Origin of the sequence: Niabella aurantiaca DSM 17617 (genome assembly GCF_000374125.1) — a bacterium.
Taxonomy (GTDB): domain Bacteria; phylum Bacteroidota; class Bacteroidia; order Chitinophagales; family Chitinophagaceae; genus Niabella; species Niabella aurantiaca.
In genome coordinates this window covers 115,343-346,028 of the sequence record NZ_KB893625.1, presented here as the reverse complement: position 1 = coordinate 346,028, position 230,686 = coordinate 115,343, and the positions used below count along the sequence as shown (strand labels likewise).

164 protein-coding genes, 1 tRNA gene and 1 pseudogene (2 of these 166 cut by a window edge) are annotated in these 230,686 nt (G+C 48.9%); 47 read left to right on the top strand and 119 right to left on the bottom strand.

Features of this window, described 5'->3' with window-relative positions; all coding sequences use genetic code 11:
• Window positions 1-885, top strand: the 3' portion of a protein-coding gene (locus tag B160_RS0101480; RefSeq protein ID WP_018626068.1) for a multidrug effflux MFS transporter. The gene continues 390 nt to the left of window position 1, outside the view; the window shows 885 of its 1,275 coding nt (coding positions 391-1,275); its start codon lies beyond the left edge, outside the window; the stop codon is at window positions 883-885.
• Window positions 886-1,646: 761 nt separating this feature from the next.
• Window positions 1,647-1,964, top strand: coding sequence for a GIY-YIG nuclease family protein (locus tag B160_RS0101475; RefSeq protein WP_018626067.1), 318 nt, complete (start codon window positions 1,647-1,649; stop codon window positions 1,962-1,964).
• Between the two features lie 1,475 nt (window positions 1,965-3,439).
• On the opposite strand, the gene B160_RS0101470 is transcribed toward B160_RS0101475, so the two are convergent.
• Both B160_RS0101470 and B160_RS0101460 read right to left on the bottom strand, forming a co-directional pair.
• On the bottom strand, window positions 3,440-4,054 hold the full coding sequence (locus tag B160_RS0101470) for a hypothetical protein (protein WP_018626066.1): 615 nt from the start codon (window positions 4,052-4,054) through the stop codon (window positions 3,440-3,442).
• Between the two features lie 454 nt (window positions 4,055-4,508).
• Window positions 4,509-5,012, bottom strand: a complete 504-nt coding sequence (locus tag B160_RS0101460) for a hypothetical protein (protein WP_051107118.1) — start codon at window positions 5,010-5,012, stop codon at window positions 4,509-4,511.
• 305 nt (window positions 5,013-5,317) lie between these two features.
• Here B160_RS0101460 and B160_RS0101455 point away from each other — a divergent pair, with 305 nt between their 5' ends.
• Complete coding sequence (locus B160_RS0101455) at window positions 5,318-5,548, top strand: helix-turn-helix domain-containing protein (protein ID WP_169539976.1); 231 nt, start codon at window positions 5,318-5,320, stop codon at window positions 5,546-5,548.
• A gap of 73 nt (window positions 5,549-5,621) precedes the next feature.
• On the opposite strand, the gene B160_RS0101450 is transcribed toward B160_RS0101455, so the two are convergent.
• From B160_RS0101450 to B160_RS0101425, 4 genes are all read right to left on the bottom strand, one after another.
• Window positions 5,622-6,170 (bottom strand): DUF5063 domain-containing protein, encoded by a 549-nt coding sequence (locus tag B160_RS0101450; protein ID WP_018626062.1) that lies wholly within the window; start codon window positions 6,168-6,170, stop codon window positions 5,622-5,624.
• A gap of 216 nt (window positions 6,171-6,386) precedes the next feature.
• Complete coding sequence (locus B160_RS0101440) at window positions 6,387-6,935, bottom strand: hypothetical protein (RefSeq protein ID WP_018626061.1); 549 nt, start codon at window positions 6,933-6,935, stop codon at window positions 6,387-6,389.
• A 192-nt stretch (window positions 6,936-7,127) separates the two neighbouring features.
• Entirely contained in the window at window positions 7,128-9,545 is a 2,418-nt protein-coding gene (locus tag B160_RS0101430; protein ID WP_018626059.1) for an AAA family ATPase, read from the bottom strand.
• Complete coding sequence (locus B160_RS0101425) at window positions 9,529-9,729, bottom strand: hypothetical protein (protein ID WP_018626058.1); 201 nt, start codon at window positions 9,727-9,729, stop codon at window positions 9,529-9,531. Before B160_RS0101425 ends, B160_RS0101430 begins: the two co-directional genes overlap by 17 nt.
• An 824-nt stretch (window positions 9,730-10,553) precedes the next feature.
• Between B160_RS0101425 and B160_RS28150 the strand changes: the two genes are divergently transcribed.
• Window positions 10,554-10,811, top strand: a complete 258-nt coding sequence (locus tag B160_RS28150; RefSeq protein WP_211218029.1) for an ATP-binding protein — start codon at window positions 10,554-10,556, stop codon at window positions 10,809-10,811.
• Here B160_RS28150 and B160_RS31495 read toward each other — a convergent pair.
• Complete coding sequence (locus tag B160_RS31495) at window positions 10,752-11,315, bottom strand: hypothetical protein (protein ID WP_157557846.1); 564 nt, start codon at window positions 11,313-11,315, stop codon at window positions 10,752-10,754. The genes B160_RS28150 and B160_RS31495 overlap by 60 nt on opposite strands.
• A gap of 26 nt (window positions 11,316-11,341) precedes the next feature.
• Between B160_RS31495 and B160_RS31490 the strand changes: the two genes are divergently transcribed.
• Window positions 11,342-11,734: a hypothetical protein gene (locus B160_RS31490; protein ID WP_157557845.1), complete on the top strand. Its 393-nt coding sequence runs from the start codon at window positions 11,342-11,344 to the stop codon at window positions 11,732-11,734.
• Here B160_RS31490 and B160_RS0101415 read toward each other — a convergent pair.
• The 6 genes from B160_RS0101415 to map all read right to left on the bottom strand — a co-directional run bounded on the left by B160_RS0101415 (window position 11,688) and on the right by map (window position 18,289).
• Window positions 11,688-13,148, bottom strand: coding sequence for a S41 family peptidase (locus B160_RS0101415; protein ID WP_018626056.1), 1,461 nt, complete (start codon window positions 13,146-13,148; stop codon window positions 11,688-11,690). The two genes, B160_RS31490 and B160_RS0101415, sit on opposite strands and share 47 nt — an antisense overlap.
• A gap of 612 nt (window positions 13,149-13,760) precedes the next feature.
• Complete coding sequence (locus tag B160_RS0101405) at window positions 13,761-14,063, bottom strand: helix-turn-helix domain-containing protein (RefSeq protein WP_018626054.1); 303 nt, start codon at window positions 14,061-14,063, stop codon at window positions 13,761-13,763.
• Window positions 14,064-14,178: 115 nt separating this feature from the next.
• A complete protein-coding gene (locus B160_RS0101400) occupies window positions 14,179-14,556 on the bottom strand; it encodes a type II toxin-antitoxin system RelE/ParE family toxin (protein WP_018626053.1) in 378 nt (125 codons plus the stop codon).
• A gap of 497 nt (window positions 14,557-15,053) precedes the next feature.
• Window positions 15,054-15,842 carry a hypothetical protein gene (locus tag B160_RS0101390; protein WP_018626051.1) on the bottom strand — a complete coding sequence of 263 codons (789 nt, stop codon included), beginning with the start codon at window positions 15,840-15,842 and terminating at the stop codon, window positions 15,054-15,056.
• Window positions 15,843-16,352: 510 nt separating this feature from the next.
• Window positions 16,353-16,883 (bottom strand): hypothetical protein, encoded by a 531-nt coding sequence (locus B160_RS0101380; RefSeq protein WP_157557843.1) that lies wholly within the window; start codon window positions 16,881-16,883, stop codon window positions 16,353-16,355.
• A gap of 641 nt (window positions 16,884-17,524) precedes the next feature.
• Window positions 17,525-18,289 carry a type I methionyl aminopeptidase gene (gene map, locus B160_RS0101375; RefSeq protein WP_026309440.1) on the bottom strand — a complete coding sequence of 255 codons (765 nt, stop codon included), beginning with the start codon at window positions 18,287-18,289 and terminating at the stop codon, window positions 17,525-17,527.
• 349 nt (window positions 18,290-18,638) lie between these two features.
• Here map and rny point away from each other — a divergent pair, with 349 nt between their 5' ends.
• The 11 genes from rny to B160_RS0101300 all read left to right on the top strand — a co-directional run bounded on the left by rny (window position 18,639) and on the right by B160_RS0101300 (window position 32,362).
• Window positions 18,639-20,198 carry a ribonuclease Y gene (gene rny, locus B160_RS0101365; RefSeq protein WP_018626046.1) on the top strand — a complete coding sequence of 520 codons (1,560 nt, stop codon included), beginning with the start codon at window positions 18,639-18,641 and terminating at the stop codon, window positions 20,196-20,198.
• A gap of 212 nt (window positions 20,199-20,410) precedes the next feature.
• On the top strand, window positions 20,411-21,025 hold the full coding sequence (locus B160_RS0101360) for a hypothetical protein (protein WP_018626045.1): 615 nt from the start codon (window positions 20,411-20,413) through the stop codon (window positions 21,023-21,025).
• 74 nt (window positions 21,026-21,099) lie between these two features.
• Window positions 21,100-21,702, top strand: a complete 603-nt coding sequence (locus tag B160_RS0101355) for a hypothetical protein (RefSeq protein ID WP_018626044.1) — start codon at window positions 21,100-21,102, stop codon at window positions 21,700-21,702.
• A gap of 737 nt (window positions 21,703-22,439) precedes the next feature.
• The gene (locus B160_RS0101345) at window positions 22,440-23,672 is read left to right on the top strand and encodes a multidrug effflux MFS transporter (RefSeq protein WP_018626042.1); all 1,233 of its coding nucleotides are present in this window, start codon (window positions 22,440-22,442) and stop codon (window positions 23,670-23,672) included.
• Between the two features lie 102 nt (window positions 23,673-23,774).
• Window positions 23,775-24,155: a 50S ribosomal protein L19 gene (rplS, locus tag B160_RS0101340; protein WP_018626041.1), complete on the top strand. Its 381-nt coding sequence runs from the start codon at window positions 23,775-23,777 to the stop codon at window positions 24,153-24,155.
• 276 nt (window positions 24,156-24,431) lie between these two features.
• The gene (locus B160_RS0101330; protein ID WP_018626039.1) at window positions 24,432-24,662 is read left to right on the top strand and encodes a Sec-independent protein translocase subunit TatA/TatB; all 231 of its coding nucleotides are present in this window, start codon (window positions 24,432-24,434) and stop codon (window positions 24,660-24,662) included.
• 48 nt (window positions 24,663-24,710) lie between these two features.
• Window positions 24,711-26,147: an Asp-tRNA(Asn)/Glu-tRNA(Gln) amidotransferase subunit GatA gene (gatA, locus tag B160_RS0101325; protein ID WP_018626038.1), complete on the top strand. Its 1,437-nt coding sequence runs from the start codon at window positions 24,711-24,713 to the stop codon at window positions 26,145-26,147.
• A 63-nt stretch (window positions 26,148-26,210) separates the two neighbouring features.
• A complete protein-coding gene (locus B160_RS30390; protein ID WP_018626037.1) occupies window positions 26,211-27,254 on the top strand; it encodes a lytic transglycosylase domain-containing protein in 1,044 nt (347 codons plus the stop codon).
• A 415-nt stretch (window positions 27,255-27,669) separates the two neighbouring features.
• Window positions 27,670-30,504 carry a M16 family metallopeptidase gene (locus B160_RS0101310; protein WP_245562134.1) on the top strand — a complete coding sequence of 945 codons (2,835 nt, stop codon included), beginning with the start codon at window positions 27,670-27,672 and terminating at the stop codon, window positions 30,502-30,504.
• 122 nt (window positions 30,505-30,626) lie between these two features.
• Window positions 30,627-31,253: an ABC transporter ATP-binding protein gene (locus B160_RS0101305; protein ID WP_018626034.1), complete on the top strand. Its 627-nt coding sequence runs from the start codon at window positions 30,627-30,629 to the stop codon at window positions 31,251-31,253.
• Window positions 31,250-32,362, top strand: coding sequence for a hypothetical protein (locus B160_RS0101300; RefSeq protein WP_018626033.1), 1,113 nt, complete (start codon window positions 31,250-31,252; stop codon window positions 32,360-32,362). The genes B160_RS0101305 and B160_RS0101300 overlap by 4 nt, the downstream gene beginning before the upstream one ends.
• A 19-nt stretch (window positions 32,363-32,381) precedes the next feature.
• Here the strand turns inward: B160_RS0101300 and B160_RS31485 are convergent, their stop codons facing one another.
• A complete protein-coding gene (locus tag B160_RS31485) occupies window positions 32,382-32,531 on the bottom strand; it encodes a hypothetical protein (protein ID WP_018626032.1) in 150 nt (49 codons plus the stop codon).
• Between B160_RS31485 and B160_RS31480 the strand changes: the two genes are divergently transcribed.
• From B160_RS31480 to B160_RS0101275, 3 genes are all read left to right on the top strand, one after another.
• Window positions 32,530-32,799, top strand: a complete 270-nt coding sequence (locus tag B160_RS31480; RefSeq protein ID WP_018626031.1) for a hypothetical protein — start codon at window positions 32,530-32,532, stop codon at window positions 32,797-32,799. The genes B160_RS31485 and B160_RS31480 overlap by 2 nt on opposite strands.
• A gap of 141 nt (window positions 32,800-32,940) precedes the next feature.
• A complete protein-coding gene (locus B160_RS0101280; RefSeq protein WP_018626029.1) occupies window positions 32,941-33,951 on the top strand; it encodes a sensor histidine kinase in 1,011 nt (336 codons plus the stop codon).
• Window positions 33,948-34,670 (top strand): LytR/AlgR family response regulator transcription factor, encoded by a 723-nt coding sequence (locus B160_RS0101275; RefSeq protein WP_018626028.1) that lies wholly within the window; start codon window positions 33,948-33,950, stop codon window positions 34,668-34,670. The genes B160_RS0101280 and B160_RS0101275 overlap by 4 nt, the downstream gene beginning before the upstream one ends.
• A gap of 16 nt (window positions 34,671-34,686) precedes the next feature.
• Here the strand turns inward: B160_RS0101275 and B160_RS0101270 are convergent, their stop codons facing one another.
• From B160_RS0101270 to B160_RS0101250, 4 genes are all read right to left on the bottom strand, one after another.
• Window positions 34,687-35,979: an anthranilate synthase component I family protein gene (locus B160_RS0101270; protein WP_018626027.1), complete on the bottom strand. Its 1,293-nt coding sequence runs from the start codon at window positions 35,977-35,979 to the stop codon at window positions 34,687-34,689.
• Between the two features lie 30 nt (window positions 35,980-36,009).
• A complete protein-coding gene (locus B160_RS0101265; RefSeq protein WP_018626026.1) occupies window positions 36,010-36,432 on the bottom strand; it encodes a hypothetical protein in 423 nt (140 codons plus the stop codon).
• Window positions 36,433-36,516: 84 nt separating this feature from the next.
• A complete protein-coding gene (locus B160_RS0101260) occupies window positions 36,517-37,779 on the bottom strand; it encodes an adenylosuccinate synthase (protein ID WP_018626025.1) in 1,263 nt (420 codons plus the stop codon).
• A 377-nt stretch (window positions 37,780-38,156) separates the two neighbouring features.
• A complete protein-coding gene (locus B160_RS0101250; RefSeq protein ID WP_018626023.1) occupies window positions 38,157-40,409 on the bottom strand; it encodes a RelA/SpoT family protein in 2,253 nt (750 codons plus the stop codon).
• Window positions 40,410-40,638: 229 nt separating this feature from the next.
• Between B160_RS0101250 and B160_RS32490 the strand changes: the two are divergent.
• From B160_RS32490 to B160_RS0101220, 5 genes and pseudogenes are all read left to right on the top strand, one after another.
• Window positions 40,639-41,004 (top strand): annotated as a pseudogene (locus B160_RS32490) (DUF6934 family protein); the annotation flags it as partial.
• Window positions 41,005-41,013: 9 nt separating this feature from the next.
• Window positions 41,014-41,184, top strand: a complete 171-nt coding sequence (locus B160_RS31475; protein WP_018626021.1) for a hypothetical protein — start codon at window positions 41,014-41,016, stop codon at window positions 41,182-41,184.
• Between the two features lie 318 nt (window positions 41,185-41,502).
• Window positions 41,503-41,584, top strand: a tRNA-Leu gene (locus B160_RS0101230).
• Between the two features lie 96 nt (window positions 41,585-41,680).
• Window positions 41,681-43,087 carry a trigger factor gene (gene tig, locus B160_RS0101225; RefSeq protein WP_018626019.1) on the top strand — a complete coding sequence of 469 codons (1,407 nt, stop codon included), beginning with the start codon at window positions 41,681-41,683 and terminating at the stop codon, window positions 43,085-43,087.
• A 65-nt stretch (window positions 43,088-43,152) separates the two neighbouring features.
• Window positions 43,153-44,064 carry a PH domain-containing protein gene (locus B160_RS0101220; protein WP_018626018.1) on the top strand — a complete coding sequence of 304 codons (912 nt, stop codon included), beginning with the start codon at window positions 43,153-43,155 and terminating at the stop codon, window positions 44,062-44,064.
• 70 nt (window positions 44,065-44,134) lie between these two features.
• On the opposite strand, the gene B160_RS0101215 is transcribed toward B160_RS0101220, so the two are convergent.
• On the bottom strand, window positions 44,135-44,950 hold the full coding sequence (locus tag B160_RS0101215; protein ID WP_018626017.1) for a metallophosphoesterase family protein: 816 nt from the start codon (window positions 44,948-44,950) through the stop codon (window positions 44,135-44,137).
• Window positions 44,951-45,223: 273 nt separating this feature from the next.
• Here B160_RS0101215 and B160_RS0101205 point away from each other — a divergent pair, with 273 nt between their 5' ends.
• The 4 genes from B160_RS0101205 to B160_RS31910 all read left to right on the top strand — a co-directional run bounded on the left by B160_RS0101205 (window position 45,224) and on the right by B160_RS31910 (window position 48,413).
• Complete coding sequence (locus B160_RS0101205; RefSeq protein ID WP_018626015.1) at window positions 45,224-45,907, top strand: ClpP family protease; 684 nt, start codon at window positions 45,224-45,226, stop codon at window positions 45,905-45,907.
• A gap of 98 nt (window positions 45,908-46,005) precedes the next feature.
• On the top strand, window positions 46,006-46,665 hold the full coding sequence (locus B160_RS0101200; protein ID WP_018626014.1) for a ClpP family protease: 660 nt from the start codon (window positions 46,006-46,008) through the stop codon (window positions 46,663-46,665).
• Window positions 46,666-46,765: 100 nt separating this feature from the next.
• The gene (clpX, locus tag B160_RS0101195; RefSeq protein WP_018626013.1) at window positions 46,766-48,013 is read left to right on the top strand and encodes an ATP-dependent Clp protease ATP-binding subunit ClpX; all 1,248 of its coding nucleotides are present in this window, start codon (window positions 46,766-46,768) and stop codon (window positions 48,011-48,013) included.
• A 253-nt stretch (window positions 48,014-48,266) separates the two neighbouring features.
• The gene (locus tag B160_RS31910) at window positions 48,267-48,413 is read left to right on the top strand and encodes a hypothetical protein (RefSeq protein ID WP_018626012.1); all 147 of its coding nucleotides are present in this window, start codon (window positions 48,267-48,269) and stop codon (window positions 48,411-48,413) included.
• A 38-nt stretch (window positions 48,414-48,451) separates the two neighbouring features.
• Here B160_RS31910 and B160_RS0101185 read toward each other — a convergent pair whose 3' ends face one another.
• From B160_RS0101185 to B160_RS28130, 3 genes are all read right to left on the bottom strand, one after another.
• On the bottom strand, window positions 48,452-49,504 hold the full coding sequence (locus B160_RS0101185; protein WP_018626011.1) for a LacI family DNA-binding transcriptional regulator: 1,053 nt from the start codon (window positions 49,502-49,504) through the stop codon (window positions 48,452-48,454).
• A gap of 244 nt (window positions 49,505-49,748) precedes the next feature.
• Window positions 49,749-50,948, bottom strand: coding sequence for an N-acetylglucosamine-6-phosphate deacetylase (nagA, locus tag B160_RS0101175; RefSeq protein ID WP_018626009.1), 1,200 nt, complete (start codon window positions 50,946-50,948; stop codon window positions 49,749-49,751).
• Complete coding sequence (locus B160_RS28130) at window positions 50,917-52,248, bottom strand: sugar MFS transporter (RefSeq protein WP_018626007.1); 1,332 nt, start codon at window positions 52,246-52,248, stop codon at window positions 50,917-50,919. Before B160_RS28130 ends, nagA begins: the two co-directional genes overlap by 32 nt.
• 314 nt (window positions 52,249-52,562) lie before the next feature.
• Between B160_RS28130 and B160_RS0101155 the strand changes: the two genes are divergently transcribed.
• A complete protein-coding gene (locus tag B160_RS0101155; RefSeq protein ID WP_018626004.1) occupies window positions 52,563-53,183 on the top strand; it encodes a YdeI/OmpD-associated family protein in 621 nt (206 codons plus the stop codon).
• 27 nt (window positions 53,184-53,210) lie between these two features.
• On the opposite strand, the gene B160_RS0101150 is transcribed toward B160_RS0101155, so the two are convergent.
• Window positions 53,211-54,170 (bottom strand): NAD-dependent epimerase/dehydratase family protein, encoded by a 960-nt coding sequence (locus tag B160_RS0101150; protein WP_018626003.1) that lies wholly within the window; start codon window positions 54,168-54,170, stop codon window positions 53,211-53,213.
• A 178-nt stretch (window positions 54,171-54,348) separates the two neighbouring features.
• Here B160_RS0101150 and kdsA point away from each other — a divergent pair, with 178 nt between their 5' ends.
• Both kdsA and B160_RS0101140 read left to right on the top strand, forming a co-directional pair.
• A complete protein-coding gene (gene kdsA, locus B160_RS0101145; protein WP_026309437.1) occupies window positions 54,349-55,176 on the top strand; it encodes a 3-deoxy-8-phosphooctulonate synthase in 828 nt (275 codons plus the stop codon).
• Between the two features lie 10 nt (window positions 55,177-55,186).
• Window positions 55,187-56,275: a calcium:cation antiporter gene (locus B160_RS0101140; RefSeq protein ID WP_018626001.1), complete on the top strand. Its 1,089-nt coding sequence runs from the start codon at window positions 55,187-55,189 to the stop codon at window positions 56,273-56,275.
• A gap of 357 nt (window positions 56,276-56,632) precedes the next feature.
• On the opposite strand, the gene B160_RS0101135 is transcribed toward B160_RS0101140, so the two are convergent.
• The 9 genes from B160_RS0101135 to B160_RS0101095 form a co-directional block, all read right to left on the bottom strand.
• Entirely contained in the window at window positions 56,633-58,144 is a 1,512-nt protein-coding gene (locus B160_RS0101135) for a sulfatase (protein ID WP_018626000.1), read from the bottom strand.
• Window positions 58,145-58,156: 12 nt separating this feature from the next.
• Window positions 58,157-61,144, bottom strand: a complete 2,988-nt coding sequence (locus tag B160_RS0101130; protein WP_211218027.1) for a glycosyl hydrolase 115 family protein — start codon at window positions 61,142-61,144, stop codon at window positions 58,157-58,159.
• Window positions 61,104-62,312 carry a glycosyltransferase WbsX family protein gene (locus B160_RS28125; protein WP_018625998.1) on the bottom strand — a complete coding sequence of 403 codons (1,209 nt, stop codon included), beginning with the start codon at window positions 62,310-62,312 and terminating at the stop codon, window positions 61,104-61,106. Before B160_RS28125 ends, B160_RS0101130 begins: the two co-directional genes overlap by 41 nt.
• A gap of 29 nt (window positions 62,313-62,341) precedes the next feature.
• Window positions 62,342-63,703 (bottom strand): glycosyltransferase WbsX family protein, encoded by a 1,362-nt coding sequence (locus tag B160_RS0101120; RefSeq protein WP_018625997.1) that lies wholly within the window; start codon window positions 63,701-63,703, stop codon window positions 62,342-62,344.
• Between the two features lie 69 nt (window positions 63,704-63,772).
• A complete protein-coding gene (locus tag B160_RS0101115; protein ID WP_018625996.1) occupies window positions 63,773-64,915 on the bottom strand; it encodes a DUF4998 domain-containing protein in 1,143 nt (380 codons plus the stop codon).
• Between the two features lie 86 nt (window positions 64,916-65,001).
• Complete coding sequence (locus tag B160_RS0101110) at window positions 65,002-66,201, bottom strand: DUF5000 domain-containing lipoprotein (RefSeq protein WP_026309435.1); 1,200 nt, start codon at window positions 66,199-66,201, stop codon at window positions 65,002-65,004.
• Window positions 66,202-66,230: 29 nt separating this feature from the next.
• The gene (locus B160_RS0101105; RefSeq protein WP_018625994.1) at window positions 66,231-68,135 is read right to left on the bottom strand and encodes a RagB/SusD family nutrient uptake outer membrane protein; all 1,905 of its coding nucleotides are present in this window, start codon (window positions 68,133-68,135) and stop codon (window positions 66,231-66,233) included.
• Window positions 68,136-68,155: 20 nt separating this feature from the next.
• Window positions 68,156-71,350: a SusC/RagA family TonB-linked outer membrane protein gene (locus B160_RS0101100; protein ID WP_157557842.1), complete on the bottom strand. Its 3,195-nt coding sequence runs from the start codon at window positions 71,348-71,350 to the stop codon at window positions 68,156-68,158.
• Window positions 71,351-71,405: 55 nt separating this feature from the next.
• The gene (locus B160_RS0101095) at window positions 71,406-72,218 is read right to left on the bottom strand and encodes an SDR family oxidoreductase (RefSeq protein WP_018625992.1); all 813 of its coding nucleotides are present in this window, start codon (window positions 72,216-72,218) and stop codon (window positions 71,406-71,408) included.
• Between the two features lie 243 nt (window positions 72,219-72,461).
• Between B160_RS0101095 and B160_RS0101085 the strand changes: the two genes are divergently transcribed.
• Both B160_RS0101085 and B160_RS0101080 read left to right on the top strand, forming a co-directional pair.
• Window positions 72,462-73,475, top strand: a complete 1,014-nt coding sequence (locus B160_RS0101085) for a LacI family DNA-binding transcriptional regulator (protein ID WP_040679221.1) — start codon at window positions 72,462-72,464, stop codon at window positions 73,473-73,475.
• Window positions 73,476-73,648: 173 nt separating this feature from the next.
• Complete coding sequence (locus tag B160_RS0101080) at window positions 73,649-75,925, top strand: S41 family peptidase (RefSeq protein WP_018625989.1); 2,277 nt, start codon at window positions 73,649-73,651, stop codon at window positions 75,923-75,925.
• 140 nt (window positions 75,926-76,065) lie between these two features.
• Here the strand turns inward: B160_RS0101080 and lolA1 are convergent, their stop codons facing one another.
• The 10 genes from lolA1 to B160_RS0101030 all read right to left on the bottom strand — a co-directional run bounded on the left by lolA1 (window position 76,066) and on the right by B160_RS0101030 (window position 89,309).
• A complete protein-coding gene (gene lolA1, locus B160_RS0101075; RefSeq protein WP_018625988.1) occupies window positions 76,066-76,713 on the bottom strand; it encodes an outer membrane lipoprotein periplasmic chaperone LolA1 in 648 nt (215 codons plus the stop codon).
• 91 nt (window positions 76,714-76,804) lie between these two features.
• Window positions 76,805-79,366: an FtsK/SpoIIIE family DNA translocase gene (locus tag B160_RS0101070; RefSeq protein ID WP_018625987.1), complete on the bottom strand. Its 2,562-nt coding sequence runs from the start codon at window positions 79,364-79,366 to the stop codon at window positions 76,805-76,807.
• A gap of 199 nt (window positions 79,367-79,565) precedes the next feature.
• A complete protein-coding gene (locus tag B160_RS0101065) occupies window positions 79,566-79,952 on the bottom strand; it encodes a DUF423 domain-containing protein (RefSeq protein WP_018625986.1) in 387 nt (128 codons plus the stop codon).
• Window positions 79,945-80,451, bottom strand: a complete 507-nt coding sequence (locus B160_RS0101060; protein WP_018625985.1) for a shikimate kinase — start codon at window positions 80,449-80,451, stop codon at window positions 79,945-79,947. Before B160_RS0101060 ends, B160_RS0101065 begins: the two co-directional genes overlap by 8 nt.
• Before the next feature lie 196 nt (window positions 80,452-80,647).
• Window positions 80,648-81,832 carry an acyl-CoA dehydrogenase family protein gene (locus B160_RS0101055; protein ID WP_018625984.1) on the bottom strand — a complete coding sequence of 395 codons (1,185 nt, stop codon included), beginning with the start codon at window positions 81,830-81,832 and terminating at the stop codon, window positions 80,648-80,650.
• 211 nt (window positions 81,833-82,043) lie between these two features.
• A complete protein-coding gene (gene dcp / locus B160_RS0101050; protein WP_018625983.1) occupies window positions 82,044-84,188 on the bottom strand; it encodes a peptidyl-dipeptidase Dcp in 2,145 nt (714 codons plus the stop codon).
• Between the two features lie 49 nt (window positions 84,189-84,237).
• Complete coding sequence (locus B160_RS0101045) at window positions 84,238-85,332, bottom strand: hybrid sensor histidine kinase/response regulator (protein ID WP_018625982.1); 1,095 nt, start codon at window positions 85,330-85,332, stop codon at window positions 84,238-84,240.
• 14 nt (window positions 85,333-85,346) lie between these two features.
• The gene (locus tag B160_RS0101040; protein ID WP_018625981.1) at window positions 85,347-87,485 is read right to left on the bottom strand and encodes a sensor histidine kinase; all 2,139 of its coding nucleotides are present in this window, start codon (window positions 87,483-87,485) and stop codon (window positions 85,347-85,349) included.
• A gap of 4 nt (window positions 87,486-87,489) precedes the next feature.
• Complete coding sequence (locus B160_RS0101035; protein ID WP_040679219.1) at window positions 87,490-88,176, bottom strand: hypothetical protein; 687 nt, start codon at window positions 88,174-88,176, stop codon at window positions 87,490-87,492.
• 11 nt (window positions 88,177-88,187) lie between these two features.
• Window positions 88,188-89,309 carry a ThiF family adenylyltransferase gene (locus B160_RS0101030; protein ID WP_018625979.1) on the bottom strand — a complete coding sequence of 374 codons (1,122 nt, stop codon included), beginning with the start codon at window positions 89,307-89,309 and terminating at the stop codon, window positions 88,188-88,190.
• A 68-nt stretch (window positions 89,310-89,377) separates the two neighbouring features.
• Here B160_RS0101030 and B160_RS0101025 point away from each other — a divergent pair, with 68 nt between their 5' ends.
• Together B160_RS0101025 and B160_RS0101020 are read left to right on the top strand one after the other, a co-directional pair.
• Complete coding sequence (locus B160_RS0101025) at window positions 89,378-89,848, top strand: response regulator (protein WP_018625978.1); 471 nt, start codon at window positions 89,378-89,380, stop codon at window positions 89,846-89,848.
• A gap of 190 nt (window positions 89,849-90,038) precedes the next feature.
• On the top strand, window positions 90,039-91,229 hold the full coding sequence (locus tag B160_RS0101020) for a hypothetical protein (RefSeq protein WP_018625977.1): 1,191 nt from the start codon (window positions 90,039-90,041) through the stop codon (window positions 91,227-91,229).
• Window positions 91,230-91,599: 370 nt separating this feature from the next.
• Here the strand turns inward: B160_RS0101020 and B160_RS28120 are convergent, their stop codons facing one another.
• The 19 genes from B160_RS28120 to B160_RS31470 all read right to left on the bottom strand — a co-directional run bounded on the left by B160_RS28120 (window position 91,600) and on the right by B160_RS31470 (window position 131,638).
• Window positions 91,600-93,318, bottom strand: coding sequence for a DUF4091 domain-containing protein (locus B160_RS28120; RefSeq protein ID WP_018625976.1), 1,719 nt, complete (start codon window positions 93,316-93,318; stop codon window positions 91,600-91,602).
• A gap of 109 nt (window positions 93,319-93,427) precedes the next feature.
• On the bottom strand, window positions 93,428-96,493 hold the full coding sequence (locus B160_RS28115; protein ID WP_018625975.1) for a DUF5107 domain-containing protein: 3,066 nt from the start codon (window positions 96,491-96,493) through the stop codon (window positions 93,428-93,430).
• 542 nt (window positions 96,494-97,035) lie between these two features.
• Window positions 97,036-97,782 (bottom strand): IS21-like element helper ATPase IstB, encoded by a 747-nt coding sequence (istB, locus tag B160_RS0101000; protein WP_018625973.1) that lies wholly within the window; start codon window positions 97,780-97,782, stop codon window positions 97,036-97,038.
• Between the two features lie 890 nt (window positions 97,783-98,672).
• On the bottom strand, window positions 98,673-101,984 hold the full coding sequence (locus B160_RS0100985; RefSeq protein WP_018625970.1) for a DUF5107 domain-containing protein: 3,312 nt from the start codon (window positions 101,982-101,984) through the stop codon (window positions 98,673-98,675).
• Window positions 101,985-102,029: 45 nt separating this feature from the next.
• The gene (locus B160_RS0100980; protein ID WP_018625969.1) at window positions 102,030-103,367 is read right to left on the bottom strand and encodes a sugar porter family MFS transporter; all 1,338 of its coding nucleotides are present in this window, start codon (window positions 103,365-103,367) and stop codon (window positions 102,030-102,032) included.
• Window positions 103,368-103,485: 118 nt separating this feature from the next.
• A complete protein-coding gene (locus tag B160_RS28110) occupies window positions 103,486-106,248 on the bottom strand; it encodes a glycoside hydrolase family 2 protein (protein ID WP_211218026.1) in 2,763 nt (920 codons plus the stop codon).
• Between the two features lie 311 nt (window positions 106,249-106,559).
• Window positions 106,560-109,382 (bottom strand): glycoside hydrolase family 2, encoded by a 2,823-nt coding sequence (locus tag B160_RS28105; protein WP_040679216.1) that lies wholly within the window; start codon window positions 109,380-109,382, stop codon window positions 106,560-106,562.
• A gap of 569 nt (window positions 109,383-109,951) precedes the next feature.
• Entirely contained in the window at window positions 109,952-111,163 is a 1,212-nt protein-coding gene (locus B160_RS0100955; protein WP_026309429.1) for a glycoside hydrolase family 88 protein, read from the bottom strand.
• A gap of 72 nt (window positions 111,164-111,235) precedes the next feature.
• Window positions 111,236-111,946 carry an SGNH/GDSL hydrolase family protein gene (locus B160_RS0100950; RefSeq protein WP_018625963.1) on the bottom strand — a complete coding sequence of 237 codons (711 nt, stop codon included), beginning with the start codon at window positions 111,944-111,946 and terminating at the stop codon, window positions 111,236-111,238.
• A 16-nt stretch (window positions 111,947-111,962) separates the two neighbouring features.
• Complete coding sequence (locus B160_RS0100945; protein ID WP_018625962.1) at window positions 111,963-113,972, bottom strand: polysaccharide lyase family 8 super-sandwich domain-containing protein; 2,010 nt, start codon at window positions 113,970-113,972, stop codon at window positions 111,963-111,965.
• 37 nt (window positions 113,973-114,009) lie between these two features.
• Complete coding sequence (locus tag B160_RS0100940) at window positions 114,010-115,284, bottom strand: glycoside hydrolase family 88 protein (RefSeq protein WP_018625961.1); 1,275 nt, start codon at window positions 115,282-115,284, stop codon at window positions 114,010-114,012.
• Window positions 115,285-115,308: 24 nt separating this feature from the next.
• Window positions 115,309-118,089, bottom strand: coding sequence for a glycoside hydrolase family 2 protein (locus B160_RS0100935; protein ID WP_018625960.1), 2,781 nt, complete (start codon window positions 118,087-118,089; stop codon window positions 115,309-115,311).
• A gap of 22 nt (window positions 118,090-118,111) precedes the next feature.
• Window positions 118,112-119,737, bottom strand: coding sequence for a glycoside hydrolase (locus tag B160_RS0100930; protein ID WP_157557841.1), 1,626 nt, complete (start codon window positions 119,735-119,737; stop codon window positions 118,112-118,114).
• A gap of 307 nt (window positions 119,738-120,044) precedes the next feature.
• Window positions 120,045-121,652 carry a hypothetical protein gene (locus tag B160_RS0100925; RefSeq protein WP_071596976.1) on the bottom strand — a complete coding sequence of 536 codons (1,608 nt, stop codon included), beginning with the start codon at window positions 121,650-121,652 and terminating at the stop codon, window positions 120,045-120,047.
• 27 nt (window positions 121,653-121,679) lie between these two features.
• A complete protein-coding gene (locus tag B160_RS0100920; RefSeq protein WP_018625957.1) occupies window positions 121,680-123,401 on the bottom strand; it encodes a RagB/SusD family nutrient uptake outer membrane protein in 1,722 nt (573 codons plus the stop codon).
• 12 nt (window positions 123,402-123,413) lie between these two features.
• Window positions 123,414-126,251 (bottom strand): SusC/RagA family TonB-linked outer membrane protein, encoded by a 2,838-nt coding sequence (locus B160_RS0100915; RefSeq protein WP_018625956.1) that lies wholly within the window; start codon window positions 126,249-126,251, stop codon window positions 123,414-123,416.
• Window positions 126,252-126,293: 42 nt separating this feature from the next.
• Window positions 126,294-128,093 carry a RagB/SusD family nutrient uptake outer membrane protein gene (locus B160_RS0100910; protein ID WP_018625955.1) on the bottom strand — a complete coding sequence of 600 codons (1,800 nt, stop codon included), beginning with the start codon at window positions 128,091-128,093 and terminating at the stop codon, window positions 126,294-126,296.
• A gap of 35 nt (window positions 128,094-128,128) precedes the next feature.
• Window positions 128,129-131,284: a SusC/RagA family TonB-linked outer membrane protein gene (locus tag B160_RS0100905; protein ID WP_018625954.1), complete on the bottom strand. Its 3,156-nt coding sequence runs from the start codon at window positions 131,282-131,284 to the stop codon at window positions 128,129-128,131.
• Between the two features lie 207 nt (window positions 131,285-131,491).
• Window positions 131,492-131,638 carry a hypothetical protein gene (locus B160_RS31470; protein WP_157557839.1) on the bottom strand — a complete coding sequence of 49 codons (147 nt, stop codon included), beginning with the start codon at window positions 131,636-131,638 and terminating at the stop codon, window positions 131,492-131,494.
• Window positions 131,639-131,939: 301 nt separating this feature from the next.
• Between B160_RS31470 and B160_RS0100890 the strand changes: the two genes are divergently transcribed.
• The 3 genes from B160_RS0100890 to B160_RS0100880 all read left to right on the top strand — a co-directional run bounded on the left by B160_RS0100890 (window position 131,940) and on the right by B160_RS0100880 (window position 134,384).
• Entirely contained in the window at window positions 131,940-132,824 is an 885-nt protein-coding gene (locus tag B160_RS0100890; protein WP_018625951.1) for an AraC family transcriptional regulator, read from the top strand.
• 182 nt (window positions 132,825-133,006) lie between these two features.
• Window positions 133,007-133,207 carry a hypothetical protein gene (locus B160_RS0100885; protein WP_018625950.1) on the top strand — a complete coding sequence of 67 codons (201 nt, stop codon included), beginning with the start codon at window positions 133,007-133,009 and terminating at the stop codon, window positions 133,205-133,207.
• A 361-nt stretch (window positions 133,208-133,568) separates the two neighbouring features.
• Window positions 133,569-134,384 carry a phytanoyl-CoA dioxygenase family protein gene (locus B160_RS0100880; protein ID WP_018625948.1) on the top strand — a complete coding sequence of 272 codons (816 nt, stop codon included), beginning with the start codon at window positions 133,569-133,571 and terminating at the stop codon, window positions 134,382-134,384.
• 352 nt (window positions 134,385-134,736) lie between these two features.
• Here B160_RS0100880 and B160_RS0100875 read toward each other — a convergent pair whose 3' ends face one another.
• The 35 genes from B160_RS0100875 to B160_RS0100685 form a co-directional block, all read right to left on the bottom strand.
• Window positions 134,737-136,734, bottom strand: coding sequence for a glycoside hydrolase family 127 protein (locus B160_RS0100875; RefSeq protein ID WP_018625947.1), 1,998 nt, complete (start codon window positions 136,732-136,734; stop codon window positions 134,737-134,739).
• Between the two features lie 562 nt (window positions 136,735-137,296).
• Window positions 137,297-140,047: a malectin domain-containing carbohydrate-binding protein gene (locus B160_RS0100865; protein ID WP_018625945.1), complete on the bottom strand. Its 2,751-nt coding sequence runs from the start codon at window positions 140,045-140,047 to the stop codon at window positions 137,297-137,299.
• A gap of 118 nt (window positions 140,048-140,165) precedes the next feature.
• Window positions 140,166-140,912 (bottom strand): SGNH/GDSL hydrolase family protein, encoded by a 747-nt coding sequence (locus B160_RS0100860; RefSeq protein ID WP_018625944.1) that lies wholly within the window; start codon window positions 140,910-140,912, stop codon window positions 140,166-140,168.
• A gap of 104 nt (window positions 140,913-141,016) precedes the next feature.
• Window positions 141,017-142,471, bottom strand: coding sequence for a sulfatase (locus B160_RS0100855; protein ID WP_018625943.1), 1,455 nt, complete (start codon window positions 142,469-142,471; stop codon window positions 141,017-141,019).
• A 232-nt stretch (window positions 142,472-142,703) separates the two neighbouring features.
• Window positions 142,704-143,864, bottom strand: a complete 1,161-nt coding sequence (locus tag B160_RS0100850) for a sialidase family protein (protein ID WP_018625942.1) — start codon at window positions 143,862-143,864, stop codon at window positions 142,704-142,706.
• Window positions 143,865-143,966: 102 nt separating this feature from the next.
• Window positions 143,967-145,520, bottom strand: coding sequence for a putative Ig domain-containing protein (locus tag B160_RS0100845; protein WP_018625941.1), 1,554 nt, complete (start codon window positions 145,518-145,520; stop codon window positions 143,967-143,969).
• Window positions 145,521-145,678: 158 nt separating this feature from the next.
• The gene (locus tag B160_RS28100) at window positions 145,679-147,310 is read right to left on the bottom strand and encodes an arylsulfatase (RefSeq protein WP_018625939.1); all 1,632 of its coding nucleotides are present in this window, start codon (window positions 147,308-147,310) and stop codon (window positions 145,679-145,681) included.
• Between the two features lie 50 nt (window positions 147,311-147,360).
• Window positions 147,361-148,794 (bottom strand): fasciclin domain-containing protein, encoded by a 1,434-nt coding sequence (locus tag B160_RS0100830; protein ID WP_018625938.1) that lies wholly within the window; start codon window positions 148,792-148,794, stop codon window positions 147,361-147,363.
• A gap of 89 nt (window positions 148,795-148,883) precedes the next feature.
• A complete protein-coding gene (locus B160_RS0100825) occupies window positions 148,884-149,801 on the bottom strand; it encodes a DUF5017 domain-containing protein (protein WP_018625937.1) in 918 nt (305 codons plus the stop codon).
• Between the two features lie 20 nt (window positions 149,802-149,821).
• On the bottom strand, window positions 149,822-151,399 hold the full coding sequence (locus B160_RS0100820) for a RagB/SusD family nutrient uptake outer membrane protein (protein WP_018625936.1): 1,578 nt from the start codon (window positions 151,397-151,399) through the stop codon (window positions 149,822-149,824).
• Window positions 151,400-151,409: 10 nt separating this feature from the next.
• Window positions 151,410-154,502 (bottom strand): SusC/RagA family TonB-linked outer membrane protein, encoded by a 3,093-nt coding sequence (locus tag B160_RS0100815; protein ID WP_018625935.1) that lies wholly within the window; start codon window positions 154,500-154,502, stop codon window positions 151,410-151,412.
• Window positions 154,503-154,804: 302 nt separating this feature from the next.
• A complete protein-coding gene (locus B160_RS28095; protein ID WP_018625934.1) occupies window positions 154,805-156,469 on the bottom strand; it encodes an arylsulfatase in 1,665 nt (554 codons plus the stop codon).
• A gap of 101 nt (window positions 156,470-156,570) precedes the next feature.
• Window positions 156,571-158,154 (bottom strand): glycoside hydrolase family 32 protein, encoded by a 1,584-nt coding sequence (locus B160_RS0100805; protein ID WP_018625933.1) that lies wholly within the window; start codon window positions 158,152-158,154, stop codon window positions 156,571-156,573.
• Window positions 158,155-158,247: 93 nt separating this feature from the next.
• A complete protein-coding gene (locus B160_RS0100800; protein ID WP_018625932.1) occupies window positions 158,248-159,621 on the bottom strand; it encodes an NAD-dependent succinate-semialdehyde dehydrogenase in 1,374 nt (457 codons plus the stop codon).
• A 26-nt stretch (window positions 159,622-159,647) separates the two neighbouring features.
• The gene (locus B160_RS0100795) at window positions 159,648-160,829 is read right to left on the bottom strand and encodes an iron-containing alcohol dehydrogenase (protein WP_018625931.1); all 1,182 of its coding nucleotides are present in this window, start codon (window positions 160,827-160,829) and stop codon (window positions 159,648-159,650) included.
• A 40-nt stretch (window positions 160,830-160,869) separates the two neighbouring features.
• Window positions 160,870-163,278: a phosphoenolpyruvate synthase gene (gene ppsA / locus B160_RS0100790; RefSeq protein ID WP_018625930.1), complete on the bottom strand. Its 2,409-nt coding sequence runs from the start codon at window positions 163,276-163,278 to the stop codon at window positions 160,870-160,872.
• A 393-nt stretch (window positions 163,279-163,671) separates the two neighbouring features.
• Complete coding sequence (locus B160_RS0100785) at window positions 163,672-164,967, bottom strand: aspartate aminotransferase family protein (protein ID WP_018625929.1); 1,296 nt, start codon at window positions 164,965-164,967, stop codon at window positions 163,672-163,674.
• A gap of 266 nt (window positions 164,968-165,233) precedes the next feature.
• Entirely contained in the window at window positions 165,234-166,217 is a 984-nt protein-coding gene (locus B160_RS0100775) for a D-2-hydroxyacid dehydrogenase (protein ID WP_018625927.1), read from the bottom strand.
• 32 nt (window positions 166,218-166,249) lie between these two features.
• A complete protein-coding gene (locus tag B160_RS0100770) occupies window positions 166,250-167,143 on the bottom strand; it encodes an aldo/keto reductase (protein WP_018625926.1) in 894 nt (297 codons plus the stop codon).
• 98 nt (window positions 167,144-167,241) lie between these two features.
• A complete protein-coding gene (locus B160_RS0100765; protein WP_018625925.1) occupies window positions 167,242-168,495 on the bottom strand; it encodes an MFS transporter in 1,254 nt (417 codons plus the stop codon).
• A gap of 18 nt (window positions 168,496-168,513) precedes the next feature.
• Window positions 168,514-169,296, bottom strand: a complete 783-nt coding sequence (locus tag B160_RS0100760; RefSeq protein ID WP_018625924.1) for an SDR family NAD(P)-dependent oxidoreductase — start codon at window positions 169,294-169,296, stop codon at window positions 168,514-168,516.
• Window positions 169,297-169,316: 20 nt separating this feature from the next.
• Entirely contained in the window at window positions 169,317-170,261 is a 945-nt protein-coding gene (locus tag B160_RS0100755) for an aldo/keto reductase (RefSeq protein WP_018625923.1), read from the bottom strand.
• Between the two features lie 16 nt (window positions 170,262-170,277).
• A complete protein-coding gene (locus B160_RS0100750; RefSeq protein ID WP_018625922.1) occupies window positions 170,278-171,105 on the bottom strand; it encodes an SMP-30/gluconolactonase/LRE family protein in 828 nt (275 codons plus the stop codon).
• A gap of 10 nt (window positions 171,106-171,115) precedes the next feature.
• Entirely contained in the window at window positions 171,116-172,576 is a 1,461-nt protein-coding gene (locus B160_RS0100745; protein ID WP_018625921.1) for a M81 family metallopeptidase, read from the bottom strand.
• 79 nt (window positions 172,577-172,655) lie between these two features.
• On the bottom strand, window positions 172,656-173,810 hold the full coding sequence (locus tag B160_RS0100740) for a sialidase family protein (RefSeq protein ID WP_169539974.1): 1,155 nt from the start codon (window positions 173,808-173,810) through the stop codon (window positions 172,656-172,658).
• A gap of 56 nt (window positions 173,811-173,866) precedes the next feature.
• Window positions 173,867-174,241: a RidA family protein gene (locus B160_RS0100735; RefSeq protein ID WP_018625919.1), complete on the bottom strand. Its 375-nt coding sequence runs from the start codon at window positions 174,239-174,241 to the stop codon at window positions 173,867-173,869.
• 23 nt (window positions 174,242-174,264) lie between these two features.
• Window positions 174,265-175,182 carry a dihydrodipicolinate synthase family protein gene (locus B160_RS0100730; RefSeq protein WP_018625918.1) on the bottom strand — a complete coding sequence of 306 codons (918 nt, stop codon included), beginning with the start codon at window positions 175,180-175,182 and terminating at the stop codon, window positions 174,265-174,267.
• 13 nt (window positions 175,183-175,195) lie between these two features.
• Window positions 175,196-176,302, bottom strand: a complete 1,107-nt coding sequence (locus tag B160_RS28090; RefSeq protein WP_018625917.1) for a pyridoxal-phosphate dependent enzyme — start codon at window positions 176,300-176,302, stop codon at window positions 175,196-175,198.
• Between the two features lies 1 nt (window position 176,303).
• Entirely contained in the window at window positions 176,304-177,119 is an 816-nt protein-coding gene (locus B160_RS0100720; protein WP_018625916.1) for an SDR family NAD(P)-dependent oxidoreductase, read from the bottom strand.
• A 9-nt stretch (window positions 177,120-177,128) separates the two neighbouring features.
• Complete coding sequence (locus B160_RS28085) at window positions 177,129-178,082, bottom strand: succinylglutamate desuccinylase/aspartoacylase family protein (RefSeq protein WP_211218025.1); 954 nt, start codon at window positions 178,080-178,082, stop codon at window positions 177,129-177,131.
• 186 nt (window positions 178,083-178,268) lie between these two features.
• Window positions 178,269-179,267: an acetylxylan esterase gene (locus B160_RS30385; protein ID WP_018625914.1), complete on the bottom strand. Its 999-nt coding sequence runs from the start codon at window positions 179,265-179,267 to the stop codon at window positions 178,269-178,271.
• A gap of 41 nt (window positions 179,268-179,308) precedes the next feature.
• Window positions 179,309-180,331 carry a Kelch repeat-containing protein gene (locus B160_RS0100705; RefSeq protein WP_169539973.1) on the bottom strand — a complete coding sequence of 341 codons (1,023 nt, stop codon included), beginning with the start codon at window positions 180,329-180,331 and terminating at the stop codon, window positions 179,309-179,311.
• Between the two features lie 201 nt (window positions 180,332-180,532).
• Entirely contained in the window at window positions 180,533-181,399 is an 867-nt protein-coding gene (locus tag B160_RS0100700; protein ID WP_018625912.1) for a dihydrodipicolinate synthase family protein, read from the bottom strand.
• Window positions 181,400-181,499: 100 nt separating this feature from the next.
• Window positions 181,500-182,636 (bottom strand): SGNH/GDSL hydrolase family protein, encoded by a 1,137-nt coding sequence (locus B160_RS28075; RefSeq protein ID WP_018625910.1) that lies wholly within the window; start codon window positions 182,634-182,636, stop codon window positions 181,500-181,502.
• A 33-nt stretch (window positions 182,637-182,669) separates the two neighbouring features.
• Window positions 182,670-183,767: a sialidase family protein gene (locus tag B160_RS0100685; protein WP_169539972.1), complete on the bottom strand. Its 1,098-nt coding sequence runs from the start codon at window positions 183,765-183,767 to the stop codon at window positions 182,670-182,672.
• 661 nt (window positions 183,768-184,428) lie between these two features.
• Here B160_RS0100685 and B160_RS0100675 point away from each other — a divergent pair.
• Window positions 184,429-185,121 (top strand): FadR/GntR family transcriptional regulator, encoded by a 693-nt coding sequence (locus B160_RS0100675; RefSeq protein WP_018625907.1) that lies wholly within the window; start codon window positions 184,429-184,431, stop codon window positions 185,119-185,121.
• A 69-nt stretch (window positions 185,122-185,190) separates the two neighbouring features.
• On the opposite strand, the gene B160_RS0100670 is transcribed toward B160_RS0100675, so the two are convergent.
• Window positions 185,191-186,345, bottom strand: coding sequence for a glycerate kinase (locus B160_RS0100670; RefSeq protein ID WP_018625906.1), 1,155 nt, complete (start codon window positions 186,343-186,345; stop codon window positions 185,191-185,193).
• Between the two features lie 558 nt (window positions 186,346-186,903).
• Here B160_RS0100670 and B160_RS31465 point away from each other — a divergent pair.
• From B160_RS31465 to B160_RS0100640, 4 genes are all read left to right on the top strand, one after another.
• Window positions 186,904-187,041, top strand: a complete 138-nt coding sequence (locus tag B160_RS31465) for a hypothetical protein (protein WP_018625905.1) — start codon at window positions 186,904-186,906, stop codon at window positions 187,039-187,041.
• Window positions 187,042-187,901: 860 nt separating this feature from the next.
• Window positions 187,902-188,450 carry a DUF4142 domain-containing protein gene (locus B160_RS0100650; RefSeq protein ID WP_018625902.1) on the top strand — a complete coding sequence of 183 codons (549 nt, stop codon included), beginning with the start codon at window positions 187,902-187,904 and terminating at the stop codon, window positions 188,448-188,450.
• Between the two features lie 118 nt (window positions 188,451-188,568).
• On the top strand, window positions 188,569-188,829 hold the full coding sequence (locus tag B160_RS0100645; protein WP_018625901.1) for a GlsB/YeaQ/YmgE family stress response membrane protein: 261 nt from the start codon (window positions 188,569-188,571) through the stop codon (window positions 188,827-188,829).
• A gap of 206 nt (window positions 188,830-189,035) precedes the next feature.
• Window positions 189,036-189,860 carry an MBL fold metallo-hydrolase gene (locus tag B160_RS0100640; RefSeq protein ID WP_018625900.1) on the top strand — a complete coding sequence of 275 codons (825 nt, stop codon included), beginning with the start codon at window positions 189,036-189,038 and terminating at the stop codon, window positions 189,858-189,860.
• 20 nt (window positions 189,861-189,880) lie between these two features.
• Here B160_RS0100640 and B160_RS0100635 read toward each other — a convergent pair whose 3' ends face one another.
• The 12 genes from B160_RS0100635 to B160_RS28050 form a co-directional block, all read right to left on the bottom strand.
• Complete coding sequence (locus B160_RS0100635) at window positions 189,881-191,266, bottom strand: exonuclease domain-containing protein (protein ID WP_018625899.1); 1,386 nt, start codon at window positions 191,264-191,266, stop codon at window positions 189,881-189,883.
• Window positions 191,267-191,494: 228 nt separating this feature from the next.
• Entirely contained in the window at window positions 191,495-192,409 is a 915-nt protein-coding gene (locus B160_RS0100630) for a PfkB family carbohydrate kinase (RefSeq protein ID WP_018625898.1), read from the bottom strand.
• A 226-nt stretch (window positions 192,410-192,635) separates the two neighbouring features.
• The gene (locus tag B160_RS0100625) at window positions 192,636-193,910 is read right to left on the bottom strand and encodes an MFS transporter (RefSeq protein ID WP_018625897.1); all 1,275 of its coding nucleotides are present in this window, start codon (window positions 193,908-193,910) and stop codon (window positions 192,636-192,638) included.
• Between the two features lie 58 nt (window positions 193,911-193,968).
• A complete protein-coding gene (locus B160_RS0100620; protein WP_211218024.1) occupies window positions 193,969-195,276 on the bottom strand; it encodes an FAD-dependent oxidoreductase in 1,308 nt (435 codons plus the stop codon).
• A gap of 81 nt (window positions 195,277-195,357) precedes the next feature.
• Window positions 195,358-196,428 (bottom strand): SGNH/GDSL hydrolase family protein, encoded by a 1,071-nt coding sequence (locus B160_RS0100615; RefSeq protein WP_026309424.1) that lies wholly within the window; start codon window positions 196,426-196,428, stop codon window positions 195,358-195,360.
• Window positions 196,429-196,438: 10 nt separating this feature from the next.
• Window positions 196,439-197,902: a mannitol dehydrogenase family protein gene (locus B160_RS0100610; protein WP_018625893.1), complete on the bottom strand. Its 1,464-nt coding sequence runs from the start codon at window positions 197,900-197,902 to the stop codon at window positions 196,439-196,441.
• A gap of 56 nt (window positions 197,903-197,958) precedes the next feature.
• Window positions 197,959-198,294: a hypothetical protein gene (locus B160_RS0100605; protein WP_018625892.1), complete on the bottom strand. Its 336-nt coding sequence runs from the start codon at window positions 198,292-198,294 to the stop codon at window positions 197,959-197,961.
• Between the two features lie 27 nt (window positions 198,295-198,321).
• Window positions 198,322-199,260, bottom strand: a complete 939-nt coding sequence (locus B160_RS0100600) for a DUF6772 family protein (protein WP_018625891.1) — start codon at window positions 199,258-199,260, stop codon at window positions 198,322-198,324.
• Window positions 199,261-199,291: 31 nt separating this feature from the next.
• A complete protein-coding gene (locus B160_RS28055; protein WP_018625890.1) occupies window positions 199,292-200,578 on the bottom strand; it encodes a ComEC/Rec2 family competence protein in 1,287 nt (428 codons plus the stop codon).
• 64 nt (window positions 200,579-200,642) lie between these two features.
• Window positions 200,643-201,560 carry a fibronectin type III domain-containing protein gene (locus tag B160_RS0100590; RefSeq protein ID WP_040679200.1) on the bottom strand — a complete coding sequence of 306 codons (918 nt, stop codon included), beginning with the start codon at window positions 201,558-201,560 and terminating at the stop codon, window positions 200,643-200,645.
• Between the two features lie 108 nt (window positions 201,561-201,668).
• Window positions 201,669-203,378 (bottom strand): RagB/SusD family nutrient uptake outer membrane protein, encoded by a 1,710-nt coding sequence (locus B160_RS0100585; RefSeq protein ID WP_051107095.1) that lies wholly within the window; start codon window positions 203,376-203,378, stop codon window positions 201,669-201,671.
• An 8-nt stretch (window positions 203,379-203,386) separates the two neighbouring features.
• A complete protein-coding gene (locus B160_RS28050) occupies window positions 203,387-206,734 on the bottom strand; it encodes a TonB-dependent receptor (protein ID WP_018625887.1) in 3,348 nt (1,115 codons plus the stop codon).
• On the opposite strand from B160_RS28050, the gene B160_RS32335 reads away from it, so the two are divergent.
• The gene (locus B160_RS32335; RefSeq protein ID WP_281163360.1) at window positions 206,715-206,837 is read left to right on the top strand and encodes a hypothetical protein; all 123 of its coding nucleotides are present in this window, start codon (window positions 206,715-206,717) and stop codon (window positions 206,835-206,837) included. The genes B160_RS28050 and B160_RS32335 overlap by 20 nt on opposite strands.
• Window positions 206,838-207,115: 278 nt before the next feature.
• Here B160_RS32335 and B160_RS0100570 read toward each other — a convergent pair whose 3' ends face one another.
• Together B160_RS0100570 and B160_RS30380 are read right to left on the bottom strand one after the other, a co-directional pair.
• Window positions 207,116-208,288: a FecR family protein gene (locus B160_RS0100570; protein ID WP_018625885.1), complete on the bottom strand. Its 1,173-nt coding sequence runs from the start codon at window positions 208,286-208,288 to the stop codon at window positions 207,116-207,118.
• A 64-nt stretch (window positions 208,289-208,352) separates the two neighbouring features.
• Window positions 208,353-208,937 (bottom strand): RNA polymerase sigma factor, encoded by a 585-nt coding sequence (locus B160_RS30380; RefSeq protein WP_018625884.1) that lies wholly within the window; start codon window positions 208,935-208,937, stop codon window positions 208,353-208,355.
• Between the two features lie 324 nt (window positions 208,938-209,261).
• Between B160_RS30380 and B160_RS0100560 the strand changes: the two genes are divergently transcribed.
• The 3 genes from B160_RS0100560 (at window position 209,262) to B160_RS0100550 (ending at window position 210,814) form a co-directional block, all read left to right on the top strand.
• Window positions 209,262-209,837, top strand: a complete 576-nt coding sequence (locus tag B160_RS0100560; RefSeq protein ID WP_018625883.1) for a Crp/Fnr family transcriptional regulator — start codon at window positions 209,262-209,264, stop codon at window positions 209,835-209,837.
• Between the two features lie 62 nt (window positions 209,838-209,899).
• Window positions 209,900-210,331, top strand: coding sequence for a DoxX family membrane protein (locus B160_RS28040; protein WP_040679198.1), 432 nt, complete (start codon window positions 209,900-209,902; stop codon window positions 210,329-210,331).
• 36 nt (window positions 210,332-210,367) lie between these two features.
• Window positions 210,368-210,814, top strand: a complete 447-nt coding sequence (locus B160_RS0100550) for a carboxymuconolactone decarboxylase family protein (protein ID WP_018625881.1) — start codon at window positions 210,368-210,370, stop codon at window positions 210,812-210,814.
• A 176-nt stretch (window positions 210,815-210,990) separates the two neighbouring features.
• On the opposite strand, the gene B160_RS0100545 is transcribed toward B160_RS0100550, so the two are convergent.
• From B160_RS0100545 to B160_RS0100505, 8 genes are all read right to left on the bottom strand, one after another.
• The gene (locus B160_RS0100545) at window positions 210,991-215,043 is read right to left on the bottom strand and encodes a two-component regulator propeller domain-containing protein (protein ID WP_018625880.1); all 4,053 of its coding nucleotides are present in this window, start codon (window positions 215,041-215,043) and stop codon (window positions 210,991-210,993) included.
• 69 nt (window positions 215,044-215,112) lie between these two features.
• Complete coding sequence (locus B160_RS0100540; protein ID WP_018625879.1) at window positions 215,113-217,794, bottom strand: DUF4962 domain-containing protein; 2,682 nt, start codon at window positions 217,792-217,794, stop codon at window positions 215,113-215,115.
• Between the two features lie 5 nt (window positions 217,795-217,799).
• Window positions 217,800-220,739, bottom strand: a complete 2,940-nt coding sequence (locus B160_RS0100535; protein WP_018625878.1) for a polysaccharide lyase family 8 super-sandwich domain-containing protein — start codon at window positions 220,737-220,739, stop codon at window positions 217,800-217,802.
• Between the two features lie 44 nt (window positions 220,740-220,783).
• Window positions 220,784-222,112 (bottom strand): sulfatase-like hydrolase/transferase, encoded by a 1,329-nt coding sequence (locus B160_RS0100530; protein ID WP_018625877.1) that lies wholly within the window; start codon window positions 222,110-222,112, stop codon window positions 220,784-220,786.
• A gap of 41 nt (window positions 222,113-222,153) precedes the next feature.
• On the bottom strand, window positions 222,154-225,420 hold the full coding sequence (locus tag B160_RS0100525; RefSeq protein WP_018625876.1) for a chondroitinase family polysaccharide lyase: 3,267 nt from the start codon (window positions 225,418-225,420) through the stop codon (window positions 222,154-222,156).
• 88 nt (window positions 225,421-225,508) lie between these two features.
• Window positions 225,509-226,699 carry a glycoside hydrolase family 88 protein gene (locus B160_RS0100520; RefSeq protein WP_018625875.1) on the bottom strand — a complete coding sequence of 397 codons (1,191 nt, stop codon included), beginning with the start codon at window positions 226,697-226,699 and terminating at the stop codon, window positions 225,509-225,511.
• Between the two features lie 536 nt (window positions 226,700-227,235).
• The gene (locus B160_RS0100510; RefSeq protein ID WP_157557837.1) at window positions 227,236-228,603 is read right to left on the bottom strand and encodes a sulfatase family protein; all 1,368 of its coding nucleotides are present in this window, start codon (window positions 228,601-228,603) and stop codon (window positions 227,236-227,238) included.
• A gap of 220 nt (window positions 228,604-228,823) precedes the next feature.
• On the bottom strand, window positions 228,824-230,686 hold the 3' portion of the coding sequence (locus tag B160_RS0100505; RefSeq protein ID WP_018625872.1) for a DUF4962 domain-containing protein. 606 nt of this gene lie beyond the right edge of the window; the window shows 1,863 of its 2,469 coding nt (coding positions 607-2,469); its start codon lies beyond the right edge, outside the window; its stop codon occupies window positions 228,824-228,826.

Below are 230,686 nucleotides of genomic sequence, written 5' to 3'. Positions count from 1 at the left end.
TTCCCGCTTCAGGATAATGCCAAAGTATTGTCCCTGCTCATTTTGTTGTTAGGGGTATCCCCCATCCTGGCGCCTACCTTTGGCAGCTACGTGGTGGCCTATTATCAATGGCAGGATGTATTTATTATACTGGCGCTGATCGCCGCCGCCACGCTGGCCGCCGTTATCTTCCGGTTCCGGGAAAGCCGGGCACCGGATGCATCCGTATCCTTAAAGCCGCGGCCCATACTCAACGCCTTTGGCGGGGTATTAAAAAATCCGCAGTTCTTTACCTATGCGTTTGCGGGTGGCGTTTCCTTTGCGGGGCTTTTTGCCTACCTCTCCGGCTCGCCCTTTTTATTTATGGAATACTTTGGTGTATCCAAAACCGCCTACGGCGCCATCTTTGCCGTTATTGCGGCGGGGCTTATCGGCAGCAGCCAGTTAAACGCGGTCTTATTAAAAAAATATTCGAGTGAGCAGCTGGTCACCGCGTCCATCCTGTTGCAGACCATCATCGGGTTTGTACTGCTGGCGGGTATTACCACCGGCGTTTTAGGACTGTATGGCACTATCGCCGTTATCTTTCTCCTTTTCTGCACATTGGGCATCAGTTCTCCCAATACAGCAGCGCTCAGCATCCTGCCTTTTAGTAAGGAGGCAGGGAGTGCCTCCGCATTGCTGGGTGCCCTGCAAATGGGGCTGGGTGCGCTGGCCGCGGGCCTTACGGGCGTTTTCGACAACGGCACACCCGCACCGGTGGCCATTATTATTGCCGCAAGCGGGTTGCTGGCGCTGATCATTTTGCTGGCTGGTCAGCGGCGGATAAAGCAGCTGCCGCAAACGGAAGCAGCTGCAGAAACGATTTCAGAACAGGCAGAGGAAGAGGCGTGTGTTATGGTATAGTAGTATGGATAAACTGAGGCAGCAAGTTGTCTGCATCTGTGCAACCAGCGGGATTTGTTCCCGCTGGTTTGTTTTTTAATACACTCGCGCCGTGCTGAACGGAACTTATTTACGCCATGCTGAGCGGGTCCCGCAACAGCGGGAGTAGCCGAAGCGGCCCTGTTATACAGAAGGCCCCGACAATCCAGAGACCCTTCCGCTCCGCTTCGCTACGGTCAGGGTGACGAAATAAAATCACACTCACGTCATGCTGAGCGGAGCGCAGCGGAGTCGAAGCATCCCTCTAACATCGAAAAGTCCAACAACGGTGAGACCCTTCGGCTTCACTCCGTTGCGCTCAGGGTGACGGACTACAATCACGTTTACGTCATGCTGAGCGGATCCAGCGACAGCAGGAGTAGCCGAAGCATCCCTATAATACAGAAGGTCCCGACAATCCAGAGACCCTTCCGCTCCGCTTCGCTACGGTCAGGGTGACGAAATAAAATCACACTCACGTCATGCTGAGCGGATCCCGCGATAGCGGGAGTAGTCGAAGCATCCCTCTAACATCGAAAAGTCCAACAACGGTGAGACCCTTCGGCTTCACTCCGTTGCGCTCAGGGTGACGAAACGATAATCACGCTTACGTCATGCTGAGCGAAGTGTAACGCAGTCGAAGCATCCCTGTAACATCGAAAAGTTCAACAACGCTGAGACCCTTCGGCTCCATTGCATTCCGCCCGGAGCGACGAAACAAAATTATTTTAGTAATTTGTATCATGCAAAAAGGAGGCTTCGTATACATACTAACAAACAAAACAAGAACGGTCCTCTATATCGGCGTCACGTCCAATCTCCGGGCACGGTTATGGGAACATGAACACCACGAAACACCCGGTAGCTTTACCGACAAGTACAATGTAACATTCCTCATTTATTACGAGTGGTTCGACACAATCAATTCGGCTATAGAACGGGAAAAACAGCTGAAAGGATGGGTTAGGAAAAAGAAAGAACAATTGATCGCACAAAAGAACCCGGATTGGAAGGTTTTTAATGAGGAAATTTCTAAGGAGATATATAGTCTTTTATATTGAATAATTATACTTCCGTCATGCTGAGCGAAGTGTAACGTATCCGAAGCATCCCTGTTATACGGAAGGCCACGGCAATCGTGAGACCCTTCGGCTCCACTCCGTTTCGCTCAGGGTGACGAAACATAGTTTACGTCATGCTGAGCGAATCCCGCGATAGCGGGAGTAGCCGAAGCATCTCTGTAACGCCGAAGGCCGCGACAATCCAGAGACCCTTCCGCTCCGCTTCGCTTCGGTCAGGGTGACGAAACAGGGCTCACGTCATGCTGAGCGAATCCCGCGATAGCGGGTGTAGCCGAAGCATCCCTGCAATACCGAAGGTCCCGACAATCCAGAGACCCTTCCGCTCCGCTTCGCTGCGGTCAGGGTGACGGACTACAAGCACGCTCGCGTCATGCTGAGCGAATCCCGCGATAGCGGGAGTAGCCGAAGCATCCCTGCAATACCGAAGGTCCCGACAATCCAGAGACCCTTCCGCTCCGCTTCGCTGCGGTCAGGGTGACGGACTACAAGCACGCTCGCGTCATGCTGAGCGAATCCCGCGATAGCGGGAGTAGCCGAAGCATCTCTGTAACGCCGAAGGTCGCTACAATTGCGAGACCCTTCGGCTTCATTACATTCCGCTCAGGGTGACGAAACATACTTTACGTCATGCTGAGCAAATCCCGGCGAAGGCCGGGAGTAGCCGAAGCATCCCTGCAATACCGAAGGTCCCGACAATCCAGAGACCCTTCCGCTCCGCTTCGCTTCGGTCAGGGTGACGGACTACAAGCACGCTCGCGTCATGCTGAGCGAATCCCGCGATAGCGGGAGTAGCCGAAGCATCCCTGTAACACAGAAGGTCGCTACAATTGCGAGACCCTTCGGCTTCATTACATTCCGCTCAGGGTGACGAAACAGGGTTTACGTCATGCTGAGCGAATCCCGCGATAGCGGGAGTAGCCGAAGCATCCCTGTTATACAGAAGGCCACGGCAATCGTGAGACCCTTCGGCTCCACTCCGTTCCGCTCAGGGTGACGAAACATAGTTTACGTCATGCTGAGCGGATCCCGCGATAGCGGGAGCAGCCGAAGCATCTCTGTAACACAGAAGGTCGCTACAATTGCGGGACCCTTCGGCTTCATTACATTCCGCTCAGGGTGACGAAACATAGCTTACGTCATGCTGAGCGGATCCCGCGATAGCGGGAGTAGCCGAAGCATCCCTGCAATACCGAAGGTCCCGACAATCCAGAGACCCTTCCGCTCCGCTTCGCTTCGGTCAGGGTGACGGACTACAAGCACGCTCGCGTCATGCTGAGCGAATCCCGCGATAGCGGGAGTAGCCGAAGCGGCCCTGTTATACAGAAGGCCACGGCAATCGCGAGACCCTTCGGCTTCACTTCGTTGCGCTCGGGGTTACGACATTGGGTTCGGGTCAGGGCGACCCACACAAGCATCGTTCGTCAGGCTCACCATGACAAGATAAAGCAGCCCCCTCACCCCTCCTTTACCAGCGCCGGCTTCAGATGCCCGCCTATATGCAATACCTCCCGCACATCTATTAAATGCGCGGCTTCCATTAGCCGGGTTAACTGCAAATACAGCTTTAACAGATCCAGCTCACAATCATTGGTACAGCTGGATAGCGCATAATTCAATACTTCTTTTATGTGGTGCTGCCACTGTACTGCATCCCCGTGCTTAAAAAAACGGCTGAATACTTTATAGGGATTCTGATACTCCCCGGCGGACAGGTTTTTGGGCAGGTAGTCCCATTCTGCACAGTTTGTACCGGGGCGGGCATACAGCCGCTTATCTGTAAACTGCCCCGGCTCAATTTTAAGGGCAGACGTTTTCTTTTGCCGGTACAGCTCCCAAGCGGCAAGGATCACAGAATTAACTGCATTAAACAGGTTGAGCACCGAGGCCGGTTCGTCTTTTTTATGCACTTTTTTGCGGTCTACGGAGCACAGCACCTGCCGGATGGTCATTTTTACAGAGCCGATGTCTGCAAAAATGAAACATTCTGCAAACACCTGATAGGGGTCGGCAACTATGGTGTAGGCCCAGCAATGGGTTTTAAACGGATCTTTTGGGGATTTGTTTTTCATGGATTTTGTTTTTAGGTGAACTATTGTTTCTCGTCATTCCGGCCGCAGCGTAGCGGAGGAATCTCTATGCCTATCAAAAGAAACCCTGCAGGTTTTACGTGCATAATCGATATTCTATTTTTTTCTTTTTCCACTTTTCCAATCGATGAAAAGTGGAGCAAAAATCTTGTCCGCCAGGAGGTGAATCCCGCCATTTGTTCTCCGCGGGGGGCGGGACCAGGGAAACCGGCGCTTCAGGCTTTGGCGACGGGCCACACACTTGCCTCGCTATCCGCCGCCGCCATTTCGCTTGCTTTCCCTTTTCACTGCCCGGCGGACGACCTTCTAAGAGAAAACACGTTCACCTTTTTGATTCTTTTTCATCGGGTGGGCTTTTCTTCCTTTGCTCCGGAACGGGATCACAGCGGCTGTCATCTGCAGGTAACGCAACATTTCTTTTTTACGTGGCGGATCTTCAGGGTGGCGAAACGGGGTTACCCCGCTCCGCCCGCGGATCTACCGTACCCGGAAAAGCCGTTACAATTTCCCCGGCGGCGGTGCTGATGACGGTAAGCACGCTTACCACGCGGCCGGTGGTATCATAGCCCAGCGGTGCGCCGGTATCCCACACGCGTTGCAGCAGATCGCTATCTGGCATAGGCGCGGGTGGCTGCTGGTAAGCATCCCGTATGGCGGCGGCAATAGCGGGGATGGGTAGCGTAAACTTACTGGCCAGCGGGTGGCGGGGTACTTTATAATAATGGCGCTCTAATATATGCGCCAGGGCTGTTGCGGTTAGGTACCAGCATTTGCGCAATAGTTTTTTACGGTTCCTTACCGGCAACTGCCCTATAAGCCCCTCCTGCAATTGTTGCAGCCAGCTTTGGGTATCTGCCAGCAGGAACAGTACTTGCAGCCACTGTGCTTCGTTAAAACAGGGGTTGGTGTTGGGTGCGGGTGTAGCAACGGCATTGTTCATATCAAATAGGTTTTTGGCCGGGCACCGCGCAAAAAAAGGCGTGGCGCTCAACTTACCGCTTTTGAGGCCCTGAGAAGCCCAGCACGCGGATAAGAGAGCCCACGCCTAGGTCGTGAGCCATTCATCTTATCATCTCGCGTGCTTAGAAATTTCTCAGGTTTCAAAAGCGAGATTCAAAGCGAATGCTTCAAATATTATTATGAAGTAATCGCAAAAATATTATTTCAGTACAAATATAATGATAGAAAATGAAATGTGAGCTATAACTCACTTTATTTTTTTTAACATTGCCGGACCTTGAAAATGTGAATAAACTTGAAAAGCGATACAATCAGGAAATTACCCTTTTGGGCGAGCGCCTCCGAAAACTTCGGGAGCAGAAAAAGTTAACACAACTCGATATGGAAATTAATTCCGGAATTAACAGAACCGAAATTAGCAGGATAGAGAATGGACAAAAAAACATTGAATTTCTTACGCTTGTTAAATTGGCTATTGCTTTGGATGCTGAACTAGAAGATTTTTTTTCCGAATAATTTTAGCCTCAGAAGTATATTCTAAAAATTGATAGTCCTTGAGTTTGAGGATTGATTTGTATAGAGACTATTTTCAAAATGTCTCTTTGCCGCCGTAGTGTAAATAATGAAAATATCTCAATGCATTTATGCAATGTTGTCCCCAGTGATGAGTAAATCCCCACTTTAATTGCCATAAAGCATCTTCAACCGCTTCATCCGTTCCAATCGTATCGATTTTTAATAGCTCAACTTTTAGATCGTGATAAATGTCTGCGAAGTCGTCAACCAGCCAGCCTTGCGTTGCCTCTCTGCCATCCTTTTCTGAATATACTGGATCAAAAATTTCCCAATAAAAAGCCTCTACTCCCAGTTCAGAAATAAGCCCAATATTCCTATTTTCAAAAATTGTATCCCGGTCAAAATTACTTTCAGCTGACGAATACTTTAATCCAATTCGCTCAAGTTTATTGCCCGCAGCATAAAGGTCAATCAAGGCCGTATGAGCCAAACTATAAAACTTCCCCTTGTCGATACTTCCGTTTTCAAGGAGCTCAATAAACTGCCGCACTGATTTCAGAAAAGTTTGTGTTGTCTCCTTTTCCAAAAATCCCTTCAGGTCTGTCGATAGGCTTTGTGTCATATGCAATTATTATAATAAGAGCTCAGGTATTTATAAAGAACGCAAGATAAATGTTGATCACAGCAAAACTAGTGATTTTTAAAAAGGCAAGTTAATGTTCAAATGCTAACCATTCTTGAACTTGCTAAAAGAATAGGTATTCATCCCAAAAAGTTGCTAGATTTTGAATTTGAGGTGGAGGAATGAATTCGTTTATTATGTAAAAAAAACAAAATTTCAGAAATCATTTTTCACCCATCTGAAGCTGTGGATATTCGCTAAATCAATTCTCATAATGTATTCGTCTTCTCCTATGTACTCATTCAATATTCTTTCAGGAAATCCCCATCCTCCGGAATCTTTCGCTTTTGCCAATACATAACCGAGAGGGTAAAATGTATGTTTAAACTTACCAGTCATGTAAAATTTCTTCTCAAATCTAAGTGCTTCCTTTGTGTCACAAATTATTAATATGCCTCTGCCTCCGCTAAATCTTCTTGCACATTCTAATCGCCCGGTAAAACTTGCTATTCTCCCCTTTTTGGATAATCTTTCGCACGCCCGAAACAAAATCGGGTTCGTCTTTGGGAAGTAGCTCCTTAAAACAATGTCCCATACATCAAAAAAAGCCTTCCTTTTTTCACCGGGACCTGTAAGAATCCAATTGCAAATGAAGCTTCTCGTTGGGTCAGTTATACTCGCGTCTTTTTGCAATATATCAATCAGATTTTGAGCTATTTCCCATTTTTGGTCTTTTGACAATCTATATTGAAATCTGTCATTCATATAATTAAAAAACTTTACACATCAGTACGCTCAATCAAAAATCATACTGTTTTTTCCTATTTAAATTGTTGATAACTGACGAACTCAGGAAATCCATTGGCAGTCCGGCGTTGCTTTGGCAAATACTTTTGTTGGCAGCAGGCGTTTGAACGGAATACTCGTCGAGATCTTTTGTAAACTTCAACTTCTTTCTCAAATAAATTTTGCCTCGTCTTTTAAATTTAATGCTCCACAGTTGCACCTAACATATTCAACATTTTCAACAACTTCATAGTGGCAGTATGACTTACAAGTTTGGCAATAAATTTCAGCTTCGATTTCAAGCCACTTCTTGTAGATCGTTTCTATTTCTGACGAGCTAAATTGATTTGCTTCGTTTTTATAGTGTGCACAGTAATTTCTGAAAATTGTTCCCTGCTCAAATTCGGTAAATAGTTTGGAAAGCTTGTGTTGCTTGTTGGGCATTTTAAGTTTGTCTTTGAACCTTTTGACTAATGGGTCATAAAATTCCGAAAGAGTATAAACATTCTCGAGTTTATAGCGAATTGGTGTTTGTAAATTTTGATTTACAATTCCGAAAATCATTTCAAGATATCTACCCAATTTTTGTCCTGCACCTATCGCATCATCATCGTCAATTAACTTTTGAATTTCTTCACTATAGTTGTTGGAAAAAATACATCTTGGCCCTGTGGTATAATCCCAACTTGCAAATTTGTATCTATTCCATTGCGGAAAATCTTTTTGAACTGTATCAAAGAATATTTGATCATGTGTAAGTATTAAAAATTGAAAATCATTAAATTTTGCAGCAAGAAGTTGAGATACTCTAGGCCTTTTAAATGAATCAAAACTATTCACTACGTCATCTAGTATTATAAATTTAAATTCATCGTTGAAATACTTTACGGCTGAAAGAAAAATCGCTAACCCAAAACTATTTACTTGACTTTCACTCATAAATTTATAAGCTGGTGAGATTTTCTCATTGACAAATTCAATTTCTAATTCAACCGCCTTATCTCTGCCTGTTACCAATTTAATTTCCGGATTCTTTAGAAACTGATTAGTAGATTCTAAAAAATTGTAACACTCGACTACATCAGTTTGAATGGCAGAAAATGTATCCTGAATTTGTGTTTGAATGTGAGTAGTTAGCTTTGCAAATAGCAAATCAAGTTGTGTGCATATACTTGTGAGGTAAGTAACTTTTTTATCATTTTTTAGGAAACTTGTGTATGCTGCTATTATTTGAATAATATTTCCAAGATCTGTGGCTAGATTCTTGGTATTTTCGTCCTCTGACAAGTCATTAATTTTATCAGTAACTATTTTTTTGTTAGCGACTTCGTCGTTGCTTATCGAATCGATTTTTACAATGTCTTCTTGTGTACTTAAACCTAATACTTCCAGGTCTTTAAGATCCTTTTTTAATTCTGCAATGCTAAGTGGCACCTGTGTTGACAACATTGCTATATCAACAAAAAAGGTATTTAGCGTTGTTAAAACTTTTTCTCCCGACTCAGCTTGAATGATTCCAATTTTTTTGAGAATGAGTTCTAGTTTTTTAATCAGTTCCTCTCTTTTTGCTATATAGTCAATTTTCTTTTTATTAAGTTCCTCTAATGCCTTATGCTTTTGGGAAATGTGTTGCTCTAGGTCTCCTTCAAATCGAGTATCACATACAGGACATATAGACTTGTCGTCTAACTTTGAAAGTGTCTCCGTTGCTGCCTCATATAATTTTAGAAGAATTAATTTCGTAATATTTGCCTCATCCTCTTTCAATTCTTGGAATACGGTTTCAATATCGATGCAATTCTGTTTGGCTTTAGGTAAAGAATAAAACTGATTTAATTTATGTTGAAAAGCTTTCCATTCAGCAAGTTCGGCTGCTATTGGGTTAGACTGTACAATTTTAGAAAGTGCGTCTTTTACTTTGTATGCTTCCTTAAAGTCTACAATTTCTTTTATGTTATACTTCTTTGCAATTTCATTTATGAATGCCAATACATATAAATCGTTTACGTCACTGTCGCCAGCTATTTTGTTTATTATTGATTTATTTTCGGAAAGTTGAGTTTGAAATTGCTGTAACAGATTTGATATCCTTGTCGAGCTTGCTTGTATATCTGCCTGGTTTTTTGTAAACTTTTCCAGTCCGAAAAACTTTGCGATGTATTTGTATTTATCTCCTTTCGTTTTAAAAACAAATTCCTGAAGGTCAGAATACCTTAAATAATTCGGATATACTGTATGTGTTTTAAAATCAGAATATTGCCCCGAAAATATTGGTGCTGTAATTTTCGATTTATTAAAAATAGATTTCACTGAATTTATTGCTGGATGAGTGAAGTCTACATTTATATAGACATTATCCCCATTACTTAGTTTATGGGGGTAATCTCTTTCTGATACACCTTCCTTGGTTAAATATTCTATTTTAGCATTTATGAGCCATTCCCAACTGTCAACAATTGAACTTTTCCCTGTTCCATTTCGTCCATAAATTAATGCTGATGTTGCATTCCTTCCTTTAATAAAATCAATTATCACTGGCGATTTGATTCCTCTAAAGTTTTCAATTGTGATTTTATTGATTTTCAACATTGATTTCAGGTTTTAATAGTTCATCGATGTCATTTTCAAATTTCCGTAAGCCTATATTGATTTTCTTTTCAAATTCAAGTCCGTTAAAACCTGCATCTGTGAAAAACGGTTCCAGTTTTGTGATGAATACCTCTAAATCAGGTTCCTCATTTTTTGTATGTAAAAGCCAACTTTTGAAATCCATATGCTTTTGATTGAATGGGTGTTAAAAGGAGTATAGTGTTGAATACGATTACTTGTAACTTTCCGATTCTGCAATTACTAAACGTTTATAGTCGTTTGTAAACGCTTAAATACGGCTATATAATAGTTTTTATTAGTTAAAAATTTTAATAGTTCCGCAACCGTTCTGGTTTTCGAGCTTTAGCAGTTTAATTTTTCCAAATGGTTGTTTTGCTAATATACATATTTTTTTTATTTACTAAAAGCCATCTCCGGCGGTTTGTACAAATATATTCCTCTACAGCAGCACATTTTTACGGAAACCCGTAAGGGAGATTATTGCTAAGATATGAAGGATCGGGCGGGTGGGCCGGCGTGTACTTGCATTGGGGGACATTAGGACCGGGGGGAAATGGGGCACGTATTTACGTTTGGAGGACGCGGGACACGGGGCGCTAAACTGATGCTCCCGATCGCTATCGGGACACCGCAGCACAAGTGAGTGATCCCGCTTTCAGCGGGATATCGATGCTCCCGATAGCTATCGGGATACTACAGCACAAGAGTGCGACGCAAGACCGTTGCCATACGCACTGCAGCCGGGACAATATTTATATACCAACAAAAAAGCATTTTTACGGAGAACCGTAAGGGGGTAGTGTCTTAGTCGCTGATGGGTAATACTGAAGGCCGTTTGGCACTCACATAAAAAATGCAGCCATTTAAAGTCTGCAAAACACACTCAAAAAAAAGTTCCGGAAACCCTTATAAGAACGGCAACCGGCGGTTGTCCGGCGGCGATGCTATGTTGCGGCGATGCCGGGGTACCGGGCTATCTATTTTTCTATGAACCGTTTTGTTGAGGCCCTTACCGCTGCGCGCCTGAACGGATCCTATATCAAATTACTCAACCAGCTGTCAAAAACGCCTTTATGGATCTTTGGCGATTTTGGACTACAGCCGCTCACCCATGATATGAGGATGACACTGTTACAGATACCGGAAGATCGCTACGCGAATGGCTCTACCACTATTGCTTCCCAATTACCGGTGTTGCCAGCATCTGCCGCCACCAGCAACTACTCTTTTGCAATATCCCCCTGATTTGTTTTTTGCACCACATACAGACGAACTCGAAGAAGTACCTCCATTTTGATCGCTTCCCCCTGGTGAAGTTGACGGTATATAACTTCCGAAACTAGAGGTGCCATTACCATTAACCGTACTGTAGGTAATCTCTGCACGATTATAGCCAAGATCTCCATAAACCACCTCCCCATCTTTCAGAATGTATGCCTGAATAGACTGATAGCCCGGTAAAGTTGTGACAACACTTAGCTTGAGGTTTGATGGTGTTTTCCCCAGGATATTAAAACTCCATTTACCGGTATTATTTCTTACAGTCCTGCTTTCACCATTTAAATCATTATAAGTTATATTACACAAATCGCAATGAACTTCGTAAGCAAAAACTGTTGGAGTGGACTCCGGTTGCTTTTGCAAGTCATTGGTTGCTTTCTTACAAGATCCCAGAAAAAATAGCAGCATGAACAGTTTAAAAAATATGGGCAATGTGCTAACTCGAAATTTCGCGAACATCATAATCATAAGTATTTTTTTTATTGCACGAAACTATGAAATGCGGTAGCTGGCATTTTACGGATTTCCGTAAAGGAGGTATTGCTTTGCAAATGCAGCGGGTGGTGGTGTATATGCATGCATTGGTGGGACTGGGAGACCTGGGGGACATGCGGGCGATGCTGTGGGCGGTGCCGATGGCACTCCCCCGCTCCGTAGCCGGTTTTGGCTTCCGGAATAAATTCCGGAGTTGTAAAGACGTGGCCAGGCCGATGGTCTTTGATGTGGGTTGTTCCGGTATTGGGGCGCGGGTACCGCATTGGCGGGGCTGGCAGATCCGGGATTGGTGCTCAGTGACGGCGGGCACATATCAAAGACCTGCGCCGGTGAGCGATATAAGCCTTATAGCAGATTCAAGGTCTTTATCACCCCCCCAAGGAGATCGTTAAAGGATTTTGCGGGCCTGTAATCAGGAGTAACACACCTGTCCTTAGTTTTTTGTGCTGGACTAACTAAGTATAAACGATACCTGGAGATCATTGTTAGCAGCCCGGAATTGGGTAACAAAAAATAGCTATAGCCTCTGCCGGAACCTCCCGATAGTGAACCGGGAGCGTTTTCGCCAATCAAAATTCCCCTCCTATTTTGTTTTACCAATGATGCAAATTGCGGCGCGGCAGACGTGGTAAGGCCGTCTATTAAAACATACAGCTTCCCTGAAAAGCTATTAGGCTTATACGATTGATAACCCAGCCCAAAAAATTGCTGGTAAGGGGTGGTGGAATCACTGGTATGATATTTACCTGTGTTTTTCACAAATGTGTATTTCACCCCTCTTTCTCTATCCTCATCATAGGTTTTTTGATTGGCTTCCATCGCATAGAGAAATCTAAACGGTTTATTTGTGAGGTAAGCATACAGGTAACTTGCATTTTCGCTTTCTCCGCCTCCATTATTTCTAATGTCAATGATCAGGTTATTAATTTTTCTTTCTTTTATTTCAGCAAAGGCGGAATCGATAAATGGCCTGAATTGTTCATTAGCTTCCCGCAAAACATCATTTTGAAACCACTTGATTGTTAGTATAGCAATATTTTTTGGGGCATCAATAGATAAAGCAAGGTAAGGGGCCTGCGGAAACAGCGATTTTAAATGAGGAAACTTTTGTTGATTTTCACCTCGTCTTGTCTTTATTACGGAGAAGGGCTCCGCGCGAACTGTTTTAGTTTGTGACGGCTTATTGTTAAATGTGTATTCTACTTTAAAAGCCTTAGAGTAACCGTAATTCAAATGATATTGAAAGGCAAATCGCTGTTCCACCCTTTTCAATTTTAAGGTTTCATTTGCGCCCTCATCTGAAAAACAGCTTTGCATTTTTCTTAGTACTTCGTCAACCGGTTGGTTATTGATTTTCAAAATCCTGCTTCCCGCCCTGATGCTGCTGTCAGCACTGTTATTGCTTGCTATATAAACCTTTTTGTCAACAATTCGCACGTCAAAAGGAAATAGCTTACTTTCTGTTGCTAAATAACTATGTGATTCCTCGGGCAGCTCTATTGTTGTATGAATGTCGCCTACCTTGCTAACCAAGGGCGCAACAATGGTATAAAACGCTGTTTGGGTTAATGGCCGGTCTATAAATTTATCTGCATTCTTAAATGCCTGGTCAAAGCTGGCTTTATTGATATATCTGTAAAGCGCGGGATGAATAATTTCCAGACTGTCTTTTAAAATGGCCAAGTCCTTTTTCAATTCGGGAACCGAATATTTTCTATTGAAATCAAAGGAAGGACTGGTATCAACCTGCGCATAACAGGTCACCACTGTAAAAAATAAAATGATATTTATTATCACTGGCCGCATATCTAAGCTGTATTGCAATGTTTTTTAATGAATGTTTTCGTTTGTTATTTGTTGTTATGCTAAAATAATGCTTTTTGTAACCATATGCCGGCATTGGTGGGACGGGGAACCAGGGGACATGCGGGCGCCGCTATGGGCCGTGCCCGCCCGGCCGGTCAGGTCATCCCCGTCCGTACCGGCACGGGCGGGCGGGCAGGCCGATGGCACTCCCCGCTCCGGAATATGTTTTGGCCCCGGGAAGAAATTCCGGTGTTGTAACTACCTGCCGGGCCAATGGCCCTTTGGGAGTTGGTACCGGTATTGGGCAGATCTGCGGATGGGCGCTCAATAGCCGCCACTTGCACTGCAGCACAAGTGAGTGACACCCGTCCGAATGGCTCGTCCGGGCGGGCAACAAAGCAGCCACCGGCACTGCCGCTGGGCTAATATATATAGGCTAACAAAAAACATTTTTAAGGAAACCCGTAAGAGAAAATTGTTGCAAAAATTTGAGGCGTTTGGGGGTTAGCATAACGCATATCTGTATTGGTGAAACATGGGGCTCAAGCGCGCGGAGGGCAGCTACCCAAATTGAAAAATGGCCTTTGCAGGCCGCTTATTTTATTGTTGGAACTAAATTTTAATAGACAACTGCAAATGCCCGCCTAGCCCCAATTCTACAATTTTTTGCAGGGTAGATATTCTTACATCCTTAATATTGTTCTCTACTTTGGAAATATAGCCTTTGTTGGTTCCAATTTTTTCAGCCAATTGCTCTTGGGTAAGTCCTTTTTCAATACGGGCCTGTTGCAGCAAAAAGCCCAGTTTAAATGCCTCAAACCCGGTTTCGAACCGGTCTCTTTTTTTGGTGCCCCGTTTCCCATATTGTTCGTCAACAAATTGGTCGAGCGATTTTAAATTATTCTTCGTTTTCATTCGTTTATTTTTTAGTGGTCTGATGCCCGCCTGACCAAACGCCCGCCCGCCGGTACGGACGGGGGCAGGAAACTTCATAAATAATTATTTTCCTGTGTGAAAAAAATCTATCCAGCTACGTTTCATACTCCCTTTTTATTTTAAGTGCTTTTTCTATTTCAGCCCTGGGTGTTTTTTGAGTTTTCTTTTGAAAACCGTTGGCCAAAACCACTAATTTCCCCTCATCAAAAAAACAAAAGATCCTAAAAATATCATTTCCTGCCTGTACCCTTATTTCATAAAGCCCATCGGTTCCTTCCAGATGTTTAAGATAATCGGCAGGAACTTGTTCTATTGTTTCAATTAATCGAAACGTCCAAATTATCTTGTCTTTTACCTTTTGGGTTAGCTTACTGTAGAAATCTGTAAAATAGTTTTTATACAGATGGATATGTCTGATTTTTGGTTCTTCCATAGCCGTTGCAAAGATAATAAAAGTTGTCTTTTTGTACAACTTTTGAATTTTGATGAAATAGTAAAAACTTTATTTATTGGGCGACCGTTTTTGATTTTCTGTTTTTCAATGGTACCTGTTTTTCAAATACCGGCTGCTTTGCTAATATATTTATTTTTTTGCAATTAATAAAAATTCACCCTCGCGGTTTATGCAAATGTATTCCCCTGCATGAAAGCCGCTTTACGGAAAACCGCAAGGGGGGTATTGCTTTGCAAATACGGTGGGTGGTGGTGTATATACTTGCATTGGTGGGACGGGGGAGATGAGGGCGATGCTATGGGCCGTGCCTTTGGCACTCCCCCGCTCCGTAGCCGGTTTTAGCCTCCGGAATAAATTCCGGTGTTATAGTGATCTGCCGGGCCGGTGCCCCTTTTTTTGGGGGGAGGGTGTAGGTGCTGCATTGGCAGGACGGGTGGGTATCTTATAACACTGCGCCGGTGCTGATGCACCTGGTGTTTCATTTGGTAACGCTTTAATACCAGTTGCTTTGCCAATTATTTTTTCCTGATATACTCGAACGTGTATTTACCAGAGTACTTGCCTTTCGAAAAATCTTCCTGTTTGATCATTTCACCCAAATGGTTATAATAAAGTTTATGAGAAAACCCGTCAGTACTGCTCGTTCCCTCAATCTGACCATAAGAATTATAAACCAATTCTCTTTCCCTATTTGCGTTTGCATAAAATTGTAAATACTCTTTAGACATTGTGTTTTTTATTGAGTACATTTTACCCTCTTTATACGTAAAGGTGATCGTTTGTATACCCGGTTCTTCTATTTTAGAGAGGCAGCGATCTGCATTATAGGTATAGGTTGCCACAAGCTTTTTATTCTCAAATCGTTCTTTAAGCCGTTGAGGATTGTATATCATGGATACTGAAAGCGGAAGTGTGTCTTGTTTTTCGAGCAACCCTTTTTCACCATATTTTCTTACAATTGTTTCCAATTGATATAAAAAGCCATTTTTCACTTCATACGTGTAGTATCTTATAGAAAAATAGTCGGCTTCTGAAGGCAGATTTGTTTTAGGGTCTCGGAGGCCACTTATTTCTTTGCTGATATACCCCAGGGAATCAAAGTACAGATAATTGACTAGTCCAAGTTTTGTAGTATCATCATCAATGTATTCCCTTTCAATGATCTTGATTATGCTGTTTTTCTTTATCCATTCCGGATTAAAGTCAACACCTGTGAAACCGTAATAAGCAGGTGTAAGACAGTTCTGAGCGTTTATAGAAGATATACTAAAGAATAAAAGTATTATTGCCAGCACACGTCTCATACAGTTGTTTTAAATGGTTATTGTTGCTGCTAATGTATTCATTTTTTGCAGTTTTTTAAAATTCTGTTTGCAGGTGGTGCATATACAGCGTTGATGGAACATGAAGATCCCGCGGACATGTCGGTTCCTCTATGGGCCGTGCCGATGGCACTCCCCCGCTCCATAGCCGGTTTGGGCTTCCGGAATAAATTCCGGTGTTATAGTGATCTGCCGGCCGGTGGCCCTTTGGAGATGGCGATGCACGCGCTGCATTGGTGGGAACCGGAGGATTTTGCAGGATGGTCGGGTGCGCCTACGGGCTATGCCGATGACACTCCGGCGTATCACCAGTCATCCTTGTCCCAACAACAAACAAGCAGATGCCACCTGCACTGCAGCACAAGAGTGCGATCCCGCTTTCAGCGGGACAGGCTCAGTACCGCTGCCGCCGGGGCCATAAAAATTATTTTAATTATCTGTATAAAGATGCTGATTGCTGCCGGGAGCAACTATTTCCCCTGCCACTGTATGTCAGTTTACCAATTCCGTCTGTAATTTGCCCAATACGTATTTTTCAAGTTTTACAATATCTCCTTGGTTGTTATAGTAGAACCTGAAGCTATCTATACTATTAATTGTTTCGTTAAGTTGTTCAACCTGTCCCTTTGCATTGTAGGTTACGCTGTAGCTGTAAGGGAAGCTTGAACATAAGAAGCAACCTGAATAGGTATATTTGGTGACACGTCCCAGATGGTCGTAGGTGTACGTGTTTTCCCAATTACCTTTATCCTCCTTTTTGCCATTTGGATTTCGCCAAACGGATATGGTCCTGTTTTTAAGCGCTTCGTCTGTAAACTTACCGGGCAGGTAATAGGGAAAGTTGAAGTGTTTTCTAAAAAAATAAATGTCAACCGGCTCCTGGGTTACTTTTATGGTGTCGTAGCGCTGCCGGTAGAAGTTGCCATTGCTATATTCCGTTTTCCTGAAAATTTTCACCGTTTCCGTCTGAGCAACGGCATGGACTGCTAAAAATGGGATGATCGCCATTAATAAATATCTCATAACTGCGGATTTATAGTAGTGATTAAGGATTTACTGGTTTGTTGTTGCTGTAACAGGATGATGCAATCGCTTTCCTGGTTAAAAATCTTTGGTCTTCCGCAACCGTTCTGGCTCCCGGGCTACAGCAGTTTCACTCTTTCAACCGGTTGTTTGGCTAATATACTTATTTTTTGCAATTTATGAACAAGCATCCTGGTGGTTTATATATTCCTTAACAAAGGCATTTAACAAGCGGGCCTGGGGACGTAATTACACTGGTTACAAAAGTTTTTGTTATAAAACATTTTGCAACAGTAGACTTTGTAACAAAATTGTTACAAAGTCTACTGCATTGTTGAACGCTGTAACCACGGGGGTCTGAAAACTCCCGTACCACCAATACAGGGCCGGAGCTGGGCACACCATCCGCAATGAAGCTAAGGACAACGCACCGGCCACACCTGGCGCTCCATAAACAGCCTGCTGCCCTGCATGGCGCCGCCGCAGCGATCCGCCACGGCAGACAGCCGCTAAACAGCTGCCCCATGTACCACAGCACAAGTGAGTGGTCCCGCTTTCAGCGGGATACCGCTGCCACTGGCACTGCAGCCAGGCTAATAAAAAAACACAGTTGATTAATGAAGCGTGAAGCGATACCGGTGTTAATTAAAGATGCCGTTCATTTCCGTTAGGATGACGGGCTTGCCGCCGGTTACCATAATGGTATGCTCGTGCTGGGCCATATAGCCGCCCTTGTTGCCCACCAGCGTCCAGCCATCGCTGAGCTCGGTGGCATAGGTGGAGCTGGTGGATATAAAGGTTTCGATGGCTACCACGGAGTTCTTTTTAAACCGCCGCTGATCAAACCGGTCCCGGTAGTTCAGCAATGCCTCCGGCTGCTCGTGCAGGCTGCGGCCGATGCCGTGCCCGCCCAGGTTTTTGATGACCCTAAAGCCGCTCTTTTTGGCTTCCGTTTCCATCAGGTGGCCGATGTCTGCAATTTTTACACCGCCTTTAATGTGGCTGATGGCCTGCTTTAATATGGCTTTGGAGGCGGCTACCAGCTGCTGATGCTGATGGATGTCGTTCCCGAGGAGAAAGGAAGCGCCATTGTCTGCCCAAAAGCCGTTCAGCTCCGCAGACACATCAATATTTACCAGGTCGCCTTCTTTTAAGATGCGCTTGTGGGAAGGGATGCCGTGGCAAAACTCGTTATTAACGCTGATGCAGGCACAGCCGGGGAACCCATAGGTGAGCCGCGGCGCGGGCCGGGCGCCCAAACCGGCCAGGATGGCTGCCCCGTAATCGTCCAGCGCTTTGGTGCTCATGCCGGGGCGGGCATGATCCATCATTTGTTTTAATGTATGGGCAACGGCTTTGCCGGCCTGCTGCATACCGGTAAGCTCGGATTCTTTTGTTATGGACATAGTCGCTTTTTTTTGCGCCCGCCGGGGCCGTTTTACGGTTGCAAATTTACCGCTTATTTTTTGCAGGCAGTACAGGGGCCGGGGGAAAACTGCGCCGGCCTCCCTCTTCCTTATATACCCGGCCGGATCCGCCATCCTGCAAATGCCCCAACGGATACCGGGAACACACAACCGCTAATACACTCATTTTTAAGCACATAATTTAGTTTATCTAAAGGTGTATTTTTTTGCTCCCGCTTTTGTATCTTCGCCGCTACGCCTTTCCGGATAAATGAAACGATCCGTAGGGCACTGAAGTTTAACGAATTATAGAATCTTTTCTGAAAAGAAAAACAAAAAATGAACATTAATGGATCCCTTAATAATTGGTTTAATCGTGGGCGGCCTGGTATTGGGCGTTCTCTTAGGTAAATTGATCTTTGCTAAAAATACAAGACAAAAAATTGAAGAAGCGGAATTAAAAGCAGATACCATACTTAAAGAAGCCGGACTAAAAGCAGAGACCATCCGGAAGGAAAAAGAGCTGGAAGCCAAAGAACGTTTTGTTTCGCTAAAAGCCACGCACGAAAAAGAGGTGAACGACCGTAACCGGAAACTGACCGAAACGGAGAACCGCATCAAACAAAAAGAACAATCGCTGAACCAGAAAGAGTCCAATGCGGAAAAGCAGATCAAGGAAAACGACGCCATCAAGGAAAACCTGAACCGCCAGATTGAACTGGTGAACAAAAAGCGGACCGAGCTGGAAAAACACCAGGAAGAGCATATCCGCCGCCTGGAAAAAATTGCCGGCCTCTCTGCCGAAGAAGCCAAAAGCCAGCTGGTAGAAAGCCTTAAGAACGAGGCCCAGACCCAGGCCATCGGTCTGCAGCAGGAGATCATTGATGAGGCCAAACAAAAAGCCAACAAAGAAGCACGCAAGATCATTATACAAACCATCCAGCGTACGGCTGCCGAGCAGGCCATTGAAAACTCGATTACCGTTTTTAACCTGGAAAGCGATGAAGTAAAAGGCCAGATCATCGGTCGCGAAGGCCGCAATATCCGCGCCCTGGAAGCCGCTACGGGCGTGGATCTTATAGTAGACGATACTCCGGAGGCCATCCTCCTCTCCTGCTTTGACCCGCTGCGGCGCGAAATTGCCCGGCTGAGCTTACAGCGCCTGGTTACGGACGGACGGATCCACCCGGCCCGCATTGAGGAAGTAGTGGAAAAAACCCGCAAACAGATCGAAGAGCAGGTGATGGAAATCGGTGAACGTACGGTGATCGACCTGGGGATCCACGGTCTGCATAAGGAGCTGGTAAGAATGGTGGGCCGTATGCGCTACCGCTCTTCTTACGGGCAAAACCTGCTGATGCACAGCCGGGAAACGGCCAACCTTTGTGCCATCATGGCTTCGGAGCTGGGGCTTAATCCCAAGCTGGCAAAGCGCGCCGGCCTGCTGCACGATATTGGTAAAGTACCCGATGAAGAATCGGAACTGAGCCACGCATTGCTGGGGGCAAAACTGGCGGAAAAATATGGCGAGAACCCTGCCGTGGTCAATGCCATTGCCGCGCACCACGATGAAACAGAAATGCAATATGTGATCTCGCCCATTGTACAGGCCTGCGATGCCATCAGCGGTGCACGCCCGGGCGCACGCCGGGAGATCATGCAGCAATACCTGCAACGGATCAAAGACCTGGAAAACCTGGCCACCAGCTATCCGGGTGTAGAAAAGGCCTATGCCATCCAGGCGGGCCGTGAGCTGCGCGTTATTGTTGAATCGGACAAAGTAAGCGACCAGGACAGCGATAAGCTTTCTTTTGAGATCGCTCAAAAGATACAGACGGAAATGACCTTCCCCGGCCAGATCAAAGTAACCGTGATCCGCGAAAAAAGAGCGGTGAACGTAGCACGGTAACCGTAACTGAAATAATGATTATAGAAGACCTCCCTTACGGGAAGTCTTCTTTTTTTATCGGCTAACAACAGTGCCGCTGATCATGGCCTGCTTATGTTTCTTTTGACAATTTATTGTAATAAACAATCGTTAAACCGGTTTTTAAATTGAATGGCCCTGCGTATTTTCGGAGCCTTATAAAAAATTGACATTAACCTTTTAAAAACTGAATTATGAAGACAAGACTGCTCATGATGGCCCTGATGCTCGGTGGTCATTTTTATGCAACAGCCCAGGTAGAAAAAGGATCCACACTTATTGGAGGAAACATTTCGTTCACCAGCAAAAACAATGACACCACCGGTAAAACAGGTGGAGGGACGGCTGTTATAAAAGCAGGCCGGGCATTTTCTGAGAACGTCGTATGGGGCATCTTCGGCATTTTCAGCCATTCCGTCACCCGGTCATCTTCCAGCGTTCCCCGTACGCATGGTTCCCTCTATGGCGGAGGTATTTTTAACCGGCTGTACAAACCCTTAGGTAAAGGCTTTAACCTTTTTGGTGAATCCTCGTTGATGTATGCGCATACAAGATCCACACTGCCTTACGACGATCGAAAAGCTACTATAGACCAGGTAGGGCTTGGGTTTGCTCCCGGCATTTCTTACCAGATCCTCGATTGGGCGCAGCTGGAATTGTCGCTTCCCGACATCCTCTCTGCCAGCTATATAAGGGCCCGGCCCGTTTGGGGAGACACGCAACCTAAAAACAACAGCTTTGCAGTAAGCACCAGTTTGAAAGGAAGTACCGCCGACCTGCTGGGGCTTGGCTTCACGCTCCTCTTCTGACCCCAATTTTCATCAATAGCTACCCATTCTTCAGGCACATGCTACCCTTGTGCTCCACTATCTAAAATTCCATCATGAAAAAAGAAATATTTATAACCATTGCACTTGTTCTTTGCGCCTTTATAAACAGCAATGCCCAAACCGGCAAGGGATCAACCCTCATCGGGGGAGGCTTTTATTTTAATAACAACCAGTACAGCGCCGGCAACGATACAAAATCGGGAGCCGCGCAGCTGAAGATCGGTCATGCGTTTGTACCAAACGTTCTCTGGGGGGTGCAGGGCGGTTACCTCTTCGGCGATCAAACCTATACTGCCACGTCGGGAAACTCCGGCTTCTCCGTGGGGGTGTTTAACCGTTTATATAAACCATTGAGCAATGCCTTCCAGCTCTTCGGGGAATCTGCACTGGGCTATGCCCGTTCCAACGACCAGGTAAACCTGGATAATAATATTAAATATACGCAGGATGCAGCGGGGCTAAGCTTTACCCCCGGGCTGTCATACAGCGTTCTGGACTGGGCCCGCATCGAGCTGATGCTGCCCAATATCTTTGCGGTGAACTATACCCAAAACCGTACAGCGAATAACGCAAAGGAAAAAATCTTTGCGGCAACCACCAGCCTTAGCGGGGAAGCGCTGAACACACTTGGTGTAGGTTTTAGCGTTGTTTTTTAAGCAGCTTTCTAAAAATAAATTTCCGAAACAGCCGGTTATTTTCGCGGATTTTCTTCGCAGATCCCCGTTAATGAGCTCTTTTCTGCGATTGGTCTGCGCCATTCCATCTAACAATCCGGTTTTTGCGTTTTTTAAGCTCACTGATGACACAGATTTTCACAGATTTGTATTGGATCGTTTTAAGGCTGTAAAATCCGTAAGACCCTTTTACATATATCCGGTTGTTAGTGGCAGCGTTTTATCGTTTAATAGCTGCTGATCTGCGGGGAGTAGTCAGCATTACTATTTTTTGCAGACTCATTTTTAAACAGTTTCTAACAAACCGTTTAAAAACGATCCGGGAGGATCCGTATAACCATTAAAAGGTACCCGCTTTTTATCGCCGCTGCTTGGGGCTTTGCTGTAGCCGTCATCTATAAAAAGCGGGGGCAAGCGATCCTTTTAGCAAAAGAGGCATAGCCTCGAAAGATCCGGCAAGAACGGGTTTCAACCCGTTCACACGTCCAAAAGAGCAACAGAGAGCCATGGGCTCGGGGCATAATGATCCGTGCTGATGGCACTTATGAAATTACGGCCTCGTTAAAGCCGCGCTAAAGCGCGGCTTTAACGACAACGATGCGCCGGATGGCGCTTATAGGGAGCATCAAAATTTTATTTCTAAACAGCTTCTAACAAACCGGTCTCATGAATTTAATCTCCCGTTTCCATAACCTTAGCCTTACCTTTGCTCCTGATTTATGAAGGAGCAAAGGTTTATCCGTTTATTAATACTCGGACTATTATCAGCGATCGGCCCGTTTTCCATCGACATGTACCTCCCGGGTTTCCCGGACATTGCAAAAGACCTGCACACAGACGTCAGCAAAGTATCCCTGACCCTCTCTGGTTTTTTCATCGGCATTTCCGTAGGACAATTATTATACGGCCCGCTGCTGGACAAATACGGGCGTAAACGGCCGCTTTATATCGGCATGGCCTTATATATACTGGCATCCTTTGGCTGTGTGTTCGCCGGCTCCATTGAAATGCTGATCGGCCTGCGTTTTTTACAGGCCATTGGCGGCTGTGTGGGCATGGTAGCTTCCCGGGCCATTGTAAGGGATCTCTTTGATGTAAAGGAAAATGCCAAGATCTTTTCCCTGCTGATGCTGGTGGTGGGCGTATCTCCCATCATTGCCCCAACGGCAGGCGGCTACCTTGCTTCCGCATTTGGCTGGCAGTCGATCTTTGTGGTACTGGGCATCATCGGAACGGTGATCCTCGCGATGGTGCTCTTTTTACTGCCCGAGTCCAAAGCACCTGACCCGCACTATTCCCTTTATCCCCGGGCCATTCTGGGAAAATTCGGGATGGTATTTAAAGAGCGGCAATTTGTTACCTATGCCGTTGCGGGGTCTTTTACGGCAGCCGGGCTTTATGCCTATATTGCCGGCTCCCCCCATGTGTTTATGGAGCTCTTCGGGGTAAGCGAAAAAGTCTATGGCTGGATCTTCACCATCGTGGCCGCCGGACTGGTCACCGCCACTCAGATCAATGCCCGGATCCTGAAAAAATATTCCAGCGAATATATAACGCCAAGAGCGGTGGGTTTCCAGACCCTTACCGGGATTTTACTGCTGACCGGTTTTGCCCTGGGCTGGTGGGGCCTGTACAGCAGCATCCTGCTCTGCTGTATATTCCTGGCCTGTCAGGGATTTACTTTTCCCAATGCCTCTGCCCTGGCCATTGCACCCTTTCATGAGAATGCGGGCAGCGCTTCTGCATTGCTGGGCGGCATCCAGATGGCAGTGGGCGCCCTGAGCACGGTGATGGTAAGCCTGTTCCATAATGAAACCGCAGTGCCTATGGGCGGCATCATGGCATTTTGCGCCTTTACGGCCCTCTGTGTGCTGCTCTTTGGCAGGCGGGTCATCAAAAAAAGAAATGAATCTATTGAAAGCCAAACAGTTGATATGCTGAAGCGCCTGTAGAAAACGGACGCAGCAATATCTGCTCTTTTTTTTGGAAAATATTAAATTCCTTGCTACCTTTGCATCCCGATAATAAAAAATCGGGAATAAAAATTCAGAGTTATGAGCAGCGCTATAGATTTTGTACACGAACAACTGACTCCCAAAAAGACCTTCCCTGCTTTTAAAGCCGGCGACAACATTACCGTTAATTATAAAATTATCGAGGGTAATAAAGAAAGGATCCAGTCTTTTAAAGGAGATGTAATTAAAAAACAGGGAAACGGAAGCACTGCTACTTTCACTGTTAGAAAGATCTCTGACGGTATTGGAGTAGAGAGGCTGTTCCCTTTTACATCCCCCAATATCGACTCCATCGTGCTGAACAAAGTAGGCCAGGTGCGCCGTGCAAAACTGTTCTATCAAAGAGAGCGTTTTGGTAAAAGCGCCCGTATCCGCGAAAAGCGCATGGCCGTTGCTGCAAAAGCGGCAAAAAAAGCTTAATTACAACAGATTCCAATATATTCAGATCCCGCTTTGGCGGGATTTTTTATATCCGTACCTACCGTCTGCCCGTTCTGTAAAAAAACAGCAAAACCCCGTCTCCGGCATACCTTATAAACCCAATACCTGCCGCTGATAAAAAATATCAAAAATCCGCGGTGTTTTCAGAACAATTGCAACTTTTTAACGTAATATTCTTAAGAAATCTTCAAACTTATATTTAATCGTTCAGATTACGATACAAAACGTATATTTGAACACTAATTTTTACAGATCATGGCAAATTTTCAATTATTGGGTGCGTTGGGTACAAACGAGATCATTATCATAATGGTTATTGTGCTGTTGTTATTCGGAGGTCGCAAAATTCCTGAATTGATGAGAGGTTTGGGTAAGGGCGTTCGCGAGTTTAACGACGCAAAAGACAACGTAAAAAGAGAGATCGAGGAGAGCGCCAATACGATTTCGTCTGAGCCGAAAAGACCCGCCTCTTCCACCCAGGAATAAGACCCGGTTTTTTAACATCTGATAACTGACTACAAAAGCGATTTTCTTTTGCAGGACTTTATTTCTATTGCCCGGTACCAAGCCCAGCTGCAAAACGGGGAGACCTCCTGTAAAGCTGCTGTTGAGGCCTACCTGAAAAAGATTGAAGAAAACAAGCACCTCAATGCCTTTATTGAAGTATATGCTGACGAAGCGCTGCAGCGTGCGGCCGCTTTAGATGCCTTGCCTGCCCCGCAGGGAAAGCTGCATGGGGTTGTGGTGGCGCTTAAAGATGTGATCTGTCATAAAGGACATGCTGTTTCCGCAGCTTCCCGGATACTGGAAGGATTTACATCTGTGTTCTCTGCCACGGCGGTTGAGCGGCTCCTGGCCGAAGGAGCCATCATCATCGGGCGCGTCAACTGCGACGAGTTTGCTATGGGGTCTACCAACGAAAATTCCGTTTATGGCAAAGTGCTGAATGCGGCAGACGAGAGCCGGATCCCGGGCGGATCTTCCGGCGGATCGGCCGTTGCGGTGCAGGCAGGTCTTTGCATGGTATCCTTGGGAAGCGATACCGGCGGATCTGTGCGACAGCCGGCAGATTTTTGCGGCATCATCGGGCTGAAACCCACCTATGGGCGGGTATCCCGGTACGGACTGATCGCCTATGCCTCTTCTTTTGACCAGATCGGGATCATTGCCAAAACAATCCCGGACACGGCCCTGGTGCTGGAAGTGATCTCCGGCGCGGATGAATACGACAGCACCGTTTCGCAGCAGCCGGTTCCGGCCTATGTACAGGACCTTGAAGAAGATCGGTCGTATAAGATCGCTTATTTTCCCGAAGCCCTCGAACATGAAAGCCTGGACCCTGAGATCGGCAAGGCCATTAAAAACCAGCTGAGCAGCTGGGAAGCCGCAGGCCACACCATTACCCCGGTACACTTTGACCTGCTGGACTATATTGTTCCTACCTATTACGTACTGACCACAGCCGAAGCCTCCTCCAACCTTTCGCGGTTTGATGGTGTCAAATACGGCTACCGTTCGGCCGGAAGCGATCTTTCCGAACTGGACGATTTTTATAAAAAGAACCGCTCCGAAGGATTTGGAAAAGAGGTAAAAAGAAGGATCCTCCTGGGAAACTTTGTTTTAAGCTCGGGCTACTATGACGCCTACTTTACCCAGGCTCAAAAAGTACGGCGCATTTTAACAAATAATTTACAATTGATTTTCAAGGAGTTCGATTTTATTTGTTTGCCCACCTCCCCCGCTGTGGCCTTTAAGATCGGCGAAAAGGCCCAGGACCCCATCGCGATGTATATCGCTGATATATATACCGTTATGGCCAACCTCTCCGGTATTCCGGCCATCTCCCTCCCGTTATTTACCCATCCAACCAACGGGATGCCTTTTGGCGTCCAGTTAATGGCGGCTCCGTTTAAAGAGCTATCTTTGCTGTCTTTTAGCAACAATAATTTAAGCACAGCTTCGTTATCTTAGAGCCTACACTCCAGACTGCGTTTTTTATTAAAGCACAAATTATTAAAACACGACAGAAAAATAATGACCCGGAATAAGTTGATCGTTTTTATCGGCAGCTCAGTGGCATCGCTTTGCGCCATGACCACGGTGCATGCACAATTGAGCCCCGTAAAGGAAACGGTAGCGGCGCCCGCTGCACCGGCAGAACAGCTGGTAAAAGCAGATCCAAAAGCAGGCTTTAAGGATCTGTTCGAAAACGCAGACCTCAAAACGGCCAGTTTTAAAGGGATGAAAACGGAGCACCTGAATCCCAAAGCCATCAGTTTTGTAAAAGATTATATTGACCGTCATGCGGATGATCTTAAAGAATTAAGATCCTGGGCAAGACCTTATTTTGATATGATGGACGATGTGCTTTCCCAGAACAATATTCCTAAAGAGCTCAAATACCTCGCAGTAATCGAATCCAACCTGAAAGCATCGGCCGTTTCCTGGGCCGGAGCCGTTGGGCCCTGGCAGTTTATGCCGGCAACAGCGCGCGGGCTGGGCCTGCACGTTTCCCGTGGCCGGGATGAGCGGACCAATTACCTGAAAAGCACACAGGCTGCCAGCAAATACCTGAACTATCTTTTTAACTTATACAAGGACTGGCTGCTGGTAGTAGCGGCGTACAATTGCGGGCCCGGACGTGTAAACTCAGCCATCAATAAAGCCGGCAGCAATGATTTCTGGGACCTCCAGTATTACCTGCCCGCAGAAAGCCGTAACCATGTAAAGAAATTTATTGCCACCCATTATATCATGGAAGGTCAGGGTGGTGTAACGACCGTTTCCCGGGAACAGGCCCTGGCAATGATGAAGACCGTAAAAGATGAAGCCACCCAGCAGAACGTAGCCGTTCAGACCATCAGCGGACGTTATAATGCAAAAGCCATTGCCAAATACCTGGAAATGAGCCTGGCCGACTTTAATAAGCTGAATCCCAGCCTGGATAAAGTACTGGCATCCAACAGTACCTACCAGCTGAAACTTCCCGAAGAAAAAATAAACATCTTCCTCGAAAAGAAAAATGAGATGCTGAATGAATCCATTCAGATGCTCATTAATCCCGAGTACAGGAATTGAGTGTGCAATTTGAGATTTAATTACCGATATTCCACAGGATTGTGTCCTGTGGATTTTTTATTGCCGGATACAGAACGGACCTGCAATCAATCCTGTTCCGAATGCCGCTGATTCGCAGGCCGGCAGCAACCATCCACGGTAATACGATAGTGAAATTTATTATAGATCAAAACAATGCGTTGCGTCTTTGCCCCGTTGCGTCTTTGCGGGAAACTTTTCGGGCTCATTAAAATATCACTTCGTATAAAAAGCCAAAAATAATCTGCGAACCTGTGGCGAAAGCTTTCTCTCCCGCCGGATCTTTTGCCCCGGCATTTTGTTTTAACGCAGAACTTTTTTACTTTTAAAAAGGATTCTTAAACAGATGCTTGTTATAAAAGAACCCCATTCAAATTAAATTAAATTTTTCATGCTTATGAAACAACTGTTCCTCCTCCTGACGGCCTTATGCGCTACCACCCTTGTCTTTTCGCAGGCCCGGCTTATGGAAAAGGTAGCCGCCAGCGATAACGACGTGGTCATTCCTTACAGCCGCTACCAGCTTCCCAACGGGCTTACCCTGATCGTTCATGAAGATCACAGCGACCCGCTGGTGCATGTGGATGTTACGTATCATGTGGGGTCTGCCCGGGAAGAGATCGGGAAATCGGGATTTGCCCATTTTTTTGAGCACATGATGTTCCAGGGTTCGGATCATGTGGGTGATGAGCAGCACTTTAAGATCATTACCGAAGCCGGCGGAACACTGAACGGCACCACCAACCGCGACCGCACCAATTATTTTGAGACCGTTCCTAAAAACCAGCTGGAAAAAATGCTGTGGCTGGAAGCCGACCGGATGGGCTTTTTGCTGGATGCCGTGACCCAGCAGAAATTTGAAGTGCAGCGCGCTACAGTTAAAAATGAAAGGGGGCAAAACTACGACAACCAGCCCTACGGCCTGGTATTTGAAAATACCAGTAAAAATCTTTATCCCTATGGTCACCCCTATTCCTGGCTGACGATCGGGTACATCGAAGATCTGAACCGGGGCAACGTCAACGACCTTAAAAATTTCTTTTTACGCTGGTATGGTCCCAATAATGCCGTGCTGACGGTGGGAGGCGATGTGAACACCGCCGAGGTGGTAAAGATGGTCGAAAAATATTTCGGCAGCATTCCTTCGGGCCCGGCTGTAAAGAATATGGGACCGATGATCCCCACGCTGAGCCAGGACCGCTATGTTACCATGGTAGACCAGTACGCCAAATTGCCCCGCCTGCAGGTCGTGTACCCCGCACCGGAAATGTACACCAAGGAAGAAGCCGCCCTTGACTGCCTTGCAGAGATCATTGGCCAGGGAAAGAACTCGCTGCTTTACCAGAAGCTGGTAAAAACACAGCAGGCATTGGGAGCCAGTGCCTATAATATGGGGTCGGAGCTGGCAAGCGAATTTACCGTCAGTGTTACCCCGGCAAAAGGCAAAACCCTCAAAGAGATGGATGAAGTCGTAAAGCAGGTATTTGCTGATTTTGAAAAAAGAGGGGTTACACAGGCCGATGTTGATAAATTCAGATCCGGTATCGAATCCCAAACCATCTACGGCCTGGAGTCCGTAAGCGGCAAAGTATCCCGCCTCGCATCCTTTTACACGTTTACCGGTAATGCCAATTTTATTACAAAGTACCTGGAAAACTATCGCTCCGTTACGCCACAGGATGTGATGAATGCTTATCACAAATACATCAGGGGAAAAGGCTCCGTAAGATTGAGTGTGGCCACCAAAGACGATCCGGACAATATTGCGGGTGACTCCAAATATGCGATCGACAAAAGCGGTTATACCACCCCGGACTACGGCTATGCCGCGCTCACCTACAATAAGGCCAAAGATGATTTCGACCGGAGCAAGATGCCACCTGCAGGAAACGATCTTGCGGTATCGGCCCCCGAGTTCTGGAAAGAACAAAAAAACGGCATCCACTATATTGGCAGCCCGCTTAAAGAAATACCGGTAGTAAATATCATCATCGGCATCCGTGGCGGAAAGCTTGCCGAACCCGCTGAAAAAAGCGGGCTGGCGGCACTGTTTGCTGCGATGATGAATGAAGATACAAAACAGCGCTCTGCGGAAGACTTCAGCAAAGAGCTGGAATTGCTGGGCAGCTCCATCTCCGTTAACGCTGCCACCGATGCTACCAATATTACAGTGCGCAGCCTGGAAAAGAACCTGGGACCAACCCTGGCGCTCCTGGAAGAACGTATCCTGCAGCCCCGCTTTACCGAAGCCGCCTTTAACCGGCTCAAAAACCAGTACATCGAAGGCTACAAAAACAACCTGACCCGGCCGGCAAGTGTGGCTTCCGCTGTTTACAGCAAGTTGCTGTTTGGGAACAGCGCTTTTGGCCGCAGCTTTTACGGTACCGATAAAACACTGGCCGGCATCACCCTGCAGGATATCGAAAACTTTTATGCCCGGAGTTTTTCCGTTACAGACGCCGAGGTGATCGTTATCGGCGACATCCCGAAGCAGGAGATTCAGGCCAAAACAGCATTCCTGACCAAACTGCCAAAAACAGCACCGGCGGTAAAACGGCTGCCCGATTTTAAACCCGGTCCTGCAATGACCGGCAAACCCACCCTTTATATTGTTGATTTTCCGAAATCCGCCCAAACCGAGTTCCGGATCGGAAGCCGGACCGGTATGAAGTTCGACGGAACGGGCGACTATTACAAGTCCGGCATCACGAACTACCCGCTGGGCGGCGTGTTCAACAGCCGGCTGAATCTTTACCTGCGGGAAGAAAAAGGCTGGACCTACGGCGCCGGCTCCTATTTCAGCGGTAATAAGTACATAGGTTCCTATACCTTCTACTCAGGCATCAAAGCCGCTGCAACCGACAGCGCACTGCACGATGTTCTGCACATCATCGGTGAATACCGGGACAAAGGTGCTACACAGCAGGAGCTGGATTTTACCAAGAGCGCCAAGCTCCAGAGCGAGGCCCGTAAGTATGAAACCGGTTACCAGAAGGCCTATTACCTGAGGGATCTTTTAGAATACCATCTGCCCAGGGATATTGCCGCAAAACAAACGGCCATCTTAAAAGATTTCAAGCTCGATGAGCTGAACCGGCTTGCAGGGTCAAAGATGGCCGATCCCCGCAACATGATCATCCTGCTGGTGGGAGACCAGACGTGGCTGAGCCCCCAAACAAAGGAGCAGTTCCATATTGTTCTTTTAGATAAGGAGGGCAATCCCGTTCAGTAAACGGTGCCAGATGCAAAAGACTCATCAGCCTTCCGGCAACGGGAGGCTTTTTTATATGCCGAAAAAATTAACAAAACAGGAGCGTACGATTCTATAACTTAGATCGCATACAATGGCACTGCATGCTGGAAATGACAAATATTCTAAAGCGGTACAACCGGCAGTTGATCCTGGACATCCCGCTGCTGCGCCTCAACAAAGGCATTTACTGGCTTAAGGGTGGGAACGGAACCGGCAAAACAACCTTTTTAAAAATGATCGCGGGCCTGATCCCCTTCCAGGGAAACATCATTGTTAATTCGGTATCACAACGGTCTGCTCCCCTGGCTTACCGGCGGCAGACCAGCTGGGTAGAAGCGGAGCCCTTATACCCGGGCTTCTTAACGGGAAATGAGCTGATAGCGCTGTACCGGCAGATCAGGGATGCAGACAGTGATGTCCTCACAACGCTGATCCGTTTGCTGGGAGCCGATTCCTATATGTATAACAAAACTGCAACATACTCCGCCGGTATGCTCAAAAAACTATCCCTGATATTGGCGTTCACCGGCAACCCGGAGCTAATCCTGCTGGACGAGCCTTTTATTACACTGGACGCTCCCGCCTGCGATGCCCTGGTGCAGCTGATCCTGGAGCGCCACCGGCAACAGGGCCGCTCTTTTATCCTGAGTTCGCACCAGGACCCCGGGCCGGACCTGCGCTCCAACTGCCGGGAACTGCTCATAAATCATCAAACCCTTGTCTGTTGAAACCCCCGTTCCGTATATTTTACCGGTCGCTGATCAAACCCTTTTACCGGGAAAATGCCGGCACTTTTGTATTCGTTTTCACCATGTTCTTTTTTATTGTAGGAACGGTAGACGGCGCAGGGCTTTTTAAATATCACTACGGGCTCATCAGGGCTTTACTAAGTATTAATGCATTTCTGGCAGCCGTGCTGCTGCTATGGATCCTGTATGCACGCAAATGCGCCGTGTTTATTGCCCGGTGCCTCCGGCAGCCGCCCTACCAGTTTATGGCTATTTTCCGGAACCTTCCGCGCCATCAGCAATACCTGCTTTTTTTCATTACCGACTTTGTGCTGCTTTTACCGCAAATCTTTTATATGCTCCTGGTCATTACCGAGGGCTTCTGCCTGCGTTTGTTCCCTTCAACAGGCATTGTGCTGTGCGCCCTGATCATTTTTTGTTCATTGTTGCCTGCATGGCATGTTTATGCGCTCAACCACCCTGAAAGAAGCACCGGAAGGATCCGGTTCTTCCGGATGTACCGGGTATCCCTTTATCCACAGATCCTGATCCGGGCAGTTCTGCAAACACAAAAGCTCGTTTGGCTGGGCATCAAACTATTCACCGGTACCCTGCTGTATTTCATGGCGGTGAACAATCGCCTTACCAATGATGATATACAGCTTACTTTTTTGCTTTTCAGCTTTGGCGTGCTGGCCAACGGCGTATTCATTAATCGCCTCCGTATGTTTGAAGAGCACTATCTCTCTTTTTACCGGGGCCTGCCGGTATCGCTGGCAAACCGGTTCCTGCAATACGCGCTCGTTAGCCTGTTCCTGGTCCTTCCGGAAGCCGGGCTCCTCTGTTTCCTGGCACCTGCGCACATCAGCGCCGGCAATGCCCTGGCATTTGGGTTCTACGCTTTTTCAACCCTCCTGCTTTTGACCGCCATCAGTTTTGTAAAGCTGACCACATTAAAGCACTCTATACGCATCCTGCTGCTTATATTCTTCACCGGTTATTTCCTGATGATGGCCGCCGGCGTTGCCCTGATCAGTATCCTGTACGCCTGTGGCGCCATCGTTCTTTTCAGAGCTGCTTATTACCGGTGCGGAACAGGCATTTCATAAACCCGGTGCCCCTGCTGTATCACCCGCTGCCTTCTTTGTCGCAACAATTTCCCCGTTGGTCTACACAGCGCCCCGCTCCCTGCGCCCGCGGGCTACTTTTGTTCTGCAATACCACTCCGCCGGAAAAACGGCGTCTGTGGCCATTCATCACCTTAAAAACAAACGTCATGTTTATTACATTTTTTATCATCAGCCGCATCCTTTTGATCGCCTGCTTTGTGCTGGTCATCGGTTATGTTTTCGGTTCTTTTTCCGGTAACAAAACGCTTACCCTTCTTACCAGGATCTCAGCCATCCTGCTACTGGTGGGTTTTATCGCGGTGAATATTGTTGCCTTCAGGTTCCGGGCAGGCGGATCGCGTTTTCATAACGGTTTTTGCAAGGACCCGCACCCGGTGGATTCCGGCTACTATTACAGGGGAAACCGGATGCCTTAAAAGAACGGCCTTCCCATCACCGGTTGCACTGACCGGGGCATTGCCTCAAACGGGAATGTCCCGGTCATTTTTAACAAGGCCGAACAGTACCCGGCGTTTAAAAATTTTGTAGCTTTAAACAGCGCCCTTTGTACAGCAACAATGACCATCCACAAACAACATATCAACGGGATCCTTCATATCCTGATCTGGAGCGCCTTTTTATTGCTTCCTTACATCATCGGCTCCGCCGGCGATCAATACAGGATCGGGGTACTGCCCGGTGTCGTATTTACCCTCTTTGGGATCATCCATCTCTTTGTCTTCTACACCAATGCGTTCTACCTGGTTCCAAAATACCTGAACCGCAGGTGCTGGTGGCTCTATATACCCGCGGCCCTTGTGCTGATCATCTTATCGCTGGTGCTCAAATTCATGCTGCTCAGAACCGGCTATCCGGCACTGCTGCAGAACCGCGCGGTTTACCGGTTTTTGTTTGCCCCATCCATCGGCATCTTCATCCTCAGCCTCGTTTACAGGAAGGTGATCGACCGCATCCGGTTTGAAAAACAGCAAAAAGAAAGAGAAGCCGAAATGCTCATGACGGAATTAAAATTCCTGCGATCGCAGATCAGCCCGCATTTTCTTTTTAATGTAATGACCAACCTGGTGTCGCTGGCCCGGAAGCGGTCGGAGCAGCTGGAGCCGGCCCTGCTCACCCTTTCGGAATTTATGCGCTACATGGTATATGATACACAGGGGAAAAAAGTGGCGCTCTCAAAGGAGACCGGGCATCTGAAAAGTTATATTTCATTACAAAAATTACGGTTTGGGAATGAGCTCCGGATCGAGGACCAGATAGCGGCAACGGAAGATCATTACCAGATAGAACCGATGCTATTGGTTCCGTTTGCAGAAAATGCATTCAAGCACGGAGCCCAACAGGACGACGGAGCGCGGATCCTTATCCGCCTGGAAGTGATCAACGGTCAATTGCATTTTGAGATCATAAATGACCTGCCGGCTCAAAAGAACAGTACAGAAGAAGGAAGCCATGGTGTGGGGCTGGCCAATGTAACCGCAAGGCTGGAATTGCTGTATCCTCAAAGACATGCGCTACAGATCACTCAAAGCGAAAGGGAATTTCATGTGTACTTAAAACTGGATTTATGATGATACGGACCGTTATCGTGGACGATGAACAGCTGATCAGGGAACTATTGCAGGATTCCCTGGGCCAGGTTCCTTATATTGAAGTGATCCGTACCTGTAAGAATGCATTAGAACTTTCCCGGTATCTGCAGACCGAACCGATCGACCTCCTTTTCATGGATGTACAGATGCCGGGGATAAACGGCATCCGGTTCCTCCATACGCTGGAGCACCCGCCCATGATCATTATGGTGACCGCTTATGAGCAATATGCCTTGCAGGGTTTTGACCTCAACGTGGTGGACTATATTCTAAAACCTTTTTCTTTTGAACGGCTCCTGAAGGCCTGCAACCGTGCACAGGAATTATTTCAGCTTAAAACAGCAAAAAATACCGGTACAGCGCCCGCACCGCAATACCTTTTTGTAAATGTGGAATATACGCTTGTTAAAATAGTGATCGCCGACATTCTGTATGTGGAAGGACTGAAAGACTATATCAAGATCCACCTTTCCACCGCTTCCCGGCCCGTAGTTACCCGCATGACCCTAAAGGCCATAGAGGAAAAACTGCCGCGGGGCAGTTTTGCACGCACGCACAAATCTTACCTGGTGGCGCTTTCAAAAATCACGGTCATCAAACGGGATCTTGTATGCCTGGGCAATATCGAGATCCCGGTGAGTGAGTCCTGCAAGGAGCCGCTCCTGCAGGCGGTAAAACAGTTTGAAAACAACCGGTAGCGGTCTACCAGCCTGTTTACGCCCGGCCTTCCAGTACTGCCCGGATCGCTTTGGCTTTTAACAGGCATTCTTCCCACTCCTTTTCCGGGTCGCTGTAAATGGTGATCCCCGATCCGACCTTATAGGAAAGATATGCCGCCGGTTCGTTATACATCAGGCTCCGGATCACTACATTAAAATCAAAATCGCCATTGGGCCGTATATAGCCCAGCGCCCCCGAGAAAATACCCCTTTCCGTTTTTTCATACCGGCGGATCAGCTGCATCACGCGGATCTTTGGCGCCCCGGTCATAGAGCCCATGGGGAAGGTGGCATCCAGGATATCAGCCATAGTAACGCCCTCCCGCAGCGTCCCGGAAACGGTTGAGATCATCTGGTGCACCTGTGCAAAGCTATAGATCCCGAAAAGCTCATCTACCTGTACGGATCCTTCGCTGCAGATACGGGACAGGTCGTTCCTGACCAGATCCACTACCATTACATTCTCCGCCCGGTCCTTTTCGCTTTGAAACAGCTGCGCCTGTTCTTCCTGCAGGCCCGCAGCGTCGGTCCTGCTTCGCAACAGGGTCCCTTTGATGGGCTGACTGATGAGCTGGTCCCCCTTTTTTTTCAGGAATCTTTCCGGACTGGCACAGATCAGCCACTGGCCATGCAGCCGGTATAAACCGGCAAAAGGATTGGGTGAATGTGCGGCAAGCCGGCGGTAGATATCCGGGGCATCGATGGCCGCACCTTCCGTAAAAAACTCCACGCAATAGTTGATCTCATAACAGTCGCCCCGGTGAATATGTTCCTGCAGCTTTTTTATGGTTTGCAGGTATTCTTCTTTTGTTACCCGGCAGCGGACGGGTTCCTGTAAATGCGGTGGCCGCGGTACGATCGCTACCTCGCAGCACAGCTCTTTATAAACGGCCGCCGGATCCTGCCCCTCAATAAAAAGCCGGCCGCCGGTTGCATAGACCACGCATTCCGGTTCAAAGAAGAAGCCTCCGGGAAAATCTACTGCCTTCTCGTTTTGAGAAGCCGGCCCGGCTGTTCCCGCATACAGTTCATAGTTCCAGTGGCCCAGCAGCCATTGCCTTTTTTCCTTTACCAATGCATCAAACCGCTCCAGCGCCTCATGACCCGAAAGCGTGATCTGCCGCCGGATGCCGGCCCCGGCAAGAAAATCAAAATCTCCATCCGGAAACTCACAGGAGTCCAAAAAGCAAAAAGTGTTAAACCGTCTTAACCAGTTTAACACTTTTGTCTTTATGAAGACCGTGTCGTCGAGCGGAAAACTTTGGCCTGCTATCAGTTCACTATCCAATGTTTCTTATTAAATTCTGCCGGATGATCCTTACCGGAAATCATCGTCGTCATCAAAATCATCATCATTGTTGCCGAAGAGGTCATCGAACTCCTCGTCTGGTTTAAACTCCTCTTCGTCCTCATCATACGATTTCTTACCCTTGCCACCCGATTTTGATTTGGATTTCGGAATGTCAAATTCTTCAAAATCCTTGTCCCAATCCTCATCATCTTCCACTTTATCCCAATCATCATCCACATCATCAAGATCATCCTCATCATCGTCGTCATCATTTTTTGAAGCCTTCCCTTTTTTTCCTTTTGCGGGCGTTTTTTCCTCCTCCTCGTAAAGATCCTCTTCATCCTCTAATTCATCCTCTTTTTTCTTCGGTTTTGAGGACGCTTTTTCCGCAGGCGCATTTCCTGCACTTGTCTTCTTGTCTGTTCCAGTTGACTTATTTGATTTTGCCATAACCTAATAAAATCTGATAAATGAAAATGTAAATTTTAATCGAAGTTTTTAATTCTCCAAATTTTTTAAACTGATTTTTATGAATTAAATTTTGATCAATTGTTCCCTTTCCGGACCGTTGGAAATGTACTTTACAGGAACCCCAAGATAATCATTGATAAAGGTGATGTATTGCTTCATTTTTTCCGGCAATCCTTCATAGGATTTTGCCCCGGAGATATCGGCATGCCATCCATCAAAGGCCTCAAACTTTGCCTGATAAGCGGCAAGGTCCAGGCGCAGCGGTACTTCGCGGATCTCCTGTCCGTCCAGCGCGTATGCCGTGCAAACTTCCAGCTTTTCAAAATGGTCCAGCACATCTGCCTTGGTCATCACCAGCTGGGTAACGCCGTTGATCATGCAGGCAAAATCCAGGGCAACCAGGTCGATCCAGCCACAACGTCTGGGACGGCCGGTAACGGCTCCGTATTCTTTACCAATATCCCGCAGGCGCTGACCGTCCTCATTATCCAGCTCCGAAGGAAAGGGGCCGCTTCCCACACGCGTACAATATGCTTTTGTAATACCGATCACTTCTTTGATATGCTGCGGCGCCACGCCCAGCCCGCTGCACACACCGGCAGAGATCGTATTGGAAGAGGTTACAAAGGGGAACGTGCCAAAATCCACATCCAGCATGCTGCCCTGGGCGCCTTCGGCCAGTACCTTTTTTCCTTCCTTCAGCAGCTTGTTGATAAAATATTCACCGTTTACAATATTCAGTGTTTTCAGGAATTCGATGGCCTTAAAGAAGTCGGCCTCATCCTGGCTGATATCCTCATCAAAACCATAGGAGTTCAGCAGTATATAATGTTTTTCTTTCAGCGCCTCGTACATATTCCTGAAGTCGGGGTTCAGGATGTCGCCCACCCGCAATGCATTCCGGCCGGTTTTGTCCATATAGGCCGGGCTGATTCCTTTTAAGGTAGAACCGATCTTGCTTTTGCCTTTGGCCAGCTCCGATGCTTTGTCCAATGCCCGGTGCGTAGGAATGATGAGGTTGGTACGCTCCGCTACGTAAAGATTTTTCTTCAGGTCGCCTTCAAATTTTGTAAGCTGCTCGCATTCCTTTTCCAGGGAAATCGGATCCAGCACCACCCCATTACCGATAAGGTTGATCTTTCCTTCATTGAAGATCCCGGAAGGGATCTGGCGCAGCACCAGCCTTTCTCCGTTCCGGTAAAGGGTATGACCGGCATTGGGGCCACCCTGAAAACGTGCTACTACGTCATAGTCCTTTGCAAAAAAGTCTACAATCTTGCCTTTGCCCTCATCACCCCATTGCAGACCCAGAATAACATCTATCATTATGAACTTTTTATTATCTTAAAGCTGCAAAAATAGAGGTTTGAAGGCGAAAGTTTACAAGTTGATTTGTTTAAAAGTTAACGGGGAAGCTCTCAAGGATCGGGAGCCGTTTTTGGGGGTTCATGTTTAAGGTTCCGGAACGGCAATTCCGGAGCGTTTAACGCTTTACGCGGAAGCCCCCTGCCTCAAAAACGGATAGCATCATAAACAAACCACCAGTTGTTAGTTAAACCCTCATCGTATCCCCGGTAAAATTCAGCATAACCAATGTAAAACATCAAATCGGAAAGCACGGAGATCCGGTTGCTGCTGCATCCCGGGTCCAAAACCCCGTTGCTCTTTTGCATTCTTACGTTCAATATTTTTCTTTTCTCCGCTTACTTTGCCGGCAGGTCCTCCGTATCGTACCGTTCCACCGATTCAATGCCATCCAGGTCTTTCAGCCGGTTCACCAGCTCATCCAGTTCTTCCTTATCGTGTACATATACTTTGATGTTCCCTTCAAACAACCCTTCAGAAGCTTCGATGGTCAGGGCTGCGATATTGATCTTGAGCTCGGCGGAAATAAGGCTGGTGATCTTGCTCACCACACCCACGTCATCCATACCGATGATCCGGACACCGGTCAGGAACGAGATCTCCTTGTTCTTCGCCCATTTAGTCTTTACGATGCGGTGCCCGTAATTAGCCAGCAGTTTTGGGGCATTGGGGCAATTGGTCCGGTGGATGGCCAGCCCCTTCCCCGTGGTGATGAACCCGAAAACGTCATCTCCCGGGATGGGTTTGCAACAGTTGGCCAGGTGGTACATGATCTTATCGCTGCTTTCCCCGAAAATGATCAGTTCGGTGTCCTGCTTATTGTTATTCTGTGCCGGGGTATGGCTTTCTATTTTGTTTTCCTGGACAATTTTTACCGGCCGCGGATATTCGATCCGGTCGCCGATCACCTTAAACTCCTTGAGTTCTTTGAGGTCGATATTTTTGATCGCCACCTGGTAGAACAGCTCCAGGTTGGAATGCAGCTTGTAGAACTGCACCAGCTCATCCAGGTTCGCCTGCTGCACGGATACCCCCATTCCCTCCAGCTTCCGCTGAATGGTATACCGGCCTTCATCCGCTACTTTTTTCTTTTCTTCCTTAAGCGCTTCTTTTACTTTGGCCTTGGCCTTGGCAGTCACTACAAACGACAGCCAGTCTTCCGAAGGCGTCTGTTTATTGCTGGTAATGATCTCCACCTGGTCGCCGCTGCGCAGCTTATAACTGATGGGGACCAGTTTGTGATTGACTTTGGCGCCGATCGTTTTGGCACCGATGGCCGTATGAATGGAAAAGGCAAAATCCAGCGCGGTACTGCCTACCGGCAGCATTTTGATATCGCCCTTGGGGGTATAAATGTAAATTTCCTCGGTGAGAAAACTCATTTTGAAATCCTGCAAAAAATCCACGCTGTCAGCGTCCTGGTTATACAGCACTTCGCGGATCTGCTGGAACCATTTATCAAAGCGGTTCTCATTGGCGCTGCCCTCTTTGTATTTCCAGTGGGCGGCCAGTCCTTTCTCCGCGATCTCATTCATCCGTTTTGTGCGGATCTGTACTTCCACCCATTTTCCCCGGGGGCCCATCACCGTGGTATGCAGCGCTTCGTAGCCATTGGATTTGGGATTGCTCACCCAATCGCGCAGGCGTTCAATGGAGGGGGTGTATTCATCCGTGATCAGGGAATAGACCTTCCAGCAATCTTCCTTCTCCCGCTCCTGCGGAGAGTTCAGGATGATCCGGATGGCAAAAAGGTCGTACACTTCTTCAAAGGTCACGCCCTTCTTTTTCATCTTGTTCCAGATGGAGTGGATGTTCTTGGGCCGGCCGTATATTTCAAAGTCAAACTTATTTTTTTCCAGCTTTTCCTTGATGGGCTTGATGAACTCGTTGATGTACCGGGTACGGTCGCGCTTGGTCTCGGCCAGTTTTTTTGCAATTTCTTTGTAGGTATCCGGCTCCAGGTATTTCATGGCCAGGTCTTCCAGCTCCGTTTTGATGCTGTACAGGCCCATACGGTGTGCCAGGGGGGCAAAGATATACACCGTTTCCGAAGCGATCTTTAGTTGCTTTTCCCGCTTCATGCTGTCCAGCGTGCGCATATTGTTCAGGCGGTCGGCCAGTTTGATCAGGATCACCCGGGGATCGTCGGTAAGCGTCAGCAGGATCTTCTTAAAATTTTCAGCCTGCTGGGAAGCCGAAGAATCGATGACATTCGAAATTTTGGTCAGGCCGTCCACGATCCGCGCTATTTCCGAACCAAATTCGCGCTCGATATCCTGGAGTGTGATATCGGTATCCTCGACGGTATCATGCAGCAATGCACACACGGTAGACCGCACGCCCAGCCCGATCTCTTCCACACATATTTTTGCCACAGCGATCGGATGCAGGATATAGGGTTCGCCGCTTTTTCGCCGCATGCTGCTGTGCGCGTCGGCAGCCATTTCAAAAGCCCGCCGCAGAATGTCTTTGTCGCCCGGTTTTATTTTGTCCTTAAGCGCGCGCAGTAATGCCCGGTACTCCCTCAGGATCAGCTTTTTTTCCTGCTCTTCGTTAAGGCTATATTTAGGTTTTTGTTCTACAGTTTTCATGCAATGATGGACACACTCCCCTTCCTTGTTTCTTTTTAACGATTCTTTCCTCCTGCTAAAATTACAGAAATTCTGGCGCGCAGCGTAATATCCGCTGTTCTTATCCGGAGCCTCATTAAATTTACGAAGGAATATACAGCTTGTTAATTTTTTATATATTTATACTATTATATTCGTAATTTTGTTAAACTGTAGCACGCTAACGCTATAAACCGATTTAGAAAAAGTTGTTGAATTTTCTCCAACCGCAGCACCGTATATTTACAACCTGGGCTTTGGCGACCTGTGCCCGGACGGAACAATCGATGACGCTGTGATCTCCAACAACGGGGATATCATAAAAGTACTGGCAACCGTTGTACGCATCCTGAAGGCGTTTACCCTGCTAAGACCGGGTATCAAAATAATCTTTACCGGGAGCACCCCGGAACGCATGAGACTTTACCAGCGGATTTTGAAAATGTATTACGCGGAATTTACTAAAGAATTTAAGATTACCGGCCTTGTGAAAGCCGACCAGCTATATAATGAGCTGACTTTCAATCCTAAAATCGTTGCTTCATATTTGGCCTTTTTTGTCCAAAGAATTTATTAAATTTGTTATATGAGCACCATAAAAAATACGAAAAAAAACAGCCGGAAAAAACTGGTATTAAATGGCACCACGGTTTATGTAGAACGCATCGATCCTGCCGTTGACGGTTCCCTGTTTAGCGAAAAGCTAAAGAAGGTGAATGCCCTTTTACAAAAAACCATATTCCTTAAACAGCCCTGATTCTTTAAACCCGTTATTTGCTATCCTATGAATATCTCTTGCGCCGGTTCACAGATCTGTGTTGGGGGGAACAAGGCATCCCGAATGCTTTCGAGAGCAGGCATAGTAGGTCACTATGGCGAAAAATTTAACGCCGTCGCAGCCCAAAACAGCCATAATAAAGCCATTGAATGAATTTTAAACAGGCTCTTAAATCCCGGAGTTAAAATCAGTCCATCGGCGGCCATGCTGCTCCCGCGCTTCCCTGTATTTTTTCCGGGGAAACTGCTTTTTTATAGCAGAATACACTACATTTGCAGCCCGAAATAAAGTTCTTATCCGGATGTGGTGAAATTGGTAGACACGTCAGACTTAGGATCTGATGCCGCAAGGTGTGGGGGTTCGAGTCCCTTCATCCGGACGATACAAGTTTAAAGCTTGAGGTTTAATGTTAACAACCTTAAACCTGCCCGTCCGGTCAGGCGGGCTTTAAACTGTTAAACATTAAACAACACAAATGGCTACAATTACACAAGAAAAAATTGGCCCCCTTCACGAAAAGTTGAGCGTAAAGCTGGAAAAAACGGATTATTTACCCGGATTCGAAAAAGCACTAAAAGAATACAGCAAAAAAGCCAATATTCCCGGCTTCCGTCCCGGAAAAGTGCCCGCAGGTCTGATAAAGAAAATGTACGGGCCCTCCCTTTTTATGGACGAGGTGCTGCGGTCTGTTGATAAAGAAATTGTATCCTACCTGGATACCAATAAAGTAGATATTTTTGCCCAACCCCTTCCCCTGGAAAATGATCTGTCCAAACTGGATGTAAGTCAGCCCGGGGATTATGATTTTCATTTTGAAATAGGTCTGAAGCCCGATTTCAAAATGCTGGATCTGGCCAAAACGGATATTACCGGCTACAATATCGATATTACCGATGCCATGGTGACCGAGGAAGTAGAGCGCCTGCAAAACCGGTATGGTAATATGGAAGACAAAGAAACCGTGGAAGTAGACGACAACGTAGTCAATGTAACTTTTACTGAAACCGATGCCGATGGAAACGAGGTTGAAGAAGGCATTAAAAAAGACAACTCGCTGCTGGTGAAATACTTCGCTCCTGCGATTAGAAAAGAGCTGATGGGGAAAAAAGCGGAAGACAGCATCAACATCAAGCTGGGCGGGGCATTTGAAGAAAAAGAACTGGATTTTATTGCACAGGACCTGGGGCTGAACAAGGACGATGCCGGAACAAAGGACAAGACCTTTAAGCTTACCATCACAAAAGTTGGCCTTCTGGAAAAAAAGGAGCTGAACGAAGAGTTCTTTACCCAGCTGTATCCTGCAGGCGATGTAAAGACCGAAGAGGATTTCAAAGCACGGATCAAAGACGAGATCTATAATTACTGGGCTTCACAGAGCCGCAACCAGATCCATGACCAGTTGTTCCATAAGCTGGTGGATGATACCAGCATTGAATTTCCCGAAGCCTTCCTGAAGAACTGGCTGACCACGCAAAACAACCAGGCACAGGAAGGTGAAGACAAACAGCCCGTAAAAACATCCGAGGAGATCGAAGCAGAAATGCCTTCGTTCCTGAACCAGCTGAAGTGGACGCTGATCACGGAAAAGATCGTTACCGACAACAATCTCCAGGTAGCGCCCGACGAGATCCGCAATTTTGCCAAACAGCAGCTGTTCCAATACATGGGTGGTGCCATGGGGGCCACAGATGATCAGTCCTGGGTAAATGATTATATTGACCGGATGATGCGGGACCGCAAATATGTGGACGACGCATACAACCGCCTGCAATCCCAAAAGGTATTTGAATGGGCCGAAACAAAGATCAAACCTAAAGCAACCTCCATCAGCGTGGAAGACTTTTCCAAAATGGTCAGTGAGCACCAGCATCATCACCATTAACCGATACAAGAAGTTTAAGAAGCCGTTCTCAAAAGGAACGGCTTCTTTCGTATTTTTAAACTGGTATGAATCGTCTGACCAGTAAACTACAGTTCCGGGATTTTGAAAAAGGCGAATTCACGGGGATCGCTGCGCGTTACCTCCGGGAAACGATGGCGCTGATCCATCAGTATCCCTGGACAGATCAAAGGCTTCATTTTGTTGTGGGGCATACAGGGCCCGGAATGGTGGTGCAGGATGACCGGGGTAACTATCTGAAACTGGCACTCTTTTACAACAACAAATATATTACATATTATTGCAATTCGGCCGGACAGCTTTACCAGCAAACTCTTGAGAAACCGGAGGATGTCGCGGGTGCGCTTACAACATTCTTTGCGTTATCCGATAACCCGCCTGAAGGCTTTCATCTTCAAAAAAACTTCTTTCGAAATACAAAGGAACACTTTCAAACCAGGGACTTCCGTTATTCGGTACAGGACCTGAGCTTTTGGCAGATGATCTCCAGGGGCAGCACCCTGTTTTATATTTTTATCTGGATATTTTTTATCGGAACTATTTTCCCCGATATTCGGAATTACGATAGCACGGGCACACAGGTCTTTTTATTCGTGTTCTTCTTTATTCTTTTTTCATTGGGCGGAGGCCTCAACCTTCTTTTGCTTTACAGGTATTATCGCACAGATAAAAACACGGTGATCATATGCTCCAAAGGTCTGCCGGACTTTTATTTTGGAACAGCAGAACAACAAACCAGATATAAAAAGCAGGACATCCTTAAAATTGAGCTAAAAGGGCAACCAAACACGCGCAGCCCCATCCGCGATTTTGCGGTATACAAGATCTATATGACCAATGGCACCGTGCTTCCGTTTACCAGCATCCTGATCCCCCCGGATCAGCTACGGGAGAAGATGCACGGTATACCGGTTGAAGCGGTACAACGGTTTGCATGGCCCTCTTCTGAAGCCATATAAATAACCGGTGGCCGTATTTGCGCGCCGCCGTCAGCCATTTGCTATGGGTTGCATTTCCTGTGAGGCGATGCTAAAGCCGCGCTTCGTTCAGCCGCTCTATAGGATTCAGCACGTATGTAAGTACGCGGCTGTCTTCCAGCAGCTCCACTACCCGGAACCCCCTGTACGAGGTGCCCCAGTTACCACCCACATGCGCATCAAAAACAAAGGGGATATCGAGCTTCTTTTTGATACCGTCCTCATCATGATCATGCCCGTTGAAGACGGCTCTTACATTCTTATAGCGTTTCAGCAATGCCAGGAACTCGGGGCAGTCGATCCCATGTGTGGTTAATTTGGCGGGATTGATATGGACGATCACAAAAAGGTTCCGGGCCTTCTTATGCTGCTCCAGCTTTTGCTCCATCCATTGCAGGTCCGGACAGATATATTCCCCTTTTTCATTGGAGGTAGTACCCGCCAGGAACACGGTACCATTCACCACAAAATCATAATTCACCGGCTGGTTCCAGATACGCTCCCAGTGTTCCGGCGTAACCATATCGTGATTTCCCGGCGTTACATAGTACTTCATTTTCAGCCGCTCAATATGTTGCTTTGCCGCCGGGTAATGCACGGGATCATTGTGCACAATATCGCCATTGAGCATGCAGAAATCAAAAGGAACTTTGGCATGTTCCCCGTTGATCCGTGTTACCGCGTTTTTTAAAAAAACGTCATAATCCGTGCCTGGTTGCCCGTAATGCAGATCGGAAGCAATGGCAAAACGCAGCCGCTTTTTCTTTTTCAGCAGTTCATTCACCTGCTCTTCCGCCCGCACAACGTTTCCATTTGCCAGCAGTAAAAACGCCGGTGCCGCTATTTTAAGAAAGTCTTTCCGTTTCATTTTTCAGGATTTGGTTAAAGTTATTTCAATTTTAAGAATTAAACGGCAGTCTTTCCATCAAGAAATCGTTACCAAAATAACCGGATACCCCGGTCAACATGTATATATGACGAATTTACCGGGTCCAAATCAGCCAACTTGACATTTAAAACCCCTATTTTGTAAATGGAGAAATATTTGATTACTTTTAAAAACTGTTTGTTAATGACCGGAGTATAAAAGCAGCCGGGCAAAATAACAGTGATCTACTTAAACTTGTAACACAGGATAATTATGACTTATAACTCAGAATTTGAAAAATATGCGGTAAAGCACCGGGGTATTTCAAGCAATACCCTGCACAGCTATGGTAATCATCTGGTAACGGCATTAACGCCCAATATCATTGAAGAACGGCCCATGAATGTAGCGGTTATGGACGTGTACAGCCGGCTGATGATGGACCGCATCATCTTCCTCGGCTATCCCGTCAATGATGAAGTGGCCAATATCGTAACCGCCCAGCTGCTGTTCCTCGACAGTACGGATCGCGTCCGGGACATCAATATGTATATCAACAGCCCGGGTGGTAGTGTTTACGCCGGCTTAGGTGTTTATGACACCATGCAGTACGTGACCCCTGATGTGGCCACCATCTGTATTGGTATGGCGGCCTCCATGTCCTGCGTGCTCCTCGGGGCAGGAACCCACGGTAAAAGGGCGGCCTTAAAGCATGCCCGCATTATGATGCACCAGCCAAGCGGTGGTATCGGGGGGCAGGCCAGCGATATCGAGATCACGGTGAACGAAATCCGCAAACTGAAAAAAGAATTGTATGAAATCGTGAACCATCATACCGACAGGTCCATTGAACAGATCGAAAAAGATTTTGAACGGGATAAATGGATGACCGCTATCGAAGCAAAAGAATATGGCTTTGTGGATGAAGTACTATTGGTGAATAAGAAAAAAAAGTAGGACAGTTAACAAGTTGAAAAGTTTACAGCATGATTTTTATGGCTGCTTAGACGGATCAACGGATCAACGGATCAACTTATCAACTAAAAAAATAAAACATGATATCCAATTTAAATGAAGATAAATGGCTAAAACCATTTCGTTTTGATGGTGATGGTGAAGGCGAAGAAGAGGAGCCTAAAGAAGCCGCAGACAAAAGAGACGACCTGATGATGCTGAACAAACGCCTGGAAAGGCTGTTCTTTGATAAGAGAGCGGTGTACCTGTGGGGTGTGGTGGACGACAAAAGCGCGCGGGAGGTCACCACCAAATTGTTGTTGCTGGATGCCGACAAGCCGGGCGAAGAGATCCGGTTTTACATCAACAGTCCGGGTGGAGTGGTTACCAGCGGAATGGTCATTTATGACACCATGAAGATGATCAAGAGCCCGGTAAGTACCATTTGTATGGGACTGGCCGCGTCCATGGGCAGCATCCTCCTCAGCGGTGGCGAAAAAGGAAAACGCTATATTTATCCCCACGGAGAGGTGATGATCCATCAGCCTTCCCTTGGCGGATTCATTCGCGGAGTGAGCAGTGATCTGGAGATACAAGCAAAACAGACTCAGCGGGTTAAAATGATCGGGGCACAGATACTGGCAGAAAATTGCGGTAAAACCGTGGATGATATCCTGCGCGATTTTGATCGCGATTACTGGATGGACGCAGAAGAGGCCCTTGCCTATGGAATTGCAGACCAGATTGTGGATCAGCTGTAAACGTATCGCAAAAAGAAAGAATAAAATCATAAAAACAGGAAAATCGCTGTAATCACAGCGATTTTTTTAACTTTGCACCTTAATCTTTAATAATCGGACTATGCCGGATAATGTGTTAAAATGTTCGTTTTGCGGAAGGAACCGGGATGAAGTAGAAATACTCATCGCCGGGCAGGACGGCCATATTTGCGAAAACTGTGTGGAACACGCACAGGAAATTATTAACCAGGAGCTCCATTTCAGGGAAGACACCAAAAGTGTCAGTGGATTCAATCAGTCCATCCGGAAGCCCATGGAGATCAAAACCTTCCTGGACGACTATGTAATCGGCCAGAACGACGCCAAAAAAGTGCTGGCTGTGGCCGTTTACAATCATTACAAAAGATTGAAGCAAAAGAACCGGGACCTTGATACTCATAACGATGTCGAAATAGAGAAAAGCAATATCATCATGGTGGGCGAAACCGGTACGGGAAAAACCCTGCTGGCCCGGAGCATTGCTAAAATGCTGAATGTTCCTTTTGCAATCGTGGACGCCACGGTATTTACCGAAGCCGGCTACGTGGGCGAAGACGTGGAAAGTATTCTGACCCGCCTGCTGCAGGTATGCAATTATGATGTGGAAGCGGCCGAGCGCGGCATTGTTTATATCGATGAGCTGGACAAAGTGGCCCGTAAAAGCGATAACCCCAGCATTACGCGGGATGTAAGCGGTGAAGGGGTGCAACAGGGCCTCCTGAAGTTGCTGGAAGGTACGGACGTGCTGGTGCCCCCGCAGGGAGGACGCAAACACCCCGATCAGAAACTGATAAAGGTAAACACGCAAAATATCCTCTTTATCTGCGGCGGTGCCTTTGACGGGGTGGACAAGATCATTGCCCGCAGGGTGCAAACCAATACCATCGGGTTTAACGTAGATAAGGACGAGCAGGAAGATATGAAGAAGAACCTGCTGCGTTTTGTGAATGCACAGGACCTGAAGACCTTTGGGCTGATCCCCGAGCTGCTGGGACGTTTGCCGGTGGTAACCCACCTGGATCCGCTGGATGCCAGCACGCTGCGTGCGATCCTGACAGAACCCAAGAACGCCCTGATGAAACAGTACAATAAGCTGTTTGAACTGGAGGGAATTGAGCTGAAAATAGAACCTGCTGTCCTGGACTTCATGGTTGATAAAGCGGTGGAATATAAATTAGGAGCACGGGGACTGCGCAGCATTTGCGAAAGCATTTTAACCGATGCCATGTACGAGCTGCCCTCTGCTTCGGAAACACAGTTCACGCTTACCCGGGAATACGCACGGCGTAAGTTCGATAAGAGCAAAATGGGCCTTGTAAAGGCAGCATAGCAGTTTATCCGCCTCTGCGGGTATATGTACTGACATATATTTTAACGGATCCCGGCCGCCTTTGGTGACCGGGATTTTCGTAATGTATGGATCGTGAAGTTTAGCAATGTGGCCTGCTCCACAGATGCTGCTATTCATTAAAAGGCTTCCTGCTTTTAAGGCCTTCAAAGACCTGTACATTGTACGCCCGAACGATTTTTTTTGCGGGATATAGGGTCTTTCTTATCTTGCTGCTTCATATAAAACCGTTCATATGCAGGAATTAATCGACAAACTAAAGGCAGAAGCCAATCTCAACGATGATCAGGCACTGAAGGCTGTTGAAGCCGTTAAAAATTACATCATCGAAAAGTTCCCGATGCTGGAAGGAGCTGTAGCCAACCTGTTTGGGCAATCCTGATCCTTTTAATATAGCAAAGACAATTAATACCGGTTCCGTCAGTTAGTGTAAAACCGGTAATTCTCTTTTGTGATGATGTCGATGGGCATAAAGCATTGCTTCTCTACATCCGCCCCTTTGATCAGTTTATTGTACAGGGCCAATATGCCCCGGTAGGCTTGTTCTCTCGGCTTTTGCGAGATGAGAAAGTCGATCGTGCCCTCTTCCAGGTGACGGATATTCCGGTCGATCATGTCAAACCCGATCAGCCGGATATGTTCCATCCCCCTTTCCTCCAGGAACCGCGCCACATAAAATACCCTCGAATTGGTTACAAAGATCAGGTCTATTTTATGCGTGTTCAGCAAGGCAGTCAATTCTTTTTTTATAGAGGGATAATCTGTTTTCTGGATATCGGTCTTAAGGATCTTTACCTTGTTGCGTCCTTCAAAATAGGCCCGGAAGCCTTCTTCCTTTTTTAACAGATAGTAGTAGCTGTCCGGGATCCTGGAGATATTCACCACGAGACATGTACTCTTTTCCCCGCCGATAAAATCTGCAAGCTGCCCTCCCAGGTATCCGCTCTGATAGAGATGCGGTCCGATATAGCTCAGGTTCTCCTGCCCGGGCACATCCGAATTGATATAAACAAAGGGGATCTGCTTGTCTGCCAGTTGCCGGGAAAACGTTTCTGCATCGTTTGCAAAATGAGGCGCCAGCAAAACCCCGTCTGCCTTATTCCGCAGGATCTTCCTGGCCTGGCGCACAAAGCTCTGCGCATCATTCAGATCAAAAAAATACTTTTCTACTGCAATACCAAACTGGCGGATCTCGTTTTCTGCCTCGTCAATCCCATCCAGGGGAGCCTGCCAATAGGTGGTCTCTTTGGAAACAGCAGGGATCAGCGCCGCCAGCTTTAATGTTTTCCGCGTAGCCAGGGTCCGCGCAAGGATATTGGGCTGGTAGTTATATTTCCGGATGACCGCCCTGATCTTTTTTTCCGTTGCGGGCGAAACTCCCGGCCGGTTGTGCAATACCCGGTCCACTGTTGCAATGGATACATTCGTCATTTTTGCAATCTCCTTAACACCAATACGTCCGGCTGGCTTCATCTGATTTGAATTTTACCACCAAATATACCGTTAATTTATATTTCCCGGCCCTGCCGCAGGGTAAATGCACCTATTGTGTGGCCGCTGAGGTGCCGGCTATTTTTTTTAAGCAGCTGCTGATGCCCGCCTGACCTATTCAGGCAGGCACTGATCATCTTTAACTTTAATGATAAAAATATGCCTTGTACAGCAGCTGCGGTCTATCTGCGCACCTGCAGCATCCCAAACTTCACGTACAGCCGGTCTATGCAGATTGACCGGCACTGAATATCACGGTTCCGCCAACAATGGTTTTGCGCACCAGAATATCTTCATCAAAGATGACGATATCAGCATCCTTTCCTTTCTCCAGGGAACCCTTTGAAGCCGATACGTTCATAATAACCGCAGGGGTCTGGGTCATCATCCGCACGGCCTCTTCCAAAGGCACTTCCGCCAGCTGCATCATATTCCGCACCAGCAGATCGCAGGTGGCAATGCTTCCGGCAAAAGCAGAATGGTCCGGCAATTTAGCAACCCCGTCTTCAACGATCACTTTTAACCCATCCTTACGGCTACCCAGCATGCTTTCTGTTACCCGTGTACCTGCCGCCCTCATGGCGTCGGTAATCAGGGCGATCCGGTCTGCACCTTTGATCCGGTAAGCCAGCTTCAGCAGCGGTGCGGGCAGATGCCGGCCATCTGCGATCAGCTCTACAAACATATCTTCCAGAAGGTAGGCGCTCTCCACAACCCCGGCATACCGGAATGCGTTCCGCCGGGTAACACCACTCATGGCGGAGTACAGGTGTGTGGCCAGTGTATAGCCTGCCTGGTGGTATGCTGCCGCCACCTCCTCGTAAATAGCATCGGTATGTGCGATCGCGGGCAGGATCTGTTTGGACCGCAGATACTTTCCGAATGCGATGGCTCCCGGCAGCTCCGGCGCTGCGCTCCACCGCCTGATAACATGGGTGGATGCGATCAATGCTTTGTACTCCTGCTCATCGGGGTTGCGGATGTAACGCGGGTCCTGGGCACCCCGCTGGTTCATGGCAAAATAAGGCCCCTCAATGTGCAGACCGATGAACCGGGCGCCGTTATAGTCTGCCCCCGCCACCTGCTCATAAGCACGTATGGTTGCCGCCAGGTCTTCCGCGCCGCAGCTCAGCGTGGTGGGGTTCATGGCAGTGGTGCCCTGCCGGGCATGCGTTGCAGCGATCTGCATGTACTCCCCCACCTGGTTATCCATAAAATCATACCCACCCCCGCCATGTACATGAATATCAATAAAGCCCGGAGACACATAGGCACCTCCGGCATCAATTTCGATGCAGGGGTCCATCTCCTCGTGGCTTGTGGTAATTGCGGCGATCTTGCCATCAATGCAGTACAGGGTATGCCCTTTCAGGATGCCCCGGGGCGTTATGATCTTACCGTTTATAATCTTTAGGTGCTTTTGCATAATGCCAACGTCTTATTTTATGTCCATAGAACGCATAAAAGATCAGGTATATGAAGCAGGGAATCAGTATCCAGTATGCGGCCTTCAGCCCGATCGTTTCTGCAAAATATCCATAGAGCACCGGCATGAGTGCATTTCCCACCAGCCCCATGATCAGCACTGCGGCGCCTACTTTTGTAAACCGGCCCAGGCCCTCGATTGCCAGGGGCCATATGCCGGCCCATATGAGCGAGTTGGCAAAACCGAGCGCCGCCAGGAACCAGATAGAACTATCCGCGGTGTACCCCAGCAACTGTACCCGTCCACCGGTAAAAACCACCAGCAGCGAAAGTACAAACCCCAGCAGGGTACAACATTTCAACGCCGTTTTCTGGCTGAAGATCTTCGGGATACACAGGATGCCGATCCCATAACCGATCATGGTCGCAAAAAGGGTGTACGAAGGAAACCGCTTGGCCGCCACCAGGTCGATCCCCATCGAGCCTGCATAACTGATAATGGTATCAATGGAAAGGATCTGGGCACCCACATGCACAAATATCGCAATGGCTCCCAGTATCAGGTGCGGGAATTGGAGGATCGAGCGCTTTCCTGAATTTGCCGCTCTTACGGCTGCCGATTCCTGCGCCGTATTGATCTCCGGCAGCGGAGAATACCGCACCAGCAGGCCCAGCAGGAACAAGCCGGCACCCACAACGGCATAGGGCCCGATCACCCGGCGGATCAGCTCATCCAGCGCCGCGTTCTTCTGTACTTCCATCATGCCCGGCAATTGCTGAAACAATTGGGCGTCTTCGGGTTTTAACACTACTGCGGCAAAGACCAGGGGCGCAATGATACCGGCAAACTTATTACAAACCCCCATGATGCTGATGCGCTGCGCCGCCCGCTCAATTGGCCCCAGGATGGTCACATAAGGGTTCACCGCCGTTTGCAGAACCGAAAGTCCTGTCCCGATCAGGAAAAGGCCACAAAGGAAGACGCCGTAAGTGCGGGTTTGGGCGGCGGGAATAAAAACAAAGGCCCCCAGCGCCATGATCCACAAGGCAACCATGATGCCCTTTTTAAACCCGATCCTGTTCAAGAGAAGACCGGCAGGAAGCGAGATAAAGAAATAGGAAATATAAAACACCAGCGCCACGAAATAAGACTCAAAATGCGTAAGCTCGCAGGCGATCTTAAAATAAGGGATGAGAATGGCGTTCACCCAGGAAACAGCGCCGATGATCAAAAACAGCGCTCCTACGATCACCAGCGGGGTAACCGCTTTTTTCCGGTCCCGATAATCCTGATCATTCATTTCATGCAATATTTTTGCCGTTGCCGGCATTCAAAAAAAAACATACGGTAGGATACAACAATCCGGCATCAAGATCTCCTATGCACCAGCCGGGGGCACAGCCTCAGGAATACCACCGGATGGCAAACACCGTTAACGTTACCGAAAATAACCTGTTTGGAGCAAACGTCCAAAAAAACAGGTCCGGATGCATGCTAAATCTCCAGCCGCTGATGCGCAAATATGCTTAAAGATACGCCGACCTGTTACGGCCTTCCATTTGCAGATCTCCTCGCTTTTTGGTATCTTCCGGTAAAGAAACAATCCGTTCCAGCATGGCACTCCAGGATCCCCGGCATGATATATATATTGCTAAAGCACTGCCTTTTGCCCAACCCATACTGAAGCATATACGGATGCTGGTGCGCCAGACCTGTCCAAAGGTTGAAGAAACGATGAAATGGTCGTTCCCGCATTTTTCCTATAAGGGAAAGATCCTGTGCAGCATGGCGGCATTTAAGCAACATGCATCTCTCGGCTTCTGGCTGGGCGATGCGATCCGGTCGCTGAAACCTTACCAGGTCCTTGAAGGTGATGATAAAGCCATGGGGCAGCTGGGCAAACTGACCTCAGTGAACGACCTCCCCAAAGACAAGGCGCTCACCGACATTATAAAAGAAGCCATGACGTTGATCGACGAGGGCTTCATCCTGAAAAAAGCCCCGACATCCCTGCGGGCAGCACTGCCGGTACCCGATTATTTTGCAAAAGCACTATCCGGGAACAAAAAAGCCCGGATGAATTTTGAAAAGTTCCCGCCTTCGCACCGCAAAGAATACATCCAGTGGATCACCGGGGCCAAAACGGCCGCCACCCGCGAAAAAAGGATGGCCACGGCACTGGAATGGATCGCCGAAGGCAAAGGACGGCACTGGAAATACGAGCAGAAAAAATAAGCGACCGATTCCAAAACTCATCCCGGGTTATTTCCCGGCCAACACCTCCGGCAGGTGTTTCATCATATCTTCGGTCATGGCAGCAAGATCGTACTCATGTTTCCAACCCCAGTCGTTAAAGGCAACCGTATCATCAATGCTTTGGGGCCAGCTGTTGGCGATCTCCTGGCGGTAATCCGGCTCATAGGTCATCTCAAAATCCGGCATATGCTTTTGGATCTCCGCCGCAATTTCCTTTGGTGAAAAGCTGATGCCCGCCACATTGTAGGAGGTCCGTATGGAGATCTTTTCCGCCGGGGCTTCCATCAGCTCAATGGTAGCCCGGATGGCGTCCGGCATGTACATCATGGGCAGGTAGGTATCTTCACTCAAAAAGCTCGTGTATCTTTGCTCTTCGAGCGCGTCGTGAAAAATCTCGACAGCATAATCCGTCGTACCGCCGCCCGGGGCCGATTTATAAGAGATCAGACCGGGGTAACGGATGCTCCGCACATCCACCCCGTATTTCATATTATAATAATTGCACCAGAACTCTCCCGCATATTTGCTGATCCCATATACGGTGGTCGGTTCAATGATCGTTTGCTGGGGACAATATTGCTTGGGTGATGTAGGCCCGAAAACGGCAATGGATGAAGGCCAGTACACTTTGCTGATATGCTCTTCGCGTGCAATGTCCAGCACATTTAAAAGACCCTGCATATTCAAATGCCAGGCCAGACCCGGATTTTTTTCGCCGGTGGCAGAGAGGATGGCGGCCAGCAGATAGATCTGGGTAATGTTCTGGCGGATGACCTGTACATGCAGCATTTCTTTGTTCATCACATCCAGGCTTACATAGGGACCGTAACCTTTTAACAGGGGGTTCTCCTCCCTCAGATCGGAGGCCACCACGTTGCTATTTCCATAAATTTCCCTTAAGGCCATCGTTAGTTCTACCCCGATCTGACCGGAAGCTCCAATCACCAGGATCTTTTCTTTTGTCATGCAGCAATATTTTTAGAATGCAAATATACTGGCAGATCCGTCAGGATGCTGATACTGCGCAATCGTTTGAAATAGCATTTTTTTTGTGCAAAAAACCCTGCGCAACGGCATAAAGCGATCATCTGCCACCCAAAAACCCGTTTGGTCAAACGCCCTGTTACCGGTTATATTTGCAGTTATGGAACAATTTTTAACGGATCTTTTTGCGGGCCAGCAATACGAAGCCGGCAACTTTTTTTTACTGGCGGGGCCCTGTGTGGCCGAAAGTGAACCGCTGGTAATGGAAGTGGCTGAAAAGGTCTCGGGTATTTGCAGGAACCTGGGTATTCCTTATGTATTTAAATCTTCCTACAGAAAAGCAAACCGGACCAGCGGAGATTCCTTTACCGGTATCGGCGACGAAGTCGCATTGAAACTGCTGAAACAGGTAAAGGACCGGTATCAGATACCTACTGTCAGCGATATTCATGCGCATGAAGAAGCCGCCATTGCCGCGGAATACGTAGATATGCTGCAGATACCGGCCTTTTTAAGCCGGCAAACGGACCTGCTCGAAGCTGCCGCCAAAACAGGAAAAGTGGTGAACATCAAGAAGGGGCAGTTCCTGAGCGGGCCTTCCATGAAGTTTGCAGCAGATAAGGTAAAACATGCCGGAAATGAAAAAGTGATCCTGACGGAGCGGGGAAACACGTTCGGCTACCAGGACCTGGTAGTGGATTTCCGGAACATTCCCTGGATGCGGGAGCACAACGTACCGGTGGTGATGGACTGCACCCATAGCCTGCAGCAGCCCAACCAGGCCGGCGGGGTTACGGGCGGCAACCCGGGGCTGATCGGCACTATTGCAAAGGCGGCCATTGCAACCGGGGCCGACGGCCTGTTTATTGAAACACATCCCAATCCCGCAGTTGCAAAGAGCGACGGGGCCAATATGCTGCAGCTGGATCACCTGGAGCCGCTGCTGGCACAGCTGATCAAAATCCGGAAAGCCATCACTTCTGCCTAAACAATCTTCTATGAAATTGAACCTGTCGTTACCCATCTGGACATTACTGACCCCCATCCTGGCCTGGATCGCCTATTTTACCATGGGATCAATGACGGGCACGCTTCCCCTCATAATCCTTTGTATGGTGCTGATCGCGGGCGTTCTGGCGGCCGTGCATCATGCCGAAGTAGTGGCCCACCGTGTAGGAGAGCCTTTCGGAACCATTATCCTGGCGCTGGCGGTAACCGTGATCGAGGTCTCTCTTTTGGTTTCCCTGATGTCGTCCGGGGGCACAAACACCGCTGCGCTGGCGCGGGACACCGTATTTGCCGCCATCATGATCATCCTTACCTTTATTATCGGTATCTGCATCCTGATCGGCAGCGCCAAATACCGGGAGCAATTCGTGACCAAACATTCGACTACATCGGCGCTGGTAGCGCTTACCGCCATCCTCGTTTTAACACTTGTATTGCCCAATTATACGGTAAGTCAGCCCGGCCCCCAATACACACAGCCGCAACTGATCTTTGCCGCGGTGGTCAGCCTGATCATCTATGCCAGCTTTATCATGATCCAGTCCATCCGCCACCGCGACTACTTTCTGCCCGCTGATGCGGAAGGCAAGGAGAATGAAAACATACATGCTGCACCTCCTTCCAACAAGACCACCATTACAAGCCTGGTACTCCTGATCGCCTGTCTGGGCGCTGTGGTATTGCTGGCAAAAATGCTTTCACCTTCAATAGAAGCAGGGGTCGCTTCCATTGGCGCGCCCAATTCGTTGGTGGGGATCATCATCGCCATGGTAGTGCTGTTGCCGGAATGCATTGCTGCCATTCAGGCGGCGCGCAGGAACCGGCTGCAGACCAGTATGAACCTGGCGCTGGGGTCGGCGCTGGCCAGCATCGGGCTTACCATCCCAGCGGTAGCCATTTATACCCTGTTCAGCCATACGCCTGTTTTATTGGGCATTGATACCACATCCGTAGTGTTGCTGATCCTTTCTATTTTTACCGTAATGCTGTCGCTGGTAACGGGCAAAACCAATATCCTGTACGGAGTGGTATTGCTGGTTATTTTTGCAGCTTATTTATTCCTGACCATTTTTCCTTAACAGGAGGTGTGTTATTGAGATTTGAGCGATCAGCCTTCAGCTTTTAGCTTTTAGCTTTTTAGTGCCCCGTTCGGGAGCGGATCTCACATCAGGCATAAAACCGGGCCCGACCTGTCCGTACGGCCATCAGCAGGCGCCCGTTCTCCTTTGACGCGGTTCTTTAAATAACAAACTCCATGCCTCCCGGCCGGCAGCCATCGCCACATCCCGCCAGGATGCATTTCCCGCATAAAGACCGGTCTATAAATGCCGCTCCTCAATTTTACTTTTCGCTTAAGCTGAGGGCTATGGTATCTCCTCAACCCATTTAAAATACGATACATATTTTTAATAAAACGGATACCATCCTTTTCCACCCTACCAGTATTGCTGAATGGAGGTTTTTTTGTTTTCCACCAGCGGCAGCAAGGCCTCCACAACAGCGGGGTTTTGCGCCGCAACGTTCTTTGTTTCGTAAGGATCTTTACGGTAGTCGTACAGTTCGATCAGCGGTGTTTCTTTCCGGTAATACTTTGTGAGGCGATAGCGGTCCGTGCGGACGCTGATCCCCCGGTTAAAATAGCTATAGGCTACCGATCCGCCGGTTTTGCCCGGCTGCTGAACAAGATCCGGGTAAAGCGACCGGCCGTCCAGCGTGTCTTCCGGTGCCAGCCGCGCCAGCTCCAGCAGGGTAGGATAAATATCTACCGACTGTGCGATCCGCTGTGAAGGTTTGCCCGCTGCAGGCATTCCCGGAACCCGGATAATGAGCGGACTGCGCAGGGCATATTCAGACAGGGTGTGCTTACCCCAAACCCGTTCGTCGCCCAGATGCCAGCCATGGTCGCCCCACAGCACCACGATCGTATTCTTATCGAGGCCTGCCTGCTTTAGCGCATCCAGTACCATTCCTACCTGTGCATCTACATAACTTACAGCGGCAAAATAGGCATGCCGCAATTTGCGCGCATAAGCGTCGGATACAGGGTCTTTCAGCGATGGTTTCTCCTCCCCCTTTTTATACTGGTTGAACTCATTGCTGTTATGAAGGCTCTTTGCATTGACAGACCCCGGAATATCCGGAGACGGTGAAAGAGGGATCCTGCTTTCCTCATACAGATCCCAGTATTTTTTGGGCGCTGTAAACGGCAGATGTGGTTTAAAGAAACCAACAGCAAGCAAAAAAGGTTTTGCCTGCCCGCTTAGCCTGGTTAGCTGCTCCACCGCCAGCCGGGCGGTAAGGCCGTCGGGATAGGCCGTATCCGCCACCTCCTTTTCCTCGTATGGACGCACCTGGTTTTTCATACTCTGCCGGTTGGCTCCTCCTGCATAGCCAAAAAAGGCATTCCACCCCGTTTGCCATTTGCCGGCGTTAAAATAAAAAGCATCCCAGCTATTGGGAAGTTCCGGATTGTCGGATACCGGCTGGTTATAGCCATATACTTTCCCATCCGGGGAATGGCTGATCTTGCCAATGCCCACCGTAAGGTACCCGTTCCTCCGGAACAATTCCACGAAAGACTCCGGTTGTTCCCCATCCGGCCTTCCCGCTGTAAATTTTTCAAATGCATCATTTCGCAGGGCCGCCGGTCTTTGCGGCAGGCGGCCGGTGAGCATTGAATAACGGGAAGCCCCGCAGGTAGGTACATTTACATAGTGGTTCAGGAACACCCGCCCCGCACGGGCCAGCTGATCAATATGCGGCGTTTTCATATAGCTTTTCCCATACGCGCCCAGCTCCGGCCGCAGGTCATCGATGGCGATCAGCAGGATGTTGGGCCGGCGGGCTTCCCCCTGCTGCCCGTGTACCGGGCCGGTCTGCAGCCCTAAAAAAAACAGGAAAAGGATGAGCCCTTTTTTCGCCCTGTTTGTAGGATATCTTTTCTTCATCTGGTTTGTTTATTATGGAATCCTTGTTGACGGAGGGCCAAGATAAGAAAATTTCATGCCGCCAAGATCGATCACGACTTTCTGGACCACCATCCCCGGATCTCCGCAGATGATCTTAAGCGTATGTTTACCCGGTTTATCGATGTAAAGCATGGACTCATTTACGGCGGCATTGCGCTGCACGTTTTCGGACCACCGCTGTGAATATTCAGAAGCAGAGGAAGACGGATACGCTACGGCACCATCATCGATACTGATCCCGTATTTTGTCTGTGCATTGGAAGACTCATGAAACCCAAAATCCCGGTTGGAGCTGAGGGGGAACAGCGGCAATACATAGGTATATACTTTTACCCTGCCGCGACCAAAAGTGTAAAAATCGTATTGCAGGTTGGGCGCATCGCTTCTTTTAGGATCCTGCATCGGTGCTACGGGATCGCCCATCATTACAGACCGGCCTTCATAGCCGAGGTCATCTACCTGCTGCATGCGGATGGCGCCATTTTCCACTTTTCGGTGGTATTGCGCTGCCGGTATGGACACGATGCCATTGTACTCCAGGAACAGCCCCTTCAGGCTATCTGCTGCCCATTGCTGCGGGTTCCATACCGATACGGCAACCGTACGGTGTTCATTTCCCGACCGGATCTCCACAAAGCCCTGAACACCGGTTCCTGCCGGCACCCGGTCCCAGTCTACAGATACCTGCACCCGCTCCTGCCGGTGCACGCTCCCGCGCGTTGTGCTCAGCCGGATCCAGGGCGCTCCTGTTTTCGCCGACCATTGCAGGGGCTTCCTGCCCGTATTGTACAGCTCTATAAAATGTGTCTTCTTAAAAAAGCGGCTAAAGGTAGGCAGATCGCTGCCGGAAGCTATAGCCCCCTCGGGCTTGATCTTCAATACGCCCTTTGCCGGCAGCAGGATCGAATCCAGGCGCGGCTTTTCAAAATAAGAAGCCGTAATACCCTGCCTCAATGACATAATGCGGTTCCATTTCCCGTTCAGCAAGGTATTGTATGTTCCTGTAAGCAGCCGCAGGCTATCGTATAATCTACCGGTTTCCCTCCTCAGATCACTGGAGGCCGCCCGTTCTTCCGCAACATACTGCCGTTGCAGCTGGGCAGTCAGCCACATCCGGTTCATCAGTCCCGCGCCTTTTACCGGGTAGTATAATAGTTGAAAAAAAGATGCTTTTTGTCCTTCCGGAAGCCGGGTCCAAACCTCTGCAGCCATTGCCTCCATGCGTTTACAGGTTTCCATCCGGTCCTCCGCCTCCCGGTAATGATCAAAGGAAAATTCCGTATCGGCAGGACGTTCCCGCGGATATTTGTTTACATTCCATTCATAACCCCAGCCCATGAATTCAGGCTTTCTTGAAAAAGCCAGCCGGTCGTAAATGGTCGTGATCGCCTTAAAGGTTTCAAAATAACGGGCGCCATAGATACCGCTCAGCCACCGCGCGCGGAACAGGGGCGCTGTCTCAAAATTAAAGTCATCGATACGATAAGCCATCGCCAGGAACTGCGTTACGGGAGCTTCGCAGGATTTGATATCACCGGCGTTGAGCAACCATAACCTGTCGGCACCGGTCTTATAGGCTTTACTCAATTCTTCATACATCAGGTTGGGAGGCGTGGAGCTCAGCCATAAATAATCATGCGGAGACCCCAGGTAGGAGGCGTGGTAATATACCCCCGACCGGCCGGAACGCTGCTGCTCTTCTTTATTGCTCAGCTGCTTCATATAGCCGTAATTGTCATCGGGCCATACAATGGTTACATCTTCCGGCAGCTCCAACCCGTTCCTGTAAATATCCAGCACTTCTTTATAGGGCGTAAACGCCTGTGGTATTTCGTCCAGCGGTTTATCAATATGTCTTTTTAAAATAGCCCGCTGGTCCTTTACCGCTTCCCCAACCAGGCGCACCCGTTCCTTCATACTGTAATTCCCTTCCATCTCCTTGTCGTGCATACCCCGCAGCGCTATCGTATATACATTTTCGTATGGTGAATTTTCCCGGACGCGTTTATCAAGCACTTTCAGGATGTTCTGCTTATTCGTTTGATAGTTCCATTCGCCCATTGTTTTTTTATCCCATTCGCTGGCATTGTTAAACAGCAGCGGCTCCGGGTGCACCGATCCCATTACAATTCCAAAAGAATCTGCTACCCGCTTATTTTCCGGATATTTATTAAAGGCGCCACTGGCTTCGTGCATAGCCGGGCAGAGATAATTGGCTTTTAGTCTCAGTAAAAGCTCAAAAACCCGTGCATAGGTTTTGGGGCCGATGTCTTTCAATTCAGGATCAAAGGTATGTTTGGCCCAGGGCAGCAATCCCCAGTCCTCATCGTTGATAAAAATGCCCCGGTATTTGACCGACGGCGGCTTTGAAACAAAGGGTCTTACCGTTATAAATAATTGCCGCCGTTCTTTCACCGGCACATCCGCCCACCAGTACCAGGGCGAAATCCCGATCGCTTCCGAAACGGACAGCAGCCCGTAAGCTGCGCCGCGCCGGTCGCTGCCGGCAATCACCAACGCTTTTTCCACACCTCTTACCGGCCGTTTCACCACTGCCACAGCATATTGTTCCCATCCATGTTCCATTTTAGCAACATCGATCTTTCCCTGCCGCACGAGCTCCCGGATCAGCGCGTTTCCGCTGACCGTGCCCACGATGATCCCGTTTTTAACCCGACCGTTAAATGCAGTTCCCAGGCGGATCCGCTGCCCTGTTACTTTATAAACATCTTCCGCAAACAACCCGGCCGTTTTGGCAACCGTTACCGCATCCCCGGCATCATAACAGAGCTGAACCGCACCTGCTCCTCCCAGCTGAAAAACATTATCGCCGGAGCTCCGGTCCGTCAGGGTTACCTGGGCATGCAGCAACTTCCCCGGCAATAGAAAAAACAGCACCGCCAACCCCGTTAGGATCGCCTTCCTGCTGCTCATTCTGCTATTCATCTTTTCCTCCAAAAACATTTTTAACGGCTTCAAGATATTTCATTTTATGCGTTACATCCGGTTCCAGGTAGCTTCCCTCAGTCCATTCGTTCCAGGAATTCAGGGTAATGATCCGTTTGGTTCGCGGGTGCGCATTTACGAATACCTTCGCCTGCTCCAGCGCCTTCCTGTATGCCTGGGGCGTATTGCCCGTTATTACCGGCGTACAGGGATAGCCCCGGTTCTTAAAGGTGCTGTCCGGATCGCAGCGCGGAGAAGCATCCCACCCCATAGAGACATTTGGAAAATAAGGCACGGGAAATGTTGCCACCGCTTTATCCGCATAGCTAAAATAATCTTTCCGGGCCTGCTCATAAGCTACCTCCGGAAAGCCGTTGAGAGCTATGTGGTGGATCCATGCATAGGAGGTAAACGAGTTAAAACCCAGCCCTTCGATGGCCTCCGGTGAAACCGGTTTTACAATGTTCAGGTGCAGGTCTTTAAAGCCTGCCCGGATCGTCTTTTTCCGGAAAGCCCGCAGCGCTTTTTCCGTGGCCTGCAAACTGCCAAAGCACTGGATCAGCTTATCCAGCTCATACACGGAAAAGTACGGAGCGCCATTGATCTGCCAGTAGGATGGATGTTTAAAATAATGATCAATGATATAATCGGTCATCACCTCCCAGGTAGCCGGCGTAATATTCCCTTTGTACATCACTTTGTACGGAGCTGCGATCCGCTTTGGAAAAAGATCCGTCCAGTCGTGGTTAGCCCACATCAGAGCAAATTTCACCCTGCGGTTGTTCGCCGCTTTCATGAAACCTTCTTCCAATCCCTGTTGTAAAAAAAGGCCGTCATCATAGTAATACCAGTCGTAAATAAACACATCGATCCCGAAGGATGCAGCCACATCGATCTTTTTTTTCATTACTTCCGGATCGGCTTCATCCTCATAGCCCCAAAGCGGCTTCTTGGGCTGATCGTGCCCGGCAAAGCGCGGGCGGGCCGCTTTCAGCAGCTCCCACTCCGTCCAGTTCTTTCCATGGTATGCTTCGTTTCTTTTATCTATATGATAATTGGGGAAATAATAGCAGGCAAGCGTATAGCCCGGAGAGGCGTCGTTTTGAGCGTACACCGCGCCCTGGCCATTTAAAAACCAAATGATCCATAACAATATTTTCCGGCATAACGCAACCGGCACCTGAAGGCTTCTTTTATACATGATCGCGCATTTGAAAAGCACCCTTACCTCTATTTTCCATGAAGCAGGTGGGTACCTTTTATTTCAAGCGCTTCCGCGAGCGCATCCAGCATACCATATCCAAAACGGTTGTCCGGCAACAGGTAGTGGCCCTCCGTCCATTCATTGAAACAGGCAATCGTAAGGATAGCGGGCACTTCTTTATTTTTATTCAGGTAAGCAAAGGCGGCTTGCACAAAGGCTTTAAAAGCGGCGGGGCTTTCGTTGTTATAGATCACGCAACGCGGCCACTCATCACGATTGGGTATTGCCGGCCGCTTTTTGGGCATGATGTACCGGGGGGTAGAATCCCAACCCGGCGACAGTGCCGGGATGTAGGGCACTTTAAAATCTTTATGGTGCTCCGGCCAAAGCTTAAACGCTACATCAGCGGCTGCCACTTCATAGTCCGAGATCTCGTTCTCCTTCGGCTGAAACCGCCGGGTGGTCCAATCCAGCGGATTGTAGGAGCCTGCAGTATCATACCCCACCTCTTTACTGTTGGGGGTATAAAAGCCCGATGAATGAATGTGTATGCCTTTATGACCAAGCTGTTTTGCATAAGCGCGCAGGTCTGCAAACAGTTTCTTTGCAGCCGGCATACCGATATTTTTTTCCAAGCGGTTGGGGTCCCAGATACAGAGCACGGGTTTGCCGCCGATCCTCCAGTGGTTGGGCAAATGAAAATACCGCGAGATGATATAGGACATACTGCGCCAGCATTCTTCCAGCGTCACATCCGGTGGCTGGTAGCTGGGCGGATAACCGGGTTTTCCATCCGTTTGCTCTGTCGGGAACAGAATGTACCAGGGATGGTTCGTCCACATACAGGCAAACTGTACATCTGCCGCATTGGAAGCTCTTAAAAATCCATTTTCCAGGGCTTCGTGCAGGGCCGGTTCGCCATTGTACCAGTACCAATCCCATATATATACATCAATGCCGCTTTGTTTGGCAAGTGTATTGTATTTCTCCCAGGTGGCCGGTTTGCTTTCATCCAGCTCACCCAGCAGTGGTCCGCGCGGCTGCTGATGCCCCTGGAACCAGGGCCGGGCGCTGCGCACCAGGTTATATTCCGTCCACCCTTCGCCATACAATTTATTATGAATGGCCGACGGATGGTAATTGGGAAACAGGTAGGCCGCTACCGTTAAATGGTCCGGCTTCTTCAGCAGCGCCGTATTTCCCACCAGCTTTTCCAGGTCTCTGGGCAACCGTGGTGTTTCGTCCGGCATCTTTGAGCGAGCCTTCGGAAGCCCGCCATTATCCAATCCTGAAGCGGCCGCAAAGGCTGCTCCGCTCCAAACGGAGGTTCCGGCAGCCAGCGCTATGGTGCCTTTTCCCATATCATTCAAAAACCTTCTCCGTTGCATTTTTCGGTCTGTTTAAAGGTACGCGCTATATATGCTACAAATACCCGGCCGGTTCCAGTACCATCTGCCTTACCGGATATATGCTCCAAACTCTGCCAGGGCAACGTTGTTCGAATTGCCATAGTCGTTCAGTGCAATCAGTTTGATATGCCTGGCTGAGGTTGCCTGCGGAAGATCGATGAAGGCCTCGGCGGACGCCCTGTTTTCAAGGGTATATTTCAACTGGAAGGTCCAGTGCTCCCCATCGGCGCTCGTGTACAGTTCCACATCTTTTACCAGGTTGGTTGCCGTATTGCGCTGTTGTACAATAAAACCCTCAAGATCGTAGGTACTTCCCATATCAACGGCTGCCCAATGCGGATAATAGGTTTGGGCTGTGGGAGGCGTTGTATTTGCTGCGATCTGGTTTACCCACAACGATACAGGGTTATTGTCAATAAGATTGGAAGGGGGCCGGTAACTGTTTCCGGATCTTATATCAAAGCTGGACGCCGTTGCGATCCATCCGTCTTTTGGCAACGGATATCGCTGGCCTTTTACGTACATCGAAATCCATTCCGTATAGAAAGTGTCAATGGCAAACAGACCGGGAACATAAACAGTCCTGTATTGAATCGTTCCCCGTGGAAAATCGGGAAACTGCGAAAGCAGGATCGATTTATCAACAAAATATTTGCGGGTCACATTGTCCTTATCTTTAAATAACACTTCTGTGCCCACGATCGCCGTATCGGATATTCCGCCCCACACGATCCAGAGACTGTCGCTGACAACGGTAGCATCGTAAATGGGTCTGGACAAAAGCGTTGATTTATAAAAATCGCCGTACACTTTGCCGATCACTTCTGTTTTTACCGAACGGTTGCCCTCGTCATCGAAGGTATAAATCTCAAAAACATAGGTAGCCTCCGGCATATTGTTGAATGGCAGGTAGGTGGAGTCCTTTGAAGGATCCAATGCCACTTCCAGAGAGTCTGTTCGGTTATTCCAGTACACCATGGCCCTGGTAACTTTCGGGTCAGATGAGTTGGCCCAGGAAAGTATCATGCGTTTATACCCCGGCGATACTTTTGCGCTCACCGGCTTCCCGGGGTATTTCTGCTGCCCGTAATCCAGGAATTCTTTGTAGGTATCATCCATTTTGGAGCAGCCTGAAAAAACACCCCCTGCAAGCAGGAACAGGATCAATATCAATGGTTCTATCTTCTTCATGCGCTTAGTTTTTTATATCCGTTGTGCGGATGCTGTCCGAACAACCTATTAAGTTCACAAATCATTTTTCCGGTCATTGCCGGTGTTTAAGGGGTGATATCGGCATCTCCCCAAAAAGTTACTTCAGCGATGTATATATAGTCAAGGAAGCCCCAGGTTTCGTTGATCTTGAACCGCAGGTACCTTACGGGAACCTGTTCGGGGAAAATAAAGTCCTCTCCCTGATCAACGGCATAGGTTACATCTTCCGCCGTTACGGGCCCTTCACCCGAAGGTTTGTAGGACTCACAATCCATCAGTTTTGCCCACCCGTTCCAGCTACCGGAGGGATCGGGCGTATTCACGCTCCCCCATACTTCCCATTTTTTTGGCGCGCCCAGCTGGTATACATACTGGCTTCCGGCCCGATGGTAAAACTTGTACCGGCTCAGCAGGCAAACGCGGCCCATATCGAACGTGAACCATTGCGGCATCCCGGAACCGGGCTTTGTGTGAAACTGGGTTGAACCGGCTCCGTAGCTGTCGTTCCATATCTTATCCAGTGTCCAGGAGGCGTTGGCGTGCCCCCCCACCACATCGGTGGGCAATACTACACTTTTGAACAGGTCTTTGGGGATCAGCTCTTCAAACACGGGTGTAATGGTTTGCCTGATGGTGTCCGAAAGATTCCCCCACCGGTCCCTGACAACGGCGCCAAATACACGCGGTTCACTGGGAAAACCACGGACGGAGTACTTGCCCTGTAAGGATTTCGTATAATAGGTCTGTATCTCCGTAAGCTTTCCGGTAGAATCCGGTGTCAGCATTGTTACTGCCAGGCTGGCCTCTCCGCTGTTCATAAACGTTATGGTGGTTCCTCCGAAGGTTTCCTCAAACTGCAGAGTATTGTATGCTTCCTGCAAAGGAGAGGTCAATGGGGTGACCTTTACCGTTACAGGCTCGGAGCTTTTTTCACCAAAACTTACAGCGTACAGTTTTACCTCGTATTCTTTTACATCCGGAAAGCCGTCGACCACCAGGCTGTCCTGATACAAAGATGAAATGGTTTCCCGCTGCACACCGGGTCTTATTTCAAAAACAGCCTTCACATAGCGCAGGTTTTCGTTTGCCGGTAATTTATAGCGCAGGAGGGCCGCCCCGGGCAGTGGCTTTACAGACACCTGGGTAACCGGTGAAGGAGCGCTGCCATCGTCAGCCATCGGACTGATGTAGTTTTCCCGCGAGCAGGAGAACAACAGGCCAATGCAGCAAATAACGCTTAAAACAAATACATATCTTTTTGCCATGGTATGTGCGTTTGATTTTAATTTATAGATTACCATCCGGGGTTCTGAACGGTGTTCTTATTGGCGAAGATCTCCAGTTCACGTACCGGCCACAAATAGTCTTTCAGACTGAACGTCTGCTGATACAATAGTCTTTCGCGATAATACCCCTCAGGTGTTTTCTGCTCGATATCCCAACCTGTAATGGGCTGATTCAGCTCCTGTATAGCCGTCTTCCACCTCCTCAGGTCCCAGAAGCGCTGTCCTTCAAACATTAATTCAATGGTCCGTTCCCGCTGTATGATCTCCCGCAGGCCCTCCCTGGTTGCAGGCTTTGTGGGGTTATAGGCAAAAGCTGCCCAGGAGTCAACCACTCCCTGCAAACCCGCACGCTCCCGGATCTTATCCAGATAGGAGTACGCCTCGGGAGAAGGTCCGTCGGCCTCGTTCAACGCCTCCGCATATAAAAGATAAAGATTCGCAAGCCGCATCACCGGCCAGGGGTAGTTCTCTCTTGCATAGGTATTGTCCTGGATCACATTTACATAGTTCACATATTTCTTCGGCCAGATACCGGTAATGTTGTAGCTGTCATTTGCTATATTGGCAGCCGGGTCTCCTTTTTTAGACGATACATACCACATATCTTCCGCCGCATCAAACTTACCCTGACCGTACCAGACGCCGCCATCAAAGCCAAGATCGGCATAATAGCGTGGCTCCCGGCCTTCATTCATCTTTGCCGTCGTGTATTCCGGTACCAGATAATTTTTTGATTCCTCGGTACCCTGGATGAGTGCGAACCTTCCGCTATAATCCCAGGTTTTGTCTTCATCAATGGGCACACCATTTTTTGTATAGAACTTTGCGGCTGTTTTCAGTGGCACAGCGCAGTTGCCCAAAGTGCTCCTGGAAGCCCGCTTGGAAGGATCAAGCCCCCTGGGGGTAGACTGGATCTGCAAATTATCGACCATGCTGTTGGTGTTGGCCCAGATAATTTCAGCATTCCACTTTTCGTTCATGGCGTTCCGGATGTTCATCTGGAGCTTGAGGGTATCGGGTATATCGTATTGCCGGTTGCTCTGACTATAGTAGTAGAGTTTATTTCCTACGGCATGGCAGGCGTCAATCGCAGCTTTGCAGGCTTCTTTTGCTCTTACCCATTTTTGGGGGTCATAAGTGGTATTGAACAAAGCAATGCCGCGGTTGTCTTTAAAATTCGCATAGTCGGTATTGCCATTGAAAAGCGGGCTTGCTGCCGTAACCAGTACTTCGGCTTTGATGGCCAGGGCAATCGGCCTGGTGATCCGCCCCAGTTCGGCAGCTTCATTTACGATGGTTTCCGGCAGGTCCGGAATGGCTTCGTCGATCAGCGCCACTACATAGTTAAAGCAGGAGTCTACCGGATCACGGTGCACCTTCACCACGTCGGGACTGGCGTTCACCGGAAGGTTCACTTTCTTTATCGGAATGGGGCCGTACATTCTTGTAAGGTAAAAATGATAATAGGCTTTTAAGAATTTCACTTCAGCGATCCACCTGTTTTTTTCACCCTGCTCCATATCCGGCGTCCGGCCAATGTTTTCCAGAAAAATATTGCAGTCGCTGATGCCCTGATAAAGGTCTATTCCCCCACCCGATCCCTGCCAGAAATTATCATACGGGTTCACCACATTCTGATATCCGCGGGCAATATTCCAGGAGCTGGGTACATAAAAATTATGAAACCACAGCTCATCGCCTCCGCCCAGCGCCGGGTTTTCATCGGCAGATCCGGACATGGCACTGTGCCGGGGAAGATAGTTGTAACAGGTAAATAAAAATTTTTCTGCCTGCTGCCGCATATTAAAGGCATGGTCGATGGTAGCAATGTTGTCGGGAACCACATCCAGATACTTCTTGCATGATGTAATGACAGACGTTATTAAAATTGCTATCAATAATGTATTTCGCATCTTAACACAATTTCATGAGTTTAAAAATCTACTAATAGTCCCAGGTTATACACTTTCTGGTTGGGATACCGCAAGCCGTTGCCGCCCATTTCGATATCCCAGATCTTGAACTTGCTCCAGGTGTACAGGTTAATACCACTCACATACACCCTTGCGCTGGCGATATCAAGCCTGTTCAGCCATGCATGGGGCAGCTTGTACCCCAGCTCCACATGCTTCAGCCTTAAAAAGGCACCGTTGCGCATAAACCAGGAATTGGTTTGGGTATTATTCGTGATCGGATACGTGCTCAGCCTGGGCCAGAGCGCATACAGATCGCGGTGATCCTCCGACCAGTAACTGTCTGCGTACGCCTGCAGCAACTGGTTCACATACCGGATTCCTGAAGAACGTTCATCATTGTTATAATAATAAGCGTTAAAGGGCGCAGTGGCCTCGGGGTCGATCCAGAAAGAGGTTCGGCCCGCACCCTGGAAGAAGGCCTGGACATCGAAATGCTGATTGCCAAAAGACAATCCAAATCCATAAACAATCTCCGGTGTGGTGGGGTAGCCCAGCGGAACCATATCCAGCTCGGTGACCCTTCCATCTCCGTTTACATCTTTGTACTTAATATCTCCCGCCATATACTGACCAAAACCCTGCACCGGCGAGTTGGCTACCTCGGCTTCATCCGCAAACAAACTCTGGGCAATGTATCCCCATTGCTGGTTGATGGGATAGCCCACCCGCGACCGCCACCAGGCACCGGGATACTCGTACTCTTCAAACACTTTATATTTGGCAGAGGCGTAGGTAAAGTTGGCCATTGCCTGTATAAACATATTGTTGGCAAACGTATGGTTAAAGCTCAGGTCCACATCCACCCCCTGCCCCGTAACCGCGCCAATGTTGGTTTGTGGCTGTGCCCATAAACCCATGGATGCCGGTGTGGATGCCCGTTGCTGCAAAATATTGTACCGGTTCCTCCGGTAATACTCAGCTACCAGATTCAGCTTTCTTAAGATCCCTAACTCGATTGCAAAGTTGGCGTCACGCGAAGTTTCCCAGGTAATATTCGGATCGGAATAGCGGGAAATGGAAACACCCGGGCGGGAATAGCCGTTATCTCTCCCAAACACCGAGCCATAGGTGGCATTACTTAAGTTTACTTCCGACAGGTAAAAGAAACGGTCTTTTGCATCGCCAATATCATCTTTGCCTGCATATCCATAAGTAGCGCGGAACTTTAACAGGTTGATCTTATCCTTTATATTTTGGAAAAAGGGCTCGTTGGAAACCGTCCACGCAATACCCGCGGAGGGAAAGAATCCCCAGCGCTGCGTTTTATAAAAGCGTTCTGAGCCATTGTAGCCAAAGTTAAACTCTATGTGATACCGGTTGTCAAAGCCGTAAGTAGCCCTTCCTGATAAACCGATATTCCGGAACGGCAACGACTGCTGAATACTGCCTGCATTGGGGTTGAGGCGCTCCTGCAGATACCCGATGACCATTCCACTTAATGTATGCCGGGCATTGAATGTACGATAATAATCGATCGCTGCTTCTCCGTAAATGGTTGAATTGATCTCCTTCGTACCCTCGTCGTAATCGAGGGTCTCTCTTCCTTCTTCTTCATTGATTAGGTAAACATTGTATGTACCTTCTCTGAGATTGTAGTTAGACAACCCATAATAAAAAGGCAGATATTGCCGGGTAATGGTAAAATACGCATGCCGGTCGGTACTCAGCCTTCCACGTGCTTTCAATCCGGGGGTAATCGCTTTGAGGTCCTGCTTCAGCTCCAGCTGTGCTCCCACTTTGGAGCGGCCACGGTCCTGGTAACCGCGTACCATATCAGCATAAGGGTTCAGGTAATCGCCGTTGCCGTAGTTGCCAAACATAATATGGTTCACAAACCGGTGTGCCGAATCTTTTGGATAGTAAGCGGGGAACAGTACCGGGTTGGCACGCATAACCCTTGTATACATACCGCCGCCGGAGTAAATCGGCCCGTTGTAATCTTCAAATACACCCGAGAGGCGTACGATCATTTCGGTACTGGGCGAAACGAACATGTTCACATTGGACCGCAGCGAATAGGTCCTGAAATTGATGTTGTTGTTAAAATTATTTCTCTGGTCTACTTTCAGCAGGCCATTATCCTGGGTAAAGGTTCCTCCCACATAATACTTGGCTACATCCCCACCTCCACTCACGCTCATGTTCAAACGCTGGTTCACCGTATGGTCCTTAAACATTTCCTTTCTCCAGTCTGTCGAAGGAAAGATGTAGGAGCCGGAGCCAACCACTGTATTATCGATCTTCTCATCCGAATACAGCACCTGCTCCAGCGGATTTCGTGTAAGGATCGCTTCGTTGTTCAGCTTCATATATGTGACCGGGTCCGCAAGTTCCACATCCCGTGTATTCATGGAGAGGTTGGTTTCTGCCCGGAGCGAGATCCTCGCCGCGCCTCTTTTACCTTCCTTGGTTGAAATGGAGATCACGCCGTTTGCCGCACGGCTCCCGTACAATGCTGTGGCTGTAGCATCTTTGTAAATATTGAAGCTGGCCACATCATCCACATTAATTCTTGCAAGGTCATTGGTGGTCGATTCTATTCCATCAATTAAGATCAACGGTCCTCTGCCATATCCAAAAGTGGTGATGCCGCGTATATAAAATTCGGCATTGTCGGCTCCCGGCTCGCCGGTCCGTTGTACGGCAATCATCCCCGGAACACGTCCGGCCAGCGCCGTGGTCAGATTGCTGGAAGGGATCTTTAGTTCCTCTGGTTTTATCTGAGTTACGGAGCCGACCACCTCTGATTTTTTCTGTGTTCCGAAGGCAACCACCACAACATCGGAGAGATTTTCTCCGGCAGTATTTAGTGTAACGGAAAAGATCCGGCTGCTGCCGACGGCTATTTCCTTGGTTTCATAGCCGGCATAGGAAATCATGAGGGTATCCTGATCTTTTGCCAGGATGGAAAACTCGCCGTTGCCGTTGGTCAGTGCCGAGCGGGCGGAGTTCTTGATCAGGATCGTGGCCCCCTCCAGCGGCTCATTCTTTACATTTTTTACCACGCCGGAAACCAGGGAATCTGCAGCTAATGTTGGTTCACCTGGCCCGGCAACGCAAGCGTGTGGATACGCTCTGCTGTTTGCTGTAGCACTCAGCCCCGTCAGCACGCAGACCAACGCGAGCAAGCAATGCACTCGTAAAATTCTCATACTTAAAATTGCATTCGTTATATTAAAAGCAGCCTTATATCGGAAAACGGCCGTCTTACACCCCACTAAAAATGGAGAATCCTCCATCTACATTGATCACGGTTCCTGTTACAAAACGGGAAGCATCGCCCAGCAGCCATACCAATGCCCCAATCAGTTCTTCCGGATCGCCCAGCCGCTTAAATGGTGTGTGCTGCACCACAGCTGCACCCCGTTCGGTCACTCCACCCCCGGGTGTCGTCAGCAGTTCTCTGTTTTGTTCTGTAAGGAAGAAACCCGGCGCAATTGCATTCATCCGGACAGCGTCTCCATAGCGGTTTCCCAATTCCATAGCAAACCATTTGGTATATGCATCAATAGCACTCTTTGCAAGACTGTATCCCAGCACTCTTGTAATTGCCCGCTGGGAGGCCATGGAAGATATATTGACAATGCTGCCCCCGCCATTTTCCGCGATCACTTTTCCAAAGACCTGCGTTGGCAATACGGTTCCCATTAAGTTCAGATCGATCACTTCGCGCAGGGCGGGTATGTCCAGGTCAAAAAGCCCCATGTCCTTCTGTATGATGGCGTTCTTCATATTACCGCCGGCTGCATTTACCAGACCGTCAATCCGCCCAAATTCGCTCAGGATGCGGTCCCGGCCGGCAATCAGTTCCGGTTCCCTGGTAACATCTGCAATAATTGACAGCGCCTTTCCTCCGCGTGCTTTTACCCGGGCCTCGCGTTCCTTCGCTACTTTTTCATTCCTGCCGGCTATTACCACAGCCCCACCGGCAGCCACGATACCATCTATAAAAGCTTTTCCTAAAATGCCCGTTGCTCCGGTGATCACAATAACTTTACCAGCAAGGTCGAACGCTGTCATATTTCTTTTTTTTAATCTAAAGCCGAGCAAAAATCAATGAATCGTTTCTCTCCGGCGTTGCAATGTATTTCAGTAGTTTTTTCTCTTAAACAGCACGAATATATCATTAATCCTATCGGTTTTCAATAGCGGAAGCGTCAAAACGGCGCTAATCCAATATTACAACGTTTGAATAAAAAATATTTTTTTTGAAAATCACAGGATTTTTCAGAACTTTTGAGCAAATATCTGAGATCATCAACAGTGAAAAAGGGCGTTACCATAAAAGATATTGCAGCAAAACTCAACATGTCTGTTTCTACCGTTTCAAAGGCTTTGAACGACAATCCCAGCATCAGCACGCTTACCAAAGAACGGGTTGTAAAACTGGCAAACGAGTGGAATTATATTCCCAATGAAGCAGCGCGGCATTTTAAGCAAAGCAAATCGTTTACGCTCGGATTGGTGATCCCCGACCTGCTGGACCAGTTCTATGTACTGGCCATCAACGGAGTGGAGGCGGTTGCCGGCGACAATAAATACCAGGTAATTGTAGCCCAATCGCATGAAGACACGGAAAAAGAAGCGCAGATCATCCAGAACCTGATCAGCAACCGTGTGGATGGGGTGATCATTGCCATTTCCAAGAACACAAAAACAACCGCGCTCTTTCAGCGGCTTGAGCAAACCGGCATCCCGGTGGTTTTTCTGTCGCGCTCGCTAAACGATCCGGGCTTCGACTCGGTGGTTACGGATAATAAACATGCAGCGGAACTGGCCATTGATTATCTTATAAAAAAGCAGCATCGCCGTATTGCGCACCTGATGGGGCCAAAGGCGCTGGGCACCAGCCACCTCCGGCATGAAGCCTACCGTATGGCCCTCGAAAAAAGAGGTATTTCCTACGACCCCTCGCTGGTCAAGGAAATTGACTTTTCTGTTACACAAACCGACGAAGTGATGGAAGCCCTGTTTGCACTTCCTGATCCGCCTACGGCGCTTTTTACATTCAAAAGCTATGTCAGTCTTGACGCCCTCCGCTTCATCAAAGAAAATTACCCGCAGAAATTACAACAGGTAGCGATCGTAGGGTTCGGCAACCTGCCGCTGATCCAATACCTGGATCATAAGCCCAGCGCATCAATTGATGAAAATTCGTTTGACATGGGCATCGCCGCTGCAACGCTGTTACTGAAACATATCGAAAACGAATCCGACCAGCCCCTGCCCGCATCTACCCTGCATATTCCCTGTAAGCTGATTGTTCATCATTCATAAAGCCTGCACGGCCATTGGTGTGCAGACCGGCTGCGTTACTTTGCGCAACAGCGGATAAAAGGCAAACCGATTCCCCCGGGGCCAAAGCATATATTAACAATACATTGAGACTCTTCCATAAACACATTCAGGCAACGCTATATATATTTATGTCTGGCTAAAACGGATTACCAATGAAAAATTTCGTTATCGTCCTGCTGCTATTTCATGGAATGACTGTTGGCGCTCAAACGTCACAACAGCAAAAAAATATTGAAGCCTTTACAAAGCTGTATGGATATATCAGACATTTTCATCCGTCGGACGAGGCGGCGTCCATTAACTGGAATCAGTTTGCAGTTTATGGCGCCCACCAGGTTCTAAAAGCTTCTTCAGACGATGAACTGCTTAGAACCCTCAGCAATTTATTCATGCCCATCGCCCCGTCCATTCAGCTGGGGCGCGAGCCTCATTTCAACGTTGCAAGCATCACACCCGAAAAGCCACAGGATCATCAAAACATATTTTGGTTTCATACGGGCGTGGGGATCAATGATCGCCGGCCTTATTCCAGCAAAAGAATAAACCGTCCCATAGAAGCTTCTGTCGAGTCATCGGAAAGGTCTGAGCTGTTTACACAGGTTATCGACGCCTCCGGCTTAAGGGGGAAGCAGATCAGGATGGAAGGAAAAATGAAAGCGGATGTTACCGATGGCAGTGGTTATTTACGGATCAAAATATACAAGGCTGGAAGAGCCGGGCTTTCATATAATATCGATAGTGAGCCTGCCAAAAAAAATGAATGGACAGTTTACAAAGTATCCGGAACAGTTGATAAAAACGCCCGTCAAATTATACTTGGAGGAATGCTGGAAGGAAGGGGTTCTGTGTGGTTCGATGATATAAAGATATTTGTCTATGATAAGGTTCTAAAGCAATGGGAACCGGTAACCATCAATAATGGAGATTTTGAAACATGGGCCAGTACACTTCCGGCGGATTGGAATATAGCCCCGGCAAAAAGATATAAGTATACAATGGCTACCCTTGGAAACAACAAAGTGCTTTCTGTGGCAAGTGAGCCTAGGGGATTGGAGCGCAACCGTTCCATAGTAAACATAAACACCATCAACTATAAACATATTCCCCCCCCCGGCACCACGCTTCAAAAATCCATTGCAAAAAATATAGCTGTCATCTTTCCCATAGCGCTCTATGGTACCGCCAACCATACCTTTCCTGTTGCAGATAGTGCAAAGCTTGTTGCGCTTAAAAAGGAAATAACGGCGTTTTATCAGCAGCACAAAACGGCGGAAAACCTGGGTGTAAGATTGGGAGCCATTGCTATTTCATGGAATCTGTTTAAACATTTTTTCCCTTACTGGGAAGACGCGTCCAAAAGCGCTGATGAACTATTGAGCGAGGCGATCAAAAGGTCGTTTGCAGATAAAACCCCACTCGAATTTCGACAAACCTTGTTAAAGCTTATGGAGCCTTTGAATGATGGTCACATGCGGGTTGGTTTATGGGGAGACACCACTCATGCATATAACGTACCCTTACAATTAGCCTGGGTGGAGGGAAAAGTGGTCGTAGACCAGGTGTTAGACTCCAGCATCAGCGGAATAAAACGAGGGGCGGTCATTACAACAATAAACGGGAAAGATGTGATGGATGTTTACAAAGATAAAATGAGTTCTATTTCCGGGTCCCCACAGTGGAAATCATACGCTGCCGTTACCACACTGTTAGACGGTTCCCGATACACTACAGTGGAAATAAGCTTCAGACAGGACGGAGCGCTTCATCGTCAAAAATTGGAACGAAGTTTTACTGATGCGCAATATTACAATAGTCTGAACCGGTTGAAAAAAACAAGTAGTAAAATTGAAAACGATCTATTTTATCTTAATATGAGTACCGTGTTGCAGAATTCGATCGATAAATGGATGCCGGAGCTTGTCAAAGCCCGGGGCATCATTTGCGACTTCCGCGGTCATCCGGAAAGCAACAATGACTTTATCTACCATCTTCTAAAAGAGGAAGAAGATACAAAATGGCTGTTCACTCCGCAGACGGCTTATCCCGACCAGGAAAATATCGAGTTCAAAGGCTCCGGATGGAATATGAAACCCAAGAAACCCCGGGTTACCGGAAAAGTTGTTTTTATAGCGGATAGCCGTGCTGGCAGCCTGTCAGAAAGTTACCTGGGTTTTATCAAAGATTTCAAACTCGCCACCATCATCGGCCAGCCCTCCGCCGGTGCCAATGGCGACGCTAATACCGCCGATTTGCCGGGAGGATATACCATTATTTGGACGGGAATGGTGGCAAAGAATCATGATGGTAGTAAACACCATATAAAAGGTATTGTACCTGACATACCTTTGGAACGCACCCTAAAAGGAGTGGCTGAAGGACGGGATGAGTTTTACGAAAAAGCGCTTCAGCTGATCCATGCGGCAAACTGATCCATGCTGCGGTAAAAGAAACGAATGATCCGCTCTCATTCTACGGCCGTTCCGGCTTCCAATGATCATTTCCGCCGGCTCATGGTCGAAAAAAAGTGCCCCGTTCCCGGAGCACTTTATGATTCATTTATCCGATTCGCTTATCGCAGATCCACTACTTCCACGCCGGGATACTTTGCCGGGTCGAAGGAAAACTGCGCATCAGACATGGGTTTGTTCGCTTTTAAACTGCCCACACTGTAAACGGTACGGTTGCCATTTTTTTCCACGATTGTGGCACTGGCGATGGTCCTGGCCGCTTTATCAACCGCAAGATACAGGCGGCTGAACGCTTTGTTCTTGTCGATGGGCTGCATGATGATGACGTTTACCGGCTTACCGGCCACCTTGGTATCATTGCCCATCACATACATAAAATCTTTACTATAAAAATCTGTAAACAATTTTTGCGGGGTGATGGTGCTTTCTGATTTGTTGGCATTGTTAACGGTTACCTCCTTACTGGACGGATCATAATTCCAAACGGTTTTGCCATCGCTGAAGATCTTATTATTACCAAAACTGATATTGAACTTATCTCCTTTCATCAGAATGGTTCCGCTCTTCTTCGCCATCACCTTGCCCTGGGCATTCTGACTGGCATAAGCAAAGGTTGCGGTTACCGTCTGGTAGGATTTAAACTTTGCGCTTGCGGCATCCAGTATGGCCTTAGCTTTGGGATCCCGCTGTTGGGCAAAGGAAAAGACAGCCACCAATAAAAGCACCGCACTTACATATACTTTCTTCATATTCTTTTTAAAATTTGTTTTGATAATTTTTATACTCCTTAGACGTCAAGATTGATACCGGGTTGCGGCGTTTAACAGTTTTTAACAGATTTTAACCCAGCATATCCAGGTGTTCCTGCAGCTCTGCGTCCGTTTTGATCAGCACTTCCCGGGCCTTGCTTCCCTGGTTGGGACCAACGATACCGGCCTGCTCCAGCTGATCCATCAAACGGCCGGCACGGTTATACCCCAGCTTCATCCTGCGCTGCAGCAGGGAGGTGGATCCGATCTGGTTGGCCACAATGAGCCGGGCTGCATCCTCGAACAGGGAATCCCGGTCGTCCAGGTCAAAATCACCGCTTTCCATATCTTTTTCATCAATGTATTCCGGCAGCAGGAAAGGCTGCGGATATCCTTCCTGGTAAGCAATAAAGTCTACCACCTTATCCACTTCCGGTGTGTCTACAAATGCACACTGCAGCCTGGAGATCTCCCCGTTGAGACTGATGAGCATATCCCCCTTCCCGATCAGCTGATCTGCCCCCCCGGCGTCCAGGATGGTACGGCTGTCGATCTTGCTGCTTACCTTGAAGGCGATACGGGCCGGGAAGTTGGCCTTGATGATACCGGTAATTATGTTTACGGAAGGCCGTTGGGTGGCAATGATCAGGTGGATACCAATGGCGCGCGCCAGCTGGGCCAGACGGGCAATGGGCATTTCCACTTCCTTACCCGCCGTCATGATCAGATCGGCAAACTCATCTACCACCAGCACAATGAACGGAAGGAACTGATGCCCTTTCTCCGGGTTGAGCTTGCGTGCCGTAAACTTGGCATTGTACTCTTTGATGTTCCGGCAACCGGCATCCTTTAACAGGTCATAGCGGTTGTCCATTTCAATACACAGGGCATTGAGCGTATTGATCACTTTTTTGGTGTCGGTGATAATGGCATCCTCTTCGTTGGGCAGGCGTGCCAGGAAGTGATTGGCGATCTGGCTGTACACGCTCAGCTCTACCTTCTTGGGATCGACCAGTACAAACTTCAGCTGCGACGGATGCTTGCTGTACAGCAGGGATACGAGAATGGCATTGATCCCTACGGACTTACCCTGGCCGGTGGCACCGGCCATCAGCAGGTGCGGCATGGTGGCCAGGTCTACAATAAAGTTCTCATTATCGATCCTTTTTCCCAGCGCAATCGGCAGCGAAAAACTACTGTTCCGGAACTTATCGGATGCCAATAAAGTTTTCATACTTACAATGGTCTTGCGGGCATTGGGCACTTCAATACCAATGGTACCGCGGCCGGGAATGGGCGCAATGATCCGGATGCCAAGGGCCGACAAGCTCAGCGCAATATCATCTTCGAGGTTCTTGATCTTTGAAATGCGCACACCTGCTGCAGGCACGATCTCGTAAAGCGTTACCGTAGGGCCTACTGTAGCGCTGATCTTCTGTATCTCAATGTCATAATTGGCCAGTGTTTTTATGATCTGGTTTTTGTTGTTCTCCAGCTCGGCCGGGTCCTGTACCACCCGCTCGCTGCCGTGCGATTCCAACAGATCCGGGGAAGGTTTTTTATAGTGCTTCAGATCCAGCGTCGGCTCATACACCTTACTCTTTTCTGCAGGGGCTGTTGCCGCGGCAGTAGCAGGCGCGGGGGCAATGGGACCGGAATTGATCTCCAGCTTGAGGTCTTCTTCCAAAACCGGTTTCCCGGCCTTTACGGACTTGCTGGTAACCGGTAATTCCAGCTCCTGTGTTTGCTCTTGCAGCGTTTCTTTTGCTTCAACGGGCGGGACTTTCCGGGTCTCGGGTTTTAGAACGGTGATCCGCTCGTACCCCTCTTCTTCCTCCTTTGCCTGTACACCCGGTTCTTTATTGATCAGCTTAATATCGTATTGGGGCTTCTCCACGCCGGTATCGATCATGAGCTGTGCCCCTTTTGTTTCCGGTACATCCGGCACTTTCGCTTCCGGAATATCGCCCTCATGACCCGCAGGAGCCACGGCACCTGCTGTTTGCGGCCGCTTCAGCTTTTTGGGAAAGCTAAAAGCAGGATTAAACTGCCAGATGAAATAGGCAACCACGATCAGGGCGAGCACCGCACCGGCCCCGATCATGCCCAGGGAGCCCGTCAGCCAGCCCGCGATCATATTACCAACACCGCCGCCCCAGCGAAACTCTTCGTTTGGCAACAGATACGCCAGAATTGCGGATACAACCAGCATTCCCAGGGTCACATACTTGAGGTTCCTCCATACAGAAAAGACCCTGCGCCGCCATAAAAGATTTACTCCCACTACAAAAAAGAAGGTGCTGATCAAAACCGCTGCAATGCCAAACAGCCGGTAAATGAAATAATGTGCGCTAAGCCCGCCCAGCTTGCCCAGGAGGTTCATCATTTTGATATCCGGGTCCCACAGGATTTCGCTTCCCCGGGATATCTGGGTAAAATCCTGCCGCCAGGTAAAGAAGTAAGAAATAAAGGAAATGATCAGAAAAACAGATATCAGCAGGAAGGTGGTTCCGGCAATTTTCCAGGTGCGTTCGTCCCGGGCTAACGCCTTCAGTTGAACTTTTTCTTCTTTTTCAACTTTCCAGGTACCTGTTGTATTTTTACTCGTCCGTGCTGTTGGTCTTTTGCTCTTCGGTTTACTCTTAGTCGCCATAAAAGCAAAGATACTATTACTGTTTAATGTGAGAATTTGAAAATGTGAAAATATGAAAATGAGCGCTGGAAGTGTACGCTTACTCCAGGTATCAACAGGTGCCCGACACGGAATTTTAAACCAGGAGCCGCTCCTTTAGCGGCAATCTACCGGCTTTCAGAAGAAAATCAAATATCAGCATCAACCCAACCGGTTCTAACTATTTGTTATTGAGTACACTAAGCACCAACATCACCCAACCGGCGATAAAGAACAATCCGCCTATGGGCGTCAATATTCCCAATCCGCCCAGGCCTACTTTACCGGTAGCCTTCAGCGCGGCCAATGCATAGAGCGACCCGGAGAAAAGCAGAATGCCGATCAGAAAAGCGGCACCTGCCCAGGACATGAGCTTTACAGGATATTTTTCGAAAAGGATGGCAACCAGGATCAGCGCAAGGGCATGGTACATCTGGTACTGCACACCGGTCTGAAACGTAGGTACCGACTCCGGTGCGATCTCTTTTAACTTATGAGCACCAAACGCGCCCAGTATAACACCCAGCCCCGACAGGGCTGCTCCCAATGTAAGATATGCTTTATGCATCGATGATCTGTTTTACAAATTCTTCCGGCCGGATATGACAGTCGTCTACTTTTAGTTTTGCGCGATCATAATAGATGCGCCGGTCGTTATTTTTTTTAACAATATAGGCCTGTAATTGTTCGTCATCCAGGTCTTTTAAAAGCGGACGGTGCGCTTTTTGCTGCCGCAGCCGGCCCAGTAAAATATCGAAGGGGGTATTCAGCCAAACGGTGGTGCCCTGCTGGTTCATATAGTCGATATTATTAAAATAACAGGGCGCCCCGCCACCACAGGAGAGCAGCAGGTTGGGATGACTGTCGGTGATCATATACAATATTTCCTTTTCCTTCATCCGGAAATACTCCTCCCCTTCTTCTTCAAAAATTTTGGTAATGGGCCGTCCTTCGGATTCCACAATAAGATCGTCCAGATCATAAAAGGGCAGCTCCAGCTTTTTACTCAGGATCTTTCCCCAATGTGTTTTCCCCGCTCCCATAAAACCGATCAGATATACACGCATAATAGCTAAATTCTAAAATCCAAATATCAATAAACAGCAAATATCCGGGATTCAGGGGGGATGATGAAATGTTCGCTCAAAGAATCAGGAAGAAAAAAAGCAAGAACCAAATCTCAAAAAAAAAGACAAGAACCAGGTTCCAAGCAACCAGCCTCAACATTGAACGCTGAACTTAAAACCTGAACAGGACTCCGTCCTATTTAAACGCATTGATCCCCGTGATGTCCATACCCGTAATGAGCAAATGGATATCATGAGTACCTTCATATGTGATTACACTCTCCAGGTTCATCATGTGCCGCATGACCGGGTACTCCCCTGTGATCCCCATCCCGCCCAGGATCTGCCGCGCATCCCTGCAGATCTGCGTGGCTACGCTGCAGGCATTGCGCTTGGCCATACTTACCTGCTGCGCAGAAGCTTTTTCCTCATTCATCAATACTGCCAGCCGCCAATTGAGCAATTGTGCCTTGGTGATCTCCGTGATCATTTCGGCCAGCTTTTTTTGCTGCAGCTGAAACGCAGCGATCGGCTTTCCGAACTGGGTCCGCTCTTTTGCATAACGCAGCGCCGTATCATAACAATCCATCGCTGCACCCATTACGCCCCAGGCAATGCCAAACCGGGCTTTGTTCAGGCAGCTTAGCGGCCCTTTCATTCCGCTTACCCCGGGAAGGATATTCGTTTTGGGTATCCTTACATTGTCGAAAACCAGCTCTCCCGTTGCGGAGGCTCTTAAACTCCATTTATTATGGGTAGCCGGGGTAGAGAACCCTTCCATACCCCGTTCTACAATGACCCCCCGCACGATCCCTGACGGGTCTTTTGCCCAAACCACGGCTACCTGCGCAAATGGTGCGTTGCTGATCCACATTTTGGCCCCGTTCAGCACGATATGGTCCGCCTCTTCTTTAAAATGCGTGACCATACTGGAGGGATCGCTTCCATGGTCCGGTTCCGTTAACCCAAAACAGCCCAGCCATTCGCCACTGGCGAGCAGCGGCAGGTACTTACTTTTCTGGTCTTCGCTTCCGTAAGCAAAGATGGGGAACATAACCAGCGAGCCCTGTACGGATGCGGTAGAGCGCACGCCGCTATCGCCCCGCTCCAGCTCCTGCATCATGAGGCCATAGCTGATATAGTCCAGCCCGCCTCCGCCATATTCTGCCGGTATGGTTGGACCAAAACATCCCAATGCGCCCAACTGTTTTACGATATGTTCCGGAAAGGCCGCGTCCTGTGCATATTTTTCAATGACCGGGGTGATCTCCTTTTTTACATAGGTGCGTACGGCATCGCGGATCAGGCGGTGCTCATCAGTAAAAAGCGCATCCAGCTCAAAATAATCCGGGCTCTGAAACAGATCAGCTTTTGCAGACATAACAAAATTTTGATGATCCTCAAAGGTAGCTGATTTTGGAGATTGGTGATCGTGTTGCGGCTGAGGCACCAGGAGGTCCTGCAAATCCTTTGTATGGCTTTGCGGTAACGTTTAAAACACGAGGACACGCAAAGGATCCACAGCGTGCACTAAGATGTTCAGTAGCCGTATCTCCCGGTGATCTTTGCGGATCCTTTGCTCTTTGGAGTCTTTATTTCTTCGCCGGAGCCAATCCCCGGTTCTCCAGTAACGGGGTAATGTCCGGCTCCCTGCCCCTGAAGGCCTTATACATTGTGGCCAGGTCTTCTGAATTTCCTTTTGAGAGGATCATATCGCGGAAACGCTGCCCGTTTTCCCTTTTGAGCCCCCCGTTCTCGCGGAACCAGGCGTAGGCATCGTGATCCAGCATCTCCGCCCAGCTATATGCATAATACCCCGCAGAATAACCGTTGGCCCAAATATGTAAAAAATAAGAGGACCGGTACCGGGGCGGAACAGCAGCAATGGCCAAACCGCTTTTCTGAAGTGCTTTTTGCTCAAACGCATCTACGTCGGTAACGGCACTGTCTGCAGAAGAAAGCAGGTGCCATTGCATATCCAGCCTGGCCGCAGCCAGCAATTCGGTAATGGCATAACCCTGGTTAAAGGTTGCGGCGTTCCGGATCTTATCTACCAATACCTGCGGAATGGGCTCGCCGGTCTTATAGCTCCGGGCATAGTTTTTCAGCACGGCGGAATCCAGCGCCCAGTGCTCGTTGAATTGTGAAGGCATCTCGACAAAGTCACGGGATACGCTTGTTCCGGACAGTGAAGGGTACATCTGGCTGGCAAATAACCCGTGCAGGGCATGTCCGAATTCATGGAACATTGTGGTTACGTCATCAAAGCTGAGCAGCGCCGGTTGTCCTTTTACAGGCTTCGGAAAATTGCATACGTTCACGATCACCGGTCGGGCATCGAATAATTTGGATTGCGTTACAAAATTATCCATCCAGGCTCCGCCATTTTTATTATCCCGTTTAAAGTAATCGCAGTAAAACAAGCCCATCGCCGAACCATCCTTATCAAAGACCTCGTATACTTTTACATCCTCCTGGTACACCGGCAGATCCGTGCGTTCCTTAAATGTAATCCCATAGAGTTGAGTGGCCGCATAGAATACACCATTCTTTAGCACGCTGTCCAGTACAAAATAGGGTTTCACTTCCGATTCATCCAGATCATATTTTGCTTTTCTTACTTTTTCGGCATAAAAATCCCAATCATACGGCGTAAGCTCCGTTGTATCTTTCTGCCGGGTCTTCATTGCTTTTATATCTGCTGCCTCGGCGGCAACCTTTGCCAGCGCCGGGGGAACCAGCCGGCTTAAAAATGCGTTCACGGCCTGTGGTGTTTTGGCCATCTGGTCCTGAAGCTTCCACGCCGCGTAATTTGGATATCCCAGGATGCTGGCCTTTTCTTTCCGGATGGCTGCAATCCGCAATATATTGTTCCGGGTATCATTGGAGTCGCCTTTTTCGGCGCGGGTCCAGGATGCATCAAAAAGCTTTTGCCGGGTAGCGCGGTTGGTCAATGACTGAAGGGCGGGCTGCTGGGTAGTATTGGTCAGCGCGATGAGGTACTGCCCCTCATGATCACTTTTTTTTGCGGCCTCACCGGCTGCCTGGATCTCCGCATCGGGCAATCCTGCCAGCGCGGTCCTGTCGGCTACAAGCAGCGCACCAGCCTTGCCGGCAGCCAGCAACTGATTGCTGAACCGGGTACTCAGCGTGGCTTCCTCTTCGTTCAGCCGCCTGAGCTTTGCCTTTGCAGAATCGGGAAGCGCGGCCCCGTTCATTACAAACTTCTGGTGATAATATTCCAGAAGGCGTTTTGATTCAGCATCCAGCTTCAGCTTATCCCGTTGCCGAAATACGGCATCCACTCTTTCATACAGCTTTGTATTCATGTAGATGGAATCGGAATGTGCGGAGAGCCTGGGAGCCATCGCCTCCTGGATCTTCTGAAGATTGTCGTTGGTATTGGCGCTCGTCAGCGCATTGAAGGCCGCGTTGGCACGGTCCAGCAATCGTCCGGTTTTTTCAAGAGCAACCAGTGTATTCTCAAAGGAAGGAGCGGCCGGGTTACCGGCAATGCTGTCAACCGCTGCCAGTTCTTCCTTCATTCCTTTTTCAAAGGCCGGTACAAAATCACTTTCCTTTATTTTATCAAAAGGAATGGTATGATATGGAAGCGCACTTTCTTCCAACAACGGATTCTCTGTGTTTGCAGTATCTGTTTTATCGGGTGTATTACCGGGCATCGTACAGGAAGTAATGATTAAAAAAATGCAAAGTACCACAATGTGCTGCTTCATAAAATTGATTTTACGCAAAAGTAGACAGGGATATCCTGAAAACCACATCCTATCCCTTATTTTCAGGGTTAGAGGGAATATAGATCTCAAATACGGTGCCCTCCCCTTTCCGGGAATCGACCGTTACGGTTCCGTTGAGCTTTTCCAGCGCTTCCCGCAGGATGTACAATCCCAGCCCCAGACCGCCGGGCTGCGCTCCCTTAAAAAAGGGATCGAAGATCTTTTCCGTTTCTGCCGTATCCATACCTGTTCCGTTGTCGGCTACAGTGATACGGGCGCCATCGTCTGCCGTGACGATCCGGACCACTACTTTTTTATCGGGCTCCCCGGAGCGCTGGCATTTGATGGCGTTGGAAAGCAGGTTGGCAAGAACGATCTCGATCCGGAAAACATCCCCGTAAAAGACGTGGGCTTCTTCAACCGACACGTCAAACCGGATCCCCTTTGTACCATTGGAGGTCCGGTACAGGTCGATCAGGGAACGCACCAGCTCTTCAAAATGGATCTGCTCCTGCGCTACTTTAAAACGGGCCGTTTTATAAAACTGAACCGTTTGGGATACATAGTAGTCCAGCTTCTGAATGCAGGCATCCATCAACTTCCAGTACTCCCCTGAGTCATCCATTTTGCCTTCCATCTTCACCAGGTCAAGAATGCCTGTTGCGGAGGCGATGGGCGCTCTTAACTCATGCGACAGGCTGTACACAAACCGGTTCAGCCCGTCATTGGCTTTCTGAAGTTCCGAGATCTTTTCCCGAAGGTCACGGTTGGCTTTGTAATGGTCATATGCGTTCAATACACTGTTGTGCAATTCCAGCTCATCCCAGGGCTTGGTGATGTACCGATAGATATCTCCCTGGTTTACGGCTTCAGCCAGCACTTCTATATCGGTATATCCGGTGAGCAGCACCCGGGGAATATGCGGATATTGTTCCTTGGTCATTTTAAAGAATTCGACGCCGGTGATCTCAGGCATCCGCTGGTCGGATATAAGCACATGGATCTCCTCCCGGTCCAGTATATCCATCGCCGCAGCTACAGAAACAGCCGTAAAGACCCGGTACCTGGTCCGGAAGGCAGCCTTGAACGAATTGAGGTTCTGCTGCTCATCATCTACATAAAGTACATTAATTTCGGGCATCATGGAACATCAGTATTTTAGCGAACGGGTAAACTAATTATAAAGGTAGTACCTCTTCCTGTTTCTGTAAATACCTGAATGGAGCCATTGTGCTTTTCGATGATCCCCTGAACGATGGACAGGCCCAATCCGGTTCCTTCCCCTACATCCTTGGTTGTAAAAAAAGGATCAAAGATCTTGTTCCGGACCTCCTCCGTCATCCCCGAGCCATTGTCTCCGATGCTGATCTTTACCTGCCCTTCCTGTTCCCAGGTTTTAATGGTCAGTATGCCGATATCCGGCTCCTTCCGCATTCGTTCGCATATGGCCTGAACGGCATTGGTAACAACATTCATGATCACCTGGTTGATTTTACCTGGCTCACATTCTACCAGGGGGATGTTACCCAGCTCTTTTACCAGCTGAAATTTTTGCGGAAAACTGTTCTTTACCAGCAGGAGCGTGGATTCGATCCCTTCATTGAGATTGACACTTTTCCAGCTGGCTTCGTCGACCCTTGCAAAACTTTTCAGCCCTTTTACGATCTCTGAAGTGCGGTTCGCTCCTTCCTTTATCCCCGAAAGAAGGATCGCTATTTCCTCATAAACATATTCCAGGTCGATCTCCTTTTTATACTTTTCGATGTCCTGCAGCTGGGAGGACAGCTCCTTCGACAGATCCAGTTTTTCGTACCTCCGGATCACCTGTTGCAGATCTGTAACATCTGCTTCCAGGGGACGGATGTTTGAAGTTACGAAATTAATGGGGTTATTGATCTCATGGGCGATCCCCGCTGTCAGCTGACCCAGCGAAGCCATTTTTTCATTTTCGACCAGTTTTGCCTGTGTATGCTGGATCTGGTTCATGGCTTCTTTCAATTCCTCGTTGGTTTGCTGCAGCTCTTCTGTACGACTTTTTACTTCCTTTTCCAGTACAATGTTCTGTTCTTTTATCAGTTGCTCGTTCTCTCTTGAAACGCGTAACGCTTCCTTCCGGGCCAGCTCCTCCTCGCGGCGATAGGTATTGATCTTGTCTGCCAGCGCCAGGGAAAGAAGTACCGCCTCCACTGCCGATCCGATCTGCAACGCATAATAGGTAAGGTCATTGTAAGGAAGCAACCCGGCATTCCGGAGCACAAAAACGATCACACTGCAGAGGAATACCGACCATGCCAGTAACAGGATCCTTGCAACTCTTATTTTCCGGTAGCTCAGCCTGCTCAGCATCACTAATACGTAAGCAGATCCGGCCGCCGCAACAAATTGCACTGTAACCTGGGCTTCCTGCTGGAGTTTTAAAATACTCAGCACAAAGGCTACACAATAAGCAGCCTCAATGATCAGCATCCGCCGGTTCAGCTTTGCAGACAACTGTTTCAGGTTCAGGAACTGCCTTATAAACTCTGCGGCAGCAATGCCGTTGAAGAACGGGATCATTACATTGGCATAGGTATTGATTGCCGGATGATTGGGCCATAAAAACCGGAAGGCATACCCCTGCAGCATGGCCTGGCTCAACCCTACGAAGAGCACATAGAGGATGTAGTAAAAATAACTTTTGTCCTTTGTGGAAAAAAGCAGGAAAAAGTTATACAGGAACATCACCATAATCAGCCCGGTGTACAAACCAAAGACCAGGTCTTTTATGGCCAGGCTTTCGCGAACGGGTTTGGTGGCGCCCACTTCTATGGGAACGAGTATCTGTTCCCCTGCACGCAGTCTTATATACACCAGCTGCTCGCCGCCTTTTGCCAGGGAAAGATTAAACAGGTAATTCTGATTCTTATTGATCCGGCTGTTAAATGGCTTCCCCTCCGAAATGGTGACGGAATCGAGAATGGTTGTATCCTCTTTTACTGCAAAGAACTGAACCTCATCCAGTGTGGGATGATTGAGCGCGATCAACAGACGGGAAATATCGGTGTTGTTCCGGAGCCGGATCCGTAACCAGAATACAGAATGGCTTATAAAAAAACTGGGCACCTGTCCTTTAAAGGACTGAAAGGGCAGCTGTGCTACTTCCGGAAACGTATACTGGCCTTTTCCATCTTCCAGGTATTCAATTTGGCTTTGCGTAACCAGGTATGTTTTTTCACTGTCATCGATGTTCGTCAAACGCTGTCCTTCTGCGCGAACGAAAAAAAAAGAGAAAAAAAATATGGTTATCAGCTTATACATTGCATTAGCCGGTTATATCCAGCTGATAGTCTACCATCAGCTGTCCTTTGGGACCATCTTCCGGTGTTTGCTGTACCGGGCGCTCTACGATATTAAAGATCCGGGTTCTTTCTTTTTCATCGGCTTTCGAAAGGACCGAGCAGTCGTTGATCGCCATTGCAGTGGCTATAAAGTCGTCCTTGGGATAAAAAAAGTTCCCGTTGTTGCCCAGCGATGTTTCAATCTCCGCCCCCATTCGCTTACCCATTCTTACGGTAATGGGCGCCGCCAAAAACAGCACTTTGGTAGACTTCAGCATACAGGCAACTGCCACCCCGGCACGGCTCATAAAAAAACTACCAATACCCCAGCCCACTACCTCCGTGGAATTCCATAAACCGCAGATCTCCGAAACCCCGGGCTGGCCGGCCATTGTATGTACGGACGGGTCGTACTTGCTGATAGCTGTTTCGATGGGCAGCTGCAGTTTTCCGTCTGCCATCTGAACTCTTGCGCCGCCATACACTTTGGTCCTTTCTTTATCTTCCGCAACGATCACAAATGTGTTATCATGATACATCCAGTCCTGATTGCTGGATGTAATGGCAACAATGCCAAAATGTAATTCAAGCAGCCGACGATGACCTTCGATAAAATTCAAACACGTAACGGGGTCAGTAGTAGCTCTGAACGCTCTTATTACAATTTCCAATGGTCGGTATCTTATTTTATTAAATCATTAAAATCAATATAATACCTGCCGGAGCTCTGTATCTCGGACAGTAAAATCCTTCTGCAGGTATCCGTAACCATGGCTCCGCCCAAAACAACGGAAGAGGCAAGTTGCGGCCAAGCATTTATTGTTTTGTTCATTTCTCCAAGTGATCTTTTCATTCTGTCAGAAATTTTTGTAAGATCAAATATCTTGCCCAGAATAACAATTTTTTCTTCATTTGACAATCCTTTTAGTTTTTCGGTGTCCATCCCTTCGTCAATACTGCCATGGAATATGGGCCTTTCCGGCTCCAGGTCAAACCGCTCCACATCCAGCATTCCCCGGTCGTTTGTATCCATTACCACCGGTATTCCCAGCGACCGGGCTTTTAACCTGCTGGATATTTTTACATCAATACCGTCGCATTCTTCAACAAGGATGTCAATTTTTCCGTTCTCCGAAAAAAAGGCATCCAGATTCTCGTCCGTGATCCCTTCCTCGAAGCAGCGGACATCCAGAAAGGGATCCAGCTCTGCGATCTTCCGTGCAGCCAGGACCGCTTTATTCAACCCGATGTCCTGTACCGCCACATTCAAACGGTTCATATTGCTGAGTTCAATGGCATCAAAATCAGCCAGATGCAGGGCACCACATACCCGCTCCATGGCAAGCGTAAAAGCAATCGACTGGCCTACCGATAAGCCGATGACCCCTATTTTCTTTGTCCGGAGGATATCCCTTTCCTCAGGGGTGATCTTATACGTGTTCCTGCTGGTTCTCACGGCAATGAACGCTTCCTCATCCAGCAGGTGCACCATTTTTTTTGACCAGGGGTAATATACCCAAACCCCGTATTCTTCCGGGGTAAGCCCCCCCAGCGCTTCCTCCATAAACCGGCCCGGGTCGTCGCCGGGCTTTAGTCTTGTAAAATAAGAAATCTTTATGTATTCAAGCAGTTGATTTGCGATCTGATCATAAATAGTCAGGTCTTTTACGGTGCGCCGAAGTTCCCAAAACCGTTGCCGCTCTTCTTCGTGGTATATCCTGAAAAACAAGGGTCTGTAAACATTATCGGAGGCGGATGCCGCCTGCAGCCAAGCGGATTCATGAGCAGCTGCGCTTTTTTCCATAAATATTAAGTAATTTTGATTTATACAATATAGACGCAAACTTACACAAATTAATTCCAAAATAAATTATGGAGCAAAGTCTTCAGTATTCAAACGTTTTGTATGTTGATGACGAAATTCATAACCTGAATTCCTTCAAGGCCTGTTTCAGGCGCGATTTTTCTGTGTTTACGGCCCAAAGCGTGGCCAAAGCCTTACAAATATTAAAGGAACAGAAGATCCATCTGATCATCACCGACCAGAGAATGCCTGAAACCACGGGTATCGAATTTCTGGAATCCATTATAAATGACTACCCGGATATTATCCGGATGCTGCTTACAGGGTACGCAGACATCAATGCTGTGGTGGATGCCATCAACAAAGGAAGGGTGTTCAAATACATCCAAAAGCCCTGGGAAGAGGCCCTCCTCAGACAAACCATCATGGAGGGGCTGGAGTTGTACACATTTAACCTGTCGAAAAAACAAATCGCCGAAAAACTGGAGGAAAATAACCGGCAAATGGAATTCCTGCTCCGGCAATCCCTTCTTTCCTGAGTTTTTTATTGTCCCTGCTTTTTCCTATTTTTGCGCTAAACCACTGATTTTCAGTTATCCCATATCAGGCTTGCCTGTCTGTATTCCTAAAAAGGGCCAATTTGGCTGGTTATTTGTGTTTTTCTCAAACGGCAGGTACCTTATATTGCAGGATCTGTAGACGGATGCTATTTAAAAACTATAAACCTACATGATGAAAAAGTTTGCGGTATTGACAGGCGTTCTTTATTTTTCATTAACAGCCGGCGCGCAGGATACCTCTGTTACCGGCGCCCAATCGCTGCGGGACAAGGTGCTGGCAGATATTCAGAAGAATTTTACGGCAAAGACCAAGTCTTTCGACTCCACGGTATCACAGCTGGACCAGCGGATGTCGGCACTCGACAAGTCCATTAACCAGTCAAACGATGTAAGGGAGAAGGCAGACAAACTGGTTTTGCGGGTGAAGGCAGTGGAAGAAAAACAAAAAGCGATCGAGCAAAATGAGCTGAATATCTTCCAGGCCAATTACCAGTCGGCCATGGTCAATCTTATTTCCATGGAAAGGGAGATCAAACCCCTGGTCCTTTTTAATTCTACCAAAGCTTTTTTTAATTCATTGAGCGAAACCGGCAACCCCATGAATTATGACGGCTACACAAAATGGTACAATTCGTACGCCGCATTTGTAAAGGAAAAAAAGACGGAAAGCCCGGTGCTGAATGTAACCAGCAACCTGCTCACCTTTGCCAGCGGTTTTAGCAAAGGGGTACCGGTTACCGGCCCCATCACGTCCGCCCTGTTTTCGAGCATGACCACTTATATTGATAATATTGGGAAAAAGGAAAAAGCGCTGAAGGCACAAAGCGAAGAGATGCTGACGCTTACCATGAAGATCAGCCAGTTTAACTTTGACAATGGCCAGATCGAAAACGAATGGGAAGCCATTACTGCCGAACTGCAGGATCTTCAGAAAAAATATGACAAGTCGCTGAAGGAGAACCTCGGCATCATAAAGATATCGCAGGCTGATTTTAACAACAACTTTTCCCGGCAGAACGATGCAGAAAGGCGTTATCAATACCTCACCCGGGTAAGGGACGAAGCCGCCAAATTTGTGGCCAACGAAAAGAAAACCAATCCCAAAGAATGGCGCCAGGCAGCTTATGTACAGATGAACGATGTACAATCCCTGAAACAGCGCTTTGGCCAGGTCACTTTCCGTATCAGCCAGAACCTCTTAAAGTATAAGGAACTGTTTGAAAAATACCGTACGGACCCGCAACTGGGAAGCCGTATCAAGGACCTGGAAATTAAGATGAAAGAGCTGCAGGAATCATTTGATAAAACCTTTGATCCGCTGGAGTACATCAATTCTGCGAACAGGATGTATAAGGTTTAAGGGGTTAGCTTTTCGCTATCAGTGTCTTGCTTATCAGTTTGAGATCCCTGGGATTTTGTTTTTTTGAGGGGAATCTGATAATAGACCGGTATCTATTTTATTAAAATGGCTCTCCTGTTAAAGGGTTTGTGTCTCCACAAACCTTGGCCCGCGCCCTGGGGCAGTGTCCTCATTGCCCGGCCCATAAATGGATAAAAATAATTTTGATGCCGGTTCAGTATGACTCCCGCCTCAGTCGTTCAAATTTTCAAATTGTACACCGGATTGTCGGTTCTGATGAGTTGAATATTATTGAACCTGGCTTAAGATCGTCTAATGTTGGAGTCCCTTATCATTCCCATATTTTCACATTTCCCACATTCTCAAATTCTCACATCGCCAGCGCTTCCAGCAACTGTTTCCTTATTTTCCGGAAATAACGGATGCTGTTGTCGTAAGCATTGAAATTCATGATCAGGTCGTTTACAAATCCCTTTGCCCGGGCGGCATCCTTTTTTTCCATCATCTTTAAAAGCTCATAATCATAGATCCCGTCGCGCATGGCCTCAAAGCGGATTGAAGTGTACAATTTTTTATAGCCGGGATATACGATATTGGCGTCGCCTGCAGGAAGTTTGCCGCGGTCGCGGGAGGCATCATCCCTTAGCGGGTCCCGTCCGCCCCAATAGTTCAGCCCCCAGTGCAAATACCCCGTGGCTCCGTATTTATAATTGATCCAGTGCAGATACCGCGTCTGGATCAGCGGTTGCTCAATAAACCGGTTGGCGTAGTTTCCCCGCGGTCCCACACAGGTATAGAACCACACCTCCTTCCCGCTCTTTTGCAGCTCCTGGTAAAAGGTATAATCCTTGTGAAACACATCCAGCACCGGTACCCATACATCAATGCCATCCTTCAATTCTTTTGAAGTAAGCACGGCATCCATGATCTTTACACCCGGTAAATACTTTTTTACATAGCTGCTGATGGCTACATAGGACGGTGCGTTCTTCGCCGTTGGCTCATCCGAAATATGCTGTATGTATTTCTCCAGCCAGCCTTTTTGCGCCAGGTGCGCTTTTAAAGCCGGCAGGAACTGGTCGAGAAAATTCTGTGCCCTTGCATCGGTTACCGGCAGGAGCACGGACCGCATGCCATACAGATACGCGGACGGGTTGGGACCCGGCTTCAATTTCCTTGTTGCTTCATTGTCTTCCAGCGGTACTTCTACAAAAAAAGGATCATCCCAGGCCCCGGACCTCCAGGCAAGGTGGCCGCCCTCGATCCGTTTCAATGCCCCGGCTCTTTCAAACAGCTCCGCTTCCTTATCGAAGTTGGCAAAATCAAAAGTATATTTCCCGTTTTGCAACGTGTATTTGGTATTCCAGGCCGCATAGATCCGGTGCACGTTCTGGTTGTGTGCCGCCATTATATCGGCATGCACTTTCAGCAGTTGCCAGTACAACGGTGAATACAGGGTTACTTTATTTCCCTTGTTCAGCAGCTCCAGCGATACGGGACTAAAATGAGCCGACCAGTTGCTGATCCACAACGAAGTCTCCGGCACTTTTACGGGATACACTTTAACCGGAACCGTGCGCAGGAACCGTTCTTTTTTCCCATTTACCAGCCCGTTTACGCTTACCTGTATCTTGTAGATGCCGGCCGCGGTGGTTGCCGGTATGGGAATGGATACCCACAGGGGATTGATCTCCCCCTGGGCGAGCGTCAGCAATGTATCATCCACGATCGGATCGGGGAAATAGCCGGAAACCGAACGCAGCAGGTCTTTTGAAGCCGGTGTATAGCTTCGCCCGACAGGCACATAGGTGACCCAGCCCGTTTTGGCGGTAAGCTTTGAGGCATTGCCGGGTAAACAAACCGCCCGGGATGATAGCCCCCTGACCGGCCGGTTGGCCCTCAGCACCAGCTGAATGGATGCCGTTTCTCCTGCCGCCGCACGGATCGTATCGTCCTGAAGCGGGGGAAAATAGGCCCTTTCTTTGAATATCTTTTCCAGTGCATCCACCTGGTACAGGTCTGCGCTACGTTGCCCATATCCTTTTGTAAACGAAAAAACTATCGCCAGCAGCCATAACTTTCTGATCATGATCTTTTAATTTGACAGGTTTTATATTGATGAGTCTGATTCATTTTTTAAAGCCCCGGGCCTCCGGTTGCGGGTATCTTACGGAACAAACGGTACCGGAGCGGGCCGGTCAAAACAAGGGTCTGTCTTCTGCTTCCGTAATCGTCCTTACCAGCTGCGTGAACAGGTCCAGATCCGGCTTCCGGCCAATCAGCGGCTCATTCAGGAAACGTTTTCCCCAACGTACCCTGCCGGCATCCTTCTGGCCTGCGGCCCATTTGTCAAACAGCGCTGCTGCTGCTTCCTTCCGGTTCAGCCATACCAGCGCAGCTACCTGTGCCAGGGTATTGACAGAGGCTACTGCCTTATCTGAAGCCGCAACCTGTTGCAGCAGGGCGCTTCCTTCCGGCTCTCTTTTCATGCTGATCCTGACAACCGCTTCAAAGAACTGTTCCAGCCGGTTATCGATAAGATCGTCATAAGGTTTGCCCGCGCCCATATTGCGCGGCCACAGCCCGGCCTCCTTTATATAGCGCAGTGCATCTGTGTGCTTCTTATGACCAAGCGCTTCCAGTGCCAGCACCAGCTTTGTTTCTTCATAAAGCCTTCTTCCTTCCCCGGCCCCTTCAAAAGGCAGGATCTGTAATTGCTGCAATACCTGGTTAGCATCCGCATACCGGTTGTTGCGCATCAATGCCCGCACATACAACATGCCATTGATATAATCTTCCGGATGCTTCCGGCAATACGGCTCAATCACCTGTAATGCCTTATTATACGCACCGGCAGAGAGATAATAGCGCGTGAGGTAGTTTTGATACCGCCATCCGTTGCCGGTTTCTCTGGCACGCTCCAGATCCCGGCGTTGTAAAGCGGTATCTTCATCCAATGAGGCCCGCACAATATAAAACGGAGCAAAGGTCAACGGCTCATGGATGCCTTCCAGTAACTGCCGGGCTTCGCTTCGGTTATTTTTTGCGAGGTGCAGCAGTGCACGCAGGTACACCGGCTTCCAGCTTTTTGTATGGCTGGCTGCCCAGTCGAACACCGGCCCCGACTCTTCCCTGAAGGGGAACACGAAATCCGGGTCCGCCGAAAGGGCCTGTTCCAAATAGGTGGTACCCGCAGCCTGATCCCGGTTTAGATAGGCCCGCCAATACTGCAGCTCATTATGATCCGGCGACAAGGTCAACAGTTGTTTGGCCTCTTCGATACGCCCGAGCTGGTTGTACCAGATGGCCAGCTCCAGGTAGGTCTGGTACGGGAATTCATTCCGGATAGGTGCGGCCAGTGCTTTTGCGGCGGCGGCTCCCGGATCCCGGTAATATTTTTCAAACAACAGGAATGTATTCAGTGGCTCTGCCGCTGCGATCACTTTTTCGACCGCTGTATTTTCTTTTCCCGTTATCCGGTTGACCAGGTACTTCAACTGCAGCCCTTCTATATTCCGGCGGTTATTGAGCAACGATTTTTCGGCGTATTTCAATGAACCGGTATAATCCTTCTGCAGAAAAAAGATCCTGCTCATTTGTGTATAAGCCGCACTTCTGAACCCCGAAGTAAGAGCCGCCACATCAAAACCGTCGATCGCATCATTGATCCTTCCTGTCTTGAACGCCGACAATCCGTAATAATAGTTGGCCGCCGCATCGTAGGTGTCGATGCTCAGCGCCCGCTTTGCAATGTTAAAAGCTGAATCGTATTGCATCCGGTTATAAAGCAGCTGCGACAACAAGGTCAGCGCCGGAACATAATTTTTATCCTTCTCCAATGCCTGCCGTACTTTTATTTCCGCCTCCGGATAATTCTTCAGTCCCGTCAGATCCCGTGCCTGCATATACAATCCATACCCGGTGTTCCAGTTAAAATCTTCAGGAGCGGTAAGCGGTCGCTGCAATGCCTTATCATTCACCGTCCATGTATATCCCGCCAGGTGAACGGTGGCGTCCTTCCACTGACCGGCAGACAGTCCCGCCTCAAAGGTCTTGGTGACCAGCGGTTGCAATTCCGCCCACTGTGCGTACAGCACGGCTCCTTTCCGGTCGCGTATGTACAACGTATCTTTTATAAAAGCCAGGGGAGCAATCCGGAGTGCTGCGCCGTCGATCCCCGCAACACCGATCTCATTTGCATCTGTAACGCCACCCGTTCCGACAAAGGGATACCAGTACTCCGTCCATTGATCGGCGCCATAGGGAACGAACTGTGTTTGTTTGAACGGCGTCCGGCTGCTGGATATCGAGTTCTGATTGAACAGCCGGCCACTTTGCATCTCTACATATTGCCCGTCACTGTCTGTCAGCAGCTCCTTCCAGATATCCCCCTGATCGCTCAGGGCCCAGGAAAACATTTTCCGCCCCAGCTTTTCATCACTGGCCGTATAATGCAGCATTCCGAAATCCTCCCCCTTCCAGTATGCTCCAAAATACGGCTTACCACTATTGATGACGTGAACGGATTTGGAACCGCCATAGTCGTTCTCTTTCCATTGCGCAACATCCTTTCCGGCAGCGGTATCATAGGGCCACTGAACCACCTCACCGGAGTGACCGATCGCTGCGGTACCGGGGTACACCAGTTGCAGGTCTTTTTTTGCATAGACCGCCGAATTGGACCACTGGTAATAGGGTTGGTCCGTAGCAGTGGCATTGAACCAGAACGAGCGGGTTGTAAAAAAGGCCTTATCTTTTTCCAGTTTGATCTCCACATTCCAGCGGGTCCGGGTCAGCATCTCCAGGCATCCGATAATGCAGCTGACACTACCATCTTCAGCGGTGCTCAATTTGTAATCAACCGGAGTGGCCGTGTTGGGCGTATGGCCGATCACCCCATAGTTAAATTCAACACCCCCGCTGGTCCAGGGACCGCGCATCGCAATGTCCCTGAACTTTACCACACGGTTATTGTACAGAAAATACCGCCGGTGCACTTTGTCATAAGCAGACCATACCTTGCCCCCGATCTCCGGAAACACTTCCACCCGGATAAAATCATTCTCCAGTTGCACCACCTTCCATTCCTTCCGGACAGGCGTTGCCGTAAAGCCATCAAACCGGAAATAGGGATATATTTTTTCAAAGGACGGAACCGGGTTCGGATCTGAGAAAGGATAGGTCACATAACTTTTTTTCAGCTCACGGATCACCGCTTTTTTTTGCGCAGTCAGGGACAGGCAAAAGAACAGCAGTACCGTCATACAGAAGCAACCTCTTTTCATGTGTAGTTTTTGTCGAATTTACTCAATCTGGTCCGAAGATCTCTATGCAAACGTTTGTCTTTAAAAGACATCCATCGTGGAAGCCGTATAAAGATCGCTCCCCCGCAGACACCGCAATGGGTATCTCATTTATTCCAATAGTACATCCGACCTGTATTGTTCCCGGCGCTGCCTTGCTTCCATTTGACGAGGGTTAGCACCGGGCGATATCCTATTGAGCCGGGCTGTTTGCCCTGGTGATCATCCGCCCGACCCATAATAAAAAAGCCAGCTATCAAAATCACTACAGCAGCTATTTTAACGGCCTTGTAAACCTTCTCTGGCAATCATCTACCGTTCAAATGAAAGAGCAGCCGGGGCTCCTGTTAAAAAAATCCGGAACTCAAGCAGTCTCCTTAAAAAGCGAATCATTCCATAAAATGGCAACCTTCTCAATCGCTCGTTAACTGACTAATGGCTAAAGCAATCAAAGCCCGCCAGAACGTTTCTAAACAATGCGGTCAAAGCCAACCGGTGCCAGTCTATGATACCAGCGCTTCTTCAAGCTTTAAATTTTGTCTCAGCGAGGTACCTTTAAGATCCAGCCGGTGGGCCTGGTGCAGAATCCTGTCAAGAATCGCATCTGCAATTATTTGTTCACCAATGACATCATCCCATTGGCTTACCGGCAGCTGGGAGGTAATGATCAACGCACCTTTTCCAGATCGGTCCTCTATAATCTCCATGAGTGCTGTGCGGCTTTGAGCATCAAGGGGCTGAAGACCAAAGTCATCCAGTATCAGCAGCTGTTGCCGTTCAATTCGGTTCATCTCCCTGAAGTAAGAGCCATCGGCCTTGCGCATTTTAAGCATTGCAAACAACCGGGCTGCACTGTGGTACATAACCCGGTAACCCTGACTGCATGCATGGTAGCCCAGCGCTGAAGCAATATAGCTCTTACCGATGCCGGTACAGCCTGTAATGAGCACGCATCCTCCTTTGTCAATAAACCTACAATCGGCAAGTTCCATCACCTGATTCCGGTCGAGGTTTCGGTCCACATCATAATAAAGGTCGTTGATATCAGCTTTATAGCGGAACCGGGCATTTTTGATCCGCTGCTCGGTATTACGGTTCCGGCGGTCGTCCCATTCTGCCTCCACGAGCTGGGCAATCAATTCATCGGCTGTATATAAGCCGGATTTTTCGGCGTTGAGACCGGTTGTTACGACCTGGTGCATGCCCAGCAGTTTCATTTGTCTCATTTTGTCGAGTGTTGCGGCATTCATAATCTGTATGATTTAAACGTTGAAAAATAAAAATAGCTTCGCCCGGTATGGCCTCAAAAGGCAGTGGCAATGTTCTTTTCTCCCCCCGGCAGATGCCCGAATCCAACATCCATTCCAGCATTTGCGCTACCGCCCGAAAGCAGCATACGTCCTGATCCGATATCTTTCGGAATGTTCTTCTGCCCGTTCCCGTATACTTCGCATCTGCAATTTCGTTCATTTTCCGGTAACGTTACCGTTAATTTTATCCCCAATTCGACCGCACCTGGTTATTATGGCTTTCTACTAATTATAACTGTGTCAAAATCGGCGGAATATTGTTTTAACAGGTTGCAACTGACGCCGGTTTGTTCTCCAATATTAACTCACAGATCCTTGTAAATACAAGTCTATCTCCCATCATGTATGGATCATGCAACGGAGGCCTTTGTCATGCCATCAGCAAATTTTATGCATACACTAAACTCAATTACAAGCACTTATTGAAGGATGATCCGTTTGAAACGGTGGTCTCCGGTTCATTTAAACCGGGAGGCATGTATGCACTACGACTTTTTGCCGATGAAGCACGAACCGCTGCCGCTTCTGCCGGTCATACATACGCCAAGCTCGATCCACCTGGGGAATATTCTATATATAGCCGCTACCAATCGTTATCATTCTCTTTTACAGCAGGCAGGATCCCTTCGATATATTCTATGCCTTTCAATGGACCATCGCCGGCATCCTTTACCGCAAAATAGGAACTTTATAACTAAAAATTAAAAAAAAAGTCATTTTTACGGGTAGGCACCCGTAATTTTTGATAGACGGCAAAAAAAGCCCGGATTATGTGGCAATCCGGGCTTCAAACCTTAAAGAATTCATTCAATCATAACATTTCGCTAATATTAAGCCATAGACATCATGCTTCGATGTATTGCGGCGCCGGTATGTGCCGGATCCAGCTCCAGCACCTGGTTAAAGTAATGTCCGGCCTGCACGGTGTCATCCAGGCCCAGGTAACCCAGGGCCATCAGGTAGCAGCAGTGAATCCGGTTGCGCAGGTCCAGATCATCATCAAAGATCATCAGGTCCGGCAGCGATACGGCAAAAAAATCAATGGCAACGGTATCCTCCAGGTGTGTTTCCCCATACCGGATCAGGTTCCGGAAACGTTGTGCCGCTTCTTCATGCTTTCCTAATTTTTGTAATGCCCAGCCCTGGTAAAAGATCTTATCCGGTTGCTGGTCGTTGTAATAGACGGCAGGTGTGGGCTCCGCCAGCCCCACTGCTGCTTTCTCCCAGCAGCTCTCAGCCGCGGCCAAATTGCCGCGGGCCTCTTCCACACAACCCAGCCAATAGTAGATATCATTTTCCTGGGCACCATATAGCTTGCCTTCCCCCAGGTTAACAGGAAATTCCTGTGCCTGCTGCAACAAACCTGCGGCCCCATCCAGATCCCGCACCGCCAGCAACTGCCGCGCGCGCGCCACATGGATGAGTACGTGCTGGCCGGAGGTTTTGCCTTCCCCCCCTTCCCAGGGATGAAAGTTACGGGCTTTCAGCAGCTCACCGGCCTCTTCAAACCGGCCCAGCAGCGAATGCAATGTGATGTATTCTATATACAGGTCATCGCGCTCCCTTACCTGCTCCGGGTATCGATCCAGGAATGAGAGCCGGAGCTCCGGAAGCGTGTTAAACCGCTTCTTTAGCTGATCCAGTTCAAACAGCACTCTTGAGTCCGACGGATCCGCGTCAAACGCTTTCCGGAACAAACGGAACGCCTCCTCTTTCTTATCAAACTTATTGTAATAGGCAATTCCCAGGTTCCGGTTGGTAGTGGCAAAGTCCGGGTTGATCGCAAGCGATTGCTCCCAGCAGCTGCGCGCGGGGTCATACAACCGTTTTCCATAATAGTAATTGCCCAGGTAGTATAAAGCCTTGTAATCTGCGGGATCCAGGTCCACGGCGGTCTTTAACACGGCGATATCTTCTATACGATTGGGGAATACACCATCCGGTCTTCCCTGAAAGGCTTTGCCAAACCACATTTTTGACTCTTCTTCCCTGCCGGCCAGGTGCGCAAAATACCCCAGGTAGTAATCAACCAGCGGATCCGTTGTATGGGCTGCCGTCAGCAGTAAAAAGGCCATGGCATCTTCGTACAGACCCGCAGCGGCATATTGCAATGCCATTTCAATAAATGAATAAGACCGGTGGCGCATTTGCTGCCGGAGGCCCTGCAGTTCTTTTTCCGCTGCATCGGTGTTTCCCTCCTGCTGCAGGTGCCGGCTCCATTCGAACCGGGCCGCAAAATCGAATACATCAATGGCCAGTGTTTCCTTTAACAACGCGGCGGCTTCATCCTCCCGGTGCAGCTGCCGCAGCGCCACTGCCTTTATGTGGCGAGCCTTCAGGCTGTTGTAATTCCTCAAAACCGATCTCCCCGCAAATTCCGCGCAGGTCTCCCAGTTGTTCTGAAGCCCGCTGATGTAAGCCAGCTGCAGGTAGGCATTGTCCTGCATGGCAGCATTCCAGGTGCTTTTATAAAGCCAGTCTGTTGCCTCTTCCAGTTGGTTCCGGTACCGCAGGCAGAGACCCAGGTTATACAACGGCTCTCCATCATAAGGATTGGGGTTCCTGGCCGTAAGCTTTTCCACTGCCGCACGAAGATAGGGTTCAGCGGTCTCAAACCGGCCACGGCGCAGGTACCAGAGGCCCATTGCATTGTTGCAGCGTATATCCGTTGCATCCCGCTTTAGTGCTTCGCGGTAATAATCCAGCGGCGAATACGTTGCGTGCCGGTATTGCTCCAGGTGCAGGCCCGCAAGATAAAGCGCTTCATTGGTGGAAAGCGCTTCGGGCCGCAGTATGGGTTTTGCAGGGTCCGGTATGGCCTCCGTATTGCGTTCCACCGGCGTATAAGCGATCAGCAGCTTACCCTTTACATCCAGCACTTCCACTGTCAGCCGGCGGGCGTCGAATGCCGCCTCAATGCAGACCTGTTTCTCAAAACTTTTAAGGGGTGACAATACCAGTGTGTCTGTAAAAACTTCCTGCCCCTCCTGTTTCAGCCGTATCGTTACCCTGCGTTCCTGCGTTACATACACCTGTACTGTTGCTGTATCTGCGGTGGTTTCGAGATTTACCATCGCGTCTGTAGAAGCGTTCTTTACATACCCGATGTGCTTATAGGGCATGAAGTATTGTTTGAACGTTCTTACTTCATTGGGCATGATCCAGCTGAAATCCGGCTGGTTATCGGTATACACACCGCACATCAGCTCAAAATAAGGACCATCCTCATCGGTAAGCTGGCGGTCCCAGGCTTTGCCAAATTCACCGCATCCCCAGGTCCATTGCTTTTTTCCGGGACTTACATGATGATCGGCAATATGCATGATGCCGGCCCTCTTCTGATGATGATACCCGCCCACAAAATTGAAGGCGCTGTTCACTGCCATATAGGATGTAGGGACCGGGATGTTGGTATAGATCGAGATATCGGTGCCCGGCGAATAATCTACTTTATAGTACGTGCCGGTTGCGATGGGAAAAGCACTTACATCCCGTTTGCCATGATCAAAAACGGCATTTACATCCGGAGGAAATACACTCTGGTAATGCTCGTCCACTGCCACCGCGGGGTTGGCCCACCACAAAAAGGTCTGCGGGAACGGCGTCCGGTTATACAATTTTGCTTCCAGCTCAATATAGGCCTTGCCGGCATACAGGGTAAAACCCAGGGCGCACTTGGTACCAAACATCTGCTCATATTCATTTACCCATACCGTTTTGCTGCCGTCCTTATTTTCCAGGATCTGGAAATCGGTTGCGTCAAAAGTAGTGGGACGATGGTGCTGCGGCCAGTTGAATTCGATGCCACCGCTGATCCAGGGGCCCAGCAGGCCCACCAGCGCGGGTTTGATGACCCGGTTGTGATAAACAAAATGATAATCATTGGTCTTATCATAAGCCATCTGTATGCGCCCGCCCAGTTCGGGCAGGATCATCACCTTCAGGTAATCATTCTCAAGATACAGGGCGGTCCACTCCTTCTCTTCTTTTTCGTCATACACTTTATCGATCACCTGATAGGGATACACCACACCGCTGCTCCCCTGGTACACACGCTTTTCCAGGAACATCGGGTTCTTGTCCGGCTCCCCGGTCTTATACGTCGGGATCTTCACGGTTTCCTGCCATGCACGCACTTCCATAGTCTTCTTTTTATGATTGTAGAAAATTCATTTAAGTTATGATCATCAATGCCCCGAAAAAACCTTGTCCATTTCTTCCAGCGATTTTCCCCTGGTTTCCTTTACCCGGAATTTCACGAACAAAAAGCCGAGGACACAAACGCCCGCATAGATATAGAACGGCGTGTAGGTTCCTAAGTTTTTTGCCAGTATGGGAAAGGTAAAAGTCAGTACCGCATAGGATGCCCACAGGGCCAGCACGGCAACAGCGGTAGCTGCGCCCCTTACCTTGTTGGGAAATATTTCCGAAATGAGCACCCAGGTAACCGGCGCCAGTGTCATAGCGTACAGCCCGATGGCGGCCAGTAACGACCAGGAAGCAGCAGCGGATCTTTGTTTCAGCAATGTGGCGCTGACCAGATACAGAAGGGTGAGCCCGATGGCGCCCAGCAGCATTAGGGGCTTCCGTCCCAGCTTATCTACCTGCCACATAGCCACCAGGGTACAAACCATATTGACCAGGCCGATAAATACCGTTTGCTTCAGCTGATCGTCCTGGCTAAAACCTACGCTTTCAAAAATATTTGCTGTATAATTAAATACGACATTGATTCCGCAAAGCTGCTGGAATACTGCCAGCCCGATGCCGATCAATACCACCGGAAAAACGGCACGTCCGAACACATCTTTATAACGCACCGCCGTATCGCCGGCGACCGATTTCCGGATCGCCTCCAATGTATGCGTGGCGTAGTCCCCGCCACCGATCTTCTTCAATATCTTTTCTGCGAGCAGCAGATTGCCGGCCTTGGCAAGCCAGCGTGGACTTTCTGGTAACCAGCATACACCTATCAGGAAGAGCGCGGAGGGCACAGCGCCCAATCCTACCATCCAGCGCCATGCATCTGCGCCTTCATTGCGCAAACTATAGTTGACCAGGTTGGTTATAAAGATCCCGATCACGATCGTCAGCTGGTTGATGGCTACCATGCGGCCACGCATATCAGTGGGTGCTACTTCCGCAATATACATCGGCGACAGAACAGAAGCCATTCCCACTCCTATTCCGGCAGCAAAACGGGCGGCAATGAATAATGCGCTGTTGTGCGAGAAGGCCATTGCCAGCGAGGAAAGAAAAAATACGGCCGCGGCCAGCATCAGTCCTCTCCGGCGCCCCCAGCGGTCGGAGATCCGGCCTGCCAGCAAACACCCCGCAATACATCCCAATGCCAGTGATGCCGTGGCAAATCCTTCCTGTACCTCGTTAAAGCCGAACTGCTCTTTTAAAAAAGGAAGCGCCCCCGCGATCACCGCAAAGTCGAACCCAAAAAGATAACCGCCCAGCGCGGAAATAAATGAGATGCCAATGATATAGGATGTATTAAAGGGATACTGACTTTTCATACTGAAGCGATTTTAGGAACACAAAGATGCGCACATAAAAAGGGAAATAGAATGGATATCCTTATGAAAACAAAGGACGATCTTATGATATTGCTGAGTAGACAGGCAGACATCCCGCTTACTTTTTCAGCAACAGCAACTGTTCTGGTGTCAGCCTTGTTTGAGGCACGAACTGCGCCCCTTTTATGTACTGCAGCAGGCTGTAACGCAGCTGGCGCGCAGCCGGCCGCTGTTCCAGCCCGTCGGCAATATTGATAGAGGTCATCAGCAGCTTTCCCTTTCCTACACGCGCCTCAATTACATTGGCCATCTTACGGTTTTTAAAAAAATTATCGATCACGCGCACTACCGGTTTCATAGCAGGCAGCGAATCTATGATCATCGTTTTCGAAGAAGTGATCAGGTCCCACCACTGCCAGTCGCTGTGAAATGCCGTAGGAAACTGCTTCAGCGCAGGATGTGCCGGGTTGCACAGGATCCCCATGGTACCGGGCTGATCCGGAAAATGTACCGGGCTCCAGAACACCGGCGCAAAGCGGCCATTCACCCCTTTCAGTGCTGCGGTATCCGGATTGAACAATACGTTCCCGCCCTTCTCCAGCAACTGCAGAGCTTCTGTGAATGAGCGGGTAAAAAATACATTATCGGCAGCTTCTTCAACTGAAGGAGGGTACACCCAGATCCGCCATTCGTTTTTAAACGCGGTTCCCCTGAGCAACAGTTCCACGGTAAGCATTTCCGCTTTTTTTACCGTACTTAACGCAAACTCCGCTGCTCCGACCTGGCTGTTGTTCCCCACCGGCAGGCTGACCGTCTGCCATTCTTTTTTGAACAGGATCTTCCCCGAACGGTCTTTAATGATCAGCTGCGGCGACACCTGCTTCAGGGTGCCGGCGCTAAAATTGGCCACCGCTGCTGTTACGGAAAATATTTCGTCGCTTGTATAAACCGCCTTACGGAACCGGAGCAAGGGTACCACCTCCGAACTGTACATCCGGTGCTCTTCGGGGCGCACCAGCTGTTTGCTGTCCCAGAACGCATCCAGGATGCCCACCAACGCGGTACCCTGACCGGGGAAATCGTGCAGGTCCAGCAACTGATAGCCACTGATCCCTTTTGTTTTCAATGCCCGCTCCATCTCTTCTTTATACAGCCGTGCGGCAAAAATACCGCTGGCAAGCGTAAATGAATCGGCCAGGTGCAACAGGTGCTTTTTCCGGAGATCATTCCGGACCGCCTTAAAATTCAGCGGGTCCAGCACGCCGGTGTATTTACGGATCTCTTTCAGATTGGGGTACACCGAATATTGCCCGATCTCATGTGTGATCAGCGGCACGGGCAGCCCTTCAACCGAAACTGCATAATCCGCAGAAAAATCCGGTGCATGATCATTAAACACCCCCTGCCCTCTTACCCAACCTTTTTTTGTGTACTGGGTAATGAAAAAATCGTCTCCCGGCTCCGGCCAGCGGCCATGCTCTTTTTGAAATGTAAACGTAGTGGTCGTGTAGAGGTGCCGGTTATCTTTCTGCTTCAATCCTCCCAGCAACCCGTGCAGCCAGTTAAAATCGCCCTGCAGCTCATTGCCCAATGACCAAAGACAGAAAGAAGGATGATTGCCATAAGTTTCGCTGATCCGTTCCGCTTCCATCTCCAGGAACCGGTTGGTGCCTGCATCCTCGCCGGCATGCAGGTTCCAGAACGGCAGCTCCACCTGCAGGTAAAAGCCCATGGAATCGGCCACTTCAAAAGCCGCTTCCGGCGGGCACCAGGAATGAAAACGCAGGTGGTTCAGTCCATAGCTTTTAGCGGTACGGAATACCTTAAGCCAGCCTTCGCGGGTCATCGGCGGATGCCCGGTCAGTGGAAAGATATTGCATTCCAGCGTGCCCCTTAAAAATACCGGGCGACCATTGATGCGCAGGGTCTGCTGATCGCTGGTCATCGCTCTTAATCCAAAACGGGTTTCTCTTTTGTCCAGCTGTTGCCCGCCGGTCGTTTGTATGGCTATCTCAACGCGGTATATATTCGGATCAAATTCATCCCAAAGCGCCGCATTCCGGCCCAAAGACAAGTCAATTTCTTCATCCGATGCTCCAGGGGCAACCGTAACCGGTACCCTGCGGGTAGCCACCAGCCGGTTGGCGCCTAAATATATTTTTGCCTGCAATACTGCTTTTTGAGCACGGGGGCTATGGTTCTCCAGCCCTATTTTTAATCCCGCCTTTTTTTGCGCAACATCCGGATAGGTTTGTACCAGCCCCAGCGCCAGCCGGTTGCGGGCCGTTAATTTTATCGCGCCGATAACACCGTTCCATATGATCTGTGTTCCATCCGTATACGCATGCGCCATATCCCTGACAGAGATATCATGCTGTTTCCGGTTATCAATACGGATCGTCAGCAGGTGTATCCCGGGTGTCAGGTATTTGCTCAGCTCAAACACATGTGGTGTGCTCAGGCTCTCATCTGTTCCGGCTTCCTTACCATCTACCCAAACCCTTGTATTCCAGATCACCCGCTCCAGGTACAGCCGGATCACTTTGCCCGTCCAGCCGGAAGGGATCACCACCTGCTTACTGTACCAGGCCGGCCCGGTGTAGGTATGCTTGCGGGTCAGCCGGATCATTACTTCCTTATTCATCACATTGGTATCCACCTTTATCTTTTCGCCGATACCTGCATCATCCAGGGTTCCGGGCAGTGTGATGGCTTGCCCTTCGTTCTTACGGAACCACCCTTCTTTTATACCGCGGTCTTCCTTATCCAGACGCAGTTTCCAGGTACCCGCCAGGGAGCGCTCCTGTTGGGCGTATGTCCGGGCAGCACAAACAAGAAAAAAGCCAAGTAACAATGTTCGCATGGTCGTTGGTAATAACATATTCATTCGTTTTATCATCGCTTTACAAAGTTTCTTTAACTGTACGGGGCCCTGGGCCGACTCCGGCAAGCATACCCGCAAATTTATGATCAAACATAGCACTGACCTGCTGCATTTTCAATAGCTAATCTTCGGAAAAAGATAGATTTTCTGATGCTGAGTGCGGTCGGGCTGGTTGAGCTACCTGCGTTTTTTTATTGCCCCGGCTGCAATGCTTATGGCGGCGGTCTTGCGTCGCACTCTTTGGCACCTCAATACAGGGCGGCTGGTTGCGGGACAGGGCGACTGGTGGGACTGGGAGTATCCATTCATTACAAAATCTCTTTTAATTGCCGGGTATTTAATACCGTTACCGGGTGGAAGCGATCAGATGCCATATACTGCAGCATGCTGTAATACAACTGTCTTGCAGCGGGATCATCCTTCAGCTGATCCAATGGTGCCATGCATACCAGCAGCTTCCCCCTTCCCACACTGCATTCAAAGATCAGTCCCAGCTTATGGTTGCGGTCGATATTATCGATCACCTGTACCAGCGGCTTATAGCCTGCCGGAAGGGCATCCAGTATCAGCGGGCGCGCATTTTTGATAATGCTCCACCATTGCCAGCTGGCATAATATTCCGTGGGAAAATGGTCAAACAGCGGCAATTCCGGCCGGGTAAGTATCCCCAGCGTACCGGCCGATTGCGGCCGTTGCTGTTTTTCGGCGGCTTCTTTAAATACTTTCCAGTTCCAGAATTCAGTAATGAACTGACCACCCACTGATTTTCCTTCTATCCTGTCATGATCCGGCAACAGCAACACTTTGGCCCCTGCCTGTAATGCGCTTAACATTTGGTCATCCAGCTTTTTTGAAACCATTAGCCCGGCAGGAACGGTCAGCTCCTGTTTGGCTGGGTATACCCAAACGGGATAACTGGTGCGGTAAGCCGTACCTTCGAGTTCCGCCTCCAAAATCAGCTTTTTGGCTGTTGTAATATCCCCCAGTGAAAGACGGATGTTCCCGACCGGGATGATCCCACTTGCATCCATTTTGATCCGCAGTTTCCCGCTTCCCAACACCTGGCCTTTCGGTCCGGTCAGGTTCCAGCTGACGATTTTCCCTGAAAGGTTTTCCGGACGGTAATTCACTAACCGGATATCTGCTGTGAACTGCTCTTCGTTGGTCCAGGTATATTTATCCATCAGCACCTGTAGCGTTCGATCGTTACAAAACTGCCGGAACGCTTCCGGGGTAATGAGCCCTTTGCTACGCATAAAAGCATTCAGCAGACCCACCAGCGCGGTGCCCTGACCGGGAAAATCCTGCAGGTCCAATAGTTGAAAGCCCCCAAAACCGGGTGTTCCCAGCGCCATCTCAATTTCCCGGCGGTACAATTGTACGGCCAGCATACCCGATGCTTTAAAGAAATCAGCAGCCTGGTCGCCCATGCCCGCCTTTTGCAAACGCTCCCTGAAGATCCGGAGATTTGCTGGCTGAAGCACTCCGGTGTATTGCGGGAGCTCTGTATAATCCGGATAGAGCTGGTACTGTCCGATCTCATGTCCTACCACCGGCAGGTGATACGGTTTAATGGCTTCATTGTAATTGCGCCGTGTATTGGGGCGCATGGTGTTTAAAATTCCATTACCGGCGTCTTCCGTTGTGGCAAAACCGCCCCGCACATCAAACCGGCCATCAGGGGTTTCCTTACCTGTCCGCATCGTTACCCAAAAATCATCCCCCGGCCCCGGATGCGGGTCGTTATAAAATGCATTTGTGCCAATCGTATACAGCCGGCGGTTATCATCGTAAGCCCGTAATTCTTTTATCATTTTATCCGGCACTGTTTCATCCCCTGCCAGTTCATTGCCCAGCGATAACATCACAAACGATGGATGATTTCCATAAGCATCCAGTATGGCCCGGCCTTCTTCATATTGAAAGCGGTTCTGAAAACTATCCTTACTGTTGAAATTGGACCAGTTGGGTAACTCTGCCTGTATATAGATGCCCTCAATATCTGCGGCCTCAAAGGCCGCCTCCGGCGGCGTGTAGGAATGAAAACGGTAGTGATTGATGCCGTATTGTTTTGCGATCCGGTACAGGCGTTGCCACTCTGCTGTAGCAGTGGGCGGAAATCCTGTTAAAGGAAACACACAGCTTTCATTTTTTCCACGCAAAAACGTGATCCGGTTATTGATGCTGAATTGTGTGCCTTGCGGACGGAACGTTCGAAGCCCTGCATTTAACGTCTTCCGGTCTGCAATGCTATTCTTATCATACAGTGTTACCGTAATGCGGTAGAGTGCCGGCCGGTATTCATCCCAGAACAGGGCATCCGGACCTAACGGATAATCCAGTATCACCATACGATCTGTTGTTTGTTCAGCGAGATTATACCACTGCGGTTTTGCCCGATGCGGTTTCGGCGTATTCCATGCGGATGCTTCTATTTTGATACGGGCTGGCTTATGATTTTTTTGTTCGTCTCTTAACTGGATGCTGAACCGGAACAGCCGTTGATCTGCATTCGGTTTTACCCGCACCCGCGCTAATTGAAAACTGTTCCGGCTTTCCATGAAGATATTGCCGATGATACCGTTCCAGTTGGTTTGTGTGTGCGCGCTCAGGGCATGTGAGCCGCCCACAGCAAAGAGTGAAGGCGTATTGTCTACACAGATCGTTAGCGTATGCAATCCCGGTTCCGGGTGGCCAAGCTCAATCACCTGCATGGCAGATAGCAGCCGGCTTTTGCCCACCAGTACTCCGTCCAGCCAGACGGATGTAGCTTTTGTACGCTCCAGGTTCAGCGTTATTGTTCTTCCGTTCCAGGATACCGGTATGTGGATGCATTTCTGGTACCAGGCCTTACCTGTATAGGACCAGGGGGCATTTAAATGTTGTGTGGTGGGTTGGGTATTCCGGACGCCCTTATGCCACTGCGCCATGGAACCGGGCAGGGTCACTGTTTCTGCAAACAGACTATTCATCCAACGTTGTGCCATTCCCGCGTTTTGCGGATCCATACGAAAACCCCAGCTACCCCGCAGGGCAATACGCTCCCGCACAGATGACTGCGCATTGCCATAAATACTTAGCAATATCCACAACAGGGTTCCGGCTATACGTGTTTTTAAAATATCAATCATTATAAATACAGGCTTCCTGTCCGGCAAGCATCCTTCGCATTTAGTGTTCAAACATAGCACCGTTCTGTGGCACTTTCAATGGCTAATCTTCGGAAAAAGATAGATCTTTTGATGTTAAAGAGCGTTGGCAGCGGCGGGCTTTTTATTGTCCCGGCTGCAGTGCTCATGGCGGCAGTCTTGCGTCGCACGCGTCGACACCTCGATACAGGGCGGTTTGTTCTCCGCACTGGCTTAAGTTTCTGACCCTTACCTATTTGCTATTAGGTACCATAAGCCCAGGTCATTATTTGTTTTGAGGATCACATCGACTGGTAGAACAGTGAGTTTGCATTAAACTCATGATCCGAGCCTATGGCTCTCGGTCTGTACTACAGCCCGTTAACAACGAACTAAAGTTCGTTGTTAAAAAACTAAAACGAGGTGATGCCTCTTCACTGTATTTACACACCGTCGTGAACATTTCTCCAACACACCACCAAAGGCCATCGGCCTGCTGTTATATGACTCCGGAATTTATTCCGGAGACTAAAACATGCTAAGAGACCAGAGTGCCGTAGGCACGACCAATATCATCTTCCTCCTCCCAGCTTCCAATACCGTTGCAATGCCTCTGCATAATAATAATCGGCATAAATCAGCGGCACGTCGATATCCGCATTTTTCGGATAGTTACCCACACCATGTTTCAAAAGAAAACCACCATTTTCACCGATAGCGGCACGGTAGGCCGGGGAGCACAGACTTTGCAACATTTTTTCTGCCGCCGTCATATAGCTTTTGCGCTCTTTTCCGGATGTATAGGTAGCCAGCTCCAGCAGGGCCGAGCAGATCACCGCACCTGCAGAAACATCCCTTGGTGCATTGGGGATCCCGGGTGCATCAAAATCCCAGTAAGGTATCTTGTCCGCCGGCAAACGTGGATGCGTTAACAGGAACCGCGCAATGTGCCGGGCCTGTTCCAGATATTTCGGGTCACGGGTTTCGCGATAGGTCATGGTATAGCCATACAAACCCCAGGCCTGTCCCCGCGCCCATGCAGAGCTGTCGGCAGCACCCTGAACCGTTTGCTTTTTTAATACGCTGCCGTCCTTTGGGTTGTAGATCACCAGGTGATGCGAACTGTAATCCGGACGGTAATGATGTTGCATGGTGGTACTGGCATGGGTCACTGCAATTCGGTAAAAAGAAGAATCGCCCGTCATCTTTGTAGCTTCAAACAACAGTTCCAGGTTCATCATGTTATCAATGATCACCATAAACCGGCCGGTATCCGAATCCCAGGAACGGATGCAGCCTACTTTTTCACTAAACCGGCTTGCCAGAGACCGTGCGCTGTTGATCAGGATATCTTTATACTCCGGCTTTGGCGCCAGCCTTTCCGCATTACCGAAAGAACAGTACATCATAAAGCCCAGGTCGTGTGTTGTTTTATTGTATTGCTCCTTTTCCAGCACATTCATTTTTTGCAAAGCTTCCTTGTATAAAGCGCTGTCCTTCGTGTACTCAAAAAGATACAACAATGCACCGGGGTAAAAGCCGCCCACCCAGGGCTCGGAACCGCTGGTGACCAGTTTATCATCTTTAGCATACCAGGTTACGGGAAAACGGGCGGCATCCAGCCGTTGCAGCATTACCTTGTATTGCTGAGCCGATTCATTCATACACCGCACTACCTCCCGTCGTAGTTTTTTCCGGGTCTTTAGATGCTGTGCGTTTAATGTGTTCAACAAAAAACAACAGGCAAGCAACCAACAAACCCGGCGCAACCTTATTTTATTCATATTATTTCATTTAGCCCCCTCAGGCGACCATGAGGACACAAACCTCGGCCCGACATTTGATTTCTTACCATTTTAAAACCATTGCATAATCCGGTCTGCGATCAGCCGGTGTCCCTTTCCATTGGGATGATTGCTTTGCGCCATATAATCGCGTAGCTGTTTTCCACTCCGGGCCTCATCATAAAAAGCAGCATAGCTGTCTGCAAGACCGATCTTATATTTTGCAGCCAATTGTATCAGCTGCTGACTGAATTGGCTCAGGATATTATCCTGCTTAAGAATATCCACCGTAAGATCCGGAGAAGGCGTCATCAGGATGATCTTTATATGCTTCTTCAATGCCTTCCGGATCATCTTCTCCATGGCAATCCGGGATGCTTCCAGGCCAATGGCCCGGTCGTTGAGGGCATAATCGATAAACAATACATCCGGGTGGTGCGGCAGCACATCCTTCTCAAACCGCTTTTGCCCCTGCACGGAATTTTCGCCACCGATCGATGTGGTGATCACATTGATAACGGCATTGGGATACAGCTCCTTCAATTGCTGCAATACCTGGTGCGGGTAGGCTTCCAGCGTATGTACCGCAGGTGTTTGAAAATAGCCGCTGGGCACAGAATGCCCGTGAAATACCAGGTTAATGGTCCGGTTCGCGGGCCATTTCTTTTTCAATTCGGTCTTCAGCTCCTCCAGGTAGGTTTGCGGATCTGCCTGCGCCATACCGGCCATTGCCCAGTGCAATGCCAGAACAAATAGTAATAAACGGGTCATCCTGTTTTTCATCTTTCTGTTTTTAAATCTATTCATAAGCGACAGCAACCGTAGTACCATCCTCCGGCAACTGCAGCCGTTGCGTTTTATCATTGATCGCTACTGTTACCGTTACACCTTTGTGCAACGGATCGCTGATATATAGTTTCCCTTTTTTAACAACCATCATGCAAGGCTGATCCGTTTGCAGGTAGCGCCGCTGATCCAGCATCAGTTTACCTCCGGTATAAAATGCCGCCATGACCACGCCGTCTGAAAAACGAACGGCTTGTACACCTTTATCATTCTGCAACACTTTCCAATCCGGTTTTGAGGCCAGCCTTGCCGCTTCCGCAGCCGTCCTCGCAGCGCTTAATACATAGCCAAAGGCCTGGCCTTGTTGTTGCAAGAGCACCGGCATAAAAGCAGCAGCACGCACGGTATCTTTTGATTCCGCATTGTTGATCGCATACCAGGTGCCGGACCTTTGCTCCGCGTGTACTTCCATAGCCGCCGGCTGCAGCGGGATATAGGCAAATCCTGCATGATGGATCCAGCGTACCTCATCCAGCCGTGTTGTTCCGCTCCGCAGTACCTGCTTTGGACTGTTGACCGTTACCGGACCCCGCAGGCGGCACTGATCCAATGCCGTGTAAACCGGACCGGAAACCTGATTTGTTTTTAAATCGCCTGCCAGGCATATTACCTTATCTCCATAACAGGCCCAGAACTTACGCGCCTCCAGTGATTGTTTTCCTGTTGTGTCGGCAATGATGATGTGCATGGCTGTAACGCCGCAAAAGGAATCGCCCGCGCTGCCGGCAAAAGCCTGGCGGTTTGCCTGGTAAGCACCTTTAAAAGCAGTGACCCCGGGCAGGTGCGACCAGTCCCAGACCGGCATCAGATCCGTATACTCCTTTCCATCCCTGATCAGGTAGGCATCACCGCTATTGAGAAGGCGGCCTTTTAAGTTTTCATGATTGATGGATTCCGTAGCCAGCGTACGGGTCGAAATGGTTTTTATAAAAAAGCTAAACCCTTTCCGGTGATAGGCAGCAAAATCTGAATAGGGATAATAGCGGAAGCCCTGCAAGCCCGCTTTCCCATTCTGAACGGCACTTAGCCGGTCCCAGTCCGCAGACCTGGAAGGTTGCAGCTCTTTCATAAACGGGATCAACGACCGCACATCTGCGCTTTCCAGTTCACCTTTACGGGAGGCCGACCGGTCCATGGTTCCCGGCACGGTATAAATACCGCGGGCCATCCATTGCCACCCGTTCAGCATCATACCGGTAAGCAATGCTACTTTATCTTCCGGAAATGCAAGTGGGGTGCCCTTTAACTGCCAGGCCACCCGCAGGCTCTCCAACAAAAATGCTTTTCCATACTGGTACATCTGCAGCCGGTGGCCGTGCTGCTGAAAGCTGTAATCCGGCTGAATGCCCTCTCCTGTTCCGGTTTTGATCTCCTTTACGATCAGTGCACGACATCGTTGCACCAGCTTTTCATCACCGGTAAGCGCGCCGTAATGCAGACCCAGGTCGGCACACCAAACCAGGTTACCGGCAAGATAATCTTCGTGCACCCGCAGCTGGTTCAGCACTTCCAGCGCGGCTTTCATACGTTGCGGATTCAATTGGTTGCGGAGCAGGATGATGATGTCCCGCATATAGCGGGGAATGCCGATTTCATTGTGCCACCAGTTCGTACTCTGGTACCGCCTCAACAGCCAGTGGTCGAGTGCTTTTTCCATTGCATTTAACAGCCGGGTACTATTCCGGTCCGGTGATCCCGGAGCCCCCCAGCACAAAGCCATATCACGAATCCGTTTGAGGTGGTCCGGTACTTTCCATGCGGCCGGTTCCTTGTCGTTATAATCAATATCCGGCCAGCGCCCATCCGGTTGCAGGGTACGTATCCAGCTGCCTGTATGCGTTACAGCCAATACACTGGTTTGGAACAAATACCTGCTGTACCGGTCCAGTATGGTATCTGCCTGTGCGCGCGCCGCCACGGCAAACAATAAAATAAAAACGATATTCAAACTGATCCTGCGCATATCTTATTTTCTGTGATCTTCAAAAAAGCACTGCCTCTTATTTTTTGAGCGCCCGGTAACGCATAAGCGCTTCAAGATAGTAATAGTCTGCGTAAATAAGGGGCACATCCACCTCTATATTTCCCGGTACGCCTCCTGATGCATGTTTGAGGATGAACCCGCCGTTCTCCCCAGTTGCTGCACGGTAAGCCGGTGACGACAGCGATTGCAGCATGATTTCTGCGGCATGCTGGTAACGCTCGCCTGTCTTACGATCCACGTATCCCGCCAGCTCCAGCAATGCAGATGCGGTGATCGCAGCCGCTGATGCATCCCTGGGCACCGGCTGGTATTTCAACGGATCAAAGTTCCAGGGCGGATCAAAGCCCGCCTGACCCACATTAAAATCCCAGTAGGGAACCTTGTCCTTTGGCAGATTGGGATGGTTCAGGAAAAAATCGGCCATGCCGGTTGCTGTCTGCAAAAAGCGGAGATCCTTTGTTTCGCGGTATACCATGGTGAACCCATAGATACCCCAGGCCTGACCGCGCGACCAGGCGGAGTTATCTGAAAAGCCCTGCTGGGTCTCCCGGCTCTTTACAGCCCCGGTCTCCACATCATAGTCTACCACATGATAGCAGCTGAAATCAGGACGTACCTGGTTCTTCATGGTCATCTCCGCATGTTTGATCGCTATATCTTTATAAAGCGGTTCCCCGGTTGCCTTTGAAGCAAAGAACAATAATTCCAGGTTCATCATATTATCGATGATCACCGGAAATTTCAGGATCCGTTTTCCATCCAGGGATTTTACCTGGTCCCAGGACTGGATACAGCCTACACGTGGATCAAACCGACGGGCCAGCGACTGCGCCGAGCGTACCAGGACGGCCTTATCCTCCGGAGCGCCAAACAACCGGTAGGCATTGCCATAACTGCAATACATCATAAAACCAAGATCATGATGTGCGGTCATTGTTTTTAGCGGCTCCATCTTTTCCAGTTTAGCCTTCGCTTCATTCAATAAACCCTGATCCTGCGAAAATTCATAGAGGTACAGCAGCCCGCCGGGATAAAAACCGCTGGTCCAGGCAGCAGGTGTTACTGTTTGTAACATTCCTTTTTCAAAGGTCCGGGGCCATTGATCCGGTTTTAGCTGTTGTTTTAAATAGTTGTACTGGCGTACGGAAGCCTGTAAACTTTCTGACACGATTGCCTGCACCTCCGGGCGGGGCTTTAACCGGTGCAGCTTCTGTGCATTTACCGGAGCTGGCATTACCCCTGACAATATCAGGTAACTGCCGAGCAAGACGTTCTTTAAACCGTTCTTCATATCCTTCTCAAAATTTGTCCTGATCTATTTTTTAAACAACTGCTGCAACAAGGCCGGAGCCAACTCTTCGGTTGGCGCAAAGGCATCGCTGCTGATATACTTCTTCAGACTGTACAATAATTGCCTTGCCACAGGACGCTGATCCAGCTGATTTTTCAGATCAATGGCTGAAACCAGCAATTTACCCTTACCCACCCGTGCTTCAAACAACAGGCTGACCTTACGGGGATTGTTCCAGTCGGGGATCATCTGTACGAGCGGCTTGAATCCGAACGGGAAATGCTCCAGTACCATGGGCCTTGAATGGGCTACCAGGTCCCACCACTGCCAGTCGGAATGAAAGGCCGTTGGAAAGAACTGTAAGGCCGGATGTTTCGGGTCACAAAGGATCCCTAACAGGTTGGGCGGCATACCGGACCACACCGTGTTCCAGGAAATGCCCGAGAACCCGGGTGCCGCATCTGTATTTACTTTTGCGGTATCGGCCAGCAGCAGTACACTGCCCCCCTTCTCCAAAACGGTTGCAACCCGTTCATTCCAGCTATCTGCGATCAGCACCTTACCCGGATCCACCTGTGGTTGTTTTTGCGGATATACCCAGAGATTCCAGTCATTATTGTAGCCCATACCACGGATACCGACCGTCAGTTTCAACTGTGCTGCTGTTTCAATCTTATCCAACGGAATGGCGATCTCTCCCAGCGTGAACGGGCTGCCCACCGGTATATCGGCCGGTGCAAAACTTCCCGAAGCATATACGGTGCCATCCTGGTAACAGAGCGACCATTCACCCGTAACGTCTTTCAGCGCAGCACTGTCGAAATTAGCAAACTGCGCCATTGCCGTAAAGGTCTGTGCATTGGTCCAGGTAAAACCATCCGTTCTTAATAAAGGTACCCTGGTATTTTGAAACCTGCGGAAGGCTTCCGCTGTTGTATAAGGCTTGGGATCCCAGAAGATGTCTACCACGCCTACCGGTGCGGTGCCCTGACCGGGAAAATCGTTCAATTGCAACATATGATAACCGCCCAGCCCGGGTGTACGCAGGTAGGATTCCACTTCCTCTTTTTTCTGGATGACCTGGAATTTTCCCGAGGCCATCATAAAATCTTCTGCCTGGTCCAGCATGTTACGCTCGCGCAGCAACTCGCGGAACAGTTCATAGTTATACGGTTTCAATACACCCGTATATTTCGGAATCTCTTTAAAGTTGGGATACACACACCACTGACCGATCTCATGCGTGATCATCGGCACTTTGTTCCTGACCACATAATCCGAATAATCATACCGGGTATCCAGTGCCTTTACATTGAACCGGCTTTTGAGCCCTTCCTTCCAGCGGTGCGGCCGGGCACCATACAATACATGATAATCATTCGCATCAATAAGCGGGTACGCTGCACTTCCGGTATAAAGGCGTCGCGGGTCCAACTGTTTCCAGTGCGTAACCTGCGCTGTAAGAAATTCCTTTACGGCCGGGCCTACCAGTTCATTACCCTCGCAGAACATAATAAATGACGGGTGGTTGCCATAGGCATTTAAGATGGCTTCACCCTCCCTGCGCAAAAATCCATTTACGGCGCTGTCCTTACCAATGGTAAACCGCCAGTCAGGATTTTCTACCTGCAGGTAAAAGCCCAGTTCATCTGCTGCCTCAAAAGCCGCTTCCGGCGGACACCAGGTATGAAAGCGCATCGCGTTTAATCCATAATTTTTGCAGATGGTAAAGATCCGGATCCACTCCTCCTTATCCGCCGGCGGATAACCGGTGAGCGGAAACTCTGAAGAGTTCACCGTGCCCCGGATAAATGCAGGTTTGCCGTTAAAAAGAAATCGGGTACCCTGGGTTGCAAGATCACGCACGCCGAAGGTCACTTCGGTTCCATCATTATATTGCTGTGCATTTCCGCTGGCGTTCAATGTCAGCTGCAACCGGTACAATGCGGGATTAAATTCATCCCATAACTGAACTGGTGCGCCCAGTGGTACTTCGGCCGTAACCGTGATCAGGGAATCTGCTCCCGAAAAACGGATCCCGCCTTCCGGCACCTGCTGTGGCTTTGCCGTATGTTCAACGGTACCGCTAAATCCCAATCTTCCTTCCACTGCCTTGCGGGTGGTATTCCGGATGCGCACCTGCAGCTTTACCATTCCTTTTGATGCATCGGGATAAGCCTGCACATCGGCGATATGCACTTTATCAGAAGCGCGCAGTTCTATTTTACCAATGATCCCGTTCCAGTTGGTTTGCGTTTCTGCACTGATGGCGTGCGCATATTCGATGTCATAGATCTTATCATTATTGACCCGGATCCTTATCTTATTTTTCTTACCAGGTTTCAGCAACGAGGTTACTATATAACGATGCGGCACAGAAAGGCTCTCCCGCTTGCCGGCCGGCCGGTCGTTGACCCATACATCGGTTTGCCAGTGTGCCCGTTCAAGAAAGAGCTCCACTTCTTTATCGCTCCACTGCTCCGGCACTTCGATCTCCTTTTCATACCAGGCAATGCCCTTGTATTCAAATGCGCGTGTCAGCCGCAGCGAGGTCATCCCCTCTGTCTTGTACCCTTTACCCGCCTGGTCCGTAGATCCCGGCAATGTGATCGTTTCCGCCAGGGATGGCAGCAATTGTACGCCATTGCTGTTAACACCAGTTTCAAAGGGATCGAGTTTAAATTTCCACACCCCTTCCAGGCCCAGGGTTTTACGGGAGAAAGGTGTATGCTGCTGCGCCTGTGTCGTAAACACGATGCCCAGCAACAAGGTTGTTATCCAATAAACCGGAATGCTTCTCATCATTTGCTCAAAAACTTTTTTATTATTACTGGTAGATCCCGGTTACCGTTACCACCGATTTAGCCGGCAGCTGTATTTCGCGGGCATTTGCTACCGAATGTTTCAGGTTCTGTGTGCCATCTGTGGTATACAGCGCAAGCGGCAGATCAGACATCCCCTTCAATTGTATGTGTTGCTCCTGTTCCTTTGGATTGATCAGTACCACAACCATCTTCTTTGTGTTGTTGTCCTTGTATGCGGATACCAGGATGCTCCCGGCATCGTCCTTCCCGGATGTTACTGCTGCGATCCGCTGCATCCCCGGCCGTACAAAACGGGCAAAATTCCCGAACGCCCAAAGCTGCTTTGAGCCGGAAACGATCCCGTCCGTTTTACTGCCCGGCACATCGATCTTACCGGAGGGAGCATTGATGTATACCAGGGCATCGCTGTAGTCGTAAGGGCTCATGGCCAGCCACCACTGCCAGGATGTGGTGTTGGCCACCGTAAGATCATGGTGGATCACTTTTGCTACATACAATCCGTAATCGATACCGGTATTACGCGGTGCACCGCTGTATTGATTGCAGATATTACCAAGGATACCGAATTCTGTTTGCCATGTTTGTAACGGCGCCAGTTGCTGCACTACAGAACGCACCTGCTGGCGGGTAGCAACTGCAGCATCATCCGGGCAGGTGGTAAAATAGCTGTGCGCGGAGATAATACGGGCAACCTGGGGCAGGCCGCCGATATAGGTAGTGGTTCCCGGTTTAAAAAACCGGCGGGCCTGATCGCCACAGCCTTCTTCATTTTTGCCAAAGATATAATCCCACTGCCCGGCTTCACCCACTACGATCTTTGTGCTCGTATTTCCCATTTTTGGTGCAATAGCCTTTACCAGCTCAGCAATCTCCGTATTCACGGCCTGTGTACCTTCCTGGCCGGCGCCGTCTGCCTTTCCCCATTTCCATTGCGGCTCATTCACCGGGCTTAGAAAATCGAAACCGAAATGCCCGGCCACCTTTGCCAAAAAAGCAGCATAGGCATCCATCATCCCATCTTTTATGTTCATTCGCGTGCCGCCGGAGGCATTATAAGCCTTTCCGTTCTGTGTCATAAAAACGGGAGGTGTCAGTGAAAAACCAAGCGTATAAGAAACGCCCCGTTTCTTTGCGGCTTCCAGGAACCATTGCTGCCCTTTTTGTTTGTTCCAATCATACTCACCATCCGCGCTCATAAAACATTCCTCTCTCCGCCATTCATCCTTTATATTACTTGCGGCACCCTGTTCAAAACTGCCGCCGCCAATGTTGAACCGCCACAAGGAAAGACCAATGCCTGCAGGACTTCCGTCTTTTAAGGTATCCATGCTGAAAAGCAGGTCGGCGACCCTGTTCTTTTTCTGTTCATCCGGCCAACTGCCCACAAACTTTGCCGTCCAGCAATCAGAAGCGCCAAAACTGTGAATGGTCTGCTGTTCCTGCAAAGGATAAAGTTCTACGATGATTTTTCCGGGTGATGCAATAACACCGGGATCATCCCCCGCAGGCTGCTTGTCGCAGGCCCAGGGAAGCGAGAGGACATGCGTCAATACAAACACACAACCAGCTTTCTTTACTATTCTTTTTATCGCTTGTTTATTGTCTGATCTGTTCTTAAAAAATTTCATCCGGTGATCGTTCATTTTTTAAAGTCCATGGGCGAGGCGCGTGCGGACATGCACCCCGGCTTAAGAAAGCATATCCATCCATACCAATGCACACCCAGGTTTTCTTTACTGTCGTATTATTGCTTGTTAATTCTATTCTTTGAAAACTTCGTCATCTAAGGTCTATGTCGCAGAGCGCGTGCAGACATGTACCTCTGCAGCGGAACCTGCATCCCGCAGATCGCAACTATTCTGCGGGTCAAGCTTAAGAGCAAAAGATCAGCGAAAACAATCCGCGCCCATCAGTCGGGAAAGAACCATCGCCCACTTAATTCCCCGTTCTTACGATCCTGAAACGCTGCAATGCCAGATCATAAGAAGCCTTATAGGTTCCTGCCGGACTGGTGGAAAAGCCCCAGTTGGCACCGCCGGAGCTGGCACCTACCGCTCCTACCGTGGTGATCAGGTCACCATAATCATCTTTCATCGCAGCACGTGCTGCAGCCAGACGAAACCATCCCTTACCCCATACATCCCCACCCAAAGCTGCCAAAGGCGCGTTCAGGCTCATATTTGACGTCCCCCCCGTAGTCTGGAAGGATCCACTAAATAAATATTTATTATCCGGATCCCTCGTTAATTTGGGTGAGGTAGTCGCTTCTGTCCAGCCACCCGCACTACCGGCAACGGTAGGTCCCGTTACAGCGAGGTACTGCCAGGGGCTGGCATCGGACCATCCCGGATATTTTACCGCATCTATGGGTAATGTGGGTGTATATGGAGTAGCGCTAATGGTACGTTTGGTCATGTCAACAGCAATATGATAGTAGCCTTTCTGCGTTACCGGTAATTTAAAGCCCGCCTGTTGCAGATCAACGGTAAGCGTAGCCGGTGCTGCAGCACTTGAACCAATAACATTTTCCCCATCCAGGGTATAATTGATACCGGCCTGCGTACCGCCGGTATTACTAAAGGGTTTATTGGGTCCCAGAAATGCGATGAACCGGATGTTCTCTGCTCCGGAAGCAGGATAATAATAATCGATCAGGAATGTATTGTTACCCTGCTTTTTCATCGAGTAAATGGTACCGATCCCCCTGCATCCCCCGGCCTGGTCGTATCCCTGTGCGGTCACTTCCGCTGCATTCTGCGCATCAGATAAATAAAGGCGGTCCACATACCCCACACTTACTTCACCTCCTACTGTTTTTTTGTTACCGCTTGCATCCGTTGAACGGATGATGTACTGGTACAATCCCGGTTTGCCGGAGGGCAGCTCCAGGCTCTTTATCAATGTATATTGTTTTTTTGCGGCTTCATCCGTGGGATTGATCGTTTCGGAAAGCTCTACCGGCTGGCCATCTGCCGCCTCACCCCAGAGTTTAAGCTCTATACTGTTAATTTCCAGGTCGCTGATGGTTGCTTCAAAATCAACTTTAATGGGCGCGGCCGAGAATCCCAGGAATTTGGTCACCGTGGGCTTTACAACCTTGATATCCGGCGGCAGTTCATCCGGGTTATAACCGGCAATAAGATTTTCGGAAGAAAGGTCCTCCACCGTTACATATTTCCTGATCAACCCACCCTCACTATTCGTGATCCGGAACTCCAGTGTATGTTGTGTGGGATTCAGATCCTTTGGTACCAGAAAGCTGTCCTGTATGGAAAACGAGGACTGGTCGCCCACATTAAAAACCGTATCCAGCTGCCATTCGCCGTTCTTCATTTGCACCGTTTTAATTCCCTTTTCGTCCTTCATCAATGCCTGTACCGCTACTTTGTATTTCGGACCGATCCAGTGCAAACGGGCAGTGGCGCCTTCCAGCACGGGCAAGGGCGTACTATCTCCTTCAGGAAATGTAAGCGCCTTATTGCAGGCCATAAACAACCATACCAGGTTCAAACCAATAAAGAGTATACTATATATTCTTTTCATAAACAGAATATTTTGAATAAATGAAAATTACCACCCCGGGCTTTGTGCAAGATTCCCCTCGCTTTTTAACACTTCCTGCTCCGGAATGGGATACCAGTACATGCGCGGCTGAAAGATCCGGTCTTCCGCTTTGCGCACCAGGTATTTGAAGGTACCCTCCGGCGTCTTTGTGATCTGCATGGCCATCAGCGGCAGGTTCTCGGTCTGCTCCGCGATCTTCCATCTCCGCACATCAAAAAAACGATGCTCTTCAAATGCCAGCTCTACCCGGCGTTCATTCCGGATGCGTGCCCGCATTTCATCTTTTGAAAGACCGGGCGGCAGCAACGGCATACCTACGCCCGAGCGCTGCCGTACACGGTCCACCGCCGCTTTTGCGGTCATCGAGTACCCGCTGGAGGCTTCCGGTCCATACGCCTCATTCATGGCCTCCGCATAATCCAGTAATATCTCTGCATACCGGAACAATACCCAGGTATGGACACTGCTGGTGTTCTTTTCCAGATCAAGCCCCTCATCAACGAACTTACGTAAATAATATCCCGTTGTTGTGGCATTGAGCTTGCCCAAACCATCCAGCCCGCCTACCCAGCTTTCTACCGGGCGGTTTTTGAAGGTGGTATTATTGGTAAGGATCGACATACCCAGCCGGGGATCTCGCCCGGCATAAGGATTGGCCGGATCATAACCCGATCCGGGTTCGCCGATCCCCATACCGGTGGCCTTCATTTCGTATGCGTCCACCAGGTTTTGGGAAGGACAGGTACTGCCCTCTCCGCCCTGGCTGTAACCCACCGGATAATTCATCCGCTCAAAATCATTGCGGGCCCAGCCCTGTATGGCGAAGATCACTTCCGTGTTGCCATCGGCACCATTACCCAGGCGGAACAAGCCGCTGTAGCTATTATGTAATCCATATTTACCCAATGCGATCACTTCGTGTGCGGCTTTAACCGCTGCGATCCATTTTTCAACATCATTGGATGGATTGTTCAGCGGACTGGCGGCGTATAGCAGCACGCGGGCCTTCAGGGCCAGGGCCACCCCCTGTGTGATCCTTCCCCTCCATTTCTCTGAGGAGAAGCCCACCCAGGAATCTTTTAATTGCGGATATACGCTATCGCATTCAGCTTTTATAAAGCTGGCACATTCATCAAATGTTTTCCGTTTGAACTGCTTCAGCTCCTCGTCGGTATAAGTAGACCGGTCTACCAGCGGCACACCGCCATACCGTTTGATGAGCTCAAAATAATACAGGGCCCGCAGCAGGCGCACTTCCGCACGCAGCCAGGCAATGTCTTTCACATTGGCCTCATAACTGCTTTTATTGGCAGGATCCAATGTGTCCCGATAGACGATCTGTTTGTAATTGACGGAGTTTTCCAGGAACAGGTTGGCCCTGCGGATGCCCTGGTAAAAAAAGGCCCAGCAATCTTCCGGGTTGGAAACGGCCGTCCAGGTTCCGGTATTGTATTTCTGGATAGCAGATGCCGGTACCGCATGATCTGCCTCATCGCAGGCAGAAGCCAGCATGGCGTTATCGATCCGCTGGAAACCAAAACGGTTGTACAGGAAGGCATACACTCCAATGCCCGCCTGCTGCATCCGGTCATAGTTTACAAACACCTCATCTTCCTTATAATTGGACTCCACTTCACGGTCTAAAAATTTTTTACAACTGCTGTTTGCCGCTATTACCAGCAACAGGAGACAGCTGATCCAAACCGGTTTCATATTCATTAATTTCATCTGTTGTCCGTTTTAAAATTTGACCATAATACCTGCAGACCAGGATTTCAATACAGGATAGCCCTGCCCCAGCATTTCAGGGTCCACATCTACTGCCAGGTTATCCCAGGTAACCAGGTTCATGCCGCTTACAAATATTTTTGCCTGCTCTATGCCCACCCGTTTTACGAGGTTCACAGGTAACCGGTATCCCAGTTCCACATTCCGCAACCGGAGGAAATCAGCATTGCGCACCCAGAAGGTAGATGCCTGGTAGTTATTGGGATTGGCCTGTGTGGTCAGCCGCGGATAGGTAGCGGTAGCATGCGTTTGCGGGGTCCAGTGCCCGTCAACGGCCCAGTCAAGTATATTAGCATTGTTGATGAAGGGCTGAAACAAATAACCGTTCAGGTATACGCTTTTATCGGCCACGCCCTGGAAGAACAGGTCCAGGTAAACATTTTTATACGACACGCCTGTCTGAAACCCGTAGTTGATCTCCGGGTAGTTTTGTTTCCCGATCGCGATCTGATCATTCACATCAATGATACCGTCGTTGTTCTGGTCTTTATATTTCAGATCACCGGGTGCAACGATCGAAAATGTCTGCAGCGGACTCGAAGCAATATCACTTTCATCTTTAAAATAGCCGATGGCCTCAAGGCCGAAATACTGACCTACCGGATGCCCCTGCCGGTAACTGTAGGCTTCCTTCTTTGGTGTTTCCCAGCTTTCTTTAATGGTATTGTGCGCGTAGGAGAACTGTCCGCCAAAATAATAATTCACGGCACCGGCCTCTTTGCGGTAGGTAGCGGAAACCTCAGCACCCGCGTTATTCACTTTACCTAAATTGGCCATCCTGCCCGACGTATAGCCCGCCAGTGCAGAACCGGTTGCCGACCGATCTACCAGTATATCTTTCCGGTTTTCCTTAAACAGATCTGCGGTCAGGCTTAACCGGTTGTTGAACAGGGTTGCATCCACGCCCAGGTTATAGACCATGGCACGCTCCCAGGTGATGTCCGGATTGGCCATGGCCAGTTGCACCAGACCGTTGTACCAGCTCTGTCCTGTTCCAAAATAATAACCCTGGCTGCTGGCTACACCCCAGTACTGGTTATAATTGAACCGCGGGGAGCCTTTATCATTGCCCACGCTGCCGGCTGAGGCACGTAATTTCAAATAATTGATCCAGGCTACATTTTGAAGGAACGATTCTTTATGCAGCAACCATCCTGCAGACAGTGCGGGAAAGAAACCGAAGCGCTTGCCGGGTGCGTAGTTCTCCAGACCGCTATACGAGAAAACGCCCTCGGCAAAATATTTATCCTTATAGCCATAGGTCAGCCGTCCGGCCAGGTTCTGCATGGCAAAAGGAGATGCATTTCCCAACACGGTATATTTATCCTGCTGAAAAAACACCATACCGCCCAGCGCATGTTCCCCGAACCGGCGCCCGTAATCCAGTCCACCCTGGAAGATGATCCGGTTGTTCTCATAATCGCCACCGGTTACCACGCTCAGGTCCGTATCCAGGCTCCGCTGCAGGTAATACACAGAATCCTGACCACCGCCCCCCTTTGTCCATATCGGCTCATAATAGGCGTAGGTGCGGGTCTTATCATAACGGTTCTGCAACAGGTTATCAAACAATACCGCTCCAAATACTTTTAATCCTTTTGTCATAAAATCCAGCTGCTGGGTAACCCGTACATTCATCTGGATGTTCCGGTCGTGCCGCGATTGATAGCCTCTTTTTAACAGATCTCCCAGCGGATTGGATGGAAAGGCTGCCGTTCCGGTGATGTTGCCATCCGGTGTTGTTGCCGGATACAGGTTGGGGGCATAAGAAAGCATGTTCTGCCAGAAGGTAGCTGTTGCTACCGGAGGGAATTTGCGATCCTGTATATTGCCTCCGATGCCTATTTGCGCCGAAAGTGTTTTTGTCAGGTTCACATCCAGGTTGGCGCGCAGGTTGAGCTGGTTGTACCCGATATTGGCGTTGTGCTCACCATCGGTATGTGCATACAATCCCTGGTTGTTCAGGAATCCCAGCATTACAAAATATTTTGCGGTCTGGTTTCCGCCATTAAAGCTTACCGTATAATCCTGTATGGGCGCCTGTTTCCGCAATATCGCATCCATCCAGTTCACATCCGGGTATAGATATGGGTCTTTTTTCTGATGATAGCCTTCCAGCTGATCGTTGGTATACAATGCGGACAAGCCGTCATTCTGAAGCGCCTCGTTGTACAAACGGGCAAAATCATAGGAAGACGCCACTTTAGGCAGTTGTGTTGGAGACTGCATGCCGTATCGCATGTTTAAGGAGATCTGCGGCTTATCGGAAATGGTCCCTCTCTTTGTAGTAACCAGCAGCACCCCGTTTCCACCCCTTGCTCCGTACATGGCCACCGCCGCAGCATCTTTTAGTACAGATACACTTTCAATTTCATCCGGCGACAAAAAGCTGATGCTGTTTACCTGGATACCGTCAACGATCAGCAGGATGCCATTATTGAGGCTGGTATGCTGGCCACGGATCAAAACAGAAGGATCATCAAAGCCCGGTGCAGCCCCGGTATTCGTAACCGTTAACCCGGTCAGTTTTCCGGCCAGTGCATTGGTTAGGGTAGCGGTCTGCGTTTTCTTCAGTTCTGATCCCGCAACGCTCGAAACAGCCGCATTACTCTGGTCTTTGGAAAGTGTGCCATAGGCCACTCTTACCGAAGAGTCGGGGTTCACATCATACTGAACCGATTGAGCATGCGCCGCATTCCAGAGGAAGCCGCAATACAACAGCAACCCGATTCTGAGGCGGGGCATGGCCATGGCGCTTCCTGCCTGATATAGTCCTGATTTCATTTTCATTACATTCCTTTTGTGCGTGTACTTTTTTATATCGTTACAGGATTACCATCCGGGGTTTTGCTGGATATATCCCAGGTTGATCTCACTTACCCTGAACGGATACAGGTACATTTTATCATTCCAGACCCGGTCTTCAAACTTCTCCAGCCGGTAAGTAGGATTGGTACCGCCTTTTAAACGCAGCCCGTACATACCGCCTTTCATCACACCTTCATCACCTGCGATCATCCACCGACGTACATCAAAATAGCGATGCTCCTCAAATGCCAGCTCCACGCCCCGCTCACGGCGTATCTTCATACGCATGTCTTCCTGGTTGGTATAGGTATAATCCGGCATGCCTACCCGCCGGCGCACTTCATTCAATGCCCAAACAACCTGGGCGCCGTCTCCATTCATTTCGTTTAATGCTTCTGCGTAGTTCAGATAAAACTCCGCCAGCCGGAATGTGATCCATTTGGGCGGGGGATTAGAGGCATTGCTTACCCCTTTTACAAATTTGCGGAGGAAACCCACGCCGTTATAAGCGTCCAGTAATTTGCCATGCTGCTCATAAAAATGGTACACGGTACCGGTACCCCTGGCCCATTCCTCCCCGGAATAAAATACGGACGCCTGGAACCGCGGATCCAGCTCCTTTAATTTCTGCCGGTATTGCGCATACGGATAATCCACGCCCTCCTGTTCATCCCAGGTCTGATCGGTACCATCCGCCTTTTGATAGAACTTGGTAAAATTGAATGTAACACCGATATTGATCGGGTCCGACCCGGTGTACACCACCGTACCCGGTGTCATAAAGCGGACAAAGTAGTTATTGGTGTTCGTACCCATCAGGCCCGCATCCAGGATGATCTCATTTACACTGGGGTTGATAAAGATCTCTTCATAACGGTCTACCGCGTTGCTCTTTCCTTTATACAATTCGCACCAGCCGCTTTCATTGGCCGCCCAGTCCAGTACCGCCTTGCTGGCATCGGCTGCCAGTTTCCACCGGTTGGGGTCATAGCTGGGATACCCGATCAGCTCGCGCAGCTTGGGATCACCTACCGGTACATAGGACTGGGAAGTGTTGAACAGCGGGCTGGCCGCATACAGCAGTACACGGGCTTTTAATGCCAGTGCGGCGCCCTTTACAATACGTCCTCTGTATTTGCTTTCATAACTGCTGGGTAAGGTTTTTGCGGCCTCATCACAGCTGTTCACAATAAAGTTCACCGTTTCTGCATAGGTGCTCCGGGGTATACGCACTTCGGGAATATCTTCAGCACCGCTTACTTTTAATACCTTGTCTACAATAGCAATACCGCCCAAGCGCTGCATCAGGTCAAAATGCATCAATGCCCTCAGGAACACGGCTTCCGCCTTCATAGAAGCTTTTTCCGCATCTGAAAAAGGTGATTTATCAATATTTTCGATAAAGATGTTGGCATTGCGTATGCCTTTATAACAGAACTCGCTGCGGAATTCATACCAGTAGATATCACTGGAGCTCCAGTTCCCTTTATTAAAAGCCTCCGCGCCGGTGATATTGGAATAGGCATCGGCCTCATCATCTGCTGCCGCTACAATGGTATAGGTAGCGCCGTAATGGTAATAGCCATTCTCACCCGAAGCCCAGTAATAGGGAAACTCGAAGATAGAACAGGTGCGGTATACGCTCCAGAGGAATTGCTCGCTGCGCTCCTTCGATGCAAAAACATCATCCAGCTTAATATCACTGCTCTCCGGTTTTTCCAGATACCGGTTACAGGAACCGAGCAGCAGGCAGGCAATGCTCCATAAAATCAATTTATTGAAAACGGTTTGTTTCATCAGTTTATTTATTATGCTTCGTTTCATCCGTATTATTTTTTGTTTTATGACCGAATGGAACCCTAGAATGAAAGATTGATACCTCCGTTAAACACCCGCATGGGCGGATAGGTACGGCCCCACAGCTCACGCGCATCCGGGTCCTTGCTGTATTTGAAATGGCTTTTGGTAAGCAGGTTATTACCGCTCACATAAATACGCAGGCTCCTCATACCCATCCGCTTCAGCGTCTGCGATGTAAAGCGATAACCTACTTCCAGATTTTTTAAACGGAGGTAAGAAGCATCCTGTACCCAGAAGCTGGATGGCTGGTAGTTGTGCTGTTTATCCGGCGAAACCTCTACCCTTGGAAATGAGATGGTTTCACCGTTTGCATAGCGTTCCGGCGTCCAGCGCTCCATATGCCATTGCTGGGCACTACCCCAGGACGACACAAAAGGATAGGCGGCAGCCGATGCAAAGCTGGCCGATACATTATCGGTACCCTGTACCAGTATGCTCAGATCCAGTCCTTTCCAGGAAAAACCACCAGACATGCTGTAGGTTACTTCCGGCCAGTCGGAGTGGCCGACAGGTCCCATATCATCCTCGTCGATGATGCCGTTGCCATCCAGGTCTTTGTACTTCATATCACCGGGTTGCAGACCGGCGCCCTCCCATTTGGATTTGGGCCGGTCAGGATCATCAATCTCATCCTTGGAATTATAAAATCCATCAAAGGTCAGCCCGAAATATTGCTGAATGGGTTTGCCCGTCCGTTTCAGGTATTCATATTTGCGATCCGGTTCATCCTGGAAAACGATCTCGTTACGGGCAAAAGCATAGCTGGCTTTTACCCAGTATTGTACCTTATTGGCCTGCCCGTTATAGCCCAGTTCCAGCTCATAACCGTGGTTGTTCACCTTACCGATATTGGCCGGCGGCAGAGAAGCGGCCACCAGTTCCGGAACGGTAGACAGGTACCAGAGGATATTGTCCCTTTTTTCTTCAAAATAGTCCCCGTTAAAAGAAAGGCGGTCATCCAGGAATTTCAGCTCGGCACCAATGTCCATTTTTTTCGACTTTTCCCAGGTCACATCCGGGTTACCAATGGCGCCTTCGTTGTATACATTGTAACGGGCAAAATCCACACCCGGGTTCCCGAACATCACTGCCTGGTATCCCCCGTTGTTAAGGCTGTAAGGCGGATCCAGATACAGATAACGCTGGCCACCGATCTCATCGTTTCCAACCACCCCGTAAGAGCCCCGGAATTTTACAAAGCTCAGCCAGCTGTTCCTGGGGAAGAAGGGTTCATTGGAAAGTACCCATCCGAGCGATACGGAAGGAAAGAAGCCATACCGCTTCCCTTCAGGAAAATTCTCCGAACCGTTATACCCCATGTTCAGCTCGGTGAGGTAACGGTTCTTATAATCATAGGTTACCCTTGATACCAGCCCCAGGTACACATGCGGTAACTTGTACAGCAGGCTGGGGCGCACCTCACGGGAAAAGTTACCCAGTACCAAACCAGAAACATTGTGCCCGCTAAAGCCGCGTTTGTATTCGATGGCGGCCTCCGTATACACTTTCCGCCATTTGTTGGCATCACCCACTGCTTCCGAGATACCGGTAAACGGACCATCATCGGCGCTCTGGTACAAACGGTATCCTTCGGGTGCGCTGGCATCTTTCATAACCGTCCACTTGGGAAAGTTCTTGCTTTCGGATTTATTTTTCAGGTAATAGCTGTCGTATGCGCCCATGGCCCGTACGCTTAATCCCTTGGTAATACGGTCCAGTTTATAGGTGATCTGGAGGTTGGTATTGAGCGTGCTGGAATATTGTTCGGTTAAAAAGGCACCCGAGGCGCTGGTTGGTCCGGCATCTCCCCAGGGGTTAAAGTTGGGAACAGCGCCCGGAAGACCAATCACCCGCTCAATGTATTTACCATCAATGAATACCGGGCTGGTCATCGGCGGACGATTGGCCGCTTTGTCAAAGGCTGCCCAGGCGCCTCCGTTGGGGATGGTATTATCGGTGATCTGGTTCCCCAGTTTTACCTGTATCAGCAGGTCCTGGGTCAGCTTAAAATCAAAGTTCATCCGCACATTGTACTTGTCGTACTTCTGCTTATATGGAAAACCCAGGCTCTGCTCCGGTTGCTGGTATCCCCCGCTCTGGTTGAAATAACCCAACGAAGTATAATAACGTACCTTTTCCGTTCCACCCGAGATATTGGCATTGTAAGATTGCTGAAAGGAATAGGGTTTGATCAGTTCATTGATCCAGTCGTTGCTTGGATGAAAAACAGGATCTGCACCTGATTTGTACAGTTCGAGATCCTCAGCAGTAAAGGTTACTTTATCTGCTGCAATACCACCGTTCCGCTCGGCTTCGTTGCGCAGTACGGCATAGTCATAGGAATTGAGGTACTTGGGCAAAATGGTGGGTTGTATAGCTGCGGCATTGGCCGTAACGTTTACCTGCGGCCGGCCCATTTTTCCCTGTTTGGTAGTGATGAGGATCACCCCGTTTGCCCCGCGTACCCCGTAAACGGCCGTTGAGGAGGCATCCTTTAAGATACTGATGGATTCGATCTCATTCGGGTCGAGATTATTGTAGGTATCGCGCTGCACCCCATCAATAAGGATCAGGGGGCTTCTTCCGCCAGCGTTGAGGGTAGCCATACCCCGGATAAAAATGGTAGCTTTATCGTTACCAAACTCCCCCGATGTCTGAACCGCCTGCAAGCCCGGGGCCATCCCGATCAGGGCATTGCTGATACCGGCAACGGGCGCTTTTACGAGGTCGGCTCCCGATACGGTTGCAATGGCTCCGGTAACCGTCAGCTTCTTTTGTTCTCCATATCCTACTACCACTACCTCGTCCATTTCCTTTTGCTCAGCAATCAGCATCACATTGATCTGCGATTGCTGCCTCACCGGCTGCTCCAATGTATGATAACCCACCAGTGAAAAAACAAGCACCGCATTGCCGATCCCATCCGGCACCGCCAACGAATAACGCCCTTCCTGATCCGATGAAGCTCCTACTCCGGTTCCTTTAACGGTAACGGTAACGCCCGTCAGCGGCGCCCCGGTTTTCTGATCGGTTACGATACCGGAAACAGGCTGCTGCCTTTTATACCAGGCGCCGGTAAGACCACTTGGGGTATTAACAGCCTGAGCATCGAGTGCAACAACCAGGAGGAAGGCAAAAAACAATCTTAATAACATAATAGCCGTTTTAATAATAATAAGCAGGTGCCGTCGCCGACCTGTTTTTGCTGCCTGCCGGAAGCATACGTTTTATCTGGATTAAAGACCAACCGTTATCTAAAAGCAAGCTGAATTCAATTTTTTATACTAAACATTACAATCCGTTCCTGTCCTATATTAAAAACATGTGTCTGCTCGCTTTTAATACGCTGACAAAAAATGAAATCAAAGTGCAAAACCGGTTCCGGCAACTTCGTTAGCAATTACATAGCAGCAGTGTTGCAGACGACCTGTTTTTTCCTCCTCCACTCTTCTTTCATCCATGAATGTAAAATTCCAATAAAATGGAGGCCAAGGAAATAGATATTCCATGGAAAATAATGGATTTTTTTATGCTCTGCCTGTCAACCGCTTCCTCCCGCATATCGCCGGTATAAGCGGCACATCCCTTCAAAACCGCTGTGAAAAAGCCTTTTAGCCTTCTTTCTATCAAAAGTCCCTGGTTTAAATGCACTTCCCGGCCGGAGCGCATATCCGCTTTTGTGCATCAGGACCTGTCAACAGCCCGGGAATTGCTGATTATTTTTACTGCGATCCCGCAGCGAGTATAAAAAATATAGATATTTTTACAGCAAACGGGAACAGGTGTTCCCACGGTTAAAACGGTTCTTCCATGACATTCAACACAGAAAATATTCAAAAAAAGATGGAAGGGTTTGCAGGACAGTTGACCTGTATCCTGCCGCAGGCAAAACTAAGATTCTGCGAACAACATATTTTTTGTAAAAACCTGTATATAACAGATATCGGCTACTACCCCAATGCGGCAGATCATGAGCGGGAGCGCAAGAAAGGCTGCGCACAATACATCCTGATCTATTGCACCAAAGGAAGGGGCTGGTATATTCTAAACAATAAACGGTATGAAATAAAACCCAATGATTTTTTCATCATCCCTGCCGGCGCGGCACATCATTATGGTGCACATGAAAAGGACCCCTGGAGCATTTACTGGCTCCATTTTGCCGGCAACGATGCCGCGTTTTATTACCAGCTGCTCACGAAAGCCCAGGGTGGAACACCCACAAGCGCCGGAGTAAGCACATCGCGGCAGCTGATCTTTTACGACATCATCCAGCACCTGGAGCTGATGAACAATACCGACAATATCGTTTACAGCTGCAGCTGTGTGCATGCCTACCTGTCTTCTTTTCAAAATACACAGATCAAACGGTCCACCAATGAGAATGATATCATCCAGCAGTGCATCCATTTCATGAAGCAAAACCTGGACAAGCCGCTGAGGTTGGATGACATCAGCGTCGCAGTCGGGTTGTCATCGTCGCATCTTTCTTCCCTGTTTAAAAAGCAGGCCAAGTCCAGCCCCATCCATTTATTCACGACGCTTAAGATCCAGAAAGCCTGCCAGATGCTGATGGACAATGCGCACAACATCAAAACCATCTCGTACAGCCTGGGGTATGATGACCAGTATCATTTTTCCCGGGTCTTTAAAAAGATCATGGGGATCTCACCCAAACATTTTAAGAACAAATAACGCGAGGATGTACCGGAGCCCCTGCAGGGGTGTTGCAATGATTCTACATGCGTCAATAATTTCCCTTTTTTATAAACATCCCGCAAAAGCGCCGCAGATACCCCCCTGTCATCAATCTCCCCGGACAAAGCGTTTACCGGTACGGTATTTGGCTGCTGCATAGATACATTAAAATATTTTTTATGAAGATCCTCATCTTTGCGCTCACAGTAGCCCTGTATGGAAGCTGTAACAATCCGCCAAAGGACACGCCGGGGCAGACCGGCGGCACTCTCGAACCTGCCACAAATCAGGGGAACGGGCCAACAGCGGACAGTGCCCGGAAAAACGATCCCCACGACACAGCCACCTGGGAAGGTGCCACCAACGACACCGGCCGGTAGCCGGAAATACCCTGCCCCGTACGCCGCCATTCCCAACGGGTTGAGTTCCCATTTGCTTGCCCGATGCGCATTCCCAGTTCCAGATCCTGCTGAAGGCTGATGACTGGGAACGGAAGGATAATGCGGTCTTTGAGGATGCCATTTTTTGAATGTTTACCAGTTCTTCTTATATAGAGCATTCACGCTTTCGTTCTATTTATAACTACGAGGTACCTGCTGGGTTTCCCGGTATCATGGCCGCATAAAAAATATAAAAATCACGGAAAATAAAATATCAGAAAGTGTATAAACCGGATCAATTTAGCTATGGCACTAAAATGTTATTGCCCCTAATTTTGAACTGCACCAAAAACGATCAACAATGAAATATGCATTAACTCCCCGCCACATTGCGGACTATCAGGAAAACGGTTTTGTGGTTATTGATGATTTTCTTGCTCCGGATGAACTGGAATACTGGCGAAGCGCGGTAGCCGAAGCGGTTGAAGAACGTAACGGTCAAAAAATGCCGGGAAAATCAGTTAAGATCGGCGAGGACGATGGCATTAACAAGGATGCCGACTACTTTAACAATGTATTTGATCAGCTATTGAACCTTTGGCAGACCAATGACAAGATAAAAGGGTTGATGCTCGACGAGCAAATTGGCAAAATGGCTGCGGACCTGGCGGGAGTGGATGGCATCCGCATCTGGCACGATCAGGCGCTGATAAAGCGGCCCTGGGCAAACCCCACAGCATGGCACCTGGATACGCCGTTCTGGTCTTTCTACGACAGGCGGGCTCTTTCCATTTGGGTGGCGCTTGACGATGCTACCCTGGAAAACGGCTGTCTGTTTTTTATTCCTGGCTCATACAGGGAAACCGCTTTCGAAAACCCGGGCATTGGCAAAAACATGATCGAAGTCTTTAATGCCTATCCGCAGTTCAGGCAAACCCAATCAGTTGCGGCTACCATGAAAGCCGGCAGCTGCTCGTTTCACAACGGGTTAACCATTCATGGGGCCAATGCCAATATGACCCCGGGCTTCCGCCGCGCCATGACCTGCGCTTATATGCCCGACGGCAACGTATTTAACGGACAGGCCAATATTTTGCCCGACGATTATCTGCAACGCATAAAAGTGGGCGATCCACTGAATGATGATGCACAAAATCCGCTTATTTACAAAAGATAAAGCCCGGAAGTAATCATCTCCTGCATAAAGGCGCAGACCTGCTTTCAAAAATCCGGAGTTTTGAAAGGATCAATACATGCCCGTTTTTAGCCCGCTGCGGTGTAAAAATACCCGGATCATATTGCCACTTTTCACCACTTCAGTGATGGGCAACCTGTAAGGCCGTTATGCTGATAACATGGATCAACGAAGCTGCATAAAGCGCCATCGGGGCCGCCTGTTTGCTACCACCCAAAAAGTCAAAACAAATTATAATTATTAGAATACATAAACAATTTCCTCTCGAAAGGCGGTATAAACGGCTTGTTTGCAGCCTTCCCTACCCAACCTAAAACAGAGAAGCAATGTCCCATCATTTACCATTTCCGGTAAGGTCTTGAGCCGGGGTATAAGCGATCCATACGGCCATTTCGCCCGCCCCCCGGTTGCACCAGGAGTAATACGGGATCGCCACGATCGCTGTTTCTTTCTTTTTTGCCCGGCCGTCCGTGCCGGACGTTACCGAGTATCCTTTTCCTTTCAATTCAACAATGCCTGATAATTTATCCCTTTTATAAACGGAAGTAAACGGGTCCGCGATGTCCGCAACGAGCGTTGTTACGTGCTTCACCTGCTGATCGGCTCCTTCCACGCAATACACCACCGGGCCGCGCTGTAATGCAAATCTCCCTTCGTCCGCCTTAACCTGTTCGTTTGCCAGCACTTTGCGTACCGGCATCGGAAGGTCCAACGATACTTTGTCGCCCTTTTTCCATTGATGGCGGATAACAGCGTACCCCTTCACCAGCGTATAGCCAACCTTTTTTCCATTGATGCGGACCGCGACCGGGTTTATTTTTTCGGGGGATGCATAGCGGTACAGATCGCCCGGAACGGCCTGTTCCTGGGCCCAGCCGGGAATACGCAGCTTCAGGATAAAGTTCCGGTTATTTAACGGATCAACATGCACCGTGATCCTGCCATTCCACGGATAATCCGTTTGCTGATCCAGCACAACGTTTCCACCAGCAAGCTTTATCCGCCCCCTGTTTGCCACATACAGGTTCACATAGACCTCATTGCCGGCCTGCGCATACACATATCCCGGCATGGAAGGCATGAAGCGGGCAATATTTGTTATGCAGCAGGCACAGTCAAACCAGGCACTACGGGCATGCTGCCCGGTGGAGGCCAGCGGGTTGGGATAAAAAAAGCGATCGCCGCTCAGTGACACACCCGAAAGCAAGCCGTTATACAGGGTCTTTTCCAGCACGTCGATGTATTTGGAATCCCCGTGCAGCAAAAACATCCGCTCATTCCAAAATACATTGGCAATAGAGGCGCAGGTTTCTGCATAAGCGCTCATATTGGGAAGGTCATAAGCCGGGCCAAAGGCCTCTCCATTACCCCGGGCACCAATACCACCCGTAATATAAAGTTTATGGAAGACCACATCCTTCCAGATATCGTCAATAACATGCAGATACGCGTCATCGTTTGTAAGCGCCGCAACATCCGCCATGCCGCTATACATATAGGTAGCACGTACGGCATGGCCAACCGCCGTGGTCTGCCGGATCAGCGGACGGCTGCTCTGGCTGTATTCTTTTGCGTATGCGTTCTTTTTTGTTCCCCGTACATCCAGAAAATATTTTGCCAGCTGCAGGTATCCGGTGTTCCCGGTTACGCGGTACAATTTTGCCAGCCCCATTTCCACAATCTGATGGCCGGGCCATTCCTCTACCCTGCCCGGACCAAATGTGCGAACAAGAAGGTCTGCGTTCCGGATGGCAATTTCCAGGTAGGTCCGTTTACCGGTAGCCTCATAATGGGCAACAGCCGACTCAAACAAATGCCCGGAATTGTACAACTCATGGCTCAGATCCTCTTCCTTTTGCCAACGGGCATTCCCCATCCAGGCATGCGGGTACTTTACGTTTGCCGTACGAAACGTATAAAGGTAGCCGTCCCGCTCCTGTGCCTTGCCGATCATGGTTATGAGCGTATCCAGCTCCCTGTCCAGCACCGGGTCGTACTTCGCCTGAAGGCTATAGGAAGCGCCTTCGATCAGCTTATAGATATCGGTATCATCAAATGTGAAACTGGTCATCCGATCCCCGGCCGGTATAAGACCGGCTGCTTTCCGGAAGTTGTCAATGCGCCCGTGCCTGCGGCACATTTGTAAAATATAGGGGATCGTCACATGGGCGTTCACATCAATTTTCGGCCGCCAGAACCGGTCCTGCAGGTGCACTTTTGTAAACACGACCGGCTGAACCGCATAGTCCCTTTTCTGCGCGCCGGCCTCTTTTGGCAGGATGGCAAGCATCAGCGTTGCCGGTACAAGCATCAAACTTATTTTTCTCATCATGTAAACACGTTTATTGATTCAACCTGTTCCCGGGTCCGTTATGGATCCTTACCGCAATCAGCGCCGTTTGAGCAAAACAGGGGCTGGTCAAAACAAGAAACCCAGTATTGCGCAGCAATCAACTAACACAAACAATGGCGGATCCTACTATTTTACTGTCAAATTTAGTAAAAAAACATTAATTGTCACAAATACAATTAAAAATGTTTTTTCGAGCATCAGGGATCGGCTATGCGGCGTTCCGCCTTCCCGGATCACAAGCCGGTTTGATACAGCCCTGTCCGGCCTTGTTTCATAAAGAAAACCTGTTTTTATACATACCCGCTGTGGCATGCCGCCGGTCCATCCGGTGCATTTGTCCTGATAGAAGGTCACTTTGAAAATTATAGCACGAAAGGCTGCTATTTCTCAGAAACTGTTTAGGAACAGCATTTTGATTTACCTTATAAACGCCAGGCGCGTTGTTGTCGCTAAAGCCTCTTTTGAAAAATGATCGTTGAACCCCGTTTTTACAGAAGGCGGCCCTAAGTAGATGCGATCAAAAGCAGGCATCTTTTAATGGCTATACGGATTTTCCTGGATTGTTTTTAAACAGCTTCTGAGGGCTGATCTCCAGCGCCTGCAGCAAGGCTTTTCCATTTTCAGGATCATTTGCCCTTAGCTTTACCCGGATGATCCCGTTTTGAGGTTTTATGTTATTAAACACCAGATCTGTTGCGGTGTTGACCTTACCTGCCCTCGAAATAATGTCGAACCGTTCAGCGACCATTTTTCCATTTACCAGTATGTCAAAGCTGTTTTTCCGGTCGCCCAGGCCCCGGGTTGCCGCAAATTTAAGACGCAGCTTATATTCGCCGGGACCTACTGTAAGATTCACCCAGAATTCAGGCGCATGGTACCCGTACCTGTAAAGGCCGGGATCATTGGTCGCAGCAATACGTTCCTTTACTGGCTGCACAAACCAGCAGGTTGCAACCGTATCAACCATCGGCCCCACGCGCGTGACCACTTCGGTTCCCGGGCGCCAAAAATGACCTGCCGTATCCTGGTAATCTTTACGCCCGGCATACCCGAAGATCATACGCTGGGCCCCTGCCGGTCCGGTGGCCGTTGGGTAATTAAACGTTTTGGCTCCTGCAGCCGCCTGGACCTGATCAATGTAAAGCCTCTTTCCTTTTGAATAGGGATTGGCGGCGCCCCGGGCAACCACTTTTATCGTATGATCGTCATTCTCCAAACCATTTTTATAGTACAGCACCTGCCGGTGCCGTGCTGATGGTCCCCAAAAATCAATCGGCACCAATTGTTTTTCATTATCAATAAATACGTCCGCTATACCACCATACTGATCAAAGCGGCCGATCAGCCTTATCTGGTTACCGCTGAACCTGGCTTCAAAGACGGCATCTTTTACTGCCGTAACCATTATCGTTCCCTGAAAAGAAGAGGGATCTCTTTGCTTTTCCCAATGATCATCCCATTGAATCCTGCTGCCGGCAAGCACTTGTTGCTGATCGACACCCTTTATGATGATATTTTTTGAGCCGTCATGTCTTACAGTAATGATCGCATCTCCATTCGGCAATTGCTTTACAGTAAAACCATTGGCCTCTAAATCATTGCGCAGAGGCAACTTTTTTCCGTCGGCAGTGATGGTATGCGGAACAAAAGACAAGCGCAATACAGCCCGGGTATTTCCGGGTGCATCAAAAGTGGTAAATGCAATATGGTCTTTACCATATGCAATATTGGCTACTGTGGCGCTGCTATACACCAGGTGATTTTCCTTACTGGCCCCCAGCTGTTCCGGCGCCCAGCCGATGCTGTTTAGTATCCAAAAAAGCGGCCAGGGATGGGCAATATTAAACCAGGTGCCATTTACATAAACTCCTCCATCAATCAGATCTTCGGTTATCCCATTTTCCCGGCCATCATAGGTCTGGAGGATCATCTGCCGGTAACCCAGCTCACGCATCCGGTCATCGCCGGCCTCAACACCATACCGCAGGAATACGGGCGCTAAGGTTAACGGGGCATACCACAACGAAGTTTTGCAGCAATGACTGGATTCAGGATAGGCCCAGGCACCGCTGTAAACATCGCCCACCGAAGCAGGATTGGCGCTTGTACGGTTCAAAAACAAGGTAAGAATGTTCCGGACATCGTTCTTCCAGTTGGGGAAATCCGCCTTATTATTCAGCATATAAATGGATACATCCGCCGTTGTTGTGCAATTCTGAACGGTGTTTGCCCAATCCCAGAAATGCAGTGCAAAGCTGTCTTCCCGGGTCCATTCCGGCAGCAGCACCCCCTTTACATACGCAAGGCCCGCATTCCGGGCTTTTACAAGGTCATTGTTCTTACCGGTATAACCCAGGCGTATCAGCTCATCCAGAAAAGTCATCACCATCGTTACACCACCTGTTTGCCGGTTAAAGCGCGGATCCTTGCGCCACTGTCTGTTCCTTTCATTCTCCACTGTAAATGCGTGCTCAGGATTTGCATAACGTGGCCATGGGTTTTTACCAGGCGTCTTATTGCATTTCGCCGCAAAAAGATCACCCCAGTGTTTGGCCGCTTTCAGCCAGCGGAGGTTGCCCGTAACCTGAAAGGCTTTTAACAGGGCATGACCCATTGTTGCGCTGATATCGAGCTGTATCATTCCCTCCGGGTTGGCATCATAATAGGCTTTGCCCTTAACAGGCGCGCTGATCGGAAAACCCGGCCAGGCATGGTTTGCAGGCGTCAAACTATGATCGACCAAAAAATCGCCCATATAAGTCATATGGCTTATTGCTGCCGCATCACCGGTATAACGATAATAATCTACCATCCCTTTCAGAACGTTCACACTCCGCTGTCCCAGGTCACCGTTCATCCAATCCCCGGGATCCTGCGGACTGATCTCCCCGGCATCATTGATTTTCCATTTGCCACTGAATAAATAATGCGGATATGCAGCGATGGCATTTTCCTTATTCGTCCAGGGATATCTTTTTAAAGTCTCCGCTGCAATTCTTACCCTGAAATCACATTGCCCGTTTGGCTGTTTGTACCAGGGTGCGATTACACCCTGAGCGTCGAGCACGGCATCGTGCGCGTAATAATGCAGCTTGCCCGTTGCAGCGGAATGATCCACAAAGGATACCGCCGGATGTGGGGTTGCCCACAGGCCATACCCGCTTTTAAAGATCACGCTACCGGTAATGCCAATGCCCAAATGCTTAAGAAACCACCGGCGTGAAACGTCGCAGGGAACTGTTAATGCTTCGCGGCTATGATCCACTGTTTTTTTATCGTTCCTATTTTTCATCTTATCAGGGTTCCAACTTGATTTCAAATGGCCCGGTCATATTTTAAAAGCGCGCCATTGACCGGGTTCGAGGCTATACAACGGCGCAGTCCGGTCTGCAGTCCATTGCAGGAGTTTCTTAAAGCTGCCTGCGGTACATACGGACGATCTCCTTTACAATCAGATCGGCCATCATTTCATGCCCCGTATCATTGGGATGGATCCCGTCCAGCAATAAGCTGTCCAGACTTTTGCCGGTTTTTGAGGGATAGTCCAGGAATAGCTGGAAATTGTCCACGAACCCGGTTTTATGGGTCTTGCTCAAACCCCTGACCACGTTCACATATCGGGAAAGTGTTTTATTTAACAGGTCTTTTTGCTTGCCTCCCCGGGCATTAGGGGTCATCAGCAGCACATTGATCCCTCGTTCCTGCATTTGGGTAACCATATACTCCATGTTCCTTTTATAATCTGCCAACGGTATCCGGGAACTGCCTTTCCGGGGATCAATGGCGGCGTCATTGATGCCAAAATCCACAATCACCAGGTCCGGGTGATGATCCAGCACATCCGTATCAAAACGTTCCAGCGCATGTTTCACCTTGATCACGTCATTATCGGCCAACCTGCCGGTATGACTGCCCGGAACGCCGCTGTTGATCACAGTTGCGGCAATGCCTTTCTGCGACAACAGCGAGGGCAGCCGTTGGGCAAATACCTGTTTGATCGTTTTCCGGGTTGCTGTTACCGAATTGCCAAAAGTAACAATGGTAAGATCCAGGGGATCCTTCACCGATTGTTTTGTTGCCGGTCTGTTTGTACCACACCCTGCCATACTGAGGCCTGCTATGCTAAGCAGGAGAAGCGTCCTTAGATAGATTTTCATTTTACAATATTGTGTATTTAAATGTTTCCGTCTTTTTCGTGGGTCTTTTATACAGCCCTATGCCGGGTTGTCGATCCCTGCATCTTATCATCAAAAAGCGCCGCTCAAGGCATGATGATTCCCTCCCGGGGAAACCTCGCCTTATTTTTGAGCAGCCAGTTGTGCAGCTCTTTTTTCATCACAGCCACGCGTTCCGGCTCTTTTTTACTCAGGTTTTTTGTTTCCCCCGGATCCGTTTTCAGATCATACAGCTCTGTCTTCCCTGTTTTATAGTAATAGAGCAGTTTATAGTCTTCCCGGCGAACGGCACCCTGGAACTGTCCATGCGGGTAATGCCAGTACAAAGCCCCGCGGTTGGTTCCGGCCAGGTTCCCGAGCAGTACATTTTTGAAACTGATGCCGTCCGGCCGCCGCCGGGTCACCGGAGACAAGCCGGCCAGATCGAGCAGGGTCGGGTAAAAATCATCGGATATCAGGGGTGTATGCGATATTGAACGGGGTTGAATGTTGCCGGGCCACCGGACAATCACCGGGATCCTTATACCTCCTTCGTACAGCATATGCTTTCCACCCCGTAAAGGCAGGTTGGAAGTAACACTTCTTTTACCACCATTGTCCGACGAAAATACAACAATGGTATTATCGCTCAGCCCCAGGTCATCCAGCTTTTTAAGCAATTTGCCCACATTTCCGTCCATCTGGTTCACCATTGCGGCATACTCAGGCAGGTTCTGATATTTCCGGGAACCGTTCTGGTTCTCATCGATCTCCAGCAGCCCCAGTCCGTTGATCTTCTTCCGGAACTTTGCTTCTACCTCCCTTTTCGCATCCAGTGGTGTATGCACGGCATGAAAAGAAAGAAAAGCAAAGAACGGACGGTCCTTACGCGATTCGATGAACCGGATCGTTTCATCGGTCAACCGATCTCCCAGATTCTCCCCTACGGGCCCATCCTCCATATGTACGTTATAATAAGGGCTGAAATAATACTGTCCCAGGTGTTTGGCCGGAACCGGCAAAGGGCGATCGGGATAGGCGACCTGCCAGGCATTATAAGAGGCTTCGCCACCAATGGCCACATCAAAACCCTGGTGCGTAGCCCAGTGTTCCAGCTGGTAGCCAAGATGCCACTTGCCAAAAAGTCCGGTGGCATAACCCCGGTCCCGCAATGCTTCTGCCAAGGTATATTCCGACAACGCCAGGTGATGCGCCATATAATCCACATCCTGGTCCGGCGAAATCAAAACAGTAGTGACGCCCGTATTCACCGGGTTCCTCCCGGTTAATATGGAAGCCCTTGTGGGAGAGCAAACGGGTCCCGCAGCATAAAAATCGGTAAAATGCATGCCCTGGGCAGCGAACTGGTCGATATGGGGCGTTTCATAAATGGTGCTGCCCATATAACCCAGATCGCTCCAGCCAAGATCATCTACTAATATGAAGACAATATTTGGGGGAGCCGCTTTTTTCTGCGCCGGCAGTGATTGCGGCACGGCAAAAAAAGCCGGTACAGTCATTGACAAAAGGATCCATTTCTTAAAACAGGCCGCTGTTTTCATGTGTTCTATTTTTAATTTATTCCTGTGCCAGGGTTTATTCCAATGCCTTAAGACAGATTTTGAAACACCCGTCCGGGCAGAAGCTCAGGACGGCCATCAACCATAAACAGGCTGTTTATAATGAACCGGTGGCAAAATGATCTTCATAAATTGACTGTCCCGTCGGTGAGGAGGCTGACCGTGGTGCGGGCCATTATAAGCTCCCTGCCATTTTTCTTACACCAGGTCCGTGCTATTGCACAAAATCTTTTTCCCGGAGTTTTACCCGCAGGTTACTTTGCATGGTGGTTACCCATATTTCGCCCGGCGCTGCTTCAAATACATAAGGATAAGCGACCCAGGAATCCCAGATGTCCTTATCTTTCGCCCTCATTGTTTTAGCAATGATCCGGGGTTTGGTCCAGGTCTTGCCGTCATCATCGGAAAAAGCGATCACCAGCTCTTCCCTGTAATTGCTTGAGGCCACTTCCGACCATTGCCGGTCTCCGCCGCGCAGCCGGTAATAATCCTTACCCTGGGGGTACCGCAGGTTCCATACCAGGAACAACCGGCCGCTGGCCAATCTTTTCAACATACCGGGAGAGCTGCTGGCACCGATACTGGTGGGCCGGATATCCTTCCAGGTAATGCCGTCATCATCTGAAAACGTTTCCCAGAAACTGCCCCAATTGGTGCGCATTAACATCCATAACCTTCCGTCCTTCAGTTCTTCAAGAGTTGATTCGGTAACCCCGCTGTGGTTTCCGATGCCTCCCATATCGATAATATTGCTGCGTTCCCAGCTGGCGCCTTCATCACGGGAAGTATAGGTGAGCACGGTATGACGACCGGGGTTATGGGCCAGCATCATACTGGTAAACACCACGTTGCCGTTCCGGGTCTGGATCATATCCCGGATCGCACCGGTCCATTCATTGTGAAGCTTCTTTGGCTCCTCCCAGGTCTTCCCGCCATCCAGGCTTCTGACCGCATAGGTGGGCAGTATGGCCCCCGGCGCATCGGAGATCTTCCTGTTCCAGTTCCACCCGCTCTTTTCCCTTCCGTTCATAAAAGCCAGGATCAGTGTTCCATTGGCCGTTCTGAGCAGCGCCCTTTCATTGGAAACATGAAATTTTGCGGGATCTTTAAAAATGTCGTAAGACTTCCAGGATTTGCCTTCATTGGTACTGATCAGGCACTTTGTTCCTTCCACGGTCACGATGCTTTTATCTTCTTTCCGGACAAAAGGCCCCATCTTTAAACCCGGCAGCTCCGTAACATTACCGGGGATCCACAGGTTACCGTTATCGATCAGTTTTCCCCCGGACGCCGCAGGCTGGGCAAATGTGGTCATCGTAAGCAACCCTGATAATCCATACAGGAACATTGTGGTTTTAAGATTTCTCAATTTCATACTTCTGGTTTTTAATCAATGATCTTATTTATTTCTAAGCCTGTTAAAAAAACATTATTGAAAGCTTTTTAGCGGATGGTCAAACAGGGCAGGATCGTGCTTTCAGCGCTTTGATATCTTTACGACCAAACAACCCTGTGCGGGAATTGTTGATCTGAGCTCATTTGTAAAAGTTCCAAGATCCCGCTGCCGCCAGGCATCCCTGATCTTCCGTTTTCCCCGCAGGCCGATCTCTTCCCATGTTGCCCTGACTTCAACCGGTCTTTTTTCCCGGTTGAATAACCCTACGGCTTTGGAACCATCGTATAGATCTTTTACCATAATAAATTGCTTATCACCATGCATGATCACTCTGGCGCATTGGCCCAAAGGATCCTGGTTGATCGCTATGATCTCCGGGTTGCATAAAATACCCAATGTAAAATCATCCAGCCGGGACAGATCGCCGCCATAAAACAATGGAGCAGCCATTAAGCTCCAAAGCGACATATAGGAATATTGCAACCATGGGCCCATAGGTGTGGGCTTCGGCGCACCCCTGTCCTGGTTGCTGCCGATATAACCAATGGAAATATAGTCCGGATCGTTCCATTCACCGGGTTTGTTGTATTCACGAAAGCTTGCATTGCGCAGGGCGATGTCAAAAATCTTGTCCAGCTCTTTTATCCCAAGATCGCCTGCCGTTCTCCAGGAATTTCCTCCAATGGATGCCGCCCATTTCCATGATTCACCATAACCATATTGACATAGATTATAGAAAATATCACGATCGATGTTCTTTAAAATATCGCCCATCTGCTTATATGGTTTTTGAAAGGCAGCCAGGCTTCGGTCTTTACCCACAACGCTCCCATAAGAGCACCAGTCATATTTTAAGAAATCGAATCCCCATTTTGCGTATTGTTCCGCATCCTGCTTTTCATGGCCATAGCTGCCGGTAAAACCCATACAGGTCCGCGGTCCGGGCGACGAATAAATGCCGGCTTTCAAACCCTTTGAATGAATGTAATCGGTCATCCGCTTCATGTCGGGGAAATGAACATTCGGGAGGATCGTTCCATCGGGTTTTCTGGGGGTCCCATAACGGGTACCGTCATCTTTTTTCATCGCTTTGTTATTGGGTGTGGAAACCGCCCAGCAATCATCAATATTTACATAGGCATAGCCCACATCCGCCATTCCCGTTGATACGATCAGATCTGCCGCCTCGCGCATTAATTTATCTGAGATCCTGTCGTAATGCGCATACCAGTCGTTCCAGCCCATGGGTGGTGTGAGGCCGATTTTATCGCCCGAAATGATCTCAAACGTTCTGGATGCTTTCCCCTTTTTATTTTTTGCTTTCAATACGATGCGATACGTTCCACGTGCAGGAGCCGCTCCCCGGATGATGCCCGAATCTTCATCTAACGTCAAACCTGCCGGCAATCCTTTAGCCGAAAACCTCAGGGGTCTTTCACCCTGGCAGGGGATCCGGTACAGAAACGCATTCCCCGGCCGGCAGCCATATACCAACGCATTGTTCAGGCGCGGCTTCGCCGAAGGTTTTGGCGTCAGGATAAACTTTTCATTGATAGCCCTGTTACTTCCTGAACTATTCTGTGCATGGCCGGCAACTGCAAGCATCACGCAAAAAAGCAGAAAATAATGTTTCATTTATGATGTAGTTAAAGCCTGTTTAAAAATATGCTGATTAACCGTTTTACAGCAGATCATCTGATCCTTCCATCTGCGCCTCTTATCAAACCGGGAAACATCTCTTGTGAAGTGGTCCGGGGAAAGTACAGCCTGTTCTGCCGGCGCCTTACCAGTCCTTAGTTCTTCAAATACCTGCTGTTGTCAAGCGGAACCTCCCGGATGCCCGCCCATTTGTACCAGTCCTCTTCCAGCTCTTTAGCTATTTTTGGATGCTTCCCGGCCAGATCGTGACACTCTGTACGGTCCGCATCCATATTGTAGAGCTCCCATTTCATCGTCGTTACTCCATAGACGGCCTTCCATTTTCCCTTACGATACGCCCGGTTCCCATAGAGGAACCACCCAAATTCACGCTCCGGCATTTTTTGATGCCTGGTGAGGAAGGGCAGCAGACTTTTTCCCTCCAGCGGAAGAATGGACTTTCCTTCAAAGGTTTCCGGATACGCAGCCCCCGAAGCATCCAAAAAAGTGGGGAACAGGTCAATGATATGACTGGGCATATTGGTAAGCCCCCCCGGCTGTATTTTACCTTTCCACCAAACGATCATGGGTGTGGAGATCCCCCCTTCCTGGGTCCAGACCTTATATCTTCTGAAGGGAGCTGACATTACAGAAGCCCAGCCCGGACCGGCAAGCTCATAGGTATCCTTGCCGCCGATCGGCTTTCCCTTATTATACGCCTTGTTCAGCTCCACCGACCTGGGGTTGGTGATCATACTGGCACAGCCCCCGTTGTCGGAGAAAAATACGATCAGAGTATTATCGGCGATCCCGCTGCTCTTAAGAAAATCCATTAAACGCCCGATGTTCTGATCGATGCGGTCGACCATTGCTGCATACACTTCCATCTTTTCCGATTCATGCCGCTGCTCCTCCCGGCTAAGCGAATCCCAGGGTGGCACTGCCAGATCATAGGCAAAGGCCCCGCTTCGCTTATCGGTGGGCGGCAATCCCCATTTCGGGTTCAGCACACCGGCTTTGATCGTTCCTTTATAACGCTCTTTCCGCAGCACTTCATAACCCGCATCATATCGCCCCTTATACTTCGCAATATCTTCCGGCCAGGCCTGAAGCGGATAATGCGGGGCATTGAAGGCCAGGTGCAGAAAAAACGGCTGGTGCTGCTTCACGTTCTTCCGGATCTGCCGGATGGCAAAATCCGTTTGGGCATCTGTTGTATAATAATCGTCGGGAACATGCGTAACCACTTTTCCGTTATGAACAAAAGGATGCGGCGGACCGCTGTGGTGTACAAAAGGCGGATCAGGCAGGGAGGGATCAAAATGGTTGCCCGCCCCGATCATGGATCCAAAAAACTCCTGGAACCCTTTATGCATAGGGCTGGTGGCCCCACCGCCCAAATGCCATTTGCCGCTCAGGATCGTAGCGTAACCGGCTCCCTGCAATACCTGGGCCATCGTAACCATATTGTTCTTCAATAAAGGTCCCTTGCCATACCGGGGGTACAGGCCTGTTAAAAAAGTGACCCTCGAAATATTACAGACCGCCTGGTTATAGAACTGGGTAAACCGCATTCCCTGCTTTGCCAGCAGATCTAAATTGGGCGTATGGATCTCGCTGCCATAACAGCCAAGATCTGAATATCCCAGATCATCCGCAACGATCAAAATAATATTGGGCTTCGATGCAGCACCCGCATACTGGCAATACGCCTGGTTACTCCCCAATAGTCCGGAAAGAAAGACAACAGCTGATAAAAATGAAGTATGGATTATTTTAGGAAACATATGATTGGATTAAATGGAACAGAAAATAAAGCCCCCTGCTTTCCCGTTCATCAGGGAGTCAATACCTCGCCGATAATGTTTAAAAGACCGTTGGTCGTTACAATATTAGCCGACATCACCGGTATGGTGTTGACGTTGGAATCCCCTTTTACTTTATAGCCGCCCGCAGAGGACACGGTCAGGTTGACCGGCTTCATTTCATTATTCACATTTAAGGCATACAGCAAGGTGGGGGTTTTACCGTTTTCCTCGATATTGATATTGTTGACCCGTTTATTTAAAAAGTGAAGACGCAGGATATCACTGATCACCTTTGGATCCTGGTCGTTAATGGAAGCAATGCTTGGATAACCCGCGCTCCTGAAGCCGTTGTTGTTGACAGCAAACACGGTATAAGATGCCGCCGCATCAGCCACCATTTGCACAAAGTTCAGCTCACCGGCTTCGCTTCCTCTTTGTAAAGCGGCGTAAAAGAAGGTAAGCGAAGTATCCTGTGCGATCCGTTCCCCGGTAGTCTGATCGGTTGCCAGGGGCAAAAACCCGTTTACGGTATGAATCACGCTGCTTCCCCCTTCCATATTGGCTGCGCCGCTGATGGCGTTGATGCTGTTGAAATAATTATAGGTATTGGCCCCGGGCTTCAAACGATCTGCATATACCGGCGCACCTGACCGGGACATGGCGGGCTGCAGGGTATCAAATCCGGAGGTATATTTCTTTCCGTCAACGAGGTGTCTTTTAATAAGCTCATCCATCCGGTTTACGGGCGCTGCGGTAACGGATGCCAGGGTGGGATAGCCGCCGTCGATAAATGCGCCGTTGTTGGGTGCAAAAAAAGTATAGGCAGCTGCAGGGTCATCCAGCAGGGCCAGGTAATCGACACCCCCGGCGCTGGCGCGTTTGAGCGCTTCCAGTACATAGGTAAACTGTGCGTCTGTGGTTGCAGCAACATAGGACCGCAAGCGCTCTACAATGGACTTCCTTTTAAACAGTACGGTATTGATCACATACATAAAGCCGTTGGTCGCTTTATTATCGCCATTGGTAATATCCGCACCGGCAATATAGGTTTGGTTACCCAGCTGCTGAAGGGGGATCTTTGTGCCGCTTAATGCAGTCAGCTCCTGGGTGCCGGTTAACGCAGTTTCATCCATCGCGCCGGAAATGATATGATTCTTAACCAGCAGGGTCAGCGAATCCAGGGAAAGCTCCTGCAGCATTCCGGCGTTAAAACCCGCACGTGAGAACACCGCGTTTGTGGGTGCCAGCAGCGTATAGTTGCCCCCGGAAAGCTCCGCTCCCAAACCACTCCGGTCCACAGCCAGCTTAAAAAACGAGAAATTATTGTCATCCTCCGCGATCATTTCATACAGACTGACCGATGAGGGCGGATATTTGAATGAGGATACTTTTTTACATGAGAAGGTCATGAAGCAGATCACGCTTCCGATAACAACCATGCCTAATTTTAATCTCATTTTCATTTGTGTGATTTTATGAGTCCGGATAGCCGGACAGGTTGGAAAAAGTAATGGAAGAGCTCCGGGCAATGTATCGCTGTTGCCCCACCCGTTTATTCAACCGTTATTACATATTCTTTGACGATCTTTTGGGTATCCCATTTATTGGCATTGACGATTTCGAAAGTCACTTTATATGTCCCCGGTTTATCGTACCCGGCAAACGTATAATCGGTAAGGCGAACGCTGGGATTATTTTTAATGCTGACGCCTTTATCACTTCCAATCCGCTTAAGGAAAATGGGCTTCCCGATAATCCAATCCAGGTTTTCATCCGTTTGGGCCGCCCCGCCCCAGATCTGTATCTGGGTAGCATTAAAGGTCCAGATCCGGGTAGCATTGAGGATATTGATAATGCTCCAGGACATATCCGCACTATTGGCCAGGTTCAAAACCGTTCCATCCTCCAGCACGTTGTTTACCTGAACGTTGGTAATGGTCCAGGCCCGCTGTGAAACCGCTTTGGGGAGATCATTATATTTAAAGCCAATATAGATGGGCGCGTCCACCTCTTTAAAGCGGGAAAGGTCGATGTTCCCTGAAGGAGTTGTTTCGGTGCTGGGCGCTTTCACATAAGACCAGGCCGCACTATCGGTCAGGTCTACCCAGGTTGCCTTATTGATGGAAGCGGCGTCATATGTTCCGTTAAAATCCTGCGAAACCATCAGGGCAATGGTATTGTCCGGAAGGCCGTCCTGCGCCCCGTACCGGCGCCAGGAGTCAAAGCTCAGCTGCGGCGTTGCGTTATCAAGCGTTGTACGGTTCTTATACAGGTACTCGCTTCCCGGTGCACCGGAAAAAAAAGTGACCACATCTGCATTGCCCGTAAGATTGAATACCACCGGCTCATTCACTCCAACCGTTGTCGATTCGATCGATATCTCCAGGTCGGGCACTTCCACGCCTGTAAAAGCCTTTTTGCAGGAAAAAAAGAGCAAGGAGGCCACCAAAGAAATTAACCATGTTTTCATAAAACAATCATTTTTTAAAATTACCAGCCCGGATTTTGAGTCACTTCGCTGTTCAGGGCAATTTCATTAGGAGGGATCGGCCACAGGCGCCATTTTTCGGTAGCCCTGTCCACCAGATTAATAATGTTCGTTTTTTGACGGGCCACCACGGCAGGCTGCCCCGTATCGTTCACGTCTGCTTTCATTGCCTGCAGCCTGGAAAAAAATATCCCCCAGCGGATCAGGTCATTTTTCCGCAGCCCTTCAAAAGCCAGCTCCCGGGCGCGCTCATCCTGTATTTCGATAAGGAACAATTCTTCATTCAGCCCGGGAGGCAGATCGGCTTCCGTCGGATCCGTAGCGCCGGGGAGCAATTTTCCATAAGCCCGGGCACGTACCTGGTTGATACAATCGTAGGCCAGTTGTGTTGGGCCGTCATTTACCTCGTTTTCCGCCTCCGCCAGCATAAGCAGCACATCCGAATAGCGGATGACGGGGAAATTTACCGGCGATCTCGAATTGACCCGCGGCATGGGCGACACATTCAGCCTGAATTTCCCAATGCACCGGTCGTATAGCTGTGTGGAAGACCAGTAAGTCTTTGTTCCGGTAGCCGTAAAGATAAAGGGCGCAATCGTCCAGTCGCGCCGCAGGTCTTTGGAGCCATACAGGTTGTACAAAAGACGGGTGGCATGCACCTGCCCCAGCATGGTACCACTATCCGCCGGCGACCCGATGATGCCGTCCAGGTAACCAATATAACTGGATTGCCGGGGACCCGGAACATCGGCATAGTCAATTTCCCAGATGCTTTCTTTTTTGTCGTACTGATTAGAAATGAGCTTCACAAATACATCCTCAAAACTTGGATTTAAGGAGTGCAATTTGGAATCGACCACCTTCTTGGCCCAATCCCTGGCCGCCGCATATTTTGACACGTCCTTCAGCGGCTCGCCCGCCATCGAAAGACAAACCCGGGCAAGCATGGCCTGCACGGCAGACCGGGAAGGATAATCTGCCGCTCCATATTGTTCCTGTGAAGCCGGGGGAACAACAGATTCCGCATAGGTCATGTCCCGGAGGATCTGATCGTACACTTCGGCTACCGGTGTCCTTGGAATGCGGATATCCGTAGGGTCAGCTGTAGGAGCTAATTTCAGCGGAACGGCGCCCCATTGCGTTACTAAGAAGAAGTAACAATAGGCCCGCAAAAACAGTCCCTCCCCTTTGATAACCGACCGTTTCGTTTCATCCATCTCCACCCGGTCAATATTGGCCAGGAGCACATTGCATTTCTCGATGGTCCGGTATGCAGCCGTCCAGTGATTGGAGAAGGCCGCATCATTGGTAGGAGCCTTATGATTGGCAATATAGTTCCCTTCCAGAACGGAATAGGCATCGTCCGCATCGGCCACACCCCTCGCCAGCCAAAGACCACCCAGGAAATTCAGATCTTTCAAATCAAAAAAGGCGGCATTTAAGGCCAGGACCGCATCCTGCTCCTTGTTGAAATAATTTTCCGGCGCAACAAAGTCTTCGGGTATAACGGTGAGGAACTTTTTACACCCGGTGATCCCCAAAATGCCGACGAGTAAAAGAGAAAATAAGCTCTTGTTCATTTTCAAAAATTTACAGTGATAGATTAAGTCCTGCTACGATCGTAAACGGCCGCGGATAAGTAGAAAAATCCAACCCGGGCGACAAGGCCGACTGGAAGGCCGAAAGTTCGGGATCAAAACCCTTATACTTGGTCCAGGTGTAGATATTGGAAGTAGCCACATACACACGCATGGATTTGGCATGAATGCGTTTCAGCAATGGCTGGGGAAGCGTGTAGCCCAGGTTGATCGTTTTGAGCCGCAGAAACGAACCATCTTCCACAAACTGGCTGCTGTAGACAAAATAAGCCCGGTTCAGCTGCGGGATGTCGGTATCCTGGTTCTGAGGCGTCCATCTGTTGGCAAATTCGGCCAGCGCATTTTGTCCGGGCATGATGGTATTGCGTAAATAAATGTTCAGACCGGTTGCAAAGAACTGCCGGTTGGCATTGATCACGGAGTTCCCGTAAGACCATTGAAAGAAAATATTCAGATCAAAGTTTTTATACCGGAAATTGTTGCTCCATCCACCGGTGTGCAGCGGATAACCGTTACCAATGACCACCCGGTCATCTGCATCCACTACCCCATCGCCATTGATATCCTTGTATTTTGAATCGCCCGGCCGCGGATAGGCCGTGGGCAGGAATGTATTGACCACCCCGTTGGGCTTCAGTACATACGATCCGTTCGGCATCTTATCAAAATCGCTGTACTGGTACAATCCATCTGCCACCAAACCGTACATCTGACCCAGGGGACTTCCGATCTTTGCGATATATGCCGGAACCGAGTTATAATAAGGATCCCAACCGATATTTGTCAGGATCGCGGTCTCGTCCGGATCCGAAAGTCCTTCTAACCGGTTCCGGTTAAAGCTGATATTAAAATCAGAGGTATAGGTAAACTGCTTTTGCTGAATGATGTGGGCCTTCAGCGTGAACTCCAGCCCCTTGTTGGATATCTTGGCAATGTTCTTCATGACACTGCCGTAGCCGGACGAAGGGGGCAGGTTGGTTTTAAACAACAGGTTTTCGGTTGCCCTTTTATAAAGATCCACGGTAAGGGTGATCCTGTTCTTCCAGAAACCCAGGTCCACACCCAGATCGGTGGAGGTGGTGCTTTCCCACCGGAGCGCCGGGTTCTGGAGAGAAGAGATGACCGCACTATTGGGTTGTAAAACACCCGAAAAAGTTACAGCGTTGCTGAAAATAATTCTTGAATAAGTGTCAAAATCACCTACCCGGTTATTTCCTGTAGTTCCATAGCTAAACCGGATATTCCCATCCGACAACCATTTGCTCTTTTTGAGAAACGCCTCTTCACTGAACTTCCACTTCACGGCTCCCGACGGGAAATAGCCCCATTGATTCTCGTTCATAAATTTGGAACTCCCGTCCGCCCGGAAATTCCCGGTCAGGTAATATTTACTCTTGTAGTTATAGGCCACACTACCCAGCCAGGAAGCCATGGTGCTTTTGGAAACGGAATTCACCGGCGGGGTAGTGATCGTTCCTGCATCGATCCCGCTCAGACCCAGGCTCTCTTCCGGTATGAGGGTGGCCGAATAACCCAGGGCCCGGGAATAACGCATCTGCATTTCCATGCCCGCCACCACATTCAGACTGTGCTTCCCTTTAAAGTTCCGGGTATAATCCAGCAAATTCGTATTATCGTAATAATCATACCGGTAATTATAAATACTTCCGTTCACCCCCTGGGGACTGTATTTACCACCGGTTCTGGTTTTGGAATTATTAAAACGCTCCACCCGTACAAAATTGTTATTGGAGCTTCCCCGCAGCTCCAGCTTCAGGTATTTGGCGATCTTATAATCGATGTATAAATTTGCTACAACATTATTGCTGGTGCTGTTGCGGATCGCATTTTGTTCAGACAAAACCGGGTTCACCCGGTAATCGCCCGCACCGTTTCCCTCCGGATCATACAGATCCTCCGACAGCTGAACATTATTGCCGGATATGGCGATGGGCCGGTAGCTGAAGGCCTGATAAAATAAGGCGCTTTGCCCGCCATTGCCCTGCGAATTGTCGCCTTTGGTAAGGTTGTTGGTATAGCGAACAGCGCCACCTACTTTGAAACGCTTACCAATGGTCTGATCCAGTGTCATTTTTCCCTGGTACCTTCGGAACGAAGAATTGATAATGATACCGTCCTGCGCAAAATAATTGCCGGAGAGCGAGTACCGCGTACCATCCGTTCCGCCGGTAAGGCTGACCGAATGATTCTGCTGCGATCCTGTTTGAAACAGCATGGCCTGCCAATCGATCCCCTTTTCATTCCGGTAGTCTTCCAGTATCCTTCCGTCGGTGAGGTAGGGATTGGTTCCCGGGAGATCGGACTGGATCTTTACAAATTCGTAAGGACTAAGCAGGTCCATATACCGGGTGGTTTCATTGATGCCATAGCTGCCCAGGTAGTTCACGCGTGGTTGGCCCCGTACGCCGCGCTTGGTTGTAATTACAATTACACCATTGGAGCCCCGGGCACCATACAGAGCGGTAGCAGAGGCATCTTTTAATACGCTCATGGTCTCAATATCATTGGGATCGATCATATTATTGTCCGGGTCCTCCAGCGGGAACCCGTCAATTACAAACAACGGCTGGTTGCTCTGGCTGATCGAACCAACCCCTCTGATCACGATATCGATAGCCGATCCGGGGCGGCCGCTCTGGGAGGTAACCTGAACCCCGGCTACCCGGCCGGCCAGCGCTTCCTCAAATGAGCGGACGGGCGCTTTTTGCATGTCTTCCACGTTGACGGTACCAACAGCACCGGTCAGATCTTTTTTGGCGGTAGCGGTATAACCGGTTACGATCACTTCATTCATATTTGAAATATCCTTTTCCAATATCACATTGACTACTGTTTTTCCCGAAAGGTTTACTTCCTTCGTAATATAGCCCACAGATGAAAATACCAGGATTTTGTGTTGCGGCCGGACAACTATAAAATACTTTCCGGCGCTGGTGGCACTCGTTGTGACCGACAGGTCTTTAACGCTGACCGTCGCATCGGGCACTACCGCTCCATCCTGGTTGGTAATGGTTCCGGTAATCGTTGTCTGAGCATTCAGTATTCCTGAAAATGCGATACTCAAAAGCAGTAACAGAACTGATTTGAAACAATGGCAAGAATGGAAAAGCGTAATCATGAATTTTATTTTAAGAAGTGTACTTCTGTTTAAACAAGCTGGTTACCGGTCGTCGTCCGTCACCTATTCTTCAAGCAGTAATCTCATCCAGGATCCCTAACGCAATCGTATGTCATTCATTTTTCAAACAGAGAACATATGTATGACATATAACAAATATACATATTAATATTATAAAAAAAATTTTATACACAAAAATTTTTCGATTTATTCAATTCCGGACAACGGATGCGGCCCCCGATGGCCGTTTACCGCGTTTTTGCAGGGTTCCTGATGATGCGCGAACCCTGCTGGATCATCGCTGAATCGTCTGCCGGCACCTGACTCCGGACCGCCCATTTGTCCCATAAGGAGATCAGGTGTTTCAGCCGTTTGGGGTCCCGGGCGGAAAGGTCCCGGGTTTCCGTTCTGTCATTTTCCATGTCATACAATTCCCACTTTTCAGAACCGGTACCCCATATTATTTTCCATTTCCCTTTCCTGTATGCCTTATTGCCATACAGGTACCATCCGAACGCGCGCTCTTTCTGAACCGGTCTGTTTTCCAATACATCCATCATACTAATGCCCTCATAAGGCAGGATCTTTACACCATGGTGCTGCTTCGGATAAACCGCTCCCGACAGTTCCATAAAAGTGGGCATGAGATCTACGAGGTGCATAGGCGTTTGGGTTAAGGTTCCTGCAGCCACATGCCCTTTCCAGCGAACGATCATTGGCGTGGAAATCCCACCCTCATTTGTCCAGACCTTATACCTCCGGAAGGGTGAGGATTGCGCCGTTGCCCAACCGGGCCCTGCAAAAAGATAGCTATCCCTTCCACCTGGTTGCTTCCCCTTATTGTATTGATGATACCGTGCAATGTTTTCCGGAGAGGTGTTTACACTGGCACAGGCGCCATTATCCGAGAAAAAAATGATGATTGTATTGTCTTCTATCTTTAATTGCTTCAGCCGGGTCAATAGCCGGCCTACATTCTGATCGAGCCGGTCCACCATTGCCGCATATACTTCCATCCTGGCCGATTCCGCTTTTTGCTCACCGGGTGTGAGCATGCTCCAGGGTCTTACCTCCTGGTCATACTTAAAATCGCTTTTTTTCTTATCTGTAGGCGGAAGGTCCCATTTCCGGTCAATCACCCCTGCTTTAATGGCACCTTCATATCTTTTTTTGCGCAGTTCTTCATATCCTGCATCATACCGGCCTTTATATTTTGCAATATCCCCGGGCAACGCCTGTAACGGATAATGAGGTGCATTAAATGCGACGTGCAGGAAAAAAGGCTGATGCGCCCTTGTATATTTTTCAATCTGACTGATCGCATGATCCGTGATGGCATCGGTAACATAATAGTGATCCGGAACCGCCGACACCGGAGACCGGTTGTGCATGAAAAAAAATGCCGGCCTGCTGTGATTGACAAAAGGGGGGTCGCGGCGAAGCGGATCAAAATATTCGACCGCACCGGCTTCAAACCCATAAAACTCCTGAAACCCGCGGTTCACCGGGCTATTAGCCCCATCACCCAAATGCCATTTCCCACTCAAAATTGTTGCGTAACCCGCAGTTGCAAGCACATCGGCTAAAGTCACCATATCCGGCTTCAGAAAAGGGCCGGTCCCGAATCTTGGATAGGTGCCTGAAATAAAGGAAGCCCTCGATATCGCACATACCGCCTGGTTATAAAACTGGGCAAACCGCATTCCTTCTTCGGCCAGCTTATCCAGATTGGGTGTGCTGATCTCTCCGCCGTAACATCCCAGATCCGAATACCCCATATCATCGGCAACAATTAATATAATATTCGGTTTCTCCGTTCCATAAATCCTGGTCATTCCTGAAACCAGGATCACCCACAGGATCAGGATCGCTTTCCGGCGTGTTGTACTTCTTCGTTTCAGCTTCAGGCTCATTTTGTCAGAAAATTTTTTCAATAAAGCCGGATCAACAACATTGCTGACCGAACGGAACACTTATCAACTTCCATTCACAACAACATAAATACCAATGATCCTCATTTCGTTTTTTTTCTTTGTTGAAAACCGAACGAGTATAAATCTGCATCTTTCAACACAAAACGGAGCCGCACAGGTTTTCCCTGCAATACAGACAGATCTCCGGAACCATTCCAAAACACTTTACGCGCAATCGCATCGCCATATACGGGCACACAGTCTGCAAGTGAAAAACCGTTTACAGGCTTCCCTTTTACATCCTGGATCTCTACACGGATATCTCCGGCTGCGGAAGAAGAAAAGTTCAATACCAGTTGATCTCCTGAAAAGACGAAAGGCCTGGTGATGACCGTTCCCCCCTTCATTGGCGCGTTTACGGAAACAAATCCGTCGATCCTTAAAGTATATCTTCTTACCGCACTGGCCCTCCCCTTCCAATAATTTTCACTTACATAAAAAGACAGCTCGTTGGGCGCGCCCGGCAGGGGCGATTTCGTTTCCACCATCTGCCACCCGATAAAATTATCGCCGTATGTCCAGGACCCTTTTCTCTCGATCCCCGGGCGAAGAAAGGCTTCCGGCCATCTTTTAAAATGAACGCCATCCCGGCCGGCCATCAGGAGCCCTTCTGTCAATACCGTTCCGAAACGGGTATCCGAATCCTTATTACCGCCTTTTTTAGATTTGGCCGCGCGGATTTTCCGCTCCCTGAGCTCCGGTAACTGCCGCATGGATTCCGACCAGCCCCGGTCCTTATAAAGAGCCGGAAAGCCGATGTAGATCTGGGGCGCCCGGTAATAAGGTATCACCTGGCTGGTATAGAGATCCTCCTCCGGGGCGTCTCCGTAAGAAAGGTCCTGCTGCCGGCTCCAATGCAAAAAGTCCTTTGATACCGCCGTCCGGATCGCGCGTTTGCCCCGGAAGCGGGCCGTGGGGACTTCTTCTGAATAATACCGCCAATAGATGCGGTACTCGCCTTTAAGCCGGTCCCAGAATGCCAGGTTCTGGGAATCAAACGTTCCTTCGGTCAGCAGCGGCCGGTCGCCCATCAGCTTCCAGTGGATCCCGTCTGCAGATTTATAGGCGATCGTGCTGAGGGGTTTAACGCCCCGCACCAGCGCCTTGTATCTTGCGTCGGGTGCGGCATTGGGGTTTTCATCCCTGAAGACCGCCGGATGCCCGGAATTGGACTTCAGGTGACCGCTCATTTCGTCGGTAATTACGATATTGTTCTTTTTGCTTCCTTTGAATGCAACCAGTCCCAAATCCGGTTTATACCAATGGATCCCGTCCCTGCTTTCCGCATAGGCACAATAGGACGGATGCACACCGGAAGTATCTGCACTGCCTTCATGCTGCCATGCCTTATAGTACATCCGGTAAATATCCCCGTCCTTAAACACGCTATGGAAACCACTGCCGCTCCCCTCCCAGGGCGCATCATGTACCAGGGCGATGTTTGCCGGAACGGGATGGTGCATTCTCAGTTCCGCACCGCCGAGCAGCGTATCGATCAGGTAGTCATCCACAAATAATTCCAGGCGGCTGCCGATATCAATCGCCTTCTGGGCCAATACATGCAGCGGACCGATCAGCAATATGACCATCCAGGCAAACCTGAGTTGAGTCGTTAATTTTTTCATTGCTTTTGAATCATTATAATGTGAACGATAGAGCGCCGGTTCTTTAATCGCCCGGCTGAACAAGGAGCCAGATCACTACCGGTGGCTTATACCTTATTCCGCAACCACTGTTTTTATATTGACAAATTCACGGATGCCATAAGCCCCTAACTCTCTTCCGAAACCGGATTGTTTGATCCCTCCGAAAGGCAATTGGGGATCCGACCGTACCATGGAATTGATAAAACAGCTGCCGGCCTCCAATTGATCTTTGGCCATCGCTTCCGCCAGTTCTGCATCTTTGGTAAAAACGGCGGCTCCCAGGCCAAAGCTGGTATCGTTCGCCACGCGGATCGCTTCCCGGTCGTTCTTTACGGTGATCACCGATGCCACCGGCCCAAACATCTCTTCCCGGTAAGCGGGCATTCCTTTTTGGATCCCTGTTAAAATGGTGGGTTCATAAAAGGCATGATCGCCCGGCAGTGCAGGAATGTTGCCACCCAATATACATTTAGCGCCGGCCCGGATGTTTTCCAGGACCTGCTGATGCAATTCATCCCGCAGATCTTTTCTTGCCATCGGTCCAAGCTGCGTTTTTTCCAGCAACGGGTCACCTGTTTGTTTTGCCATCATTTTCTCCCGGATCAATGCCGTAAAAGGTGCTTCTACCTCTTCCGATACAATAAACCGTTTGGCGGCGATACAGCTCTGACCATTATTAACCAGCCTGCTTGCCACGCAGACCTCCGCAGCCTGCTGCAGGTCGGCATCCGCCAGGATGATATAGGGATCGCTGCCCCCCAGCTCCAGCACGGCCTTTTTCAGGGAGGCCCCGGCCACCCCGGCAACGCGCTGCCCCGCTGCTGTACTGCCGGTAAATGCCACTCCTTTGATGACCGGGTGGCTAATGATGCCGGCAACGGCCCCACTGCCCGCCAGTAATGTTTGAAATACACCCGGGGGGGCACCGGCCTGCAGTAGGATGTTTTCGATCGCCAACGCGCAGCCGGGCACATTGGAAGCATGTTTCAGCAGGCCGCAGTTACCTGCCATCAGGCCCGGTGCCAGGAACCGGAAGACCTGCCAGAAAGGGAAATTCCAGGGCATAACGGCCAGGATGACCCCTAAGGGACGAAAACATACCCAACGCTTCCGGCCTTCTGTATGGACCGGCTCCTCCTTTAAGAACCGGGCGCCCTGGGCACCGTAAAATTCACAGACAACCGCGCACTTTTCAATTTCCGACCGGCCTTCGCTTAGTGGCTTCCCCATTTCAAGCGCCATCAAACGGGCCAGTTCCTCTTTCCGGTTCCGAAGCACAATGGCCGCATTTAAAAGCAATAAGGCCCTTTTCTGAAAAGTGGTCTGCTTCCACAACAGCCATGCGGCATCCGCCTCCGTTATCTTTGTAACAATTTCCTTTTCTGAAAGCGCTTTATACGTTTGAATGATCTGCCCGTTAAGGGGGTTTACCGATTGCATATCCATAAATATTTTTTATTTTCTTTCGATGCCTATGCCTGATCTGCAAAAGATCCCCGGAACGCTTTTTCATAGATCCGGTAAACATCTTCATGAGACAATGACATCGGGCACCGGGCCAGTAATCGTTTCTGCTGAATGCCGTCTTCAGCCAGGGAGCGGAGCGCCGTTTCCGGGATCTGGTACCCTCCCAGGGTAGCGGGTATGCCAATGCGCTGCATCAGCTCTTTTAACCAACGTACACATTTAAAAGCAGCTTCCGCTTCACTGCCGTATACGGTATCGTCTCCAAGTGTTTGCAGGATCGTACCAAGCCGTCCGGCACAGCTGCTGCGGATATGATCCAGTACATAAGGCAGTAAAACAGCATTGGACGCTCCGTGGGCAATATGGAACTGGCCGCCCAGCGGATAGGCCAGGGCATGCACCGCTCCCACGCCGGCGCTGAAAAAGGCCAGACCGGCCAGGTAGCTGCCATACATCATATGGGTCCGCGCCCGGGTGTCCGTTCCGTCTTCTGTTGCGGCAACCAGCGAGCCACCCGTCAGCTTTATGGCCTGAAGCGCTAACCCGTCGGAATAGGGATTGGCGTTTACGGACAGGTATGCCTCAAGAGCATGGGTCAACGCATCAGCACCGGTTGCGGCCGTAACCGCCGGAGGAACGGTGACCGTAAGCTCCGGATCTACGATCGCCGTATCTGCGATCAGGTGATCATGTACCACCACATCCTTGGTCTGTTCCAAAGCCACTACCGAAATATTGGTCACCTCCGTTCCGGTTCCGGCCGTTGTTGGGATCAGGATCTTGGGGATCCCCCGGTTCGTGACCGCCTTGGTTCCCGTAAGGTTCAGATAATCTTTCACGGGTCCCGGGTTCCGGATAAGGACCGCCGCCAGCTTGGCCATATCCAGGGCACTGCCTCCACCGATACCCATGACAAGCGCGTAATGGCCCTGCCTTGCAAACCGGACCAGCTCCTCGGCGGTTTGCAGAAGCGGCTCGGGAATGATGTCTGTATAAACCGTCACCTGCCGGCCGGTTTTACGAAGCGGGGCGGCAATCTTTTCGACCAGTCCCAATGATTGAATCACAGGATCCGCAATGATCAGCACCGGGCCGTTCCCATACCGTTCCACCTCATCCCCGAGGTTTTTCAGAGCGCCCCATCCGATATAGGTAACGGGTGAGGCGGCAATTCTAATGGAATCCATAAATGATCTGTTTAAGTTTATAGCAAAATCAGCGTATTGGTCAGGAAGCCATCGCCTTTATTGTTTTGATCACAGAGTCCGGCGTCAATGAAATACTGTCTATCCCATTTTCGACCAGGAACCGGGCAAAGTCCGGAAAATCCGAGGGCCCCTGCCCGCACACGCCTACTTTTACGCCGTTCTTTTTGGCTACCTGAATCAGCTGCGCGATCATTTGTTTAACGGCAGGATCCCTTTCGTCATACAAATGCGCTACGAGCGACGAATCCCGGTCGAGCCCCAGGGTCAGTTGCGTTAAATCGTTGGAGCCAATGGAAAACCCGTCGATATGTTTGCAAAATGCATCCGCCAGTATAATATTCGAGGGCACTTCGGCCATTAAATAACACCGGAGATCATTCCGGCCCCGTTCCAATCCGAAGGTCTTCATCACCGCCTGTACTTTCATCAATTCCTCCACGGTACGGCAGAAGGGGATCATGACCGCTATATTCCCCAGGCCCATCTCCTCCCTTGCAATGCTGACCGCCTTGCACTCCATGCCGAAGGCCACCCGGTAGGCATCGGAATAATAGCGGGAGGCGCCCCTCCACCCGATCATCGGGTTTTCCTCATGCGGCTCAAAATGGTTGCCACCTAAGAGATTGTAATATTCATTGGTCTTAAAATCGCTGAAACGCACGATCACCTGGTTGGGATAGAAGGCCGCACCGATCTTGGCAATACCATAGGACAATTTTTTTATAAAGAAATCCTCTTCATTTTCATATCCCAATATGCGCTTTTCTATTTCGCTTGTCAGCGCCGCATCCCCCAGCTCCCTGTGATGCAATAAGGCCAGCGGATGGATCTGTATATAGTTATTAATGATGAACTCTTCCCGGGCCAGGCCCACACCATAGTTGGGCAAATGGCTAAACTTAAAGCACATGGAGGGGGACGCAACGTTCAGCATGATCTTCGTGTTCAATTCCGGCAGCTCATTGATGTTATACTGAACGGTGTCATAAGGCACGCGCCCTTCATACACGATGCCCTGCTCTCCCTCTGCACAGCTCACCGTAATTTCATTTTTGCCGGCGAGGACCCTGGTAGCGTCTCCACATCCAACAATGGCCGGAACCCCCAGCTCGCGGGCTACGATGGCCGCATGGCAGGTGCGCCCTCCCTTATTGGTAACGATCGCAGACGCCTTCTTCATTATGGGCTCCCAGTCCGGATCTGTCATATCCGTAACCAGTACGTCTCCCTCTTCAAACTCATGTCCATCGATCAGCCTTTTATCCAAAGAATATAATATATGGACCTTCCCCGATCCGATCTTGTCCCCGACTGCAATTCCCTTCAACAGCACTTCAGGAAGCGGATCACCGCTATGCTGCATATGATATTCGGTCACCACAGAATGGTCCACCTGGGAGTGGATGGTCTCCGGCCTTGCCTGCACGATGTACAACTGCCGGCTCAGCCCGTCAAAGGCCCATTCTACGTCCATGGGGGTCCATTTACCCCGGATACCGGTATAATAGGCTTCAATATCGGTAACCCACCGGGAGAGCTGCAGTACCAGGTCATCGCTCAGGCAAAACCGTTGCTGGGAGCTGGCTTCCGTGGAAATGATCTTCACCCGCTCATCCGCCTTATCTCCATATACCATCATCTTATCTTTGATCCCGAGTTTTTTTTCGATGATGGCATGAAAGCCTTTTTTCAATGCCGGTTTAAACACGATGAACTCATCGGGCGAAATGGCCCCCTGCACTACCAGCTCACCCAGGCCAAATGCTCCGTTGACCACCACCACATCTTTAAATCCGCTTTCCGTATCCAGACTGAAGGCCACGCCCGAAGCGCCCAGATCGCTGCGCACCATCTTTTGAACGCAAATGCTTAACCCCACCGTAAACTGGTCGTAGTTCAAACGCTCGCGATAGCTGATGGCCCTGTCTGTAAACAGCGATGCAAAACACATCCGCACCGTATCCATGAGGGTAGCCGGCCCGCGCACATTCAAAAAAGTTTCCTGCTGTCCTGCAAAAGAAGCATCCGGCAGATCTTCAGCCGTTGCCGATGAGCGCACCGCCACGTCGGTATATGGCTGATTATAATTGCCGGAAAGCTGTTCGTAGGCTTTTACAATTTCGGCACTCATTTCTTTTGGAAAGCGGCCGTTACTGATCAGGAACCGGACACGGTTGCCCCCCCTTCTGAGGGATTCGATATTATCAAAATCAATCGAGTGAATGATCTCCTGGATGGCATTTTCCAGGTCGTTATACCGCAGGAAGGACCGGTAGGCGGCCACCGAAACAATAAAGCCATCCGGGATATTAATTCCCAAGGCTGTTAAATTCTGGATCATCTCCCCCAAAGAGGCATTTTTACCCCCCACGATCTCCAGGTCCTTAATACCTACTTCCTTCAATCCATAAATAAATCTCTCATTCATTGCAGGCGTTCGTTTATTTTAATGAAGTTTAAACTTTTCAATATGTCGCCCCTATGGGACTCAAAAATCGTATGACCGTTCTTAATCCGTAGATTGTACCTATGAGCCAGCCGGTAAGAACGTTATGCTGTAACACGGATCAGCGAAGCAGTATAGAGAAGCTTTATTCAAAAGTCGTTTTAAACCGTACGATCGTTCTGAACTTCCGCCCGGCTATCCCGGTGAGCGTCCGGCATGCCAAATAGAAAACTTTTGATACAGCTCCGGCTTATCTGCCACCATCCGAAAATAGAAACGATCCATATGAAGGAATCTTATCTGCCCGGTTCATAAAGCAATCCGGCATCCTTTTAAAAAACAGCGCCATCCTTGATTGCGGAAACTCCGGAATGGTTACAGATCGCGCAATACCTGGCTAACGGTTTCAATAGCGGTATCAATATCTGCCTCTGTATGCGCAGCGCTGATATACCACAACCCCCTTCCGATGATCCGGATATTTTTATCATGCAAACCTGCCACGAATTTTCCCAGCTTAACCCGGTCATAGGACAGCGTGTCGCGATAATCCTTTACGGTTTTCAGATCTGTGAACCCGGTGTGGAACATAGGACCCAATCCCTGTACCAATAAATTCCGGTTGTACCTTTTAGCAGCATCCCGGATACCTGCCATAAGTTTTTGCCCATGATCATACATACGGCTATACGGATTCCCGGCTTCCAGCACCTCGATGGTCGTAAGCGCCGCAGCTACCGTAGCGTTCGTGGAATTCATGGTACCCGCCTGTATCACCTTCGACTCCTCCAGGACCCGCATCCAGCTGCGCCGCCCCACAACAGCACTTATAGGATAGCCGCTGGCCATAGCTTTGGCAAAAACGGAAATATCCGGTGTAATGCCATAGTATTGCTGCGCCCCACCCAAAGCGGTCCTGAAACCGGTGATCACTTCATCAAAAATCAGGGCGATGCCATATTGGTCGCACAATTGACGAAGCGCCTGAAGAAACCCTTCACCGGGAGGAATGCATCCGTTGTTGCACATGACCGGCTCGGTAATTACCGCTGCTATTTCGTTATAGCGTTTAGATAAGGTTTCCTTCACCAGGGCGGGATCGTTCCAGGGTAAAATGATAAAGTCTTCCCCGCAGTGTTCCGGCAACCCTTCCGACCATGGAAAAGCGGCGGGCGCTTCCCTGCTGCCCAGCTGCTCCGCCGACGGAGTCGATATTCCCCAGGCTACATTGTCTAACCAGCCGTGGTAATGGCCTTCAAAGCGCAGGAATTTTTTTCTGCCGGTAACGGCCCGGGCAACGCGAAAAGCCGTTTGTACGGCTTCCGATCCGTCGAGGCAGAATCGCATAAGCTCCGCCGACGGTATTATCTGATTCAGCTTTTCCGCAAGAAGAAGCTCCCTGATGTGCTGGCCGGCGAACAACTGTCCTGTTTCCGAATAACCGGTAACCGCATTCAATACCTGCGGATGCGAATGCCCCAATATGAGCGGCCCCTGGCTGAGTGTAAAATCCAGGTATTCATTTCCATCAGCATCATAGATCCGGCTGCCCTGGCCATGCGTATAAAAAAGTGCATGAGGATAACCAAACTTTCTGAATTCGGAAGAAACACCGCCGGCTAAAACTTTTTTTGCACGCTCTAACAGCTGAAAGGATCGGGAATAATTCATATGCAATTTTTAATTTTCATCGAAATACAGATCTAAATAAATATGTACGACATATGTCAAATATAGAAGGAATCCCGGAAACAAAAAAATATTCCTTTAATTTTTTTTTCGAAAAGATGCAGGACCCGGACAGCCCTTTATTGAATCATGAACCGGTATCAAAATGATGGTTATAAATTTATTGCCCGGCAGTGCGGACAATAACCTAAGTACTGGCCACGGGCGTGTTTCACCGATCATTTAAAAGGATCCGCATTTCAATAAAATCAATACCGGCCCATGATCAGACCGTCTGCGTTCACAATGTTCACGGGCCGGCCATTGACAAACCCCTGAATATTTAAGATCGCCGTCTCCAGCAGTCGCAGCCGGGCTTCCCGGGTGGCCCAGCCGATATGCGGTGTAAGGATGCAGTTCTTTGCCGTATAAAGCGGATGCTCCTTTTGAGGCGGCTCCACGGACAACACATCCAGACCGGCGCCGGCAATCTGATCACGGTTCAGCGCAGCTGCCAGGTCCTCTTCGTTGATCACAGGCCCCCTGGAGGTATTGATGAGAAAAGCTGAAGGCTTCATATAGCCCAGCCGCTCTTTATTGATCAGGTCTTTTGTTTCCGGCACCAGCGGACAATGAACGGACACCACATCACTTGCCGCCAATAGTTCTTTTAGCGGCGCCCGCTCCACACCATCCGGGGCAGAGGCCCCGCCGCCTTCCCTGCTCATTGCCACTACCTGCATGCCAAAGGCTCGGGCAATGTCTGCCACGTTTTTACCGATCGTACCCAAACCGATAATGCCCATTGTTTTTCCGGAAAGCTCCACCAGCGGATAATCCCAGTAGCACCAATCCGGCGACCGGCTCCACCGGCCTTCTTTTACGCCGTCGCTGTGTTTTTGCACCCGTTGGCAAAGCGTCAGCAGTAAGGCAAAGGTTAGCTGTGCCACCGAGGCGGTTCCATAGCCGGGTACGTTGGCAACCAGGATCCCCCTTTTAGCAGCCGCCTGTATATCGATCACATTATAACCTGTGGCAAGTACCCCGATAAATTGTAAAGCAGGCAGCTGCTCGATCGTCTCAGCGTTTAAAGGCGTTTTATTGGTCAGTACAACAGACGCATCCGCAGCCCGCTCCACAATTTTCTCCAATGGGGTCCGGTCATATACGATCACCTCGCCGAGGGCATTCATTTCATCCCAGCTCAGGTCTCCCGGGTTTAACGTATATCCATCCAGGATTACTATTTTCATATTCCTTCATTTTTATGGTTTGCCCCTAACGGCTAATCGCACTCCAGCCCGGAAAGCAGGTCGCTATCGGTAAATTGCAATGCCTGCAGCGCATTATCGATATGGGCAACCGTCCGGCCGCCCACCAGCACACAATCTACCTCTTTTTGGTGAACGGCCCAGGCCATTGCAAGCAGCTCCGGGGAAAGACCCGTTTGAGCCGCAAGTTCCTGCAATCTTTTCAAACGCCTTTGCGACCGCTCATTAAAATAGATCGCCTGATGGCCTTTAATGATATCGAAACGGGTACCGTTCATCACTCCATGCAGGTATTTACCTGTCAGAAATCCCGCCCCCAGCGGGCTGTAACCTATAACCCTGAGCCGGTACTGCCTGCATAGCTGCAACCACTCCCGGCTCATATCGCTGACGGCGAGGTTATGGTTGTTTTGTGCAAAGCTAAAAGGCGTCCAGCCGTTTTCGAGCTGCAGCTGCAACACTTTTCCTAACTGCAACGCATTGAAATTACTGGCGCCCAAAGATCTTACTTTCCCGGTCCGGATGAACCCCTCCAGGCATTTCAGCGTTTGCAGGTTCTCTGCCCGGCCATCCCAGCAATGCAGGTACAACAGGTCAATGGTCTCCATACCCAGATGCTCCAGACTTTCATCCAGGCATCGAAGCATTTGAGTGGGTTCATAAGGAGGCTTCAGCTTTGTGGCCACCATTGTTTTCCCTTTATATTCCGGATTCCGGGCCATCCAGTTCCCGATGATAGCTTCGGATCGCCCTTCCCCATAGGAAGCCGCCGTGTCAAAAAAACGGATGCCCTGCTTAAAAGAGAAGTCCATCAGCCGGAACGCCGCTTCCCGATCAATTTCCCGGCCAAAGGTCACACAACCCAGTCCGATCGGGCCAATTGTTTTATTAAATGCAGAAGCTTCCACTTTTTACTTTATTGAATAACGATGATCCTTACATTCAGATGGATGAGCATTCTCCATCCGGTTCCTCACAACAAACAAAATAATTTACGTGTTATGCTTTATTCCAGCGGACCTTCTGCTTTTATTTTCACCATCAGCAGCAGCACCAATGCAATTACCATGGTCACTGCGGCAAACCGGAATATCAGATCCATATTCACCTGCATATCCCGGAGGGCCCCTCCCGCATAAATACCGATACCCCCGATAATGCAGGCCAGGAAATTCAGGATCCCATAAGCAGTAGCGCGGTATTGCCGGTTGACGACCAGGCAAAGGATCGGCATCATATTCGTATCAATAAAAGATTTGCTCAGGGCATATACCATAAAACAAATCACCACCAGGGGCAGGACGTTAAGGTAACTTGACATAAAGATGCAGGGAGCGCCCATCATAATGCCGATGATGGGAACCAGCAGGCGGCCTTTGGGGTTGGTGCGGCTCCAGCGGTCAGACCAGTAACCTCCTAAAAGCAAACCGGCCAGTGCTACGGCATAAAAATAGGCGGTCGCATATAGACCGGCCATGCCTTCAGAAAGCCTGAATTTCTCCAAAAAATACGTGGGCAGCCAACCAACCACCAGCCAGGCAACAACACCCAGCAGCCCCCAGGCGATTAAAATAAAGATATAAGACCGCAGGCGAAATAAGGAAGTGATCGCCTCCCTGAAATTAACTTTTTCTTTTGGCGCTGCTGCTTCACCGGCTTCGCCGGTATCAGACCGGAGATCCTTTAGCGTGAAAAAAAGGAATATCGTATAGGCAATTCCAAAAACACCTAAATAAACGAAAATGGTATTCCAGTAATATTTTTCGGCAACCCACCCACCGGCAAAACCAAAGCCGGACCCCGTCATGATCCCCACCATTAAAATACCCGTGGCAAGCGACCGGGTCCTGTTGCGGTGGTAGTCGGCGATGAGCGCCAATGCAGCTGGTATAAAGCAGGCTTCACTGACCCCCATCAATATACGCGTTGCCAGCAATTCGGAAAAAGTGGTCGTGTAGGCCGTCATCCACGTAACAGCCGACCATACAAAAACACTCAGGCAGATCACCCTGGACCGATTAAATTTATCGGCCAGATACCCTGCAAAAGGGCTTAGGATACCATAGGTCCATAAAAAGGAGGACGTAAGCAGCCCAAACTGCGCTTCGGTCATCGGGATCGCTTCTATAATCGAAGCCCGCATGGTTGTAATAACGATACGGTCCAAATAATTTAAGCAGCCGCCAACCGATAAAAGTACAACTATGAGCCAGGCGCCCGAAGGCAGCGCGGGCTTTCCGGATATTGAACGTATTTCCATATTTTTTTTATTGAATGATCACCAATTCGTCCATCCCCCATCTACCATCAGGTTCTGCCCGGTTATATAGGCGGAAGCCGGAGCCGCCAGAAAAACAACCGGACCTTTGATATCGTCGTCATCCGCAAACCGTCCCAGGGGCGTTAAGCGTTTGTAGTTCTCTATAAATTCCTTTTTCCCTTCCGTATCGGTCAGCCCGGGACCGTATCCGCCCGGACTGATACAATTGGCCCGTATATTGAACCGTCCGTAATAGTTGGCCAGCCATTTGGTAAAGCCTACCATTCCCCATTTATCATACGTATAATTGACCGGGCTCGACATACCGGTATTCCCATAAACCGGAAAATGGGGGCCTACGGCTCCCTGTATGGAGCTGACGTTAATAATATTGCCGTCTTCCCTTTCGCGCATCCCTTTTACAACATGCTTTGTTAACAGCATTAAACCCGTAGTATTGATGGATGCGCTTTTTTCGATATCCTCCCGGGTCAGATCTTCCAGATCCTTTATACCTTCCCTGGAAACAGCATTGTTCACCAGAATATCGATCCGGCCGTATTGTTGTTCTACAGTGGTCACAAATTCCCGGATGGAAGCTTCCGAAGCAAGATCCAATGCCATTCCCACAGCGCTGAGGCCGCTTTCCCTCAGTCCCGCTGCAAACGCATCACATTTTTTTTGGTCCCGGGAAGCAATGACCACATGGGCGCCCGCCTCTGCCAGCGCCCCGGATATGGGTTTTCCAAACAAACCGGCGCCACCGGTTACAACGGCTACTTTTCCATCAATTCGAAACATATTTTTTGATTTTATCTATACTAATATTTCCAGCTCCCCGGCATCAAAATATTTTCCGGGACCGTGCCAAACTCCTTTTCAATTGCGCTTTTAATATTCTCATCCAGGCGGCCGTAGCGCAGAAAATGAATGTTCTGCCTTACCTGCTCCGGTGTTACCGCACCAAAAACGATACTGGTAACTTCTTCCCGGTCCTTTATATAAGAAAAAGCCAGCTGGGCAACGCTCATGCCCGCTGTAGCGGCAAGCTCCCGTAAGCGGACCAGATACGGCGCGGCATTGGTCAGGTTTCCTTTTAACTGATCCGGATCCATAAAAAAAAGACCCTGGAGGAAAACACTTCTTATAAACACCGCCTTGTTCTCCAAAGCCATCCGCTTCAGCAGGCCTTTTTGGATCAGCCGGTTGTCAAACAGATTCATCGGCACCTGCAAGGCCTGTATCTCTCTGAAGGGTATCAACCATTCTACCTGGTCCGGATGATAAACGGACACGCCTGAAACGTCAATCAACGCTTCATGTTTTAAATCGTTCAGAAGACCGGGCAGCGTCTTCAGTATATCTTCCACAGGCAATCCTTCCGGCATATGAAACAGGCAAAAGGGAAGCTTCGGTAATTTCAGGTAACGCAAGGATGCGCGCACACTGTCAAATACTTCCTTATAGAGCCGGTCTTTGCTGATCAGGTGTTCTTTGCTGATCCGGAACTTGGTGGTGATCGTGGTCTTTTTGTATTCCTTCCGGGTTGCCAAAAAGTCGCCGATCAATTCTTCAGCATTCCCGTAACCCCTGGCTGTATCCAGGCTATTGATCCCCGCGTTCAGGGCCTCGGACATCACGGTAAAGCTATCGGAACCTGCCGGCTTCGCGCCGGTATTGGATATACCGTAGTCCAGTCCGAAGGCAACTGTGCCCAACGTCAGTTTTGAAATTTCATAGCCATGTATTTTCGAGTATTCCATCATGCTTGTCAATTTAATATTACGGCTGTAAGGTTATTTTAACGATCGCACCAGGACCGGGCTCACCATATCCCCCGGTTACAAAAACGGTGCGGACGTCTGCAAAAACGAGGTTGCTGGTCAGGGGTATCGTGGTATCAATCGAAGTCAACAATTCGCCTCCGGGTGAAAACCGGTGAACCGCCTGCATCCCATAATGAGCTACCCAAATATTTCCCTCCGGGTCCAATGCCAGTCCATCGGGCAGGTTGTCTTCCGCTTTTCCGGAGGGGTGGCACGGCAGGCGCACAAAATCTTTAATGCCGGCAGCGGTAAAGCCCGGCCGATCCATATCTATTTTTACGATCCGGTTCCGGTAGCTTTCTGCTACGTAGAGTATCTTTTCATCCGGCGAAAACACCAGCCCATTGGGATAATCCAGGTTGTCTGCCAGTATTGCCTGAGCACCATTCGTCCCTTTAAAAAAAACTTTTCCGGAGCCCCTGACGGAATCTGTAAAATAGAGATTCCCCGCGCCATCCATTATCAAATCGTTCGGGCAGCAAACGGCCACACCGGCGCAGGTCCCTGCTATTTCGGTTTGCACCAGCTCCCCTGCCGCATTGTACCGGTTAATGGATCGATGCCGGACGTCACAAACCAAATGATCGCCGTTTCCGGCAATGATTTGGCCATTGGGCGCCGCAGAGGAGGCCCAGTGCTTTATTGTATGTTCCTTTGTCCATTGTACAATGCTGCCGCCTGTGAGGGTGGTACAATAAAAATCCTCCCGGCTGTCTACCGCCGGCCCCTCCGTATAAAAAGGCAGGTCTGCAATCTTCTCTGTTTTATATGAAGTCCATTTCATGCGTACTCCTTTAAATCATTTCGAAGGGAAACAAGGGCCGGCGCCGGTGCTGAAAATCAAATAAGGTCATGTCTGCCTGCGTAACACCCGGTGTATTGACCTGTATGATCGTGGGGCATACCGGGGCGTATGCCGCTATCGGGGCATTCACCCCTTTAGCCACAATGATGTCAAATAAAGCCGGGTCAATATCAAAGGCCGTCAGCTGTCTCAGGCTAAACGGTGGAATGCGGAGCGAGGTCACCAGGATCATGCTCCCGCTTCCGGTCGATAAAAGAGCGATCGGGCCCATATCGTAATGCACCTGCCCCCCATGCCGGGGATCGGGTTCCGTAAAAGCACCATCTGCCATTTTTAAAAGCTTTACCCGATGGGCAATGCGCTGATCATGCCCCCCCGGAAGCTCTATGGTAATGATTTCTCCCGGCTGGTATTGAGCAGCCTGCCGGACGATCTGCGGATCATGCAGGCAAATGAAGCAGGTATACTTTCCAAAAGCTTCTATGGCTCGCAACAAAAAGGTGCTGTTGCCCGGGGCGCCCGCCCCGATATTATCTCCCATGTCCAGCAACAATACCGGCCGGGGATATTTTTCAATACCCGGTAAAACCGCTGCGATGTCGTTTTTTGTTCCCACAAACTTTTCTTTGCGGCTGATGATGTCATCGTACAGCTCCGCAGCAAAAAGTTGGGCCTGTTGGGACTGATCATCGCTCACCACAATAATTGAAGTGCCCATTTCCGGTACATCCGCATAAGGAAAGCCCAGTACAATGCTGACAGAGAGCATCCCCGGGCGGTTACTGATTGCTTCCGCCAGCACGTGCAGACTTTTGCAGGGCTCCACCTGGTCATATTGCTGTTCAATACTGATGGCCAGTGGCAGCTGCAGCAACTGTTGTACGGGCCGGATCTGATGCCGGAGCATTTGAACAAGCATCCTGGCGGCTTCTTTGCCCCGCTCCCGCTGATCGATATGCGGGTTGGTCTTATAGGCGATCAATGCATTGGTAGAGCGGATCATTAACGGGCTTACATTAGCATGGGGATCAATCGTGCCGATGATGGGCACCTGCCCACCCAGTTGCTCCCGGAGCAGGCTTAACCAATGGCCATCCATATCCCGGTACTGCTCACTGACCCCCGCACCATGCGGTATCACCAGGCAGCCGTCCACGGGTAAAACGGCAGCCAGCTCTTTCAACATCTGCCGGAGCAAGGTTTCATAGGTTGCTGCGGTTATGATACCGCCGGGCGTAGCTTCGGCATACATCACCGGGATCAGCTCCACGCCCTCCTGATCCAGCACCTCGATCATTCCCCCGATCTCATGAAAGGCCTCCCGGTATTCCCGGCAAATACGCGACCCTGTCAGCCAGTGACTTTTTTCAAAATCAACCAGCTCCGTCCTTTCGCTGATGAACGTATTGGACTCATGATAAATTCCCAATAATGCAACACGCAACGCCATGATCCCTTTTTATTGATTCAAACAAATTCCAGATGATCCCTTTTCCTGCAAAAGCAGTCGGTTCTTTCCCGATCCGGTTTTAATGCGGCTCCCGGCTGAGCAACCAGGCACGGTTGAACCGGGCTATACAAACCTCCCGCTTTCCTTCCCCGATATCCTGCTGCCAAACGGCGATCAGGGTGCCGTCCCCGGCCTGAACAGCGGAAGGATACGACACCTGGAAACGATCCGATCTTGCAATGGGCTTTGGTGAGCTCCAGGTCTTTCCGCCATCGGAAGACAAGGCAGCCGCCAGTGCATTACGCCCATTGGGAACATTGGACCAAACCGCCAGCACATCACCCGACTGATCGAGCCGCCAGAGCGCTGCCGGGGAGTTATGGGCCGTAAGTGTACTAGGTGTGGGAGCCGTCCAGCTAAGGCCTCCATCGCTGCTCCAGGCCTGGTACAATTTGCTGCCACCGGCCCGCATCAATGTCATGATCCGGCCATCTTTCAGCACCACCGTGGCCGGCTCGCCCAATCCGGAAGTGGCGCCCGGAGCGATCTTTTTTACAGCTGCATACAGATCCCCTCCCGGCTTCCAGGTACGACCTCCGTCTCCAGACCGGAGAACACCTGATCTCAGGTTCATTTCACCCTCCGTGGATGCCGGCATCCGCTGCTCTGCCCAGGTATCCCATGAATATCCCATGATCAGGCTTCCATCCTTTAAACGATGTCCCTGGTGGATCTTGCCACAGATATACCGGTGCGGCTTTTTAATAAACACTTCTTTTGTCCAATCCTGTCCGTCCGTGGTAGACCGCATCATGATAAATGTACTGTCAATTTTGGGCGGCTTGGGAAAGGTGACGCTTGTAGAGAATACCAGTACCCGGTCGCCGTCGATCACCATATTGGGATCTGAGTGGCTGGTATGGGCATCATTGAATAACAAAACAGGCTTGCTCCAGTGAATGCCGTTGTCGTCGGATGTCGAGAAAGCGATACTTAATTTTTTGACCTGATGGTCGGGCAGTACCGCAAACACACACAGAAGCCGGCCGTTGTTCATCCGTCCGATGACCGGGTATGCATTGGCATACAATCCGGCATTGTTATACCCGGAGAGGATCTGCTTTTCAAAAAAAGGCTTTTGACCCGCAGAAGATAAGGGTGGAAGCAGCATCAGTAGTAAGATGACCGGTACGATGCTGCTGCCTTTAATGTAGCTACACCAGTTTTTATTCATACAGCTTGTTTTAAGTAAGTGAACACAGGAGCCTTTGAAGGCGGTGATCATTTTCATCAGAACGCCGCGATGCCGTCCACTTCAAATTTCAGCAGACTGCCCAGGCAGCCGATCAGGGTGGTCCGGGCCGGATAGGGTTCCTGAAAATATTCTTTATAGATCTGGTTAAACGCTGCCAGGTCTTCCTGGCGGCCTACATAATTGCGAACCTGCACTACATCCTCAAAACCCAGGCCTGCAGCCTTCAGAATGCGTCCGAAATTTTCAAAGGACCGCCGGCATTCCTCTTCGAAGGTTCCGTTTACTATATTTCCATCGGAATCTACCGAGGCCTGCCCTGAAATAAAAAGATGGTCTCCCGACCGGATCGCCGGGGAAAACGGTAAAAAACTTTTGGGGACACCGCCTCCGTTGATTGTTTTCTTTTTCATTCGTTTTTTATTTTTTAAACACGTTAAGCTGGCCGGGATGCCGTTGCCGCAACCGAAGCGACCTGGTCTAAAATTTCCATCACCTGCTCGTCCTGCCAATCTTCGTTGGTATTGCCCAGGGGTGCTTTAGCATTGCCGATATCAATCTGATATTTAAGCAGCATGGCTTTTCTGAAAAACGTCCAGATATTGGGAAGCACCTGGTTCACGGCCTTTTGAAGGGCCAGCATATAGGCTTGCGCCAGGTGATAATTACCTCCTGTAAAAGCATCCATCACCTGTTTGCAATCCTCCGCCCAAAGATTATAAAAAGAACCGATGGCGCCTACGGTACCGCAAAGCCGGGCATGGCAAAACAATTCATCACACCCGCTGAACAACAGTAATCTTTCTTTAGCATAGTTATGTATGGCACTGATCTCAAGCAGTTGCGTGGTGGTCAGCTTCATTCCCTGAACATTCGGTATTTCCAGGAGCTGGTCAATAAAGGATTCAATATTACCGGGAATGGTATGACTGCCCAGCTGGTAAGGAAAAAACGGAAGGTTTGTGGCACGGGCAATCTGGTGATAATGCTTTAAACTGGATTCGGCACTGCCCGAATAATAAATGGGGCCGACCGAGGAAATAGCCCGGGCACCGGCTTCCGCAGCATGTTTTGCCAAACGGACCGACACTTCGGTTGTCAATGCCCCAACCTGGACCATCACGGGTACCCGCCCCGCGGCCAATCTGCAAACCATTGCTGCTATTTTTTTTCGCTGGTCTTCCGTAAACAGGATCCCCTGACCCGTAGACCCAAGGATGTATAATCCATCCACCTGCTGGTTGATCAGCAGCTCCACCAGTTTGGCCAATTCATCGTAGGCCGGCTCACCGCTTTTTTCAACCGGTGTAAACATGGCGGGCCATATGCCTTTAAACGCTACCTTTTTTATCATGTGATTTAATCTTTTAATCGTTTATCCGGGATTGGATATAACCAAAAACATCAGCGACCTGGTCAAAGCTGGCCGCATAGGATCTTCCGGCAATTGCAGCAGCCGATACCGGTTCTTTGAAGCCATGACCCGTTACCAGGCACACAACCGGATCACCGGCGCGGATCTCCTTTTTTTCCAGGGCTTGCACCACACCGGCCAACGCCACGGCGCCTGCCGGCTCACAAAAGACCCCCTCCATTTTCGCCAGCTTTTCCTGGCAATCCAATACCGTCTCATCCGGCACTTCGTATCCGGTGCCGCCCGACGCCCTGCAGATCTGCAATACTGCATCGCCATCAATGATATGCGGCACCTGAAGACCGCTGATGGTTGTGGTGCTCCGGGAAACAGCCTGTGCCACAGACGCGCCCTTACGCAAGGCACCGGCAATGGTATTATTGCCAACCGGTTGCACACAGTGCAGCCGGGGCATCTTAAAATCCGGGAAAGCAGCTGCGTAGTTCGAAAAACCTTTACCCACGGCGAGGGTCAGCCCGCCGCCGCCCGCCGGAGAAAACACCTGCGCATCGGCAGCCGGCAGCTGCTCTGCTATTTCATAGGCGATGGTCTGAACCCCTTCCATGGCCGCCGGGCTGAACTGGTAGGCACTTATCTGAACTGCCGTTCCTGCTTTGCCACAAATGGCACTTAAGCCTTCCATAACGCGCGCAGACACCCCGGAATCCAAACCAAATCCGCGGACCATAAGGGTTTCCGCTCCATAGACCTGCATTTGCTGCAATTTACCAGCAGGGGCGCCGTCTGTTACCACCATGTAACATTTAATACCGGCCGCAGCACAATAAGCCGCCAGGGCGGCACCCGTGTTACCGCTTGAAGTGGCAATGCAAAACGGCACGCCCCGCTGCTGCAGATCCGAAACTACGCAGGCCGCAAAACGGTCTTTATAGGAACCGGAAGGGTTCAGCATTTCCAGCTTAAAATACAACTGCTCCAGTCCCAGCATCCGGCCAATACTCCGCGAGGGGATCAACGGCGTATTCCCTTCTCCCAGGGTGAACCGGTTCTCTTCCTTCATCTTCGGAAGCCATTGATGATATTTCCAAATACCCTGCATCTTAAAACTCTTTGGGGAATTGCTTTTTTTTGAGTTGATATGAATTAAAGTTATGCGAAAAGCCACCGTCCACAACAAGGGTGGTGCCGGTAATAAATGAAGCCTCATCCGTTGAGAGCCAATAACAGGCATCGGCGATCTCCCGGGGTGTTCCGCTTCTTTGCAAGGGCACCTGCTGGTTCAGTTGCTGAACGATCTCGCTGCTGATATTGCCCCCCTGCGCATCTACAAAATCATTACTGAGGTTTGTTTCGATATTGCCGGGACAAACAGCCACTACCCGGATGCCCCGGGGGCCATATAAGGCAGCCAGCTCATACGTCAGGCTCTCCAGTGCGCCCTTGCAGGCAATATACGCAGGACTGGTTCCCCCTGCCCGCCCAGCCATAACGCTCGACAGGTTGATCACCACACCGCCCTCCTTCCGGTTCTCCATTTTTTCGGCTGCCCATTTGGCCAGGAAAGCCGGGGCTGTAAGACAGATCCGTACCGTTTTTTCCCAGGTAGACAGGTCGATCTGCCGCATCGTTTCCACCGAGCGCCAGGCGGCGTTGTTGATCACAACGTCGATCCTGCCCCAATGCTCAAAAACCTGGCAGATCATTTCTTCCAGCTGCTCCACCTGCTCCAGATCCCCGCTGAACCGCATATACTCCGTTTCCCCGGTTTCTTCTAAATCCCGGGCCAGCTCATCCAGCGCCTGCTCATTCGTATCCACAAGCGCCAGCCTGAAATGATGCGCGGCAAATTTTTTTGCCGTCGCTGCTCCGATTCCGCCCGCGGCCCCCGTGATGATGGCTACTTTCCGGTCTTTCATAATTATTGATTACGTTGTTAAAGGATCGCCCGCATGTTCCATACCTTTCTGAATAGTACGCATGCCCGGTTCCGTTACGGGTAGTATCGCCCCTAACGCATCTCCCGGCTGCACCCTTACTGCTACCCGCACGGCCAGTACGATCCCGTCAAAGGGGGCTGCTACTTCCACCACACCGCCGGTTTCCGGACCGGCTACTTTTCCAAAGAGCGCGCCCTTTTTCACCATTGCACCCGGCTGCTGTGCCGTTACGAATATTCCACCGGCAGGCGACGGCATTTTCGACTGAAATGATCCGCTGTCATTGTTAAAGTCTTCCACCCAAAAGATCTTTTCAACGGGTGGAACAACCGCCGCACCTGCAATCATTTTCAGATCCCGCAATAAATTCAGCACTCCCTCCAGGTATTTTGTAATTACTTCTTTTCTGAGCCCGCTGCCGCCGCCATATTCCAGGTATACCGCCGGGATATTTGCGTCCCGCGCCACGGAAAGCGTCCTTCCGTTGGGTAGTGGATCCGTACCCCAGATAACAGGCATGCTGAACATCAGGGCCATTCGCTTTTGCTTTTCCAGAATGCCGGCATCCGGGTGTAACAAATATCCCGCCATGGGGCAGATATCATGTACCATTCCTCCGGTATGCATATCTACCAGATAGTCTGCTGTCCTGACCAGCGAGCTGATGCGAAAAGCTGCCTTTTCAGAAATCGATCCGTCCGGTTTACCCGGGCAGATCCTGGCCAGGTCCAGCTGATCGGCACCGCACCTGCCGGCCAGGCCGTAGGCGCTTTGATTCACAACAGGCACTACCGTCACTTTTCCAGCAACCAGCAGTTCCGGCAGACGCTGTGCCAGCTCCGAAGCGGCAAGCATGGGTTCATATTCATCGCCATGCACACCTGCAAGGATCACCACGTGGAGACCTGGCGCATCCGAGCAGATCTCTATCCTATCGTCCATATGCTGCTTCATTGTATTTATTGCTGCAGCTGAGCGTCGCAGCATCAAAAATTGATACGATTTGAAATAATGGTTGGGTCATTTGTTGACGGCCCATCCCGTTGGAATGAAAGGAATCGACCGGCCTATTTTTATTTACTTTCACGACTACCTGCTTCTTGAACAGGGATGGATCCCTGATGAATGTTATACAAAATTACTTTTTAACCAGGGCCACCAGCGCTCGTAAAAATCCCGGCTGGGCTCATGCTTCAAACCAGGATAGATCTTTAATTCCTTCCGGCTCCTGATCCGGTCATATACCGATTGAATGGTAGCCATCGGGCAGGTTTTGTCCTCACCACCCGCGCTCATCAATACCGGGATCTGTATCCGGTCTGCCAGCTGCAAGGGGTCAAAATAATCCAGGGTTGCCAAACTCCGTTCGTTATTGTTGTGCGACCGGTCCAGCAGTGCCTTTACCAGCGACGGCATAGCAGCGGCCATGCGAAAATTACAAAGAAAAGGGACATGGGCCACCACCGCTTTGATGCGATGGTCCAGCGCGGCCACGGCCAGGGCAATACCTCCACCCTGACTGGAACTGACCATAGCAATATGGCTGCTGTCAATATCCGGCCTGGAAACCACATAATCGATCATCCGGATCACATCAGCATACCCTCCCCGGTAATAAGCTTCGTCGGGTGTATTGAGATGCGTGGACAGTTTATCACCATCCGGTTTCCAGTATTTTTCAGAGGGGCCCTGCCCCCGGGGATATACCTGCAAAATTGCATATCCTCTCAGACACTCTTTTAGCTGAACGCCCTGATCGCCGCTGTAACCCGATGCACTTACGATCACCGGAAAGCCGGCATGCTTTGCAGATTGCTGCCGTGGAACCGATAAATACCCTGCGATACGGATCCTGTCCAGACTTTGTACTGTGATGGCAAATACCTGATAGGGCAATGAGTCCTTTAGTTTTTTCACCTGTGCTGCTACAGGCACCCTGGAAAGCCCGGTAAGCGTTCTTTTCCAAAATGCGCGGATCTGTTCCTGAGAGGGTACGGGGCAGCCCCCGGCAGCTTTCAAAACCGCACCGGGCAGATATTCCCCGGGCTTTAAATCCTCTGCGCTGCCGTTCAGCCCCACACCCGTCAAAACCAACAGCCATAGATATATTTTAAAGTTCCGTATCATCAACTATTTTTAATATAACGGCCCGGTTCATCAGCCTTCTGCTACTTACAGGTAATAATGGTGACCTTCCCGGTCCTGTTCTTATTGGCATCCGGCTCACCGCCAACCAGCCACCATTGTTTATTATTTATTTTAATCAGTGGAGCGGTAGTGGCCGGCCCCACGGCTTCCCCGATCTTTTCCATCGACATATCCTTTAAACGAAGTAACCAGATGCCTGTATCAATTTTTCCGTATGCCCTTCCTGTAATAAGGAGATGACCTGCATCTACAGGCTGCCCTGCCCATGCGTACCCTTCCAACGGAAGGTCCCGCAGTTGCTCCCAGGTACCATTCCCGGTATCATACCGGTAGGCATCTTTCAGGACCGTAAGCGGTTCTTCATGACGCAGCCCGCCCAGTAAATACAGGTACTTTCCATCAGCAACGAGCAAAGAAAGGGTCCTTGCCGGTCCGGGTACCGGCGGGCATTTTTTCCACGCCGGCGTACCAGTGCTCCGGGTATCCAAAACCCACATATGATTGCTCTTCTCCCGGCCATTGGTACCGCAGGCAACATAGAATTTTCCATTTAACATGGCTCCCGAACCATAGCTTAACGCTTCGGGCAGGGGAGGAAGCAATTCCCAGCCTGCACCCGGGGCCAAGGAATGCAACCGGTACACCGAGCGGGACGAAACCGTTCCATCGGGCGTGCCGCCTGCAACATAGATCCCGGTAGGATCGGATCCATACATGGCATAGGCCAGCGGACCGGGTAATGAAGGCCCCGGTACCCATTTATCACGATCGAACACCGCTGCATTCTGCAACCAGTGTTTAACTGTTTTTGTATCATTCCAATCTGTTCCGCCCACTACAACGGCCTTCCCGCCGATGGTTCCGCCGATATGCCCCCCACGCTTCAATTGCGGGGGAAGTTCGATGCCCTCAGTAACCGTAAAGCCGGCAGCAGGCATCGTCCCGGGTTGCCGGTCCTGGTCAGTGGACTTGTTGTATGCATCTGCCCCGCCTTCGCCGGATGCCGCTTTTTGTACTTCGGCGGTAGTTGGCTTTTCCTCCATCACATATGGTTTTATATATTTTGCCCTTTGAAATAGAAATGTATCCGTTAACACCGCACTTTGCTGAACGGTAAAATGAGGAGCAAGTACCATCAGTACCGGAAGCAGTTTATGACATTTACTTACCATTAGCTATTTGACTGGGTTCTTTTTAGTTTTTAACTTCTAAATTATGCTGCTCATTCCTGAGCAGCTTTTCCGTCAGGAGTTCATCATAAAAGGCGCTGTGGCAAAAGCATTCGGAATCACGCCCATACTGGATAATTTTTTCTTGATATTGAACATCCAGTTACGTTGCGGGTTCGGCATTAACAGTTCTGAAAGATGCCGGTAAAATAACCGCTGGCATTCAATGGCCCGGCCTTTATCGCCAGCGGAGCCGGCACTGTATAATTCCAGCAGGAGTTTGATCGACGTAATTCCTCCGCCGGATACCACACCATCCGCTCCCATAAGCAAACTGATATCAAATACGGACTCGTCTCCCTGCATGATGCATCCGGGCCGGTCTGAGCGATCCGGATAACGCCGCAGCAGCTCTACAAAATTGGTGAAATTAGCACTGGAATCCTTAACGCCCCGCACCTTTTCCATATTTAAGATCGTTTCCATCGTGTCTACATCTACGGGATTATTGGTAAATCCCGAAGCGTTATAAAATATCATGGGCACATCCGTATTTTCGGCAATCCGGGTAAGGTGATCAATCAAACTCTGGGGATCCGGATATTTGTAATAAAAGGGAGACGTGCAGACAATATAGTCGACCTTCGCCTGATTGGCCACCTCCACATCTTTGAGACACCTGCGGGTAGACGCGCAGGGAACCGTTGCCAAAATGGGCACCCTTCCTTTGGTATGCTCCATAGCTGCTTCAATCAGCAGGTATTTTTGAGAATCGATCATGGCCGGTCCCTCTCCCATTGTTCCCGCCAGCATGATGCCGTTCGCCCCTTCGTCTACGCAATAATCAATCAACCCGTGTAAGGATTGAATGTCAATGTCCTCATTTTCCAATAAGGGGGTAGGCATTGCAATAATGACACCTTCCAGTTTCTGAGATTTCATGAGTATTTGTTTTTATTTTTATAATCCGTTATTGCATGTACCTTCAAAATCGATAGAAGTGCCAATCCTTTACCGGAAGAAAACATGCTGTAAATTTTTATCAGTCGGCAGCCAGGTAACCGGCTGGTTTGTTAAATATCGAACGCAGCGCCTTTTCAAATGCCTGCGCATAATGCAGCAACCCCAGGTCTGTTGCATGCGCATAATCTACGGTATCCTCAAAACCCATATGCATTTCACCGGCCGTGAGCAGGTATAGATTTTTGACGCCCTGTTTTTTAAGGAGCGCATAGGCTTCGTTCAGGGTCTGGTTTATTTCCGCCACTTCTGCCCCCCATTTTTTATCCAGCCGGTCCGGATGAATGCCGGGGAAAGCCGCCAAAAGCACCGGGGTCAACGGGTGTTTGGACCGGATGCTTTTTACCGATTCCATGATCCTTTTTTTCACTTCTGCCAGCGGATATTTTTTTATCAGCAAATTGGCCACGCAATCGAGGATCACCGCTTTGGCATCTACTTCATTGATCAGATCGATCATCTCTTTATCCAAAGTACCGTTACCCGAAAAGCCAAGGTTGATGAACGGCCAGTTCAGCCGGCGACCCACAATCGAAGGCCAGGCCATACCAGGTCTTGAGGCGCAGGCGCCCTGTGTAACAGAGGTTCCGTAAACAATAACCGGCCGCTCTTTCCGGGCTTCCAGCGGTGTAAAGGACGCCTCCCGGGGCACGCCGATCCGGAGCCATTTAACGGTATTGTAGGTGGGCAAATAGAGTACAAAAACACGTTGGGGATCGCCCTCGTTACCGCTAAGATCGTACCGGTAGGTAATGGTATCGCCAAAGGAAAACCCGCCCGGTGACCAGTTCCACCGGCCTTCTGCATTTAAGGAATACAGGTCGAGGCCGCTTGCGCCCGTTGAAGAAAAATGGGGCATATTCAAACGGCTTGTTACCGCGTACCGGACCGTGAGTTGTTTTGCATTCGTTTTAAACCGGATGATCAGTCCGGCCGCATTCCGCGACAGGCCCCATACCGGTGTTCTGACCAGCTTTTCAGCACGGGCCGGTAACCTGCTATAAAAGGATTTCATTTCATGATTGGGCCATCTCCTCCCCTCGATCACGGGGTACGTATTTTCTTCCGGGTTCCACCACTTTAAGGGATCCGGCGGTTGTGCCCAGATGAGGAAGGCATGTAGCTTCATGACCAGCAACAGGATCATTTTTCTTTTCATATGGCAATCATTTATCGCGTACCGGCTTCAAGATCAAAGCAGGTCTTTATAGGGAATTTCAATATAGAGCAGGGCCCTCCGGTGATCGGCCTCATAGAGCATCCCGATATTTCCATTGGCGAGTTGCGTCATACAGGAATAAGCCGCCCACCCGGGGTGAATGGAAATAGTCTTATACCAGGTCTTTCCTTCATTCTTACTGGCCCGTAATACAAGGTTGCGGCGCATCAGCGTATCGGCGGGATTTGAAAAAAGGATCAATGCTCTTTCATTGGTATGCCAGTCCAGCAGGCTGCCCATACAACCCGGATCGATCAGTACAGAATCCGTATAAACAGGGGTCCAGGTCTGGCCCAGGTCCGAAGTGGTGGATACCTGCCGATACCCTTCCCCGTCCGGCCTTCTCATATTGCACAAAATTTTCCCCCCCATGAGATTCGCTATCTGGGCCTCTACGTTATTATCTCCAACCGGGTTGCTCAATGACCAGGAATTTCCGTGATTGGTGGAATACACCAGGACCGTTTGTTTCCGCACCGGATAGTTAAACTCCCCTTCAATGGCATACATGGGAAATACAATGATCCCTGTAGTAGTATAAAGCCCCCTGCCGGGTGCATTCTGCAGCCAGAATTTTTTATTCTTAATCAGGTGATCCAGCTTCAGGGGTTTGGACCAGGTAAGACCGTCGTCCTTACTATAGATGAGCTCCGTGGTAATGATGCGGCCCATCTGGCCCTGGGGGTTCGCCTCACAACGATCATAGGCCAGCCAGATCAGCCCGGTGTACCGGTCCACCACCATGCTGGCATCGGCGGCGGCATTCTTTCCGGGAAAATCCACAATTGTTTTGATCTCCGACCAGGTCTTTCCATTGTCCACACTCCGGCGCATCATCAGGTCGATATTGTTGGGGGCATCACCCGGCTTATCGATGCGGGCATCAACCACTGCGATCAATGTTCCCTTAGAGGTAGTGACCAGGGAAGGGATGCAAAACTGGTTGACTTTATCGCGCGCGGTTGAGAAAAGCAGCTGATACGGGTAGCGGACCTTTACATTGGCAAATGTTTGCGCATCGCTTTGCGCCAGCAACAGAGAAAATAGAAACAAGCAGATCGTCTTTCTCATAAAAAATAAAGTATGAATAGTTATTAAATTAATAAGTCTTACATATTTCAAATGTACAATTATATTCAATACAAATTCATTTTTGAAAAAATAATTTTTCGCTCCCCATGATGCGTACCGCGTTAACGGACACTGAAATTGTCCAGCTTTGTCTTCCCGGCCGCTCTGCACTACGGACCTGTGCAAGGTGTACATTATACGGGGGTAGCCCTGTTTTTTAACCGGATGGCTATGCAAAGCCCGGGATTGTTCCGGCATCTAAAGATGGTTATCCGCCCCTAGATGCTGAAAGACCCGTCCGGGCCGGAGCTCGGAACGACAATACGCTATAAAGCAGCTTCAGGAGACAGCTGCTTTATGCTTTCCTTTGATTCATATTACCGGCATAACGCCTTTACATGACTGGCCCGGGCTGTCTGCCGGTAAAACCCGGCCATATGATTTTTGAGCTCTACCGGGCGGCCTGTTAAAAACCTTTAAATAATTTTATCCCGATATCCGGGTGCGAAGCGGGGCATATAAACTATTGATCAGAAGACTTAAACAGGAAGATCCCCTATCCGAATCTTAAATATGTCATACTTTTCATATACAGATGTCGAATTTTTAATCCAGAATATTATACCTTTACCAGGTTTGACTACATAACCATTCATTATATATGGAAGAAATCTTTTTAAAACCAATAGAAACCCTGACCCAGGTAGACAAGATTGAGAAAACGTTGCAGGATTACCTTGAAAAGTCCAACTTACAGCCCGGAGATTCCCTGCCAAAGGAAACCGAACTCGCAAAATCACTGGGTGTCAGCCGTACAGCCATCCGGGAAGCACTGTCCCGGTTCAGAACGCTGGGCATTATCGAAAGCAGAAAGAACAGAGGCATGATCATCGTCAGCCCCAGTCTTTTTGTGAATATGGAAAAGATCATGACGCCCAAATTGCTGACGGAAAAAACACTCAAAGATATTTTTGAGCTCCGGCTGATCCTGGAGATCGGGATCAGTGAAATTTTGTTCAAACGAAAAACGCCCGAGAGCATTAAAGAACTGGAGGCTATTGTCAATAAAGAAGAACACTCCGCCAACATGGCCGAGTTCGTAAAATACGAAGTGGACTTTCACTCGACCTTATATAAGATCTCTGGAAACGACACCCTGCTGCAATTCCAAAAAATGTTGATCCCCCTTTTCAATCATGTATACAGGGAATACCATCTGGGACCTGCTGTTCCTCCAAAAAACGAAGGGATCACGCACCGGGATCTGCTGAATACCTTAAAAAAAGGGACCCCGGATACGTTCCGTAAAAAAATGATCAGCCACTTAAGCTCCTATTTAAATGCCATTCACTGAAGGAAAGACAAACAGGATGCGGGAGTGGCGCGCACTTTAAAAAAAAGAGCGGTACCATAACGTAACGGGTTAAACAGATGACGCAACGGCCGCTGTTTGTTTTTGTACTTCCCTGCCGATCTTTATTCCCGCCTTTACAAGATTGGGGTGCGTTTGCCGGATCGCCTCCTCAATGGGCAAGGGTTGGTCATTGATCGAAAAAAGCCATTGAAAGCAGGCCTGCAGTTCCGGATCTGTTGTTTCCGGTACTCTTCCGGCAACACCGATCACCGGAATAGTTTTTTGTTTTGCCATCATCGCCACGCCAAAAGGCGCTTTTCCTTCCAGGGTCTGATGGTCGATGGACCCTTCGCCGGTCACAACCCGGTCTGCCCCCTCCAGTTTTTGTTCAAAATCTATTTTCTTCAGAAAATAATCGATCCCATTTACAATTTCCACATTGCAAAAAGCTGCGACACCGGCCGCTACGCCACCGGCAGCCCCGCCGGATTCCAATGCATCCATATCCTTCCCGCCGTATTGCATCACGACCTGCCGCAACTGCTGCAGCGCCGCCTCCAGCAGCATGACATCATCAACGCCGGCGCCTTTCTGCGGCCCAAAAACAGCGGCCGCGCCCTTTGCTCCGCACAAATGATTTTTTACATCGCAGAGGATGGTGATCCTGGTATTGCGCAGCCGTGGGTCCAGCGCCGATGCGTCTATCGCATGCAGCTTTACCAGGTCTTTCGGAAACTGTTGCAGCGTTCCCCCCTGCGCATCATAAAACCGAAGTCCCAGTTCTTTTAATATCCCCGTGCCGCCATCCACCGTGGCGCTGCCGCCAATACAAAGCAGCAATTCACCGGCACCCTGGTCCAGGGCCGCTTTCATCAGCTGCCCGCATCCGGTGGTATCAGCCACAAGGGGGTTGTACTCTTCGGGAAGCAACAGGCGCAGACCGGAAGCATCTGCCAGCTCAATAACGGCTGTTGCCGTTTCCCTTACCCATCCGAAAGAGGCGTCTATTGTTCTGCCCAACGGATCTGCAACCGCTGCAGGCAGGATCGCTGCTCCCAGGTATTGCGCCAGCAGACTGCCCGTACCATCTCCCCCATCCCCAACCGGGCAGCAATTCAGCTCGCCGGCATAACCGCTGAGCCGGATGCCTTCCTCTAATGCTGCCGCAACCCCCGCCGCGGGGAGGCTGTTCTTAAATGCATTCGGCGCTATAACAATCTTCATTTACAGTATGATTAAGGGTAACCAGGGATCCCGTCTTCAGCTCCCATTCTTAGGGCCCGCAGGCGCATCGGGTTTCACCGTTGATCCATACCTGCTGTTTGCCCGACAAGAATCCATTGGCAGGGCAAGATAGATAAAATATCTGACGCCTGCGCACCAAACGGGCAGGCGCACAGGACAAACGCACCTGAATTGTAAAAAGAACGGTATAGCATTGATATTATCTGATAGCAATGACATCAAAACCTGTTTTTGCATATTCCCGCTGCGGCACTGCCGCTTATCAACCAGGCACCTAACGATTTTCTGCTGACCAATATTAACAACTTATTACAGGTCTTACAAAAACCGAGGCGACCATTTTCAACACATCAGATCTTCCCGCGATGATCTTTCATACGGGATGAACAGGATTTGCGTAACTTTATAACGGGTCATGCGCAGCTCTTCCATCTAAAAATAAGGGCCCGTCTTAGAAAAGACAGGCCGTTTTGTTGCTATTGCAACCTACTTTATAACGTGTTTTTTTCAACCATTCGCTGCTTACTATTTTGCATTATGGTCACACCACAAAAGGATCTGCCGGATCCTGTTGAGCAGTATAATGCTATCTCTCTTGTGTTTAATCCCGATGCGTATCCATACTTTCTCAATAGCGATGCCCAGGCAAAGAATGCCCTGACGGAGTTTGTATAACTACTCCGAAATACGCTTTAAGAAGCCCGCATGCCAATAGGGAACGCTGATGCAGGGTACGATTATAACTGGATGCTTCTGTCATTACAGTAAAGAAAAACTTCACGTGTAACATACAAATTATCGGGTCTGAAAGGTGCTTTTGAAGTCCATCACCATCATTACACGATTATCCATTAAAATCGTGCCGAAAATTGCAGTTTATTTATTAAAAATTCCCGTCGTTTTCAAACCATTGAATCCGCCCCGATCCGGCACCCCGTGCCCTGCCTGCCCGTTTGCTTTTTGGAAATGCGGTTATAAAAGGAACGGCTGAAAAAAAGCCTACCAAAGGGATGGAAATGCGTAAATAAATAATAAAAGGACCGCCCGGGAAGCGGCAATACTATTTCAGGTGTACCGGTTCGCTGCCGGCAGGCGAATGGCCCAAACCATTTGAACGTGGGAACCATCCAGGAATGACGAAGTATGAAGAATCAGAAGCACCGGAACGCGTCTTCCTGCGTGAACGGTTTTTAAAAAAATCATCGCTCTAATAAGCTGAACGGTTTTGGATGCAAACCCCGGGCATTAATTTATAAAGATCATTTTGATACCGTTCATTATGAAACAGTTTCTTAGCGGCAAGCAGGCACTCTATTTCCGGCAAAATCAAAAAAACATGCCCTGTCACCGGCATAGAAAACGATCCCTGCCATCGGGGTCCTGATGAAAATTCGCTACCGATTGTCGACAATTTTACCCAACCTCCTCCTTTTTGCAGGGCACACCGGTCGGGCATAGAAATTGTTTTCTTATTGACAGATCCGTTGCAATATCCGTTTGCAGGATCGACTCTATTTAAAATAAAAACAACAGCCATGAAAACAAAATGGATCATGGGTGGACTGGCAATAGCACTCCTGAGCGGCTTTTATACCGGGAGCAAAAATGCCCGCCCCAACCTCCCGGACCAGCCCGATACCAGCTATGTATCAAAAACGGCTTACATCAATCTTGGCGAGATCAACGCCGGCAACCTGGCCATACAACGCAGCAGCAATACCGATGTTAAATCCTTTGGGGAAATGCTGGTAAACGATCATCAAAGGGCCCAGGCCGATCTGATGACGATCGCAAAAAATGCCGGCTACGATCTTCCGTCCGAAACCGACCAGGAGCATAAGGACCTGCTATCCATGCTGGAAAATTTAAACGGACAGGCATTTGATTCTGCTTTTATCTATGCCATGCTGCAAGGGCACGATAAAGCGATCATGGTTCAGCAGCGTGAGATACAAACCGGAAGCGATCAGGCGCTTAAAGATTATGCCGCGGGAATACTGCCGGTCATCACCATACACCGCGATCATGCAGACAGCCTGGCCCGTATGTTGTTCCCTGCCGAAGCGGCACCGCCGCTGCAGTGATCCGGGAGCCATACGGGTATCATAAACGGAGCACCATAGGCCCGGGTTTACAGGATCAGTCCGGGCGGGTCGTTCAAAAACAACACGCATCCTTTATACCATCTAATAGAATAATATTATGGATCTGTTATCCCGGGCCATTTTTGGACTGATCGCGGGAATAGTTGCCAAGGCACTATATCCGCATAAAGATCCCGGAGGAGGGATCGTAACCATTCTTATCGGCATTGCAGGGGCGCTTATCGGCGGCTGGATCGGAAACATGATCGGCTGGAGAGTGCCCGACGGCTTTGACATACGCAGTTTTATTCTCGCTATTGCGGGATCTGTTCCATCGCTTTGGCTTTATAACCGGGCCATCCGTAACCCGGATATCTGAGCCCCCTTATAAGAGTATTGCAGGTCAACCGCCTTGTTCAACCGGTTTACAAACAGATCAAACCACCCTGTGAATGCCGCTGACACATCCCAATTATTTTTAATACCCGTCGCAGGAGATGTTTTTAGCATCCCGCCGGAACCGGCAACACAATACAATGGAGCCCGCCGCTGAATCCGTTTGGCTAAAAATGAGTATTTTGCAGCATGACCAGTCTCTATCTTACGGCGCTTAACTCTGGCAGCAACGGCAACTGTTATTATATCGGTAACGATGAGGAGGCCGTACTGATCGATGCCGGCCTATCCTGCCGGGAAACAGAGAAAAGAATGTACCGGCTGGGGCTGGCGATGAAGAAGGTGAAAGCGATATTCATATCGCACGAACATAGCGACCACATCAAAGGCCTCGAAGTCCTGTCCCGTAAACATCAGCTCCCTGTGCACATCTCTTCAGGCACGCTGCATCATGCAGGGCTTAAACTGGATCCGGGTCTGGTACACCCACTAACTGCAGGAATGCCCGTTCATATCGGCACCCTCGTGGTCAATGCTTTCCTGAAACATCACGATGCCGCAGACCCGCATAGCTTTACCGTGGAAGATGAGCACACCTGTGTCGGCATTTTTACGGATATCGGGAAAGTTTGCGAGAACGTCAGCACCCATTTCAAAAGATGTCATGCGGCTTTCCTGGAAGCGAACTATGATGAAGTACTGCTGGAGAATGGCCGGTATCCTTACTATCTTAAAAAAAGGATCCGCGACGGCCGGGGGCATTTATCCAACAAACAGGCGCTTGATCTTTTTCTTTCCTGCAGACCAGCTCACATGAGCCACCTGTTCCTCTCTCATCTTTCTGCCGACAACAACAACCCGGACCTGGTCCGTGACCTGTTTCATCAGCAAGCAACCACAACCCATATCGTGGTCGCCTCGCGGCACGAAGAGACCCCGGTGTACAGCGTTTCCGGAGCCAAGACCTTGTACCCGGCTACACCAATGCCGATGGGACAGCTTGCGTTGTTTTAACAACTTCCCCCAGAAAGCCATCAGGCAAATGCGTTACTGTTAACCGGAACCACTTTATGGGGATATTTGCATATAAAGGAAATAATCAGCTGCATGATATAGTGCGTATTCGTGTACCGGGTAAGGTGATCTTTAATATCCTCCAGTGAATAAATGTCCGCACTGTTATCTATATATCCCATTCCATAAAAAGCTCCGTTTTCCACCCAGATACAGCTCTTTTCTTCCCGGTTCCGTCCCTTATCAATAATATAAAATGTACCGGTATCTTCTTTTAAAAAAGAAAGCGCGCGTGCTACTTTTTCATTATACCTTGCCGGTGGCTGATTAGCAGAACAAAGCAAATTATTTTTCTTGTCAATGTAGTCACAGCATTCACAACGCCTTAAACGGCATAGATCAGCGCATAAACCAAAACGCCGGGTCAGTTCCCGGAGTTTATTCATACCACCCTGGCGCGTTGTAAATACCTGAACGGGCTGATCATCTTTCCCAAGCCCGGAAATCTTCATTCGGACATAACCATCCGGATCTTCCTGCACAAACAGGCCAAATTTGGGCTCATACTTTTTCAGCGCCTGGTTATGCTTTGGATAAATCCATTTTATTTCCAGGGCTTCCAGTATGAATGCCATCAGTTCAGTGCCACAGGGTTCACAGCTGATAGAAGAGATCTCTTTTATAAAATTTTGGCGCTTCAGGCTGGCATTGCGCTGTTTAAAGTGCTGTGCCACACGCTTCTTTATATCCCTGGCTTTGCCCACATAGATTACCTGGCGCGCTTCATTATAAAAATAATAAACGCCGGGGCCATTCGGCAATTGATCAAAATCTTCCTGTAAGGCATCTGGTATCCCTCGCTGTGCTCCTGCAGCTCCTTCCAACAGCATTGCCACAATACCTTCCCTGTCCCATTGCAATAACTTTTGAAATAATACCACGGTGGCATCCACATCACCGCCGGCCCGGTGCCGGTTGGTCAGCTCAATACCCAGCGCGCTACATACGTTGCTCAAATTATAAGACGGCAGTCCCGGCCTGATGGCCCTTGAAAGTTGTACCGTGCATAATTGGTTCGTCTTAAAACGGTACCCCGCACTTTCCAGGTGCTGCTTCACAAAGCAGTAATCAAAATTAACATTGTGTGCCACAAATACCCTGCCTTCGAGCATTGAAAAGACATCCTTTGCAATGTCGTTAAAACCAGGGCTGTCCTGTACCATAGCATCATCAATACCGGTAAGCAGTGCAATATAAGGCGGTATCTGGTGATGAGGCTTCACTAAAGTTTCAAAACGGTCAATAACCGTCTGCCCGTCGAAAACGCGTATCGCTATTTCCGTAATGCTGCCGCCGCCTGCCGCATTGCCACCCGAGGTTTCAATGTCCACTATTGCATAATCCATCCTGCATAGCTCTTTACTTATTGTATCGTCTTTGGGGATCCCTGCATCATCATTCCGTTTTCCGGAAAGCCGGCAGGCGATCTACCAATTTATTTAGCAAATATCGGCTAAATATCTTAACATTATGAATACCATCAAATGAATTCAAAAAAACAGGTCCTGCCTCGAAATCTACTATTTGAACAGCATTTAGCTTTCCTGCCTTATCAATAATCGCCTCCCGCCGGGCTAAGCAAGATTTGATGAAGAACTGTTTTGTGCAGATCTGATGCCATCAAGATCGTCTTGCTGATAGGGTGGCGTCCCTCCGTTCTTTGTCGCAACAAACGCGCTCAGAACAATCGCCTCTTTTAAACATGTATCAATTGAGGCCCCGAGCAGTTTACGGGCAATAAAGGCTACCAAAAATGAATCTCCGCTTCCTACCGTGTCAACCACATTAACAGGCATTGCCGCTAAATGCAATTCAAATTGACTGGCATAATAAGAAACACCTTCGGCGCCTTTTGTTACAATCACTTCTTCAAGTCTGCAAAAGTTTTGGAACAGGTAGTTGATCACTTGCCGTTCATCATCTCCTGAAGCAAACCAGGCACTCAAAATGCAAACTTCTTCATCATTCAATTTGAGCGTTTTGCTATAGCTTAATAATTGTGTAATCAGGCCGGGATCATAAAATGGCTCCCGCAGGTTAATATCAAAAACCGGCCACGGCGTCTGCCCGAGATAGGTCTGCAGGGTATTGCGGGATACAGCATTACGGGCTGCCAGGCTTCCGTAAATAAAAGCGGCTGCGGTTTTTAGATCTTCAATAACGGTATGATCTGTTTCTATAAAATCCCAGGCCACGCGATCAACAATATCATAAACTATCTTTTTGTCGCCGGACAACAGAACTTCAACCGTTGAAGTCGGATGCTGAGCGGACAATTTACAATAGCGGGCATCGATTCCGAGATCGTTGATCTTTTCGAGCAGCGCGAATCCGTTTTTGTCCGCGCCAACCTGGCTTATAATGCGGCTATCTATGCCGGTCTTAGAGAGATGATAACATACATTGAGCGGCGCACCACCTATTTGCCGGCCTGTTACCAAATGATCCCAAAGCACTTCGCCAAAACAAATTACTTTCTTTTTTCTCATCTGCATTATTTTAACGGATCCGTGCTTCCGGGTCCCCGGAACATAAGACAATTAAATTCACAAAACAAGCGTTGACCGCAAGGTCCAAAAAACCGGTCAGTATCCTATGCATGATCCGGCATCGCGTAAGTTCATCCAGCCGCCTTAAGATATCGTTTGTGATGCGCTTATAATAACCTGGACAACCTATACACCATTTGGGCATCTCAAACGGAGCTTCAGGTTATTAAGCCGCGGCCGGTTTCTCAGGCTTCACAATTTTCCAGAGTATCAACAGGGCTATCGGATGCAGCACCGCCATCACAAAAAATATTTTTTCAGCGCCGGGGGCATCCATTACTTTCCCGACAAAGAAATTGAACAATACAGCCCCTAATGCGCCAAAACCACCCACGATCCCCTGCACACTGGCAACATTATGTACCGGAAATGATTCGGCAATAACAACACCGGCTGTAAAGAGCCAGCTTACACATACCAGGGCCACCATGCTAAAAATAGCAATGGTCAGGGCTGCGCTGTTCAGAAAGGGCGTAAGAGCACAAAGCAGGGAGAGGAAAGTGATTCTGGTAAGCATTTTCTTTCTCGCCAGAAGGGGAGCCGAACCTTTACGTACTATTTTGTCGGACCAGATGGACGTACCAACGGCGCCAAGATCAGCAATTAAAAAAGGGATCCATCCAAACATGCCTACCTGTGCCAGCGACAGGCCGGATTTTTCCTGTAAATAGCCCGGGAGCCAAAACAAACAAAAATACCAAACCGGATCGCTGATAAACCGGATCAATATAACGCCCCATAGACTTTTTCTTCTCCATAGTTCTTTCCAGGAAAAAGATACTGCATCTTTTGCTACAGTACTTTGTAAGGCCTCCTCCAATATTTCTTTGGGAGGGTCTTTATAGAGCAGTTTCCAAAGAACGGCAATAATAGCCCCGACGATACCCATTACCACAAAAGCCATATGCCAGGAATAACTGATCGCCAGCCATGCTACCAAAGGCGGCGCAACAATGGCCCCGATGGAACCGCCCGCCTGGCAAATGCCATTTGCGGTACCCCTCAATTTACCCGGGAACCAAACTGTTACCGTTTTGAGCATGGCGGGAAATATGGTAGGTTCAGATACGCCCAGCATGCCTCTAAAAAACCCGAATTGTCCTACTGTTCGCGAAATACCACCACCGATACAGGCAAGCGACCACACGATGATACCCCAAAACATCGTCAGCCTGGTCCCGATCCGATCTACAAGCCATCCTGCAAACGGATATGAAAGCGCATAGCAAACAGTAAAAATATTTATTATAACAGCATATCCTGAATCATCTAAACTGAATTCATCCTTAATCAGGGGTTTTAGCACAGATACGATCTGCCGGTCAATATAGTTACAAACCACCGCGATAAAAATGATGGTAATGATAATCCAGCGACGCCGCTCTGGTTTAGACAAGCTGTTTCCGAAAGCATTCCCGGAAGGAAAGTTTTTTTTCTTCATTAATAATTTCGTTTGAAGTTTCGTAATGAACCCTGTGAATATGATATGTGAAGCCTTTCTATTTTTCCAGATTAGCGCCCCAGTTTGTCAGTACGGCACGTAATTGTCCAATATCCACGCCTGAAACGTCTGCGCCAGACGGTACGCATAACCCTGCGGCCACACCGGCAGCCTGCCCTAACCCCATTACAGAGGCCTGCACCCGCACAGACGCCGAAGAGATCCCGTCAGCAGAAAACGCCCGTCCGCCAACAATAAGATTCGGATAGCCCGGCGCAATCAAACAACGATAAGGTACAAATGCTGCGTCCTTCAGGAATTTGCAGACCTGGTTTGTAGACTCCGCAGAATGAATATCCACAGGGTGGCAACCCCTGGAAACAGCATCGGGAAAATCGGTCGCCTCCAGGTACTCGTCTCCCGTAAGCGTGTGCACCCCCTGTATTCTGCGGGTTTCCCTGGTTCCGGCCTGGGGCGCCGTCATGACAAGAAAAGCATTCCTGAATGCCGGAACATGCGTCCTGAGCAATTCCACAAAAGTGAACACATCTTCTCTTAGCAAACACTCTGTTTGCGAGGCCTGCCGGTTATCCGCCATATTTGCGTAAGTACGCGTAATATTGAGTAATACCAGCCCTTCATCAAGCACACCACAATACCAGGGCCCGCCATACAAGGGCAACTTTTGCTTTTGCCCTACCGCTTCGAATATCCGTTTCATGTCCAGATCATGATAATTCACTCCCTGATCGCTATGCCGGATTTTTGGCAGCATACCGGTATCAACACCTCCCAACATAAAGATGAGCGTAGCCGGCTGAAGCTCTGACTTAACCGGCTGCATGGGAACGCCGGCCTGATGGGAAAGATCCGCATCTCCGGTGCAGTCAATAAAATATCCTGCAGCTATTGCTTCTGTGCCATTTTTATTATCGATGTAAATATGTGTCAGCCGGTTACCTTCTTTTTTGCAACCGGTGAGATGAGAATGAAAATACAGGGAAACGCCTGCTTCCAACACCATGCGTTGCGCCACCAGCTTGTACTTCTCCGGCGAAAAAGTGATATTTCCCAGTGGCTTCTCTTCCCGCGCACCCCCTACGTCTATCAACCTTTCTATAAATTCCCAGGGAATCCCATCAATGACCCGACGTCCATTATAGTTGAATACGCTGATAGGCGCCACTAAACTGGCGGTAGCCATCCCGCCTAAAAAACCTAAACGTTCTACCAGTGCCGTACGGGCGCCAAGTCTGGCGGCAGCAATGGCCGCAATAAATCCCGAAGGACCACCACCACAAACCACCACGTCATAGTCTGCTACAACAGGTACCGTCCTTGTAAGCGTAAGATATTGCATATGCATTTTTACCGCTATCCTAACTGCGGTATTTCAATCACCTGATTTCTGTTTACCATTCCCGGTTACATTTCAAGCCGGTCTTTTCTATTGCTTTTTGAGATGAAGCAGTTTAATTAACTGTTCGCCGAGATTTTGCGCCCACAGCTGATACCCCATATCTGAAGGATGTACGCCGTCTGCTGAGGTATCGCCGGTTTGCGCTGCCGGCAGTGGATTGGTAACCAAATACACATTGGTATACCGTCTCACAAACGCCCCCATTATACGCCTCGCAACGGCTCGTTTGGCGGCCTCATCCGCCCTGACCTTTTGGTCAAAATTCGCCTTGCCTCTATGAATCGTTTCAACGAAGATCAGGGGCGTATGCGGATGGGCTTTCACCAGCTTTTCAACGAAGGGCTCCAGCCGCTCTTTTATAAGGGCAGCAGTGGGGTTCGAAAAAGCATCAAATACAAATGCATCCGCCTGTACCGCAGCCAGTACGTTGGCAAAATAAGGCTGCAGCCTGGAATTGCCGGCAAAGCCAAGATTGCAAACATCCAGGTTCAAACGGCGTTGCAATTGCATCGGGTAGCTCATGCCTGGCCTGCTTGCCGCCGTACCCTGCGTAAAACTGGAACCAAAAAATACCGTTTTCACTTTGAAGGGATTGGGTATTGATTGAATAACCGCCTCCATACCAACACCAATCTCAAGGCGTTCCAGTTCGCTATAAATGGGCAGGTAGAGCAGGCACTCCTTCAGCGTCCTGTCCATGTTATTAACGATCCGTACCGCCCGGTTCCGGTCCTGTGCCACTCCCGTTCCGGCATATACCCATCGGCCATGATCCTTTATGTACAGGTCGAACCCCGAGGAGGCAATACCCGTCATGTTATCTTTCCTGTGCTCCCAAATATAACGGGCCCGGACATCAATAAAACTGGAATTGGTGCTAAACACCAGCGCCATTCCTGCCGTTGAGCGTGCCTGCTGATTTTCAGAAGCGGTGAGGCCTTTATACACCGCTGTATCCACCCGGTGAAAAGGGTGTTTTGTGGGCATTGCTTTGCCAATGAGCGTTAATTCTGATGCGTCAACAAAGCGGGTCTGCGACCATGACGGGGATAAGCTGCTGAAAAGCGTTATCAAAATAAGTAAGAGGAATGCTTTCATTATTGAAAAATTACTGTAACAGATATTGAACAGCGGACTGAATGCCTTGAGTCCGGATGCGATCTAAATGACTTTGATATATTTTTACAAATTTTTCATTCTGCATTAAATCTCCGAACACCAGGGTATGGGACAAGAATGCCAATGGATCCTCCGTTGAATTCATAGCCCGCTCTTTCATTTTATCCCGCTGTTCGTCTATCAGTACATTTTCGAACCCTGGCTCCCCCTCCCGCTCGAACAAAACGCACCAGGCTGCCAAACCAAAAATGGCCTTCTCTGCATCGCCTCCCCGATCTAACTGGTCCTTTACAGTCGGAATCAAAAATTTAGGCATCTTGGCTGTGCTTTCGGAAGCAACCCGGGTCAGCTGATCTTTAATGTATGCATTTGAAAAACGCTCGATCAGACTATCCTGGTAGTCGTTCAGATCAATTCCTTCTACGGGATCAAGTATCGGCATTACCTCCGTTGCCATGAACCTTATTAACAGCTCCCTGATATCGCTGTCACGAAGTACTTCATCAACAGTTCTGTACCCATAAAGCAACCCGATCACACTTAATAATATATGAGATCCATTGAGCAAACGGAGCTTCATTTTCTCATACGGCGCTATTTCTTTTACAAATTGAACACCAACCTGCTCCCACCGGGGTCTTCCGCCGGGAAAGTGATCTTCCAGCACCCATTGGATAAAAGGTTCGCAGGTTACGGGCCAACCATCTTCAATACCAAACTGCTGCTGAAGCTTCTGTATATCTTCGGTGGTGGTTACCGGTGTAATACGGTCAACCATACAATTCGGAAAAGCGACTTCTTTTTCAATCCATCCGGCCAGCTCCGGATCAAACAGCCGGGTAAACGACAGCAACATCCTTTTACACATATCCCCGTTGTTTTGAATATTATCGCAGGACATGACCGTAAACGGCGGCTGCCCTTTACTTTTTCGTAACTGTAATGCAGCCGCTAATAATCCAAAAACAGTTTTAGGAGCATTCCTGTTTTGTATGTCCCATTGTACATTGGCATTATCTGCAATGAATGCACCGTGCTCATCAAAATTATATCCCCCTTCCGTTATGGTTAAGGATACGATTCTTGTAAACGCATCTGCAAGCTTTGCAATGGCCTGTTCGGGATGTTGGAAAGTAAGTATAAAATCGGTGATGGAGCCGATCACTCCCGGTTCCAATCGCCCCTCCGGGTGCTTCACCATAAGCGTGTATAAGAAATCCTGCCGTTTCAATATTTCATGCATCCGGGCATCCTCCGGTCTCATACCAATGCCGCAGATAGCCCAATCACTGGTGCCTGAACTTAACAACTGGTCCTGGTAAAACGCCAGGTGCGCCCGGTGAAAGCCACCGATGCCGATATGAACGATAGCATGGCTGAGGGCAGCGCGCCCATACCCCGGTTTTACAATACCGGAGTGCAAATTCGGAATATTTTTTTCATTTAACTGCATTACTGAAAGTTTATCGTATTATCTTTTGTAAAAATCAATGCCGGCAATTGCCCGGATCATCCTTTAAGCGCAATCTGAATATTTAAGCGGAATACGGGCTGTTCGCCGGTAATGGAGCAATTAAGCCGTAACCAGTTTCCAAAATGCTTTACACGTACAAAATGCAAACCCAGGGAGCTTATGGTGTCTGACACAGTGCCTTCGGCCACCCAGTGCACCCCATCATGTGAAATTTCCACTGCTGCCTTTAATGCGGCGTCTTTTCCTTCCATATCCTCTACGGCAATAAAAAAGATACATTCATCGGCCCAGCCTCCTTCATGAGGATTGGTTTGAAAATCTTCTGTAAAATCTCTTTTCAGCTCAACATGTGAAGCATTAAATAGTTTCATTTTTAATTTAGTTTAAATGCTTATTGATTATTCCTGGGAAATAACAACCGAATCGACATAAAGAAATACACGTCGGTTGGTATCCGTCTCAACCCACATTAACGGATTCATCAATCCGTCGATACGCTCATAAGGTGCCGTGCAATAGATCGGATGGCGCCCCAGATCAAAGGTTTTATCCTGGCACTGCATTTCAATGTACTCGCGCTTCTCCGTATCAATCAATAAACGCGCATACTGCCAGTTGAGTTTACAATCCGTTTCATTATAGCACAAAGACTGCTGGCCATTGGGCACATCCAAATAGCCATCGTGTCTTCCATCCGGATATCGCTTTGCGCACCAAAATGGATCTACTCCTTTAATGCACCAGTCTCCTTCCGTGTCGAAGGCCCAATCCTTATCATCTTTTGAAGAGGGATAAATGAACTGCCATTTTTTTTGAAGCCGGCCATCCACTGAATTCAGGTACCGGACACCCGAGAAATACCGGTTGCCGCGTTCCTGCAAATCCCAACCAAAACCAAATGAACGGATGGAACTTTCATGCAAACCTGGCTGTGGGCCGCTGCCATCCACTTTGTCCTGTTCGGCAGTATAGGCAAACCACATTTCGAACTGTAAGTATTTACGTTTTAAATGGTGAAATGAAAGCCGCTTTATTGCCTGCCCCAAAGAACCAGCGGCAGGTGGAGCGGCATAAGGATTCGCTATAGGCCTGGTAGAAACTTTTAAGCTGTATTGCCCCGACAGCGAGCCATGTGAACCGGGATAACGAAAGGTCGCGGTACTCAACATTACCGGCGGCCACTGAGATTTAATTACGATACTCGGACTTTCTCCGAAATCGGGCGCCTCACAAAAGTTAGGCATGATCTCCATCCAGCCATTTAACCCATTATTAAATACATCGTATACTAAAACCTTATCTAAAGGTTTAAACCGGGACGAAAACGTTATGTCCATTTGTTTGTTTTTTAGTCTGAATTTTTTTATTTCATTTGGAATTAAAGGGTCCGGATATGCCCTTCACCTCATATTTTTCGTTGGTATCATCCAAAACATATACATTATATTCATCTCCTCCAGGTTTAACACGAACGACAATGTGGCCGCCGGTACTTCTAAAATGAGCCAGCCGATCTCCCAAAAGTTGCCTGTTCTCATTATCAAGATTGGTAGCAAAGACCTTACAGGTATTGTTAGCAGCAAAAAACCTGTCCAGCGTGGCAGGATTAGGCTGTATGCTTCTCCACACATGACATAACACCACATCCGGTCTTAATTTATTCAAAAGCGCATCACTATTCGCATTCGCAGTTCCATGGTGATTAGCCTTCATCACTTCGACTTTCTGAACAACTTTAGATATCGGTTCTTCAATATCTTTCCAGGCATCTGTCGATCTGCCATTATATTGGAGATCGCCGCCACTGAAATAATTGAATTTGCCGTAAGAGAGCTGGAAAACATCACTGAAAATATTTTCATCCGGTTTAGCCGCATTTAGTTCATTTAAATCTGTCGGAAAATTACTTTTCCATTCCGTTCCGCTTCCGGTCCAAACCTTTCCATTGACAGCAAGGTTCCGAATCTCAAACCCACTGTATTTTGATGGATTTACTTTCAACGTTATCTGGTCATTCTTCCCGACTTCAAATTGTCCGGCTGCGGCACCCCGGGTGCTTTTAGCCCAATTGATAAACCTGACAAGATTTGCTACATAGTCCGTGGTCTTTTTATCCATTGGATAATCATATTCAGGATAGCCTCTATCCAGAATCAAATCAAACGGTATCTCAACACCGACTTCGGTAACACCGTTCTTTCGAAACGTACCACCCGGTCCCACCGGCATCTCATTACTTGTACCTCCCATATGATCGGCATGAAAATGGCTGAGCAGGATATAATTCAGTTTTTGATTGAATCCAGGCAAAAAATGTTTTATATAGTTGGAGATGGCTTTGCCGGAAGATATGTTGTCATTCGGCTTCTTCGGCGGGGGTGGATATTCGTAGTCCGGTTCAATAAGCGAGCTTGCGGCATCTACCATCATAGTAGTCCCATCAGGCAGTATAAGAAACGTACACTCTCCACGCCCTGTGTTGATGGCGTGAATATCCAAATATCCTTCCTGCCAGGCCGGCAAAGTCTTCCCAATAACCACCGGATCCTGCGGATCATCCGGACCTCCTCCCGCATTTGAATTTGCTTTTTCTCTATTACAGCAAGTCAAAAACAGCGTTATAAAAAGTAGTTTGCTCCATTTGTTATAATACATAAATACACTGATTTTTTTAAGTAATTTTTATTGCTTTTCCTATTCTAAAAATCCAGATGCGGTGTCAGTAGTAAACAGCAATTTCATCGATTGTCCAACGGCTGTTCGCACCTACACCTTCACTATGCTGAACAAAACGAAAACGTACGGGCACTTTGATATCCAGTTCATATTCCTTGTAATTCGATGGGTCGTCGAAGTCCCTGTTCCAGGGAATGCCGTCGCTAAGCGTATAGCGAGCTAACTCTGTCCAGGAATTCCCGGAATCCACAGAATATTCCACCGTAAAATCCCCCATGTTATTGTCATTTTTCGTAGCTGGCCCTACATAGAACGATAGTTTGGAAGCACCGTAAGGCAGGTCGAAATTCATCCCCATAACAGAATTCTGATTATTTTGCGTCAACATTCCGTATTTACCATCGGGATGCCGGGCAATAGTAGAACCCCCGTTACGGTAAATCCGGGACGACTGCCATTTTCCCGATGGAAATTCGTCTACGCCATTGACATCATACGCTGCCAGGTGTGACATGGTTTCGTCTTCCCATCCTTCGGGGAAGTTGGGATATAACTGAAGTTCAACTGCAGGAGGGGGTTCGGGCTCTTCAAAGTCGGGCGCTACAAAACCATACTTAGGCATTATCCTCCCTCGTTGCTGGCCATCCATAACATATACCCAATCTCCCCGAACCGGATTTTCCGGTGTATTAAAATTAGCACGCACTCTTATATAATACCCCGTTATCTCGTTTAAACCGGTGAATGTATAAGCGTCCCCCGAAACAGTGGTATATTGTTCGATAGGCGTATCACTGTCCGGAGCACTTAATAACTGAACAGTATAGGAAGCAGCTTCTTCTATACGGCTCCAGGTAAAAGTTATGCTACCACCGGCATACGTCAGTAATTGCACATTTTCAGGAACGCCATTTCCAAAATCACTTAAACCTGGAATGCTTTCGCGCTTACAGGATAGCATGGTTATTGACAGAGCAAAGGACACTATGTAACAACAATACAACATCGCCTTTTTCATAATATTCTCTAATTTTTAAATGAACATTCATGTCTTTAATCCAATCCGTTTTTAGTCGCCGTAGCCGGGGTTGTTGGGCAACAGGTTTGGATTAATAGTGATCTCCTCAGTAGGTATCGGCCAGAGGTATTGCTTCGGCTGGAAATCCCGGATCACCGGCGTTCGTACCTTACCTGTATTAATTATGGGTTGTAAATTAACTAAACCGTTATCTTCTATAATTGGCAGGGCCCCTTTCGGAAAAAAGTAATCTCCTGAATTTATGTTAGCTGTAAGACCCGGTTTTTGTGGCAAGGCAACAACCGGCCGCTTATTTGCAATCTCCATTAATCTCCAGCGGATCAAATCGAAATACCTCCTGTTTTCCCAGGCCAATTCCACCCGGCGCTCCATACGGATAATCGTCCTCAATTTTGCCTGGTTCGTCTCAGAAATAGAAGGGTAAAGCGCTATCGCGGTTTTGGGAACTTTATATGCCCGGGCCCTGATTGAATTCAAAGCATCAAAAACGGATTCGTCTATTTCATTCAATTCCATCTTGGCTTCAGCATACATTAAAAGTACATCTGCATAGCGCATCACCATCCAGTTGTTATCAGACAAATAATCATCAGCCCATGTTTCATCAACGCCCTTTTTCAGGCATAATCCATTATAGGCCGCAAACTGATCGCTTAATTGAGACTCCTTATTCGTCACCATCTTTCCGGTAGCGATCTCCAGCGTCTGGGCCACTCCCGGATCATAGATATACCCCAGCCAGGGAGTTCCAAATTCTACAATAGTTTCGTAAATTCTTGGGTCCCTGTTTTTAAAGGGGTCCTCCGGGTCATAAAGCGGGGACTTATCGACAGGAAGTCCGTCTGTACATAAGTAGGAACAAAACAACTCCCAGGAAGGCTGGGCAACATTGTTCCCGCCTGCATAACGGGGAACAAAGGATTTAGCATTAAAAGCTTCCGTCCCGGTCAGTTCCATAGATTGGGGCAACACGAATATAAACCCGGGCGACGAATTCGTAGAAGCGAGGAACATGCTCCTATAGTCCGGGTCTAAAGAATATTCTTTAAGATCCATACAACTTTTGGCTGCATCCCGGGCTGTTTCGTAATCCAACATCCAGGTTGCAGCTCTGGCCTTAAAAGCATAGGCTGCTCCATCTGTTATTCTCCGTACTCCCGAACCCGGAGGGGGCAGGTATTTAGCCGCTGTATCAAAGTCAGCATAAATTTGCTTTAAGACAATATCTTTATCGGTCCGGCCCATCGCAAAAGCTTCATCTATCGTAACTTCTTTTGTCAGAAAAGGAACATCACCATAAAGGAAAACCAGGTACGAATAAAAAGCCCCGCGAAAAAAACTCGCTTCTCCTTTAAATTGATTCAGCTTTTCTTCCGGAATTGTACCCCTGACCTTGTCGATGTTATTTAAAATAATGTTCGCCCTGGAAATCCCTTTGTAAGTATTAATCCAGGTTTCTTTAGAGTCAGACCAATCACTTGTAATGGTGCCGGACGCATATTCGTATAATTGCTCCCTTTGACTCCAGTCATCGGTATATCTATCCAGATTGTATGCCCTGCTTGCCTCAACATACCATAACTCCGGACGATATAAATCATTCAGGGCTAATTCAAATTCCTGTTCATTTGAAAACCAATTTTCACTGGATCCTTCCGATAATGGATTTAAATCCAGCTTCTGGCATCCGAAAAATATGGATGCAATTGTTAAAACACTAATTATTTTCTTCATTTTCATGACTTAAATTAAAACCTAATAGAAAGTCCACCCGTCCATGTTCTAGCGATATAAGCTGAAGCAGATGCTTCCGGATCCCATCCCCTGGGATAATGATCAAGAGAAAACAGATCGGAGACCGTTGCGAAAATCCTTATATCCTTAACATCTAACCGTTTAACAATTTGTTTAGGCAGTGTATAACTGAGGCTCACGTTCTTTAACCGGAAGTAAGATCCATCAAACAACCAAAAATCGGACATGCTGTAATTATTTCCTTTATATCCAATCTGGGATAACCTTGGGAATTTAGCGTTCAGATTCTGTTCAGGGGTATTATATTCACTATAATAATTACCGTCCACAAAAGACGGAAACGTATACCAGGCAATGGTTTGATATGCCATATCAGCGGTTAATCTTGCAAGCTGTTTGCCAACCCCCTGGAACATAACGGAGAGATCAAATCCCTTGTACCCCAGGTTAATGGTTCCGCCATATTCATATCTTGGTAAAGACCCGCCCAACAGCGTCTTATCGCGTGTGGGGTCAATGACGCCGTCCGGTTTCCCATCCGGTCCATCAATATCAATAAACTTTACATCGCCGGGCTTTTCTGCACCACTCAGCAATGGAGAGGCATCCAGATCACTTTGGGTTTGAAATAAACCACCGGAACGGTAACCATACCATTCATTGAATTCACTGCCTTCACGGATGATCTGATCTCCTAAAAACACAATTCCGGAAAGGTTCCCCATTATAGATTTATAGTCCGATATATGCGTTTGTACAGCATATCTAAAATCTCCGGCCTGATCCCGCCATCCCAGCCCCAGCTCCCATCCGGTAGTATGCATATCACCGGCATTCTGATCGGGTAAGCCAAATCCCATAAACCTCGGAATAGCGAGCTGTAAAAGCATATTGCGTGTTTCCTTTTTATAATAGTCGCCTGTAAGAGACAACCTGTTATTAAAAAGCGCAGCATTGAATCCAATATTCCAGGTGTTCGTTGTCTCCCAGGTAATATCTCTGATACTATAACTGGTTTGCGAGGCTGAAGTATTGGCGGTTATTTTATCGTCATTAAAGAATAATACATCATGAAAGCTCATAATTGCCTGGTAAGGATAATTTCCGATTCGCTCGTTACCCAATGCCCCCCATGAGGCCCTCAGCTTCATAAATGATAATGGTCTTAAATTCAGCTTCTGTATAAATGATTCTTCCGTAAGAACCCATCCGGCGGACACAGAAGGGAATATTCCCCATCTGTATTGTGATGCAAATCTGGATGACCCATCATAACGAACATTGGCTTGCAATAAATACTTTTTGTCAAAATCATAATTCATCCGACCAAAAAGAGACTGGGAGGCCACCTCGCTGGCATCACCACTAACCTGTACATAATTTGAATTTGCCCGATCAAGAAAGGGGAATTCCGAAAGAACCATCTGGTCGGTATTCACAAGAGGAGACTCCGCCCTTTTATACTGATCCTCATATCCGGCCATCACAGAAATATGGTGTTGCGAATTAATTCTGGTTTCGTAGTTCGCATATAACTGCTTGGTCAATGTCCTTATTTCCGGCCGGGATTCCCTGAGGCCATTTGTAAGATTCCCATCTATCAACCCACCGAATTTCGAGCGGTCATCTATGTCATAATAAGAGACCTGCTTTTGAAAATTCGTAGCTTTGGTCTTATAAACAGAAGGCGAAAAATACGCGGAAACGGTTAAGTTTTTAACCGGCTTTATCTCCAGGCCAAACCTGCCCAGAAAATTGTCTTTCTGGTTGTGGTTCCACCCTCCATAATTTATGCGTGCCCATGTATTTGCCCCTAACCTCCCCGGTGCGATATATCCATCAGACCAATACGGCACTGCTATCTGGGCATATTTATAACTGGAAGAGAATGGATTCGTAATAGGGCTTTCATCAAAATCGTAAAAGTAATACGTATTGATTTTAGCCGTTATAAATTTATTTACTTTAATATCTGTATTAAGCCGGGCCGATATTCTTTCGTCCGACTTGTTAGCGTAAAGCCCGTCCGCATGATCATAATTTACAGATGCTCTTAATTTAACTACATCGTTACCATAATTAATGGACATATTCTGTTGGGTAAACAGCGCATGATCTTTAAGAATCAGGTTCTGCCAATCTATATTGGGATATCTGTCCGGATCAACACTATTATTCCAATAATAGTCTTCAATAAAATTTTCACCATATACAGAGTATTCATTCCCAGGCGTATTTCCGCCATCGTTCCATGCCACTTCGTTCATCATCTGCATATATCTGATGACATCAACATTTTCAGGGAGCTTTGAAGGCGATACCGCACCAATATTGCCCGTGTATTCAAGACTTACAACATTCCCCTTAGGTTTTTTTGTAGTGATCAGTAAGACTCCGGCGGCAGCCCGGGAACCATAAATAGATGCCGCTGATGCATCTTTCAGGACAGAAATATTTTCTACATCATTCGGGTTTATACGGTCAATGCTTTCGACCTCCACTCCGTCAACCAGGATAAGCGGATCACTATTACCTATGGTAGTTACACCTCTAACCCGAATCGTTCCTGTACTTGATGACCCCGGAATGCTACTATTTCTGGTAACAGAAACCCCGGGTACAAGTCCCTGTAATGCCACTGATAGCTGCATTTCATTTTTGCGGGATATATCATCACCTTTTACCGTTGTTACGGCCCCCGTAAGATCCCGCTCCTTTTGTGTTCCGTAACCAATGACCACCAATTGTTCCAAAGAGGTTTCCATTACAGACAGGATAATAGTAATCGGCCCCTGATCTCTTATAACCACCTCTGTGCTGTTATAGCCAACAAATGACACTTCCAGCACCTGCCCTATCTGCGCATCGATGGCAAAGTTTCCCTGCTCGTCTGTTTGAGTTCCATTCGCTGTACCCTTTACATGTACCGAGGCACGTGCTAAAGGCGCGCCGGTGCTGTCTGTCACTTTTCCTTTTATGAACGCGTAGCTGTTTTCAATTTTTGCGGTGACCGGGGTGGGCGCTTCTTTCGGACGTTCAGGCAGCAGTGTCTTTTTTGAGAGCACAATTGTTTTCTTTCTGATAACAAACCCGATTTCCCGGTTCGTCAGCAACCTTGTAAGAAACCGCTGCAGGGGTTCGTTTCTGGCCTGAATCGTCACCGGGTCTGCGTTTCTCAATAAGGATATATTACCGGCCACGGTATATCCCGTCTGGCTTTCTATCTCCGAAAATATCGTTTTCAATGTTACATTATGTCCGGAGAAGGTAACCGTCTGTGAGTTAACGCTTGCATGTGCATGCAAAAATAAAAACAGGAGTATGAAAGTGGTCAATTTCATTACAAGTAGGAATTTTTTCAACGATCCAGGAACAGCACCCGGTCTGGAAAAGCCTGTAAAAGCAACCGGTCTTTCACAAACAGCTTCTGAAAATTCTTTATAAAAATTGTAAAAAGTAGGAGATGGTCCTGACCGAAGTACTTTTTTTCTACGCAAAGCATATATAGCCTCACGAAATGCATAAAATCGCATAAATTTGCTTTGTAAGTTAAGTTGATGGAAACAGTTGAATACTCTGGATTTTAATTGTTAGAGACAACTTGATTTTTTGCCGGAGGCGTAGCGAGCGCTTCCGGCTTTTTTGTCTCTAACAAAGTAGATCTAACATTTCATGACATAGACATTCGTTTAAGTGATTCATTTGAAAAAGATATCGTCATTTCATTTTTTTACTACCAGCCGGTTCTGTTCGATCGTGCACGACACACCCATATCTTTAAGGCTGTTTACTACTTCGGACAAACTCAGATCGCGTCCAATTTTCCCAAACAGTTCAATATTCGGGACCCCGGAAGGGAAAACAACCTCCACATCATACCATCTTTCCAGCTGATGCATTATCTCTGTAAAAGCCAGCCCCTCCAGGTTGAAGTATCCGTTTTTCCAGGACATTACTTTATCTTCCTGCACGTTAATCGTTCTCAGGTCGCTTCCCACGGCCTGCTGCCCTGGCTTCAAAATTTTAGACAGGGAGCCCATATCAGCGATTACTTTTATCGAGCCTTCCAATAAGGTCACCTTTGGTTCGGACTCATTTTTATAGCTGTTAATATTAAAGCGGGTGCCCAATACCTCTGTCTGAATGCCATCACAATCCACAATAAATTTTTGTAATGGGTTCCTGGCCACTTCAAAGTACCCTTCTCCTGTGAGCTGCACCTTCCTTACCTTGCCGGTAAACGCCACGGGATAGGATATCGAGGATCCGGCATTTAACCAGATATGGCTGCCATCAGAGAGCCGGATATCCACCACTTTACTGCCACGCGGATTGGTAAGCGTATTGTATTGCAAACCGTTAGCGACTTTATTGCCGGTAGCCTGGTAAGAAATTTGTCCATTGCCCAGTTTTAATAACTGAACATTACCCAACATAGCGATCTGCCCGTTGCCCGCACTATCCAGGTACACGGTTGTTCCGTCTGTCAGGGTGATGGTAGCCCGGTTAGACCCGGGTGCCGTAATATCAGATCTTGAAGCCGCAATCACTTCCCGCTCCGGCATCACAGGCTTACGTATAAAATAGGCATAGCCTGCTATACCTGCCAGCAAAACGACCGATGCGGCAACCATCCATTGCCTGCGGTAACGCTTAAAAACAGCGGGTTTAACGTTATCGTCGCTCTTTTCATGGATGACATGCAAGAGCTCTTTCAGCCATTCTTCTTTAAAAGGCTCTGTTACTTCCCGATCCGTTAAAAGTGACTCAAACTTCTCCAGGACCTGCTGATACGCTTCTATTGACAGGCTATCCAACCAGGCCCTAAGCAAGCTCATTTCCTGCTCTGATGCACCGGTAGTTGCCAATTTCTCTAATATTACTGCATAGTCCATAAGGAAGAATACTGTATATAAGACGACGCCACAAGCGGGTCATGGACGTTGTCTTAAAGTTTTTTTAAAAAAAAGAGGTTAAAATGATCAAAGTCCCTGTCACAAAATGATCCAGGCCCTGGTAGCGGCTCAGCTTTTGCCGCACGAAGCGCGTGGCAAGGTACAGCTGCTTTATGGTAACCGCTTTAGAGATTGCCAGCTGCTCGCTGATTTCATCCAGTGTTTTATCTTCAAATATGCGCAACTGGTATATCCGTTGCTGGCGCTCGCTCAACTCACTTATGGCTTTTAGTGCGTTTGTATAAACCTCCTTGTATTCAGTCTGCTGAAATCCATCCTCCTGAACCCTATTATTATAGGGCGTTCCTGTTTCCCTCTGCTGGCGGGCTTTATTACTCTTTTGGAGGTCCAGCAACCGGTTTTTTGCCATTCTGTACAGGTATTGCTCAAATGAGCGGATACAGATTAATGACGCGCGCTTTTCCCATATTTTCAAAAATATGTCCTGAACAATTTCAGGTGCGTCATCTGCATTTGCAAAAGGATATAGGAATCTGGACAGTTTTGGCTGGTATTTTTTGTATAAAGCCACAAATGCCTGCTCATCATTTTCTGAGAGTCGTCTTAAAAGAATAACTTCGTCGGCCATTTGCACATTCGACTATTTTATAAATTAAAGATTGCTGCAAGCAGTTTACAATGGAACTATCGAAGAATAGTTAAGTATACTCATGCTGCAAATTACAGTTTTTTTCATACTTCATATTCCTCGGTCATCATAATTAATAATGCCTTAACTCCCAAAACGGATCATATCCGTAAGCGCACGGCTCATCCAAATCAGGTATCATGATTTTAACCGCATGCCCCCGTACGCGTGCCTGGTTACGGTCCGTTCGCTATGAGAAACAGATACAGCAGGTGACCAATTTGTAATTCAGTAGATTTGTAAAGCCATCATAATATAACAACAATGTCCAGAATATTCAGAACACACTTAGCAAAATTCATCGAGGTAAATAATAAGGAATTTGATGAAATATTGAAGTACTTTGACACCAGATCGGTTGCCAGGAAAGAAAACCTATTAAAAGAAGGTCAAATTTGCAGGTACCACTACTTCGTATTGAAGGGGCTCCTCCGTCAATTTTTTATCAATAACGATGGGGTGGAGCAAACTACTGAATTTGCCATTGAAACCTGGTGGCTTACAGATAATAGCGCCTACGAACACAAGTCGCCCACCTCATTCTATATCCAGGCTGTAGAGAAATCGGAAATATTATACATCAGCCGGGCGAACCAGGAAAAATTGCTAAAGGCGTTCCCGGTAATGGAGCGCTATTTTCGTTTTATTTATCAAAGAGCCTTTGCAGCAAGCCAGATGCGGATAAAATATCATCTTTCATTTTCAAAAAAAGAATTCTACTTTAGTCTAAGCAAAATGTATCCTGAATTTGTACAACGCGTTCCCCAGTACCTTATCGCATCCTACCTCGGTTTTACACCTGAGTATCTGAGCGAAATACGCAGGCAAAATATTTCTTAAACCAGTTTAATTTTTTTTTGATCGCCAGTGTTCAACTTTGCATTATCAATCATAAGATTCACATGAACAAAAAGACAACACCATTTCCCCAGCTCTTTTTAAGGATCGCGATAGCAGCAACAATGCTTTCAGCCGTCGCAGACCGGTTTGGTTTCTGGGGCAAAAATTCGGCCTGGGGAAACTGGGAAAATTTTGAGAAATATACCGCACAGCTTACATTCTTTCTCTCTCCGGCTTTGAGCAAATTTGCAGCCTGCGCCGCTACCTTTTTGGAAATTGTTTTGTCCATCCTGTTACTGTCAGGATTTAAAATAAAATTGACGGCAACGGCTACCGGCATTCTATTGCTGGTCTTTGCTCTATCAATGAGCGCTTCTTTAGGCATGAAAGCACCACTGGATTATTCGGTATGGGTGGGGAGTGCAGCCGCATTCTTATTAGCGGATCAAAAAACGGCCCGGACAATGAATACCAGCCGTCCACAACAGACTTGATAAAAAATATTCTTTAAACACTTAAATAAATTGAAAATGCAGGAACGTATTGATTTTACCGGTACAGGACAACCAAAGGCGTTTAAGGCCCTGTTGGGCTTAGAGGCTTACCTGGTACAAACTTCTATTTCAAAGACACTAAAGGACCTCATCAAAATCCGCGCTTCGTATATTAACGGCTGTGCTTATTGTATAGATATGCACACAAAAGAAGCCATTCATAACGGCGAAAAAATCCAGCGCATTTTTCTGATAGCCTCATGGAGAGAAGCGACTAAATTCTTTACCGAAGAAGAACAAGCCGTTTTGACCATTACAGAGGAGATCACACTCATTCATCAACAAGGATTGACTGATGCAACTTATGAACGTGCACGCCGGTTTTTCAACGAAGACCAGATAGCAGAAATCATTATGGCGATCGTTACGATCAATGCCTGGAACAGGATCGCCATCAGTACGCATCATCAAATCGAAGATTAGGCAATTTGCAGGTTTAGCGGATCAGCTTGCACCTCTTTCAAAAAAAAATGCAAAAATCCATACCGAAGTACCAAAATGGCAACCCGTTTGGAAAACAGACCCGCTACAGCGGATTACTGATTGAAATTCTATTTGGCGGAACAGCAAAACATACACCACCGGTTATTCCCATTCCGTCAGGAAGCCGTACCCGGATCTGGTTTTTCAAGATACTCAGTAGGCATACAGCCATAAAACTGTTTAAAGGCTGTAGAGAAGTAGGAGGGTGTATTAAACCCGCACATATAGGCAATTTCGGACACGGCATATTTTTGCAGCCTGATAAGCTCGGCCGCTTTTTTGAGGCGGACGCGTTTGATCAGGGCCGTAGCAGAGTCCCCGGTAATGGCTTTCACTTTCAGATACAGGTTGGAACGGCTCATGCCCAGTTCCCGGCTCAGTTTTTCTACAGAAAAATCATAGGCATCCAGGTTGTCTTCAATAATGGACACAGCTTTCTCCAGAAATTCCTGGTCAATTTTATTAAACGTAAGCTTTTCCGGCTCTACCTCTTTAACGTCCGCATAATAGGCCCTCAATCTTTTCCTCAAACGCAGGATGGCCTGCACTTTTGCCGCCAGCAGGGATATGGAAAAGGGTTTGGTGATGTAGTCATCCGCTCCCATATCGAGGCCCTTAAGCTGGTGTGCGGTCTCGGTTTTGGCAGTTACCAAGAGCAGCGGTATATGACTGGTCTGAATATTTTGCTTTACTCGCCTGCAAAAATTAAGACCATCCATCTCCGGCATCATTACATCGCTGATAATGAGGTCAGGCTGCTGCTCTTCTATTTTTCCCAGTGCTTCCTTACCGTTGTAGGCAACGGCCACCGCATAATCGCTTATAAAATATCCCCTGATGTACTCAACAATTTCACGGTTATCATCTACGATCAAAATTGATTCTTCATTCGCCGGAGCAACCACAGGCAATTCCCCACCGGGATTTGCCTGCGGCACTGCTTCGGTTTCCAATCCGTTGCCGGCAGAAAGGTCCATATCATCTACCCGTCTGTCCTCCCCGTAAGCGGCATCATTTAAAGGCAGGTAAATCGTGAACCGGCTTCCTTTACCCGGCTCGCTTTTAACGTCAATATACCCATGATGCAGCTCGGCCAGGCGGCTGGTAAACGCCAGCCCTATTCCCGAGCCCAGGTTCATCTCCTCCCCGTTTACCTGGTAAAACCGGTCGAATATCTTATGCAGCTGCTCTTTTTCGATCCCTTTGCCGGTGTCCGATACCGATATAATGGCATATGTTGCATTGGCATCAAGACGCAGCACCACCGTTCCGCCATCGGGCGTGTACTTAAATGCATTGGAGAGCAGGTTGAATACCATATTTTCAACCGCGTCCTTATCAAATAAGAACTGCAGCCTTCCCGTTGCCGACTGATTTTGATAATCGATATGGTTCTTTTCGGCAAGGGACTTGAAGGATTGATAAATATCCTGCAAGAACCGCGGCATATCATTGTTTGCCACCCGCAACCTGCGGGTTCCCATTTCTGTTTTACGGAACTCAAATAGCTGGTTCACGATATTGTAGAGGCGGCGCGTATTCCGCATCATCAGCTCGTGCCGCTGATGCCGTTTTTTATCCGGATCGGGCTGTTTTAAAATCTCCTCCAGGGGCGCCATGATCAGCGTGAGCGGCGTTCTGAGCTCGTGCGATACGTTGGTGAAAAAATCCAGTTTTATCTTGTTGATATAATTTACTTTTTCCCTGTTCACACGCTCCAGCTTCAACTGGTGAAGGGCGCGCATTCTTTCTGTAAGAATGCGGTATAAAAAAATGGCTGCGGCAACAATAAACACCACTACCAGGGCGTAAAACCAGTTCGTTCTATACCAAACGGGTCTTATGATTATTAAAAGTGTTCTTTCCGGGCTCTCCTCGCCCTGGGAGCCAAGGGCTTTTACATGAAACGTATAAGAACCGGGCTGAAGATTGGTATAGGAAGCCCGGGGCAGGCCCTCTGCCTGTTGCCAGCTTCTATCAAACCCGTCAAGCCTGTACATATAGCGGGTGCGGCTATCGGAAATATAGTTGAAGGTGTTGAAAAGGATGGTAAACTGCCGGTACTCATTGGGAAGCTTTAATGACTCCACATCATTAATATACTTTTTCAAAATACCGGTGCTGTCGTTGGGCGTAACCAGCTGTCCAAATACTTCCAGCCCGGTAAATGCTATTTGCAGGGACAAGGGCTTTTGATTGAACATTTGCGGAGAAAAATAAGTAATGCCATTCAGTCCTCCAAAGAATAGCCGCCCATCATGTGCCTTACAGGATGCATATATATTGAACTGGTTATTCTGCAAGCCATCTTTTGAATCAAAATGAACCGATTGGTTTTTATCGGGGTTGTATTTTACAAGACTGGTATTTGTCGTAATCCACAAATTGCCTTCGTTGTCTGAAAGAATGCTGTTAATATTGCCCCCTAACAGTCCCTCCTTTTCTTTATAGCTGACAAAGGACTTTTTATTTTCGTCATACAGATTCAATCCATCGCGGGTGCCCACCCATACCCGGCCCCGGCCATCTTCATAAATAAAATTGATGATGGCATTGCTCAGGGAGTGGTTGTCCAGCTGCTCAAAAATCATTTTACCGGCATCCAGAATATTGACGCCATTGATGGTGCCGATCCATACTCTTTTTTTACGATCTTCCATCAAATAGGTAATCCCGGGGGAGCTGATGCTTTTACCCCTGCTGTCTTTTCCTACAAGCGTAAATGTTTCCGTTGCTCTGTCAAACAGGTTCAGGCCGGTGCGCGTGCCTACGAAGATCCTTCCGGCATGATCTTTTAACAACGCATATACCATGTCGCCTGCTATCCCTTTAGGGTCTGCCGCATTATACCGGAGGTTTTTATTAGCGCCGGTGGCGGGGTTAAAAATATTCAGCCCCTTGTTATGGGTACCTACCAGCAGTGTGCCGTCATCAGTGAACTCGATCGATTTTATATTATTGGAGCTGAGACCGGGGGCATTTTCCCGGCTGATAAAATAGCGTATTTTGTTTTCACCAGGCACCCAGTAATTGAGCCCTCCGCCCTCCGTACCGATCCAGAAATTGCCATCGCCATCCTGCCGGATGACATTTACCACATTATCATTTAAAGCGGCCTGTTCTGAATTTTGGTTCAGGCTATTGAAGGTAACCCCCTGGCTATGAAAATAACTAACCCCGCCATAATAGGTTCCCAGCCACATGCCGTTTTGCCTGTCGCGATAAATGGCCCTTACCGAATTTTGTCCAATGGAGAACTCATTTTTAGGGTCGTGGTAGTAATTTTGAAAAAGGTCCGGGCCATTCATAATGGTTAAGCCGGTGAACGTGCCGATCCATAAAACACCTTCCTCGTCTTTTGCAATGCTTCTTACATTATTATTGGCGATGCTGGAGGGATCGCCGGCCTGGTGTACATACTTTTTAAACGAGCCGGATGCCGTGTTTAGCTGTAGCAGGCCGTCGCCCTCGGTACCTGCCCAGATATCGTCGCCATCCCTGAAAAGACAGTTGACCCGGGTGTTAACCGCGGCAGCCAGTACCGGGGCCACTTTATTGGAACCGGGGTGATAAAGAAACAATCCCTGGTCCGAGCCCATGAGTATATCCCCGCCCCAAAGTGACAGGCTGTATATTTCCTTAATGTCTGATAAGGCACTGGTTGCTACTTTTATAAATTTTTTTCCAGAAGCATCCGACCCGTAAAGCTCACCGGCATTACTGGCGGCCCATATCCGGCCCTCCGCGTCCTGTATAATCGAAGAAATAAACCACTCACCCGGCCCCGGCGTGATATTAAAACTTTCAAAAGTATTCGTTAAATAATTGTAGCTGTTGATGCCGCCGTTACCTCCGATCCATAGCGTGCCCTTTTTATCGGTAAACAGGTATCGGATGTAATAGGAGCTGATCTGTTTTTGATGGTCCTTTGCGGGTCTGTACACCGTAAAACTACGGCCGTCATACCGGTTCAGTCCATCCCTGGTTCCCAGCCATATAAACCCAAGATGATCCTGGGTAATGGTCCAGACAGTACTTTGCGACAACCCTTTATCTACCGATATGGTTGAAAAATGCCGGAAATTATTTTGTGCGGTGCCCGTCTTGCAAAAAAACAGCAGCAGTAATAATTCAAGATAAAAGACATATATTTTTTTATCCACGGTCATGAGCTCTTGAGAAAACCAAATTTAGCACTATTGGGCCGAATATTGACTCAAAAGGATGAAACCACCGGGTCATTTTTGACGATCATACCGGGCCACTTCCGGCAGTTGATCTGCCGCTTCCTGCCTGCTCAGCCTGCCGTTCTGCAGCTCCAGCAACAGGGAGCTTCCGGCTGTCTGCCGCCGGTATTTTTTGCCGGAGAAACTAAGGTGGCTGCTTCCGTAGTCAAATAGTGAACGGCCGTCGGCAACCTGCAACAGGGCCGCTTTAGCGCCATCCAGCTGGGCTTTAATGTTCCAGCCGCCGGCATTCAGCTGCAACAGGCCGCCGCTGTTACCAATGGTCTTAATCATTTCGGGCCTCCCTTCTTTTATCTGGATGACGGTAAGGAACCGGAACCTTTGCGCCGCAGGCGAAGTGACACCGGCGTGCCATTGGTCGGTGTATACACGCAACCGATCCCCATCGGTCAGCTTCATCCAGTTTACTGCAGGCTCTGCAAATTGATTATGAATGGCCATCTGCAGCGGCGCATTGGCAAAAACAGTTGCATTCACGTTCCCCAAACCGGTTACGACCTTAAAATGCTGCCTGTCCGACGGATCGGTTTTATCAGCGGTGATTTTGTAAAACGGCGTGTGAAACTGTGTGGTCCATTTTACAGTTTTCCTGGCTTCCAGTTCGTCATATAATACAATATAACCGCCATCGAGCTGGAGCATATGCCTGCGGTAAAGTGTAACGCCGGGATCGCCAAAACCGTTTGCCCCATCCGGTTTCACCTTAATTTGATCAAAGCGGTTCAGCCAGAAAGCGCTCTCAATATTACCATAGGCGTTACTGGCATCGCCCAGGGCATATTGGATACGCACCCCACTGATGGAACGGGGGATCCATCCATATCCTTCCTCCCCAATTCTCTGACTTAAGCTATCGGCTAATAGGGTACAATAAGCGCGGGTATTGCGGTAGTCTAACAGGTTATGCCTGTCGCTGAAGTTGCTGTAGTACCCGCTGGCACCAAAAACGGTTTTCCCTTTGTAATTAACGGTAAAGGCGTTTTGTGCCGCATGCCCGTGGCCGGATGAGCCGAAAGGATTACTAATGAGATAGCTGCAGATATTTTCCCCGGCCCGGGTAAGATCATCGGTCATTGCCACCAGGCCAATATCTGCAAAGGTCCTGGAGCGGGGCAGGTTCTTCGGTGATGCTATGGGCAGCCTGCGGTGGGGATCATAGTTCAGTAAGCGGAAAAACAAGTAGTCATCGGTTCCTTTAAAAAATCCAGGGTGCGCCGTCTTTATTTGCTGCACATACCAGTTGAGATAGGGATTATCGATTTTAAATGTGAGCGCATCGGCAAACAACGCATACCCGGCATTCATGCCGTTGCGCAAATTTTCCCATTGATCGCCATAGGCGGTGGATGTGCCTGCGGGTGGATAGGAATACAACAGGTAATAAGGCAGGTTTTGCATCCAGGGTAACCGGAAATAATCCACACCCGAAAAATCGCTGAATAATTGCGACAGGTAAATAGTGGACCGGAAGTTTACCTGGAAATAGCCGTTCCCTTCATGCCAGCCGCCGTCGGTGGTGCCCAATACAGGAAACCGGGCGCTCCATACTTCATATATATACGTCAGCCATTCCCTGGCCTGGGGCACTTCGCCCATCAGGGCTACGGTGGCAATAGCCAGCTGGCGCAATGTGATCTGCCATATATGGTTGTCGCTCACATGCAATTCAAAACGGTTGGGAAGGTGGTCATAAATTTCACGTGCCCGTTTGATCATTACTTTTTTAAAGAGCGCTTTCTCTTCAGAATTGATATAATCGTACCCGAGATCATAAAACCAGCCCATGGCTTCGAGTACCGCACCATTATTAAAATCGCTTCTTGTGGCCCAGTTTTTTTCAGGATCCATGTGAGCCAGGTTCATCGCCCTGCGTTTTGCATCATTGATAAAGCGCTGATCCCTGGTCAGATAGTAGGCGATACAAAGATTGCGGACGGGATTGCCGACCTTGTCGCCAAAACCATGGTACATCCGGTCCATTAACCCGTCCAACTCCTTCCCCGTTTTTCCCGCGGTATCTATTTTTCGCATGGGAGCTTCGCCCGGGAGTGGCTCCCGCATGAGCTTTTCCGCAAACCCGATAAACTTTTTAGCTTCGGGGTTATTCCGGTTATTTTCATAAAAAGTATTTTTCAGCTGGTGAAGATTCCAAAGGTGCGGGTGTGGCCCCTCGTTGCGTTTCAGCACTTCAGTTACCGGCGGCGATACTTTGGCATCCGCATACCGGGCATCTACCAAAAAATCGTACACCGGGCTCCAGGTCCATCGATTGCTGCCTTTGAGTGTATACCCATATTTCCAGTACCAGCGGCCCGGCTGCAGTGCCTGGTGCAGCGGGTACACGGCCCAGGCCTGTAACGTACTTTTAATAACGTTGACCGAAAAATTTTTATCCTGCGCCAGTATTACCTGGTAGCGCACATTCCCGATATCAGGATCCGGGGGTACTGCGCTGCCACTTTCCATAGGCAATACCACCTGTCTGCCATTGGTGGCCGGCCACATCAGCGCCGGAGCGTTGGTGGGCACGGTGATGCCATTTACGGGATAGGGCCACTCGCGCACACGGGCATGCAGCTTATCAGCCGTCAATTTCAGAATACCGGGCTGCTGGGCAAAGGACGGAGCTACAATAGCGATAACAACTGCGCAGAGGATATATTTAAATTTCATAGTATTTATTTTATTATTTCCACGCCCACCGGTGCTGCATTGTACAGCACTGTCTGATAATTATAAAAAGCGTCATCTCTTTTATCGGCCAGTTCTGCCACTATTTTAGCCCCCCTGCCTTCGGATGTAATGGTTACATACTCGCCCTTGCGCGGATAAATGCCACCGAGCATATAATCATACTTACCGGCTTTCAATGGTGCAGATATATGAAAAATCAATTGTTGCTTATTGATATCCGGTACGGGATTGCTTACCGTCAGCTTCCAGCCACCGCCCGTATCGCGCAGCATCAGCTGGGCGGGCTGCTCTGCTTTTATGGTTGTACCGCCAATGGTAATTTCGCCAGCCTTAAAAAATGCGGCCTGCCAGGTTTTTGTTTGGCTGTCATAAAAAGCGTGTGCGTTTTCTTCCTTTACATATAATGCTTCTTTGGTGTAGCGCTCGGCAACGGCGGGCATTTCGGCTGCTGTAACATTGGGCACCAGCGCATAGGCATAGCCCGCACCGGCGGGGTTGGCGCCATGGCCTATGGCAATAATATAATTGGGGTTGTTGTTGGCAATGGACTTATCGGTAATATTTATTTCTTTGCCGGTCTTGATGATGATTTTTTGCCTGCCCTGCGGAAAAATAACATAGCCTCTTTCGCCAACATGCGCCCATACGGGCTTATCGGTTTCAAAGCCGTTATTTACAGACGCATCTGGTTTAATGGTTTCTGTTTTGCCATCGTGATAAATAGTAAGCGTACCGTTTAAGGTCGATTGATCGATAGTGGTTATAATTTCATTACCCTGCCCGGCGGCAAGGCGCTGTATATGGCTGCCCAGCGCCACTATTTTATCATTGGTAAAATGATAGGTTTTATAGGCCGTGGCGGCGCTGTATTTTTCGCCGGGCAGGTGATGGTAAATAGCCATGCCCGAAATTCCATCGCTGATTACCCCTCCCACCTTGTTCCTGCCTGCAAGAGAGGCCGAAGAGTGCCCCAGGGGCATGGCATCACTGCGCCATTCTTCGGTAAGGCCGGGCAGTGCGTGCCAATCCATATTGCTCAATACTTTATCCGAATACTCTTCGCCGGTCACCCTCAAAGGCAAAATACCATAGCCCGCATACCACGATTTGCGCGGCTTGCTAAAATCTTCGGCGCCTATATTGAGGTCCGACTTTAGTTTTACCGAGGCGTAATAGGGTTTTTCATGCTCCCCCCGCCTGTGCACCAAAAAAAGATTTACCCAATAAGCAACGGTGCCCGAGTATTCGTATTTATTTTTTTTGATAGCATCGGCCACTTTTTCCAGTTCATCCAAACCATTGATCTTCGTATCGGTGCTGCGCGATTCCTTTAATTCTTCAACGGCTGTTAAATAGGTATTGGATATAAATTTTTTCAGGTCCGATAAAAAAGTTCTGCCCGATACCAGGAAATCAAACCTTCCCTTATAGATAATTTGAGGGTAGACATGCAACAGGCGATCGACAGGAAACTGGTAGTTTTTATCTGCCAGTTTGAAATCGGTATTTTTAAACTGGTTGAAACCGGTAATACCATCGGTAAGCCATTCAAAGCCATAAGCCACCATGGCCGCATCAGTACCCTCGCCCACGTGGTGCGATACCGTTCCATCCGGCTGAAAGCCCGACTGGGCATACTCTCTGGCCGGCAGGTCGTACTTGGTCATCCACCGCGCTACATCAAATACAACTCCGTGCGGGCTCCATCCCGGCGAAAGGCTAAATCCTTTAAACGGTTTGTCCTTATAATAATCGCTGTACCAATACTGCACATAGGTCATGGGGCGGTTATAATCGGCCCACATAACAGGCAGGGCCAGCATCATGCGGCTGCGATGGCCCAGGTTGGCATCCGCCCAGGCACCCGATGAGCGCAGGGTATCGGTAATCTGGCCCCAACGTTCGGCAGGGTCATTTATATTCCGGCGGCCGGGCGCTACGGCCATCGCCGTTTGATAAAAACGCACCAGGTTATTATACACCCGCTGCGCCTGTTTATCGCCTTTTTTTATACCATCCAGTACATCGGGCATTAGTTGCACCAACGGCGTTATCAACGCATCCGAAATACTCCATTGATGGGTGGCCACCTGCACTTCTATTATCTTATGTAGCTGTAAATTGGAAAAGCCATCGCCCGTACAGTTGCCAATGGGTTTGCCGTCAATTATCACATCCCGGCCCTCCACCGGCACCGCTTCGGTATAGGCGTTAATAGCACTGTAAAGCGCCTGCTTCAGGCGCACTCTTTCTGTTGCATTACCCTGCGGGCCATATTTTTTTGATGTAGCGTAGGCATATCCCAGGCCACCGATATTGTTGGCCACCGCCTCCCAATCGTACTCGATGCTTTTGCCTACGGGCTTGTAGGTCATGGGATCTTTATGATAAAAAGGAAAGGCGGTAAACGCACCGTTATTTGCTTCCAGCTCATCCACCATTTGGGCAACGGCCGCATCTTTTAATTTCTTGCGCCCATACATTCTTGGCGTACCAATCGTTACCGGCTTGTATCTTTCAAACAAGGTCTGCCAAAGCGTTTTTTCCACTACTTTTACGATAACGGAAAATTCGTTAAGGGTCTTTGCCCCGTCCTTTAGCTGAAGCGTCAATTGCTGATCACCGGTATCTTTTATTTTTTGCGCGGCTACCAGCACGCCCGTAATACGGCCGGCAGGATCAAAAGCCGTTTCCACCCTAAACAAATCATCTTTTTGATTTACAATTTCAAAACGATAGCTTTTGGGAACGGGATCGGTAAGCACATCTTTATTGCGCTCCAGGTGTATTTTACCCGTCACCTCAGTGCCTTTGGGGCAGCCTTTGGCAATATCAAAATAGCCTGCAAAGATGACCTCCTGTGAGCGGGCAGCCACAGCAAGAACAAATAACGCTACCAATGTAAATAAATATTGCTTTCTCATTTTTTATGATTTCATTTTTGCATTTCGTTACCCGTTCCAGCACGCTACAACCCATTTTTATCAGGATACGCATCAAACAATTTTGTCAGATGCGCCTGTTGTTTTATGAAAGCAGCATTGCCGTAGCGGTTCATTCTTTCTGATGGATCTTCGGTTAAATTAAACAGCTCGCGCAATGGATTTCCGGTACTGTCGGTAGTAATGCGTAATTTCCATTCGCCATCTTTTACGCCCTCCAGCACCCGGTTGTAATAATAAATGGGGCGGTGCGGTCGGTTATAATGCTCCTGGGTCAGCAACTCTTTTACCGACTGGCCGTCGAGCGTGTACCGGGGCAGCTTTGCGCCCGTCCACGCCGCAATGGTGGGTAACACATCGATATTGGAAATGGGCGTGCGGATCACCGCGTTTTTTAAGGTATGACCCTGATAGTATACAATAAAGGGTACGCGGTGGCCGCCCTCGTAGGAAAGCCCTTTGCATCCGCGGAAAATCCCCGCCGCACCTACATGATAAGGCCGCGTAAAGCCATCTTCATACATTCTTGCAGGCGCATTGATCCAGGGGCCGTTATCGCTGGTAAAAATAAAAATGGTATGGCGTGCCTGTCCTGTAGCTTCCACCGCTTTCCATACGCGGGCAAGGCCATTGTCAATATCTTCAATCACATTACCCAGCGCGCCACCTGCCGAATGCAGGCCTTTTTTTTGCGCGCTCCAGTAGACCGGCAGGTGCGGCATATTATACGCCAGGTAGAGCATGAATGGCTTTTTTGCAGCAGCAGATTTCCGGATAAACCTTATACTCTCATCGGTGTACAAGCCCGTAAGCGCGCTGTCCTGCGGTTTATAAATTTCGGGGGTAGTATTGCGGAAAATTTTGATCGTGGTATCCGTTTTCACATAGGGGTACCTGTAATCGTGACTATAAAGCATTCCGTAGAACAAATCGAAGCCCTGTTTATTGGGCAGGTATTCATCATGATCGCCCATATGCCATTTACCAATGCAGGCAGTAGTGTAGCCCGCTGGCTTTAGCATTTCGGCAATCGTCACTTCGGCCTTTTTCAACCCCTTTTCATCGCCGGGACCAATGGGCCAGTTGAGGTTGGTCCGACTGCAATACCGGCCGGTCATCAGCGAGGCGCGCGAAGGCGAACAGGTAGGCGACGTGGTTACAAAATTGGTAGCCCGCACACCCTGTCCGGCCATCTTGTCCAAAAAAGGGGTATTGATAAGCGGGTTGCCATAACAGCCGATATCACTGTAGCCCATATCATCGGTCAATACAATGATCACATTGGGTTTCTGCTGGGCCATGCATAAACCCCAGCTCATGCATGCTGATAGCAGTATAAGGATCTTCTTTTTCATTTTCAAAATACTTTTCCTGTTACCAGGTAATCGCTGTTCTTTTATTCAACTTCGCCGCTGCCAGCTACGCGCTGTTGCAACGGCACATCAATGCTTTCACCATCCCGGCAATAGAGCCTGATGATGGTTTTCCCATCCTTTATTTCATGATCGATCAGCGGTACAATATGCCGGGCCGGATACCATTCGCCTTTCAATGTAACCGTAACCACACTGCCCTTGTTCCAGGTATTGTTAATACTGTCGGGCATGTTCGACATATTGTGCCCCCACCTGGGTTGCTGAATGTCCGGGTCGGCAATGGTCAGCAACAGGCTGCTGTCGTTTTCTTTTTTAGCCATAGCCAGCAGGGGCGCATCCGTACTTTGCAAAATACCAGCCAGTGACCGGTTCGGCTCAAAAATGGCATAGGCAGTAATACCGGCAAACCGGTGCCGGATAATGTGAGCGGCGTTGTTTTTCTCCAATACCTCGTAGGTCTTGTTTTGCAGGTAAGGCTTTGCCGCAGCTGCCGTTGTATTGAGCAGGATCTCGTATTCGTACCCCTTGTTTTGAGGTGCCGTACCATGGTCAAACCAGGCCCTGGTATAAGTAGCTTCTATTTTCTGATAGGGCTCACCCTTCGCCAATGCTATTTTCTTTTGGTCGCCTACATTGGCAGACCGGTAGGCAACCTGCGGTTTCTGGCTCCATACAATATCCTGCCCTCCGGGGATAATGTATTGCAGTCCGTTCTGGTCGGTAAACCAGGCCCCGCCCGCTTTCTGTTCTCCGCTGCTTATTATTTTACCGTTCACAAAATTGGGCTTTTGCGGGTTGGTGTGATATTGAAACAGGGTTGTAACCGTGTGGTAACGGCCATCCCGGTTATGAATACCGGATCCGAGGCAAATAATTTCATTGCCGATAAAGAAATAAGATTTACGGGCACGGAAACTGCTATCAAATAACGACCGGTCTTCATCGGGAAAAACATCGTCCCTTAAATCGAAGCCAAACAGGCCATTCCCTTCCTGGTGAACACCGCTGGCCATCCGGCTTTCGGAAAAATTCCGGTGTTTGCCTTCGATATATTTTTCATCCGGTTTGGCAAAATACAACACTTTATCCGCCGGCAGCATCTTGGTGGTAGCACCGGGCAGCATGCTCCAGTCGAAACCATTGTTCATTTCCAGCCCGGCAAAACCGTCTTTTTCATTGCCCTGCGCGGTGATCAGCATGCCATGACTTAAATACCGGCCCAGGTTATTTTCATTCTTCCCTCCCGATTCGTAGTCCCACACATATTTGTTGTAGCCCTTTACAGTGGCAAAGGCATTCCCCTTTCTATAGGTGAACAAACCCGAAAAAGGCATTGCTACGGCGCCATCGCCGGGCTTCGCGGCCTGGTCCTTCATTTGCCGGTGCAGGCCTGCCATTAAATTTAAAGTGCCATAAGTGCCCGAATAGGTAAGCGCCGGGAACAGCATCCCTTTTATGCCCTGCGGATCCGTGATGCCGTATAAATAATTGAAAAGACGGCCCATTGCTGTATCGGCCACCGTATTGCCCCGCATACTCATGTAAGCGTAAGCGGGCAAAATAAATGTATTGATCGAATTATTACCGAGGGGAAAACGCCCTCCCACGCCGTAGTGTATCTCTACGCCGTAGGCGATTTGGGCCTGGCGCACCAGCGCCTGTTTCAAATTGGCCGTAGATTGCGCCGATAATGCATAAGGCGTGCCCTGCAGCAACCAGTGCATGAGGGCCAGGGTATTCAGAGCATTGGTACCATAGGTGTTGAGGTAGGTACCCCGATGGTGGTAAATCGAGAAATCGGGCTTGAACGTATCGCTATAGCCCGGCGCTATAGCCGTTGCATGATCCAAAAAGCGTTTAAAATCCTGCAGCATTTGTTGCTTCCGGGCATTATCGTCCATCAGTAAAATGGCTACCAGTTTGGCAATAGCGCCACCGCGTATAAGATCGGAGTTTTCGCCATGGGTATTATCGATATGCAGCAATGAACCGAGCCGGGTATGCCAGGCCAGCATATCCGCCTCTGGTCTTAATTTGTTTTGCGCCTTCAATTCATCTCTTAACAAGAAAACGGGAACAGCAATGGGTGCCATTTTTATAACATGATCTACGGTACCCATACTACTGCCCGCAGCCCAGCCCTGGTCTAGGAAATAATCAAAGGCCCGCAGCAATTTTTCTTTGGAAGCCTGATTGCCATTGAGCTTATAATCCATTGCCAACGGGAACAAGACGGGCTGCATGGCATTTTCAAACACCATCCCCTCAGCGGCAGGGTGCTCATCTCTTATACCAAACAGGGGCAAACCGGTTACAAATCCATTTTTGGTTTGTATGTTCAATTTATCGTAAAAGCTGTTGGCCGCCCGTATCCGGCCCTCCATGTCTTTTCCCATATTTCTGTAGCGCTCTTTCCAGCTATCGGTACCATCGCCCAGTATTAAGAATTGCAATCGATCGGCGATCTGCCTGCTTCCGGCTGCCAGCAGCCCCGTATCGATCGTTTGGGTATTGTTACCGGCGTTAAATGCCTGCCAGGGTTTCAGTATTTCGTAGGCATCGGCCGAACGCAGGCCGGCACGTTTGTGGTTTACAAACTGTGCATCGGAATTTCTTTTGTTGGATACAAATGTGAGTAGTGTAAGATGGTCAATAAACAATTTTCCTGTCCTTTCCTTTACATTTTGGGGGTAAGCTATCAGGGCATTCAATTCATCGCTCCCTTTATAGCCGAGCACACTGGCATCTTCTTCAAATCCTACCCAAACCGTGCGCCAGCCCGTAAAATCGAGGTTAACGGCAAAACGGTATTTGGGATTTTTTTGCGCGGCTGCTACATCCTTCCCTACCTGGAAAATGAGCTGACCGCCCGCCGGTTTCTCCTGGTATAGCCATATTTTAATACCCCCAAAACGGTCTTTGGGATAAAAAGAAGGTTCGTAAACTTCCGGCTGCCCACCTTCAAAAACCCCGCCCGCTTCTTTCAGACCCTTTAATGAGGGCACCTGCAGGGTGGCGCCTTCGCTCCAGTCCCACTGCAGCGAGCGCCGCCCGTCCTTATAATGCGCGGCAGAAAGACTCAGCCCTCCATTTTTTGCCGACCAGCCGTTTATATCCGTTTCCCCCTCAAAACCATACCGGCCGGTGATAATTCTTTCAGCCGGGCTGCCCTGCGGCGGCTGGGCTGACGCGGTGGTAGCCAGCACCATGAAAAAGAGAAGTAATTGTTTTTCTACCCATGTAGATAAGTGGGTCTTATTGACCGGATAGTACCGTAAAATATTCATTGGCAATTTTTTCCGTCTTTGTTTAAAATGTTTGAGCCGTTAAAATTAATAAGGACGCCCTACGTTCCTATGATGAAAACAAAAGCATTTACACGCTTCTATACTTTTTTTTCAGCTCCTTATACCGCAGCAGTGCCTCTAAAAAATAGTAATCGGCATAAATAAGTCCGGCATCCAGTTCCGATTTCCGAAGATAGTTGCCTGTAGCATGCTTTAGTAAGAAAAGGCCTTTTCCTGTTTCGTTTAAATATCCGGGCGAAGCGAGGCTGCTCAGAATCTTTTCTGCCGCTGCAAAGTATTTTTTTCCATGTACGGACAGCGGCGCCAGTTGCAAAAGCGCCGATGCGGTAATTGCCGCGGCTGATGCATCGCGCATGGCCGATATTTCCGGCGCACTATAATCCCAGTAGGGCACCATATCCCCGGGCATATTGGGATGATTGAGAATATAAGCTGCAATATGATCGGCTTGTTGCAGGTATGTTTGATCGCGCGTATCGCGGTACATAAAGCCAAAACCGTACAGGCCCCAGGCCTGGCCCCGGCTCCAGGCAGCGGTGGCCGGATCACTGTTGCCATTGTTCCAGTCGCGCCTGCGCATGGCCCCGGTCTGGGGGTCATAGTCCACTACATGGGAGCAGCTGTAATCGGACCGGTACTGGTGTTTGAGCGTGGTATTGGCATGTGCCACGGCCACCCTGTAAAAGCTGGAATCCCCGCCCAGGGCAGTGGCTTTTAACAGCAGTTCGAGGTTCATCATATTGTCGATAATTACCGGAAACTTCCAATCCCGTTCGGGCTGGGGGTTCCAGGACATGATGGACTGTACCCGGGGATTGTAGCGGGTAAGGGCCGTGCGCGCCGAATGAATGAGGATATTTTTGTAGGCCGGATCCCTGGTAAGGCGGTAGCCATTGCCATAGCTGCAATACATGATAAATCCGATATCATGATTGTGGGTCAGGTCTTTATCAGCCTCCAGCATTGCCGTGGCCTGCCGGGCTTTTTGAAGCATCGTTTTGTCACCGGTGAACTGGTACACCAGCCAGAGGCTGCCGGCATAAAAGCCCGAGGTCCAATCCTCAATGGGCTGAAATCCCTTTTGCGGAGAACGCGGCATACGGCCGGTGGCTTTTACGCTATCCCAGGCATTTTGAAGGTATTTTCTCTCCAAAGAAAAAATACGGGCAATTTGCTGATCGCCTAATCCGGGGGGCCGGGCATGGAGTAACAAAAAGCTGGTAAAAAGAAGTATGGCAATCAATGCAATCTGTTTCATAAACAAATAAAGCCCAAACAGCTCTTTTTTACTTACTCTTTTGATGAAAAGAGTTTTAAAATTGATGAACCGGTACTACAGGACCAATGCATCCCGATAATTTTCGCCCTAAAAAAGCATTTTTTTGATTCCACTGCACTGCACAAAAGTTAAATAAACCTTCCGTGCTTCAGCATCTCCTATGCCTGCCACTGATAATACGCCGGTGTCAAAACTATTGCTGCTCCCGGTCAGTGGAAACACTATAGCTGTCAGGTTAATTTTAAGAATTTGAGGGTCAAAGGCAAAAGCTGCATCGCAGCATTGCTCTTATCAGCAACGAACACAGATGAATAGAGGTGCAACGCGCCGGCATTGTAAGTCTTTTCCAAAAAAGACACCTTCCGCACTGCGGCTACGAGCAGGTTCCCGGGAGTTCTTGTTACAATGATTTGCGGCGGCCTGATCCCTGTTTCAACTCCCGAATGCATTCCGGGGGCAATACCCGCTAACAGGAGACGGAGTGCCGCAAGGACTCCAAAACCGATCGCCTCCGTCTATAATGTATGGCTAGCAAACGGATCCCCGTTTTCTTTGCACCAGGTCTTTAAGTACCGGCGCATGGTGCGCAGTTCTTTTTTGTAGCGGGGCTGCACAGCAAGGTTATTGATTTCGCCGGGGTCCTTTTCGAGGTCGAACAGCTGCTCTTTGATTCTGCCCTTACTGTACACAATATATTTATAATTCCGGGTAATAACGGCCCTGCCGCTGATGCCCAGCAGTTCCTCATTATCGGCGAAATCGGTTTCAATGACCAGTGTGTCCCTCAAAAGCGTACCCGGTCCGGCGATCCTCTTGCTTATATCCAGTCCTTTTAAATAGGCCGGAACTTTTACACCGCTAAATCCGCAAATAGTGGGAATGATATCGGTGCCGTTGCAAACCAGCATATCATCGGTACGGGCTTTCCACTGGCCCAGCCGCGAAACAATGAACGGCACTTTGGCGGCTTCTTCATACAGTACCTGCTTCTGGTTCCAGCTGTGGCCCGCATAGCCATCGCCGTGATCGGCCGTAAAAATGATAATGGTTTTCCTTTCCACGCCATATTTCTTCAGGGCATACAGCACCTGCCCGATATGCGCATCTACTTTCTCCACCAGCCGGTTATAGGCCCAGCGGTATTGACGCCACTGGTTGCCCGTCCACCCGATGCTCGGGTACGTGCGCGCGTTGGATCGCTGCTGCTTCCGTATCATCTCGGGCTCATTGGCGGGCTTCCGCCAGTTGGCGGGCAGGGCGGGACATTCCTCCGGGGGTGGGGCATCACCCAACACATCCATCTTCAGCGCTTCTCCCCTGGCCCACTCGCAGATATCGTGGGGATTTAAAAAGGAAGCCACCAGCAAAAAAGGCTGTCTGGCATTTTCTTTTATAAACCGGGCACAGAAGGAAGGAGTGGCACCATCATTAAAATCCTGAAAACGGGTATTTTGAATATACTGAAAGCCATGCTGGCTGACTTTGGAAACAGGTACGGGCAAATGCCATTTGCCTACATAGCCTGTTTTATATCCGCCATCCGCCATGATCTTCCCCATCATCAACAAGCTATCGGGCCAAAGACCGTCCTTTTCAGGGGCATTGCCCACAAAGCCGGTTTCAAAAGGCATCTTGCCGCTAAAGATAGCGGTACGTGAGGGGGTACAAAGCGGTTGCGCACAATAGGCCCGGGTAAAGCGTACACCGTTGGCGGCCAGCTGGTCCATGGCCGGGGTGCGCAGGTCTTTGTTGCCGGCAACGCTCATGGCATCGGCCGTTTGCTGATCGGTCATGATGATGAGGATATTGGGTCGCTCCATATTTTGCGCCCGGGCTGCAGTGCCGCAGCATATCCATACCAGCAGCTGAAACAATTTTGTCATAAGATAATATAAAGTCTTACAGATGGTATCCATTTTTGCATTTATTGTTTAACGTTTTCTATGCATTCTTCAATCTAACCTGTTTTCATACAAAGTTGAAGTATTTAAGCCCCGGTTTGTTCTTTTGACCGATCCTGATCTGTTCTCTGTATCCGTTCTGTATCGCTCGTGTATCCCTGCTGTATCCCCTCACAATGCGCTTTTTCGGAATTTTCGCGACCTACTCCACCACGGCCGGTATAGGCATATTGACACTGCTGGTCATTTTCCCCTTTTTATCTCTTAAAGTTGTTTTGTCTCTGCCTGCCTTGAGCACGGAGCCACCGGTCCGCACCAGCAGCAACGCCGGCTTTTGAGCATCCATTTCGGCTTTTATTTCAATATTGCCCACCTTATACACACCCGGTGCCGCCTGTTTTACAGCCTGTATGCCGCTTTGGTCATCGTTTAGCTGAAGCACGGCTAAAAACCGCATCCCGTTCGATCGCCGGGCCAATGTAAAAGAAGCATGGTATTGGTTGGGGGTAGCGCCATATTTCTTCTTAAAATCAACCGGCGGCGAAAAAAACTGGTCGGTAAGCGCTGCCTTTAGCGGGCCGGACCCGGTTACAAATGCCTGCGCATAATTTTGTTTGGTCTTTACCGATAACCGGTTGTTTTCATCCAGTTCGGGCTGTTCCATGGTATGCAGTAAAAATGTCCATTCGGAGGGCTGCGCCGATTCCAGCACATCATAAATGATGACCGTATTGGGATGCACGAAGGCTATATGCCGTTCAAATAACTTCAGCTTCGCATCGCCAAAACCAAACTCCGATGTTTGCCGGATCTTATTTTGGGCGCAAAGCTCCAAAAATTGCGGGTCCGTCGTAGGCCTGTAGGCCATCGTGGCATCCCCGCATACATAGCCGATACTTTCGCTGCTGATGAAGCGCTTGATCCATCCGTACCCTTCATGCCCAAAAGCCTGGCCATTACCATTTACCAATATGCCGTTGTGCGCCCGGGTATGCCGGTACGCGCTAAGGGAATGCGGATCTGCAAACGAAGTATAATAACCGGTGGAGTAGAATACCGGCTCACCCTTACGGGAGATATTAAAACAGTTTTGATTGGCATGCATGTGGCCCTTGGCGCCAAAGGGCGATGACCGGAAGTAGAGCGATGTGCTTTTGCCGCTGTTCAGCACATTGGTATGAAAAGCAGCCAGGCCCACGCCTTTAAACATCTTGCCGGGCTCCATATTTTTGGGCGGCGCATATTGATCAGGGTTGAACTGTATGTTGTTCACCACCTGGTACCAGGGCTCAATCCCTGCCATTTGTTTTTCGTAGCCGGCTTGCCCGTTTCGCCTACCGGCTTTTAACAAAGCAGACAGGCGGTAAAGCGCTTTGGAGTCCTGGTTTTCTTCCCCCTCTACCAGCATCATCGGTCGACCCACATTGCCAATATTCACCCGCTCGTGCATATCGCCAAAGCCCGAGATCCTTCCGTCCACAGGGGCAAAGTAAAAAAAGTAGTCGGCCAGGTTCTGATACCAGCCCATTTGAAACACATCTACACCACAGGACTTTTTGAGCATCAGCGCCATATCCACAATGGCGGATTTATTTACGCCAAAATACCCGATACCTTCTGCCCATCCGCCCTCCTGGGTAGCAAGGTTCGGGAACCGGGCCATAAATAACTCGTACGTATATTCCAGCATTTCATTACTGGAGGGCAGATCGTTTACCGTGGCCAGCGCCGCCAAAAAATTGCCGGCCAGCTCCATTTGCCAGAAATGATTGTCCACATGCCGGGCTTCGGTAAGACCGGGCCATTTTTTTAACCCCTGTTTGATCTGCCGGTCGATAACGGTCAGCACCTTTTTTTTGGTACCGGCCGGAAGTTCGTTGTAAAGCACATCGCACCCCCTTGATAAAGCCATTAAAACCTGCGATCCCAAAAGATCATTGGTGGGCCAGGCAAGCAGTACCCCGGTCCGGTTCAGCAGCTCCTTTTTAAACGCAGGGTTGCCGGACAGCACATAGGCTTCCAGCAAGCGGTAATACAGGTCGATCTCTTTCTTACCGGTTTGGTT

Excerpts from the sequence above, each read along its gene's own strand:
- B160_RS0101475 (WP_018626067.1), top strand. The coding sequence starts at position 1,647 with ATGCAAAAAGGAGGCTTCGTATACATACTAACAAACAAAACAAGAACG.
- B160_RS0101470 (WP_018626066.1), bottom strand. The coding sequence starts at position 4,054 with ATGAAAAACAAATCCCCAAAAGATCCGTTTAAAACCCATTGCTGGGCC.
- B160_RS0101460 (WP_051107118.1), bottom strand. The coding sequence starts at position 5,012 with ATGAACAATGCCGTTGCTACACCCGCACCCAACACCAACCCCTGTTTT.
- B160_RS0101450 (WP_018626062.1), bottom strand. The coding sequence starts at position 6,170 with ATGACACAAAGCCTATCGACAGACCTGAAGGGATTTTTGGAAAAGGAG.
- B160_RS0101440 (WP_018626061.1), bottom strand. The coding sequence starts at position 6,935 with ATGAATGACAGATTTCAATATAGATTGTCAAAAGACCAAAAATGGGAA.
- B160_RS0101430 (WP_018626059.1), bottom strand. The coding sequence starts at position 9,545 with ATGTTGAAAATCAATAAAATCACAATTGAAAACTTTAGAGGAATCAAA.
- B160_RS0101425 (WP_018626058.1), bottom strand. The coding sequence starts at position 9,729 with ATGGATTTCAAAAGTTGGCTTTTACATACAAAAAATGAGGAACCTGAT.
- B160_RS28150 (WP_211218029.1), top strand. The coding sequence starts at position 10,554 with ATGAACCGTTTTGTTGAGGCCCTTACCGCTGCGCGCCTGAACGGATCC.
- B160_RS31495 (WP_157557846.1), bottom strand. The coding sequence starts at position 11,315 with ATGATTATGATGTTCGCGAAATTTCGAGTTAGCACATTGCCCATATTT.
- B160_RS31490 (WP_157557845.1), top strand. The coding sequence starts at position 11,342 with ATGAAATGCGGTAGCTGGCATTTTACGGATTTCCGTAAAGGAGGTATT.
- B160_RS0101415 (WP_018626056.1), bottom strand. The coding sequence starts at position 13,148 with ATGCGGCCAGTGATAATAAATATCATTTTATTTTTTACAGTGGTGACC.
- B160_RS0101405 (WP_018626054.1), bottom strand. The coding sequence starts at position 14,063 with ATGAAAACGAAGAATAATTTAAAATCGCTCGACCAATTTGTTGACGAA.
- B160_RS0101390 (WP_018626051.1), bottom strand. The coding sequence starts at position 15,842 with ATGAGACGTGTGCTGGCAATAATACTTTTATTCTTTAGTATATCTTCT.
- B160_RS0101380 (WP_157557843.1), bottom strand. The coding sequence starts at position 16,883 with ATGAGATATTTATTAATGGCGATCATCCCATTTTTAGCAGTCCATGCC.
- map (WP_026309440.1), bottom strand. The coding sequence starts at position 18,289 with ATGTCCATAACAAAAGAATCCGAGCTTACCGGTATGCAGCAGGCCGGC.
- rny (WP_018626046.1), top strand. The coding sequence starts at position 18,639 with ATGGATCCCTTAATAATTGGTTTAATCGTGGGCGGCCTGGTATTGGGC.
- B160_RS0101360 (WP_018626045.1), top strand. The coding sequence starts at position 20,411 with ATGAAGACAAGACTGCTCATGATGGCCCTGATGCTCGGTGGTCATTTT.
- B160_RS0101355 (WP_018626044.1), top strand. The coding sequence starts at position 21,100 with ATGAAAAAAGAAATATTTATAACCATTGCACTTGTTCTTTGCGCCTTT.
- B160_RS0101345 (WP_018626042.1), top strand. The coding sequence starts at position 22,440 with ATGAAGGAGCAAAGGTTTATCCGTTTATTAATACTCGGACTATTATCA.
- rplS (WP_018626041.1), top strand. The coding sequence starts at position 23,775 with ATGAGCAGCGCTATAGATTTTGTACACGAACAACTGACTCCCAAAAAG.
- B160_RS0101330 (WP_018626039.1), top strand. The coding sequence starts at position 24,432 with ATGGCAAATTTTCAATTATTGGGTGCGTTGGGTACAAACGAGATCATT.
- B160_RS30390 (WP_018626037.1), top strand. The coding sequence starts at position 26,211 with ATGACCCGGAATAAGTTGATCGTTTTTATCGGCAGCTCAGTGGCATCG.
- B160_RS0101310 (WP_245562134.1), top strand. The coding sequence starts at position 27,670 with ATGAAACAACTGTTCCTCCTCCTGACGGCCTTATGCGCTACCACCCTT.
- B160_RS0101305 (WP_018626034.1), top strand. The coding sequence starts at position 30,627 with ATGCTGGAAATGACAAATATTCTAAAGCGGTACAACCGGCAGTTGATC.
- B160_RS31480 (WP_018626031.1), top strand. The coding sequence starts at position 32,530 with ATGTTTATTACATTTTTTATCATCAGCCGCATCCTTTTGATCGCCTGC.
- B160_RS31485 (WP_018626032.1), bottom strand. The coding sequence starts at position 32,531 with ATGACGTTTGTTTTTAAGGTGATGAATGGCCACAGACGCCGTTTTTCC.
- B160_RS0101280 (WP_018626029.1), top strand. The coding sequence starts at position 32,941 with ATGACCATCCACAAACAACATATCAACGGGATCCTTCATATCCTGATC.
- B160_RS0101275 (WP_018626028.1), top strand. The coding sequence starts at position 33,948 with ATGATGATACGGACCGTTATCGTGGACGATGAACAGCTGATCAGGGAA.
- B160_RS0101265 (WP_018626026.1), bottom strand. The coding sequence starts at position 36,432 with ATGGCAAAATCAAATAAGTCAACTGGAACAGACAAGAAGACAAGTGCA.
- B160_RS0101260 (WP_018626025.1), bottom strand. The coding sequence starts at position 37,779 with ATGATAGATGTTATTCTGGGTCTGCAATGGGGTGATGAGGGCAAAGGC.
- B160_RS0101250 (WP_018626023.1), bottom strand. The coding sequence starts at position 40,409 with ATGAAAACTGTAGAACAAAAACCTAAATATAGCCTTAACGAAGAGCAG.
- B160_RS31475 (WP_018626021.1), top strand. The coding sequence starts at position 41,014 with ATGAGCACCATAAAAAATACGAAAAAAAACAGCCGGAAAAAACTGGTA.
- tig (WP_018626019.1), top strand. The coding sequence starts at position 41,681 with ATGGCTACAATTACACAAGAAAAAATTGGCCCCCTTCACGAAAAGTTG.
- B160_RS0101220 (WP_018626018.1), top strand. The coding sequence starts at position 43,153 with ATGAATCGTCTGACCAGTAAACTACAGTTCCGGGATTTTGAAAAAGGC.
- B160_RS0101215 (WP_018626017.1), bottom strand. The coding sequence starts at position 44,950 with ATGAAACGGAAAGACTTTCTTAAAATAGCGGCACCGGCGTTTTTACTG.
- B160_RS0101205 (WP_018626015.1), top strand. The coding sequence starts at position 45,224 with ATGACTTATAACTCAGAATTTGAAAAATATGCGGTAAAGCACCGGGGT.
- B160_RS0101200 (WP_018626014.1), top strand. The coding sequence starts at position 46,006 with ATGATATCCAATTTAAATGAAGATAAATGGCTAAAACCATTTCGTTTT.
- clpX (WP_018626013.1), top strand. The coding sequence starts at position 46,766 with ATGCCGGATAATGTGTTAAAATGTTCGTTTTGCGGAAGGAACCGGGAT.
- B160_RS31910 (WP_018626012.1), top strand. The coding sequence starts at position 48,267 with ATGCAGGAATTAATCGACAAACTAAAGGCAGAAGCCAATCTCAACGAT.
- B160_RS0101185 (WP_018626011.1), bottom strand. The coding sequence starts at position 49,504 with ATGAAGCCAGCCGGACGTATTGGTGTTAAGGAGATTGCAAAAATGACG.
- nagA (WP_018626009.1), bottom strand. The coding sequence starts at position 50,948 with ATGCAAAAGCACCTAAAGATTATAAACGGTAAGATCATAACGCCCCGG.
- B160_RS28130 (WP_018626007.1), bottom strand. The coding sequence starts at position 52,248 with ATGAATGATCAGGATTATCGGGACCGGAAAAAAGCGGTTACCCCGCTG.
- B160_RS0101155 (WP_018626004.1), top strand. The coding sequence starts at position 52,563 with ATGGCACTCCAGGATCCCCGGCATGATATATATATTGCTAAAGCACTG.
- B160_RS0101150 (WP_018626003.1), bottom strand. The coding sequence starts at position 54,170 with ATGACAAAAGAAAAGATCCTGGTGATTGGAGCTTCCGGTCAGATCGGG.
- kdsA (WP_026309437.1), top strand. The coding sequence starts at position 54,349 with ATGGAACAATTTTTAACGGATCTTTTTGCGGGCCAGCAATACGAAGCC.
- B160_RS0101140 (WP_018626001.1), top strand. The coding sequence starts at position 55,187 with ATGAAATTGAACCTGTCGTTACCCATCTGGACATTACTGACCCCCATC.
- B160_RS0101135 (WP_018626000.1), bottom strand. The coding sequence starts at position 58,144 with ATGAAGAAAAGATATCCTACAAACAGGGCGAAAAAAGGGCTCATCCTT.
- B160_RS28125 (WP_018625998.1), bottom strand. The coding sequence starts at position 62,312 with ATGTATAAAAGAAGCCTTCAGGTGCCGGTTGCGTTATGCCGGAAAATA.
- B160_RS0101120 (WP_018625997.1), bottom strand. The coding sequence starts at position 63,703 with ATGCAACGGAGAAGGTTTTTGAATGATATGGGAAAAGGCACCATAGCG.
- B160_RS0101115 (WP_018625996.1), bottom strand. The coding sequence starts at position 64,915 with ATGAAGAAGATAGAACCATTGATATTGATCCTGTTCCTGCTTGCAGGG.
- B160_RS0101110 (WP_026309435.1), bottom strand. The coding sequence starts at position 66,201 with ATGGCAAAAAGATATGTATTTGTTTTAAGCGTTATTTGCTGCATTGGC.
- B160_RS0101105 (WP_018625994.1), bottom strand. The coding sequence starts at position 68,135 with ATGCGAAATACATTATTGATAGCAATTTTAATAACGTCTGTCATTACA.
- B160_RS0101100 (WP_157557842.1), bottom strand. The coding sequence starts at position 71,350 with ATGAGAATTTTACGAGTGCATTGCTTGCTCGCGTTGGTCTGCGTGCTG.
- B160_RS0101095 (WP_018625992.1), bottom strand. The coding sequence starts at position 72,218 with ATGACAGCGTTCGACCTTGCTGGTAAAGTTATTGTGATCACCGGAGCA.
- B160_RS0101080 (WP_018625989.1), top strand. The coding sequence starts at position 73,649 with ATGAAAAATTTCGTTATCGTCCTGCTGCTATTTCATGGAATGACTGTT.
- lolA1 (WP_018625988.1), bottom strand. The coding sequence starts at position 76,713 with ATGAAGAAAGTATATGTAAGTGCGGTGCTTTTATTGGTGGCTGTCTTT.
- B160_RS0101070 (WP_018625987.1), bottom strand. The coding sequence starts at position 79,366 with ATGGCGACTAAGAGTAAACCGAAGAGCAAAAGACCAACAGCACGGACG.
- B160_RS0101065 (WP_018625986.1), bottom strand. The coding sequence starts at position 79,952 with ATGCATAAAGCATATCTTACATTGGGAGCAGCCCTGTCGGGGCTGGGT.
- B160_RS0101060 (WP_018625985.1), bottom strand. The coding sequence starts at position 80,451 with ATGCGTGTATATCTGATCGGTTTTATGGGAGCGGGGAAAACACATTGG.
- B160_RS0101055 (WP_018625984.1), bottom strand. The coding sequence starts at position 81,832 with ATGTCTGCAAAAGCTGATCTGTTTCAGAGCCCGGATTATTTTGAGCTG.
- dcp (WP_018625983.1), bottom strand. The coding sequence starts at position 84,188 with ATGAAGCAGCACATTGTGGTACTTTGCATTTTTTTAATCATTACTTCC.
- B160_RS0101045 (WP_018625982.1), bottom strand. The coding sequence starts at position 85,332 with ATGATGCCCGAAATTAATGTACTTTATGTAGATGATGAGCAGCAGAAC.
- B160_RS0101040 (WP_018625981.1), bottom strand. The coding sequence starts at position 87,485 with ATGTATAAGCTGATAACCATATTTTTTTTCTCTTTTTTTTTCGTTCGC.
- B160_RS0101030 (WP_018625979.1), bottom strand. The coding sequence starts at position 89,309 with ATGGAAAAAAGCGCAGCTGCTCATGAATCCGCTTGGCTGCAGGCGGCA.
- B160_RS0101025 (WP_018625978.1), top strand. The coding sequence starts at position 89,378 with ATGGAGCAAAGTCTTCAGTATTCAAACGTTTTGTATGTTGATGACGAA.
- B160_RS0101020 (WP_018625977.1), top strand. The coding sequence starts at position 90,039 with ATGATGAAAAAGTTTGCGGTATTGACAGGCGTTCTTTATTTTTCATTA.
- B160_RS28120 (WP_018625976.1), bottom strand. The coding sequence starts at position 93,318 with ATGATCAGAAAGTTATGGCTGCTGGCGATAGTTTTTTCGTTTACAAAA.
- B160_RS28115 (WP_018625975.1), bottom strand. The coding sequence starts at position 96,493 with ATGACGGTACTGCTGTTCTTTTGCCTGTCCCTGACTGCGCAAAAAAAA.
- istB (WP_018625973.1), bottom strand. The coding sequence starts at position 97,782 with ATGAATGCCGCAACACTCGACAAAATGAGACAAATGAAACTGCTGGGC.
- B160_RS0100985 (WP_018625970.1), bottom strand. The coding sequence starts at position 101,984 with ATGGAAGTGCGTGCATGGCAGGAAACCGTGAAGATCCCGACGTATAAG.
- B160_RS0100980 (WP_018625969.1), bottom strand. The coding sequence starts at position 103,367 with ATGAAAAGTCAGTATCCCTTTAATACATCCTATATCATTGGCATCTCA.
- B160_RS28110 (WP_211218026.1), bottom strand. The coding sequence starts at position 106,248 with ATGTTATTACCAACGACCATGCGAACATTGTTACTTGGCTTTTTTCTT.
- B160_RS28105 (WP_040679216.1), bottom strand. The coding sequence starts at position 109,382 with ATGATTGATATTTTAAAAACACGTATAGCCGGAACCCTGTTGTGGATA.
- B160_RS0100955 (WP_026309429.1), bottom strand. The coding sequence starts at position 111,163 with ATGAATAAAATAAGGTTGCGCCGGGTTTGTTGGTTGCTTGCCTGTTGT.
- B160_RS0100950 (WP_018625963.1), bottom strand. The coding sequence starts at position 111,946 with ATGAAAAACAGGATGACCCGTTTATTACTATTTGTTCTGGCATTGCAC.
- B160_RS0100945 (WP_018625962.1), bottom strand. The coding sequence starts at position 113,972 with ATGCGCAGGATCAGTTTGAATATCGTTTTTATTTTATTGTTTGCCGTG.
- B160_RS0100940 (WP_018625961.1), bottom strand. The coding sequence starts at position 115,284 with ATGAAGAACGGTTTAAAGAACGTCTTGCTCGGCAGTTACCTGATATTG.
- B160_RS0100935 (WP_018625960.1), bottom strand. The coding sequence starts at position 118,089 with ATGATGAGAAGCATTCCGGTTTATTGGATAACAACCTTGTTGCTGGGC.
- B160_RS0100930 (WP_157557841.1), bottom strand. The coding sequence starts at position 119,737 with ATGAAATTTTTTAAGAACAGATCAGACAATAAACAAGCGATAAAAAGA.
- B160_RS0100925 (WP_071596976.1), bottom strand. The coding sequence starts at position 121,652 with ATGAAAAGAATATATAGTATACTCTTTATTGGTTTGAACCTGGTATGG.
- B160_RS0100920 (WP_018625957.1), bottom strand. The coding sequence starts at position 123,401 with ATGAAATTAATGAATATGAAACCGGTTTGGATCAGCTGTCTCCTGTTG.
- B160_RS0100915 (WP_018625956.1), bottom strand. The coding sequence starts at position 126,251 with ATGAAAATGAAATCAGGACTATATCAGGCAGGAAGCGCCATGGCCATG.
- B160_RS0100910 (WP_018625955.1), bottom strand. The coding sequence starts at position 128,093 with ATGAAACGAAGCATAATAAATAAACTGATGAAACAAACCGTTTTCAAT.
- B160_RS0100905 (WP_018625954.1), bottom strand. The coding sequence starts at position 131,284 with ATGTTATTAAGATTGTTTTTTGCCTTCCTCCTGGTTGTTGCACTCGAT.
- B160_RS31470 (WP_157557839.1), bottom strand. The coding sequence starts at position 131,638 with ATGGAATATCTATTTCCTTGGCCTCCATTTTATTGGAATTTTACATTC.
- B160_RS0100890 (WP_018625951.1), top strand. The coding sequence starts at position 131,940 with ATGACATTCAACACAGAAAATATTCAAAAAAAGATGGAAGGGTTTGCA.
- B160_RS0100885 (WP_018625950.1), top strand. The coding sequence starts at position 133,007 with ATGAAGATCCTCATCTTTGCGCTCACAGTAGCCCTGTATGGAAGCTGT.
- B160_RS0100880 (WP_018625948.1), top strand. The coding sequence starts at position 133,569 with ATGAAATATGCATTAACTCCCCGCCACATTGCGGACTATCAGGAAAAC.
- B160_RS0100875 (WP_018625947.1), bottom strand. The coding sequence starts at position 136,734 with ATGATGAGAAAAATAAGTTTGATGCTTGTACCGGCAACGCTGATGCTT.
- B160_RS0100865 (WP_018625945.1), bottom strand. The coding sequence starts at position 140,047 with ATGAAAAATAGGAACGATAAAAAAACAGTGGATCATAGCCGCGAAGCA.
- B160_RS0100860 (WP_018625944.1), bottom strand. The coding sequence starts at position 140,912 with ATGAAAATCTATCTAAGGACGCTTCTCCTGCTTAGCATAGCAGGCCTC.
- B160_RS0100855 (WP_018625943.1), bottom strand. The coding sequence starts at position 142,471 with ATGAAAACAGCGGCCTGTTTTAAGAAATGGATCCTTTTGTCAATGACT.
- B160_RS0100850 (WP_018625942.1), bottom strand. The coding sequence starts at position 143,864 with ATGAAATTGAGAAATCTTAAAACCACAATGTTCCTGTATGGATTATCA.
- B160_RS0100845 (WP_018625941.1), bottom strand. The coding sequence starts at position 145,520 with ATGAAACATTATTTTCTGCTTTTTTGCGTGATGCTTGCAGTTGCCGGC.
- B160_RS28100 (WP_018625939.1), bottom strand. The coding sequence starts at position 147,310 with ATGTTTCCTAAAATAATCCATACTTCATTTTTATCAGCTGTTGTCTTT.
- B160_RS0100830 (WP_018625938.1), bottom strand. The coding sequence starts at position 148,794 with ATGAAAATGAGATTAAAATTAGGCATGGTTGTTATCGGAAGCGTGATC.
- B160_RS0100825 (WP_018625937.1), bottom strand. The coding sequence starts at position 149,801 with ATGAAAACATGGTTAATTTCTTTGGTGGCCTCCTTGCTCTTTTTTTCC.
- B160_RS0100820 (WP_018625936.1), bottom strand. The coding sequence starts at position 151,399 with ATGAACAAGAGCTTATTTTCTCTTTTACTCGTCGGCATTTTGGGGATC.
- B160_RS28095 (WP_018625934.1), bottom strand. The coding sequence starts at position 156,469 with ATGAGCCTGAAGCTGAAACGAAGAAGTACAACACGCCGGAAAGCGATC.
- B160_RS0100805 (WP_018625933.1), bottom strand. The coding sequence starts at position 158,154 with ATGAAAAAATTAACGACTCAACTCAGGTTTGCCTGGATGGTCATATTG.
- B160_RS0100800 (WP_018625932.1), bottom strand. The coding sequence starts at position 159,621 with ATGGATATGCAATCGGTAAACCCCCTTAACGGGCAGATCATTCAAACG.
- B160_RS0100795 (WP_018625931.1), bottom strand. The coding sequence starts at position 160,829 with ATGGATTCCATTAGAATTGCCGCCTCACCCGTTACCTATATCGGATGG.
- ppsA (WP_018625930.1), bottom strand. The coding sequence starts at position 163,278 with ATGAATGAGAGATTTATTTATGGATTGAAGGAAGTAGGTATTAAGGAC.
- B160_RS0100785 (WP_018625929.1), bottom strand. The coding sequence starts at position 164,967 with ATGAATTATTCCCGATCCTTTCAGCTGTTAGAGCGTGCAAAAAAAGTT.
- B160_RS0100775 (WP_018625927.1), bottom strand. The coding sequence starts at position 166,217 with ATGAAAATAGTAATCCTGGATGGATATACGTTAAACCCGGGAGACCTG.
- B160_RS0100765 (WP_018625925.1), bottom strand. The coding sequence starts at position 168,495 with ATGGAAATACGTTCAATATCCGGAAAGCCCGCGCTGCCTTCGGGCGCC.
- B160_RS0100760 (WP_018625924.1), bottom strand. The coding sequence starts at position 169,296 with ATGTTTCGAATTGATGGAAAAGTAGCCGTTGTAACCGGTGGCGCCGGT.
- B160_RS0100755 (WP_018625923.1), bottom strand. The coding sequence starts at position 170,261 with ATGATGGAATACTCGAAAATACATGGCTATGAAATTTCAAAACTGACG.
- B160_RS0100750 (WP_018625922.1), bottom strand. The coding sequence starts at position 171,105 with ATGAAATGGACTTCATATAAAACAGAGAAGATTGCAGACCTGCCTTTT.
- B160_RS0100745 (WP_018625921.1), bottom strand. The coding sequence starts at position 172,576 with ATGGCGTTGCGTGTTGCATTATTGGGAATTTATCATGAGTCCAATACG.
- B160_RS0100740 (WP_169539974.1), bottom strand. The coding sequence starts at position 173,810 with ATGAATAAAAACTGGTGTAGCTACATTAAAGGCAGCAGCATCGTACCG.
- B160_RS0100735 (WP_018625919.1), bottom strand. The coding sequence starts at position 174,241 with ATGAAAAAGAAAACAATCAACGGAGGCGGTGTCCCCAAAAGTTTTTTA.
- B160_RS0100730 (WP_018625918.1), bottom strand. The coding sequence starts at position 175,182 with ATGATAAAAAAGGTAGCGTTTAAAGGCATATGGCCCGCCATGTTTACA.
- B160_RS28090 (WP_018625917.1), bottom strand. The coding sequence starts at position 176,302 with ATGCAGGGTATTTGGAAATATCATCAATGGCTTCCGAAGATGAAGGAA.
- B160_RS0100720 (WP_018625916.1), bottom strand. The coding sequence starts at position 177,119 with ATGAAAGACCGGAAAGTAGCCATCATCACGGGGGCCGCGGGCGGAATC.
- B160_RS28085 (WP_211218025.1), bottom strand. The coding sequence starts at position 178,082 with ATGGACGATAGGATAGAGATCTGCTCGGATGCGCCAGGTCTCCACGTG.
- B160_RS30385 (WP_018625914.1), bottom strand. The coding sequence starts at position 179,267 with ATGATACGGAACTTTAAAATATATCTATGGCTGTTGGTTTTGACGGGT.
- B160_RS0100705 (WP_169539973.1), bottom strand. The coding sequence starts at position 180,331 with ATGGAGGAAAAGCCAACTACCGCCGAAGTACAAAAAGCGGCATCCGGC.
- B160_RS0100700 (WP_018625912.1), bottom strand. The coding sequence starts at position 181,399 with ATGAAATCTCAGAAACTGGAAGGTGTCATTATTGCAATGCCTACCCCC.
- B160_RS28075 (WP_018625910.1), bottom strand. The coding sequence starts at position 182,636 with ATGAAAAGAAAAATGATCCTGTTGCTGGTCATGAAGCTACATGCCTTC.
- B160_RS0100685 (WP_169539972.1), bottom strand. The coding sequence starts at position 183,767 with ATGAGAAAGACGATCTGCTTGTTTCTATTTTCTCTGTTGCTGGCGCAA.
- B160_RS0100675 (WP_018625907.1), top strand. The coding sequence starts at position 184,429 with ATGGAAGAAATCTTTTTAAAACCAATAGAAACCCTGACCCAGGTAGAC.
- B160_RS0100670 (WP_018625906.1), bottom strand. The coding sequence starts at position 186,345 with ATGAAGATTGTTATAGCGCCGAATGCATTTAAGAACAGCCTCCCCGCG.
- B160_RS31465 (WP_018625905.1), top strand. The coding sequence starts at position 186,904 with ATGGTCACACCACAAAAGGATCTGCCGGATCCTGTTGAGCAGTATAAT.
- B160_RS0100650 (WP_018625902.1), top strand. The coding sequence starts at position 187,902 with ATGAAAACAAAATGGATCATGGGTGGACTGGCAATAGCACTCCTGAGC.
- B160_RS0100645 (WP_018625901.1), top strand. The coding sequence starts at position 188,569 with ATGGATCTGTTATCCCGGGCCATTTTTGGACTGATCGCGGGAATAGTT.
- B160_RS0100640 (WP_018625900.1), top strand. The coding sequence starts at position 189,036 with ATGACCAGTCTCTATCTTACGGCGCTTAACTCTGGCAGCAACGGCAAC.
- B160_RS0100635 (WP_018625899.1), bottom strand. The coding sequence starts at position 191,266 with ATGGATTATGCAATAGTGGACATTGAAACCTCGGGTGGCAATGCGGCA.
- B160_RS0100630 (WP_018625898.1), bottom strand. The coding sequence starts at position 192,409 with ATGAGAAAAAAGAAAGTAATTTGTTTTGGCGAAGTGCTTTGGGATCAT.
- B160_RS0100625 (WP_018625897.1), bottom strand. The coding sequence starts at position 193,910 with ATGAAGAAAAAAAACTTTCCTTCCGGGAATGCTTTCGGAAACAGCTTG.
- B160_RS0100620 (WP_211218024.1), bottom strand. The coding sequence starts at position 195,276 with ATGCATATGCAATATCTTACGCTTACAAGGACGGTACCTGTTGTAGCA.
- B160_RS0100615 (WP_026309424.1), bottom strand. The coding sequence starts at position 196,428 with ATGAAAGCATTCCTCTTACTTATTTTGATAACGCTTTTCAGCAGCTTA.
- B160_RS0100610 (WP_018625893.1), bottom strand. The coding sequence starts at position 197,902 with ATGCAGTTAAATGAAAAAAATATTCCGAATTTGCACTCCGGTATTGTA.
- B160_RS0100605 (WP_018625892.1), bottom strand. The coding sequence starts at position 198,294 with ATGAAACTATTTAATGCTTCACATGTTGAGCTGAAAAGAGATTTTACA.
- B160_RS0100600 (WP_018625891.1), bottom strand. The coding sequence starts at position 199,260 with ATGGACATAACGTTTTCGTCCCGGTTTAAACCTTTAGATAAGGTTTTA.
- B160_RS28055 (WP_018625890.1), bottom strand. The coding sequence starts at position 200,578 with ATGTATTATAACAAATGGAGCAAACTACTTTTTATAACGCTGTTTTTG.
- B160_RS0100590 (WP_040679200.1), bottom strand. The coding sequence starts at position 201,560 with ATGCTATCCTGTAAGCGCGAAAGCATTCCAGGTTTAAGTGATTTTGGA.
- B160_RS0100585 (WP_051107095.1), bottom strand. The coding sequence starts at position 203,378 with ATGAAAATGAAGAAAATAATTAGTGTTTTAACAATTGCATCCATATTT.
- B160_RS32335 (WP_281163360.1), top strand. The coding sequence starts at position 206,715 with ATGAAAGTGGTCAATTTCATTACAAGTAGGAATTTTTTCAACGATCCA.
- B160_RS28050 (WP_018625887.1), bottom strand. The coding sequence starts at position 206,734 with ATGAAATTGACCACTTTCATACTCCTGTTTTTATTTTTGCATGCACAT.
- B160_RS0100570 (WP_018625885.1), bottom strand. The coding sequence starts at position 208,288 with ATGGACTATGCAGTAATATTAGAGAAATTGGCAACTACCGGTGCATCA.
- B160_RS30380 (WP_018625884.1), bottom strand. The coding sequence starts at position 208,937 with ATGGCCGACGAAGTTATTCTTTTAAGACGACTCTCAGAAAATGATGAG.
- B160_RS0100560 (WP_018625883.1), top strand. The coding sequence starts at position 209,262 with ATGTCCAGAATATTCAGAACACACTTAGCAAAATTCATCGAGGTAAAT.
- B160_RS28040 (WP_040679198.1), top strand. The coding sequence starts at position 209,900 with ATGAACAAAAAGACAACACCATTTCCCCAGCTCTTTTTAAGGATCGCG.
- B160_RS0100550 (WP_018625881.1), top strand. The coding sequence starts at position 210,368 with ATGCAGGAACGTATTGATTTTACCGGTACAGGACAACCAAAGGCGTTT.
- B160_RS0100545 (WP_018625880.1), bottom strand. The coding sequence starts at position 215,043 with ATGACCGTGGATAAAAAAATATATGTCTTTTATCTTGAATTATTACTG.
- B160_RS0100540 (WP_018625879.1), bottom strand. The coding sequence starts at position 217,794 with ATGAAATTTAAATATATCCTCTGCGCAGTTGTTATCGCTATTGTAGCT.
- B160_RS0100535 (WP_018625878.1), bottom strand. The coding sequence starts at position 220,739 with ATGAGAAAGCAATATTTATTTACATTGGTAGCGTTATTTGTTCTTGCT.
- B160_RS0100530 (WP_018625877.1), bottom strand. The coding sequence starts at position 222,112 with ATGAAAAAGAAGATCCTTATACTGCTATCAGCATGCATGAGCTGGGGT.
- B160_RS0100525 (WP_018625876.1), bottom strand. The coding sequence starts at position 225,420 with ATGAATATTTTACGGTACTATCCGGTCAATAAGACCCACTTATCTACA.
- B160_RS0100520 (WP_018625875.1), bottom strand. The coding sequence starts at position 226,699 with ATGAAACAGATTGCATTGATTGCCATACTTCTTTTTACCAGCTTTTTG.
- B160_RS0100510 (WP_157557837.1), bottom strand. The coding sequence starts at position 228,603 with ATGACAAAATTGTTTCAGCTGCTGGTATGGATATGCTGCGGCACTGCA.